Genomic DNA, 230,686 nt, shown 5'->3' on the forward strand with positions numbered 1-230,686 from the left:
CGGACGGCCGCCAGCGGACGGTCCTTGGCGTCGTCCTCGGCGCGGGTGAAGGTGAGCACGCCGTCCTCGATCGGGCCCTTGCGCAGCATCTTGCGGTCACGGAAGTAGTTGTTGATGACCTGCCAGGGGCCGCGCGTGCCCTGCCGGGGCATCACCGCGTCGCCGCGCGCGATGTAGCCGGAGGTGAGGGCGCCGCCCATGACCGAGTCGGTGGAACGGTCGCCTTCTTCGGCCACCGCAACCACTTTCGTGAAGCCGTGCGACTTCATGTGGTTGAGCACGCGGCAGAAGTACTCGGCGGCAAGGTCGGCCTTGAGCGTCCACGAGGCGTTGGTGTAGCCGAGGATCATCATCGCGTTGGGGACGCCATCGAGCATCGCGCCCTTGTAGACGACCCGGTCGCGGGTAACGACCGGCTCGCCGTCCAGTTCCAGGGTGGCGCCGCCGAGCATCTGCACCCGCAGGCCGGTCGCGCTGATCACGATGTCGGCGGGCAGTTCCTCGCCCGCGGCGAGGCGAATGCCGGTCTCGGTGAAGGACTCGATGCGGTCGGTGACGATGGACGCCTTGCCGCTGCGCAGCACCTTGAACAGATCACCGTTGGGCACCACGCACAGCCGCTGGTCCCACGGGTTGTAGGACGGCGTGAAGTGGCGCATGTCGATGTTCGGGCCGAGCCACATCCGCACCGCGCTGAGCAGCACCTTGCGGGACGCGCCGGGATTGGTGCGGGACAGCTGAAAACTGGCGCGCTGCAACGCGATATTACGGGCGCGCCCGACGCGATAAGCCGCCTTGGCCGGCACCCGCGCCATCTTCATGCCGACGGCGACCGGGTCGTCGGCGGGCAGCGCGGTGATGTAGGTCGGCGAGCGCTGCAGCATGGTGACGTGCGCGGCGTCCTCGCTCATCGCGGGGATCAGGGTGATCGCGGTGGCGCCGCTGCCGATCACGACGACCCGCTTGCCGCGGTAGTCGAGATCCTCGGGCCAGTGCTGCGGGTGCACGATCTGCCCGCCGAAGTCCGCCTCGCCGGGGAATTCCGGCCGGTAGCCGTTGTCGTAGTCGTAGTAGCCGGTGCAGCCGACGAGGAAGTTGCTGGTGAAGGTCTCGGTGGCGCGGGTCTGCTCGTCGAGTGCCTCGACGGTCCAGATGCCCGTCGCACCGGACCAGCGGGCGGTGGTGACCTTACGGCCGAAGTGAATGTGTTCCTTGACGCCGTACTCGACGGCCGTGTCCTCGACGTACTGGCGAATGTGCGGGCCGTCGGCGAGCACCTTGGTGCCGGTCCAGGGGCGGAAGCCGTAGCCGAAGGTGAACATGTCCGAGTCGGAACGGATGCCCGGGTACCGGAACAGGTCCCAGGTGCCGCCGATCGCCGTGCGGCGCTCGAGGATGGCGTAGCTGCGACCGGTGTGCTCACGGGTGAGATGGCAGGCCATGCCGATACCGGAGAGGCCGGCGCCGATGATCAGTACGTCGACATGCCGCGTCATTGAGGAACTCGTTTCGTCTGGTCACGCCTCGATCATCTGCGTCCGAGGTTTCCGGTCGAGATTACGTGTTATTTGAGGTTACGTCTAGTAGCGGTAGCTGAAAACACGCTCGCGACGGCGCCAATTAAAACCTCGCTGGTTTCAACCGGTGACTCCGCGGCGCCGCGCGCACAGCATGGATGACTGCGGGGCGCTCAGCGGCGCGCCGGAGATCTTGTCCCCTACCCGAGGTGTCGCGTGTCATCAATTGTCTTGGAGCCGACACCGATTCGGGTTCGGTCGGCGGCTCGGTGGCGGCCGCGCAAGACCTGGTTGCGGGCGGTCAGCCCGCTGGTCATCGTGCTGGCGTGGCAGCTGGCCAGCGTCAGCGGCGTGCTGCCGGAACGACTGCTGGCCTCGCCGGTAACGATTGTGCGGACCACCGGGGAACTGCTGCGAGACGGCACGTTGCAGGAGGCGATCACGGTGTCGCTCGGCCGGGCGGCGACCGGATTCGTCATCGGTGCCGTGCTGGGCATCGGACTGGCCATTCTGGCCGGATCGAGCACGGTCGGCGAGTACGTCGTCGATCCGCCGATGCAGATGCTGCGCACGGTGCCGTTCTACGGGCTCATTCCGCTGCTCATCCTGTGGTTCGGCATCGGCGAGCTGCCGAAGGTGGTGCTTGTCGCGTTCGGCGCGGCGATTCCGTTGTACCTCAACACCTTCGCCGGAATCCGTGGCGTGGACGCCAAACTGGCCGAGCTCGCTCAGGTGCAGCAGCTCGGCAGGCTCGCGCTGATCGGGCACATCGTGCTGCCGGGAGCACTGCCGCAGACCCTGGTCGGGCTGCGCCAGTCGCTGGGCGTCGCGTGGCTGGCTTTGATCGTCGCCGAACAGGTCAATGCCGATGCGGGACTGGGGTTTCTGATCAACGACGCCCGCGAATTCCTGCGCACCGACGTGATCGTCGTCGGGCTGCTGGTGTACTGCGTGCTCGGTCTGCTGACCGACGCGTTCGTCCGATTGATCGAGCGGAAGGCGCTGGCATGGCGACGCGGATTCCTGGGACAGTGATCACCGAACAGCTGACCGACGACGTCCGCGCGGAAACGACGACGGCAAACGGCTCGGCCGTGGCGACTTCGATTCTTACTGCTGAAGTCCGTTCGGCCACAACGACTTCTGCGGAGACACCGGTTGCCCGGGTCCGCGGCCTGACCCGCGATTTCGACGGACGCCGGGTCCTCGACGGACTCGATCTCGACATCGCGCCAGGCGAATTCGTCGCGTTGCTCGGTCGCAGCGGCTCCGGCAAGTCCACCTTGCTGCGCGCACTCGCGGGTCTCGATCGCGGCGTGCGAGGCGAGCTCACCACGCAGGGCACCATCGCCGTCGCCTTTCAAGAACCTCGTCTCGTGCCGTGGAAACGAGTGCTGGCCAACGTGTTTCTCGGACTGCGCCACCACGACCCGAAGGCAGCCGCCCGTGCCGCACTGGCCGAGGTCGGCCTCGGCGAGCGCGCGAATGCCTGGCCGCTCACCCTGTCCGGTGGCGAAGCGCAACGGGCCAGCCTGGCCCGCGCCCTGGTCCGCGAGCCGGATCTGCTGCTGCTCGACGAGCCCTTCAGCGCCCTCGACGCGTTGACCCGGATCACCATCCACCGCCTCGTCATCGACCTGTGGCAGCGCCGCCGTCCCGGTGTCCTGCTGGTCACCCATGACGTCGACGAGGCGCTGCGGCTGGCCGACCGGGTGCTGGTGCTCGGTGACGGCCGCATCGCCCACGAATCCCGCATCGACCTGCCGCGTCCGCGCCGCGGCGACCATCCGCGCCTGCTCGCCTTGCGCGAAACCCTGCTCGCCGCACTCGGCGTTGCCCCGGAAGGAACCGAATGAAAGCCAGAAGGCTGCTGCTCGCAACGACTCTCGCACTGGTCGTGGCGGTCGGCTCAGCCTGCGGGTCCGACAAAGCCGAGGACGCGGCGGTCCGCCCCGACGGTTCGATCGACCTGTCCCAGGTGACGTTGCGGGCTGGTGATCAGAAGGGCACCGGGCTGCAGGCGCTGCTCACCGCGGCGGGCGAGCTGGACAAGGCGCCGTACAAGATCACCTGGTCGCAGTATCAAGCGGGCCCGCCGATGCTGGAGGCGATCAACGCCGGCGCGGTCGATTTCGGCGGTGTCGGCAACAGCCCGCCGATCTTCGCGGCGGCGGCCAAATCGGCCATCAAGATTGTCGCCGGTTACCAGTCGGGCAAGGAGGGGCAGGGCATCGTGGTGCCCAAGGATTCGCCGTTGCGTACCCCGGAAGACTTGCGCGGCAAGAAGATCGCCGTCACCAAGGGCAGTTCGGCACACCATCACCTGCTCGCCGTGCTGAACAAGGCGGGCATCCAGTGGGATCAGATCGAACCGCAGTACCTACAACCGCCGGACGCGCTGGCCGCGCTGACCACCGGCCGGGTGGACGCGTGGGCCATCTGGGATCCGTACACCGCGCAGGCGGAGCAGCAGGCGAACGCGCGAATCCTGGTGGACGGCAAGGGTTATATACCTGGCGACGCGTTCTACGTCGCCGGTGACAAGGCACTGGACAACAAGGCGACCACCGCCGCCCTGCGCGACCTGCTCGCCCGCATCGCCAGGGCCCATGCCTGGGTCAACGATCACCCCGAACAGTGGGCCAAGACCTACGCCGAGCTGACCGGACTCCCCTACGACGTCATCCTCACCGTCGTCAAACGTGGCCCCTACCAAGACCATCCGCTCGACACCGCCACCATCGCCGCCGAACAGGGTGTCGCGGACGCGTTCGCCGACGCCGGGCTCATCCCCCGCAAGGTCACCATCTCCGACTACACCGACACCCGCTTCAACGACCTGTTTCCCCCGGCCTAAGGAGTTGGCTCATGACTTTGTCTTTCCATTGGTTCCTGCCCACCTATGGCGATTCGCGCGGCCTGGTCGCGGGCGGGCACGGCACCTTCATGTCCGGTGATCGTCCCGCGACGCTGCGCTACCTGAACCAGATCGGCGCGGCCGCCGAGGACAACGGCTTCGAGGCCGTGCTCACCCCGACCGGCGCGTGGTGCGAGGACGCGTGGCTCACCACGGCGATGATGGTCGACACCACCGAGACGCTGAAGTTCCTCGTCGCGCTGCGGCCGGGACTGGTCAGCCCGACCCTTGCCGCGCAGATGGCGGGCACCTTCCAGCGGCATTCGCAGGGCAGGCTGCTGCTGAACGTGGTGACCGGCGGCGAGCCGCACGAGCAGCAGGTCTATGGCGACTTCCTGGACAAGGCGCAGCGCTACGCGCGCACCGGCGAATTCCTGCACGTGGTGCGGGAGCTGTGGCACTCGCACGAGCCGATCACCTTCGAGGGCGAGCACATTCACGTCCGCGACGCGCTGCTGAGCAACCGGCCCGATCCGGTTCCGCCCGTCTTCTTCGGCGGTTCCTCGGCGCCGGCCGGACCGGTCGCGGCCCGCTACGCCGACACCTATCTCACCTGGGGTGAACCGTTGCTCGCGGTCAGCAGGAAGCTGGAATGGATCCGGCGTCTGGCCGTCGACCAGGGCCGCATCCTCGACTACGGGCTGCGCATCCACGTGATCAGCCGCGACACCTCCGAGGAGGCGTGGGCGGAGGCGGATCGGCTGCTCCAGGGCATCGATCCGGCCGATGTCGAGCGGGTGCAGGCGAGTTTGGCGCGCAGCGAATCGGAGGGGCAGCGGCGGATGTCCGAGCTGCACGGTGGCAGCACCGATCGGCTGGAGATCGCGCCCAACCTGTGGGCGGGGGTCGGCCTCGTGCGCGGCGGCGCGGGCACCGCGCTGGTCGGCTCGCACGCCGAGGTCGCCGAGCGGCTGATCGAATACTCGAAGCTGGGCATCAGCCACTTCATCCTGTCCGGGTATCCGCACCTGGAGGAGGCGTACTGGTTCGGCGAGGGCGTGCTGCCGATTCTGGAGCGCAAGGGGCTGTGGAGCCACCCGTCCCGGCCGGTCACCGCGCCGGTCTCGACGCCCTTCGCGGCATCGTCCAGCAGCTGATCGTCGCGTTCGCGCATCCGATTTACCTGCGGTTTCGGGCGTGCGAACGCGAGCAGCGCACGTTACCCAGTTGTACCCAGTTAACGGTGACTGACTCACTTCAACGAGAATGATCTATCGGTCCGGCCCCTAGGCTGGATCTCTAGACGAGCTCATAAGGGAGTCATGACCACCCCAGCCGCCCAGCGATGGCGTCGACGCCTGCCCGACACCGCGACCACCGACGGAGCGCCCACGCTGGCGCGCAGACTCGGACGCATCGACCTCACGGCGATGGGGGTCGGCACGATTGTCGGCGCGGGCATCTTCGTCATCACCGGGGTCGCCGCGGCGGAAAAGGCCGGGCCGTCGATCGTGCTGTCGTTTCTGCTGGCCGGGACGGTGTGCGTGCTGGTCGCGCTCTGCTACAGCGAGCTGGCGGCGATGGTGCCGGTTTCCGGCAGTGCCTACACCTATACCTATGCCACCCTCGGCGAGGGACCCGCGTTCCTGGTCGGGTGGAATCTGTTGCTGGAGTTCGTGATCGCGGGGGCCGCGGTCGCGATCGGCTGGTCCGGAACCACGGTGTCGGCGCTGGATTCGATCTTCGGGATCACCGTGCCCAAGGCCATCGCGGCGGGTCCCAGCGAGGGCGGGATCGTGAATCTGCCCGCGGTGCTGATCATCGCGGTGATCGTCGCGGTGCTGGTCGGTGAGGTGTCGCTGACCGCGCGGATTACCAAGGTGCTGGTCGGGGTGACGATCGGCGTGCTGGTGCTGGTGGTCGCGGTCGGTGCGCCGCATATCGACGTGAACAACTGGACTCCGTTCGCGCCCTTCGGTTTCGGTGGCATCGTCGGCGGCGCGGCGATCGCGTTCTTCGCGTTCCTCGGCTTCGACGTCGTCGCCGCCTCAGCGGAGGAGGCGCGCAATCCGCGCAAAGACGTGCCGTTCGCGATCATCGCCACGGTGCTCGTCGCGACCGTGCTCTACGCGCTGGTCAGTGCCGTGCTCACCGGGATCGCGCCGTTCGCGTCACTGAACAACGGGGCGCCGATCGCCACCGCGTTCGGCGGGTTGAAGATCGGCTGGATCGGCAATGTCATCGTGATCGCCTCGATCATCGCGCTGACCAAGGGACTGCTCATGATCGTCTACGCACAGGTGCGGCTGGGCTTCGCGATGTGCCGGGATCGATTGCTGCCCTACGGTTTCGCGCAGACCGGCAAGCGGTCCACCCCCGTCCGGCTGACGCTGCTGCTCGGGGTGGTGTGTGCCACGATCGCCGGGTTGCTGCCCATCGACATCGTGGTGGAGCTGGTGAATATCGGGGCGCTGTCGGCGTTCGCGGTGGTGTGCGTCGGCGTGCTGGTGTTGCGCCGGGCCGAGCCGGAGCGGGAGCGGCCGTTCCGGACGCCGTTCGTGCCGGTGGTTCCGGTGCTCGCGCTCATCGGGTGCGTATTGCTCGCGACGACGTTGAACGGGTTGACCTGGGTGCGGTTCGCCGTGTGGGTGGTGGTCGGCGTCGTTGTCTACCTCGGGTACGGGCGTAAGCGCTCCACTCTCGCCCCGTCCGCCGTGGACGCCTGACCCCCCAGCCTTCCCCTCGAACGGGTCGTGACGTGCGAGTTCTGTCCTGACGCGAGCCCGGGCCGACGAGAAGGCATCGGGATATATCACACATGATGTGGAATCCATTGCGCCCCATGCGTGTTTTCGGCAGGCTCACTAGATGCCGAACGTACTGGTGAGGCGCCGTATGAAGGGACAATGATTGATGTCGGACGACGAGAAGACGATCCGGGTTCTGATCGAGCGGTGGGCTGCCGCCGTGCACGCGGGCAACCTGGCCGCCGTCCTCGCCGATCACGCACCCGACATCGTCATGTTCGATGTGCCGCCGCCGGACGAGGGCCTGCGCGGCATCGACGCCTACCAGGCCGCCTGGCCCGGCTTCTTCGAATGGCAGGCCCAGGGCGCGACGTTCGAGATCGTCTCGCTGGACGTCACGGCAGGCGCCGACGTCGCCTTCGCCCACGCGCTGCTGCTGTGCGGCACCGCCGAGGACTTCGCCAAGGATCCGGGGCGGCGTCTGCGCCTCACCCTCGGCCTGCGCAAGGAAAACGGGCGGTGGGTCGTGTCGCACGAACATCACTCGTTCCCGGACGCCAGCCTCCCCGCCGTCTGATCAGTCGACGGGTCGAGTGCCGGGTCACGCCAGGGCGGCAATGCCGACCCCGCCGCCGAACCCATCCGCGGCGGGGACTGAGCACCGGCGCGAGTGGACCGGCGGACAGGATGGCCGATCGGTCCTCGCCGGCGGGCCGATCCGTTCGCCGCGGCTGGGGTGCAGAACTAGTGCGGACTCCAAGCGGACCGCGCCACCGAGGTGAATGCAGTACTGGGGCGCTAGCGCCATCTGGTCGTCGGCCGCGATCGTCGATGCGTCAGTACCCCGGTACTAGACGCGAATAGCGCTGCGGCGGGACGTGTTACGCGGGGCCCGATTTCTACCGTCGGTTCATGCCACCAACACATTTCGCCGCCGCGCTCGATCGTCGGTCCTCGGCACGGCATCGCCGCGGCGGCGGACTCGCCGACGCCGCCGGTCGGCTGCATCGGCCGCTGACCTGGATGACGCTCACGATGACCGGGCTGGTCGTCGTCAGTCTCGTCGCGATGGTCGTGGAAGACCGGATGCTGCTCGGCGAGTCGGTCTGGCTGAAGCCGATGAAGTTCGGGCTCGCGTTCGCGCTCTACGGGCTCACGCTCGCGTGGCTGCTGTCGTTGCCGCACAAGGGAAGTCGCGCGACCTGGTGGCTGGGTACGGTGTTCGCGGTGACCGGCTTCCTCGACGTCGGCTTCATCGCGGTGCAGGCCGCGCGCGGCACCTTCAGCCATTTCAACACCGAGACCGACGCGGTGAACGAGATCGGCCAGCAGGTCTTCCAGTCCGGGGTGCCCGGGCTGTTCCTGGCGAACCTGATCATCGTGCTGATCCTGTCCTGGCAGCGACTGGTGGATCGGCCGACCGCGCGGGCAATCCACGCCGGCCTGTTCCTGGCGGTCGTCGGCATGATGCTGGGTTATCTGATGGGTTTCACCGGCAAACAACTAGTGCGTGACGCCGACGGCAACGTCGTCGAACTGGTCGCCGGCCACACTGTCATCGACCCTGCCCACCGCGACCTATCGCCACGTGACGCCGCCGCGGGCATGCCGATCACCCACTGGAGCACCATCGGCGGCGACCTCCGCGTCCCCCACTTCCTCGGCCTGCACGCCATCCAGTTCCTACTGCTAGCCGTCGTCATCCTCTCCCGCCTGGCCCCGCGCTACCACTGGCTACGCCCCGAACGCACCCGCGCCGCGATAATCGGCGTCCTATCCCTCGCCTACACCGGCCTCCTCGCCATCGTCTTCACCCAAGCAATGCGCGCCCAACCCCTCACCCACCCAGACCCCACCACCCTCACCGCCCTAGCCACCCTCACCGCAGGCGTAGCCCTCCTGCTCACCCTCATCTACTGGCGGGCCCGCGCCACCCCCCACCTCCGCTCAACAACCACCCCGTCCCCCGCCAACATCTAGCACCCACACTTGACGTACGAAACGTGCTCGTGACTGATGCTGCAGCGTGCGTCAAGAACACGCTTCGTACGTCAAGTCGGTTGTCTGCCAGGGTTTTTGGTGGGGGTTAGCGGAGGCGTTCGGCTTCTCGGGTTAGTTCGAGGAGGGTTTTGCCTAGGGTGGACAGTTCTTCGGGGGTGGCGTTTTCTTCGATGGCAGTGGCGACGTCTTCGGCGGCGCAGCGGGCGGCGAACCAGCGGTCGGCTAGGTCGGCGGCTTCTTGGGCGCTCAGGACGACGGAGTCGTCGGGGATGCCGGTGCCTTTGAGGCTGTTGCGGTTTTCGTAGGCGCGTTGGCGGCAGGATTGGCGGCAGTACCGGCGGCGACGCCCGGCCTCGGACTCCACGATTTCCCGCCCACACCACAGGCAGGACAGTTGGCGAGAATGACGACGATCAGAGATGGAACACACCCCCTAGCGGGACAGCGAGCGGCGCGACATGACGCAGAACCTTAATCGCTCGACGGCGCGAATCCGCTCAGCGACCCCCGAGAACCGCCGGACGGCGGGCGCGGCGAGGTCGGCGCGCCGTTGGCACTACAATGGAACGGTTCCGTGGCCCGTCGGGAACTATCGGCGCAGGCCCGTTCGTTGCACATAAGGTCCAGCGAGCACCAACACGCTCGTACGGTCGCAGCAACAAGACTCGAGCACACAGGGAGAGGCACACCATGGCAGATCGCGTACTCCGGGGCAGTCGGCTCGGAGCGGTGAGCTACGAGACCGATCGCGACCACGACCTGGCTCCGCGTCGGATCGCCCGGTACCGCACCGACAACGGGGAAGAGTTCGACGTCCCGTTCGCCGACGACGCCGAAATCCCCCCGACGTGGCTTTGCCGCAACGGTCAGGAAGGCATGCTGATCGAGGGCACCACCGTCGAGACCAAGAAGGTCAAGCCCCCGCGCACCCACTGGGACATGCTCCTGGAACGCCGCAGCAAGGAAGAGCTCGAGGAACTCCTCAAGGAGCGCCTCGACCTCCTCAAAACCCGCCGCCGCGTCTAAACGCCCCAGCCGAAGGCCGCCTACATCCCCCGATGCAGGCGGCCTTTCGCACCCCCAAGATGCCCCACCAACCCCAAAATCCGCACCCTAACTCAGGTCCCGCACCGCCTTTAGTGCCCTATTCCGAGTGCAAATCCCGAGAAAGGGTGCCGATCTTCAGTGGTACCGATGGAGGAGCGCGTTCGCAGTCTGGTTGACGACGCAACTGCCGCTGACCGACCTCTTTTGTCCAAAGCGCTTGAGACGCAACCACAGCCAGGTGACCACCTCTGGGGCTCGAGGTTGTGCGCCTGACCGGTGACTAAAGCCGGGTACGGCAGGCGACGTGCTCAGCACTACTTCACGGGAAAACGTGGACAGGTCTTCAGCTTTCTTGGGACTGTCCACCTTTGGAGTCCTAAGCAGCACTTGCCCGGGTCGGTACACCTTGACGGGGATCTGTGCGTGTACTGATCCGGATTCGTATACCGAGAGACCTCCGAGGGTGTACTGGCCTCGGGGTTTTCGACTGATCCGTGGGATGACCGGAGTAGTGCTGGGCACGTCGGGTGGGGTCCCCGGCCTTAGTTATCGGTCAGGTGCGTGGTGTCGGGTTCCAGCGTGGTCATCTGGCTGTGGTGCTGTTCTCGAGCGCTTCGGAAGAGTGAGCATGTCCGGTAAGCGTTTTGGGGCTGCGGGGTGCCCGATCCGCACTGCTTGTTCCTGCCGCTCACCGTTTTCGCACCGCTTGTCCCGGCCGCTCACCGTATCCGCACCGCTTGTCCTGGCCGCTCACCGTTTCTGTGACCCGCACACCAGGTATAGCGGGTGTGCGGGTCATAGAAAGGGTTCGGGTTTCTGTAGAGGGTGTGCGGTCGAGGCAGTTGGCGGCCTGTTCGGGCTAGTGGCTGGCCACTTTTCGGTACTGGAGGAGGGCGAGGGGGACGGCGACGGCCAGGATTGCCAGAGAGCAGCCGATGGCGTAGCCGACGCAGTGGTCGGCGGCCCAGCCGGTGGCGTGGGCGAAGGTGGGTGGGGCGTCGTTGTCGAAGAGTTTGCGGCCCGCGCCTGCTACGGCGGTGATGGGGTTCCATTCGGCGATGGTGTGCAGGGGGCCGGGCAGGGTTTGGCCGGGGATGAAGGCGGAGGAGATGAAGGACAGGGGGAACAGCCAGATCAGGCCCGCGCTTTGGGCTACTTCGACATTCGGTGCTACCAGGCCGGTGAGTGCGCCGACCCAGGACATGGCGAAGGCGAAGAGCAGGATGACGCCGAAAGCGAGTGCGGCGTCGGCGATTCCGCCGTTGATCCGCCAGCCGACGACGTAACCGCAGCCGACCATGACGGCCAGGCTGAGCACGTTGACGACCAGGTCGGACAGGGTGCGGCCCATCAGCACCGCGAGCCGCGACATCGGCAGCGTGCGCATCCGGTCGATGATGCCCTTCTGCAGGTCGCTGGCCAGCCCGACGGTGGTGAACGCCGCGTTGAAAGCGACTGTCTGCGTGAAGATCCCGGCGAGTAGGAATTCGCGGTACTGGCCGCCGCCCAGCGACGCCCCGAAGATGTAGGCGAACAGGAACACGAACATCAACGGCTGAATTGTCGCGGTCACCAATAACGTCGGCACCCGCAAGATGGTCAGCAGATTGCGGTGCGCGACGATCGCACTGTCCCGGAAAACCCGCAGCCGCGGACCCGAATCGAACTGGACCACTTGCATTTTCGGAATCTCGACAACAGAGGTCACGACTGCACCTCGCTGGCGCTCGGTTCCGTCGTGCCCGCAAGGGCAGCTGTGACTTCGGTTCGCTCGCTACGCTCTCTCACGACAGGATCTCCTCTTGTACGTCATCGGTTTCTGGCTGGCGCTCGGCCGAATCACGGGCCGCAGTGCCGGTGAGCGAAAGGAATACGTCGTCGAGGCTGGGGCGATGGACGTCGGCGTCCACCACGCACACGCCCGCGTCATCGAGCCGGCGCAACGCCTCGACCATGGTGCGCGAGCCGTCGCCGACCACGATCGACACCTCCTCGGTGCCCTCCTCGTGGCTCGGCTCGCCGACTCCGACCTGGGCCAGCACCCGCAGCGCGGGTTTGACGTCCTGCCCGGCGGCGAGGGTGACGGTGAGCCGGTCGCCGCCGATGGACAGCTTCAGCTCGTCCGCGGAGCCGCGCGCGATCACCCGGCCGCGGTCGATGACGGTGATCCGGTCCGCGAGCTGGTCGGCTTCCTCCAGATACTGGGTGGTGAGCAGCACGGTGGTGCCGTCGTCGACGAGATCGCCGATGACGCGCCACATGTCGAGCCTGCCGCGCGGATCGAGTCCGGTGGTCGGCTCGTCCAGCACCACCACCGCGGGCCGGGCGACGAGCGCACCGGCCAGGTCGAGCCGCCGCGCCATGCCGCCGGAGTAGGTGCCCGCCCTGCGGTCGGCCGCGTGCTCCAACCCGAACGAGCTCAGCAGCTCGGTTGCCCGTGCCGTGGACTCCCGCAGCGACATCCCGTACAGCCGGGCCACCATTCGCAGATTCTCGAACCCGGACAGGTTCGCGTCGACCGCGGCGTATTGACCGGACAGCCCGATCCGCCGTCGTGCCGCACCGGGATTGCGCAACACGTCCACCCCGGCCACCCGGACCGACCCGGCGTCCGGACTGAGCAGCGTGGTGACGATGCGGACCGTCGTCGTCTTGCCCGCACCGTTGGGCCCGAGCAGACCCATCACGGTGCCGGTCGGGATCTGCAGGTCGATGTTGTCGAGCACCCGGATCTTGCCGTAGCTCTTGACCAGTCCGAGGACTTCCACTGCCAAGCTCACTGGTTTACCTCCACCTGCGCGGCTGGTCTGTCGGCGGGCCCCTGCGCTTCTCGCCCACTCACCTTTGCTTCTCCTTCTTCCTGATCCCGATGGCAGGCCGCTCGGGTCTGTGCGACCCGTTGGCCGACGGTCGTGCGGGCGCACCGTCGAGCTGCCTGCGCAGCACCGGGCCGATCGCGGCGAGCGATTCGGGCGCGGTCATCGCTGAGTGCCTGCACGGCAGTTCATGGTCATGGACGGCGCCGGTGACGAACGGCTGCCATGCGGCCGCGCGGCGCTCCGGATCGGCCCGGTTGATCTCGTCCGCGGCGGCGGTGAAGAACAGCAGGTCGCCCTCGAAGACGCGGGGCCGGAAGCTGTGCGCGAGCAGGGTGCCGTTGGTGTATCCGGCGTAGAGCCGTTCGAGGTGCTCGACGGTGAGCGACGCGAACGGCCCCGGCCGCGCGCGCAGCAGCTCTGCCGCGTCGCGCAGGTTCATGGCCGGATCGATCAGGGTGTCGAGCTGGTCGCTGCCGAATTCCTCGATGATCTCGGCCACGCTCGGGATCGCGTGTTCGAGCCAGGCATCGGAGAGCCGGTAGCTGTCCATCATCGACAGCAGCGCGACCTCGTCGCCGGACTCCTGCAGCCGCACCGCCACCTCGTGCGCGATCAGGCCGCCGAGCGACCAGCCGAGCAGGTGGTAAGGCCCGGTCGGCTGGATCGACTTGATGTGCGCCACATACTGTCCGGCGGCCTCGGCGATCGAGGCGAAGCCGTCCTCGCCCGCGACGTGCGGTGCCTGCAACCCGTACACCGGACGGTCCGGCGCGAGATGCGCGAGCAGCCCCGAGTAGCACCAGGCCAGCCCGATCGCGGGATGAATGCAGAACAGCGGTGCCCCAGCACCATTCGGCCGGATCGGCAGCACCGGCCCCAACGCCGCCGCGATGCCGGCGCCCGAGCCGTCGAGGCGGGCGGCGATGGCCGCCGGGGTCGCCTCGCCGAACATCAACTGCACCGGCAGGTCGAGACCGTTGGCCCGCACCTGCGCGACAACTTTCGTGGCCAGCAGCGAGTTGCCGCCGAGTTCGAAGAATCCGTCGTCGGCGCCCACCGATTCCATGCCGAGCACCGTGGCGAAGGCCGCGCAGAGCGCCGCTTCCGACGGCGTGGACGGCGCGCGATAGCCCAGGGCTGCGCTGAACACCGGTTCCGGCAACGCTTTTCGATCCAGCTTGCCGACCGGGCTGAGTGGCACCTCATCCAGCATCATGATCGATTGCGGCACCATGTAATTCGGCACCAGCTCGGCCACGTGATCGGCGAGCTCGGCCGCGGACACCCCGTTGCGCGCCTTCACGTATGACACCAACGCGGTCGTCCCCGCAGGCGTGCGATACCCGATGGTGGTGGCGAACTCCACCGCACCGTGCCGCGCCAGCGCCGCGTCGATCTCGCCGAGTTCGATACGGAAGCCACGGATCTTGACCTGGTGATCGGTGCGACCGACGTATTCGATCTCCCGGCCCGCGCCGGTGCTGCGCCCCGCCGCCAGCGAACCCGGCCCGGACCACCAGCGCACCAGATCACCGGTTCGATACATCCGCTCCCCCGGCTTGCCATACGGATTCGCGATGAATCGCTGCGCCGTGAGACCCGGCCGATTGAGGTAGCCCCGCGCCAATGCGGCACCGGACAAATGCAATTCGCCGGTGACACCCACCGGTGCCGGGTGCAGGCGCATGTCCAGGATGGTCGCGCTGACGCCGCGGATCGGCCCGCCGATGGTGATCGGACCGCCCGGCCGCAATGGCGGGCCGATCACCGTGACGATGGTCGTCTCGGTGGGCCCGTACACGTTGTACAGGTTGCGGTTCGGCGCCCATCGGGTGACCAGGTCCGGCGGCAGCGCCTCGCCGCCGACCAGCACGTGCCGCAGCTCGGTGACACCGGCCGGGTCGACCGTGCCGAGCGCCGAGGTGGTGATGAACGCGTGCGTGATCGCCTCGTCGATGAACACCCTGGCCAGGTCTTCCCCGCCGACCACGCCGGGCGGCGTGATCACCAGGGTGGCCGCGCCGCCGAGGGCGAGCAGCAGGTCGAGCATCGCCGCGTCGAAGCTCGGTGTGGCGAAATGCAGTACGCGGCAACCGGGCCGGACGTCGAATCGCTGCGCGGTCTCGGCGGCGAAGTTGGACAGACCGCCGTGCGTGACCACCACACCCTTCGGCGTGCCGGTCGAGCCGGACGTATAGATCACGTACGCCGGGTTGTCCATCCGCAGCGGCGCGGTACGCTCCGCGGCGGTGATCGGCGCATCGGACGCGTCCAGCACGAGCCCGCGGAAGTGCGCGTCGTCCAGCACGATCCACTCCACACCGCCGGGCAACTCGTCTCGATAGTCGGCGAGCGTGATGCCCAGCGCCGCACCGGAATCCGACAGCATGTGCGCGATCCGGTGGGCCGGATACAGCGGGTCGACGGGCACGAACGCGGCACCGGCCTTGGCCACCGCGAGCACGGTGGCCACCGATTCGACCGACCGTGGAATACCCAGCGCCACCAGTGTTTCCGGTCCGACCCCGCGCCGGATCAGCACCCGCGCCAACCGGTTCGTCCACCGGTCGAGCGCGTCGTAGCTGACCTGCGTGTCCTCCGCGCGCAACGCGACCGCCTTGCGATCGACATTCGCCGCCGCCTCGAACACCTCGGGGAAGGTGACCGGCCGGTCCGCCTCCGCACCGCGAACCGGCGCGAGCCCGGACCATTCGGCCGGATCGAGCAGCTCCAGATCACCCACGGCCGTAGTCGGATTCGCGGCGACTGCGGCGAGCAGCCGGACCAGCCGCTTGCCCAGCCGCAACGCGGTCTGCTCGTCGAACAGATCGCTCGCGTAGTTCACCGACAGCGTGATGCCCGCCGGATCCCGTTCCGGCGTCTGCGATTCGGTGAGGGTGAACTGCAGATCGAACTTGGCGATGCCGGTGTCGACGTCGGCCGCCTCGATCCGCAGCTCGGGCAGGTGCAGCCCGCGCACCGGCTGGTTCTGCACCGAGAGCATCACCTGGAACATCGGGTGATGCGCTTGCGACCGTGCCGGATTCAGCACCTCGACCAGCCGCTCGAACGGCACGTCGGCATGCGCGAACGCGTCGAGGTCGGTGTCGCGGACGGTGTGCAGCAGGTCAGTGAACCTGGCATCCGGATCGATCCTGGTGCGCAACACCAGGGTGTTGACGAACATGCCGATCAGCCGGTCCAGCGCGGGGTGGCCGCGTCCGGCGATGGGCGTACCGACGGTGATGTCGTCGGTCGCGCTCATCCGATGCAGCAGCACCGCGAGCGCGGCGTGCAGCACCATGAACATGCTGACGTTGTTGCTGGTCGCGACCGTGCGCAGTTCGCGATGGGTGAACGCGTCGACCGTGCATTCGACCAGCCCGCCCCGGTTGGACGGCACCGGCGGACGCCGCCGGTCGGCGGGCACGGTGAGCAGCTCGGGACTGCCGTCGAGGGTGCGCCGCCAGTAGGCCAGCTGCCTGCTCAGCACCGAGTCGGGATCGTTCTCGGCACCGAGCGTGTCCTGTTGCCACAGTGTGTAATCCGCGTACTGGACGGTGAGGTCGGTCCACTGCGGCGTCTGTCCCGCACAGGCCGCCCGGTAGGCGGTGGCCACGTCGAGCGCCATCGGCTCGAGCGACCAGCCGTCCATGGCGATGTGGTGCACCACCAGCACCAGCACGTGCTCGTCGGATACCTCGGCCGGGTTCTGCACGCCGGTGTCGCCGTCGGGTGAGACCGAGATCAGCGCGGCCCGGATCGGCACCATGCCCGCGAGGTCGAATCCCGGTGCGGCGAAACGCCGTACCGCGTCGTCGACCTCCGCCGGGGTGACCGTCGCGACGAACAGCGTGAGCGCGGCGGCGGCCAGATCGAGGACCTGCTGCGCCGGTTCACCATTGGTCTCGGGGAACACCGTTCGCAGGGTCTCGTGCCTAGCCTGCACCGCGTGCAGAGCCATGACCAGCGCGTCGACGTCGAGCCTGCCGTTCATCCGCAGCACGACCGGCACGTTGTAGGCGCCCGCCGTCTGGTCGGCCGCTTCGCCGGATCCGTTGAACCGGTTGAGGAACCACAGCCGACGCTGCGCGGCCGACAGCGGAATCCGGTCGGGACGGTGCCGTCGCGTCAACGCCGGACGCGCGTCCGAGCCCGCCGGGCCCGAGTCGAGCAGTGCGGCAAGCGCGGCCACCCGCGGCGCGGCGAACACGGCGCGCACTTCCAGCCGGATGTTCGTCGCCGCCGCGAGCCTGGCGACGAGTTGGGTTGCCAGCAGCGAATTTCCGCCGATCTCGAAGAAACTGTCGTCGGCGCGCACCGCGTCGACGCCGACCAGCTCCGCCATCACCCTGGCGACCAGCAGCTCCGATTCGGTCTCCGGCGCACGCGCCGCGACGTCGGCGACGAGCTGCGGCTCGGGCAGCGCGGTGGTATCCAGCTTGCCCACCGGCGTCAACGGAATGTGTTCCAGCACAGTGATACTCGTCGGCACCATGTGCGTCGGCAACTGCGCGCCCAGATGGGCGCGCACCGCCTCCACATCCACACCCGCGTGCTCGTCGGCGGCCTGCACAAAGGAGACGATCCGATCCGCGCCCGCGATCTGGCGAACCTCGGTGTGCGCGAACCGCACGCCGGGGTGATCGCCGAGCGCGGCGGTGATCTCGCCGAGCTCGATGCGGAAGCCACGCACCTTCACCTGATGGTCGCTGCGGCCGAGGTAGCAGAGCTCGCCCGCGCCGTTCCAGCGCACCACATCGCCGGTGCGGTAGAGCCGCGCGCCGGCCGGGCCGCACGGATCGGCCACGAAACGCTGTGCGGTGAGCCCGAATCGGTCGAAGTACCCGCGTGCCACGCCGTACCCGCCGAGATACAGATCGCCGGGCACGCCGATCGGCACCGGACGCAGCCGTTCGTCCAGCACCAGCGCCCGCGCGCCGCGGACCAGCGTGCCGATGGTGACCGGCCGGTCGGCGGTGAGCGTCGCGATGGACGCGACGACGGTCGTCTCGGTGGGCCCGTACCCGTTGAACATGGCCCGTCCCGGCGCCCAGCGGGCCACCAGATCCGGCCCGCACGCCTCGCCGCCGACCATCAGCGACCGCAGGTGCGGCAGCGGCCAGCGTTGGTGATCGATGGTGGACAACGCGGCCGGGGTCATGAAGGTGTGTGTGATCCGCTCGCGTTCCAGCAATGCCGCGAGCTCGTCGCCGCCGTAGACCTCCGGCGGGCAGATCACCATGGCCGCACCGGAGCCCACCGCGAGCAGCAGGTCCAGCATCGCCGCGTCGAAGCTCGGCGAAGAGAAGTGCAGCGTGCGCGAGTCGCGGTCGACCCGCATGCGATCGCGCAACTCGTCGGCGAAGTTGGACAGTCCGGCGTGGGTGACCGCGACGCCCTTGGGTTTTCCGGTGGAGCCGGAGGTGTAGATCAGGTACGCGAGATCGGACGGCTCGATGGTGCACAGCCGGTCGAGGTCGTCGACCAGTGCGTCGTCGTAGCCGTCCAGTTCGGTCACGAAGCCGGGATCGTCCAGCAGCAGCCATTCGGTCGCCGGACCGTCGACCGCGTGCAGCCGGTCGGCATGCTCGGCGACGGTGACGCCGACCCAGCAGCCCGCGTCGGTGAGCATGTGCCGGATCCGGTCGGCCGGGTAGTTCGGGTCGACCGGCACGAACGCGGCGCCGGACTTGACGACGGCGAGCTGGGTGACGATGGACTCGATCGATCGGGTGAGCCCGAGCGCGACCCGGTCCCCGATCCCGATGTCCCGGGCGAGCAGCGCGCGTGCCAGCCGATTCGAGCGGCGATCCACCTCGGCATAGGTCAGCGTGGTGCTGCCCGACTGCAGGGCGGTGCGCTGCGGGTGCATGTGCGCGGTGGCGGTGAAGTACGCGGACAACGTGCACTGCGGCATCGTCGCCCCGCCGGTGGCCGGCGCGAACAGCCGCCGCTCCCGCTCGGTGCGAGCGTCGATGTCGCGCACCAGGACTCGCGGATCGGCGGTGACCGCGGCGAGCACCCGCAGGAACCGGTCGGCCAGCGTGTGGATCGTCGACTCGTCGAAAAGCTCAGCGGCGTAGACGAATTCGAAGGCCTGCCCGGGTTCGCCCGGTCCGGCGTCACAGCCGATGTGGGCGACCCGCAGCTCCAGGTCGAACTTGGCCAGCGCGATGTCGAGTTCCTCGGCACGCAACGCAAGACCCGGCAACTCCAGCACCGGGACGGGCCCGTCCTGCACGCTCAACGCCACCTGGAACAGCGGATGCCGCCCGCGCGTCGCGGAGTTCGCGAAGCTACCGCCGGACGCGCGTGCGTCGCGACCAAGTTCCTCCACGATGCGCTCGAACGGTATGTCCGCGTGCGCCATCGCGGCCAGCTCGGTGTCCCGATCGGCGCGCAGCAGCCCCGCGAAGGTGCGGTCGGGATCGACGTCGGAACGCAGCACCAGCGTGTTGACGAACATGCCGACCAGCTCGTCGAGCTTGGTGTCGGTGCGACCCGCGACCGGGGTGCCGATCACGATGTCGCGACCGCCGGTCACCGCGCGCAGCAGCACGGCCAGCGCCGAGCGCAGCACCATGAACATGCTGACGCCCTGTTCCTTGCCCAGGTCGGCGAGGGCCCGCTGAACCGGCTCGGGCACGGTGAACTTCACCGCACCCGCCCGCTGTGTGGGTGCCGCGGGCCGCGGCCGGTCGTAGGGCAGCGGCAGCTCGTCGGGCAGGTCGGCGAGCGCGGTCCGCCAGTATGCCAACTGGTTGCCCGCGAGGCTGTCCCGGTCGTTCTCGTCGCCGAGGCAGGCGCGCTGCCACAGCCCGAAGTTCGCGTACTGCACCGGAAGTGGCGCCCACGCGGGCGTGGCGCCCTCGTGCCGTGCCACATACGCGGCGGCCAGGTCCCTGGTCAGCGGGCCGAGCGACCAGCCGTCGGCGGCGATGTGATGCACCACGATGCCGAGCAGGTAGCGCTCGGAACCGGTGCGCAGCAACGTCGTTCGCAGCGGTGTGTCGCGGACCAGATCGAAACCGGTGTGCGCGAGGGTGCGCAGGGCCGCCGCGGCGCCCGCGTCGTCGACGTCGATCGGATCGACCGTCGGCAGCGCACGCGAGGTCGGCAGCACCGACTGCTGTGCGCCGTTGTTGTCCTCCGGGAAAACCGTCCGCAACACCTCGTGCCGCTCGACGACGTCGGTGAGCGCCGCGCGCAAGGCCGCCACATCCAAATCGCCCGAGATTCGGATAACGAAAGCGATGTTATATGCGCTCGATTCGGGAGAAAATCGATTGAGGAACCACAGTCGCTGCTGCGGCAGCGACAATGGAATGCGTCCCGGACGCGTGGTCTGCACAGCCAGCGCCAACCGCTGCGTCCGGGGCGCTTCCGTCAGCCGCTCGGCGACACCCGCGACGGTGGGCGCCTCGAAGATCACCCGCACCGGCAGGTCGACGCCGAACTCCGCGTGCAGTGCCGCGGCGAGCCTGGTGGCCAGCAGCGAGTTGCCGCCGACGTCGAAGAAGCTGTCCTCGGCTCCGGAAACCGGGCGCCCGAGAATGTCGCCGAACACGCCAGCGACCCGCAACTCCAGGTCGGTGCTCGGCGCGCGCGAGGAACCGACGGCGGCGAAAACGGGTTCCGGGAACGCCTTTCGATCCAGCTTGCCCGCCGGGGTGACCGGCAGTTCGTCCAGCACGATCACCGACGCGGGCACCATGTATCCGGGCAGCTGCTGACGCGCGGTCTCGACGAGCTCCGCGGCCGCCACCGGCCCGTCCGCCGTGACATACGACGCGAGCCGCGGCTGGCCCTGCTCGTCGGTGTGCACCACGGTGAGCGCGAAACTCACCCCGGGGTGGCCGCGCAGCACGTGGTCGATCTCGCGCAGCTCTATGCGGAACCCGCGGATCTTGATCTGATCGTCGGCCCGGCCGAGGAAGCGCAACTGGCCGGTACCTACCCGCCCAGGCTCCGCCGACTGCGGTCCTCCGGTCGATTCGACGACCACCAGATCGCCGGTGCGGTACATGCGCTCGCCGCGCCTGCCGTGCGGGTTGGCCGGGAACCGTTGCGCGGTAAGGCCGTAACGGCCGTGATAGCCGCGCGCCAGACCGGGTCCGGACAGGTACAGCTCGCCCGGCGTCCCCGGCGGCACCGGGTGCAGCCGTCCGTCCAGCACGAACAATCGCATGCCGCGAATCGGCCTGCCGAGCGGCACCGGCCGCCCCGGCACCATCGGGCCGGTCGCGGTGGCCGCGACGGTCGCCTCGGACGGCCCGTACATGTTGTGCATGCGGTGCTCGACCGACCAGGTTTCGACGAGCTCCTCCGAGCAGGCCTCACCGCCGACGATCACCGCCTCGAGCTGGTCGAGCCCCTCGGTCGGCACGGTGGCCAGCGCGGCGGGGGTGACGAAGGCATGGGTGACCCGTTCGTCGCGCAGGAACGCGGCGAGCTCGGTGCCGCCGTACAGACCCGCGGGCGCCACCACGATGGTCGCGCCCGCCGCGAACCCGAGCAGCAGTTCGAGCACCGACGCGTCGAAGCTCGGCGACGAGAAGTGCAGCGTCCGTGCCGAATCCGAGACGCCGAACAGGTGCGTCTGCTCGTTCGCGAGGGAAGCCAACCCCGCGTGCGTGATGATCACGGCCTTCGGGGTGCCGGTCGAGCCGGAGGTGTAGATGAGGTAGGCCGGATGCACCGTGCACAGCGGATGGTGCCGGTCGGCGTCGGTGATGGGATCTGTTGAGTAGTCCACGGATTCGGCGGCCAGCTCGTCGGAGCCGAGCACCAGCCAGTCGACATAGTTCTTGCGGTGCTTGCCGCGCGGCGCGGGCCATTCCGGCATGGCCGCAAGGCATTCGGCGTCGGTCAGGCCGACGAGCGCGCCGGAGTCGCCGATCATGTGCGCGATCCGCTCACCCGGGTATCCCGGATCGATCGGCACATAGGCCGCACCGGTTTTCGCGACGGCCCACACGGCGGTAATGGCGTCCAGCCCGCGCGGCAGTGCGATCGCGACGACCACCTCGGGGCCGGCGCCGTGCTCGATCAGCGCGCGGGCCAGCTTGTTCGACGTCTCGTCGAGCTCGCGGTAGGTGGTGTCGATGCCGAGGTAACGCACCGCGACCGCGTCGGGCAGCCGTTCGGCGGTGTCGGTGAGCAGCCGCGCCAAGGTACTGAACGGCTCGGCGGGTGAGCCCGCGATCGGCACCAGATTGGCGAGTTCGCGGCGGTCCAGGATGGTCAAATCACCGATCGGCATGCTCGGCGCGGCGACCACCGCGTTGAGCACGGCGACGAAGCGGCGGGCGAACGACTCGACCGTCGCGGCGTCGAAAATATCGGTGGCGTAGCCGAATTCGGCGGTCAACGGCCCGTCGGAGATGTCGTCGTGCACCACAAGCTGCAGGTCGAACTTGGCGATGTCGGAGACGATCGGCAGCACCTCGGCCCGCACGCCGGACAGCCGCACGCGCAGATCCGGGGCGCGGTCGTAGGACAGCATCACCTGGAACAGTGGGTGCCTGGCGGCCGAGCGTTCCGGGTTGACCACCTCGACCAGCCGCTCGAACGGCACGTCGGCGTTGGCGAAGGCGTTGAGGTCGGTCTCGCGCACCACGTCGAGCATGCGGTCGAAGCCTGCGGCGGGGTCGACCTCGGTGCGCAGCACCAGCGTGTTGACGAACATGCCGACCAGCTCGTCCAGCGCCGGATCGGAGCGTCCCGCGATCGGCGTGCCGATGGCGATGTCGGTGCTCGCGCACAGCCGCGAGAGCAAGGTAGCCAGCGCGGCATGCAGCACCATGAACATGCTCACGCCCCGGGTGGCCGCCAGTTCGCCTGCGGCGCGGCGGATTTCGGGCGCGATGGTGAATTCGACCCGGCCGCCGATGGTGGACCGGCGCAGCGGGCGCGGGCGGTCGAGCGGCAGGTCGAGTTGGTCCGGCAGCCCGGCCAGTGCCGAACGCCAGTGTGTCAGTTGCCCACTCAGCGCGCTCGCCGGATCGGATTCGTTGCCGAGCAGTTCGCGCTGCCACAGCGCGAAATCGGCGTACTGCACGGGCAGCGGCGTCCACTGCGGGGCGCCACCTTCGGTCCTTGCCGACACCGCGGCCATCAGATCCCTGGCCAGCGGCGCGATCGACCAGCCGTCGCCGCAGATGTGGTGCAGCACAAGGAGGAACACCCAGCTGTCGGGCCCGGTGGTGTAGAGCGCGACCCGCACCGGGGCCTGGATGCGCAGATCGAAGCCGTATCCGGCGAATTCGGTGGCCAGCGCCGCGACGTCGGCGCCGGTGGCGTCGATCGGGTCGAGGGTGAGCGGGATCTCGGCGGCCGGGTGGATCAGCTGGCATGGGCCGTCCGCCGACTCCGGGAACGTGGTGCGCAGGCTCTCGTGTCGTTCGATCACGTCGACCAGTCCGGCGCGCAGGGCCTCGACGTCGAGCGGGCCCTCGATCCGGACCGCCAGCGGCATGTTGTAGGCCGCGGCGTGTTCGGCGAACCGGTTCAGAATCCACAGCCGCTGCTGGGCGAGCGACAGCGGAATCCGCTCCGGCCGTTCGCCCGCAACGAGTTTCGGCGAGGCGACGTCGGTGGTGTGGGTGGCGAAGCACTGAGTGAGCGCGGCGATGGTGGACGCCTCGAACAGGTCGCGGATGGTCAGCCCGGTGCCGAGCGCGGCATTGATCCTGGCCACCGCGCGGGCGGCGATCAGCGAGTTGCCGCCGAGGTCGAAGAAGCTGTCCTCGACGCCGATGTCGTCGGTGCCGAGCACCTCGGCGAAGATGCCCGCGAGCACGCGCTCCACCTCGGTGCGCGGCTCGGCGGTCGATCGGCTGGCCGGGCGGGCACCCAGCGCGGGCGCGGGCAGCGCCTTGCGGTCGATCTTGCCGTTGGCGCTGAGTGGCAGCTCGTCGAGTTCCAGCACCGCGGACGGCACCATGTAGCCGGGCAGCGTGCGACGCAGGGCGGTGAGCAGGGCGGCCGTGTCGATCCGGGACACCGGATGCGGCGGACTGCTGCTCGGCACCGCGGGCCGGTACTCCTCGGCGTCGAGCGCCGCGACGACGTAGGCGACCAGTTCGTCGCCGTTGCGGCCTGCGTGTGCCACGCAGACCGCCCTGGCCACCCGGTCGTCGGACAGCAGCGCCGCCTCGATCTCGCCGAGTTCGATGCGCAGGCCGCGGATCTTGACCTGGAAGTCGCTGCGGCCCATGTATTCCAGGACGCCGGGGCGGCCGGTCGAGAGCTGCCAGCGGGCCAGGTCACCGGTGCGGTACATCCGGACACCGGGGGTGAACGGGTTGGCCACGAAGCGATCGGCGGTGAGCCTGGGCTGGCCGAGGTACCCGCGGGCCAGCTGCACGCCGGCCAGATACAGCTCGCCCACCACGCCGGGGGGGACCGGTCGCAGGCGCGAATCCAGCACGTAGGTCTGGGTATTCCAGACCGGCGAGCCGATCGGCACGCTCGCCGGATCGGCGGTGCACGGCCAGTAGGTGACATCGACCGCGGCCTCGGTCGGGCCGTACAGATTGTGCAGTGCGGGGTGATGCCTGGGGGTGGCAGCAGGCGGCGCCTGCGGGGTGGGTGAACGCAGCGCGGCATGGAAGTCGCGGACGGTCGCGGCGGGCAGCGCCTCACCGCTGCAGAACACCTGACGCAGGGCGGTGCAGCCGCGCACGTCGGTGTCGGTGACGAAGACCGACAGCATGGACGGCACGAAATGCGCTGTGGTGATCTTCTTTTCGGTGATCAGGCGGGCGAGGTAGCCGGGGTCGCGGTGCCCGTCGTGCTCGGCGACGACGAGTCGCGCGCCGATCTGCAAGGGCCAGAAGAACTCCCACACCGAGACGTCGAAGGTGGCCGGGGTCTTCTGCAGGACCGCGTCGGTCTGGTCGAGTGGATATTCGTGCTGCATCCACCGCAGCCGGTTGACGATGGCGGCGTGGGTGACGCCGACGCCCTTCGGCTTTCCGGTCGAGCCGGAGGTGAAGATGACGTAGGCGAGATGCGCGGGGCGCAGCGCGGCGGTGCGGTCCGCGTCGGTGATCGGGGCGCCGTCGAAATCGGACAGGTCGACGACGTCGATGTCGAGGCGGTCCACGGGGAGGGTGAGCTCGTCGCGCTCGGCCGTCAGCACGCAGACCGGTGCCGCCTGACGCACGATCTGTTCGATGCGCTCGGCCGGATGCTCCGGGTCCAACGGCAGGTAGGCCGCGCCGGACTTGACGATCGCGTACATGCCGACGACGAGATCGAGGCTGCGGCGCAGGCACAGGGCGACGGACCGCTCCGGTCCCGCGCCACGGGTGATGAGCAGCCGGGCGAGCCGGTTGGCGCGGTCGTCGAGTTCGCGATAGGTCAGCGTCCCGAAGGGACTCATTGAGGGGTGGTGGTCGGGCGACGGGAGGGCAAGGGCCTCGTCGCCGAATTCGAGGGCGACGGTGTCGGGGCAGCTCGCGGCGCGCTCGGCGAACAAGCTCGCGAGAGTGCCGGTGTGCGGCGGGGTCTCGGTGGCGTTCCAGTCGTGCAGCACCCGGTCGCGTTCGGCCGCGGTGATCGCGGTGAGCGACTCGGCGAGGGTGTCCGGCGCGGCGGTGAGGAAGCGGGTGAGGAAATCGAGGTAGCGGTCGTGGTGGGTGGTCACCTCGGTCTCGCTGTACAGCCGGGGGTTGGCCTCGAAGTCGACGTGGATGCGATTGCCGACGCCGTTGTACAGGTTGACCGACAGGTCCTCGACGGGCCCGGTGGCCAGCACGTTCAGCGAGCCGACCAAGGTGCCGAACTTCAGCTCGTTGTGGAACAACATGATGTTGACCATCGGGCCGAAGAAGCCGCGCGCGTCGCGGGAGTAGCCGCAGTCGCGGCGGATGTCGTCGTGCCGGTAGCGCTGATGCCGCAGTGCGCCGGTGATCTGCAGTTCGGTGGCCTTGACCACGTCGGCGATGGTGGTGTCGGGGGTGAACTTCAACCGGATCGGCACCACGTTGGAGATCACGCCCGCCGAGCGGCGCAGCGAGACCGTGGTGCGCGCGGACACCGGCAGGCTGAGCACCACGTCCGGATTGCCGGTCACCTTGCGCACGTACGCGCCGAGCGCGGCGACGAACAGCGCGGAGTTGGCGGTACCGAACGCGGTGATCGCCGCGTCCATCGCGGCCTGGCAGCGGTCGTCGAGCACGGCGGTGGCGGTGCGCCTGCCCACGTCGTGGCTGGCCGCGGTGACGGTGGCACCGCCGAGGCTCATCGGCTCGCCGGCACCGGCCAGCTGCTCGAGCCAGTAGTCGCGGTCGGCGCGGAACCGGCTGGTGTCGCGGTAGCGCACCTCGTCGGCGTAGATCTCGGCCAGCGGGGTCGCCCTGGACACCACCGGCTCGGTCTGGTTGTCCAGCGCGGTATAGATCTCCGCGGTGCGGGTGAGCGCGTTCATCGCGCCGTAGCCGTCGATCACGATGTGATGCGCACGGGCGTACCAGATGTAGTCCGAATCCCCGGTCCGCAGCACCACATTCGTGCTGAGCGGGTCGCGTTCGAGATCGATCGGCGCGCTGGCGTGCTCGTGCATCCAGCGCATCGCCGCCGCGTGCGGGTCGGATTCCGCGCGCAGATCGACCCGGGCCCAGCCCGGCCGACGGGTGGAATCCACTACCTGATGCGGGATTCCGTCGATCTCCCGCAGCCGCACCTGGCCGACCTGGGTTTCGGCGCCGAAGCGCTCGATCGCGTAGAGCAGCCGGCCGACGTCCAGGTCACCGCGGATCTCCACATACTGGGCGATCGTCAATGGCACGTCCGGACGTATCCGCTGCGCGTACCACAGGGCCGTTTGGGCCGGCGACAAGACGAATGGTTGTGCCGAAGATTCGCCCGATGAACATTGGTCGACGCTGTCCGTGGCCAATGAACTCATCAATCACTCCGTTCTGCCGCTGTTTGACGCAACTCCCCGGATCCCGCCGCACAGCAGGCACGCAAGGCCGACCGTGGAACGTGATCCACGCCCTATGATTCGGAGCGTCTGATCGGCCGGATTGCCACTGTGGCGGATTTGTTTCACATCGCACGCTAACGGCGGCAGCCGTGTTTGGATAGCAAACGTTTAGCTAACTACACAAACCGCCCAGATGGCGCAGCGGAAGTGCCAGGATATCTACACGCTGACAAGCGCTTACGGCCGCCCAATCGCACTTGTGCGAACGATTCGTTACATGACGAGTCAGCCACAGCAACCACAGAAGAAACCGGGAGACAGGTTATCTCCCCGAGACCTTCAGCCGACGATTTCGGCCTTTAATACCTTCCGGTCGGTCTTCTTTGCGCCTCCTGCGGACCTTCCCCGACGCAACGCGGCCACCATGGCGACGACGGTCAGGGCGACGAAAACGCGTTCGGGCGCGGGTCCCACCAGAGTTGCTACAGTGTTGCTGGTACGTAGTGGAAGGTCTGCGACCAACGCGGCAGGCACGAACTGCGGACTTTCTTGCCGCACACTGCCATCCGCGCCGATGATCGCGCTGACCCCGGAGGTCGCCGCGACAACCAGCGCGCGGCCGTGCTCGACTGCCCTGATCCGCGACATGGCCAGCTGCTGATAGGTCATCTCGCTGTCGCCGAAGGTGGCGTTGTTGGTAGGCACGGTGAGCAGCTGGGCGCCCGCGCGCATCGCGTCCTCGAAGGCGCGGTCGAAGGCGACCTCGTAGCAGGTCGCGACGCCGATCGGGATGCCGTCGGCATGTACCACGCCGTCGCCGTGGCCCGGCACGAAATATCCGGCGCGATCGGCGTATTCGGAGAACAGCCGGAAGAACGAGCGCATCGGCAAGTACTCGCCGAACGGCTGGATGATCTTCTTGTCGTGCCGCTCCCCCGGGCCCGCGGCGCCGTTCCACACGATCACCGAGTTGGTGGTGGTGCGATCGCTGTTCACCAGCACCGCGCCGACCAGGATCGGCGCGCCGATCTGCTCGGACGCCTCGGTGATCAGCGCGGCGGCGTCGGCATTGCGCAGCGGGTCGATGTCGGACGAATTCTCCGGCCAGATCACCACATCCGGCTTCTTCGCCTGACCCGCCTCGACCGCGCGGGCGAGTTCCTTGGTGCGGCGGACGTGGTTGTCCAATACCGCACGACGTTGCGAGTTGAAGTCGAGGCCGAGGCGCGGCACGCTGCCCTGGATAGCGGCGACGGTGATGGTGCGATCGCCTTGATCCGGGTCGGGCAGGGTGGCGCCGAGGATCAGGCCCGCGATCGGCATGAGGACCAAAGTCACTGCGGCGGTGACCAATGCGATTCGGGTGGCTCGATGCTGATCCGCGGGTGCGCTGGCCGCTCTCTCAGCTGCGGGTTCTTCGACCTCTGCGCCGCCGTCTTCAATCGAGTCTTCGTTTTCCTCGCGAACACCGACCGAGCCGGTCGCGGACTGACCCGCGCGCGTCGACAGCGCGGCCAGAATCAATGCCGCAGCCCCAGTTCCGGTGAGCGCCACCGCAAAGCTGACCAGCGGTGCGCCGCCGATCGAGGCCAGCGACAGGAACCATCCGTCGGCCTGCCCGAATGCCAAACGGCCCCACGGAAATCCACCGAACGGAAAACTGGACCGCACCCACTCCGCGGTCGCCCAGGCCAAGGCCACCCACAGCGGCCACCCGGGCAGTCGTCCCACCAGCCGCGCCATCAGCCCGAACAAGCCGATATACACCGCGCACACCGTGGACAACGCCAGCCACGGCAGCGGTCCGACGTAGATTCCGGTCCACGGCAACAGGGGAACGAAAAACGCGAGCCCGGCCAGGAATCCGTACCCGAACCCCGCGCGCAGCCGACCGCTCCCCCGCACGACCAACGCCAGGACCGTAATGCCGAGCGGCGCGAGGAACCACCACGGCCGCGGCGGGAAACTACCGAACAACAACAGCCCGGCCACGATCGCCGCCACCGCTCGCCACAGCACGGGGTAGCGAGTCGATACAGCCGACAGTCGTTCACGCACCACGAGTGGTCGCCTTCCCATGCGATACGGCGAATGCCGCGATTCCCCGCTGCCGCGATGTCGTGCCGAGCCGCTGAACTCGGCGAATCAGATGGCCGCGCAGCCTGACCCGACGCTTTGTCGGGGCAGCATCTTCACGCTTCATAGATGGTGACTCCGCGGTGCACGGTGCGCAGGCAGTTCGGCAGGGGGGAATCCGGCGCCAGCGGGGGCAATCCGGGGACGCGGGACCTCGGGTCGGTGGACCAGCGCTGGACGGTGTCGGCGGCCGCGGCGACAACGAGCTGGTCGGCGTCCCATACGGCGTAGGAGGCGGGAGCGCCGGGGACCAGGGTGCCCGCGATGCCGTCGCGGACGCCGCCCGCACGCCAGGCTCCCCGGGTAGCGGCGGCGAAAGCGGCACGCGGCGAAAGGGAATGGCCTGGGGTGCGGTGGTTGGCGGCGGCGCGGATGGCGGACCAGGGGTCGAGGGGGGTCACGGGGGCGTCGGAGCCGATCGCCAGGGAGATGCCCGCAGACGCCATGGCGGCGAAGGGATTCAGGGTGGCGGCGCGCTCGGTGCCGAGGCGGGCGGCGTACATGCCGTCGGGTCCGCCCCATGCGGCGTCGAATCCTGGTTGGACGCTGGCGATTACGCCCCAGGAGGCGAGTCGGGCGATCTGGTCGGCGTCGAGGAGTTCGGCATGTTCGACGCGGTGGCCGCGGGCGGCGACGGCGGGGCCGCCGAATTCGCTGACGACACGGTCGAATCCGGTGATGATCGCGTCCATGGCGGCGTCGCCGATCACGTGGAAGCCGGCCTGGATGCCTGACTCGGTGCAGGCGCGGACGTGCGCGGCGATGGCGTCGGCGTCGAGGTAGGCGCGGCCGGTGCCGGGGGCGTCGGTGTACGGGTCGCGCAGCCAGGCGGTGCGCGAGCCGATGGAGCCGTCGACGAACAGGTCGCCGCCGAGCGCGTGCACGCCGAGCTCATCGATCAGTGCGCGGGCCTCATCCGCGCTGCGCACCGCTTCACCCCAGTAGGCGCGCACCTCGACGCCGTGCCGGAAGTCGAGCAGTTCGCGAACGTCGGCGCGGCCCGAGATTTCCGGGCCCGCGCATTCGTGCACCGCGACGACGCCGTGCGCGGCGGCATGGTCGAGGGCGGCGGTCCTGGCCCGATCCCGTTGGGCCCGATCGAGTTCCGCGAGCACAGCGGTTCGGACAAGGTGGTGGGCGGTCGCGCGGACCGGTTCGCCACGGGTGAATCCGTCGGCGGCGCTCACCTGAGGCAGGGTGTCGAGCAGGGCCGAGGACACGACGGCCGAATGCGCGTCCACCCTGGCCAGGTACACGTGCCTGGCGCCCGCGGCCTTGTCGATCTCCGCGGTGGTGGGCGGGCGGCCTTCGGGCCAGGCGGTCTCGTCCCAGCCGTCACCGAGGATGGCTCCCGCGGGACGGGCCGCGGCGAAGTCGCTCAGCAACGTCAGGCAATGTTCGAGCGACCGAGCAACGGACAGGTCGAGTCCGGTGAGGTTCAGTCCCACGGCGGTGACGTGCACGTGCGGATCGACAAAGCCCGGCGCCACGAACGCACCGTCCAAATCGATGATCTCGGCCTCGGGATGCAACGCCCGTCCCGGCTGCTCGGCACCCAGCCACACCACGGTCCCGTCGGTCACCGCCATCGCTGTCGCGTCGGGTGAACTGGAACTGTAGAAACGACCGCCGATCAGCAACTGGGTACTCACAACTGCGCCTCGCTGACGCTCGGCTCCGTCGTGCGCACGCACGCTGTATCTATGGCTCGCTCGCTGCGCTCACTCACGAGATACCAGTCTGCCGTATCCCGGATTTAGGCTTTCAGGTCAGCCGTTCAATACGGGATGCGGGGCCGTGTCCTCGGGGCACGCCAGCACCGTCATCACCTCGGCGAACCGGGACGGCCCTAGGTGCGAGCCGGACCGGCAACCTGCTTCGACGGCGATTAGCTCCAGCCGCAGCGCCGCCGCGGTGAACCCAGAAATCGACTGTCCGGCAGCAGCCGCGGCTTTCTTGACCGCTGCGGCTAGCTCCTCGCTCACCGTGATGGTGAGTTGCTCGGTGGCCATCGCGCCACCATAGCCCTGATCCGCGTGGATCCCTAGCGCGCCCGCGCGCCTTTACTACCCGTTGGTAATGGCGAAACTATGCCTTGGTAATCGCGCGGTGCGCGTTGCCTTGGCCGTCGTCGTACCACTGCTGCACCACGACCCCGTCGACCACGTCGTCGCCGTCGATCACCACACCGCGATACGGCACCGCGGCGGCCAGCTTGGCGAACCGGCGCGCGGCGAACGCGGTGACCACCGGACGCACCAGCATCCTGGTCGGCGGCAACAGCAGCAGCAGCCCGACCAGCGAAGTGACCAGGCCGGGCACGAACATCAGGAACCCGCCCGCGGCGACCAGCGCGCCGTCGGCGACCGCGGTGCCCGGCGGGATCTCGCCGCGCCCGGCCCGCCGGAATTGCTCGAACACGCGCCGGCCCTGCGAACCGATCAGCAGCATGCCCGCGGCGGATCCGGCGATCAGCAGCAGGATGGCGGGCAACACACCGACCCACTGGCTGACGGCGACCAGTGCGATGATCTCGGTGATCACGTAGAGGACGAATACTAGGGCGGGCATGGCGATCCTTTCGGACGATCTACCTGTTGCAACGTCCGGCGCCGCGAATTTTCTCCCGATTCCGCCTGAGAGCCCGCTGAGATCCGCGTCAGGCGACCGATTCGCCGTAAGAACTCATCTGGACGAGCAGCTTCTCCAGCGCGTCCTGGCCGAACATCAGGGCTTGGTTGTCGGCGGATTCGGTGGCGAGTTCCGCGCTGCGCGGGAAGAGTGCTTGTTCATAAGCGTGCAGGGCTTGCTCGGTGTCGGGGTGGGCGATGAGGGCGGCGGCGAGTTCGGCGCCGTCGCGCATGGCAAGGTTGGCGCCTTCGCCCGCGAACGGGGACATGAGGTGGGCGGCGTCACCGAGCAGGGTCACGCCGGGGACGCGGTCCCAGCGGTGGCCGATCGGCAGTGCGTTGATCGGGCGAGGGACGAGCGGAGCTTCGGCATCGGTGACCAAGGCGCGAAGGCGTTCGTCCCAATCCGGGAAGTGTTGCAGAACATCCGCTTTCGCCGCCGGAGTGTCGGTGAAATCGATGCCGCTCAGCCAGTCCGCCGGTGCGGTGAAGGCGACGTAGGTGTGCACGGAACCGTCGGTTTCCCGGTGGGCGAGCATGCCTTTGCCGTCGCCCAGGGCGAACATCATTCCGCCGCCGACCAATTCGGCCGCGGCCGGGTTCCGGGTGGTGGCGTCGGGCAGGTCGCATTCGACGAAGGAGACGCCGGAGTAGGCCGGGGTGGCCGCGGACAGCAGCGGCCTGATCTTGGACCAGGCACCGTCCGCGCCGATCAGCAGGTCGGTGGTGAAGGTGGTGCCGTCGGCGAGGATCACCTCGTGCCTGCCGTCGCCGAGGGGGCGCGCCTCGGTAACCTTGGCGCTCCAGCGAATGACGTTGTCGGGCAACGAGTTCAGCAGGAGACCGCGCAGGTCGTTGCGGTCGACCTCGGGTCGATCGCCGTCCTCGCCCGCTGCTTGCAGACGGACGTTGCCGTGCTTGTCGATGATGTGCATTTCCTCGCCACCCGGGTGGACGAGCGCGCGGAACTCCTCGAACAGGCCCGCAGCGCGCAGTGCGGCTTGACCCGATTCCACGTGTATGTCGAGCATGCCGCCTTGATTGCGGGTGGCCGGCGAGGCGTCGAGTTCGTAGATGGCCGTTGGTATTCCGTGCGTGTGCAGGATGCGGGCAAGCACGAGGCCGCTGAGTCCCGCGCCGATCACGGCGATGGGATGGTGTTCTGACATGGCGTTCTCCTAACGGTTCGGTCCGGTGGGGCGCGGTGTGTGCACGGCGCCGTTGATCAGCAGATGGAAGCCCCAGTCGAGGCGGTCGGAGCCTGGACCGGACAACAGGTCGTCGCCCAAAGTGGCGATCCGGGGGTGGGTTTCGGTCGAGGCGTTGCGAACGGCCGCGACGAGTGCGTCGGTATCCCGCTCCGCGGTATCGCGATCTCGGGTGGCATGTTCGGCGGCGTTCGCGGTGGCGAACAGCAACAGGACGTCGCATAACCAGGCCGCGCGGTCGTCGGGGACCCCACCCTCGCTCAGCAGCGCGAGGATCGCTTCGAGGAGATTCAGGTAACCCGGACCGGACGGGCGGGCGACGAGTGCGGATTGCGCGAGGCCGGGGTTGTCGTACACCACCATCGTGTACGACGTGAGCACTCGCACGAGCCGGCTCTGCCAGTCACCCGAGGCGTTGACGGGTGCGAGGTCGACTGCGGCGAGCATGTCGTCGAGCACCGCCGCGTGCAGTTCCGCGGTGTTGCGGACGTACACGTACAGCGATGCCGGCCCGGTATCCAATTCGGCCGCGAGACGCCGCATGGTGACCCGCTCCAGACCTTCGGCTCGCATCAGCCGGACAGCTGTCTCGATGATGCCGGGCCGGGTCAGCGCGGGTTTTGCCGGGCGCTCCCGGCGGCTTCGCGGGCCGTGTGGCTCTGTTGGCATGGCTTCATCGTAACGAACATGTTCGTTACGAACAAGTTCGCTCAGCGCTGGTATGAAAAAACCCCAGGTCAGTATGCACAAAAGTCAATCCAGCAAACGGACAAGGCCGCACCGGGCGGGGTGCAGCCCGCTCTCTTCGGTCCGTCAGCCGCCGGGGCGGACCAGCCCGGTCTCGTAGGCCAGCACAACGGCCTGAACCCGGTCGCGCAGACCGAGTTTCGTCAGCACACGACCGACGTGGGTCTTCACCGTGGCCTCGGAAAGGAAGAGCTGCTCGGCGATTTCGGCATTCGAGCGACCCGCGGCGATCTGCTCCAGCACCTCGCGTTCGCGCGCGGTGAGCACGTCGAGCACGCCCGGATCGCGCATGCGCGCCGGATCCTCGGCGATGAGCCGGTCCAGCAGGCGCTTGGTCACCTTCGGCGAGACCACCGCATCACCCGCGGCGACGCTGCGAATGGCGGAGATCAGGTCCTCCGGCGGGGTGTCCTTCAACAGGAAGCCGCTGGCTCCGGCGCGCAACGCACCGAGCGCGTGCTCGTCGAGATCGAAGGTGGTCATCACCAGTACCCGGCAGCCGTGCCCGGCCTCGACGATCCGCGCGGTCGCGGTCACCCCGTCCACCACGGGCATCCGCACGTCCATCAACACCACATCGGGCCGCATTTCCGCCGCCCGGCTGACCGCGGCCGCCCCATTCGCGGCCTCGCCGATCACCTCGATGTCCGGGTGCGCACCGAGCACCATCTTCAGCCCCATACGCATGAGTTCCTGGTCATCCACAACGAGAACGGTGATCGGCACGCCCCCAATCTAACGTGCCAACCCGTCGGGCCGACTACTCCGGGAAGCCGGGTTCGAGCGGAATGCTGGCGCGGACTCGCCAGGACCCGTCGGCGTGGCGGCCGGTTTCCAGCGTGCCGCCGAGCACGGCGATGCGTTCGCGCATGCCGACCAGGCCCATGCCGCCGCCCTTGATCCGAACGGCGGGCTCGTCGAGCGGGACGCCGCCGGTGTCGGTGATGTCGATGGTGACGTCGGTGTCGCGGCGGCGGACCTGGACCCACGCCTTCGGGTGCGGACCCGCGTGACGCAGGGTGTTGGTGAGGGATTCCTGCACGATGCGGTGCACGCCGAGGCTGACCTCGGGGGCGACGTCGTCGAGTTCGCCGGTCAATTCGAGTTCGACGGCGAGGCCGGTGCCGCGCATCATCTCGACCACCTTCGCCAGGCCCGCGGTGCCGTGTTGCGGCAACTGGTCGGGGGCGTGCTCGGTGCGCAGCAACGCGACGGTCCGGCGGAGTTCGCGCAGCGCCTCGCGTCCGGTGCCCGCGATGGTGCCGAGGGCTTGTTCGGCGGCGTCGGGGTCGCGGCGCAGCGCGTAGCGCGCGCCGTCGGCCTGCACGATGATCACGCTGACCGCGTGGGCGACCACGTCGTGCAGTTCGCGTGCGATGCGGGTGCGCTCGGACGAGACCGCGTCGTGCGCGCGGCGTTCCTTGTCGTAGTCGGCGACCGCGAGCCGCGCCGCGACCTCGGTGTCGTAGGCATGGCGCGCGCCGATGAATTCCGCCAGGGTCCAGCACAATGCGAAGAACATCGCGGTGAAGATGAGATCGCTCGGCGCGACGATGCCCGCCGCGGCCGACAGCGCGCTGTCGGCGACCAGCCCGACCGCGAACCACAGTCCATCCCGCCGCCCGACATAGGCGACCAACGTGTACAGCATGATGCCGAGGCTGAACAGCGTGATGTGCTCGACCTTTTCGTCGCCGACCACATATTGCACCGCGGTCACCGTGAACGACAGCAGCAGCGACACCATCGCCATCGCCCGCGGATACACCCGCCGGAACACCAGGGGCAGCGGCAAGAACAACCCGATCGCGAGCGCCGCGGCCTTGTTCTCCGCATTGGTGACCCCGAGCACCTCGAGCACCAGCAGGACAAACGCCAGCATCGAATCCGCAACGATGGGCTTCCCGCGAAGCCACAGACTGAACCGACGCACCGCCTCAGCCTAAAGCGACCGGCACCCGCCCTCCGGCAACGGCGCCGCACTGGACCGATCACTGGTCCTGGACTGCCGATCTGATTGGCTGACGACGTGCAGATCGGTGATTGGGTGGTGTTGTTGACCGCGGCGACCGCCGCGGGCTGGGTGGACGCGGTAGTCGGCGGCGGCGGACTGATCATCCTGCCGACCCTGTTCCTCGTCGCGCCGACCATCGCACCGCAGACCGCGCTCGGCACCAACAAGCTGGCCGCGGTCGCGGGCACCACCGCCTCGGTGGTGACCTTCGCCAAGAAGGTTCCGCTGCGCTGGCGGGTGCTGCTGCCCGCGGCGGCGATCGCGGCGGTAGCGTCCGGAATCGGCGCTGCCGCGGTGTCTTTGATCGATCGCGACCTGTTCATCCCGATCGTGATGGTGGTGCTCGTCGCCGTCGCGGTGTTCGTCACGCTGCGCCCGTCGATCGGCGTCACGCTGGCCACGCACGCGCCGACGCGGCGCAAATTCATCCTCACGATCGCGCTTGCCGCGGGCCTCATCGGCCTCTACGACGGCCTGCTCGGCCCGGGCACCGGGACGTTCCTCATCATCACCTTCGCCACCCTGCTCGGCACCGAGTTCGTCCGCGCGGCGGCGATGGCGAAGGTGATCAACTGCGGCTCCAACGTCGGCGCGCTGATCTTCTTCGGCGCGACCGGTCACATCATCTGGGCGCTCGGCGCGGCCATGGCCGTCGGCAATGTGGCGGGTGCGATCGTCGGCTCGCACATGGCATTGCGCAATGGCGCGAAGTTCGTCCGCGTCGTGCTGCTCGTGGTGGTGATCGGGATGGTGATCCGGTTGGGCTGGCAGCAGTTCCGCTGATCAGCCGCGGGTTTCCACCTGCGAGGCGAGCCACGGCTTCAGCACCCGCGAGGTGGTCTCGTGGATGCGCCGGTGCAGCCGCTCCCCGTCCTCCGCGCCGCTGATCGGCTGCTGGAACAGCACGGTGAGCGCGCCGGACACGGCACCGACGACCGCACCGACCAGCGCCGCGGCACCGACCTCGTCCAGTTCGTTCGGGAACGCGATGTGCAGCTGACGCGCGATCTCGCGCTGCGCGACCAACTGCGCGTGCGCGGCCCGGCCGCTCACCGACGGCACGGTGCGCGACACCTGCGCGCGCAACGCGGCGATCCGCGCGTTCAGATCGTCGACGAGGTGCTCGCCGGGATTGTCCCCGGCCGCGCGTAACGCCCGTAGCAACACCTCGACCGGCCGCTCCCCCGGCCGCCGGCTGCCGATCGCGGCCACCGCGGCCCGCACCCGGTCGTCGGTCTCCGGAAAGAGCAGTTCTTCCTTGCTGGCGAAGTAGTTGAAGAAGGTGCGGGTCCCGACATCGGCCACCGCGGCGATGTCGGCCACCGTCGTTTCTTCATAGCCTCTCGTTTCGAAAAGCTCTACGGCTGCCTGGAGCAGGGCTCGGCGGGTACGTTCGCGTTTGCGGTCACGAAGGGCGGATGGCGGCACGGCGGGCACAGTACGGCATTTCGCGAGGCAGACGCGGTAGGCGGCGGTTTCGCGCGTGCCGTTCCCGCCGCTCACGCCCTGTCTTTCATGGTGTGCCACTGCGCGTTTCGTGCTTGTTTGCACGCGCTGCAAACAAGCACGGCGTGTAATCCGGGCAGGCGCAAGTGCTCTCGGATCGAACAGACTAGGTTGGACCGGGTGAGCATCGCGACTTCCAAGGATGTGGACGCCGAGTTCCTCGACCTCCCACTGGCCGCGCTCGCCGAGGCCGCGTTGACCGCGGCGAAGGCGGCGGGCGCCGAACATGCCGACCTGCGGGTGCATCGGCTGGTCACCCAGTCGATCCGGCTGCGCGACGGGCGGGTCGAGTCGATCACCGACAACGCGGAGCTCGGCTTCGCGGTCCGGGTGATCGTCGACGGCACGTGGGGCTTCGCCTCGCATGCCGCGCTGACGCCCGAGACCGCGGTGGACGTGGCCCGCCGCGCGGTGACGGTGGCGACCACCTTGCGCGCGCTCAACCGCGAACGGGTGGTACTCGCCGACGAACCCCGCTACGACAACGTGCACTGGGTCTCGGCCTACGACCTGGATCCGTTCACGGTGCCGACCACCGACAAGGTCGCACTGCTGCAGGACTATTCGGGACGCCTGTCCGGCTCCGACGGCGTCGACCACGTCACCGCCTCGGTCCGGCAGGTGAAGGAGCAGACCTACTACGCCGACACCTCGGGTTCGTCCATCACCCAGCAGCGGGTCCGGCTGCACCCGGTATTCGAGGCGACCACGGTCGACTCCTCGGCGGGTGTGTTCGAGACCATGCGCACGCTGGCGCCGCCGGTGGGCCGCGGCTGGGAGTACATCACCGGCGCCGACGGAACCTGGGACTGGCAGGGCGAACTCGCGCGCATCCCCGAGTGGCTCGCCGAGAAGGTGAAGGCACCGACCGTCACCCCGGGCCCGACCGACCTCGTGATCGATCCGACCAACCTCTGGCTGACCATCCACGAATCCATCGGTCACGCCACCGAATACGATCGTGCCATCGGCTACGAATCCGCCTACGCGGGCACCTCGTTCGCCACCCCCGACAAGCTCGGCACGCTGCAGTACGGCACGCCGGTCATGCACGTCACCGGCGACCGCACCCAGGAACACGGCCTGGCCAGCGTCGGCTACGACGACGAGGGCGTCGCCGGGCAACGCTGGGATCTGGTGCGCGACGGCGTCCTGGTCGGCTACCAGCTCGACCGCGTCTTCGCCCCGCGCCTCGGCCTGGACCGCTCCAACGGCTGCTCCTACGCGGACTCCGCCCATCACGTGCCGATCCAGCGGATGGCGAACGTCTCGCTGCAACCCGACCCCGAGCGCGACACCAGCACCGAGGAGCTCATCGCCCGGGTCGACAACGGCATCTACATCGTCGGCGACAAGTCCTGGTCGATCGACATGCAGCGCTACAACTTCCAGTTCACCGGCCAGCGGTTCTTCCGCATCCGCGACGGCAAGCTGGACGGCCAGCTGCGCGACGTGGCCTACCAGGCGACCACCACCGACTTCTGGGGCGCCATGGAGGCGGTCGGCGGGCCGTCCACCTGGCAGCTCGGCGGCGCGTTCAACTGTGGCAAGGCGCAGCCCGGTCAGGTAGCGGCGGTCAGTCACGGCTGCCCGTCGGTTCTGGTGCGCGGCATCAACATTCTCAACACCCGGACGGAGGCGGGGCAATGACCGCGCAGACTGTGATCGCCGCGGGCGAGGTCGTCGAACGGGCGCTCGCGCTGTCCCACGCCGACGAGGCGATGGTGATCGTCACCGACGCGCACGACGCCTCGCTGCGCTGGGCCGGGAATTCGATGACGACCAACGGGTCGTCGGTGTCGCGGGATTGGGTCGTCGTGTCGATCTTCCGCGACGGACCTCGGTCGGCGCGCGTCGGCACCATCGGCTCCACCAGCGTCGATCCCGCCGACATCGAAGCGGTGGTGCGCAAGAGCGAAGAGGCGGCGCGCACCGCCGAGCCCGCCAGGGACGCGATGCCGTTGCTGGGACCGGACGCCACCGCCGACGACTGGGCCGCCGCGCCCGGCAGCACCGGCATCGAGGTGTTCACCGATCTGGCCCGCGACCTGTCCGTCGGCTTCGACGGCAGCGACCGGCTTTACGGGTTCGCCCACCACACCGTGCACACCACCTGGCTCGGCACCTCCACCGGGCTGCGCCGCCGTTTCGTGCAGCCGACCGGTTCGCTGGAGATCAACGGAAAGCGTGGCCTCGCGCATTCGCGGCTCGCAAGCACTCCGAGCGGCGCGGGAACCGATCTCGCCAGCGCGTGGGTCGGTGTCGGCACCGCCGATTTCACCGACGTCGACGTGCCCGGCATGCTCACCGAGCTGTCCCGGCGGCTCGATTGGGCCAAGCGCAAGGTCGACCTGCCCGCGGGCCGCTACGAAACGCTGATGCCGCCCTCCACGGTCGCCGACCTGATGATCTATATGAACTGGGAGATGGAAGGCCGCGGCGCGCACGAGGGGCACACCGCGTTCTCCCGTGCGGGCGGCACTCGAATAGGCGAGCGGCTCACCGACATTCCGCTCACGCTCTATTCGGACCCGACCGCCGCCGGGCTCGAATATCGCCCGTTCGTCGCGACATCCTCGTCGTCGCAAGCGATGTCGGTCTTCGACAACGGCCTGTCCGCCGAACGAGTCGACTGGGTACGCGACGGCGTCATCGAATCCTTGGTCTACCCGCGCGCCACCGCCGCCGAATTCGGCACCGCCGCTACGGTTCCCGGCGGCAACCTACTGCTCACCGGCGGCTCCGACGCCTCCCTCGACGAGATGATCACCCGCACCGAACGCGGCCTACTGCTCACCACCCTGTGGTACATCCGCGAGGTCGACCCAGCCAGCCTGCTACTCACCGGACTCACCCGCGACGGCGTCTACCTCATCGAAAACGGCAAGGTAACCGCCGCCGTCAACAACTTCCGCTTCAACGAGAGCCCCCTGGACCTGCTACGCCGCGTCACCGAAGCGGGCGCCACCGAAATCACGCTACCGCGTGAGTGGAAGGACTGGTTCACCCGAACAGCCATGCCCCCCTTACGCATTCCCGACTTCCACATGTCCTCGGTCAGCCAGGCAACCTGACACATCGAGGTGAGTCAGATGGTCGCCAGTTGTTCTCTGACAGCGTTCCTTTGACTCACCTCGATGGCGGTCAAGCGGGGAAGGTGATCTCGACGGCGAGGGTGCCCTTCTTGCCGCGGCGCAGGGTGCTGCCGAGGATGGTGATCGGGCCCATCAGCCAGTACTTGCGCATGAGCAACTTGCGCACCCGATCGGTGCCGTCCTGATCGAGGATGCGCCCGGTACCCGCGACCACCTCGCCGCGCGGCTTGCCCGCCACGCCGCACGGCTGCACGGTGACGTCGGTGTTGCGGCGCAGGCGCTTCACCTTCCAGCTGTCCGCGACCGTCCACACGTAGAGCTTGTCGGCGTCGGCGACCGCCCACACCGGGGTGCCGACGGGTGTGCCGTCCTTGCGGAACGTGGTCAGCAGCACGTAATCGGCTTTGCCGATGGCCCCCAGTGTGTTGGTCATGAGGGCAGCGTATCGGGGTGCCTGCTATTCGGGCATTCGGTACTCGCCGGCCTCCAGTCGTTCCAACAGGCCCTCGGTCCAGCCGGCCAGGTTGCCGAAAACGCTGCTCCACAGTTCCAGGAGGTCCGTCGTGTGCGGCGGCTCGGCGCGCCCGCCGGGGAAGTCCGGGATCATCGCCAACAGGCTGGTGCGGACCTCATCGCTGCGGCGGCGCTGTTCCCGCAACTTCTCGATGACGTGCGCGCGGGGCAGCGCGTCCATGAACGCGATGCCCGCGCCGAGTTCCTCCATGTCGATGCTGACCAGTGCCTCGTCCATCAGCTTGCGGAACTCGACCTCGCCCTCCTCGGTGAGGTTGAACAGCGTGCGGCCGGGCCCCTCGGTGCTGCCCTCGGTGCCGTAGGCGGTCAGCTTGCCTTCCTGGGTCAGCTGTTTCAGCGCGTGATAGATCGAGCCCGGCTTGACGTTCGTCCACGTTTCGGCACGCCAGGACAGCAATTCGCGGCGCACGGCGTAGCCGTAGGTTGGCTGCCGCAAGCGCATCACCCCCAGCACCAATAGGCGCACAACCGACATCGACGGACCTCCCTCAGATAGGAAATTTCCATAGTAGTCAAACTTGACTTCTGGGTCGCGCCCGCCCTAATCTTCGGTAGTCAAAATTGATTACCGCAGGTAAGGGGAGGCTTTATGGGCGACGTGTCGGTGCCGATGATGTGGAGCGGCGACCTGTCCGAGACGCTCGACTTCTACCAGACGCTCGGCTACGAGGTGACCGCGAAGCAGACGCGGCCATATAACTACGGCGCGGTGGCCCGCAATGGCTACTCCTTGCATTTCGGCCCCACCCCGAAAGACCGGGGCACCGCCGAGGAATGCCACGTGTCGTGTGTGGTCTTCGTCGACGAAGTAGCCGAGCTGCACCAACGATTCACTGCCTCGTTGCGTGCGCGCTTCGGGCGGGTGCCGGCTAGCGGCCTGCCGCGCATCACCAGGTTCCGCCCGGGCCAGACCAGGTTCTCCGTGGTCGATCCGGTCGGCAACACGGTTGTCTATGTCGTACGCCACGAACCCGATCCGGACTATGGCGGATCGCCCGAACTCCAAGGGCTGCAACGGACTTTGGACAATGCCCGAATCCTGCGCTACTCCAAGCTCGACGACAAGGCGGCCCGCAGGGCACTGGAGTCCGGGCTGCGTCGTTTCAGCGGCACGGCGGCTCCGGTGGACAAAGCCCACGCGCTGGCCGAACTCATCGAGTTGGCGGTCGCCACCAACGAACCGCAACGCGTCACCGAGTTACGCGCCGAGATCGCCGCACTCGACCTGTCCGACGAGGATCGCGCGGCGATCGACAACCACCTCCAGATCGCCACCGACCTGGAGCAATGGCTGACCGAAACCGACTAGCCCGCGGCGAACAGCCGCACTCCTTCTCGGGATCCGCACTCGATATGGAGGGTTATATCGAGGCGGATCCCGAGAGTGGGTGCAGGTCCCCGGAGTGGGTGCGGAACCCAGGATGGGTGCGGATCCCGAGGGTTGGTGCGGCTGTTCGCAGGTGGTGGGTCGTTACGGACGGGGGTGTGTTGCTTCGACTTTCACCGGGGCCAAGGTGAGGACGTCGGGGCCATCCTGGGTGATGGCGATGGTGTGCTCGGAATGGGCGGTGCGGGAGCCGTCGGCGGAGCGGAGTGTCCAGCCGTCGGGGTCGGTGACGATGCGGTCGGTGGTGCGGGCGAACCAGGGCTCGATGGCGATGGTCAGGCCGGGGCGCAGGCGGAAGCCGCGGCCCGGTCGGCCGACGTTGGAGACGTGCGGGTCCTCGTGCATGGTGCGGCCCAGTCCGTGACCGCCGAACTCGTTGTTCACCGGGTAGCCGTAGTCGCGGGCGACGGCCGAGATCGCGGCGGAGATGTCGCCGATGTGGTTGCCGGGCAACGAGACCGCGATCGCGGCGGCGAGCGCCTCCTCGGTTGCCCGGATCAGGCGCAGATCCTCTTCCGCCGCGGTGCCGACCACGATGGTGGTCGCCGAGTCCGCCACCCAGCCGTCGATGCCGACGGCCAGGTCCATGGTCAGCACGTCACCGTCGGCGAGCGCGTAGTCGAAGGGAAGTCCGTGCAGGACAGCGTCGTTGACCGAGAGGCAGACGGTGTTGCGGAACGGGCCACGACCGAACGACGGCGAGTAGTCCCAGTAGCACGAGACCGCACCGCGCTGCTTGATCCGTTCGCGCACATGGGCTTCCAGCTCCAGCAGGTTCACCCCGACGCGGGCGAGCTCGCGCAACTCCCCCAGCACCTCGCCGACGAACTGGCCGGTCACCCGCATTCGCTCGATCTCACTCGGCGACTTCAGCTCCACCATGAGCAACTCCCATCTCGGTATTTTAATACCACGGTAGCTCACTCGGTATTTTAATACCAAACCTCCCGGTCCTCAGCAGTTTGTAGCACAGGCGGCCGTGACGTGCCGTCGACTGCTAGACAGCCACATCATTTAATGCGCATATCTACGTAAGGACATGACTATCTACGTACTTGCGGTATTTAAATACCGCCAATACCCTGTTCGCATGGTCCGTCTTCCGTTGACTCCGGCTCAAATCGACGCAGGCCGCCGCCTCGGCACCGCACTGCGCGCCGCCCGAGCCGACCGCGACCTCATCGAAGTCGCCCGCTCAGCAGGCATTTCGCCGGAAACCCTGCGCAAGATCGAAACCGGCCGCCTCCCCTCCCCCGCCTTCGGCACCGTCGTGGCCCTGAGCCTCACCCTCGATTTCCCGCTCCAGGACCTGGCGGACATCTGGCGCGCCGCAGCCCTCGCCGAATCCGCCTGACAAGCTGGGCGCTACCGGTTACTCACCTGCCCGCTGGGCGATGGCGAGGCCGATGGAGCCATCCGCACCGCGAAACAGCTTGTGCAGCTTGATGACCAGCGTGCCGGTGAGCCCGTACTTACGCGAAACCAGGTCGCGCACCCGCTGCGTGCCGTCGGCATCGAGGACCGTTGCGGTGCCCGCGAAGATCTCGTCGACCTTCGGGCGGCCGCGGGCGTCGGAGGCCTGCAGCGTCACGTCCGGGTTGCGGCGGACGCGCTTGACCTTCCATGTCGTCGGGTTGGTCCACACGACGATTCGATCCCCGTCCGGCGCGACCCAGACCGGCGTCCCCACCGGGGTGCCGTCCTTCTTGTAGGTCGTCAACAGCACGAATTTGCTCGCGCTCAGCTCATTCCATGTCATAGCGAAAACGGTAGGCCGCTGGGCGTGGCCGGACATCAGCCTGCGGGCGCAAATCCGCGCTGCGCACCGCGACGTATGCGCGGGGTGCACCGCCGGCCGGCGCACCCCGCCGCGACTCACCCGCGATGGCTGCGGAAGAACGTCCGCACATCCTCGAGAAACAACTGCGGCTGCTCCATGGCAGCGAAGTGCCCGCCCTCGGCGTACTCGGTGAAGTGTTCGATGTACCCGCCCGGGTTCATGACCCGACGCATCAGCGGACTCGTATTGAACACCGCCCAACCCTGCGGCACACCCGAGGGCATCACCCAATCCATCCCGGAATGAGCTGTCTCCCATAGGAACTGGGCGGCCGATGCACCGCTGCGGGTGAACCAGTAGATGCTGATGTTGGTCAGCAGCAGATCACGATCCACCGCCTCACCGGCCGCACGCGCCTGGTCGGTCCAGACCTGGAACTTCTCCGCGATCCATGCCAACTGCGCGATCGGCGAATCGGTCAACGCCGCGGCGATCGCATTGGGCTGCGTCGTCTGCAACACCAGGTACCCCTTCTGCCCCGACCACCGCACCTGCGCCTCCTTGATCGCCGCCAACTCCTCGTTGGTCAGCCCCTCCGGCACCGGCAACTGTTCGCCCACCAAGCCGAGTGAGCCCTGATCACTGTTGACGTGCGTCGCGATCACCCGCTCCGGGTAGATCGCCGCCAGCCGCCCGGTCACCCCCGCACCGACATCCCCGCCCTGCGCCGCGAACTTCTCATATCCCAGCCGAGTCATCAACTCCGCGAACGCGTCTGTCGTCCGCGCCAACTCCCACCCCGTCGACGCCAGCGGCGTGGAGAACCCGAACCCCGGCAGCGACGGAATCACCACGTGAAACGCGTCCGCCGAATCCCCGCCGTGCGCAACGGGATCCGTCAAAGGCCCGATCAGGTCGAGGAATTCGACCACCGACCCCGGATAACCGTGCGTGATCAACAGCGGCACCGCCCCCGCCTCCGCCGACCGCACGTGGATGAAATGAATTGTCTGCCCATCGATCTCGGTCGTGAACTGGTCATAAGCATTCAGCCTCGCCTCCTGCGCCCGCCAGTCGAACCCGTCTCGCCAATACTCCGCCAACTCCGCGAGGTACCCCGGCGCAATGCCACGGCCCCAATCGTTTTCGGTTCCCGGCACCGCATGCGGCACCCGCGCATGCGCCAGCCGGTCACGCAGCTCCTCGAGCTCGGCCTGCGGAATGTCGATACGGAAGGGGCGGATCGCTGTGTTCGTCATGAGAACCACCCTCCTGGGCATTGCGGAAGACCTACTTCCGCAATCCTCATCCAGATTCTTTTCCTTGGCTCCCGCTACCAGTCAGTTGCGAACTGCCCTGATACGCCGCTCGCTCGAGGCAGGCTGTAATGACTCGGCGCTCGCCGCCGACTTCCAAGGACAAGCTGAGAGGGAGGGCTCCACATGAGAAATTCGATGGCCGCCACCGCGCGAGTCACGGTCGCCGCGGCATCGCTGCTAGGTTTTGCCGCAGTGGTCGGCTCCGGTACCGCCCAGGCCGCGCCCCAGGACTGTGTCGTCACGCGGGACCTGGTCAGCGCGACGGCGACGTGCCACGACGATGACGCACCCGCGGGCAGGGAGTACACCGTGGTTGTCGAGTGTTTCGGCTTGGCCGGCGTGCCGAACGCCTTCCCTCTCATGGCCATCGGTCCGTACCGGGGCTCGTGGGGCGGTTCCTTCAGCCCGTCCGGTCAAGGTTCGGCCTCGTGCCTCGGGCCCACCAGCATCGGCACCGCGACCAACGCTTACGTGGCGATATACCGCAATTGATCAACCATCGACGATCGGTCGCGTCGGCCCCGGCCGATAGCATTCGCCATCCGTTAGCCGTGGCGACCGATTCAACGTAGTTGGCCGCGCCCTAGGCGAGCATTCCAGCCGCCTAGGGCTTTTTTTCGTCCAAAACACTAGGAATAACACCCTGGCTACTATATGGTAATCCTTCTTACCAAATAGCTGGAAGTTCTCTCGAGGAGGCAAGCCATGCATTTCGGCGGAGTGACCTTGATGGTGGACGATGTGGATGCGACGGCGGCGTTCTACGAGGAGGCGTTCGGACTCGGCACGGTGTTCGCCGATCCTGATGGCACCTTCGTGGTGCTGGGGTGGGGCGTACGGACGCCTGGCGCGTCGGCCCCGAGCCTCACCATCGAACACTGGAAAAAGATCGACGATTTCGCGAAACCCGGTCCAGCCAACGCTTTTCGGGTAGCCCTCGAAACGGCGGACGTGGACGAGGCCTACCGGAGCGCGCTGGCGGCGGGCGCGCACAGCGCGCTGGTGCCGACGACGCGGCCGTGGGGGCAGCGGGTGGCCGTTGTCCGCGATCCCAATGGCGTCATCGTCGAGATCGGAGCTCCCGTCGACTACGGCTGAGCACCCGCCGATCGCCCAGCCGAGGATCTCCATCGAAGGAAGTAAGCAGCAATGCGTCGATTTATGCTCATGACAGCGGCGGTGGCCGCCACCATCCCGCTCACGCTCGGCACCGCCTCCGCCGCCCCACTACCGGTGCCATATTCCTTGGCCGCCATGGTTTCCGCGAGCGTGACCACCGCGCCGCCGGGCGCACCCCCCGGCGCGAACGACTGGGGATGCGTCCCGTCGGCGGCTCATCCACGGCCTGTCGTCTTGGTTCACGGCCTCAGCGGTAACGGCGAAAACAGTTGGCAGACATTCGCTCCGCTACTCGCAAACGAAGGGTATTGCGTCTACGCGCTCACCTATGGCGTCTATTCGACGGATCGCGGAATCGTGGCGGGCGTCGGCGGCCGGGCACCGATCGACCAATCCAGTTCGGAACTACGGCAATTCGTCGATCAGGTACGAGCCGCCACGAGATCCGATCGAGTCGATCTGCTCAGCTGGTCCGAGGGGACCCTGGTCAGCGCCGGATACTTGCAATTCCTGGACGGGGCCGCAGCCGTCGACCAGGCGATCAATCTGGCCCCGATCTGGGCGGGCACCGCGATCACCGACCCACTCGACTCGCCGCTATCGATCCTCGGCCTGCACGGCGACCTCTACGAGTCGCTCGATCCCACCTGCGCCGCCTGCGCGGAACTGCGGACCGGGTCCGACTTCATCAATCGACTGCAGGCCAGCGGCGTCTACGCGCCGAATGTGCACTACACCAACATCGTCACCACCACCGACATCCAGGTGCAGCCCTACACCAGCGGCATCCGAACCGCTCCGAACGCGACAAACATTGTGCTGCAAGACATCTGCCCGGTGAACCTGGCCGGCCATCTCTCCGTCTCGGTCGACCCCACCGTCACCGCACTCGCCCTGCGCGCCCTCGACCCCGGCACACCACGCCAGATCCCTTGCGCTCCATCGCAAGCGCCGCCCGGCGTCTGATCCCCACCTTGCACGATGGCCAGGCTGGCTGGCACCGGGCCGCCCACGCCGCCAGCTGCAATAGACACCTGGTGCCGAACCTGTCGACCGAGCACCAGGAGTGGAAGGCAGATCATGGACGCCGCACCGCCCGCTCGTGGTCAAGACCGCCCCTGACGGCCGCGAAAGAGCGCCAGCCAGTATCCAATGGCGGCTCCGTCGTCAGCCGCTCACCGTTTCTGCGACCCGCACACCAGGTATAGCGGATGTGCGGGTCGCAGAAACGGTGAGCGGCCGGAACAGAGGGCTCTTCCGAAGCACACAGCTTCTTCGCCTACACCGAGTTGGAGCCGCTGCTGCATTACCTGAACGTGCATCGCCTGGTAGTCGCCGGAATGCAAACCAAATGTCTGCGTCGAGGCGATCGTGCACGCCGCCCGGGCGAGCGTAATGGCGAGGTCGCCCGGCCAGACGACGCCGTCACCACCGACGGCCCGGCACTGCACTACGCCGCTCTGCACGCCACGCGCGTGCTGTACGTCCCATGCCGAGCCTGCTGACCCCCAGCTGTACCAAAGTCACCTCATGGCGGGAACTGCTAACGCCTGACACATCCTGGAACCGCGCGTACACGGCCCCGACTACGTACGCGACCCCCGACCCGGCAACTCGGTCCCCTGATGCACTGCGGGGGCCTCAGCACGTAGCTGAGGCCCCGCGGGTTGTGCCGACCGGTGTCCGAGTGATTTCCTCTGGGCCCCTGCCTCGATACAAGAGGCTTTCATACTTCTAGGTAATCGGCGCACCGAGCGATGCCGCAATCGGTGAGCTCGCGTGCCCGTGCACCTGTACGAGCACCGCGACAATGATCTTCCCCGCGAATCGCCGTTCGAAAGCCGTTCGCAGATAACGAATTAGCAACGCCGCCGCCGAATCGTGCCCAAACTGTTCCGCTCGCCGTCACCTACCGCGCACCAAGAATTCGCCAGTCAGCCGCCACCCGGCAACGGTCCGCCCGCTACTGCCTCTTTGCCCCTCGGATAACCTTGCCCGATGTTCTTGGCCCAGATCGTCGCAGCGCGCGTACCGAGCCGGATGCTGTCCGTGTTCGTGCGGAACGCGGAGTTGCTGAAATTCCTGACCGTCGGAGCTATCGCCTTCGTCACCACCATGGTGCTCTTCTTCGGACTGAAATGGACTGTGCTGGAAGGCAAGCCGGTGACCGCGAACGTGGTCGCCGTGCTGATCGCCACCGTGGTCTCCTACGTGCTGAACCGCGAGTGGGCGTTCACCGCACGCGGCGGACGTGAGCGCCGTCACGAAGCGGCGCTGTTCTTCCTGGTGGCAAGCATCGGCATGGTGATCAACCAGCTGCCGCTCGCCGTGTCGAGCTACCTCTTCGAGCTGCGCGCCCCGCATGTCTCGGTGTTGACGGAGAACATCGCCGACTTCATCAGCGCGACCGTAATCGGCACCCTGCTCGCCACGGTTTTCCGCTGGTGGGCCATGCGTAAATTCGTGTTCCCCGATCCGGTGCGGCCCGCCATGGAACACGACGAGCCGGTTTCCGAGACGCGAGCCTGAACATGCTGGTTGCCATCCCGGCGGGAATGGTGACGCTGTCGGATCGGCGAACCCAGCGCAGTTGGCCGGTCACGGTCGCGCCATTCCAGATGGCGGCGGTCCCGGTCACCCAGGAACAGTACGAGCTGGTCACCGGACTGCTGCCGAGCAGCAGCCGAGGCGACCGCCTGCCGGTCGACAGCGTCTCCTGGTGGGACACGCTGCGATTCTGCAATGCCCTGTCGGCCGCGGAAGGGCTGGCGCCCGCGTATCGACTCGACGAGGAGAACGTCGAATGGGACGCCGCCGCCGACGGCTACCGACTACCGACCGAGGCCGAATGGGAGCACGCCTGCCGCGCGGGTAGCACCGGCCCGCGCTACGGCGAGCTCGATGACATCGCCTGGTACCGGGGTAATTCGAACGAGCACATGCACGAAGTGGGCGGCAAGCGGCCCAACGCGTGGGGCCTGTACGACATGCTCGGCAACACCTGGGACTGGTGCTGGGACATCTACGACGCCGAAATCTACGGCTCCTACCGGGTTTTGCGCGGCGGCGGCTGGTTCGACGAACACTGGAGCTGCCGCGCGTCGGTGCGCCGCCGCAGCCACCCGACCCTGCGGTTGGACGACGTCGGTTTCCGCGTCGCGCGTTCACTGCGGTCCTGAACCAACACTTTCGTTGCGGCCGTTCAGCTTTCGCCAATGCCGGACACCTGCCGTCCGGTAGGATAATGATCATGCCGGTCAAACGCCGGCCATGGTCGCCGAGGGGTCGGCTTGCGCCGGAACTGGATTCGCCGCGCCGACGCGGAGTGACACTGTCTCGATAGTGGATTCGCCCCTGCCGCAGGACGGTGGTGCACGATGAGAAATACCAGCGACATCGTCGTCATGACCGACCACAGTTCCACCGAGGGCAGCTCGGCTCAGCTCGCCCGCGCCGTCGAATTAGTCACCGGCGCCGCGCCATTGATGGTCGACGCGAGACATTTCTATGACGGCGGCACTGGTGTGCTTCGTCTCGGTGTTCGGCCGACGCTCGTGGTGCCGTCCGAGAATGTCGAGGTGCGGCCCTGCGCACTCGTGATCTACGAAATACCGCCGGGCGATCGGCATCGATTCACCCGCTTCCAAGCGGCTGTCGCGCGCAGCGGTATCCCCTGCCTCGGTGCCGATGCGCAGGCGTGGCGAAACGCCACCGACAAGCGGTGCACGGTCGATCGATTCCGGACCGAGGGCATCCCGCAAGAGGAATCGCTCATACTGAACCGCCCCACCTGGCACACGGCGTTGACTGCCTTCGATCGGCTCGGACGCGATGTGTGGACCCGGCCGGCCATCGGCTTCGGCGGGCGCGATGTCTGCCACGTGACCACCGAGGCGCAACTGCACGCGGCGCTCGAGCTTTACCAAAAGTCCGGCAGCAGTTGGCTGCTCACCCGCGACGCAGGCAACTTCGACGAGCACGGCCGCCGCCACCAGTACCGCGTAGTCGTGCTCGGCGAGCGGGTGTTGCGCGTGTGCGAGCATGTTCAGCACAATCCGGAGGCTCCCTGCAACGAGGCGCAGGGCGCGGTCTCCACCGTGCTCGCACCCGATGCGCTCCCCCAGCACCTCCTCGAACTCGCTATCCGGGCCACAGCATCGGTCGGGCTATCGTTCGGCGGTGTCGATCTGGTGCCCGAGCGCGGCGGCGCGGTGTTCGAGGTGAATGTGCACCCCGTGCTCGACGTTCCGCAGGGATTGGAAACGGTGTCGGTTCCCTTCGTGCTCACGCACCTCACCGATGCCGCTGCCCACGGGCCGACGCGATACGAATCCCTGCGCCCACATCGATGATCGGACATTCCCGACAGGTTCTTCCGTACGCTCCACGAAATCGTCGGCGCCGCACATACTGTCCGGTACAAGCATGGCTATCACCCAGACAACGCGCAGTGGCACCTTTACGGGTGACACATCGACCCCCGAAGCGAGCGTATTCATGGTCATCATCGCTGTGCACGACGCCCTCCTCGCGCAGATCGGTAATCCGACGCCGGAAGCACCGCCGGCCTCGGACAAGATCTTGCAGATGGTCCGCTACCTCACCTGGCTGGTGCTGCTCTCCGGAGTGTGTGGAATCACCTACGCCGGTGGGCGATTCGCGTGGGAGAAGTGGCAGGGCGGTCCGATCGATTCGCCGAAGATGATCGCCGGTGCCATGATCGGCGGTGTGGTCGCCACGAGTGCGGGCACGATCATGAACGCCGTCGTCGGCTGAGTAATCGCGGAAGGGTATCTTCCGCGATCGCTGCGATGATCGAGTGATGTTGGAAACCTCCGCGCGGCTGCTTCGGCTGCTGTCGCTACTACAGCTGCATCGTGATTGGACCGGCCGGGTGCTGGCCGAGCGGCTCGGGGTGTCCACCCGCACGATCCGCACCGACATCGAGCGACTACGGACCCTCGGCTACCCGGTGCACGCCACACCCGGTGTCGCGGGCGGTTACCGGCTCGGCGCGGGCTCCGCGCTGCCGCCGCTGCTGCTCGATGACGACGAGGCCGTCGCGGTCGCGGTCGGCCTGGCCACCGCGGCCAACGGCGCGGTCACCGGGATCGAGGAGACCTCGGTGCGGGCGCTGGTGAAGCTGCAGCAGGTGCTGCCTTCGCGGCTGCGCAATCGGGTGGCGGCGTTGACCTCGGCCACCGTGCACGTGCCCGGCGTCGGCAGGCCGACCGTCGACGCGGCGGTGCTCACCGCGGTCGCCGGCGCGATTCGGGCCGGCGAGCGATTGCGCTTCGGCTACGAAACACATTCCGGCACACCGTCACGCCGCGACGTCGAGCCGCATCGGCTCGTGCACTGGCGCGGCCATTGGTATCTGGTCGGGTGGGATCCCGGGCGCGACGACTGGCGCACCTTCCGGGTCGATCGGATCGTGCCGAAAACGCCGAACGGCCCGCGGTTCACGGCGCGGGTGCTGCCGGAGGCCGAGATCGCCGAGCGGGTACAGCGTGGCGTCGGCGCGGCCACCTGGCGTTTTCGCGCGACCGTGCGCATGGCCGCGTCCGAGAGCGAGATTCGGGCGAAGATTCCGGCGGCGCTGTCGGTCGAGCCGGACGGGCCGGATCACTGTGTGGTTCAGGTGGGTTCGGACACACCGCAGATGCTCACCTGCTACCTCGGTCTGGCCGATGTCGAGTTCGAGGTGCTGGACGCTCCCGAACTCGCCGAACAGCTGCTGGCGACCGCCGAGCGATTTCGCCGGGCGGCCGGTCACCGGTGAAACATCGAGCCACCGGAATTCGGCGATAAAGTGAAACCCGGCCGGACCGAGCGGAATACGCTGATCGAGGCCGGGCCGTCACTTCCGTAATTACCCGTCAGGGCTGGTTGGCACCCGCAATGCCGCCGATGATTCCGCCGATGATGCAGCCCGGGATGGCTCCGACAATGGCGAAGATCAGGCCGATCAAGAACCCGATCGCACAGCCGATCAACACCCCGGCCACGGTGGTCCCCGCGTCGCCGATGAACTGTGGTGCCCCCAATTCCGGGGTCGCGGCCGCGACCGGTGTCAGCGTCAATGTGGTTGCGCCGGCGTTGACTTCCGGCGCGACCTGCACCTGCTGGCCGGACACCGACTGCATCGTGGTCGGCACGTTGGCGACCAGCGACCCGTCCGGCGCCACCACAGAGATGCCCTGATCGGGCGTCAGCACGAACTTGCCGGAGGCGAGGGTCAGCGTCGCGCTCGAATGGTCGGGCGCGACCGCCGCCGTGTAGGCGACGCCCTGATCGACCCCGCTGAACGCGGCGTCGGCCACCTGCGCCTGACCGTGTGCGGTGGCGGCGGCGACCCCTGTTGCCGCGATGGTGAGCACCGCGGTTGCTACGAACTTCCTGATATTCATAAGGCTTTCCAATCATCTAGCCGATTCGATTGGCGTTTCCCCGGGAACGGCCATGGAACACCATCGATCATGCGCTCTCGGCGACAGCGTTGTCGAGAGGATTGAGAAAATTGAATTGCCTTGCAAGATCACGCATTTCAAACTCCCCAATAATTGGGGGGTTGATTTTCACGCTATTCCAATTCCCCTTCGGTCTCCAAGTAGACCTGACGCAACCCATCCAGTGTCGCCTGCTCCGGGTGCTCCCACAAGTCCCGCTCGGCGGCCTCCAGCAGCCGCTCGGCAATGCCGTGCAGCGCCCACGGGTTGGACTGCTCCATGAACTTGCGGTTCACGTCGTCGAAAACGTAGCTCTCCGCGAGCTTCTCGTACATCCAGTCGGCGACGACATTGGTGGTGGCGTCGTAGCCGAACAGGTAATCGACCGTCGCGGCCATCTCGAACGCGCCCTTGTAGCCGTGCCTGCGCATGGCCTCCAGCCAGCGCGGGTTCACCACCCGGGCACGGAACACCCGGGAGGTCTCCTCGGAGAGCGTGCGGGTGCGCACCGCGTCGGGGCGAGTGCTGTCGCCGATGTAGGCCTCGGGGTTCTTGCCGGTGAGCGCGCGCACGGTGGCGACCATGCCGCCGTGGAACTGGAAGTAGTCGTCGGAGTCGGCGATGTCGTGCTCGCGGGTGTCGGTGTTCTTGGCCGCCACCGCGATTCGACGGTACGCGGTGCGCATGTCGTCGGCGGCGGGTGCGCCGTCGAGGTCGCGACCGTAGGCGTAGCCGCCCCAGGTGGTGTAGACCTGTGCGAGGTCGTCGTCGGTGCGCCAGCTCTTGGAGTCGATGAGCTGCAGCAGGCCCGCGCCGTAGGTGCCCGGCTTGGAACCGAAGATGCGGGTGGTGGCGCGGCGTGCGTCGCCATGCTCGGCCAGATCGGCCTCGGCATGCGCGCGAACGTAATTCGACTCGGCGGGCTCATCGAGTTCGGCGACCATCCGCACCGCGTCGTCGAGCAAGGCGAGCACATGCGGGAACGCGTCCCGGAAGAAGCCGCTGATGCGCACCGTCACATCGACACGGGGACGGGACAATTCGTCGAGCGAGATCACCTCGAGGGTGGTGACGCGGCGGCTCGCCTCGTCCCACACCGGCCGGACACCAAGCAGCGCAAGGACTTCGGCGATGTCGTCGCCGGAGGTGCGCATCGCCGACGTACCCCACACCGACAGCCCCACCGAACGGGGGTACTCGCCGTGGTCGGCGAGATAACGGGCGAGCAGCGAATCCGCCATGGCCTGACCGGTTTCCCAGGCCAACCGCGAGGGGACAGCCTTCGGGTCGACCGAGTAGAAGTTGCGGCCGGTCGGCAGCACGTTGATCAGGCCGCGCAGGGGTGATCCGCTGGGGCCCGCGGGGATGAAGCCACCGTTGAGGGCGTGCAGGACGCGGTCGACCTCGATGCCGGTTTGGCGCAGCCGAGGGACGACTTCGGTTGCGGCGAAACGGAGTACCGCGCGGACCGCGGTGAGCTGGGGATCGGCGGTCAGGATGGCGGCCGCGTCGGCGAGGCCGGATGCGGCTGTCTCGCTGGAACTCTCGGCCGCCGATCGCGCACCGGGACGGCTGCCGTCCGCAGTCGCGCGGAGCGAGGCGGCGAACTCGTCCACCAGTCGGTCCACCGCGTCTGCCGACCAGTCGGCTGCCTGCAACGCGGCGACCAATCCGCGAGCCTGATTTTCCACGACGTCGACTCGGCCGCGGACCTCGGTGCCGGATTCGTCCAGCCCCAAAGCTTCCCGCAGGCCGGGCACGTTCCGCTCGCCGCCCCACAGCTGGCGGGCGCGCAGCATGGCGAGCACGAGGTCGACCTCGCTCTCCCCCGCCGGTGCTTGGCCGAGGATGTGCAGGCCGTCGCGGATCTGCACGTCCTTGATCTCGCACAGCCAGCCGTCGACGTGCAGCAGCATGTCGTCGAAGACGTCCTCGTCCGGGCGTTCGGCGAGGCCGAGGTCGTGGTCCATCTTGGCGGCCCGCATCAGCGTCCAGATCTGCTGGCGGATCGCGGGCAGTTTGGCCGGGTCGAGGGTGGAGATATTGGCGTGCTCGTCGAGCAGCTGCTCCAAACGCGAGATGTCGCCGTAGCTTTCGGCGCGGGCCATCGGCGGGATCAGGTGATCGACCAGGGTCGCGTGCGCGCGGCGCTTGGCCTGGGTGCCCTCGCCCGGGTCGTTCACCAGGAACGGGTAGATCAACGGCAGGTCGCCGAGGGCGGCATCGGTGCCGCAGGAGGCGGACATGCCGAGCGTCTTGCCCGGCAGCCATTCCAGGTTGCCGTGCTTGCCGAGGTGCACCATCGCGTCCGCGCCGAAACCCTCACTTGACCTGACCCATTGGTAGGCCGCGAGGTAATGATGGCTGGGCGGCAGATCGGGGTCGTGGTAGATCGCGACCGGGTTCTCACCGAAACCGCGGGGCGGCTGCACCATCAGCACCACATTGCCGAAACGCAATGCGGCGATGACGATCTCGCCCTTCGGGTCGGCGGAACGGTCGACGTAGAGCTCGCCGGGCGGCGGGCCCCACGCCTCGATGATCGCTTCGCGCAGGTCTTCGGGCAGCGTGTCGAACCACGCGGTGTAGGCGGCCGCGCCGATCCGAATCGGGTTACCCTCCAGCTGCTCCGCGGTCAGCCAGTCCGGATCCTGGCCGCCCGCGGCGATGAGGGCGTGGATGAGCGCGTCGCCGTCCTGCTCGTCCAGGCCGGGGATCTGCCCCGGCTCGCCGAGATGGTAACCGGCGGAGCGCATTTCGGTGAGCAGGCGAATGGCGCTCGCGGGGGTGTCGAGGCCGACGGCGTTGCCGATGCGGGCGTGCTTGGTCGGGTAGGCCGACAGCATCAGGACGACGCGCTTGCGGTCGGCGGGGATGTGGCGCAGCCGCGCGTAACGCACCGCGATGCCCGCGACCCTGGCCGCGCGCTCGGCGTCCGGGACATAGGTGGACAGGCCGTCGGCGTCGAACTCCTTGAAGGAGAACGGAACCGTGATGATCCGGCCGTCGAACTCGGGGACGGCGACCTGAGTGGCGACGTCCAGCGGGGACAGGCCGTCGTCGTTGGCCGCCCACTGTGCGCGGCCGCTGGTGAGGCACAGGCCTTGCAGGATGGGCACATCCAGGTCGGCGAGCGCGCCGACATCCCATGCCTCGTCTTCACCGCCTGCCGAGGCGGTCGCGGGCTTGGTGCCACCCGCGGCAAGCACTGTGACCACGAGGGTGTCGGCCTGCCGCAGCGTGGCAAGCAGTTCCGGCTCGGCGGTGCGCAGCGACGCGCAGTACAGCGGCAGTGCGCGCGCGCCGGCGTCTTCGATCGCGCGGCACAGGGCGTCGATGTAACCGGTGTTCCCGGCGAGATGCTGTGCGCGGTAGTAGATCACCGCCACGGTGGGCTGATCGTCGCTCGGCTCGGCCGAAACTCGTTCCAGCACACCCCAGCTCGGCAGCTGCACCGGCGGCTCGAAACCGTGGCCGGTCAGCAGGACCGTGTCGGAGAGGAAATTGTGCAGCTGCAGCAGGTTTTCCGACCCGCCCGCGGCCAGGTAGTTGTGCGCGTCTGCGGCGACACCGCCGGGCACGGTCGAGCATTCCATCAGCTCTGCGTCCGGCGCGCTCTCGCCACCGAGCGCCACCATCGGCACCCCGCTGGCGCGGATCGCGTCGAGGCCGTCCTCCCAGGCGCGCTTGCCGCCGAGGATGCGCACGATCACCAGATCGGCGCCGTCGAGCAACGCGGGCAGGTCGTCCACCAGCAACCGCGCGGGGTTGCCCCACCGGTACTCGGCGCCGCTCGCGCGGGCGCTCAGCAAATCGGTGTCGGACGTGGACAGCAGCAGAATCACAGGTGACGGCCTTCCTTGGGTTACGCGCCCATCGGGGTTTGCTGCTCGCCGCCGGGGTCGGCAGCCAGCGGAGCTGGCGGGTGGGTAGAACCCAGAGGGTCTGGCTTTCAACAGTGGCGCGACCGCACCGGATTTCCACCGGTTTCCTCGTCGCCCGCCGAGCATGCAGATGCTACCTGCCGCAGCGGACGAATGCGGACGCCGCTCCGCAGCCGGAGCGGGCGTCGACGCCCTCCCGATCGGTCAGGTCAGATCGGCGTTTCCGTCGATGACCTTGAGGTGATAGTGAAACTTGTTGACCCGCCAGCCATTCGGGGTCCGTTCGGTGCCGATGTCGTAGCTGCCGACGAAGGTGCGGGTCTTGCCGTTGGTGGCGGAGTTCTGCACGTGCACGGCGATGGCGTCCGCGTGCACGCTCGCCGCGTCACCCGCCAGGTCGACCAGGTGGTTTCCGGACTGGTGATGGACCTCATCGAGCTCTCCGAGCCCCACCCGCCAGTCCTCGGCAATATCGACCGCATCGCGCTCCCCGGCCGGGCCACCGAATCCGCCGTCGAAGTCGACCTTCGGTGTGAAAACGGCGTCAACCAAATCGTTCCAACGTCGCTGATCGGTGTAAACGAACATCCGGGTGACCACGTCGATGATCGCGAGACGATCAGCCAAGGTAGAGATTTCAGACATATGTCTCACCCTAGCGGCACTCAGAGTTCGCCGTTCGCTGAGCACTCCGACCTCGAAGCACCGCAAGCGCGTCGCTCGCCCCACCCCAAACACACTTGACGTACGTTGCGTGCTCTTGACGCAGGTTGCAGCATGCGTCAAGAGCACGCAACGTACGTCAAGTCAGCGGATGGTTTCCGGCGCCGCGTGATCTCCGCGGCATGGGTGGTGTCGGGTGTGGCGCCGCCGGCGGCGTCGGGTTCGCCAACCAAGCCACTACGCCCAGGCTGCGGCGTGCGGTTGCATCAGGTCGAGTCCGGCCGCTGTCTGAACAACTGGTCGAAGGGGATTCGTACGCTCAGTGGATTAAGACTCGACATGTCCGGGGTCCAGGCCCGGCGTGCTGCGGTTGCATCAGGGCGAGGCGACTGCTCCCTGAACGGCTGATCGATGGGGATCCGTACGCTGGGTGGACTATGACTCGACGTGTTCCGGATTCCTGCCCCGGCGTGCTGCGGTTACATGAGGCGGCCGATGGGCCGCTGGCGCGGATAAGGGTGCCCGGAGGGCGGGTGGAGCCGGGGCAGTTGCAGGTGTTGGCGGAGGCGGCGCGCGAGCTCGGGGACGGGAATATCGAACTGACGTCGCGAGGGAATGTTCAGCTGCGGCAGGTGCGGGATGCGGGTGCGCTGACCGGCCTGCTCGGGGCGGCCGGATTGTTGCCGAGCCACACGCACGAGCGGGTGCGCAATATTGTCGCGTCGCCGCTGTCCGGTCGGATCGGGGGTTCGGCGAATGTGCATGCGCTGGTTCCGGTCCTCGACGCCGGACTGCTGGCCGCGCCGCGCCTGGCCGAGCTGCCCGGGCGGGTGCTGTTCACGCTGGACGACGGACGTGGGGACGTCAGTGGGCTGAGTGCCGATATCGGCGTACACGCCACGGGCACAGACGAATTCGCCCTCCTGCTGGCGGGACGCGATACCGGGATCCGGATCTCGGCCGCCGACGCGGTGGACGTCATGCTCGCCGCCGCGCACGGGTTTCTCGACCTGCGCGGCGACGATGCGGGCCAATGGCGCCTGCACGATATCGAGGGCGGCGCCGAGCGGCTGGCCGAACTACTCGCTCGCACCCGCGCTGCCGATCGCGTGGAAATCGCTGCGGCCCAGGATATTCCGATCGGCTGGCTGGATCAGGACAACGGATTGGTCACCCTGGGTGCCGGCGTTCGGCTCGGCTCGCTACCCGCCCGGACGGCCGAATTCATCGCCGCCATCGAACGCCCCGTCTTCATCACCCCATGGCGCAGCCTCATCATCACCGACATGGACGAGTGGACCGCCGAGCAGGTAGTCCGCGTGCTCGCCCCCATGGACCTCATCTTCGACGCCACCTCCCCCTGGCTACAAGTCAGCGCCTGCGCAGGACGCCCAGGCTGCGCGAAGTCACTCACCGACGTCCGCGCAGACGCAATGGCCGCCGTCGAATCGGGCCGCGTCCTCCTCCCCGAGCCGAATCACCCTCCACACCAAAACATCCCGATCGTCCCAGCAGACAAGGTAACCGTCGCAGGCCGCCAACACTGGTCCGGCTGCAACCGCCGCTGTGGCCGCCCTCACGGCCCCGTCACCGACATAGTCGCCACCGACTCCGGCTACCACCAGTCCCCAACCCAGCCCACCTGACCAACCCCGGTCCGACCGCGGATTTCGCGGTGATGGGGTTGGGGTGCGCGGTGGGCCTCAGGGTTGAGGGCGCCGGTGTGTTCTGTTGGGGTGGTTGGCTATTCGTGGACTTCCAGGGTGCAGCATTTGACGCTGCCGCCGGCCTTGAGGAGTTCTGACATGTCGATGCCGATGGGGTTGTAGCCGCGGGCGCGCAGTGCTTCGGTCAGGGCGGTGGCTTTGTTGCTGAGGAAGACGTTCAGGCCGTCGGAGACCCCGTTCAAGCCGAGGACCTCGGCGTCGGCGTCGGTGGCGACGATGGCGTTCGGGAACAGCTCGGCGAGTACCGCTTGACTCGCGGCGCTGAAGGCGGGTGGGAAGTAGGCGATGGTGGTGTCGTCGAGGGGCAGCAGGACGGTGTCGAGGTGGTAGAAGCGCGGGTCGACCAGTTCCAGCGACACCACCTCGCGCGAAAAGTGCTGCGCCACTTCTTGATGCGCGGCGAGCGAGCTGCGGAAGCCCATGCCGGCCAGCATCCGCTCGCCGACCAGCAGGAAGTCGCCCTCGCCCTCGTTGATTTCCTTGGCGTCGACCAGTCCGGCGAGGCCGTGCTGGGCGAACCAGTTGTGGTACGCCGGGCCCTCGGCGGCCCGCTGCATGTGGGTGAACCGGGCCGACATCGCGCGGTCGCCGACGATGAGACCACCGTTGGCGGCGAAAACCATGTCGGGCAGGCCGGGCACGCCGGGCACCACGTCGACCTTGTGCCCGTACTCCTCGTAGGTGGCGCGCAGCGTTTCCCACTGGAGCAGGGCGAGGGCGCGGTCGACCGGCGCATCCGGATCCATCCACGGATTGATGCAGTAGGTGACCTCGAAGTAGTCCGGACGGCACATGACGAACCGTCGCGACGACGGTTTACGGGCGGCGGACTCGGCGCGGAGGGTGGCTACAGACGTCAACGTGTCTCCCGGTAGGTCGGCGCGATCTTGCGGCTCACACGACCGTAATTCGCCTACTATTGCACCAGTAACAACGAATCGTTGCGCATTTCGACCCCGGAACATCGAATCATTGCGTGGAAGAAAAAGAGGTGTGACGTGGACGACATCGACCGGCGGATTCTGGAGCACCTACTCAGACAGGCACGGGCCTCGTTCCAGGAAATCGGCAGCGCGGTCGGTCTCACCGCACCCGCGGTGAAACGGCGCGTCGACAAGATGGTGGCGAGCAAACAGATCACCGGTTTCACCGCGTTGGTGAACCCGGCCGCGATGGGCTGGAAAACCGAGGCGTACGTCGAGGTGTACTACCGCGACAACATCTCCCCCGCCGAACTGCGCCGCACCCTGGAACCGATTCCGCAGATCGTCGGCGTGTGGACCATCGCGGGCGAGGCCGACGCGCTGATCCACGTGATGGCCACCGACATGGCCGAGATCGAGGTGACCGTCGAGCGGATCCGCGAGAACGCCCGCGTCGGCCGCACCCGCAGCTCGATCGTGATGTCCCGCATCCTCGAACGCCCCCGCACCTGACCCGAGCCGCGGCAGACGGGCGCCCGTGCAGTCGCGCAGGGTGTCTCGGCGAGATCGAAGGTACGAACCGCTCCCTGCGCGACAAATGCTCCGACGCACAGCGATCGACCCGGATAACCCAGACCGTCAGCTTGGGATTCCTCACGCACTAATCCGTACACCCCGATATTTCACCCCCCAGACATCCGGTAGCCGAGAAGCGAGTACGAGGACCGAACGTCGGGCTACATCGGTGAATCGTGACGTCGTTCATCGGCGAGTTCTGACGGCGTTCTGAACGAACAGGATTTGAACCTGCCGCTACCCGACCCCCATTCAACTCTCGCCGAACTGCACCAACCGAACTAATCTCGCCTAGTAAATACCTACGTATAGTATCTAGCGCTAGCGCATCATCGATTTCTTGCCATGGTTCGAAACCGCAACACCGACAATTGAGGCGGAGGCAAGCATGGATGCTATCGCAAGGCGGGCTGTGGTCAACGCGCAGCCGCTCGGCCCGGGCTGCGAGGCGTGGCGGTTAGCGGCAGACCGAACCGTGGTCCTGCAGGGCGCATCGAGCCTGCTGATGCAGGTCGCGCATCCGATCATCGCCGCTGCGGTCATCGATCATTCGACCACCACAGACTTGGTTGGTCGGTTGAATCGGACCATCGCGTCGATCTGGCGGCTCATCTACGGCGGACCAGCCGCCGCAGGCGAATCGCAACGGCTATTCGAGATGCACAAGGCGATGAAAGGTATCGACGCCAACGGTAACCGATATCATGCGTTACACCCGGAAGCCTACGCATGGGTGCTCGCAACATTGTTCGACGGGCTCAATCGATATTATGTGATGATAAATTCGCCGATCAGCGAGAGCGATCGGGAGCGGTTGTATCAGGATTGGCGCCAACTAGCCGAGCTGTTAGGTCTACGGCCTTGGCATCTCCCGGCCGATCTCGCCGGGTTCGAGGTGTACTACGAAACGATGATCGCCGAGCGACTGCACACCAACCGCGCGTTCCACACGATGTTCAAGGCGCTGCTCCTCAGCTACATGTCGTCCTCGCCGGCGCGTTACCTGCCCGACAGCGTGTGGAACAAGCTGCGTCCCCCGGCGAGTTCGCTCGTGCGGTTGTGCGCTGTGGGCATGCTGCGGCCCAGCGCGCGCGAGTTGTTCGAACTGCCCTGGACACAGCAAGACCAACGACGCCTGCACATGCTCGGGACCGGCATCCGCACCGTCAACGCCGCGCTGCCCAAGAAGGCCCGCCACAACAAGCTTGCCACGACCGCGTTCCGAAGCTGATCGATCGCCTGCTCAGCCCGGTCACAGAGTTGTAGCGGCTGATCGCCGTGGCCAGCCACCCGGACGCACTCGTCCGCGTTTTGAGGCGAGCGGGTCGTCCGCAGCAATCGACGACACCGTCGCCCCACTCGCCGACCCGACCGAACGTCGGCGCCGAGCTCCACCGCTCGCGCGCTGCCGATGAGCCGCGCATGTTGTCCCAGCTACCCGCACCGACCTGGCCTAGCACGCACCTCTTAGGGTGGAGCGCATGTCCGACGTGCGTGCCAGCTACCTCACCGACGGGGCCGAGATCTATCGGCGCTCGTTTGCGATGATCCGCGCCGAGGCGGACCTCAGCGGGTTTCCGCCGGATGTGGCGCAGGTGGTGGTGCGGATGATCCATGGGTGCGGTCAGGTGGATTTGGCGGGGGACGTGGCGTTTTCGCCGGGCGTGGTGGCTTCGGCGCGGGCGGCGTTGCGGGCGGGGGCGCCGATTCTGTGTGACGCGAACATGGTTGCCTCCGGTGTGACGCGTAAGCGGTTGCCCGCCGACAACGCGGTGATCTGCACGCTCGCCGATGCGCGAGTGCCGGAACTCGCTGCGGGCCTGGGCAATACGCGGTCAGCGGCGGCGCTCGAGCTGTGGCGCGATCACCTCGATGGTGCGGTGGTCGCCATCGGGAACGCGCCGACCGCGCTGTTCCACCTGCTCGACATGCTCGACGCGGGCGCACCGCGACCCGCCGCCATCCTCGGCATTCCGGTCGGCTTCATCGGTGCCGCGGAATCCAAGGACGCGCTGGCCGATTTCGGCGGCATCGAGTTCCTGACCGTCCGCGGCCGACGCGGCGGCAGCGCCATCACCGCCTCCGCACTGAATGCGATTGCGAGCGAACAGGAATGACGGACGGCACACCCATCGACGGCTCGGCGCGTACCAATGCGGACAACGTGGATGGCAGGCAGCTCGACGGCGAGCCGAGCACGAGGCACGATGCGCGGGCCACGGACATTTCTGCGGCGAGAACCGAATCACGAACGGCGCCAGGCAAGTTGTGGGGCGTCGGGCTCGGTCCCGGCGATCCGGAGCTGGTCACGGTGAAGGCCGCGCGGGTCATCGCCGAGGCCGATGTGATCGCGTTCCACAGCGCGCGGCACGGGCGGAGCATCTCCAAAGGCATTGCCGCGCCGTATATGCGGCTTGGGCAACTGGAGGAGCATCTCGTCTATCCAGTGACCACCGAGACCACCGACCATCCCGGTGGCTATCAGGGTGCGATCGATGAGTTCTACGAGCAGGCGGCGCAGCGACTGGCGGGGCATTTGGCGGCGGGGCGGTCGGTCGCACTGCTGGCCGCCGGTGACCCGCTGTTCTACAGCTCCTACATGCACATGCACCGACGGCTGGCGGATCGATTCGAGGCCGAGATCATTCCGGGCATCACCTCGGTGAGTGCGGCGTCGGCGGCGCTCGGCACCCCGCTGGTCGAGGGCGAGCAGGTGCTGACCATCCTGCCCGGAACGATGCCGGTCGACGAGCTCACCAGGCGGCTCCGCGACACCGAGGCCGCCGCCATCATGAAACTTGGCCGCACCTATCCCGGTGTGCGCCAAGCTCTTTCGGATTCTGGTCGCCTCGCCGATGCGTACTACGTCGAACGCGCAAGCAGCACCCGTCAGCGCGTGCTGCGTGCCGCCGATGTCGCCGACGAGGATGTCCCGTACTTCTCCATCACCCTTGTTCCCGGCCCGACCCCGACCACTCCCCTTCCCCGCGCCGAATCCGCAGCGCGGCAGGCCGAATCGACGAACCCGCCGCCGCAGGCCGCCGACCCGGCGAATCCTCTTGCAGCGGAAGATGGTTCCGCCGTGCAGCGGCGTAACTCAGCGGCGACGATCAGCTCGCGCGCACCGGCCGGTCAGCAGAACACCTCCGCAGAGCGGGCAGCCTCGCATGCCACCGTGTCCGCGAACGTGTACGAACCAAGCTCGGCCGCAAACCATTTCGCCGACAAAGCCACCCCGCAGCCCAGTGACCAGCCGGGTCAGGTTGTCGTCGTCGGCCTCGGCCCCGGCGCACCCGAGTGGACGACCACCGAGGTACACGAAGCACTCGCCGACGCAACGGATCTCGTCGGCTACACCACCTACCTGAACCGAGTGCCGTCACGCCCTGGCCAGCGCAGGCATGCCAGCGACAATCGCGTCGAGTCGGAGCGCGCCGCCATGGCGTTGGACCTGGCCAGGCGTGGCGCACGGGTCGCGGTGGTGTCGTCGGGCGATCCCGGGGTGTTCGCGATGGCGGCGGCGGTGCTGGAGGAGGCCGCCGATCCCCAGTGGCGCGACGTGCCGGTGCGGGTGCTGCCGGGCCTCACCGCGGCCAACGCGGTGGCCAGCCGGGTCGGCGCACCGCTCGGCCACGACTACGCGATGATCTCCCTCTCCGATCGCCTCAAGCCGTGGGAGGTTGTGGCCCAACGTCTTTCCGCCGTGGCCGCCGCCGATATGGCGATCGCCGTCTACAACCCCGCCTCGTCGCAGCGCACCTGGCAGGTCGGCGCCATGCGTGACCTGCTGCTGGCGCATCGCAAGCCCGACACGCCCGTGGTGCTCGGCCGCGATGTGGGCGGGCCGACGGAGTCGGTGCGCGTGGTACCGCTCGGCGAACTCGATCCGGCCGACGTCGACATGCGCACCCTGCTGATCATCGGCGCGTCCACCACCGCGGCCGTGGATACCGACCAGGGGGTCCGCGTTTACACCTCGCGTCGCTACGCACGCACAGGCGACGCGGCCTCGCCCGGCGCGTAAGATCGCCTGACGCACTGACGATTGGAGGGATCTTGGCCGCGACACTGTCGGAGCTGACACTGCGCGCCCGAGCCCTCGAGGCCCGAGCCACCGCCGGCGAACAGGCACTCGATGAGCAAGGTGACGTCCTCGGCGAACTCGCGGCTCTCACCAGGAAGGCGCTCGACGGCATCGACCGGATCGAGGAGCGCACCGGGAAAATCGAGGAGGACCTCGTCGAACTGCGCCTCGGGCAAGCGCGGTTGGCAGAGGGCATGGCGCTGGTGCTGGCCCGTCTCGATCAGCTGGCCGGTAAGTAGGTCACGCGGCCCATCCGGCGTACGTTCGTATAACATTCCACTATGGAAGGTTGATAGCGAAGGGAGCAGTCGGTTGACGAAGACCGCGACCAGCCGCAAGCCGTTGAACTCCACGGCCGCGTCGCTGCTCGGATTTCTGCACGAAGGGCCCATGTCGGGCTGGGATCTGGTGGCCAAGGCCCAAGAACGCATCGGCGACTTCTGGACGATCACGCAAAGCCAGGTCTACCGGGAACTCGGCACGATGGACGCCGCGGGCCTGGTGGAAAAGGGCGCGCCAGGCGCTCGCGAGCGCACCCCCTATCTGATCACCGACGCGGGACGGGAAGCCTTCCTGGAGTGGATCGCCCGCGACCCCGGCGGCGAAAACATCCGCTTCCCACTGCTCTTGACGCTGTCTTTCGGCGACCATCTCGATCGACCGCATCTCGATCGAATCATCGCTGCCAACAAGGAAATTCATCAGGAGCGGCTCACCAAGTACCTCGACGAGGACCCCTCCTGCATGCCCGCCTTCGCCCGCGCGACGCTGGATTTCGGCATCGGATACGAACGCGCGGTGCTCGATTGGTTCGACCGGCTACCCGGACTACTCGGCGGCTGACCGAAGCCAATCCCAGACCTGCGCCACACTTTCCATCACTACAGCACCCTCGGGCAGCGGTGGCCGGTCGACCATGACGACCGGCAGCCCCGCCGAACGAGCGGCGGTCAGCTTGGCGTCGGTCTGGTCGCCGCCGCTGTCCTTGGTGACGAGCAGATCGATGCGCCGGTCCGCCAGCAGCCGGGATTCGTCGGCGACCGTGAAAGGCCCACGGGCGAGCAGCAATTCGTGCTGCGGCGGGAGTTCGACCTCGGGTGGGTCGATGGCACGGATCAGAAACCAGGGACGGGTCAGTCCGGCGAAAGCGCCGACGCCCTGACGGCCGATGGTCAGGAACACGCGATTGCCCTGCGCAGCAACGGTCTTCGCGGCGGCGGCGAGGTCAGGTACTCGAATCCACTGGTCACCGGGCTGTTCAGACCAGCTGGGGCGCCGGAGATGGACTAGCGGCAGATCCGCCGCCGCCGCGGCGACATGCGCGCTGATGATGCCCGCGAACGGATGGGTGGCGTCGACCACGGCCTCGATCTCGTTGGCCACCAACCACTCCCGCAGGCCGTCGACCCCGCCGAAGCCGCCGACGCGGACCGCACCGACCGGCAACAGGGGGTCACGAACGCGACCGGCGAGCGAGGAAACGATGTCGAATCCTTGCTCGCCGGAAGCGATGGCGGCCAGGTCCCGGCCTTCCCGGGTACCGCCCAGAATCAGGGTTTTCAGGGCTGGCCGCTGAAGTAGGCGATGCCCGCGTTCAGCAGCGACGGCCCGCCTGCGACGGCAAGGCCGATGATCGCGCCGAGCACGGCACCGGGCAGGATCCCGACACCGAAGAACAGGATTCCGATGGCGGCACCGATCAAGCCGCCGACGAGTGCGCCGAGCGAGGCGCGCTGCAGTTCGGCGAAGAACCAGTCCTGGGCGCCGATGAACTCGGCGGCGACCGGCGCGTTCGCGGTCGGCGCGACCTTCGGGGTCAGCGTCAGCCGGGTGGCGTCATCGGCGATGGCCGCGGCGATCTCCACCTGCTCGCCCTTGGCGGTCTGGGTGAGCGGAATGCTGGCGACGGTCGCGCCCGCGGCATTCGTCAGGGTGACCGACTGCTTGTCGGTGGCCAGGCTGAACGCACCGCCGGTTACGCTGGTGACCACGGACTTGCCCGCGTCGGCCAGCTGCAGTGCGTAGCTGACGCCCTGGTCCTGACCCTTGACGGTCGGCGCGGCGGCGGCCTGATCCTGCACCGCGGGCGGCGCGGGTGCGGGCGCGGCATACGCGGTGCCCGCGCTGACGCCGGTGGCGGCGATGGCCAAAAGTGCGGTGGCGGCGAATTTCTCGTATTTCATCTATCTCCCCATCAGGAACCGGATTTCCGATCATGACCGGAACTCGGCCCCGACCCTACCCGCCGGGGTGAACTCGTTCTATTCGTGGACCTCATTTTGCGGTCATGCATTGTGCAGTTTCACAACTGACCATTGCGTCACGGGCAGCTGCGGGCGCCACGTCGTGAAAGTTCCCAGCGGCTCCGCGCGGTAGATCTGAAACTTCCGCAACGTACCGCCATGTCCGGCCGCCCAGCTGAGCAGGAGCGATTCGGATTCCGCGGTCACCGCGTTCGCGACGAGCCTGCCGCCCTGTCGCAGCTGGGACCAGCATGTCTCGAACAGGCCATCGTGCGTGAGTCCGCCGCCGATGAAAATGGCGTCCGGAGAGGGGAATTCGGCGGGACTGGTCAATTCGGTGAGTACTTCGCCGTGTACGGCGATGTGCGGGACACCCAGGGCGGCCGCGTTGTCGGCGATCTGACGTCGCCGATGGTCGAGTTGTTCGAAAGTGAGTGCGCGACAGCTGGGATGCGTGCGGCACCATTCGATCGCGATGCTGCCCGAACCGCCGCCGACGTCCCACAAGAGTTCTCCGGGTGCAGGCGCCAGGGCGGCCAGCGTCAAAGCGCGCACCTCGTTTTTGGTGAGTTGTCCGTCGCCGCTGAACAGTTCGTCGGGCAGGCCTGGCGAGCGAGTCGCTCGAACATGCTTCAGGTCTGCGGCGCATTCGATCGCGACAATGTTGAGTGGATCCCCAGCGGGCCGCTGCCATTGCGTCGCGATCCCCGCTTCGAGTCGCTCCGCCGAACCGCCCAGCTGCTCCAGCACCGTCAACAATGAGTCACCGAACCCATTGCGCTCCAACAACTCCGCCAGCTGTCCCGGCGTGTGCTCATCAGCACTGAGCACCAGCACCCGCCGCCCATCGATCAACTCCGGAAGCACCGTCTCCAACGCCCGCCCCACCACACTCACCACCGGCGTCTCCGCCAGCCCCCACCCCAACCGCGCACACGCCAGCGACGCCGACGACGGCTGCGGCAGCACCCGAAGCGCCGCCGCCCCCAACAACCGCGCCAACGTCACCCCGATCCCATAAAACATCGGATCCCCACTGGCCAGCACACACACCCGCGCCCCGGCATATCGCTCGAACAACCCAGGCAACGCAGGCACCAACGGCGACGGCCACACCACCCGCTCCCCCACCGAATCCCGTTCGGGCACAAGAGCAAGCTGCCGCGCCGACCCGAAAACCACATCAGCGGAGGCAATAGCCTCCCGCGCCGCTCGCCCCAGCCCGTCCCACCCATCGGCCCCGATCCCCGCCACCACAACCGGCGGCCCCGACCACATGGCCGTCATCCGCGTTCACCCAGCAGCACAAGGCAATCGGCCGCCACGTCGCACCCGCCCATCGCCTCGCTGTCCATCAAACCTTCAACACCAACCACATTCGGCACGACAGTCGAATCGCGACAAAGGGCTGCCCGCGCATCGGTCATTGCCGCACCGGCGCCATGCGATGCCCCTACCCCACAACCGCAGGACACCCTGGCGGTCATCGAACCCGCTTCGACACCAACCACATTCGACACCACGCCTGGCTCCCAATACTGGGCCGCCCGCGAATCGGTCATTGCCGCACCATCGACACGCAATGCCGACGTGCGTCCGCTGCTGCCTGATGGCGGTCGGTTCGTCAATCGAACGCGAGTTTGCGACAGCAGGCGCCGACCGCCCGATACCGTGCTCTGGACGTCAATGCGGCCGACGGCTCTACGGGCGTCCGCGCGCACTCCGCAGGTAGCAGCTCGGGGCGCGAGATCCATCGCGCAATCACGTCGCGTTGCCGCCCGAATCGAGTCGCCCTGCCGACCGCTCACCGCGGCATCCGACGCCAGATCGTTTGAGGCAGTAGACGCATGCCGAAGAAGACGGGACGCAGAATGCCGGGTGTCCAGACAACTCCCGCACGCTTGTGCAGACCCTTCACCACGGCGGCGGCTACCTGGTCCGGGGTGCTGGAGAAGGGGGCCGGGTCCATGCCCTGGGTCATTCGGCCGATGACGAAGCCGGTGCGCACCAGCAGTAGGTGAACGCCGGTGCCGTACAACGCATCCGCGAGCCCGCTGGCGAAACCGTCGAGGCCCGCCTTCGCCGAGCCGTACACGTAGTTGGCGCGGCGGACTCGCACGCCTGCCACGGAGCTGAACACGACCAGCTGCCCTTCACCTTGCGCGCGAAGCAGATTCGCGAGCGTGGTGAGCACGCTGACCTGGGCGACGTAGTCGGTGTGCACCACGGCGAGCGCATGCGCCGGATCCTGTTCGGCGCGCGCCTGATCGCCGAGCACGCCGAACGCGAGTACCGCAACCCCGATCTGCCCGTACTCGGCCGCGATCTTCTCGAAGAACGCGGGATGGTTCGCCGTGTCGTCGGCATCGAACTCCACGCAGTGCACGGCCGCCGCCCCTCCATCGGTGAGTGCCGCTGTCTGCTCCGCTAGGTCAGCACTGCGCCGCGCCGCGAGGATGACCACCTGCCCCGGCGCCAGCCGCCGCGCCACCTCGAGCCCGATCTCGCTGCGCCCACCGAGCAGCAGCACCGTCCCCTCCGCAATCCCTCGCAATCCCATGCGCTAAGTCTGTCATTCCACCCCCGCCCACCCTCTGCACCCCACCGACCAAGCCCCTGCGGAGTGCCCGCGGGCCTGCCGCTACGGTCGGGGGATGCCGACCCAGACCGTGGAGCTTTCCCCCGCAGCGCTCGAATTCGTCACCGAACGGCACCTCGCGACGTTGACTACGTTGCGCGGCAACGGAACACCGCATGTCGTCGCGGTCGGATTCACCTGGGACCCGGAGGCCGGGATCGCCAGGGTGATCACTGACGGTGGGTCGGCGAAGGTGCGCAATGTGCGGCGGGGCGGTTATGCGGCCGTGAGCCAGGTCGAGGGTCGCCGCTGGCTCACCCTCGAGGGGCCGGCGGTCGTGTTGGAGGCCGCCGACGCCGTCGCCGAAGCGGAAACCCGCTACGCGGGCCGCTATCGCGTCCCTCGCGAAAACCCGACCCGGGTGGTTATCGCGATCGAAGTCCAACGTGTCCTGTCCAGCTCCACACTGGTCGCCCCGCCCGCAGACCTGCGGTAGCTTTCGACGTCGTGCGGGCGCCAGGACGCGCTCGCTCTGAACCGCCAGAGCGAGCGCGTTCCGGACGCGAGGTCGTTACAAGACGGTCAGTCCGTGGGGACGCTGGTTCATGGACTCGCAGCCATCTTCGGTGACCACGACGATGTCTTCGATGCGCGCGCCCCACTCACCGCGGAAGTAGATGCCCGGTTCGATGCTGAAGGCCATGCCCTGCTGCAGGATCAGGTCATTGCCTTCGACGATGTAGGGCTCCTCGTGGACCGAGAGGCCGATGCCATGGCCGGTGCGGTGCACGAAGGCGGGACCGAAACCGGCCTCGATCAACGGGTTTCGGGCGGCGGCGTCGACGGATTCGGCGGTGACGCCGGGGCGGACGGCCGCAACCGAGGCCGCCTGGGCGCGTTCCAGGGCGGCGAAGCTGGCCGCGATCTTCGGGTGGGGTTCACCCAGAACGTAGGTGCGGGTCGAGTCGGAGTAGTAGCCGGGGTCGACCGGGCCGCCGATGTCGATGACGACGACGTCGCCGGACTCGATGCGACGCTCCGAGTCGTGGTGGTGCGGGTCGGCGCCGTGCGGGCCGCTGCCGACGATGACGAACGCGGCCTCGGTGTGCCCCTCCTCGACGATGGCGGCGGCAATATCCGCGCCGACCTCGGCCTCGGTGCGACCGACCTGCAGGAATTCACCCATTCGCGCGTGCACGCGGTCGATGGCGGCACCCGCGCGACGCAGTGCGTCGATCTCCGCGGCGTCCTTGATCATGCGCAGTTCGCGCAGCACCGGCGTGGCGGAGGCGGGCAGGCCGGTGAACGACTTGGCCAGCGGGATCAGGTGCAGCGCGGGCATGGCGTCGGCGACGGCAACACGCGAGCCTGCGTGCAGCGCGGACTTCACGATGCCGTACGGATCGATGCCGTCGACCCAGTCCAGGACCTGCAGGCCGAGTTCACCGGCCGCGGATCCTTCCAGCGAGGCCAGTTCCAGTTTTGGAATCACCACCGAGGGGGTCGCGCCATCGGCGGGGATCACCAGGCAGGTCAGCCGTTCGAACGACTCGGCGGCCGACCCGATCAGGTACCGAAGATCCGGGCCCGGCGTGATCAGCAAAGCGTCCTGATGGGCGGCCCGCATCAGCTCCACCGCCCGCTCCAACCGCTTACCGTAAACGTCCGCCGCGAACCTGGAATCCGTATGCGAGCTCATTCATCCGACGTTACCTGTCCGACCCCCTCAGGCGAACCCGAGCTCCCCCGCTCCCTTCGCCGATCCGCACCGTCTTCGCACACCCGCTCGATGCTTCACACAGCCCTCGACCGGTTGAAAGATATGTGCAGGGAGAACCGGCTCCGCGAAGACGGAACCTGGCGAGTGGGGATGCGATCGGTTCGACTGGGGATGCCGGTTCGCTGGCGTAGATGAGGAGGCGAACTACGCGGCGGATGGCGCGGCACGGTCGAGGCTTCGGTTCGGTGGCAATGGCGCCGAGTCGATCATCATCACCGGGGTCGGCGATGGGCAGGTAGCCGAGAAGCCCGTCAGGTCACGCCCCCGGTCTATCGAGCGCATGGCTCGCATATCGAGGCCGGATCACCACGGGTTTGTCGGGGGTGGGAGGTAGCCTCAGCGCGTGACTTCTGCTGCGACTTCCGGTGGACCGCTGTTGCTCCTGGACGGGGCGAGCCTGTGGTTCCGTGCCTTTCACGCGATTCCCGAGAAGATCACCGCGCCGGACGGGCGGTCGGTCAATGCGGTGCGCGGGTTCACCGATATGGTCGCGTCGCTGATCACCAAGCATGCGCCGAGCCGGTTGGTGGTGTGCCTGGACTTGAATTGGCGGCCGACGTTCCGCGTCGAACTGGTGCCGTCGTACAAGGCGCACCGACTCGATACGTCCGCCGACGCGGGTCCCGGCGCCGAAACGGTGCCGGACACGTTGACCCCGCAGGTCGACATGATCCTCGAGGTGCTCGCCGCCGCCGGAATCGCGACCGGCGGCGCGGCGGGACTGGAAGCCGACGACGTGCTCGGCACCCTGGCCACCCGCGAGACCAGCGACGATGTGGTGGTCGTCAGCGGCGACCGCGACCTGCTGCAGCTCGTCCGCGACACACCGAAACCGCCGGTGCGGGTGCTCTACGCGGGACGCGGACTTGCCAAGGCCGAGCTGTTCGGCCCCGCCGAGGTGTCCACCAAATACGGTGTGCCGCTGGAGAACGCGGGCCGCGCCTACGCGGATCTCGCCACTCTGCGCGGCGACGCCTCCGACGGCCTGCCCGGCGTCGCCGGCATCGGCGAGAAGTCCGCGTCGCTGCTGATCTCCCGATTCGGTTCGCTGGAAACGCTGGTCGCCGCGGTCGAGGACCCCGAAGCCGACCTCGCCCAGGGCATCCGCGCCAAACTCCGTGCGGCAGAAGACTATTTGAAGGCAGCGGCCCCCGTCGTCCGCGTCGTCTGCGACGCCGAAGTCGAATTCTCCCGCCCCGACACCCTCCCCACCACCCCCGCCGATCCCGACCGCCTCCGCGAACTGGCCACCGCCTACAACGCCGAAAGCCCGATCACCCGCCTCATCAAAGCCCTCGCCACCCGCACCCCTGAATGCCCGATCTCGAATACCTGAGCTCCCAACAACAACCGCCGCAACCACTCTCGACACGGCGCTGTCGGCGGGGAAACGCCAACGGTCGGCCCACAATGTGGGCCGACCGCGGAGATCGAGTGATCGGGACCTAGTTGGGGCGGCCGACCTCGTAGGTGCCGTCTTCCTTGGTGATCTTGATGGTCACCTTTTTGGCTTCGCCGCTGACCTTGAGGTTGCAGTCGAAGGTGGCGTCGACCTTGACTTCCTGGCCGGAGGGGCAGGAGACGTCGGCTACGTCTTGGATGCCGTAGGAGTCGGTGAGGACCTTCTTGACGCCGTCTTGGACGGCGGACTGGTCCAGCTTGTCCTTGGAGGTCAGCACGAGGACGAGGGCGACGATGGCGCCGATGACGACGACACCGAGCACGACCAGGCCGATGACCAGGCCTTTCCCCTTACCGCCCGACTGCGGGGGCTGCTGCTGCTGGCCCCACTGCGGGTTGGGCTGCTGACCCCACTGCGGCTGCGGCTGACCCTGCTGCCAATCCTGCGGCTGGGCCTGACCCCACTGCGGCTGACTCGGCTGCCCGGGCTGGCCCCACTGCGGAGCAGGCTGCTGACCCCACTGCGGCTGGGCGGGCTGCTGGGGTTGCGGCGCCCACGGTTGCTGCGGCGGCTGATCACCCCACTGCTGGGTCGGCTGTGCCGAGGCAGGCGTCTGCGGCTGACCCCACTGGGGGGCCGATCCCGTCCCGGGTGCCTGCTGTCCACCCCACTGCTGGGTGGGATCGTTGCGTCCCTCCCCGGGTTCGCTGGGTCCAAACGGGCCGCTCATCTGGTTGCCTCCACTCGCATCGTTGTACACACGGTAGCCCCCCGCGTGGGAACGGTCGCACGCATGCCTTCACCTCGCTAACGCTCGGCTCCGGCATGCGAGCGGGCCGCATCTTTGATTCGCTCGCTGCGCTCGCTTATGCGAGTCCTCCGCCACGGTCGGTACGCGAAAGAAATCAAATCACAATCGAATCCGCTACGCGGCGTCCACCGCGACGACACCCCGCCGGATCGCTCGCACCGCCTTCGCGGCGGTCGACGCGACCTCCGGATCGTCGGCACTACCGTGAATCTGATCGAGCAGGTCGATCACCTGCCTGCACCAGCGCACGAAATCGCCCGCGGACAGCGGCGCGGCCTGGTCGCCGCTGGCGAGCAACGACTCGGCCAACCCGTCGCCGCGCGCCCATTTGTGCACGCCGGTGACGAAACCCAGATCCGGTTCCCTGGTCGGCGGCAGCTTGTGCCGCGACTCGTCGGACCGCAGCTCGCTCCACACCCTGATGGTCTCGCCGATGGCCCGCCGGATCGGCTCCGTCGGACCCGTGACGCCGAGATAGCCACCGTCCTGGCGGGATTCGAACACGAGAATCGAGACGACACCGGCCAATTCGGCCGGTCCGAGCCCACGCCACAACCCCTGCCGCAGGCATTCGGCGACCAGCAGGTCGCTCTCGGAGTAGATCCGGGCGAGTCGACGCCCATCGGCGGTCACCTCGGACTCGTGCACGAACCCGCGCTCTTCCAGCAGCCCGACGATCCGATCAAAGGTGCGGGCCAGCGAGTTCGTGGTGGCGGCAACCTTCTGGCGCATGGCCTCGGTTTCCCGGGCCAGCCGGTTGTAGCGCTCGCCGATGCGCGACATCTGCTCTCGATCGGCGCGGGTATGCGCCGGATGGGAACGCAGACTACGACGCAATGTCGACAATTCCCGATCGTCGGCCGCGGAAGCCCGCTTGCCGCGGCGCGGTCGGCCCGGCGCGGAAATCCCGGTGCTGCGCAACGCCGAAGCCAGATCGCGCCGGGCCTGTGCGGTCCGGTGGTCGACCCGACGCGGCAACCGCATGTGCCCCAATGCCTCTGCGGGCACCGGGAAGTCCGCCACCGAGACCCGCCCGGCCCACTTGTCCTCGGTGAGCACCAACGGCCGCGGATCCCCCGGCGTCGCGTCGGGTTCCAGAATGACCGCGAGACCGGCCCGCCGCCCGGACGGAATGGCCACCACGTCACCGCGGCGCAACGCGGTCAGCGCGGCAACGGCCACGCCGCGACGGTCGGACCGGCCCTGCTGTTCGATCTGCCGTTCCCGCTGCTTGATCCGCTCGCGCAGCGAAATGTATTCCAGGAAGTCACCATCGGTGCCGCCGAGCTGACCGCGCAGCTTCCGCAGCTGCGACTCGTTGCGTTCGATGCCACGCACCAGCCCGACCACCGAGCGGTCCGCCTGGAACTGCGCGAACGACCGCTCCAGCAGCTGCCGCGATTCGGCGGAACCCATCCGGTCGATCAGGTTGATCGACATGTTGTAGCCGGGCTTGAACGAACTGCGCAGCGGATAGGTCCTGGTGGAGGCCAGACCGGCGACCGCACTGGTGTCGACCTCCGGCTGCCACAGCACCACCGCGTGCCCCTCGACGTCGATGCCACGACGGCCGGCACGACCGGTCAGCTGGGTGTATTCGCCGGGGGTGAGCTCGGCGTGCGACTCACCGTTGTACTTGACCAGCCGCTCCAGCACCACCGTGCGCGCGGGCATGTTGATGCCGAGAGCCAGTGTCTCCGTGGCGAATACGGCCCGCACCAGGCCCTTGACGAACAGTTCCTCGACGGTGTGCCGGAACGCCGGCAGCATGCCCGCGTGGTGCGCGGCCAGCCCGCGATGCACCGCCTCGCGCCACTCCCAGTAGCCGAGCACCTCCAGATCGGCCTTCGGCAGATCGCCGGTGTGCTTCTCGATGATGGCGTCGACCTGTTCCCGGTCGCCGTCGCGGCTCAAATCCAGCCGTGCGCGCAGGCATTGAGCCAGCGCACCGTCGCACCCCGCGCGACTGAAGATGAACGTGATCGCGGGCAGCAGGCCCTCTTCGTCCAGCTTGGCCAGCACCTCGGGGCGCGGCAACGGCCGGAAGTCACGCCGCGGACCACCGCGCCCTTGCCGAGGCCGATCCCAGCTGTTCGCCCGATCGGCGGCCTCACGCTGCCGGATGAACCGCACCAGGTCCTCGTCGACCAGCACCTTCTGATCGGTGGAATCGGTGTCGAACAGGTCGAACATCCGCCGCCCGACCATCACGTGCTGCCACAGCGGCACCGGCCTCGTCTCGTCCACCACCACCGCGGTGTCGCCGCGCACGGTCTCCATCCAGGCGCCGAACTCCTCGGCGTTGCTGACGGTCGCCGACAGGCTGACCAGCTTCACGTCCGGCGGCAGGTGCAGGATCACTTCTTCCCACACCGCGCCGCGGAACCGGTCGGCGAGGTAGTGCACCTCGTCCATCACCACGAACGACAGTCCGTGCAACGCGTCCGAGGACGCGTACAGCATGTTGCGCAGCACCTCGGTGGTCATCACGACCACCGGCGCACCGGGGTTGATCGACTGATCACCGGTGAGCAGGCCGACGCTGTCGCGCCCGTAACGCTCGGTCAGGTCGGCGAACTTCTGGTTGGACAACGCCTTGATGGGCGTGGTGTAGAAGCACTTTCCGCCCGCGGCGAGCGCGAGATGCACGGCGAACTCGCCGACGACGGTCTTACCCGCACCGGTCGGCGCGCATACCAGGACGCTGTGCCCGTCTTCGAGTGCCGCACAGGCGGTGCGCTGAAAAGGATCGAGGCTGAACTTCAGCTCGGTGGAAAACTTCGCTAGCTCGCCTGTATGCGACCGGTGATGTGTCACCGTCAGAGGGTATCGGAGTAGTCCGACATCGAGCGTCCGGTTTTATCCGGGGGTGTCACCAGCGAGTCGGCCGGGTTGATCGGGTCGGGACCGCTGATCGAGGACGCCTCTTCGTCGGCCAGCGCGGCCAGGCTCTCCTCTTCCCTGCGGGCCCTGCGGATGTCGTTCAACCGGGAGAACTGGATCGCGACCTCGAAAAGCACCGTCAGCGCGATCGCCAACGCGAGCATGGAGAACGGGTCCTGCGGGGTCACGATGGCCGCGAAGACGAAGAGGCCGAACGTGATTCCGCGCCGCCACGCCTTGAGCCGCGCGTAGGTGAGCACCCCGATGAGGTTCAATCCGATGATCAGCAGCGGGGTTTCGAAGCTCACGCCGAAGATGACCAGCAGCTGAATGATGAAGCCGAAGTATTGCGACCCGCTGAGCGCGGTGATCTGGACGTTGTTGCCGATCGAGAGCAGGAAGCTCAACGCATGAGCGACAACGACATACGCCAGCGCGGCGCCCGTCGCGAACAGCACGCTGCCCGCCGACACGAACCCGACCGCGTACTTGCGTTCCTTCGCGTACAGCCCGGGTGTGATGAACGCCCACAACTGGTAGAGCCACACCGGCGCGGCGAGCACGATGCCCGCGGTCATACCGACCTTCAAGCGCAGGGTGAACTGCTCGAACGGCGCGGTTGCCAGCAGCTTGCACGAGCCGTCCGGGCTGATCGCGGCGCGCGACGAGTCCGGCAGCGAACAGTAGGGCCCGCGCAGGATATCGCCGAGGCTCTCGACGCCGAGAAACCCGTACCCATACCAGATGAAGCCCAGCACGGTGGTGACGATGACCGCGGCGATCGAGACCAGCAACCGATAGCGCAGTTCCTGCAGATGCTCGACCAACGACATGGTGCCGTCGGGATTGGTCCGGCGCTTGCTCTGCCGGGGATCGAACGGGATTCGCATGGCTGGTGAGTGCCCCTGGGTTGGAAGCTCGGCTACGGGGAAGCGCTTGCGAGTGCTGATGCGCGAGGCAACAGCACTATGCCCGGAGTGAGTTCTTACTCACCCCGGGGACGAACACCGCGCTCAGAGCGTCTTCGGCTCGGCCTGCGGCTGGGGCTGCTGGGTGACCGACGGGGTCACCGGCTGCGCGGCAGGCAGTTGCTGCGCGGGCTGCTGTACCGGAGCGGCCGACGCGTGGTCGGACTCCTTGCCCTCGTTCTGCATCTGACTGACCTCGCTCTTGAAGATGCGCAGCGACCGACCCAGGCTGCGGGCCGCGTCGGGCATCCGCTTGGCACCGAAGAACATCACGAAAACGACCGCAATGATCAGCCAGTGCCAGATGCTCAGACTGCCCATGATTATTACCTCCCAAGACTGGTGATGGTTCCGATGCTACCGGAGGGTGACGTGCGAGAACGCACCCTCCAGCCGCCTTGGCCCGGCGTTCAGCCGAGCCGTGATGACTCTCTCAACGGACGCTCGCGTGCGCGGCCCGCAGTTGTTCGTACAATTCCGCACCGGTCCAGGTGCGCCGGTCGCCCTGCTCCGCCGCGACAATCAGTTCGATCAGCCGCTGATTCACCGGCGTCGGCAGCCCGACCATCGCACCGAGACCGACGATTTCGCCACAGAGCCAAGAGATTTCGGTTTTCCGGCCGAGTGCCAGATCGTCCGCCATCGACGAGCGGGCCATCGGGTCTACGGCGAGCACCCGGCCGAAAACGCGCCGGAAAATGCTGTCGGGGACGGTCAACAGCCTAGCCATCAACGCGGGCGGCAGTGGCGTGAGACGGGCGGGGTGGATTCGCGCTTTGTTCATCACCGCGAGAGCCTCCCGCTGGGTCAGCGACAAGCAGCGGCGATAGTTGCGGTCGGCGAGTTGCTCGCGCAGCGGCCGGCCGGACAGGGCGTTGAGCGGATTGTTCAGATTCAGCAGCAGTTTGGCCCACTGCACGGGCCGCAGGTCGGGGTAGCGGCGCAGCGCGAGCCCGGCCTGCTCGAAAACGCCGAGGAACGGGGTGAGCCCCGGATCGTCCTGCACGGCGAGGGCGCCCTGGGTGCCGCGATGGAACCGGCCGCCCTCGTGATGCACCACGTTGAACATCACCATGCCCGCCAGCACCACGCAGTTGGGCAGGATCTCCCTGATCACGGTGTCGTTGCCGATGCCGTTCTGCAGGCTCAGCACCACCGTGCCCGGTCTGATCTTGCCGGTGAGCTCACGCACCGCGTCCGCGGTCGCCGCCGATTTCACCGCGACGAGCACCAGATCGGCCGAGCCGATGTCGTCCGGCTCGGTGGCCGCGTGGAATCTACCGGTGAGCAGCGAGTCGTCGCCGCCGTCGAGGTCGGTGAGCCGGAGACCGGACGCGGTGATCTCGTCGAGCATCCGCCGCCTGCCGACGAACGTGACGTCGGCTCCCGCCACGGCCAGTTTGCCGCCGACGAAAAGGCCGATGCTGCCCGCACCGATCACCATGACCCGGCTCGTCACCCGGCGGCCTCGAATCCGGTCTCCGCGTAGGCGGCCAGTGCGGCGTTGGAACGCTCGCGCACCGCGGCGACCAATTCCGGCGGGCCGAGAACCGTGACGCTCGAACCGAAGCCGAGTAGCAGGCGCGCCATCCAGTCGAGGGTGGCGAACCGCATGGTCGCCTCCAGGCTGCCGTCCGCGTTCACCGCGACCCGATGCATCGGGTACTGATCGAGCACCCAGGCGTAGTCGCCGTGAATGCGTAAGCGCGCCAACGGAACCGCGGGATCGTCCTGGAACAGGTCGAGGGCCGCGGACTCCTCGGTGGCGTGGCTCGGTGGCCTGGCCGGTTCGTCGAGTTCGGTGGCGGCCTCGATCCGGTCGAACCGGAACAGGCGGACGCCCTCGGCCTGCCTGCACCAGGCCTGTAGGTAACTGTTGTTGTCCACCAAGACAATCCGAATCGGATCGACGACCCGTTCGGTGACCACATCGCGGCTAGCCGAGTAGTAGACCAGGCGCAACGCACGTTGCCTGGCCAGCGCCGAACGCACCGTGGCGACGGCGGGGGCCTCGGTGGGCGGGATGCGATGGCCGTCGAGTTGTTCGGTGCCGGAGCCGCCGACGATGGCCGACTCGATCTTCGCGATGGCCGCGTGCGCCGCGGTCGGGTCGACCATGCCCGGCATGTCCACGATCGAGCGCAACGCCACCAGCAGCGCGGTCGCCTCGGTGGAGGTCAGGCGCAGCGGACGGTCGATGCCCGCGGAGAAGGTGACCTCGATGCTCTCCTCGGAGAACGACAGGTCGATCAGGTCGCCGGGGCCGTAGCCGGGCAGGCCGCACATCCACAGCTGGTTCAGGTCGCTCATCAGCTGTTTGGTGGTGACGCCGAGATCGGCGGCAGCCTCCGCGGCGCTGATGCCCGGGTGCGCGATGAAGTACGGAATCATGTTCAGCAGTCGCGAAAGACGAACGGAGAGCCGAGAACTCACGCCTGCACCTCGCTGACGCTCGGTTCCGGCGTAAGTTCCGACGCTGCGTCCATGGTTCGCTCGCTACGCTCCCTCACGCCGTGACCTCCGTGCGATCGAAGACCGAGCGCAGGCGGGCAACCACATCCGTGCGCAGTTCCTCCGGCGCGAGCACGACCGCGTCCGGGCCGAGGCCGGTGATCAGGCGGGCGATCCAGTCGCGGGAGCGCACCGGCAGCTCGATCACGGCGCCGACCCGGCCGCCGATGGTGCGTTCGCCGGTCACCTGGCCGATCCGGCGCAGCTCTCGCCCGCGTCCGTCGGCCACCCACACCGTCGCTGTGCCGCTGACCGGCGCCGAGCTGGTGACCGTGTCGACGATCTTGCGCAGGTCGATACCGTCCGGTTTGCTGACGGCGTTTTCCGGCCCGTAGGCGGTCACGTCGTCGCCGATCCTGGACAACCGGAAGCTGCGAACCGCATCCCGCGCCCGGTCGTGCCCGACCAGATACCAGCGGCCATGCCTGGTCACCACGCCCCACGGCTCCACGTCACGCATCAGATAGGGGGCATTGATCGCGCCGCGATGTTCGAACCGCACCGCTTGGCCCGCGTCGATCGCGGCGAGCAGCTTGCCGAGCACCGGCTCCGAGCCGCGGGTCCGCGCGGGCACCGCGGGTACCGAGGCCACGGCGGCGTCGGTCTCCACGTGAATGCCCGCGGCGCGCAGTTTGAGCAGCGCGCCGTCGGCGGCGGCGGCCAGTTCCGGCGACTCCCACATCTGCACGGCCACCGCGACCGCGGCGGCCTCCTGATCGGTCAGATCGATCTCGGGCAGCTCGTAGGCGTCCCGATTGATCCGATAGCCCTCCACCGGCGAGTACCGGCCGACCGGCCCGATCTCCAGGGGTATGCCCAGGTCACGCAGCTCATTCTTGTCCCGCTCGAACATTCGGCTGAACGCCTCGTCGCTGGCCGAATCCTCGTATCCGGCGACGCTGTCCCGGATCCGCTCCGCGGTCAGGAACTGCCGGGTCGACAGCAGCGCGATGACCAGATTCATCAGCCGCTCGACCTTGGATATCGCCACCCGATAGAGGGTAATCGGCCGGGCTGCGCGCGTGCGCGTCGGCGCGCGATTCACTCGATCACATGTGCCGTGTCACCCGACCCTTGCTGCGCGGGGCGGCAGTATTGAACCCATGATCATCGCTTTCTCCGTCACCCCACTGGGCACCGGCGTCGACGTCGGCCGCGCGGTAGCCGAGGCCGTCCGCGTCGTGCGCGCCAGCGGCCTGCCCAACCGCACCGATGCCATGTTCACCACCATCGAGGGCGAATGGGACGAGGTGATGGCCGTCGTCAAACAGGCCACCGACGCCGTCCTCGCCGCCGCCCCACGCTGCAGCCTGGTCCTCAAGGCCGACATCCGCCCCGGCGTCACCGACGGCATGACCTCGAAGGTCGAGACGGTCGAGCGCTACCTCGCCGAGGGCTAGTCCGCCCGCAACAGCCGCACACCACCTGATTTCCCGCACAGCAACTCGCCGCACTGACACGCGTGCGGATATCAGAAGGTGTGCGGCGGGCCACGGGTCTAGTCCGGGATCGGCGTCTGCTGATAGAGCGCCAGCTTCCATTCGCCACCCGCGCGCAGGTAAACGCTGGACATGATCCCGCGGAACGCGGGCGCCTCCGCCTCGCCGTACGCGACGCCGGTGTAGACGAGAATCTTGCTGTCCACATCGACGTCGACCACCCGGGGCCCGAGGATCTCGTACGTCCGCCACGGCGGCGAATCTTTCAGCGCGGCAACAACTTCGGCCCGATCCAGCACGGCGCCATGCGCCAGCACCATCACCGCGTCACCGGTCATCAGGGAACCGTAGAAATCCGCCCCGGTGCCATTACACAGCGAGTCCCAGCCGCTACGCTCAACCTCGAGCAGCTCGTTCAGAAGTTCTGTGTCTGCCATATCTCCACGGTAGGCACGATTGCCGTATTCGACACGAACCTGCCGGATAAACCGACGGCGACCGACACCCGAAGGTATCGGTCGCCCCGTCTTACCTGGACTTACATCGACGCGATGAGGCGATCTACGCGTTCGTCGACCGAGCGGAACGGGTCCTTGCACAGGACGGTGCGTTGGGCCTGGTCGTTCAGCTTGAGGTGGACCCAGTCGACGGTGAAGTCGCGGCCTGCCTCCTGGGCGGCGGTGATGAAGTCGCCGCGGAGTTTGGCCCTCGTGGTCTGGGGTGGGGTGTCGACCGCGGCGTCTACCGCCTCGTCCTCGGTGATGCGCTTGGCCAGCCCCTTGCGCTGCAGCAGGTCGAAGACGCCGCGGCCGCGCTTGATGTCGTGGTAGGCGAGGTCGAGCTGGGCGATCTTCGGGTCGGACAGCTCCATGCTGTAGCGGTCCTGGTAGCGCTGGAAGAGCTTGCGCTTGATCACCCAGTCGATCTCGGTGTCGACCTTGGCGAAGTCCTGCGCCTCGACAGCGTCGAGGGTGCGGCCCCACAGGTCGACGACCTGGTCGATCTGCGGGTCCCGGTCGCGGTTGCGCAGGTGCTCGACCGCGCGGGCGTAGTACTCGCGCTGGATGTCGAGCGCGCTGGCCTGGCGACCGCCGGCGAGCCGCACCGGCCGACGACCGGTGAGATCGTGACTTACCTCGCGAATCGCCCGAATCGGGTTGTCCAGGGCGAAGTCCCGGAACGAGACGCCCGCCTCGATCATCTCCAGCACCAGGGCGGCGGTGCCGACCTTGAGCATGGTGGTGGGCTCGGCCATGTTCGAGTCGCCGACGATGACGTGCAGGCGGCGGTACTTCTCCGCGTCGGCGTGCGGCTCGTCGCGGGTGTTGATGATCGGCCGCGAACGGGTGGTCGCGGACGAGACACCCTCCCAGATGTGTTCCGCGCGCTGCGACAGGCAGAAGGTGGCCGCCTTCGGCGTCTGCAGGATCTTGCCCGCGCCGCAGATCAGCTGACGGGTCACCAGGAACGGCAGCAGCACGTCGGAGATCCTGGAGAACTCACCGGCGCGCACCACGAGGAAGTTCTCGTGGCAGCCGTAGGAGTTGCCCGCGGAGTCGGTGTTGTTCTTGAACAGGTAGATGTCGCCGCCGATGCCTTCTTCGGCGAGCCGCTGCTCGGCGTCGATCAGCAACTCTTCGAGGACCCGCTCGCCCGCTCGGTCGTGGGTCACCAGTTGGTGCAGGCTGTCGCATTCGGCAGTCGCGTACTCCGGATGGGACCCGACATCGAGATAGAGCCGAGCACCGTTGCGGAGGAACACGTTCGAGCTACGACCCCAGGACACCACCCGGCGGAAAAGGTACCGGGCTACCTCGTCGGGGGACAGCCGACGGTGACCGTGGAAGGTGCATGTCACACCGAACTCGGTCTCGATCCCCATGATTCGTCGCTGCACACTATCGACATTACAGCCATGTCATGCGCTCGCGTGGGGCTGCGGACAACACGAACGCATACGTCTTCACAACGATTCGGTCCGGCACGCGGAACGGAGTGGGCCGTATCACCCTCGCGAACAGCGGCGGCGGACAGAGTTCGGGCCCGCGCACGGGCACCCGCACGATGGCGGTATGCCCCTACACGGGCCCGAGTTCTCGTCGGTGGTTACTCCGTTTCGGAAGTCTCCGTCGCGGCCGGTTCCGCCGCCTTGGCCTTGCCCTTCTTGGCCGGGCTCAGCAATTGCTCCAGCGCGGAGTTGGTGACCCGGCGGAAGGCCCGCCGCGGTCGGGCCTGCTCCAGCGCGGCCACCTCGAGCGAGTTCACGTCGAGCACCCGCTTTTCCTTCTCGGTGCCCTCGGGGACGCCCGACTGCAGCGCCTCCACCGCGACCTTGATCGCGCCGGCCAGGTCGAGACCCGGCTTGTAGGACCCCTTCAACGCGGTGAGGATCGGCTCGGTCGTGCCGCCCATCACCACGTATTCGCGCTCGTCCACGATCGACCCGTCGAAGGTGATCCGATACAGCACCGAGGTGGGCTGCTGCTCCGGATAGCCGACCTCGGCCACACAGATCTCCACCTCGTAGGGCTTGAGCTGATCGGTGAAGATCGAACCGAGTACCTGGGCGTAGGCGTTGGCCAGTGCCCGGCCGGTCACGTCGCGGCGGTCGTACTGATAACCGCGAATGTCGGCCTGCAGGATTCCGCTGCGGCGCAGATTCTCGAACTCGTTGTATTTGCCGACCGCGGCGAAACCGACCCGGTCGTAGAGCTCACTCACCTTGTGCAGCGTCGCGGACGGGTTCTCCGCGACGAACAGCACACCCTTGTCGTACACCAGGACCACCACGCTGCGACCCCGACCGATGCCCTTGCGGGCGAGCTCGGTCTTGTCCCGCATGATCTGCTCGGCAGACGCGTAATAAGGCAGTGTCATGCGCGGGCACTCCCCTCTTCGGCGGCCTCACGATCGGCGACGATCCCGCGTGCGATCACCGCGAGGCGGTCCTCGGTCACCTCGACCGCGCCCTCCTCGTCGATGACGATCGCCGTCGGATAGATCCCGCGCATCAGATCGGGACCACCCGTCGCGGTGTCGTCGTCGGCCGCGTCGAACAGCGCCTCGACGGCGATGCGTAGCGCGCGTTCCTGATCAATTCCCTTGGCGTACAGCTTCTTCAGCGACCCCTTGGCGAAGACCGAACCCGATCCCACCGCGGCGTAGCCGAACCGCTCCTCGCTGCGTCCACCCACCACGTCATACGACACGATGCGACCGGCCTTGTCCGGGTCGGTGGCGTTCACGTCGTAACCGACCAACATCGGCACCACCGCCAGCCCCTGCAGGGCGGCGGGCAAGTTCTCGCGCACCATCTTCGACAGCTTGTTGGACTTGCCGTCGAAGGTCAGGGATACGCCCTCGAGCTTCTCGTAGTGCTCCAGCTCCACCGCGAAGATCCGCACCATCTCGACGGCCATGCCCGCGGTGCCGGCGATGCCGGCCGCGGAGAAGCTGTCGGTGATGTAGACCTTCTCGATGTCCCTGCTGGCCAACAGGTTTCCCTGGGTGGCCCGCCGGTCACCGGCGATGAGCACGCCACCGCGGTAGCTGATCGCGACGATGGTGGTGCCATGCGGCGCGATGTCCTTCGCACTGGTGGCGCTCATAGCCGCGCCATCGATCGGTCCGAACTTGTTGCCTGGCAACATTTCCGGAGCGTGCATGCGAAGGTATTCGGAGAAGGACGAGAGGGCGTACCCCAGGTGGAGACGCGAGGGGTCACCTACTGTCACTGGCCGCCTTTCTGAACGTACGCACGGACGAAGTCTTCGGCGTTCTCCTCGAGCACATCATCGATCTCGTCGAGCAGGTCGTCGGTGTCCTCCGCCAGCTTTTCGCGGCGCTCCTGACCGGCGGCGTCCGCACCCTCCGGACCGTCATCCTCGTCGCCGCCCCCGGCGCGCTTGGTCTGCTCTTGTGCCATGGCAGCCGACCTCCTCTGTTTTCATCATGACCGGAGCTCAATTCTGAGCACGGCCCCGATCATGAGCAATGTCCGTGCTCGTTCTTCAACACTACCCAGCTGAACCGACACGATGTCGTATTCCCGTCCGATGTGGACTGTGTTGGTATCTGCAGCGCCTGCGGCGCTGCGTGTTCGCGGCCCCTTTGTGGCTCGCGTCCGAGCGGCCACGACTAGCGACTTCGTCGCATGCGCTGCGGCCACTCGGACGCGAGCCGGGCCACGAACGGCGCTCGAAAGCGTCGCGCGTGGTGGTCGGGTCTGTGACGGACGTCGCTAGGTTGTGAGCTGTTCCACAAGATCGGCCGCGGAGGTCACGCCGTCCAGCAGCTTGCCTACGTGCGCCTTCGTGCCGCGGCGCGGTTCCAGGGTGGGGATGCGGACCAGCGAATCGCCGCCGAGGTCGAAGATCACCGAATCCCAGCTCGCCGCGGCGATGTCGGCACCGAAACGGCGCAGGCATTCGCCGCGGAAGTAGGCGCGAGTGTCGGTGGGCGGGTTGGTCATCGCGTCGAGCACCTGCTGCTCGGTGACGAGCCGTTTCATCGAGCCACGGGCCACCAGGCGGTTGTAGAGGCCCTTGTCCAGGCGCACGTCGGAGTACTGCAGATCCATCAGGTGCAGCTTCGGCGCGGCCCAGCCGAGACCCTCGCGCTGGCGCATGCCCTCGAGCAGGCGCAGCTTGGCGGGCCAGTCGAGCAGGCTCGCGCACTCCATCGGGTCGCGCTCGAGCAGATCGAGCACCATGGCCCAGTTCTCGATGATGTCCTGCACGCGCTTGTCGTCGTTGCCGGTGCGATCCACGAACTTGATCACCCGGTCCAGGTACATCCGCTGCAGCGCAAGGCCGGTCAGCTCACGACCGTCGGTGAGCGCGACGGTGGCGCGCAGCGTCGGGTCGTGACTGATGGTGTGCACGGCGGTGACCGGGCGGGCCAGCTGGAATTCGGACAGGTCCTCGCCGGCCTCGATCAGGTCGAGCACCAGCGCGGTGGTGCCGACCTTGAGGTAGGTGGACATTTCGGCCAGGTTCGCGTCGCCGATGATGACGTGCAGCCTGCGGTATTTGTCCGCGTCGGCGTGCGGCTCGTCGCGGGTGTTGATGATGCCGCGCTTGAGCGTGGTCTCCAGGCCGACCTCGACCTCGATGTAGTCGGCGCGCTGGGACAGCTGGAATCCGGCGTGGTCGCCGGACTGCCCGATGCCGACCCGGCCGGAGCCGGTGATCACCTGGCGCGACACGAAGAACGGGGTGAGCCCGAGGATGATCTGGTTGAACGGGGTGTCGCGGCTCATCAGGTAGTTCTCGTGGGTGCCGTAGGAGGCGCCCTTGCCGTCGACGTTGTTCTTGTACAGCTGCAGGCGCGGGGCGCCGGGCACGCTCGACGCGTGCCGCGCGGCGGCCTCCATCACCCGCTCGCCCGCTTTGTCCCAAATGACCGCGTCCAGTGGATCGGTCACCTCCGGCGCGGAGTATTCGGGGTGGGCGTGATCGACATACAACCGTGCGCCGTTGGTGAGGATCATGTTGGCCGCGCCGACCTCGTCGGCGTCGATCACGGGCGCCGGGCCGTTCATCCGGCTCAGGTCGAAGCCGCGCGCGTCGCGCAGCGGCGACTCCACCTCGTAATCCCAGCGGGTGCGCTTCGCGCGCGGCACACCCTCGGCGGCGGCGTAGGCGAGCACGGCCTGGGTTGAGGTGAGGATCGGGTTGGCCGACGGCTCGGTTGGGGTCGAAATGCCGTACTCGACCTCGATTCCGATGATGCGCTGCATAGGGTCGAGCCTAACGGGCAGCGCAGGCGGAAGTCCGTCCGCTGCCCGCCACCGGGCCGAGTGGCGACGCGATAGCCCCCGGTCGAGGTCAATCTCATACCGCCGGTGGTACTTCCGGAGGACCCGCCGGACAGCTGGTCGGCGTGATAGTCGGGGCATGACCGAATCTCTCGCCGATCCGCAGGTCGGCACCGCAGCGCGGCATCGCGCCGCGGACACCACGGCCACGACCGGACGTTCGCGATTGGTCGCGCTGGATGTGCTGCGCGGTATCGCGATCCTCGGCACGCTCGGCACCAATATCTGGATCATGACCAACCGGGAAGGGCTGGTCGGCTACGTCGCCGAGATCAAGGACCCCGCGACCGGCTGGCTGTGGGCCGAGCGGGTGTTGCAGCAGTTGGCGCAGGGCAAGTTCCTCGGGCTGCTCACCATCATGTTCGGCATCGGGCTGGCCATCCAGCAGGCCTCGGCGCAGCGCGGCGGCCGGCGCTGGCCGGGCAAGTATCCGATCCGGGCCGGGCTCCTGCTGCTGGACGGGCTGCTGAACTTCGTGTTCGTCGCCGAGTTCGACGTGTTGATGGGGTACGCGATCACCGGGCTGATCGTCGCGTTCGTGCTCGCGACAGGCGAACGCGCGCAACGTCGCTGGCTGATCATCACGGCGGGCATCCATCTCGCGATGCTCACCCTGATCGGGCTGGCCACGGTGTTCGACCCGCATACGCCGGCGCCGCACACACCGTTGGACCCGAATCCTTATGCGGACGGGTCGTTCTGGGACCTGGTGGTGTTCCGCTTACAGAATGTGGGCGAGTTCCGCTCGGAGACGGTATTCGTGTTCGCCATGTCGGTGGCGTTGTTCCTGCTGGGCGCCAGGCTGTTCCGGGCCGGGGTCTTCCGGCCGGAGGGCGCGCGGATTCGCAAGTGGCTGATGATCATCGGCTTCGGTGTCGCGGCGCCGATCGACCTGATAGCCGGTATCGCGGGCAACGGCGATTACTTCGTGCTGACCCGGTACGGCACCGCTCCCGTTGTCTCACTGGGCATTTTGGCCCTGGTCGCGCACTTCTATCTGCGCAGGCCACAGGTCGGGTTCCTCGGCCGCCGCCTCACCGAGGTCGGGCGTGCCGCGCTCAGCTGCTACATCCTGCAGAACCTGGTGGCGTCGATCCTGTGCTACGGCTGGGGTTTCGGGCTCGCGGCCCGCGTCTCCCCCGACGCGCGTGTCCCCTTCACCGTAGGGATCTACCTGCTGGTTTCGCTGATCATCATGACCGGAGCGCACTTCTGGTTACGCCGCTTCGAGCGTGGGCCGGTCGAATGGGCCTGGCACCGCGGCTTCCAGTCGCTGGCCGGAAAAGCCTGAGCGACACCGTCGTGCTCGTCACAACGAGTTGGCCGACTGCGCTTTCGGCTCCGACGGCAACTCGATCCGGTCCATGACCACCCCGACGTCGAGGTTCGAGACGCCCCCTTCGGCATCGAATTCGATGGTCCCCGCCACACCGGAACCGCTGAATTCGAGCACTCGATGGTCCTCGACGAAGCCGGTGACCAGTCCCCGCCTGCTCAAATAACTCTGGGTGGCCCGTCGGTGGTCGACCAGCGGCAACGCACCGACGCCATGGGCCAGCACGCGCGCGATAACGGACGCGCTCGGCGGCGGCAGTTCGAACGCCGGATGCTCGACGAGAAACGCCACACAGGTGCCGTCGGTGACGCCGCAGTACGAACTCCAATGCCCGGAAATCACTTTCGCGGCGTCGGCAAGCAGCTCCGCCACCTGGTGCGGCTCCGGCGCCGCCCGCCCGAGCGCGACCGGCATTTCCGCGGCGCATAATTCGGCGACGCCATAGCGAAAGCCGAACTCACGCACCATCCGGGCCACCGAGATCAGCGGCTTGGGGAAACCCCACGGATTCGCCCACGCCCACAGCCACGACTCGGCGTCGACGGTGCCGAGCAGGTGAAAGTCCTCGCACACGAATGTCTGCTCGTCGCCGACGAATTCGAGCCGCCCCGCCTCCATGTCGGCCTGCCACCGGTGCGAACCCAGCAATTCCTCGACGTGTAGCCGGTGCTCGAGCGACAGTAACCCCGCGTCGTCGAGCAGCCTCGTCAAGGGCACAGGTTCGGACACCGGCATGAGCGTAGTCAACACATTCCCCCTCGTATGTATCGTCGCCTGCCACTAGTTTCGTGAGGTGACCTTGGCCGACCGTTATCCGTTGTTGCACACCCCGACCCACTGGGCGTGGGGTGATATGGACGTCCGGTTTTCCACCGAAGCACCACCCGACGAACTGGTCACCAACATCCATGTCGTCTGCTTCGTCGGCGACAATATCGTGCTGTGCCGCGACGATCGCGATATCTGGCTACTTCCCGGCGGCACCCATGAGCGAACGTAGTGAGCGAATCATGTAGCAGCGCGCCCCGCGCATGACGGAGCCGAGCGCCAGCGAGGCACAGTCATGAGCGGGACGAGTCCATCGACGAATGCCTGCGCCGCGAGCTCCGCGAAGAAGCAGGCGCCCACCCTACCGGCCCGATCCGCTGGCTCGGCGCGCACTACGCCACCAGCAATCTGGCTGCGCCCTTTCGGGATTGGCAGCCGCACCCGCACAAGGCCTGGCTGTGGTGCGCCGCCGATGTCGTGCTCGATGCCGCGCCGGCCAATCCGGACGACGCCGAGCAAATCCTGGAGGTCCGCGCCGTCCCGCTGCCGGAGGCGCTGCGCCTGGCCCGGACCGACGGCGATTACGTCGCCGAATTGATCGCCCTGGCAGTCGAATTGCATCGACCGACCGGCAACGGCTGACGGAACTACTGCACGCGCAACGCTTCCGGCCTGGCCAGCAGGTCACCGACGACCACGTCGCGTTCCAGCGGAACGCCGAGACTGCGCGCGTTGCCCTCGAAAAGCGCCAGCACCGACTCGGTGAGAATGCCTTCGACCTGATCCGAGGAGAGGGTGGTGGCGGGGTCGGCGCGCCAGCTGTTCACCACGCCGTCGACGAAGCCGATGATGCCGAACGCCATCGGGCGGGCCCGGCCCGGGTCGATGCCGAAGCGGGACAGCCAGATCGCGAACAGGTCGGCCAGCCGGCCGCCGATGCGGTCGCGGGCGCCAGCCAGCGACGAATCACCCTGCGGCGCCGCGCCGCCGATGAAGCGGTGCAGATTCGGGTGGCGTTCGACCCAGCGGACGTAGGTGCCGACGGCGCCGCCGACGGCGTCGCGCACCGTGCCCTCCGGGTCGAGTTTCGGCATGATCTGCGCCAGTAGCGATTCCAGGATCTGACGGCGGATCTGCTCGTCCAGGTCGGTGCGGCCGTCGAAATGCCGGTAGACGACGGGACGCGGCAGCTCGAGCCGGTCGGCGATCTGCTGCACCGACACCTCGACGCCGTGCTCCTCGATGACGGTGATGGCGGCGTCGATCACGTCGGCGCGGCGCTGGGCCTTGTGCCCGTTCCAGCGGGTGGCGCGACCGTCCGTGACGGGAGGCTCGGGGTTTCCGCTGGTCGTGGTCACAGAATCACGATACCCGCACGCCGGTTGACTGCGACAGTCCGTCTCACTAATGTATATGTAACAGCTTGTATCGGTTAGTCGACAATGTTGGAGAGCAGTCATGGGCAACGAAGCCGCACTGATCCCGCAAGAGTCCTTCGCGCAGCGCCTACTGACCGGATCGGTCAAGAAGTCCTACGACCCGGTGGTCGATATGGACTGGGACGCGCCGCTCGATCCTGACAAACTCTTTCTCCCGGCGGCGGTCGTTTCGCTGTACGGGACCGAGTTGTGGGAGTCGATGACGCCGCAGCAACAGCGCGAACTGTCCCGGCAGGAACTGGCGAACGTGCTGTCGGTCGGCATCTGGTTCGAGAACCTGCTGAATCGACTGTTGTTGCGCGAGTTGCTCGCCGACGACCCGACCACCCGCCATTCGCACTACACGCTCGTCGAAATGGGTGACGAGTGCAGGCACATGATGATGTTCGGCAAGCTGATCGACCGCATCGAGGCCCGTCCGTACTGGCCGCGGCGCGCGGGCAGGCTGGCCATCGGCGTGCTGCCGATCTTCTTGCGCGGCTCCATGACCTGGGTCGGCGCACTGGTCGGCGAGGAGATCTTCGACGCGATCCAGCGGCGCACCCTGGACGATCCGGAGTTGCAGCCCTTGGTTTCTCGCGCGATGCGCATCCACGTCACCGAGGAGGCGCGCCACATCGGTTTCGCGCGGGACGCGCTGGCGCGGATGGTGCCGACCATGTCGCGTGCCGAACTCGCCTACACCAGGCTGTGTGTCGCGGTCGCCGCACCGCTGTTCGTCTACCTGCTGACCAATCGGCACATGTATACCCGCGCCGGATTGGACGGGCGCGCGGCACGACGCATCGCCGCCAACAATCCCGACGCCAAGAAAGCGCTCGGCATCGGTGCCGCGAATCTCGGTGTGTTCCTGCAGAAGCAGGGGCTCATTGGGCCGATCGGCGAGTGGATCTGGCGGCGGCGGGGGCTGCTCGCATGACCGAGAATCCCGAAATCGTCATTGTCGGTGCCGGTTTCGGCGGGCTCGGCATGGCCATCGAGTTACGCAAGGCGGGCATCGACGATTTCATCGTGCTGGAAAAGGCCGGCGAGATCGGCGGCACCTGGCGGGAGAACACCTATCCCGGGGCCGGCTGCGACGTGATGTCGCTGATGTATTCGTACTCGTTCGAGCCGAACAAGCGGTGGACGCGAATGTTCGCCCGCCAGCCGGAGATTCTGGACTATCTGCGTCGCACCGCCGACAAGTACGACCTGCGCGGGCACATCCGGTTGCATTCGGAGGTAGTTACTCTCGACTTCGACGACGCGGCCGATCGCTGGAATATCGGCCTCGCGGACGGGCGGCAGTACCGTCCGCGTCTGGTCGTGATGGCACCCGGCCCGCTGCACGAACCCGCTGTGCCGGCCTTCCCTGGCCGGGACACGTTCCGCGGCAAGAGTTTCCACTCGGCGCAGTGGGACCACGACTTCGAGGTCCGTGGCAAGCGAATCGCGGTCATCGGAACTGGCGCCAGCGCGGTGCAGTTCGTGCCGCAGATCGCCAAAGAGGCCGCGCAGGTGACGGTTTTCCAGCGCACCCCGCACTGGATCGTGCCGAAACCGGACCGCCCGCTGACTTCGGTGGAGCACGGGATGTTCCGGTACCTTCCCGGCGCGCAACGGCTCTACCGCTGGGCCGTCTATTGGGGCTACGAGGCGATGATCCCCGCGTTCATGAACCCGGAGCTGATGCGCCGGGTGGAGACGGTCGCCCGCGGCCACCTGCGCCGCCAGGTACGCGACCCGGAGCTGCGCGATCGGCTCACCCCCGACTACCGGCTCGGCTGTAAGCGGATCTTGGTGTCCAACAACTTCTATCCCGCGTTGCAGCGCGACAATGTGGAGCTGGCGACCACGCCCATCGCGAGTCTCACCGAGTCCGGTATCGCCACCGTCGACGGTGCCGAGACTGCTTTCGACGCGATCGTCTACGGCACCGGCTTCAAGATCTCCGACCGGTTCGCCGACCAGCACATCGTCGGCGCCAACGGCCTTGCCCTGCAAGAGGCTTGGCGCGATGGCGTGGCGGGCTTCCTCGGCGTTGCCGTGCACGGTTTCCCCAACATGTTCCTCATCGTCGGCCCGAACTCCGGCGGCGGACACCAGTCGATCGTCTTCATGATCGAGGCACAGGCTCGCTACATCCGCCAGTGCGTCGAGCTGCTGCGCAAGACCTCCAGCACCCGGATGGAGGTGCGCGCGGCCACCCAGCACGAGTTCAATCGCCGCACCCAGCAGAAACTGGCGGGCACCGTATGGAACGCGGGCGGCTGCCACAGCTGGTATCTGGACGAGCACGGCGTCAACCGCGCCGCGTGGCCCGGCTCCAGCGTCTCCTACTGGCGCACCATGCGGCATCCCGATCCGGGCCACTACGACCTCACCGTGGCGGCCGATCGTGAACCGGCGCACGAGTATTCGGGCCCGGCCACGCTCGACTCCCCCGGCGCACTGCTCCCGGTGACGGTCGCCCTGAGCGGTCACGCCGACCCCATCGACGGCTGCTACCACTGGTACGGCCGGATCAGCGCCACCGACGGCGCCGACCTGCCCGACCCGGGTCGCGCCGAGGTTTTCCTCACCCTTCCCGGCCGTTTCCCCACCGCGGGCCGGCTCCAGGAGCGCGACCCCTGGGGCAACCTGCGCATCGTCGGCGTCGGTGACCCGCCATACCCCCTGGAACCCGCCGAGGCGCGTTAATCACTGGGGCCACGCGCGCGCCTCCGGCAGAATCGACAGCATGGCAACGGCAACCTGGCAGGGTCGCGTCCTCGCGAGCAGCGACGACACGATCATCGTCGAAGGCAACCACTACTTCCCACCCGATTCCGTGCGGACCGAGTTCTTCCAGCCATCGCAGACCGATTCGTTCTGCCCTTGGAAGGGCACCGCCAGCTACTACACCGTCGTCGTCGACGGCGAAACCAACACCGACGCCGCCTGGTACTACCCGGATCCGAAACCCGAAGCGGCCGAGATCAAGAACTACGTGGCGTTCTGGCGGGGTGTCGACGTCGCCTGACGGGCAGCCGCACACCTCCTGACATCCCCGCGCGTGTCAGGGCGGGGATTCCGGTGCGGGTCGGTAGGTGTGCGGCTCGGACTTGGCGTTCACACAAAGAATCGGCGGCAGGTTCGGCAATCTGTCAATACCACGCGGTCGAATCGTGGGGTGGGCTGGAGATCACGGCGGTGCGCGGCATCGTCGAGAACTTTCCGGAAGGCCCCCATGACACTGTCGTCACCGCGGTTCGCCGCGGCCAGCGTGCTCTGCTGCGCGCTCGCCGCCGGCCTGGCTCCGATGCACGCGAACGCCGATCCCGGCCAGACCTGGTACCTGAGCGCCGCTGCCGCGGCAGGTGGAAACGGTACGGAAGCAACGCCTTTCAATACCTTGCAGGCCGTTCAGCAGGCCTCGGGCGACGGTGACACGATCATCGTGCTTGCCCCTCCCGTCGGCACCCCACCGCTCGACGGCGGCATCGCCCTCAAGCCGGGCCAGCATCTCCTCGGCCGCCAGGCCCCCGGAGCTGTTGCGGCCGTGGCCAATACGACCGCCGCCAACGACGGCGACGCGGTCCGCCTTGCCCCGGACACGGAGGTCCGCGACCTCACCGTCACCAGCGCCCGGCGCGGCGGCATCTATGGCCACAATGTCGGCACGACGGTCCTCGCGGGCAATACGGTCGCCGCCACCAACAGCGCCTGCCACGACGGCTTCGTGGTGCAGCCGTTCCCGCCGATGATCGGCGTCCCGTTCGGCATGTCGCTCCCGGTCACCCCGAACGTGGTCGCGCTGAACAACGGCTGGGCTGCCATCATGATCGACTCCGATGCCGGGGCGAGCGCCCTCACCATCGAGCGAAACACCGTGCACGACACCGCATGTGGCGACGGCATCGATGTCCGCACCACCGGTACCGCACAGGTCACCGCCACCATCACCGACAACCTGACCCAGAACATCAACGAGGGCATCGCCAAACTCTCCGTCCTCGCCCTTGGCATGCAGAGCACCGGTGCCTCCTCGCTCACCGCCGCGGTGCGCGGCAACACCCAGCGCGGCATCGCACTCCCCGCGAACGACCCGCTCAACGCCGTCGCCGACAGCGAAGGCATCTTCGTCAACGCCGCCGACCGCGCCCGCATGCGAATCACCATCGACCGCAACAGCTATCGCCACGGCGGCGGCCACCTCTCCGCCAACGGCATCGAATTCGTCACCAGCAACGGCACCCCGGACAGCGAAGTGATGCTGACCAACAGCGAATTCCTCGATGTCCCAGGCGATATCGTGCAGAACCTGAACCTCAGCGCGGAGGGCGCCCGGCACGTCATGATCATCGACGGCCTCACCGCGTCGGGCTCCAGTTTCCCCGGCGCCGCGCTGAACCCGCTGGTCCCCGGCAATCTCGGCAGCTGCCTGTTCTCCGCCAGCTTCGGCCGCGACAACACCACGGCACTGACCCTGCGCAACGCCCGACTCAGCCGCTGCAGCGCCGACGGCATCGGCGTGTACGCCTACTCCCCCGCCGGGCCCGCTCCGGCCACGGCGACCATGCGTTTCGATATCGCCGACAGCACCGTCGCCGACAGCACCGTGGCCGACCTGCACGTCCGCACCGTCGGCGACCTTGCCCAACTGACCGGCAAGGTCGAACGCTCCCGCTTCGCGGGCCCGATCACCCTCGGCCGGAGCGACAGCACCCTGGGCGCGGGCTCGGTACTCGACTTCGGCGGCGGCCGCCTCGGCAGCGCCGGAGACAACTGCTTCGCGCCCACCACCGCCGCCGCCATGGCCGCCCCGAACCTGCCGCTGGACCAGCCGGGCTCCTGGCCGGTCTGCGGCTGAAAACGCCGCCTCGCGGACCGGAATTGTCCGCGCGCGACCCCGGCGCGCGAGGCAGGCTGATCGACGAGGGTGCGCCAGCGACTCAGAAGGGCCATATTTTGGTCGAATGCACAATGTCGCGCGCCACACTCTGCGCGTTTGTCGCTAGCGCACACACTCACTCATGCGTTCTGCTGATAGATGACGATGAGGTCAGCCCCGTCCCCACCCGGCCGGGCATGACCTCAGCCCTTCGCTAGCAGAGGTTAGGTTCTTGGTTTCATCGACAGTCCCGGCGACCGCCCGCCCGGACACGCTATGTGCGGCGTTCCAGTCAAACGTCGCGAAGTACCCGGACTCGGTCGCGCTGCGCACCCTCGGCGGCGCCATCTCGATCACCTGGCGCGAGTATGGTGACCGCGTCAAGGCCATCGCGACGGGACTCGCCGCGCTCGGCATCGAACCGGGCGACACGGTGGCGATCATGCTGACCAACCGCCCCGAGTTCCACCTCTGCGACACCGCCGTGCTGCACACCGGCGCGACGCCGTTCTCGGTATACAACACCAACCCGGTCGACCTGCTGGTCTATCAGTTCAGCAACTCGCGCAACAAGGCCGTCATCTGCGAGAGCCAGTTCGCCCCGAAGATCCTGGAGGCGGTGGCCAAGGCGGCCGCGCAGGGCGTGCACGTCGAGCACGTGATCTGCGTGGACGAGGCACCTGAGGGCGCCGTCGCGCTCATTGATGTCGAGCGGGCCACCGCGGGCACCTTCGATTTCGACGCCACCTGGCGTCAGGTCAAGCCCGACGACCTGCTCACCATCGTCTACACCTCCGGCACCACCGGCCCGCCGAAGGGCGTCGAGCTCACGCACACCAACTTCATCGAAAACGCCCGAGTCCTGGACACATTCGGCGGTGGCGGCCCGGAGGACCGGGTGATCTCCTACCTGCCCGACGCGCACGCCGCCAACCGCTGGTTCGCGCACTACCTGACCTTGTGCGAGGGCTGTCAGATCACCACCGTTGCCGACTTCAAGCTGGTCGCAACGGCTTTGGCCGAGGTGCACCCGAGCGTCTTCCTCGGCGTGCCCCGGGTGTGGGTGAAAGTCAAAGGCGCGCTGGAGGAACGGTTCGCGACCGAGTCCCCGGTCAAGCGCCGCCTGATCAACTGGGCGATCGATGTCGGCCGCAAGAAGGCCCGTGCCACCTCCGACGCCCGCCCCCTCGGCACCGTCGACCGCCTCCAGTACGCGCTCGCGGATCGTCTGGTGCTCGCCTCGATCCGCGACGGACTCGGCCTGGACAAGGTCCGCATCGCGGTCACCGGCTCGAACGCCATCCCGCCGGAGGTGCACGAGTTCTTCCTCGGGCTCGGCATCCCGCTGTGCGAGGGCTACGGCATGAGCGAATGCACGGCGGGTGCCACGCTCAACCCGCCGGAGCGGGTGAAGATCGGCACGGTCGGCACCCCGCTGCCCGGCGCCGAGGTCAAGCTCGCCGACGACGGCGAGGTGCTGATCCGCGGCAAGATGGTGATGCGCGGCTACCGGGACGATCCGGCCAAGACCGCGGAGACCATCGACAGCGACGGCTGGCTGCACTCCGGCGACATCGGCACCATCGACAGCGACGGCTACCTGTCGATCATCGACCGCAAAAAAGAGCTCATCATCAACGCGTCGGGCAAGAACATGTCGCCGGCCAACATCGAGAACACGGTCACGGACAACTGCTCGCTGATCGGCACCGTGGTCGTCATCGGCGAACAGCGGCCGTTCAACACCGCGCTGCTGATCCTCGACCCCGATCTGGCCGCCGCCTACGCGCAACGGCACAACCTGCCTGGCAAGACCGTCGCGGAACTGGCGAAGGACCCGGAGATCTTGACCGCTATCGAGCAGGGCATCGCCGCGGCGAACAGCAAACTGTCCAGGGTCGAGCAGATCAGGAAGTACATCGTGCTCCCCGAGGTCTGGGAGAACGGCAGCGACTACCTGACCGCTACTGGCAAACTCAAGCGCAAGCCCATCTCCAGCGGCTACACAGATACCATCGAAGCCTTGTACTCGACCTAAGTCCGGGAAGAAGAACCAGCATGATGCCATCGCGGACTCGGGTGTTCGACGATCTCCATCGGCGGACCGCGTCGATGCTCGAAGCGTTCTACGCCGCGCTGCCGCCGTACCAACGGCTGCCGCAATCGTTGGTGGAGTCCGACTTCGCCCGAGGCACCAAGCTCAACGTCGACCTGTTCTTCGAGTACCTGCGCCGCGGCGAGGAGCCGACGGAGGAGGACACCAGGGAACTCGTCGAGCTCGCGATGGACCGGCTGCGCGACGGCACCCCGCTACCGGAGGTGCTGGAGCGCTACCGGTTCGGCGCGGCGTTCATCTGGGAGCGGCTGCGCGCCTCGGCCACCCCGGGCGAGCGTGAGCTGCTCTTCGACGCCTCGCTCATGCTGCTGCAATACGTCACGCTGGTGGTCTCGCGGATCGCCACCGCGGCCACCCAGCGGGTGCACGACCCACGCTGGGAGCTGCTGGAGCGCAGGCGCGGCATCGCCGACGCGCTGCTCACCGGCCGCGACCCGGTGGAGTGGGCGAACGATCCGGTGATCCCGGTGGCCGACGCCTTCCTCGTCGCGGTGTTCCGCCTGTGCGGCACTCGCGGCGGCCCGGCGTCGGCGCTGCGGCACCGGGTCGAGGCGATTCCCGGGGTGTTCCTGCGGCTGGACGCGGGCGGCTGGACCGCGCTGATCCCGCTGCAGCCCGGCGACGACGGATCGGCCACGCTGTCCGGGCTCACCTCCCGGCTGCCCGCGCAGGAACCGGCCGAGCCGCCGCCGTACTGGGTGGGCGTCGGCGCGGCCCGCAGCAAGGACGCGATCCCGACGATGTACGCCGAGGCGCGAGTGCTCGCCGAGCTGGGCCGCTGCCTCACCCGGCGCGACATCCTGTGCCGCAGACAGGATTTGCAGTTCGAATACACAGTCGCGGTGAGCGACGCGGCGCGCCCGGGTTTGGCGTCGGTGCTCGCGCCGCTCGACGCGCAACCGATGTTGGCCGAGACCCTCGAGGTGTTCGTCGACAGCGGTTTCAATCAGCTGGCGACGGCGCGCCAACTCAACGTGCACCGAAATACGGTGACCTACCGGCTTTCTCGGGTGCACGAACTGACCGGGCTCGACCCGCATCGCCCCGCCGACGCGATGACCCTGTCCGCCGCGCGGCTGGCCAGGCGACTCGAATCCGCCGCGTTCGCTCCGTAATCGCCTGCGGCAAAACAACTTTAGGCACCGGCGGTATCGGTCGGCGGACGGGTAGCCGACCGCCCGGGCTCGACCAGAGCCAGCAAAGGTTCAGGTAGTCGAGCCTTGCCTTCCGGGCGCGGGCCCGCCGCCGCTCCATGCATCAACCAGACCACCAGCGCTCAGGACATGCTGGTGCGGCGCGGCTACCTCGAGAGGATCGCCGACGTACGCGGCACCGGCGGGTCGATCGGCGCGTGGAACCCCGCGTCTCAGCAGGACGGCCTCGACGGCGCAGCTGGCCGACTGGCCGCGAGGCTGCCCGACTCCAGCGGCAAGGTCGGCATGTACGGGTACTCGTACCTTGCGCTGTCCGCGTTGCGCACCGCCGAATCCGTGTCGCCCGGCTCGCCGTTGTAGGCGATCGTGTCGATGGCCATGCCGAATTTGCCGCGTTTACTCGGTTCGTCCCAACAGCTGCACCGGGACGCGGCTCGGCCGTCCAGCCTGGTCGTTCCGCTGGTGCCGGCGGCCGCGTTCGGCGGCTGAGACAGCGGGCGCACCAAAGGCCGGAATCGTCCGATCCGGGTGCGCCGCAGGTCACTTTTAGCCCGGCTTCACCCGCGGGAGCTGTAAAGATCATGCAAACCTGGGATGAATTCCAGGTGCATTGAGACACATTGTCCAGCAATCTATCAGCTACCTGAACACTAAGCGTTTCACATCCCCGCTGGCAGCGGCGTTGCACTCGGCCATTGCACCGCCCGCAACGCCGTTGTCCGCGATTCCGGGGCAAATACCGGTGATCAGGCTCACCGTCACATTCACTGAAAATTTCTTCTACAGTTTGTCTCGTTCCGGTCCGACGATGACGTCCCGGGACCGTTCGGACAAAGTTCTCGGATGCAGGCCGAAATTCTTGTCACTATTCGGATCGGCAATTCCCGTTCCGCGCACGGGAAACGCCGATGGGCAGCTGAAGGTGTGTCATGGAATTCATCGAACTGGCCGATTATCCGTTGCCTAGCGGCCGTGTGATCGAGTGGCTCCCGACAGCCACTTCGCACTGGGCCGACTGGCCGCGAGATACTCGGGCCGTTTCCTATAATCACGAGCATCATCTTCGAGATGCGGTGGAACACAGTCGAATACGAGATCGGCGCCACTACTGGCTCGGTCACGCGTACCGCATCGACGGACCGCTGGACCCGCAAGCCTGGCGTACCGCCTTCGATGCCTGGATCGACCGGCACGAGGGCCTGCGCTCGCATGTCGCCATCGAGGGCGGCCAGCCTGCCAGGTACACCTTGCCGCCCGGTGAGATCCGGGTGCAACCGGTCGACGCGGGCGCGCCGACCTCGACAATGGCGACATATCGCCTGGTCCACGGCCTACTCGACGACGGAACCTCACCGCTGCGGTGGCCCTCCTACGTCGCCGTGACCATCGCCAACCGCGACAGCTTCACCGTCGTTTTCGCCGCCGATCACTCGATCATGGACGGCTACTCGACCGTCTCCACCGGCGGCGAACTGCACGCGCTCTACAACGCGGTCCGCGCGGGCAAGTCCGCTGAGCTGTGCGATACCGGCAGCTACGTCGACTTCTGCCATGACGAACGGGTCCGGGCGACCGCGGCCACCGCCGCGGACCCCGCGGTGCGGACCTGGGAAACGTTCTTCCCGGAGAACACCGAGAACACCCTGCCGTGCGGCACGCTCAGCAAGGTGGCCGCGGCGCCGATCGAGTTCACCGGCGCGGCGCAGGCCTCGCCGCGGCGGCCGGCGCAGCGCAATCTGTCGGTCGAGGTGCTCGACGCCGACGCGGCCGACGCGGCCTCGGTGGTCGCCAGGGAACAAGGTCAGGGGCTGTTCGCGGCGCTGCTGGCGGCGTTCGCGGTGACCACCACCGAGCTCGGCGCCGGACGGGATTTCCGCACGGTGATCCCGCTGCACACGCGCACCGAACCGCAGTGGGCGGACACGCTCGGCTGGTTCGTCGGGCTGGCGCCGTTCCAGCTGGACTGCGGTCCGGCACGCAATCTCGCCGAACTCATCCGGCCCGCGGGCGAGGAGCTGCGGCGCACCCGTGGCGCCGCGACCGTGCCGTTCGGCCGGGTCTGCGAGCTGCTCGGCACCCGGCCGCGCATCTCCTTCATGGTGTCGTACATGGACGTGCGCGGCGCAAAGTCCGCCCCGACCTGGGTCGACACCAATACCCGCTGGCTGCGCAGCCGCAACGGGTCGGCCGAGGAGTTCTTCTTCTGGTTCGTCCGCACCCAGCAGGGCGTGACGCTCAACATGCGCTACCCGGGCACCACCAGGGCGACCCGCGACATCCACCGGCATGTGCTGCGGATGCGCGATCTGCTTGCCGAGTTCACCCGCTATGGCGATGCCCGAATCCGTCCGATCGAAGGAGTGCCGCTGTCATGGTAGAGATGACCCTCACCGAGCATTGGCAGCCGAAACCCGGCGTACTACTCGAGTTCACCACCACCGCGGCGAGCCAGGCTGCCACCGAAACCACCGCGCCCTCCGACGTCCCCGCGACCTATCTGCAGGAATCGCACATCCGCCGCTGGTCGGCGCGCAGGCAGACCAACGACCCGCTCGCCTCCGAGCTCTCGTTCTGCTTCTCGGTCGCGCGCCCGCTCGACGCGGACGCGCTGCGCCGGACCTATATCGCTTTCCTGCAGCGCCACGAGACCTTGCGCTCGTGGTTCCGGATCGACGAGTCCGATGGCGGGTTCGCGCTGACCAGGTATCTGCTCGACCCGGCGGCGGTCGACCTGGAAACCCATACCCTCGCCACCTTCACCGACAGCGGCGAGCTCCGCGACACCCTGGTCGCGAAGTTCAAGGCCAACGCCGATCCGACGCGCTGGCCCGCGATCGTCTGCTGCGCGATCGACCACGGTGCGGACGGATTCACCGTCGTCTACAGCGCCGACCACGCGTTCACCGACGGCATGTCGGTGCTCACGTCCACCTACGAATTCCACGCGCTCTACACGGCGTTCAGCACCGGCCAGGAGCCCGTGCTGCCGCCGGTCGGCAGCTATGTCGAGTTCGCGAGGACCGAGCGCGCCGCCGTCGCCGCACGGCCGCCGGAGTTGGAGCAGCTGGCGAGCCTGCTTGCCGAGAAAGCGCACGGGGTCCGCCCGCTGCCGATCGAGCTCGGCCTCGCGCCCGGTGCGGTGGCCGACAGCTTCGGCACCAAGGTCGACATGCTCGACGCGGCCGAAATCGACGCGTTCGCCGCGGCGTGTAAGAACGCGGGCGGTTCGTTCTCCGCGGGGCTGTACGCCGCGGTCGCCCTGGCCGAGCTCGCATTCGCGGGCCGGACAAGCTATCTGGGCATGAACGTGGTCGGCACCCGAAGCGAGCCGCAGTATCAACTCGCACAGGGTTGGTTCATCAACCTGATGCCGATCGCGTTCGAGCTCGACGGGGCGCACCGGTTCACCGAGTTGATCGGCCGAGCCGGTGTCGCACTGGACTGGACGAAGCCGCTGTCGAACGTCCCGATCCATGCCGCGCTCGACCGGGCGGCCGCGCTCACCGGAACGCCGCTGCCGGTCACCACGGACTGGCCGTGGGTGTCCTACCTGGACATGCGCGCGGTGTCCGGTCCGGCACTGGAGGCCGCGATGCCCGGCGTCTCCGAGATCAACGGTCTCGGCTCCCGCAGCAAGATCGGGCAGACCTCGCCCATCTGGTTCAACCGCGAGCTGGAACGGCTGCACGTCACGATGATGTACCCGGACACGCCGGTCGCGCACAAGTCGGCCGCCGACTATCTCGAGCAGATCCGCACCACGTTGCGCGCCATCGCCGAAACCGGTGATTTCGCGGTCACCGCACCAGCTCTCGCGAGGTCATGATGCAGTTGCTTTTTCTCGACCAACTGAATGCACCACCAGGCACCCTGCTCGAATGGGTCGCGGTCGCCGACCCCGGACCGACGCCCGATGCGACACCCCCGTCCGCCAACCAGGCGATCCACCTGTCCTCGGGCGGCCCGACGACCTGGCTCGCCGCGACCTTCGACGTGGCGGGCCCGATCGACGAATCCGCCCTGCAGACGGCGTTCTCGGCGTGGCTGCCGCGCCACGACGCGCTGCACTGCAGCTTCGAACCGCCGGCCGACGGCAAGCCGCCGACGGTGCAGGTGGTGGTGGACAGCGACATCCGGCTCATTCCCCAGCCCGCCGTCGAGACCACGACCACCGAGGACCTGCGCACCGTCCTCGGCGGCAGGCTCGATCAGGCGTGCTCGCCGTTCACCTTCGCGCCGTACTTCCTCGGCGCGATCAGCAGGCCGGAAACGTCCACGGTCGTCTGCGGATTCGACCACGCCGTGTGTGACGCCTGGTCGATCACCATCGCCGTGGCGGAACTGGACGAGCTCTACCGGGCCGCCTGCGAGGACGGTCCCGACGGTGCCGTCGCGGCCGCCGACCGGCTGCCCGAGCCGAGCAGCTTCCTGTCCTACTCGACCAGGGAGGCCGCGATTCCGGCGGCGGCCACCGGTCCGCTGATCCGTTCGTGGCGCGACTTCCTGCACGCCGCGGGCAACGATCTGCCGCACTTCCCGCTCGATCTCGGCGTCCCGGCCGGGACGCTCGCGCCGTTCGGCAGCGATGTCCGGCTGCTGCTCGGCGCGATGGCCACCGATGCGCTGCATCGCAAGTCGCGGGCCGACGGGTATTCGATGTTCGCGGCGCTGCTGGCCGCGGTCGCGATGGCCGCGGCCGAGCTCGGCGGGCGCGCCGGGATCGACCTGGTGTTCCCGGTGCACACCCGGCGGGAACCGCGGCACCACAACACCTTCGGCTGGCTGGTGTCCAACGCGCCGGCCCATGTGCCGGTGGCGCACGACTTCTGCGCGACCGCGCAGTCCGCCGACGAAGCCGTCCGGTCTGGGCAGCGGCTGGCGCAGGTCCCGGCCAGCCGCGTACTCGCCGCGATGGGCAGTGATCTGCGCCGGACCAAGCAGGATCTGTTCAGCGTCTCCTACACCGACTACCGGCGACTACCGGGCGGTTCGCGCAGCGACACCACCCGAACGGTGCCCCGCAATCCGGCCCAGCTCAGTCGCAGCGCGCCGCTGGACGACGTGCAGCTGTGGTTCACCCGCACCGACGACGGACTCGCCCTGCGCACCCGTTTCCCGGCGACACCCACCGCGGGACCGCTGATCGGTGAGTTCCTCGACAAGGTCGCCGGGACCCTGTCCGCGGCGATCTCGGTGCGGGTATGAGAGGCCGTTACTCGCCCGCCGTTCGCCCGTCTCGACCCGCCGACGCGACGCCCCCGAGGACGAGGGTGTCGCGTCGCGGGCAGGCGGAATTGTTTGGGCCCCAACGATCGACAAAGTACGACTGCCGGGTGGCCGAACCCGATAGTCTCAGCACAGGATCCAGCGAGGAATTCCTCGTGAAAGCCGGGAGCGTCCGATGATGAAGGCTCTGCTCAGCAACGATTTCTCGACGTCATCGGGCGCCGAAGACACCGCCGCGGCACAGTGGCGGGGCACCGCCCTGCTCCGGCCGGGCATCCTCGCCTTCGAAGGCGAAATCCTACCGACGGAACTACACGCCCATCACGCTGTGCAGGTGATGGCCGCCTGCACCCCGATCTCCATCGTGGACGGCAGCGGGGTGCGGCGGCACGGCACCCACATCGTGGTGCCCACCGACGCGCCGCATCGGGTTTGCGGCGGTGCCAGCCACGGCATCGCGATCTACCTGGATCCGGAAACCGTCGCCGGTGCGGCCGCCGACCGGCGGGCGCACCTGCACGGGTGGGTGCACACGCTCAGCGTCGATCCGGCGCACGGCCAACTGGCCGAGCATGTCGCCGATGTCCTCGCGGATCTGCTGCGCGACAACGCGGCGGCAGGCCAGGACGATCGGCACGGTGTGGTGACCGCGGCGCTGCAACTGCTGCCCGACATGGTCAAGGGCGGGTCGGTGCGCGGCTCGGATGTGGCGCGGCAACTGGGGATTTCGGCGACCCGGCTGACCCATCTGTTCACCGAACAGGTCGGTATTCCGTTGCGCCGGTACATCCTCTGGCTGCGGCTGCACATCGCGATGAACGGCGTGATGGCCGGTGACGACGTCACGACCGCGTCGGCCGCGGCCGGGTTCGCGGACTGCTCGCATCTGACCCGGACCTGTCGGCGCACCTTCGGGCTGCCGCCGTCGATGATGAGCCGCGACGTCGACTGGGACATCAGCCTCTGAGCTGACAGAATCCCGACCGGCCCCCGCCATGCCGGCGAACGCCGGAACCGAGTGGTGACCTCATCTCACGACTCGATCCGGCGTTCGTCCGGGATGGCGGGGGCCGGTCGGCGTGCCGGGCAGTATGCTCGGGACATGATCTCGCGGGCACGGCTGATGGCGTATGCGGTTGTCGCATTCGTGCTGCCCGCGCTGCTGCTCTTCGCGATCCCGGCGGGTGAGCCCGGTTCGGTAGCCGTGGTCGGCATGGTCGCGGCGTCGCTGTTCGTCGCGCTGGCCACGCTGCACACCGCCGCCGCGTTGCCGCTCCCCCAGGTCGGTTCCGGCCCGCCACCGTCCGCGCAACGCCGCCGACGTGGCTCTTTCCTGCGCCAGAGCAATCCGGACACCCCCGGGCGCCCGCGCCCACGAGCACCAGGGTTCCGCACCGCCTGACGACCGCTTCCGCACCTGCTGCGGGGTGTCGTCGGCGTTGTCGTCGAACCCTTCCGTTCTCGTGCGCGTACGCACGCCCACAGTCAGGTGCTGTCCATGCTCGACTTCGTCTATTACCCGGTGTCCGCCATTCTGTGGCTCTGGCACTACGTCTTCGCCGCCGCCTTCGGACCCGCCGGCGGTCTCGCCTGGGTGCTATCGGTAATTTTTCTCGTCCTCACGCTCCGCGCCGTCCTCTTTGTGCCTTTCCTGAAACAAGCGCGCACGCAAGCAATTGTCAAAAAATTGCAACCCGATGTTTCCAGGCTGAAACAAAAATACACAAACGATCGTCGGCGGCAGGCGACCGAACTACAGAAACTGTATAAAGACAACGGCATCAATAGCTTCGCGACACTGATTCCGATGATCGGTCAGGTTTTCGTATTCATCGGCCTGTTCCATGTGCTGCGCTCGTTCGACCGCACCGCCGGACTCAGCCACCTGCCCTTCCAGGCCACCCCGACCCCGATGACACCGGAACAGAACGCCGCGACGCCCAATTACGTGTTCAGCGCCACCGACGTCCAGTCGTTCCTGCACGCGAAGCTCTTCGGCGCCCCGCTGTCGGCCATCCTCGGTGGCGCGGGCGACCTCCTGGCAACGGTCGCCCTCGTTGCCATCCCGCTGATGCTGATCGCCGCCGTCGCAACGCATTTCACCGCACGCGCGTCGATGGGACGCCAGGACACCACCGCTCAACTGCCGCTGATGCGCCCGCTCACCCTGTGGGCCTTCCCGGTGTTCACGCTGATCGGCGGCGCCCTTGTCCCGGTGGCGATCCTGCTCTACTTCGTCACCAACAACGCATGGACATTGGCCCAACAACACTTCGTCTATCACCGCCTCGACGCCGAAGCCGCCGCCGAGGCACAGCGGGCCGCCACCGCCCGCGCGGAGTTGGCCCCCAAGCCCGGCGCCAAGCCCGCCCGCGCCCAGTCGACCCCAAAGGTCGGCGCCAAGCCTGCCCAGTCGACCCCGAACGTCGGTGCCGAGCCCGCCCGCGTGCAGGCGGCCTCGAAGGTCGGCGCGAAACCGCGCCGCGCGCCGTCGACCCCGAAGGTCGGTGCTAAACCGAGCCGCCGGAGATGACCAAGAGGGTGGGCGCGCCCTCGCGCGCCCACCCTCGATCAGATCGCGTCGAGCGCCTTCCCGAAGTCGCGGGCGACGGTCGGCCAGCCGCCGCCCATCATCCGGCGGGACAGCTGCCGCATCGGGCCATCCGGATCGAAGCCGCTGTGCCGCAACAACACCCGGCAGATTTCCGGGCGATCCGCCAGTCGGCGGGTTCGGCGACGGTGGCATCGGCCAAGCTGATCCGCAACCGCCCGGCTTCGACCACTGTGGTTCGCCGCGGCTCGTGGACCGCTACTCCGACGCTGGCCGGGCTTCGACGTAATACTCCGCCGACAACGCCTTCAGCCACGGACGAACCGCCGCGGGTGCCCAGCGCACCGACGGATCATGCAGCACAGCGGGATCCGACAACTCGATGGTCTTGCCGCGGGTATGCAAGGTGAAACCGCCTGCGGCACTGACGTTTTTGACCCAGTCGGCATTGCGGCCGTACGTCAGCGCGATGCGGTATGCCCCGTCGCGATGGAACACCGACACCGGAGTTCGATACTCGCGCCCGGACTTTCGGCCCTTGTGCCGCAGTATGGCGAAGCCGGGCGCGCGGCCCGCGAACAGTCCTGCGGCGGGGTTGGTGGCATACCGGTTGAATTTCGCCAGTGCGCGGGGAAGCACCATCGGCGCGGTCCTCTCTCGAGTCGGCGTGCGCGCCCAAGGTTACTCTCGACCGGTGTCAGCGCAGCCGGAACGAGTCCAGCAGAAGTCCGAGACCATCGCCGTCTACGACGCGGCGGGTCAGGTGGTCGGCGCTGCCGATCGGGCCGCGGTCTACCGGGACGGAATGTGGCATGCCAGTGCCGGTGTGCTGGTCCGCTCCGGCGACGGCGCGCGGATCTACGTGCACCGCCGCACCGATACCAAGATGGTGTTCGCGGGCATGCACGACTGCCTGGCGGGCGGCGTGGTCGACCCGGGCGAAGCGCCGGAAGAGACGGCCGTTCGGGAACTGGCCGAGGAACTCGGCATCACGGTGACCGGCGCCGCGGCGCTCCGGCCAGCGGCCAAGGCGGCCTGGGATGGCGAGTGGCTGGGAAAACCGATGCGCTGCCACCTGTTCGCCTACGAACTGCGCTACGACGGACCGATCCACCACCAGCAAGAGGAGATCGCCGACGGCTGGTGGTGGACCGACGCGGAACTGCGCGCCCACCTGCCCGACCCGGACTGGCCGTTCGTGCCGGACACTCGGGTACTCGTCGACGATCTGCTCACCTGAGCGCCCTGCGGTCGGGCGCTCGCCTGCAGCGACTGATCAGGCCGCGCTGCCGCTACCCAGCGACAGGATGGAGGTAACGAGATTGGCAACAACTTCGAGCAATTCCATGGTTCTCCGTAAGTTGGCTTTATCGATGGGCACCGGAGCTTTGACGACCGACCTGGCCGAGGCCCGAACACCGAGTGCACATCGATGTCGCCGCGCCGGATTACCCGGAGGAGGCTACCGAACTGGCCCACGCGGCGAAAGCGCCGGGGTTCCTCGTCTGCAGCAGCACCCGGCCCGGCCCGACGAAGTCGAAGACGAAGCCCTCACCGGACTTGAGCGATTGGATGGACCTGCCGACCACCGCGCGACGGATGGTGAAGTTCATCGCCAGGTCGTAGGCGACGACATGGCCGGTGTCGATGGTGATCGGCTCCCCCGGCTGCAGATCGATCACGTCGATCGCGCCGAACACCCCGACCACGATCTCGCCCTCGCCGTGCGCGCGTAGCCCGAAGCCGCCCTCGCCGCCGAACAGGTTCGCGAAGCCGCCCCACTTGCTTTCCACCTGCACCCCATGGGAATTCGCGATCCAGCCGCCGCGACTGATGAAGAACGGGCGGTCCTGGGTGATCTGCAAATTCAGCATGTCGCCGGGTAGCGCGGGCGCCACATCCACCCAGCCGCCCTGCTGCGGCGCGGTGAACGTCGAGACGAAGAATGATTCACCGGCGAGCACCGAGCGCTTCAGTCCGGCCAGGATGCCGCCTTCGGCCTTGGCCGCCAACGTGACTCCCGCCGAGTGGGCGACCATGGCGCCGCTCTCGACCCGCATCGGCTCGCCGCCCGCGAGGAAGCACCGCGCGATCGTCGAGGCGGGGTTATGGCGCAGTTGTACCTTCATATTCCGCGACCCTACCGGCTGATTCGCGGCGGCAGGGACACCACTATCGGGGGTGTGACCGCTTACTCCAGCGACTTCAACGCGGCATCGTCGCGCGCGACCACCGCGCCGCCGTCCGCGGTCAGCACGATGGGCCGCTGGATCAGCCTCGGGTGCTCGGCGAGCGCCTCGATCCACCGGTCCCGATCGGCGGCCGTGCGGCCCCACTTCGACATCCCGAGATCCTTGGCGATCTGCTCGCCGGTGCGGGTGATGTCCCACGGTTCGGCGCCGAGTCGCTGCAGCACGGACCGCAACTCGTCCGCGGTCGGCGGCGTGTCCAGGTAGCGCCGCACCGAGTACTCGACGCCTGCCTCGTCCAGAAACGCGGTGGCAGTGCGGCTCTTGGAGCACTGCGGGTTGTGCCAGATCTCCATCTGCCCAGATGTCATGCAAGCAGGGTACCGAGCCGCCGGTGTGCCGCTGCCGACATGGGCGCGGCGGCACCGTTTGACGGCGGTTTTGCTGGATAAGCTCGATTCGATGCGTAAACGACTGAACCGGATCAACGCCCTGGATCGCCGCCTCGTGCAGCGCACCGCGCGTTTGCGACCGACACCCGCCGACCACGCCCTGCGTTCCCTCAGCATGAGCGCCAACCACAGTCGCCTCTGGATGGCGATCGCCGCCGGGCTCTTCGTGGCGGGCGGCCGGGCGCAGCGCCGCGGCGCGGTGCGCGGTCTCGCGGCGGTGAGCCTGGCGAGCGGCCTGGCCAACGGTGTCGCCAAGCCGTTGTTCCCGCGGCGACGGCCGCCGGTGGAGGCGGTGCCGCTGCTGCGGCGGCTGGTCAAACCGCCGGTGTCCTCCTCGTTCCCGTCCGGCCATGCCGCGTCGGCGGCGGCGTTCACCACCGCGGTGGCGTTGGAGTCGCCAGGGACGGCCGCGGTGCTCGCGCCGCTCGCGGTCGCGGTCGCCTATTCGCGGGTGCATATCGGCGTGCACTGGCCCTCCGACGTGGTGGTCGGCGCGGCGCTCGGCTCCGGGGTCGCGCTGGCGACCCGGCGCTGGTGGGCGGTGCGCGCCGACGAACCCGCCACGCTGGGTGCGGCGAAGCGCATCGAGCCGCTGCCCGAGGGGCGCGGGCTGCTGTTCGTGGTCAACCCGTCCTCGGGCACCGACGACGGCGGCGAACTGGCGCAGTTGTTGCGCGATCGGTTGCCCGCGGCGCAGATCATCGAGCTCGACGGCGACATCGACCTGGTCGCGGAGATCGATGCGCGGGTGCGGCGCGACGATATCGCCGCGCTCGGCGTGCTCGGCGGCGACGGTACGGTGTCGACCGTGGCGGAAGCCGCTGTGCGACACAACCTTCCGTTGGCGGTATTCGCCGGCGGGACGCTCAACCACTTCGCGCGCGACATCGGCGTGGAGAATCCCGTAACCACCCTCGCCGCACTCGATTCGGGTCAGCTGGTACTCACCGACACCGCCCGGGTGCGGTTGGACGACGCCGAGGAACGCACCTTCATCAATACCGCGAGCCTCGGCGGCTACCCCGACTTCGTCCGTCTACGCGAACGGTGGGAACGACGGATCGGCAAGTGGCCCGCGGCCGGAATCGCCATGCTGTGCGTGCTGTTTCGCGCGCAACCACTGCACGCCACGATCGACGGCGAACGCAGCGCCCTCTGGATGCTGTTCCTCGGCAACGGCGCGTACGACCCGGCCGACCAGATCCCGATGTCGCGTCCCCGCATGCACGACGGCACCCTCGACGTCCGGTATCTCCGTGCGGACCTTCGCTTTTCCCGCCTCCGCCTGATCTTCGCGACCTTCACCGGAACGCTGAATCGCTCCGATACCTACGTGCACCGACGCGTCGACCACCTCGACGTTCAGGTCGACGGCGCCCGGGTCTCACTGGCCACCGACGGCGAGGTCAACCACACGGCACAGCATTTGGACTTCGCCAGCCAACCGGCCGCGCTGGCCGTGTTCCGGGAGCTGCCGGACGACGACGAGTGACACCGGTTTGCGCGGCGATCACTTGCCCCCTTCGGTCAGCGTGACCTGCTGCGGCGCGTATCCCGGGCCGGTCACATCGACACCGGCGGCCATCAGCAGCTCCAGCGCCTTCATGACGTAATCGCTGGTGTAAGCGGTCGCGTCGGGATTCTTCTTCAGAACCGTTGCACCCTCTTGGTTCTTGGTGTCCTTGGCGATCTGCACGGTCCGCGCCCAGGCCGCGCTGTCGACCATGCCGATGCCCGCGGGCGAGGGCCAGATCAGCTTGTTCACCTCGTTGATCTGCCACTGCTGATGCGACGCGCCGAGCGTGCTGCCCGCGGCGACGGTGATGTCGCGGCACTTGTCCAGGTGGTCGCGGCAGAAGACCCAGCCCTTCAGCGAGGCCGCGATGAACTTCACCGTCTGGTCTTGGTATTTGGCGTCTTTCAGCTTCTCGGTGTTGGCCCAGATGGCGTCCTGCAACATGGCGACGCCCTCGCGGTTCCAATCGATGGTCGCGAAATCGTCTGCGGTGTACAACTTTCCGGTTGCCGGGTTCTTGGTTTCCAGCAGCTGGGCGTACTCGTTGTACGACATGGCCTGGGCGGCGGCGATGTCCTTGGCGAGGAAGGCGTTCATGTCGAACTGCTGCTGCACCAGCTTGACGTCCCTGGCCGGGTCGATGCCCGCCTTCGTCATGCCCGCGAAGAGTTCGAATTCATTGCCGTAGCCCCAGTTTCCGACGGTCTTGCCGCGCAGCGCGGCCGCGTTGGCGATGTTCTCCGATTTGAACGACACCTGTTTGGTGCCGGAGCGCTGGAAGATCTGTGCCACGTCGGTGATGCCCGCGCCCGCCTCGCGGGAGGCCAGCGCCTTCGGCACCCAGGCGATGGCGTAGTCGGCCTGTCCCTGCGCGAGCACCGTCTGCGGGACGATATCCGTTCCGCCGTCGAGGATTTCGACGGACAAGCCCTGATCCTTGTAGTAACCCTGGTCGACCGCGGCCAGGTAGCCCGCGAACTGTCCCTGTTTGAACCACTGCAGTTGCAGGCGCACCTTGGTGAGCCCGTCGGCGGTGGTGCCCGAGCCGCTGTCGGTGGTGCTGCAACCGGTGAGCGCGGCCGCGACCAGCGCGGCGAGCGCCAGACAGGTACGGAATCGCTTGGTGGACTGTGTCATCTAGATCTCCAGAGGGTGCTGCGGGGTCTACGAGTGAGCTGTTCGAGGAGTAGGACGGCGGCCAGGAAGATCAGGCCGACAAGCACGGCGCCCGCCACGTAGGCCCACGCCCTGGGGTAGGCGGTATTGGCGGCGGCGGAGGTGATACGGCTGCCGAGGCCGTTCTGCAGCCCGCCGAAGTATTCGGCGATGATGGCCGCGATCACCGCGCCAGGTGCGGCGATGCGCAGCCCGGTGAACAGGTACGGCAGCGCCGCGGGCAGCCGGACGACGCGGGTGAGCTGCCAGCCACCCGCCGCGTACGACGCCATCAGGTCCGTGTGGACCTGCGGGACCTGGCGCAGGCCCCTGGCCGTGCTGACGAACATCGGGAAGAACACCACGATGGTGACGACCATCCGGCGTGGCGCGTCCGTGGTGGTCGAATACATCGAATTCAGCAGGGGCGCAAGGGCAACGATCGGCACGGCGGCCGCGGCGGCGGACAGCGGCGTCAGCAATCCCTCGACCAGATGGAACCGGACGGCCAGCATCGCGGCCACGATACCGAGCACCGCGCCGACCACCAGGCCAATGAACGCGTTGGTTCCGGTGGCGGTCGCGGCGTCGGCGATGCGGCCGAAGTTCTCGGTGAATTCGCTTGCGATCGCGGTGGGCGCGGGGAGCAGGAACGACGGCACCCCGGCCACGACGGTCAGCAACTGCCACAGCGCGAGTCCGCCGACGCCGAACAGCAACGGCGGCAACACCGTTTTCCACGATGCGGTCATCACATCGACCCGCCGGTGTCGCCGTGGCCACCGCGCAGCGCCGCACGTACGGCCGCCACCGCCTCGAAAAATGCTGGGCTGGAACGAATATCGTCGCCCGCTGCGGCAGCGTCGCGCCTGCCCCAGCCGCCGGTCGGCACGATCTCGGTGATGCGGCCCGGCCGCGGCGACATAACCACCACCCGGTCGGACAGGAACACCGCCTCCGGAATCGAGTGCGTCACAAAGACCACGGCGGCCTCGGTCTCCCCCGCGATCCGCAGCAGCTCCCCCTGCATCCGCTCCCGCGTCATCTCGTCGAGCGCGCCGAAGGGCTCGTCCATCAGCAACAGGGACGGCTTGGGTGCTAACGCCCGGACGATCGCGACCCGCTGCTGCATGCCGCCGGACAGTTCGGCGGGATAGCGCTTGGCGAAGTCGGTCAGTCCCGCCATCTCGAGCAGTTCCGCACTGCGCGAGCGCCGTTCGCTCTTCGGCACCTTGTGCAGTTCCAGGGGCAGTTCGACATTCGCCTGCACGGTGCGCCAATCCAGCAGTCCGGACTGCTGGAACGCGATGCCGTAGTCCTGGTCGATCCGCGCCTGCCTGGCGGTCTTGCCGTGCACCGTGACGGTGCCCCCGGTCGGCTGTTCCAGGTCGGCGATGATGCGAAGCAGAGTCGACTTGCCGCAGCCGGAAGGGCCAATGAGCGAGACGAATTCGCCCGCGGCGACGGTCAGCGAGACATCGGCCAGTGCGGTGACCGAACCGGCAGCGTAGATCTTGCCCACGTCCGCGAGCCGCACCGCGGCGATGCGCTCGGCGGCCGGCTCGGCGAGGTCGACGACACCCACCTGCGCCGCCGAATCCGGCGCTGACGTCGCCGTGGCGGCGGCCGGTCGTGCTTTGGCGGTCAACGGATACCTCCTGGAAAGCAGTCCGCCCGAATGCGCGGACGGTCATAGCGATACGCGGGTCCGAGTTCGACGGTCCCGGCGCGCACGGCCATCGGACTTCTGTCGGCGGACGCATCGCACCGGCCGATCATCGGTGCGCTGATGTGCGTAGTCGAAATCGGCACTGCCCGTAGCGGTCTCGCGCCGGTCCGTAACGCCCTCGCATCGGACCGTTGCGGTCGCGCACCTAGCCACAGCACCCTCGCCCCCAGGCCATAGCGGTCTGACTCTAGGCCGCAACGCTCCCGCACCAAGCCGCAGCGCTCCCGCATCGAGCCCCAGCGAAGCACAGCAACTGCTCCGCGATCTACGACCGACCGACGCGCGATCATCGGTCGCCCCTCGACGCACCAGCGGAACCGGCAGGACGGCTATAGCGCCGCAGCGCCAATTCGGCGAGGCCGACCACCGCCGTGACCGCGACGCCGAGCATGGCGGCGGCCAGCACCGCAGCGTAGAGCCTGGACGCGTCGCCGGTGGCCTGCTGGGCGAAAACGATGATCTGCCTGCCGATTCCGCCGGCGGTGCCGGTGGAGATCTCCGCGACCACCGCGCCGATCACCGAGGCCGCGGCAGCCAATCGTAAGGCGGGCAGGAAGTGCGGGACGGCGGCGGGAAACCGCAAGTGCACCAACGTTTCCCACCAGCTGGCCGAATAGCTGTGCAGCAGTTCGATCGACGCCTTCGACGGCGCCTGCAACCCGCGCAGCATGCCGACCGCCACCGGGAAGAACGCCAGGTACGAGGCGATCACCGCGATGCTCATCCACGGCCGCCACGGCTCGCCCGCGATCACGATCTTGCCGCCCCACCCGGCCACTAGCGGGGCCAGCGCGATCAACGGAACCGTTTGCGAGACAATGATATAGGGCAGAAGTCCGCGTTCGACCCAGGCGAAACGCTGCATGAGGATGGCCAGCGCGACCCCGACCACGGTGCCGATGAGCAGCGCGAGCATGGCGAGTCCGAAGGTGAATCCCGCTGTCCGGAGCAAGGTTTCGCCGACCGTGCCGGAGTTGTCCCGCTCGCCGAGCACCGTCACCACTGACCACACGTGTGGCAGCGCGCCGTCTCCGGTGCGCGGCAGGATTCGCTGGTCACCGATGCTCACACCACGTTCCGGCACAACGAGTTTCACCAACTCCCAGAGCGCCAGCACCAGCACCAGCACGGTCACCGCATAGACCAGGCGGGCCGTCCGCAATCTCATCCGCCCACCAAAGACACCAAGAACACCAGCCGCGCACCTTTTCGCGAGCCGCGCACGAACTTGCCAGCGATTCCACGCGCAGCGGAACAATTCGTGCGCGGGGGGAGCTGTGGCGCCTCGATCAGCGCACGCGACGCCGCCGACCGGCCAGCGCGTGTCGCCATCAGGCGCCTTCCGTCGCGGTGACGGGGTGGGCCAGCCTGGGCAGCACCGACTCGCCGTACGCCTCGAGCGTCGCGGTCTTCGCGTCGTGTTGCAGGTAGACCGCGAACTGATCGACCCCGAGCTTTTCCAGCTCACGCAGCCGGGTCAGCTGGTCGTCGGGCGTGCCGAGCAGGCAGAAGCGGTCCACGATGGTGTCGGGCACGAAGTCGGCGTGTGTGTTGCCCGCGCGGCCGTGCTGGTTGTAGTCGTAACCCTGTCTGCCCGCGATATACTCGGGGAGCGCTGCCGGAACATCGCTGCCCGCACCGTATTTCGCGACGATGTCGGCCACGTGGTTGCCGACCATGCCGCCGAACCAGCGGCACTGTTCGCGGGCGTGCGTCAGCGCCGCGTCGGACCCGTCGGTGACGTAAGCCGGTGCGGCGACACAGATCTTCACCGCGCCTGGGTCGCGCCCCGCACGCTCGGCCGCGGCCCGCACCCGAGCGATGGTCCACGCGGTGATGTCCGGGTCGGCCAGCTGCAGGATGAACCCGTCGGCGACCTCGCCGGTGAGATCCAGTGCGCGCGGCCCGTACCCGGCCATCCAGACCTCCAGCCGGGAGGCGGCGGCCCAGGGGAACCGCACGATGGTGTCACCGACGCGGGCGCTGCGGCCGTTGCCGAGTTCCCGGATCACCTCGATGGATTCGCGCAGGGTCGCGAGGGTGGTCGGCTTACCGCCGAGCGTGCGGACCGCCGAATCGCCGCGGCCGATGCCGCAGACGGTGCGATTGCCGAACATGTCGTTCAGCGTGGCGAAGGTGGACGCGGTCACCGTCCAGTCCCTGGTGGCCGGGTTGGTCACCATCGGACCGACCACGACTTTCCTGGTGGCGGCGAGGATCTGGCTGTAGATGACGTACGGCTCCTGCCACAGCAGGTGCGAGTCGAACGTCCAGACATGCGAGAACCCGTGGGTCTCGGCCTGTCTGGCCAGTTCGACCACCCGGGAGGCGGGGGGTGTGCATTGCAGCACCACACCGATGTCCATGCGGCACTCTCCGTTTCGAAGTCGGCGACAGCTGCGCTGTCAGATCAGGTTCTGCGACAGTTCACGTTTGACGAACCGGCCGTGCCCCGCGCTGCCCAGGTACGCGCCGTTGTCGATGACCACCCGGCCGCGGGAGAGCACGGTGTCGACGTGGCCGTCGATCTCGAAGCCCTCGTAGGCCGAGTAGTCCATGTTCATGTGATGGGTCTTGCCGAGGCCGATGCTGGTGTGCCCGTTGGGGTCGTAGATCACGATGTCGGCGTCCGCGCCGGGACTGATCACGCCCTTGCGCGGGTACATGCCGAACATTCTGGCCGGCGTGGTGCAGCAGACCTCGACCCAGCGTTCGAGCGAGATCTGGCCGCTTTTGACGCCCTGGAACATCAGGTCCATCCGATGCTCGACGCCGCCGATCCCGTTCGGGATCTTGCTGAAATCGCCGATGCCCATCTCTTTCTGGTCCTTCATGCAGAACGGGCAGTGGTCGGTGCTGACCGTCGTCACGTCGCCGGTGCGCAGGTAACGCCACAGCTCGTCCTGATGCCCCTCGGCCCTGGACCGCAGCGGCGTCGAGCACACCCACTTGGCGCCCTCGAAACCCGGTGCGCCCAACTGTTCTTCGAGTGAGAGATACAGATATTGCGGGCAGGTTTCGCCGAAGACGTTCTGGCCGTTACCCCGTGCGGTCGCGATCTGTTCCAGCGCCTGCTTCGCCGATACATGCACCACGTACAGCGGCGCACCGGTCAACTGCGCCAACATGATCGCGCGATGGGTGGCTTCCTCCTCCATTTGCCACGGACGACTGGTGCCGTGGAAGTAGGGGGCGGTGTCGCCGCGCGCGATGGACTGCTCGACCAGCACGTCGATGGCGATCCCGTTCTCCGCGTGCATCATCAGCAGCGCGCCGAGATCGCCCGCCGACTGCATGGCGCGCAGGATCTGGCCGTCGGTGGAGTAGAAGACGCCAGGATAGGCCATGAACAGCTTGAAGCTGGTGACGCCCTCGGACACCAATTCGCTCATGCTCTTGAGGGATTCGTCGTTGACCTCACCGATAATCTGGTGGAAGCCGTAGTCGATCGCGCACTTGCCGGCAGCCTTCTGATGCCACGCGCCGAGCGTGTCCTGCAGCCGCTCCCCCGGCGTCTGGACCACGAAGTCGACGATCGTCGTGGTGCCACCCCACGCGGCGGCGCGGGTGCCGGTCTCGAAGGTGTCGGACGCCTCGGTGCCGCCGAACGGCATCTGCATGTGCGTATGTCCGTCCACCCCACCGGGAATCACGTATTTCCCGGTGGCGTCGATGGCCACCTCGGCGGCGGCGGTGAGGTCGGCGCCGAGGGCGGTGGAGCCGGGTTGCACTACGGCGACAATGGTTTCGCCGTCCACCAGCACGTCGAGCAGTTGCGATCCGGTGGCCGAGACCACCGTGCCGCCATGGATGAATGTCAGTGTCATGTGATCGCCGCCGGCCTCAGGGAGCCACCAGCGGGCCATAGGCGTCCGGTCGGCGGTCTCGATAGAAGGCCCACCGGTCACGCACCGTTTTGATCAGATCCAGGTCCAGGTCGCGGATCACCAGTTCGGGATCGGTGTCCGAGGCGACCTCGCCGACGAACTTGCCCTCGGGGTCGACGAAGTAGCTGGTGCCGTAGAAGTCGTCGTCGCCGTACTCCTCGATGCCGACCCGGTTGATCGCGCCGATGTAGTACTCGTTGGCCACCGCGGACGCGGGCTGCTCCAACTTCCACAGGTAACCCGACAGGCCGCGCGAGGTCGCGGACGGGTTGAACACGATTTCCGCGCCGGCCAGGCCGAGCGCGCGCCAGCCCTCCGGGAAATGCCGGTCGTAACAGATATAGACGCCGACCTTGCCGACCGCGGTATCGAACACCGGCCAGCCCACATTGCCCGGCCGGAAGTAAAATTTCTCCCAGAAGCCGTTGACGTGCGGAATGTGGTGCTTACGGTACTTACCGAGGTAGCTGCCGTCGGCGTCGATCACCGCCGCGGTGTTGTAGAGCAGGCCAGGCTGCTCCTGCTCGTACACCGGCAGGACCATCACCATGCCCAATTCCTTTGCCAGCGCGGCGAATCGGTCCGTCGTCGGACCCGGCACCGACTCCGCGTACTCGTAGAACTTCGCGTCCTGCAACTGGCAGAAGTACGGGCCGTAGAACAGCTCCTGGAAGCAGATCACCTTCGCGCCCTGCGCGGCCGCCTGACGGGCGTAATCCTCGTGCGCTTTGATCATGGACTCTTTGTCGCCGGTCCAGTTCGTCTGGACGAGCGCGGCTCGAACGATTCCCATGCTTTGTTATACTTCACTCCGAACCAATTCGGTTGTGTTACAAGATTGCGGAAACAGTTTCGTAGCCGTAAACCTTGATTCTGGTCGTAGTTCCGCCGCCACACCCGACGCAGAATGACGGTGTGAGCGAGCGAATCGGAGGCACAGCGCCCATGGCCGCCGCCAGGGGGTGGGGCGGGGTGAGGGTGTGACGAGTGAGCCGACGGCGGCGGCTGTGAACGGGGCGGGTCAGTTCATTGCGGAGTTGGGTGATCGGACGCCGGCGGGTATTGCGGCGGCGGTGAGCAGGCAGATTCGTTCGGGGGCGTTGACGCCGGGGTCCAGGCTGCCGACTGTTCGGGAAGTCGCTCGGGAGTTGAAGGTCTCGCCCGCGACGGTGAACCAGGCTTGGCGGGCGCTTGCGGCGGCGGGGGTGATCGTGGCGCGTGGGCGGGCGGGGACGTTTGTCGGTGCGGCCGTCGCCAGCAGATCAGGTACCGGCGTCGGTCGTTATCAACGGCTGCATCCGCCGTCCTACAGCAATTTTCGGATCGATCTCTCCCGTGGTACGCCCGATCCCGAGTTGCTGCCCGATCTCGGGGCGGCGTTGCGCGACCTCACCCGGGACGGGGGCAGTGACCTCGCCGCCGACTATCTCGGCGAGGCGGTGTTGCCGGAGCTGGCCGCCAAAGTCCGGGCCGACTGGCCGTTTCGCGCCGAACGGGTTGCCGTTCTCGACGGCGCGCTGGATGCCGTCGACCGGCTTTTGTCGGCGCACGTGCGGCTCGGCGACGCGGTGGCGGTCGAAGATCCTTGTTTCCCACCGTTTCTCGATCTGCTCGCGGGCCTCGGCGCCCGGCCCATCCCGGTTCGGATGGACGAATCCGGTGTGCTGCCAGCCGAACTCGCGCGCGCCATCACCGAACACGGCGCCACCGCGCTCATCCTGCAGCCGCGCGGCCAGAACCCCACCGGCGTCTCCCTCACCGCCCGCCGCGTCCGCGAACTGTCCGACATCCTGCTCGACGCGGGCACTCTCGTCATCGAGGACGACCACTCCGCCGGAATCGCCGCCGCCCCACTGCGTTCCCTCGGCAGCCGCCTGCCCGGCCGCACCGTGCACATCCGCTCGTACTCCAAATCCCACGGTGCCGACCTGCGCCTCGCCGTCGCGGGCGGCGCCGCCGAGCTCCTCGACCCGGTCATCGAACGCCGCATGCTCGGCGCGGGCTGGACCAGCCGGCTGCTGCAGCGCGTGCTGCTGAGCATGCTCGATGACGAAACCGCCAGCCATGCCGTCACCACCGCCCGCGCCGAATACCGCAGGCGCTCAGCCGAACTTCGCCGCGCCCTGGCCCGCCGTGGCGTCACCGTCCCGCGCGGCGACGGCATCAACCTGTGGCTCCCCGTCGCCGACGAGAACGCCGCCATGATCTCCCTCGCCGCCGCGGGCATCAAGGCCGCTCCCGGTGGACCGTTCGTGGTCGGCGATCACCCGCCCACCGACCACCTCCGCATCACCATCTCGCCCCTCACCGACCACGATCTCGACTGGCTCGCTACCGAACTCGCGGCCGCCACCGTCGCCGTCCCCACCTATCGCCGCATCCGTCGCGCCGGACTGTGACATCGCGTACTTCGCCGCTTTACCCCATAGCCCAAAGACATCTGTGGCCGAGGCGGCAGCGCTGTTCTGCCGCATTCGATAGCCCACAGACATCTATCGTGGGACCGAAGAACCCGTGAGTTATGCGAAGTACCCCTGTTTACCTGCCAATGTGCGGATTTCAGAGTGATCCAGGCGGTCCCGGTACGCGCACGGCGGAGAGATGGAATGATTCGGCACGGCATCAGCCGGTGCGCAATCCGAATGAAGGAGATTCCTAGCGGTGAGCAGCGAAGTGCAGGGGCGGCAGTTCGGCGACAGCAAACGTGGGTGGCGATTCGGGGTGCCGCGCGGAGTGCTACGCGTGGTCGGTGTCGCGGCGGTCGCCGCGGCGCTCGCGGCGTTCGCGTCCGGCGGTGTTTCAGCGAACACCTTCAGCGTGCGCACCCAGCAGCCCGCACAGTGCAATGCGCCCGAAGAAGGCGCGGTGACCGCCCGCAACAACTACCCGGCACCCGGCGCGGCCACCGAGCCCGGCGCCACCTACTCGGCGAGGCTCGACACCACCTGCGGGGCAATCGATATCGCGCTGGACGCGCGGGCGCCGCAGACGGTCAACTCGTTCGCTTTCCTGTCCAACGAGCAGTACTTCAACCACACCAAGTGCCACCGCATCACCACCAACGGCATCTTTGTCCTGCAGTGCGGTGATCCCACGGCCACCGGCACCGGCGGCCCCGGCTACCAGATCGCCGACGAGAACCTGGCGGGCGCCACCTACCCGGCGGGCACCGTCGCGATGGCGAACTCGGGCCCGAATACCAACGGCAGCCAGTTCTTCCTGGTCTACAAGGACAGCCCGCTGCCGCCGAGCTACACCCCGTTCGGGCGCATCACCGGCGGACTCGACGTCCTCCAGTCCGTCGCCCTCGCGGGCACCCGGGACGGCAGCCCCGACGGCGCCCCGCGCGACGACGTAGTGCTCAACAAGGTCGAAACCTTCAAGAACTAACACCCCCCGAGGCAATGGCGGCGTCCCCTCGACGCCGCCATTGTCGTGTCACGAGATCGAGTGGCGCACTCGATTCCTATTTGTGCGGGGTGAGATCGAACTTCGTGGCGCCCTCGTTGCCGGCCGGAATCAAGGGGACGGTAACCGAGGACGGGTGCTCGGGGTCCTTGTAGATGGTTTGGGTGGCTTGTTCGGTGCGGGTGCTCTCGCCGAACGGTTCGCCGGTGTTCGGGTTCGGCGCGTATTGCGGATAGTCGCTGCTGGACACCGCGATTCGGATGCGATCGCCCTTCTTGAACTGGTAGCTGGTCGGCCAGATCTTGATGGTGAACTGGTAGGGCTGGCCGGGCACGATCGGCGTGGGGTTGGTGAGCGAGTCGCGGAACGCGGCGCGGATGATGCCGTTGTTGAGGTTGACCGAGGACCCGTCCGGCGCAAGGACTTCCAGGCGGGCGACGAAGTCGGTGTCGGGCGCGGTCGAGGAGGCCCACAGTTTCACCGTGGTCGGGCCGGTGAGTTCGGTGTCGGCGCTGAGCGGTTCGGTGTCGTAGGTGAGGACGTCCGATCGCTGTTCGACGGCGGCCTGATCGAACGGTCCCTGCGGACCCGTGCCGACGCCGCAGCAGGAATGACCGCCGACGCTCGGTGCCGGATCGGTCGGGTCATAAAGGTAGTGGTCCGCATCGGCCGGACCGGTGGGTGCCTGCTCGACCAGCTTGCCGGTGCGACCGGCGGCGCCACTCGCGCCGCTACCGTTCAAATAGTAAGTCTCCCACTGGGTTTGCGGCAGCGGCCAGCTGGGTGCCGACTTCCACCGGTTGGCGCCCATCACGAAGTAGTCGACCCGCGGCGTGCCCGCGACGCCGTTGTCCACGCCCTTGAGAAAGTGGTCGTACCAGGCCAGCATCAGCTCGTTGATCGGGCTGTTGCCGACCGGCCCCAGCTGATCGAGCCGGGGGGCGATGGTCGAGGTCGGCCGTCCCCAGCCGAGGTGGTCCCACGGGCCGATCACCAGCCGCTGGTTCTGCCGCGCCTCCGGCGTGCCGCCCTTGTCGACCATGCCGGTGAAATTCTCGATGCCGCCCGCAAGGAACGCGTCGTACCAGCCCTCCATGTCGAGCACCGGCACCTTCACGTTCTGGTAGCGCTCGCGAATGCTCCGGTTCTTCCAGGAGTCGTTGTAGGTCGAGTTGCGGATCCAGTCGAAGTACCACGGCGCGACGGCGGGGTTACTCGGCTGCAACGGCGGAAAGTCCTTGTACGGACGGAAATTCATCCACTGGGTGGCGTTCTGCGTGGCCGCCTGGATCTGGTTCACCGCGGCGGTGTCGTTGCGCTGCTGGGCCGCTTCCAGCCCGATCGTGCCCACCGCCCACGGTTCGACGAAGCCGAGCCGGAATTGGCCGCCCTCATAGGTCCAGCCGTCGTAGTAGTCGGAGGCGGTGTTGGCCGGGACAATAGCGACCAGATGCGGCGGGGTCTCTACCGCGGCGAGCCACTGGGTCGCGCCGATGTAGGACGAGCCGTACATGCCCACTTTGCCGTTCGTGCCGGGCAATTGGGCAGCCCACTCGACGCTGTCGTAGCCGTCACGCATGTCGTTGTCGAACTCGGTGAACACGCCGTCCGACTTGCCGAGCCCCCGAATATCTTGAATCACAACGAGATAGCACTGCGAGGCAAACCAGTCCGGGGTCTGATAGCGCGAAGGTTGGATCTGCGCGGCCGTTTTCCCGTACTGCGTGCGCATCAGAATAACCGGAACCGGATCGCTGGTCTTGGGCCGATACACATCGGCCCGCAACACCGTCCCATCCCGCATGGCCGCAGGCACGTCGGTCTGTTTATCGACCTCGCACTTCCCCCGCCCTGCGCTCGGCGGCCAGGCCCCCGCCTGCCCCGGCGCCGGGGCCTGCGTACTAGACGCGGTATTCGTATCGGAGCTCGAAGTACACCCGCCAACCAGCACTCCCACGCACAACACCGCGGTGAGCAGACGACCTATACCCATTCCGTGACCAGACAAGCTGAAACACCTCCCAGGAGAGGCGCAATCGGACACTCGACGCGTACAGTGCGACGCCTCTGTCGAACCAGATATTACCAAGATCCAGTAACAACGTCCCATGAATACGCACACCCGTTGCCCTCACCGTCCGTCACCTGCCACCACCGAATCCCGTTGGCAGGCACACACTCCCGTATTTTCGGCGTCTTGACGTAGGTTGTGTGCCGAAATTAGTCGGGGGGCTGGGCATTCAGGAAGTAGACCAATTCCCAGAGGTGGCCGTCAGGGTCGGCGAAGTAGCCGGAGTAGATGCCCCAGGGGCGCTCGAGCGGCGGGCGAACGATGACGCCCCCGGCTTGCTCGGCCTGGTCGAGGAGCCGATCGACGTCCTCGCGGGTGTCGACGAATATACCGAGACTCATCGGGGACCCGGCGACCTGGCCGACGGGGAGCCCGGCGTCCTTTGCGAGGTCGGCGCGCGAGTAGAGGGACAGGATGAGCCCGTTGTCCAGGGTGAACATGGCGGCCGAGCCGCCCGGGTTTTCGTCATCGGCGACATACTCGGTGCCGATGATGCCCGGCGAGGAGAGGCCCAGAGCCGCATGATAGAAGCGGAGCGAGCGTTCGAGATCGCTCACGCCCAGGGTTATCGCATTGATGTGGGCCTTCATGCGGGCACTCCTCCGCTCGACGCTGACTGTGTACCGGCCCAGTCAACCCGCACGCCGACTCGTGGTCTTGAACGAATCGGACACCGGCGCGTCGCCGTCTTCATCCACCGCGACGCACGACGGTGATGATCTCCGGACTTGCCGCCGTCAGCGCACTCCGATCCCAGTCCCCGAACTGCTCGACGACGACCAACCCCGCCGCGGACAAAAACCCGGCCAGCGCGTCCGAGTCGAGAAACCGCAACGTGCTGTGACTGACCTCGGGCCGCTCCCACCGCGCACTGGTAAACGTGTGCGTGAACGACACCAGGTCCCCCTCAACAGGTTCGGCAACCTCACACACGCACCGCACCACCTCCCCCGCCGCATCCGACACCACCTCGGAGTACCGCCGATTCCACGTCTCCCATTCCCGCACAAGCGGATTCCGCGTCTCGAACGCGAATCGACCATCGTCGGTCAACACCGACGCGACCGCCGCCAACATCGATCGCAACTCCGCATCACCGACAAGCACTTGAAACGCATGCCCGGTCATCACCACCAACTCGAACTGCCGCTCCCACCCTCGCACCGCCCCCGCATCCCCGAGCACCCACTCGATATCCCCCTGCCCCCGTGCGACTTCCAGCATCCCCGCCGCCGGATCCACCCCACACAACCGACCGAAGTGACCGTCCCGCCGAGCCCGCCGCAACAACTCACCCGTCCCACACCCGACATCGAGCACAGACCGCGCCCCCATGACCAACGGCAGATAAAATGTGAAGTCCCCCCGCCCTTCCCACGGATTGAACCGGTCATACACCGCGGCTAACCGCGCCTCACTGAACACCCTGTCGACCATTCCCGAAGGGTCTCAGAGCCGACCACCTCGCTGCCACCCGATTTCCGCTTCACCCACGCACAGTCGGATCCCAGCCGCGAATTCGTCCAGGGCGGTGAGGATATAGTCGCCCTGCCACCGGCCGATGTCACAGACCCCTCATACCTCTCACAAGGCTCCAGGTGCCTGTGAGGTATGCAGGGGGACTGTGGATTTAACGGTGGTTCCGGCCCAACACGCTGATTGATGTTCAGCGGGAAGGTGCAGGGTCTGTGAATCCCCCCAGCAACCACCAGGTTTCGCCACGGCTAGGGCAATCGACGTTCACAGCTTCAGCAGGCTGGGCCAGGTTTGGGACCAGGGGGTGCGGGGGTTGTCGCAGCGCCAGATGGTTACGTCGCGGGTGGAGCCGGGGAAGCCTAGGCGGGTGTCGGCGTGGCCGATGGGGGTTATCGAGTCGAATAGGGGGCGGACGTCGGATTCGTCGTTGCCTACCCAGAGGATGGTGGTGGCGGAGTCGGGCGGGGTGCCGAAGTAGCCGTAGCCGCGGTGGGGGCTGTAGATGGCTGGGAGGTCGGTGCCGTAGACGTCGAGTGCGCTTGCCTGCCAGTAGGAGTCGGTGATGATGGCGGCGTTGGCACGGTCGGCTTCGGGGAGTGAATGGTAGGCGGTTGCCGTGGCGGCGGCGAGTTCGGGCCAGCCGAATCTGCCGTAGACGCCGATCGACAGGCCCGCGTCGGCCTCGCTCGCCGCGGGTTCGATCGAGGACTCTGGTCGCCAGGGCATCGTAAATGCCGCGAGCACAACGGATATGACAATCATCGTGGCGGTGAGGATGGTGCGTAGCCGGCCCGTTTTTTCGGTCCAGCGCACCGCGCCGGCGGCGAACAACGCGGCGTAGCAGCCTGCGGCGTAGTACGCCCTGCCGTCGGTGGCGATGAAGGCGACGGCGAGCAGCAGCGGCAGCGGGGCGAGGAATCGGTACTGGCGCAACGGTTCCCAGCGGAACAGGGCCACGATTCCGTAGATCAGCAGCACACCGCCGAGCAGCCCCGCGGCGGCGAGGGCCAGCGGCAGCCAGGTGTAGCGGCCACCGACGGTGGCCTGTTCCTCGGCGACCACCGCGCCGAGGCGCAACTGCGGCCAGTCGTGCGAGGCCTGCCAAATCAGGCTCGGCAACGTCACGCACAGGACCAGCACCCCGCCCAACCACAGCGCCGGGCGTCGGAACAGGTCGCGCGGGCCGTACATCGCCACCCCGATGGCGACCGCGATCCAGAAGAACGGGATCAGCCATTTGACCTGCATATCGAGCGCCGTGACCAGGGACGCCGACAGCAGCAGCGAGTCGTGCCGGGTGCGCACCCAGCGGATGAGCAGCCAGCTGATCAGCACCCACAGCGCGGTGTCGACGGTGTTGGTGGCCAACTGAGTTCCCTGAACCAGTAGGAAAGGCGATGTGGCGTATGCGGTCGCGGTCAGCAGTTGCGCGTTGCGTGATCCACCGAATTCCCTGGCGATCTGCGCGCTGATCAGGACCGCGGCGACGGTGACCAGTAGCGCTGGAATACGCTGGGCCACTATGGATTCCGGTGCGATCAAGTCCATCAGCCGCGCGATCGCGGGCAACAGCGGACCCTGATCGGCGTAGCTGACCGCGAGCCTGCGGCCCGCGGCGATGAAATACAGTTCGTCGCCGAAGAATCCGTACCGGCCCGCCGAGGCCAGCAGCGCGATCGCCGAGACGATCGCGATGGCACCAACGCCAACGAGCGCGAACGGCGCCTGCTCCTCGGTCGTATCCGGTTGCCGCACTTGGGTTGTCGCGGTGTCAGTCATTTTCCCCCACCTTTCGCGTCGCTAAATCGAACAAACGGCACATGTGCGCCGTGTACCCGTCCATATCGAAGTCCGGCTCCCGTATCGCGCGCCCGGCCGCGCCGTCGATCGCGTCGCGGATGGACATCGCCATCACCAGTGGATCGAATTCGCCGAAGTCCCCGGCGCGCTGACCTTCCCGCATGATGTCGATCAACGGCACGATGATCTCGCGCTCCCCTTCGGCCGAGGCGAACTTCGGCTTGCCGTCGGTATCGCGGAGATTCAGCACCACGTCCATCAGCGCCGCCACATAGTTGGTGTTCGCGGCGATGAACGCCAGATTCGATTCGATATAGGCCAGCAACATGTTTCGCGGACCGATCGCCGCGGCGACCTTCGGCCCGATGTGCTCCGCGCCCGATATGTACAGCTGGATCACCAGCTGCGTCATCAGATCGTCTTTACCGGCGAAGTGGTAGGAGATGACCCCCTTGGAGATCCCGGCATGCTTGGCGATGCGCGCCAGCGACGCATTGCCGTACCCGACCTCGGAGATCACCTCCACCGCCGACGCGATGATCTGCCGCCGCCGCGCCTCCTCGATGAACGACCGTTGCTGGCCGTCTGTACTACTTTCTGACCACACGGCCAAATATTAGCACGATCGGCCAGTGAAGTGCCGGGCGTTGCCGCGCTCCCACCCCGGATCACCGTCCTTGATGAAACCGAGCCAGCTGCCGCGCATCTCGTCGACGAGCCCCTGCGGGCGCTCACCCTGCAGCATCGGCGCGTGCCGCCATGCCGCCGCGGTGCCGAGGAGGAACGGCAGCTCGAGGCAGTGACACGCCCGGAACGGACTGCCTTCCGGATACCAATCGAACTCGAACAGCCAGGCCGCCTCGCGCGACTCACTCAATCGCCGAGTCGGCCCCCCGAAAATCTGCTCCGAGACCGCCGCCACCGCATCCCAGTCATCGGAGAAGAACGCCGACGCCTCGTCCTTGGTAGTTCCCAGCAACATCGGTATACCGTCCGCACGCCCGCTCACCGCGGCAACCGGGTCGGCGGCAACCACCACCCCATCGCCCACCAACTGGAACGGCGGCACCACCTGCCCCCCGAACCCCTTCGCGACCGCCACCTGCGCGGCCAGCAACGCATCCACCGGCACCGCACCGAGCTCCCCCGCCGTAACTCCCAACTCCTGCAAGAACTTTGCCCCGGTCCGCGCCGCCGCATCCGGCGTATCGGGCAGCATCCCGAGCGGCGGGCTCTGCAAAATCACCTGCTGAAACAACCCCTCCGCCCGCTCCCCCGACAACATCGCCACCAGCGAAATCGCCCCCGCCGACTGCCCTGCCGCGGTCACCCGACCGGGATCACCACCGAACGCGGCAATGTTGTCCCGCACCCAGCCAAGCGCCGCAATCTGATCCAACAAACCGAGGTTGCCCGCACTCACCCCCGGCAACCGCAAAAACCCGAGCGGCCCAAGCCGATAGTTCACCGTCACCACCACGACATCCCCCAGTGCCGCCATCTCGGCCCCGTCATACCACCCGAGACTGCCTGCCCCACTGGAAAACCCACCCCCGTGCATAAACACCAACACCGGATGCCCATCCCCCACCGGCGCCCACACATTCAACGACAAACACTCCTCCCCCTGCGCCACCTCGAACCCGCCCATCGCTCGAGCCAACCGCGACGCCAATTGCGGTGCCGCCACCCCGAATTCCCTCGCCTCCCGAACCCCCCGCCAAGGCGCAACCGCCTCCGGCTCCCCAAACCGAACGGCCCGCGCATACGGAATCCCCCGAAAAACGCTCACCGCCCCCTCGACAACCCCCCGAACTCTCCCGCCCCCCACCTCGACAACTACCGACTGATTGATCTCACTGGTCATGAGTCGAGTCTGCCCCGCCCGGCCCACCCCCGCCCTGCCAATCGACACGAGTCAAAAGGTCGCTTACTGATCTTGTATGGCGACCATTCGACTCACGTCGATGACCGGAGCGCCGCAACACGAAAAGGCCGCGCTCCCGATGAGAGCGCGGCCTTCCGTACTGAAACCTACAGGTACTGACCCGTGCTGGACTCGGTGTCGATCGCCCTGCTCGAGCTGGCGTTCTTGCCGGTGAATTAGACGCAGCCGGATGTAGACGATCCGCTCGCCCAAACCCCACCACACGAAAAGGCCGCGCTCCCAATGGGAACGCGGCCTTTCATACTGAAACCTACAGGTACTGACCAGTGCTGGACTCGGTGTCGATCGCCCTGCTCGCGCTGGCGTTCTTGCCGGTGACCAGCGTGCGGATGTAGACGATCCGCTCACCCTTCTTGCCCGAGATGCGGGCCCAGTCATCGGGATTCGTGGTGTTGGGCAGGTCCTCGTTTTCGGAGAACTCGTCCTGGATCGAATCGTAGAGATGCTGGAGGCGCAGGCCGGGGTTGCCGGTGTCGAGGACGGACTTGATGGCGTACTTCTTGGAGCGGTCCACGATGTTCTGGATCATGGCGCCGGAGTTGAAGTCCTTGAAGTACAGGACTTCCTTGTCACCGTTGGCGTAGGTGACCTCCAGGAAGCGGTTGTCCTCGCTTTCGGCGTACATCCGGTCGACGACCCGTTCGATCATCGCCTGGACGCAGGCCAGCTTGTCGCCGCCGAACTCGGCTAGGTCGTCGGCGTGCAGGGGCAGCGTCTCCGTGAGGTACTTGGAGAAGATGTCCTGCGCCGATTCCGCGTCCGGCCGCTCGATCTTGATCTTCACGTCCAGGCGGCCAGGCCGCAGGATCGCGGGGTCGATCATGTCCTCGCGGTTGGAGGCACCGATCACGATGACGTTCTCGAGGCCCTCGACGCCGTCGATCTCCGACAGCAGCTGCGGCACGACCGTGGTCTCCACGTCGGAGGACACGCCCGAACCACGGGTGCGGAAGATGGAATCCATCTCGTCGAAGAACACGATCACCGGCGTACCTTCGGACGCCTTCTCGCGAGCCCGCTGGAAGATGATCCGAATGTGGCGCTCGGTCTCGCCGACGAACTTGTTGAGCAGCTCGGGGCCCTTGATGTTCAGGAAGAACGACTTGGCTTCCTTGGCATCCTCACCGCGCGCCTCGGCGATCTTCTTGGCCAGCGAGTTGGCCACCGCCTTGGCGATGAGCGTCTTACCGCAACCGGGCGGACCGTAGAGCAGCACGCCCTTGGGTGGGCGCAGCGCGTACTCGCGGAACAGGTCCTTGTGCAGGAAGGGCAGTTCCACCGCGTCGCGGATCTGCTCGATCTGCCTGCCGAGGCCACCGATGTCGGTGTAGTCGACGTCCGGAACCTCTTCCAGCACAAGGTCTTCGACCTCGGCCTTGGGAATGCGCTCGAACGCGAACCCGGCCTTGGTGTCCACCAGCAGCGAATCACCAGGGCGCAGTTTACGAATCGGGGAGTCCGGGTCGTCCATGTCGTCGTATTCGGCGACCTTGGCCAGCGGACCCGCCAGCCAGACCACGCGCTCCTCGTCGGCATGACCGACGACAAGGGCACGGCGGCCGTCATCGAGGATCTCCCGCAGGGTGCCGATCTCGCCGATCGCATCGAACACTCCGGCCTCGACGACCGTGAGTGCCTCGTTGAGCCGGACGGTTTGACCGTATTCGAGGGTCGAGGTCTCGATGTTCGGTGAACACGTCAATCTCATCTTGCGACCCGAGGTGAACACGTCGACGGTCTGATCGTCGTATACGCCGATCAGGATTCCGTATCCGCTCGGCGGCTGACCGAGCCGATCGACTTCCTCACGCAAGGCGACGAGCTGCTGGCGCGCCTCCTTGAGGGTGTCCATCAGCTTGGTGTTGCGAATCGTCAGCGAATCGATGCGGGCTTCCAATTCCCGTGCACGATCCGGCGAATCGGCGAGTTGCCTGCGGAGTGCAGCCGCTTCGGCGCGTACCGCCTCGAGCTCTCTCCAGGCCGCCGAATCCGAATTCTCGATGGGGCTCATGTGCTGCTCCTCCCAGTCCCGGTCTATCAACGCTACCGGGCGCGAACCGTTCTCGCTTTCCGACATGGTTTCGTCGTGATCACATCTGGGCTGCGATCGACCGCCGGATGACCATGTTAGCCTGCCCTAACCCGCACTCGGTGAGCCAGCTCGCCGACCGAGCCGAAAGGTTGCTGAATATGCTCCTTCCCGCCAGAATCTTCCGCGTTTCTCTTGCTACCGCTGCTGCCGCCCTTGTCGTTACCGCCGGGCTGGCCGGCTGTAGCTCTGATGACAACAAATCCGATGCCAAGGTCTCTTCCTCCAGCACAGTGGCCCCGACCAGCGCCGCACCGTCCGCCGCCGCGAGCGCGCCGAGCCCGGAAACACTGCAGGCGGTGCTGGTCAAGTTGTCCGATCCGGCGGTACCCACGGCCGACAAGACCAAGCTGATCGTCGACGGCGAAAAGCGCACGGCGAACATCGATCAGATGAACAAGGGGCTGGCCGGCTACGCGCTGACCTTCGCAGTGGCGGATGTCACAACGCAGGGCAACACCGCCACCGCGCAGGTCACCATCAATTCGCCGCACGGCGCGGCGCCCGCGATGCCGATCAGCTGGGAGAACGTCGGCGGCACCTGGAAGCTGTCGGACGCAAGCGGCTGCCTGCTCCTCGGCTTCGCGCAGGCGCCCTGCGTCCCCGCCTAACCGCCCGAAGGCCACCTTCGAGCCCGTCCGCACTACTGAAGGGCGCCTTCGGTCGGATCGGCTTGTCAGCCCTTCGAGGGCCTGCGCTGTGGCTTGGGGGTCACCGTGCCCTCGGCAAGCCTGCGCGCGCTCACCAGGAACGCCGTATGGCCCTGCATACGGTGTTCGGGGCGGACTGCGAGGCCGACCACGTGCCAGCCGCGCACGATCGATTCCCAGGAGCGCGGTTCGGTCCAGCACTCCTGTTCGCGCAGCGCCTCGACCACCTTCGACAACTGGGTGACCGTTGCCACGTAGATGATCAGCACGCCGCCGGGAACCAGCGCCTTGGCCACCGCGGGTAGCGCGTCCCACGGCGCGAGCATGTCCAGCACGGCGCGATCCACCGGCTCGCCCTCGTAATCGGCCACGTCGCCGACCGTCAGCGACCAGTTAGCGGGACGTTCGCCATAGAAGGTTTCGACGTTGCGGATCGCGTGATCGGCGTGATCCTGGCGAATTTCGTACGAGACGACCTCGCCCTGCGGCCCGACGGCACGCAACAGCGAACATGTCAGCGCGCCGGAGCCCGCGCCCGCCTCCAAGACCCGCGCGCCGGGGAACATGTCGCCCTCGTGCACGATCTGGGCGGCGTCCTTCGGATAGATCACGGCCGCGCCGCGCGGCATGGACAGCACGTAGTCGACCAGCAACGGGCGCAGGGCCAGATACGGGGTGCCGTTGGTGGAGTTCACCACGGTGCCCTCGTCCGCGCCGATCAGGCTGTCGTGCTTGATCCCGCCGCGATGGGTGTGGAACTCCTTGCCCTCCTCCAAAACCACCGTGTACAGGCGGCCTTTGGCATCGGTCAGCTGTACCCGGTCACCGAGGGTGAATGGCCCGGTCCGTCTGGCCGTCATGAATCTCCGTTCGCTGGAAGAGCAGTGCTGTTGACTGGCAGAGCAGTGCGGTGAATAGTCGCGCACCGGCGTGTCGGTGCCGCCGGATAGCCTGCCAGGTATGAGCTCGCCCGTGTCCACGCCCCCTACCGACGGCGCGCAGGCGTCCGATCCCGGCGCGGCGGCGAGTCGGTCGCGGCCCGCGCTGTCGCCTTCGCGGGCAATGGATTTCAAGCAGTGCCCGTTGAAGTACCGGTTCCGGGCGATCGATCGGATTCCCGAGACGCCGAATCGCAACGCCCTGCGCGGCACGGTGGTGCACGGAGTGCTGGAGGACCTGTACGGCCTGCCCGCGGCGCAACGGCAGCCGCAGCGGGCGGAGGGGCTGATCGTGCCCGTGTGGGCGCGGATCGCGGCCGGGTGGCCCGCGGTGACCGAGTTGATCACCGACGCCGAGCTGGACGGTTTCCTCGGCGAGGTGCGCGCGCTGGTGCGGGCGTACTACCGGCTGGAGGATCCGACACGCTTCGATCCGGAGTCACGCGAGGCGCGGGTGGAGGTCGAGCTCGCGGACGGAGTTCTGTTGCGCGGCTTCGTCGATCGGATCGATGTCGCGCCGACCGGGCAGTTGCGGGTGGTCGATTACAAGACCGGCCGCGCACCCGGCCCTACCCAGGAAACCAGGGCGCTGTTCCAGCTGAAGTTCTACGCGCTGGTGGTGCTGCGCACCCGCGGCATCCTGCCCGCCCAGCTGCGGCTGATCTACCTGGCCGACGAGCAGATCCTCACCTATGCCCCCGACGAGGAGGAGCTGCTCCGCTTCGAACGCACCCTGTCCGCGCTGTGGGAGGCCATTCTGGAGGCCGGGCGCACCGGCGACTTCCAGCCGAACACCAGCTGGCTCTGCTCCTATTGCGATTACAAGCCGCTGTGCCCCGAATTCGGTGGCACGCCACCGCCTTACCCCGGTTGGCCGGCCGGCGGCACCGCCGAGTCGCCGGACGAGACCCTCGCGGACGCGGTCGCGGACTGACCTATCGACCGGTCCCCAAGATGAAATCCAGTGACGTGCCATGAGATCCGATCATGGCCACCGCGACGATCAGCACCACAACCCCCACCACGTCACCGACCAGGATCAGTGCGTTCCGAATGCGGAGCCATCGGCTGACCTGCTCGGCCTCCGTCGTCATCGACGTCCTTCCCTGCGTCCCTACGGGGGCCCGTTGCGGCGCCCCGACGTTCTCCGTGTGTATTTCGCCCGACACATCGAACAGTGTCGCCGACACACCGTGAAGTTATCGTGAAGACTCGCGGAATTCGTCAGTACCGACAACTGCCGTGCCGCAACGAAAGCCGGTGAGATTATCCGCGTGTCCGGTCGTCGCTGATGTCACACTGTGTTTGCCGTGCCGATTCCACCCTTGCTGACGGGACCCACACGGCGACAGGTACCGCTCGTACGGATGGGGAGCGTGATCGGATGTCGCAACAATCGGAATCTGACGGATCTCGGGGTGAGGACGCCGTGCTCTTGGCGGCGGGACTAGCGGATTGGCCCTCAGCCGGATCGGGCCGGTGCTCGGGCGGATGCGAGCGCTACTAGGGCGGGCGGACCTGACGGCGCTGGTCGGCGAGGCGGACACAGATCTGAAGGCACGCGGCAGGCTCGCGCTGGATCGGTATGCCGTCGTTCCCCCAGCGCACCTGGAAATCCTCGCCCAGCAGGTAGTGGCACGACGTGCCGCCGCCGACGATGTCTGAACGATACGACCCCGCCGCGTTCAAGGCCCGCATCGACACCACCCTCGCGCGGTTCGTCGCGCAGGAGAACGACGAGTTGCTGACGGTCGACCCGAAATTGCGGCCGGTGGCCGAGCAGATCGTGGTGGCGACCGCGCACGGCAAACGGTTGCGGGCGGCGTTCTGCTACTGGGGCTGGCGGGCGGCGGGGCAACCGGACAGTGACGCGCTGATACGTGCTGCGGCGGCAATGGAATTGGTGCATGCCGCGGCGAGCGTGCAGGACGACATCATCGACGACAGCCCGCTGCGGCACGGTGTGCCCACCGCGCAGATCGCGCTGCGCACCTCGCTGGGTGGACGCCCGAGCGCAAAGAAATCCGCCAGGGCCCTCGCCATGCTGGTCGGGGATCTGCTTGTGGCTTCGGCCGGGCACTTGTTCCTCGTCAGCGGACTGCCTGCGGCGTATCTCTCGCGGGCGCGTCCGCTGTGGATGGCGATGGCCCGCGAGTTGATCGCGGGTGAATGCCTGGAGATTCTCTGCACCGGTGCGGCGCCGGACACCGAGGAATCGTTGAAGGTGGTCCGGTACAAGACGGCGAAATACACCGTCGAACAGCCATTACTGATCGGCGGCGCGCTGGCGGGGGCGCACCCCCGGTTGTCGAAGGCGTTCTCCGCCTATGGATTACCGCTCGGTGAGGCGTTTCAACTGCGCGACGACCTGCTCGGTCTGTTCGGTGATCCGGCCCGGACCGGCAAGGCGAGCATCGACGACCTGCGCGCTCGCCGTCCGACCGCCCTGCTCGCCGAGACGTGGCGCGGCGCCGACCGCCGACAACGAAAACAGTTGGGCGCCTTGCTGGATCGACCCGATCCGGGCCCGGACGAGCTGCGCGAGATGTGCGACTTGATGAATCGGGTCGGCGCGCCCGAACGGATCGAACGGATGATCGCCGAGCGGGTCGAGCGGGCCACTGGCGCGTTGGCCGGCCTTGCGGTGCCACCGCACGCCGCCAGCGCGCTGAGGGAGCTCGCGCACACCGCAACCACCCGCAACCACTGACCTTGCCGCAGTGCGACTTCCGAAGCAGGGACCGTCGAAATTAGGAGCGCCTGATGACCTACACCGCTACGTCGATGGACGCACTGCGGCAATACGGTGACGAACTCGCCGACGCGACTGTCGCGACCTTGTTCGAGCGCGGCGAGGTCGGCAAGTTCAACACCCTCATGCGTTACGTCTCCACCGCCGGTGCACCCCTGCCGGACGGACTGCCCGATGTCGCCCGCGAATACCTGCACGAAACGAGCACGCCACCCGCCTGGGTGGACTGGGGCGAGATGGAGAAGGCGCGGCTGTTCTTCATCGACAACAACGTGCACATCTCCACGGCCTTGTCGTTCGCCTCGATGCCCGCCTGCTACCTCGTTCCGCACGTCGCGAAGCTGTTGTCGGCCACGCACGCACTGGAGTACCCATCCAAACGGATGGCCGAGACCGGGCAGTTCACCGTCTATCTGATGCAGCCCGATGCCTTCGAAGCGGGCAGCCGCTTCGTGCCCGCCGTCCAGAAGGTCCGGCTGCTGCACGCCGCGATTCGTCATCACCTGTCCAGGGAAAACCTTTGGGACACCGAGGCTTTCGGCACGCCGATCTGTCAGGAGGACATGATCGGCGGCCAATTGCTGTTCTCCATCCTCGTTCTCGACAGTCTGCACCGGCTCAACATCCACATGACCGTCGACGGAGCCGAGGCGTACTTCTACGCGTGGCGGGTGGTCGGGGCGATGCTCGGCGTGGACCAAGCGCACGCACCCGAGGACCTGGCCGCCGCCCGGGAGTTCCTCGACACCTACCTGACCCGGTACATGGGTCCCAGCGAGGAGGGCGTCAACCTCACTCGCCAGCTCATCGACCTCTACGAGGAAGTCGTCCCCGGCACCACCTTCGACCCCATCGTCGCCGCCGTCATCCGCTACCTCGTCGGCGATACCGGCGCCGACTGGCTGCAAGTACCCCGCACCGCGTGGGATACCGCCGTGAAAGCCGCACCGGGCTTGCTCGGCATCCTGGAAACCATCGAGGACAAATCCCCGCTCGGGGCGTGGGCGCTGGACCGCCTCGGTCACGTCACCGCGCTGTTCGAACTCAGCTCGCTGACCCGCGGCCGAGTCATGCACTACGCCATTCCCGAGCAACTCAAAGCGGATTTCGGCGTCTCGTCCACGGTGGCGCGCACCCGCCGGTGGACGCCACCGCCGCCGCTCAGAGGGTGAAGTCGCGGAACAGCAGGACGGAAAGGCCAAGTCCGACAGCCAGATTGACCACGACGGCGGAGCCGAAGACGACGATCGGCCGCCACCCGGCTTCGCGCAGGCCGCGCAGCGAGAACTCCAGCCCGATGGAGACGAACGCGAAGATCAGGAACCAGGTGCGCAGGTCGTTGATGATGGCGATGTGCGCGGCACCGGACTTCTTGTCGGCCGATTGCAGGTACAGCGTGCCGATGACGGAGGCGGCGACGAAACCGAGCACGAACTTGGGGAACCGCTCCCAGAACTGCCGCGCCGAGGGCCGGACCGCACCGGCGGTGCGTTCCACCTTCAGGGTGAAGTACGCGGTCAACGCGATCGCGACGACGCCGATCAGCGCGTTCTGCGTGGTCTTCACGATGGTGGCGATCTGCAGCGCCTTCTCCCCCGCGATGGCGCCGGACGCCGCGACCGCCGCGGTGGTGTCGATGTTGCCGCCGATCCAGGCACCGGCGACCGCGTCGGACAGCCCGAAAGCGTCGGCGAGCCAAGGCAATACGAAGATCGACGGCAACGCGAAGATGATCACCAGCGAGGCCGCGTAGGCGATCTGCTCGCGCTTGGCCTGCACCGCACCGGCCGCCGCGATGGCCGCGCTGACGCCGCAGATGGACACCGCCGAGGACAGCAGCGCGCGCAGCTTGTCGTCGAGCCCGAGCCGTCCGCCGAGCCACCAGGTGAATCCGAACACCACGGTGATCAGCAGCAGGGCCTGCAGGATCGACGGGCCCGCCGCGGTCACCAGGATCTTCAGATTGATCGAGGCACCGAGCAGCACCACGCCGGTCTTGATGAAGAACTCGGTGCGGAACCCGGCCGAAAGCCGGTCGCGCAGTGCGAGTTTGGCCAGAATGACGTTACCGAGCAGGCCGATCACGATGGCGTACACCGGGAACTCGATCGACTTGGCCACCCGTTTGAACGGCGTGTCCGCCGCCCACCGTGGCACATGGGTGTCGAAGAAGCGGGTCAGCGCGCCGAGCACCAGGACGACCGCGATCCCGGCCACGATCGCGCCCACCGTCGGCCGCGAGACCGCCTGCAGTGCCGCTGTTTCCGACCTCACCGGGCCGGAAGCATCGGCACCGGTGCCGGTTTCGATCGACTCGATGGCAACGCTCGCGTCGGCAGCCGAATCAGCTTCGCGCGCTGCGGTATCCGACATCACGTCACCAGCCAATCCGGAATCGCGCCGACCAAAACCAGCGCGATCAGCGCCAGTCCGGCGACCGCCGCCAGCCAGTCCTCACTCCAGGCGAATGTGCTTCCCGACCGTTCGTCGGGCGATGTCTGTGACACGGGTGTGCTCCTTGCGTTCCTCATCGCGAGGCCGCACGGTAGCAACACCCGGTCAGCAGGCACACCGGTTGTGTTCAGCGTGAATTATTCACGCATATAAGACAAAACAGACGGCGATAATCCGCTCAGAAGGCGCGGCAGGAGCGGATATCGAAGGCGAGAATGGCCTTGGCGCCGAGCTCGGCGAGCTGGTCCATCACCTCGTTGCCCTGCTTGCGCGGCACCATCGCGCGGATCGCCACCCAGCCGTCGTCGGCCAGCGGCGACACCGTCGGCGACTCCAGGCCCGGCGTGATCTTGACCGCCGCCTCGAGCAGCTCCTTGGGGCAGTCGTAGTCCAGCATGATGTATTGCTGGCCGAACACCACGCCCTGCACGCGCGCGATGAGCTGATTGCGCGCACGCTCCTGCTGATCGGAACCGGTGCGTTCGATCAGCACGCCCTCCGAGTCGCACAGCGATTCACCGAACGCGACCAGATTGTGCTGACGCAGCGTGCGGCCCGAGCCGACCACATCCGCGATGGCGTCGGCGACGCCGAGCTGGATGGAGATCTCCACCGCGCCGTCCAGCCGGATCACCTCGGCCTCGATGCCGCGCCGCTGCAGATCGCTGAGCACCAGGTTCGGGTAGGAGGTGGCGATGCGCTTGTCGTAGAGGTCCTCGACCCGCCAGGCCTGCCCGGCCGGGGCGGCGTAGCGGAAGGAGGAGCGGCCGAAACCGAGGCCGAGCCGTTCGCTGACCGGCGCACCGGAATCGAGCGCGAGATCGCGGCCGGTGATGCCGAGGTCGAGCTCGCCGGAGCCGACATAGATGGCGATGTCCTTGGGCCGCAGGAAGAAGAATTCCACCTGGTTGGCCGGGTCGAGCACGGTCAGGTCGCGCGAATCGGTCCGCTTGCGGTAGCCGGCCTCGACCAGGATGGCGGTGGCAGCTTCGGACAGGGCGCCTTTATTGGGAACTGCTACGCGCAGCATCGAATAGGGTCCTTTCGGGAGTGGAAACTACGGAGTAAGACGCGGCCATCACAGATGTCGGTACACGTCTTCCAGCTTCAATCCACGACCCACCATCAGCACCTGCACCCAATACAGCAGCTGCGAGATCTCCTCGGCGAGCGACTCGTCGCTCTCGTGCTCGGCGGCCAGCCAGACCTCGCCTGCCTCCTCGAGCACCTTCTTACCCTGGCTATGCACGCCCGCGTCCAGCGCGGCAACGGTCCCGGACCCCTCGGGGCGGGTGACCGCACGATCCTGCAGCTCGGCGAACAGGGTTTCGAAGTTCTTCACGATGAGCCATTGTTTCAGACCGGTGTGCGGGACCGTTGCTCCGGCCCATCCGGGCTTTCGCGGAGCGCGGTGGTGGGCATGATGGTGCCATGCCCTTTCAGACAGCACTGACCGAGTTGTTCGCCCTGCGCCACCCGATCGCGCTGGCGCCGATGGGCGGGGTGGCGGGCGGCGAGCTCACCGCCGCGGTCTCGAATGCCGGTGGGTTGGGGCTGATCGGTGCCGGTGGCGGGGACCGTGCCTGGCTCGGCCCGCAGCTGGCGATCGCCACGACACAGGCTCAGGCGCCGTGGGGTGTCGGATTCTTGTCCTGGGCCGTTGAGCTCGACACGCTGCGCTGGGTGCTCGACGAGTATCGGCCGAGCGCGGTGGCGCTGTCTTTCGGTGACCCGAGCCCGTTCGTCGCGGCGGTGCGCGAGGCGGGCGCGAAGGTGCTGGTCCAGGTCACCGACCTGGACGAGGCGAAGCGGGCTCGCGATGTCGGCGCGGACGTCATCATCGCGCAGGGTGCCGAGGCGGGTGGCCATGGTGGCGGGCGGTCGACCTTGACGATCGTTCCCGCGGTCGTCGATCTGGTGTCTCCGACGCCGGTACTCGCCGCGGGCGGGATCGCGGACGGCCGCGGGCTCGCCGCCGCGCTGACGCTCGGCGCGGCGGGTGCGCTGATCGGTACCCGGTTCGAGGCGACGCACGAGGCACTGCTCGCGCCCGAGGAGGCGAAGGCGATCGTGGCCGCGACGGGCGACGAGACCGCGCGTAACCGGGTGTACGACATCGCGCGCCGGTCGCCGTGGCCGGCCAGGTACACCGCGCGCATGCTGCGCAACCATTTCCTCGACAGCTGGCAGGACCGCGAGGACGAACTGCGCACCGACACCGCGGCGCAACAGGGCTACCTGGACGCCGTCGACCAGGACGATCCCGCGGCGCTGGCCGTGTGGGCGGGCGAGGCCGTCGACCTGATCAGCTCCATCGACTACGCCGCCGACGTGCTGGCCAGGATCACCACCGAGGCGGACGCCGCCTTCGGACGCGCTGACACGCAGCGCGTCCGCGGCGACTGACTATTCCGCGCCGAGCAATGCCGCCAGGTCAGCCACCGCGGTGCGCAGGTGGTCGGCGAAGGCGTGCATCTGGTCCGCGACCGTGGTCGGCGTGGCCAGGTACAGGTTCCAGCGGTCCGGCAGCAGCACGTAGGCGACGCCGATGCAGCGGGGGCTGGTCGAGCCGAAACCGAAGTAGCGGATGTTGACCGACGGCGCCGAGCTGGTGCTCAGGTAGTCGTCGCGCATGATCACCCAGCCGGGGCTGTCGTAGAGCGAAATCGGCTCGGTGACACCGAGTTCCGCGCCGCGACGGCGTTGGATCCACTGCAGTTCCCACAGGTGCTGCTCGGGCGCGGCACCCGCCTGGCATTCCTTGGCCCGCGCGACGTGCGCGGCGGCCGCGGTGCGCGCGGCGGCGAGCTCGGCGGGCCGGTCGACCGCCGGGTCCTGCACCGCGTCCACGAACGCCACCATCTCCGGGGTGATCACCCGCATGGCCTCGGTGCGGCCGTTGCGGTATTGCCGGGTGGCGATGGATTCGTAAGTGGCGCCGGTGATTCCCTTGCTGCGCCGATGCGCCAGCTGATAACTCAACTGCGCGAAGGCATCCGGGGAGATGCCGAGCTGCTTGGCCCGGCTGGTCCCGAAATCCTCGAAAGACACCGTCTGCGTGGCATTCTCGGCGGCATAGCGGGCGAAATCGGCACCGGCGGCGGCAATGTCGTTGCGCTGCGCCGCATCCAGCACGAACTCGATCGGCTCCACCGCGGGCAGACCCTGCGCCTGCGCCCCGGATCGGGCGGCGTGCTCGGGCGCCGAAACCTCCAGCATCGCGTCCACGAACGACAGGATGGTGGTGCCGTCCAGCCCGCAGTGCTCGATGTTGATGCCCGCCTGGCCATCTGCGAAGACGATGAACGACACCGCCTTGTCGAACCACCGGTTCGCGCTGTCGCCGTGCAACAGCTGATCACACGCGTGCAGCTCGTCGCGCGGCGCGAAGTCCTCCAGGCAGACGCAGAACAGCGCGGTCTCGATGGTGTCCAGCGCGGCGGCATTGGTCGGCTCGGCGAGCAACTCCTGCCTGCTCGCCGCCCACTCGGCGCGCGCCTTGGTGGTGAGATGCCCTACCGCGGAATCGGTTCGGGTCGAACGCGCGCCCGCCTTCAGCACCTCGCGCAGCCCGCAGGCCAGGTCGTCGAGTGAGTACGGCACGCCGTCCCGGCCGAGTACGTCCATCCGGAACATGCTGCCGCGGAAGAACACCACCACATGCTTGGCATCGGACGGGCCCGGCCATTCCTCGCTGTAGGGTACCCGGACGCTGTCCTGCGTCTCGCCGGGAATGCGGGTCTCGGAGAACAGGTACTTGTTCTGCCACATCGACAGCGCTTGCCCGCGCTGCAGCACCGGCGGGATCGCCTCGGCGTCCAGGGAAAGCTTGTAATCCACGGCGGCGGAGATGATTCCGGCGGCCCGATCCACCTGGGCGGCGGCGGTCGAAGCGGCCAGGGTGGTGTCGTCGCGGAAGAGGAAGAAGAAGTTGGCGTTCAGCGCGATGCGATCGCGCCTGCCCAGGTACCGCGACGGCCAGAACAGGTCGAGCCAGCTGCCGACGCCGGGGGTGGCGTCGTACTCGGCGAGCGCCGCGTGCAATGTGCGGCCGGGGCCGTCCGCGCGCAGCAGGTCATCGACCGCCGCCTCCGTGGTGGCGAGCTCGTCGGCGGTCAGCAGCGGTGCGCACCACCGCAGGAATCTGGCGCAGCTGTCCTCCAGGGTCGGCAGGGGCACCCTGGGCAGGCTGTCGTCGGCGGCGAACGTGCGTTCGGTCAATGCTGGTCCTCGGTGTCGGCGTGGTGCTTCGGCAACGGTCGCGATAGGTAGAGACCGGCATAGAGCCAGCCTTCGGTTTCCCGGTCGGTGGTGTCGATTCCCTTGGCGGACAGGGCGTTCAGCACCTGGGACTGCTCGGCATCGGAGGCGAACCTGCGCTGCTCGAACAGCCCGGGCGCCTGCTCGGTTCGGTAGCCGAGCGCGGCGAGTTCGGCGGCGATCGGCGCGAAGTCGAACATGCGCAGCACGAAGTGTGCCATCCATGGTCGCCGACGCGGATGCGCGGTGGCGACTCGGACCAGAGTTTTCTCGGTGACGTAGCCGATGCAGCCGGTGGAGATGATGATGTCGGCGGTGGCGAGCAGCTCGCGCTGTTCGTCGGTCGGTTCGCCGGACTCGAGATCGGCGTGCACGGTGTCGTGCAGCAGACCGGTCTCCTGTGCGTAGGCGAGTGCGGGCGCGGAGGCGTCCATACCGAGGAAGCGGACGTCGGTGAGTCCGCTTCTGCTGCCGAGCACCTCGCGGTCGCGGGCCACGAGGGCCGCGTGATCCCCTCCGGCGGTGCGATAGTGCTCGGCGAGTTCGGCCATGGTGGTGTCGAAGCGCAGCAGTGCCGCGTTGACGCCGTAGGAGCAGCCGATGTCGAGCACGGTGGGGGTGCTGACCCGAGCCGAGGCGCGGTACTCCCGAATCTGCTGCTGGAAAACGGGTTTCGCCAGTTCGGGAATGCGATAGTCGAGATCGGCCATGCGGGCGTAGTAGTCGCGTGGATCGGGGCGGTCGTAGATGTCGTCGAAGGAGGCTTTCCCGGTCGTGTGTAACGGCACTGCCACAGTCGTTCCTCTCGGGTCGAGCGGTAACTCCCGATCGGCTCGATCGGGCCGTTCGGCTCAGTCGAGCAAACGGTCGCCGCGGACAACGTCGGCCGCGGCGGCCAGATGGTCGGGTAGTACACGGCCGAAGAGTTGACGGGTGCGCTCCACCGTGCCGATGACGCCCGGCCGGTCGGTGTAGGCGAAGATCGCCGAATGTCGTTGCGCGGCACCGGCGACGGGCGACACGCGATGCAGCGAGAAGCGCCCCTGGAACAGCTGCAGGTCGCCGGGGCGCAGGTCGAGCCGCTGGATCAACGGCTCGCCCGCGCCGGTGAGCACGGCGCGCACGTCGTCGAGGTGCTCGGCCTGCGGCGTGCGAATGTTGGGGCAGTACTCGAAGATTCCGCCCGACTCCGCGGGCTGGGTCAGCATGCTGACGGTGAATTCGTTGGTATCGAAGTGCCACGGGTGCGACATGCCCGGTGCAACCACGTTGAGGCACAGACCGGCCAGCGGGTCGGCGAATTCGTGCAGTTCGGCGAGGCCGAAACAGTCCGCGACGAAACGCTGGAACCGGGTGTCGGTGTAGAGCTGATGGATCAGCGCGTCGCCGGGGATCCGGTCGCGCGGCACGAACGCGTTGCCGCGATCGAGCACGATGCGCCCCGGATGGTCTTCCGGCAGTTCGGTATCCAGCGGGATGTTGTAGGCGTTGACCCGCTCCACCTCGTAGTACGCGTGCGGCGCCATCGCCTCGCCCTGTGCCCGGAGCGTTTCGGTCAATTCCGGCCGAATGAAACCGCGCAGTACCGTGCAGCCGCTGGCTGCCAATTCCGCCCTGGCGTGTGCCACGGCGGCGCGCCGACCGGCGTCCGCGGAATTCGCGAGGGGATACCGTGCGGTATCAACGATCTCGTCGAGGACACCCAACGCTGCCATGGCGACATTCTGGTAGAGCCGACCGCCGACACGCCCGGGATTGGGCGAGATTGCCGGTGATCGCGGTCACACCTATCAGCAGCACGCACTCCCGTTGCGGCACAGTAACTCTCGACGTAGCGCGGTCGGGAGTGTCGAACGGCGGCCGCTCAGCCGCGCTGCTTCAGCGCTTGTTCGAGGTCATCGACGGTGAGGCCGACCAGGGTGTCGCGGAAGCTGCGGCCCGTCCCGTCCGGCACCGGAATCTCGCACGGGATCACGATCACCGCGCAGCCCGCCGCCTCTGCCGCGCGGGTGCCCGTCGGCGAATCCTCCACGGCGACACAGTCGCGCGGTTCGACCCCGAGCAGCTCGGCGGCCCGCAGGTACACGTCCGGCGCTGGCTTGCCGCGGGCCACCTCGTCGCCGCAGACCGACGCATCGAAGTAGTCGCGGCCGAGCGTGTTCAAGCCGAACTCGGTGAGCGACCGCTTGGTATTGGTGACCAGCGCCGACGGCAGGCCCGCCGCCCGCACCATCGCGAGCGCCTCCTCGGCACCGGGCCGCCACGGGATCGGACCGGCCATCAACTCGGTCACCCGCCGCTCCAGGAACTCCCCCGCCGCCCGCAGCGCCGCCGTGGTCGGCTCGATGCCGAGTCCGGTGAAGACCATCCGCAACGCATCCGGCCCGGACGCGCCGATCAGCGCGTGCCGCAGCTCGTCGGTCATCTCGTGGCCGTGCTCGCGCGCCAGCTCCCGGACGGCGACGTCCCACAGCTTCTCCGAGTCGAGCAGCGTGCCGTCCATGTCCCACAACACGGCGGCTAGTCGAGCGGTCCCGTCTACGCTTCGCTCACTCATGTGCCGGAACCGGAGATCAACATCCGTCCATTCTCCGATACCACCTGGATCCATCGGCTCTCGGATCTGGTCTCACCGTTCTTCATGCGATAGGTCAGCGAAACGACCGCTCGGTTCTCTCCCTGCGTCGTGACGTTGCCGACGCTGACCGAACTCACCGTGCCCCACCAGCTGGCGTAGCCGTTGTAGCCGCTGCCACTGGCCTGCGACTGGTAAGAAGGCGTCAGCTGGGACCAGGCGCCTGCGGTGTTGCCCGGCAGCATGCCGTAGTAGCCCTGCACGAACTGGGCGACGTTCGCCGCGGTGGGCACGCCGAACGGGGTCACGGTGATGGTGGTGGCCGGCGCCTTCGTCGACGGCGGCGGCGTTGTTGCCGACGTGGGCGGTCCCGAGGTCGGCGTGGGGGCCGAGCTCGGCGGCGCCGACGACGCGGCGGGCGGCACCTGTGCCGCGGGCTCCTGCTGGCCGGGACCCGCCGCATCAGGTGCCGACGGTGGGACCGCGGCGACCGACGATGGGACCGGGTTGGTCGCGGGCGGTGCCGCGGTCTCCCCCTTGTTGCGATCGGTGGTGAGGAACGCGACCAGACCGATCACGGCCAGCACCGCGACGAACGCGGCCGCCGCCATCGCGAGCGAACGATTGCGCGACGGTCCTGGCCCCGCGCCGCCCGGCAGGGTCGAGGAGGCACCGCCGCGCGGCGGGAGCGGCGACTGCGCGGAAACGGATTCGGCGACAGGGGGATTCGTCAGCGCGGCGGTCGACACCAGCGCCGTGGCGTCGTTCGCGTTCGCGGTACTGCCCGCGGCGTCGGTGCCGGGCGGTGGACTCGGTTGCGGCAGCACGGTTGTCGCGTTGTCGGCACCGGGGGCGGGCAGCGCCTTGGTGAGCATGGGTGTGCCCAAAACCGGAACCCGGCCCTCCGCAACGGCTTCCAGCGCCTTCTGCGCCTCCCGCATGGTCGGGCGCGCGTCGATGGTCGGGGCGAGTAGTCGCAGCAGAACGGGTCCGAGCGCACCGGCGTGCTCGGGCACCGGCACCTGTCCGCGCGCGACGGCGTGCAGCACGGCCAGCGGATTGTCGCCCTCGCCGAACGGCGGCAAACCCTCGACGGCGGCGTAAAGCGTTGAGCCGAGCGCGAATACGTCGGAGGCGGGTTCCGGGTTCTCACCGCGCGCCACCTCGGGCGCCAGGTAGGCCGGGGTCCCCGCGAGGAATCCGGTGGCGGTGACGGTGACGTCGCCGACGGCGCGGGAGATGCCGAAGTCGGTGATCTTGACGGTGCCGTCGTCGCCGACGAGCAGGTTCGCGGGTTTCACGTCACGGTGCATGATGCCCGCGTCGTGCGCGGCGGCCAGCGCGCCGGCGGCTTGCGCGCCGATCCGGGCGACCTCCACCGGCGACAGGGTGCGCTTGCCGGAGAGCTTGGCGGCCAGGCTCGGGGCGTCCATGTATTCCATGACCAGCCACGGCTGGCCGTCTTCCTCGGCGACGTCGAAGACGGTGATCGCGTGCGGATGATGCAGCCGGGCGGCGATGCGCCCCTCGCGCATGGCGCGCAGCTTCGCCTCCAGCGCGGCCGTGCGCGTCAATCCGGGTCCGAGGATGAGCTGCTTCACCGCGACCGTGCGCCGCAGGCGGACGTCGGTGCCGCGCCAGACGACGCCCATCGCGCCTGTGCCGATCGGATCCGTGAGTCGATACCGTCCCGCGATCAATCGGTCCGCCGTCATGCTGTTGTGCCTTCCTGCTTACGCGCCGAGCTGGTACTGCAGTGGCGCGTTACGCCGGGAAATCCCCGAAAACGCTACGCGCCGTAGTTCTTTACACCCGTAAGCAGCGATGGCGACGCACCCGCCGACTGCCCCGGATGCAGTTGCAACGCTTCCGACAATGGCATACCCACCCGACACACATCCACCTCACCAAACGCCCCTGGGCGATACCCCAGGTCAGCGCCCCGCCACGCCGAGACACGAAATCCGCTCGGCGCGTCGGGATTTGCCCAAATCATGGCATACGAGCAGGTAGCCAAGGCCCTGGCGGTACGCGAACAGTGTTCCGTCACACCGTGACCACGATCACTATTCACCCACCGGTCCGATAACTGATTCGGCGGCGAGCGCCAGCGCGTCCGACCGCACACCCGCCGTAGCGAGTATGCGGCTAACGCGACGGCGGCGCCGCCCGAGCAGGTTCGCCCGCGGAACTCAGGCGTTGAAGTACTTCGCCTCGGGATGCAGCAGGACGAAGGCGTCGGTGGATTGTTCCGGATGCAGCTGGAGTTCCTCGGACAGCACGACGCCGATGCGGTCGGCCTCGAGCAGGTCGACCAGTTTGGCACGGTCGTCCAGGTCTGGGCAGGCGCCGTAGCCGAACGAGTATCGGGCGCCCCGGTAGCCGAGTTTGAAGTATTCGAGGACGTCGCTGGGGTCGTCGTCGGCGACCGCGTGCCCGTCCAGGGTCAGTTCCTCGCGGACCCGGCGGTGCCAGTATTCGGCGAGGGCCTCGGTGAGCTGGACGCCGATGCCGTGCACCTCGAGGTAATCGCGGTAGTTGTCGGCGGCGAAGAGTTCGTTGGCGAAGTCGGCGATCGGCTGGCCCATGGTGACCAGCTGGAAGGGCAGCACGTCCACCTGACCGGTCGCCTCGGCCTGCTCGCGCGACCGGATGAAGTCGGCGATGCAGAGAAAGCGATCGCGCTGCTGGCGCGGGAACGTGAACCGATAGCGTTCGGGCGCAGCGCCGTTCGCGTAGCTTGCGGAGCGACGATCGAACACTGCCGGGTCGGTGAGCACGATCACGTCGTCACCCTCGGACACCGCGGGGAAGTAGCCGTACACCACTGCGGCATGCTGCAAAACACCCTCGGTGCTCAGCCGATCGAGCCAGGCGCGGAACCGCGGCCTGCCCTCGGTCTCCACCAGCTCCTCGTAGCTCGGGCCCTCGCCGCCCCGCTGGCCGCGCAGGCCCCACTGCCCGAGGAACAGCGCCCGCTCGTCCAGCAGCCCCGAATACTCGTGCAGCGCCAGGCCTTTCACCACCCTGGTGCCCCAGAACGGCGGCGTCGGCACCGGCACATCGGCGGCGACGTCGGAACGCGCGGGCACCTCGATCGGCACCTCCTCGGCCTTGCGCTGCTCGGCGATGCGCTTGGATCGCTCGTGGCGCGCCTTGCGCTGGGCCGCCTTCTCCCGCTCGGCGATCGCCTCGGGGCTGTCCGGGTCGATGCCGCCGCCGCGCTTGCGGGTCATGATGTCGTCCATCAACCGCAGGCCCTCGAAGGCGTCGCGGGCGTAGTGCACGTCGCCCTCGTACACCTCGGTCAGGTCGTTCTCCACATAGCCTCGGGTGAGCGCCGCGCCACCGAGCAGCACCGGGAACTGCTCGGCCACGCCCTTGGTGTTGAGCTCCTGCAGGTTCTCTTTCATGATCACGGTCGACTTCACCAGCAGCCCGGACATGCCGATGACGTCGGCCTTCTTGTCCACGGCGGCATCGAGAATGGTCGCGATGGGCTGCTTGATGCCCAGGTTCACCACCTCGTAGCCGTTGTTCGACAGGATGATGTCGACCAGGTTCTTGCCGATGTCGTGCACGTCGCCCTTGACCGTGGCCAGCACGATGCGGCCCTTGCCGCTGTCGTCGGTGGCCTCCATGTGCGGCTCCAGGTAGGCGACCGCGGCCTTCATCACCTCGGCCGACTGCAGCACGAACGGCAGCTGCATCTGGCCGGAACCGAACAGCTCACCGACGGTCTTCATGCCGGACAGCAGCGTCTCGTTGATGATCTGCAGCGGCGGCACCTCCTGCATCGCCTCTTCGAGATCGGCCTCCATGCCGTTGCGCTCGCCGTCCACGATCCGCCGCGCCAACCGCTCGAACAGTGGCAGCAACGCCATCTCCTCGGCCCGCGAGGCCCGCGACGACGACGTCGACACGCCCTCGAACAGACCCATCAGCTTCTGCAGCGGGTCGTAGTCCTCGCCGCGGCGGTCGTACACCAGATCCAGCGCGGTCTCGCGCTGCTCGTCCGGGATGCGCGCCATCGGCAGGATCTTCGACGCGTGCACGATCGCCGAATCCAAGCCGGCCTGCACGCACTCGTGCATGAACACCGAGTTCAGCACCTGACGGGCCGCGGGGTTGAGGCCGAACGAGATATTGGACAGGCCGAGGGTGGTCTGCACCGCCGGATGCCTGCTCTTGAGCAACCGGATAGCTTCGATGGTTTCGACGCCGTCCTTGCGCGACTCCTCCTGGCCGGTGCCGAGGGTGAAGGTCAGCGTGTCGATGATGATGTCGCTTTCCAGCACACCCCAGTTGCCGGTGATGTCCGCGATGAGCCGCTCGGCGATTTCCACCTTCTTCGCGGCGGTGCGGGCCTGGCCCTCCTCGTCGATGGTCAGCGCGACCACGGCGGCGCCGTGCTCGGCGACCAGCTGCATGGTCTGCTGGAAACGGGATTCCGGGCCGTCGCCGTCCTCGTAGTTCACCGAGTTCACCGCGCAGCGGCCGCCGAGGTGCTCCAAACCCGCCTTCAGCACCGGGGTTTCGGTGGAGTCGAGCATGATCGGCAGCGTCGAGGAGGTGGCCAGCCTGGCGGCGAGCGCCTCCATATCCTTGGCGCCGTCGCGACCGACGTAGTCGACGCACAGATCGAGCATGTGCGCGCCGTCGCGGGTCTGGTCCTTGGCGATGTCGAGGCACTTCTGCCAGTCCTCGGCCAGCATCGCGTCGCGGAATGCCTTGGAGCCGTTGGCATTCGTGCGCTCGCCGATCATCATGACCGACGCTTCCTGCTCGAACGGCACCGCCGTGTACATGCTGGAGACCGCGGGCTCGTGCACCGGGCTGCGCCGGTCGTCGAGCGGCGGCAGCTTCGGCTCGATCTCGCGGACCGCCGCGGTCACCTGCCGGATGTGCTCGGGGGTAGTGCCGCAGCAGCCGCCGACCAGCGCCAGCCCGAACTCGGAGACGAAGCCGCTCAGCGCGACCGCGAGCTCCTCCGGGGTGAGCGGGTATTCGGCGCCGTGCTTGCCGAGCACCGGCAGGCCCGCGTTGGGCATCACCGACACCGGCACCTGCGCGTGCCGGGACAGATGCCGTAGATGCTCGCTCATCTCGGCCGGGCCGGTGGCGCAGTTCAGCCCGATCATGTCGATGCCGAGCGGCTCCAGCGCGGTGAGCGCCGCGCCGATCTCGCTGCCGACCAGCATGGTGCCGGTGGTCTCCACGGTCACGTGCGTGATGATCGGAATGCGACGGCCGAGCTGACGCATGGCCGCCCGGCTGCCGGTCACCGCCGCCTTGACCTGCAGCAGGTCTTGACAGGTCTCGATAAGAATCGCGTCGGCGCCGCCCTCGAGCATGCCGAGCGCGGATTCGGTGTACGCGTCGCGCAGCCTGGCATAGGGAGCATGGCCCAGCGTGGGCAGCTTCGTGCCAGGGCCCATCGAGCCGAGTACGTAGCGCGGGGTCCCGTCGGCGGACGGTCCCATCTCGTCGGCCACCTCGCGGGCCAGCCGGGTACCGCGCTCGGACAGGTCGCGGATGCGGTCGGCGATGTCGTAGTCGGCCAGGTTCGGCAGGTTGCAGCCGAAGGTGTTGGTCTCCACCGCGTCGGCGCCCGCCTCGAAATACGCGCGGTGAATGTTGCGCAGCACGTCGGGGCGGGTGTCGTTGAGGATTTCGTTGCAGCCCTCTAACCCTAGGAAGTCGTCGAGGGTGAGATCGGCCGCCTGCAACATCGTGCCCATCGCACCGTCACCGATCACGACACGGCGGCGCAACGTGTCGAGTAGCGTGGTATCGAACTCGGCGGGGACAGGCGCAGACATGCGTTCAAGCGTAATGGTCGGGTGAGACAGTGCAGCTCGCCGCGTCGCGTGTGCGTCGACACACCTGGTCAGCACGGCCGCCGTCGAACACGCCGGGCCCGGCCACGGCATACGACACGCCAGTTCCCCGCACACATTAGGCTGACCGAGTGAACCCCAGTGAAACTCCCGATCCGGAACTGCCTACGTTGCGGGAACCGGTGCTGGTTGCGGCCTTCGAAGGCTGGAACGACGCGGGCGATGCCGCAAGCGGCGCCGTAGAGCATCTGGAATTGATCTGGGACGCCGAGCCGCTAGCCGAACTCGATTCCGAGGACTACTACGACTATCAGGTCAACCGGCCGACGGTCCGGCAGGTGGACGGCGTGACCAGGGAAATCCAGTGGCCATCCACCATGCTGTCGGTCTGCTCGCCCCCGGGCAGCGAGCGCGACATCGTGTTGTTGCGCGGCATCGAGCCCAATATGCGCTGGCGCTCGTTCTGCGAGGACCTGCTGGAGTTCATCGAACAACTCGGCGTGCAAACGGTGGTCATCCTCGGTGCGCTGCTGGCCGATACTCCGCACACCCGTCCCGTTCCGGTCACCGGATCCGCCTATAGCAAGGAAGCGGCCGAACGCTTCAACCTCGAACAGACCCGGTACGAGGGACCGACCGGCATCACCGGCGTCCTGCAAGACCAGTGTGTCAAGGCGGGCGTGCCCGCGGTGTCGTTCTGGGCGGCCGTGCCGCACTACGTTTCGCAGCCGCCGAACCCGAAGGCCACCATCGCGCTGCTGCACCGGGTCGAGGACGTGCTCGATATCGAGGTGCCGCTCGGCGAGCTGCCCACGCAGGCGGAGGAATGGGAAACCGCGGTCAACGAGATGACCGACGGCGACGACGAGGTCAGCGAATACGTGCGCTCGCTCGAGGAGCGCGGCGACGCGGCGGTCGACGTAAACGAGGCGATGGCCAAGATCGACGGCGATGCCATCGCCGCCGAGTTCGAGAAGTACCTGCGCAGGCGCGGACCCGGCAGCTTCGGACTCTGAGCCCCGGCACGGTTTGCCCGGTGTTCACCGGGGGGTCGCTTGTCGGCCGGAAAGTGGCTGCCCCCTATCCTTTTTCCGGTGACCGCTCCCCGGATCGTCGCGCACCTTCGTAGTTTCGACGACCGGATCGCCGTCCTCGTGGCGACGGAATCGGTGGCGGAAGATTTGCGGCAGGTCACCTACGCGCAGCTGGCGACGCTCGTGGAGGAGTTCGCGGCCGAGCTCGGACCGAACCGGCGGCTCGTCGCGCTCGCGGCCCGCAACGACCTCCCTTCGCTCGTCGGGTATCTCGGCGCGCTCAGCGCGGGCTGCGTCGTGCTCCTCACCGCGGCGGTCACCGACGAGTTGGTGGCGACCTACGATCCCGATGTCGTCGTCGAGGACGGCAGGCCGGACGTGCGGCGCGAAACCTCCGCGCACCCCTTGCATCCGGAGCTCGCGCTGCTGCTGAGCACCTCGGGTTCCACCGGGTCACCGAAACTGGTCCGGCTGTCCTCGGCGAACCTGCTGGCCAATGCCGCCGCCATCGCCGAATACCTGACCATCGGCCCCGACGACCGGGCGACGACGACGCTGCCGATGTACTACTGCTACGGGCTGTCGGTCGTGCACAGCTATCTGCTGCGCGGCGCGAGCCTGCTGCTCACCGAACGATCGGTACTCGACGACGCCTTCTGGCACGAGTTCCGGGCCTGCCGCGCAACATCTTTCGCGGCTGTCCCCTACACCATCGACCTGCTGGACCGAATCGGCTTCGCCGACAAGGCGTTACCTGATCTGCGCTACTTCACCCAGGCGGGCGGCAGGCTCGCCCCCGAGCGGGTTCGCGACTATGCCCGGCTCGGCGCGGCCTCCGGCTGGGACTTCGTCGTCATGTACGGCCAGACCGAGGCGACCGCCCGAATGGCCTATCTCCCACCGGATTTGGCCGCCGACAATCCGGACTGCATCGGCCTACCGATCCCCGGCGGCGAATTCAGCCTAGAACCGATCGAGGAAACGGGCGGGCACGAGCGCGGGATCGCCCTCGGCGGGCGCGGCAACGGTACCGACGTGCCGCACGAGCTGATCTATCACGGACCCAACGTCATGCTCGGTTACGCCACCTGCCCCGCCGATCTCGCACTGGGCCGCACCGTAACCGCCTTGCGCACCGGGGATCTCGCGCGTCGCACCCCCGAGGGTCTGTATCAGGTGATCGGCAGGCGCAGCCGGTTCGCGAAGATCTTCGGCCTGCGCATCGATCTGCAACGGCTCGAATCCGGCCTGACCGCAGCGGGTTTCACCGTCTGCTGCACCGATGACGACGAACTGCTCGTCGTCGCCGTAGAAAGCCCCGCCACCGATCCGACCGGCACCGCGGCCCGGCTGGCCGGGCTACCCGCCGCGTCCGTACGGGTCTGCCCCGTCGCGGAATTGCCGCGACTGGCCAACGGCAAGCCGGACTACCCCGCGGTGCGCACGCTGCCCGCGCCCGCGCCGCAGGCCCGAAACATCCGCGCGCTCTACGCCACTACCCTCGGCATCGACCCGGCACTGATCCGCCCGGACAGCAGCTTCGTCGATCTCGGCGGCAATTCGCTGACCTACGTGACCACCGCGGCCAGGGTGGAACGCGCGCTCGGCACCCTCCCGGCCGACTGGCCGACCATGACGATCGCCGAGCTCGACCGGATCCCGCTCGGCGGCAGCCGGTTCGGCCGCGCCCTCGACACCGGTACCCTCTTGCGCGCCGCCGCCATCGTGCTGATCGCGAGTTCGCACATCGGTCTCTGCGTGCTGTGGGGCGGCGCGCACGTGCTGCTCGGCGTCGCCGGATTCAACTTCGCCAGGTTCGTGGTGACCACCGCGCCGCGTGCCGAACGGTTGCGACACGCGCTGCGCACGGTCGCGCTGATCGCCGTGCCGACCACCGTATGGGTAGCCGTCACGTTGCTGTTCACCGACTACTACCGCTGGCAGAACGTGTTGCTGCTCAACAAGATTCTGGGACCGTTCGACAGCGACACCGCAGGGCACCTCTGGTTCATCGAGGTGCTCGTCTATTTCATGATCGCCACGGCACTGCTCATCCGGATCCCACTGCTGGACATGCTCGAGCGGCGCGAACCGTTCTGGTTCGCCATGGGCCTGCTCGCGCTCACCCTGGTGCTGCGCTATCAGCCGTTCGGGCTGTATCCGGCGCGGGATGTGCCGTTCTCGCCGCTGGCCGCCTGGTTCTTCGCCCTCGGCTTGGCGGCCGCGAAGGCGACGTCGGCGTGGCAGCGACTGCTGGTGAGTGCCGTCCTACTTGCTTGTGTGCCGGGCTATTTCGACGTACCGGACCGGGAACGACTGGTCATGGCCGGGCTGCTGATGCTGATCTGGCTGCCCGCGATCCGGGTGCCTGCCCTGGCTGCCATCGTCGCGGCGGTGCTCGCCGACAGCTCGTTGTTCGTGTATCTCCTGCATTGGCAGGTATATCCGCTGTTCGGGCAACACCATGTTGCGGCGTTGCTCGCCTCGCTGCTGGCCGGTGTGGCCGCGACGAGGATGCTCGCGGGAGGGCGACGGCGGTGCGAAATGCCCCAGCGCTGGGTGGTGTCCCTGCGGTCGGGCCTGCCGTCGTGGCGATCAGGTCTCGATGGTCCAGATCTGCGCCGCCGCCTCGCGCGCCAGTTTCGCTAGCAGAATATCCCGCGGGATCGTCTGGCCGGCAAGGTGATCGAGCGACGGAACCACTACGTGGTGTGCGTCGGCCCGCTTGAGCTCCTGGGTCAGCTCGACAAATGCCGCGCCGTCACCGGAAGTCGATTCATGGAACGTTGCGGCGAAGCAGAGCCCCTCTTCCCGGGCGAGGCTGCTCATCGCATCCTCCAGCTCTTCGCTGTGGCCATCGGCCAAATCGTCACGCAAGTATCCATAGATCAACGCTTCCACCCGAACCTCCGTTGGATTGGGTACCGCTGTCCTTATGTGGATCTCCCCATTGTGGGGTACTGCGCCTTGCAAGGACAGATGCAATTGCATCTGGGTGAGACGAGGTGTGTCCGGCTAACTTTCCGCTCTCATGTCCAGCATGTACAACGCCAACTTGCGAATGTAGATGTCAACCCACTGACATCTATCTGCCCTATCTCGGCCACCGGGCGTTAACTGGTGCGATACTACTGACGTGGCCGCTGGAGACGATCGACCCGTCTGGGCTGTCCGGATGCGCTCTGAACGCGATGCGCGGGGGTGGTCACAAGCCGATGCCGTCCGCGTGATGCGCGCCAAGTCATCCCACAACCTGCCGACAGACAGTACACTGCTGCGTAACTGGCGCCGCTGGGAATCGGGCGAGTCGCGGCCGGATGATTTTTACGCACCGATCATTTCCGCCGCCTTCGACACAGTCACTGCGGCGTTCTTCCCCAAAGCCAGGCCGAATCGGGACGACGAAGTGCTCTCGGCAACCGGCATGGACACGCTGGAATTCATCGGGCGCCTGCGCATGTCGGACGTCTCCCCCGCCACCTTGGACGCCATCCGGATCACCGCGGAACGCCTGTGCTGCGAGTACTCCTACGCCGACCCGCACGAGCTGCACGCCGAGGGAACCGGGTGGTTGCGGCGGATTACCTCGCTGCTGGACGGCCGACTGACTTTGGCGCAGCATCGCGACATCCTGGTGCTCGCAGGATGGGTTGCGCTGCTGGTGGGTTGCGTGGACTACGACCTCGGCCGGCGCACCGCCGCCGAGGCGACCCGGCGCGCGGCACTCTCGCTCGGCCAGGAGGCGGAGAACGCCGAAATCACCGGCTGGAGTGCGGAAATGGCGGCCTGGTTCGCGCTCACCCAGGGCAACTATCGGGGCGCGATCGACGCGGTCGACCAGGTGCTGGAGACCAGCCGGAACCTCGGTGTCGGAGTGCAACTCGCCGCGCAACGGGCCAAGGCATGGGCGCGTCTCGGCGACCGGCACGAGGTCGAAACGGCACTCGACGAGGGGCGGGCAATTTTGCAGCGACTCGACCATCCGATCAACCTGGACAACCATTTCGTGGTCGATCCGCAGAAGTTCGACTTCTACGCGATGGACTGCTGCCGCGTCGCGGGCGAGGATCGGCTCGCCGAGACCTACGCCAACGAGGTTATCCGCCACTCGACGCGAGGCGACGGCACGGTCCGCAATCCGATGCGGGTGTCCGAGGCGCATCTGACGCTCGCGGTGGTCGCGGTCCGCAACCGCGATCTGGAACTCGCGGTCGATGAGGGACTGCGCGCGTTCGCGGGTAAACGCCGTTCGCTGCCCTCGCTGATGTGGATCGCGGGCGAGACCGCGCGCGAAATCATCGCCCGGTACCCCGGCGATCCGCGCGCTCGCGTGTACCTCGACCAGCTGCGTTCGCTGTCGAGCGAGTGACCAGTACCGTTGTTTTGAGCCACCCCGCCGGCTGCCATCCCTTACTGACACAGCCCGATTCGTCGGCGAACACGCGGCAAACAGGACACGGGCACGCCGTATCGGGCATGTACCCGCTGTCGGCGACCGGCCCGCTACTACCCTGTTCCCGGTGACCGACTCCGTCGACGCCGCCGCGAGCGCCTCCGTCCTGTGGGACGACCGGCTGCGGCTGTTCTCCTTCGCCACCGCCGAGCGCCGCGCCGACTATCTGTGGGTGCTGCGCGCCTTCGACAGCGCGCGGGCCGCCTACGTGGTGTTGCTGCATGCTGACGATGTGGCGGAGTGGATCGAGCGCAACGGGCACAGCCTGCGCACGCCCGACCTGCTCGAGCCGGCAGCCACGCCCGACGTCGAGGGCCAGCAACATACAGAGGACAAGGAGACCAGTCAGTCTGCTACGAAACCGCAGACCGACGACGGTCCCGCGAGCGCGCAGGCCTGGTCGAGCGAACACGGCACCCGTCAGCGCGCCCCCCGGCTCACCGCCGCCGACATCGGCCCGCTACTCGATCAACTGCACCAATGGGGCGTGCTGGAACGCAGTTACGACGGAACCCGCGCCGCCACGCTGGCCGAATATCGCAACCGGCACTTCGTCTACCAGTTCTCCCAGGCCGGGTTCCAGGCCTACCGCGCGGTCGCGGGCGTGCTCAACGCCCGGCTCGACGAGGCTTCACTGTCGCGGCTGGTGCTGCCGGAGTTGCTGGCCGATCTGCACACCCTGGCCGCGGCCAATCGCGAGGGCGACGCCGAGCGGGTCTACCGCACGCTGCGCCGCCTCGACGCCGCGTTGACCGACATGGCCGCCCGCGCCGCACACTTCTATCTCTCGCTCGGCGATCTCGTGCGGACCACCGAGATCACCCCCGAATCTTTTCTGGCACACAAGGACGCGCTGCTCGCGCACATGCGCGAATTCAGTCTCGACCTGGCCAGATTCGTGCCGCGGCTGGCGGGTGCGATCGCCGAGATCGAGGAGACCGGCGTCGACGAGCTGATCGAACGGGCCGCCGGATGCGACGAACGGGTGCTGCTGAGTTTCGCGGAGCGGCAGGCGGATTGGCACGCGCGCTGGGACGGGCTGCGCACCTGGTTCGTCGCGGCGGGCACGGGCGAGCACGCGGGAACCACCGAGGCGGAACGGCTGCGCGAGGCGACCATGAGCGCCATCGCCGCCGTGCTCTCGCTGCTGCGCCGGGTCACCGAGACCCGGCGCGGCGGGGTGAGCCGGGAGTCCGCGCTGCGGCATCTGGCGGGCTGGTTCACCGCCGCGCCGTCCGCGGACAGCGCGCACGCGCTCTTCGACGCGGTGTTCGGCCTCGGCAGGCCGCGCCACCTCGCGATGGAACATCCGGACGCGGACCTGATCCCGGCGCAGCGATCCTGGTGGGAGGCACCGCCGTTGGAGATATCGCGCACGCTGGCCGAGACCGGGCGACCCCCGTCGGCCGGAGCGCCCGCGCGGATCCACCGCAACGACGCGAGCATTCGGCGGCTGCGTGAGGTGCAGCTGGACGCGCAGCGCGCCCGCGCCGACGCGGCCAAGTCCCTGGCGTCCACCGACGTGCACGACCGGGTGCTCGACGAACGAGAGACCGAGGTGCTGCTGCGGCTGCTCGACGCGGCGTCCACCGCGTGGGTGCCGGTGAGCGGGCGGGTCGCCGGGACCACCGGATCCGACAGCGGCGTCACCCTGACCGTCTCCGAACACGACGGTTCGACGATCGTGCAGACCGCGCACGGACTGTTGCACCTGAACAACCGCAGACTAGAGGTGCGCCAGACCACCCGGACCCGGCCGCGCGGCAACGGGGGACGCGCATGATGCACGGACGCAAGATCGATTCCCTTGCGCTGGACAACTATCAGCGCGCCGCCAGGGTCATCCTCGCTAATCACCTGGTGACCAGGACCTATCCGGATCGGATCGCGCTGCCGCTGATCCGCCGGTGGGCCACCGAGTTGCGGGAGGACCTGGCCGAACTGTTCGGCTACCGGCTGGAGGTCACCGAGACCACCGCCAGGGTGTTCCCGATCATCGACCGGCTCGACGCGGGCAAGCCCGCGCGCACGCCCGCCGACCGCCTCTTCGATCGCCGCCGCTACGCCTACCTGGCGCTGTCCATCGCCGCGCTCGGCCGGGCGGGTGACCAGATCACGTTGTCGGAGTTGGCCGATCAGGTCGCCGCCTACGCGGGCCGGGTCGAGGGCCTGGAGCTGTCCACCGACCGCGCGGCCGACCGGGATGCCTTCGTCGACGCGGTCGGCTGGCTGACCCATCGCGGCGCGCTCACCCTGGCCGACGGCGACGCGGGCGGCTGGGCCAGCGATCCCGAGGCAGGCGAGGCGCTTTACGACATCGACCGGCCGGTGGTGTTCGCACTGTTCCGGCCGCCGCGGGCGCTGCAACACCTGCACAGTGTGCGCGGGCTGCTCACCGAAGACGCCGCGGGCGCAACCGGTCCCGCGCACGCGCCGACCGTGGCCGACCTGGCGCGGCGGGTGCGCCGGACCTTGGTCGAGCGACCGGTGGTGTATCTCGACGACCTCGCCCCGGCGGAACGGCCGGTGCTCGCGCAGGATCGGATCATCGCCGATGTCGAGCTGTTCACCGGGCTGAAGGCCGAACGCAGGGCGGAAGGGGTGGCGTTGATCGACACCTCCGGACGGCTCTCCGACATTCGATTCCCGAGCACCGGAACGCTGGCGCAGGTGGGGTTGCTGCTGGCCGGTGAGATCGCCGACCGGGTCTTGGACATCGACAATCCGGTAGCACGGCGGACGGCCGCGCCGGACCCGGGTGAGGCGCTCGCCGCGCAACTCGACGGCGCCATCCCGGAGTCCACCGTTTTCGCGCCGCTGGCAGAACTACGGGCGCTGGAAGACTTTTCGGCACAGTCGGATTCGGCGTTCGAGGACGACCAGGAAGCACCGGTCGAGACCACCTACCCGCTGCTCGACTCGGCGTGGGTGTGCGAAACCGTGCAGGCGCTCGCCGATCGATACGGCGCGACCTTCGCCGCCCAGTGGCAGGCCGATGTGCCCGGCCTGACCACCGAGGTGGTTGCCCTGCTGGAGCGGCTGCGCCTGGTGCGTGCGGTCGAGGACGGGCTGCTGATCATGCCCGCCCTCGCCCGTTATCGCGGCGCGGTCGTCACCGTACGCACCAAGCGCACCGAGGAACTGTTCGTCACCGCGGCCGACACCTACACCAAGGAACGGCAGTCGGCGGAGCCGACGGGGTGGGTAGATATAGCGTCCGACAGCACTGGCACGGAAGGGAACTGAGGCGATGTCGCTCATTCACGGCGGAGTGCGGTTCATCCCGACCCGCGCCGGAATCGTCAACCTGTGGGACTACCGGGACCAGGAATTCTGCTTCGCCGACGGCAGATTGGTGCTGCGCGGCCCCAACGGGTCCGGCAAGACCAAGGCCCTGGAGGTGCTGTTCCCGTTCGTGCTGGACGGGCGGATCGAGCCGCGCAGGCTCAACCCGTTCGCCGGTGAAGAGCGCACTATGAAGTCGAACCTGTTGTACCGCAAGCAGGAATCGGCCTACTCCTATGTCTGGATGGAATTCGCGCGCGGCGACTGGGACGACGCGGAGGCGGTGACCGTCGGCATCGGCATGCGCGCCACCCGCTCCTCGGACAAGGTGACGCGCTGGTACTTCGTCGCGGACGGCCGGGTCGGCGTCGACTTCTCGCTGATCGGGCCGGACGACCGGCCGTTCACCCGCAAGCAGCTGGCCGAGCAGATCGGCACCGACGCCATCGTCGATCGTCCGGTGGAGTACCGAAACGCCATCGACGCCAGGATGTTCGGGCTCGGCACCCAGCGCTACGACCAGCTGATCAACCTGATCCTCACGCTGCGACGCCCGCAGCTGGCGAAAAACCTGGACCCGCGCGGACTTTCGCAGGCGCTCACCGACGGCCTGCGCCCCCTCGACGAACAGCTGGTCCTGGACGCGGCTCGCTCGTTCAGCGACATGGAGGAGGTCGGGCGCACCCTGGAGGGTCTGGTGCACGCCGACAGCGCCACCAGGACCTTTGTCGACGTCTACCGCAAATACCTTGCGGTGCAGGCCAAGACGGACGTCGACCAGCTGCGTACCCGGCTCGACGCGGTCACCCACGCGAGCACCGCGCTGTTCGCGGCGACCGCGCTGCGCGAGCGCCGCGAGGCCGAACGCGCCACCGCGGAGGCACGCGCCGAGGACGCCGACCGCGCCTACGAGCACGCGCTCGGCGACCGGGAGAACCTGCAGCGCTCCAGCGCCTACGAGGGCAAGCAGCAGCTCGACGACCTCGCCGACGCGGTGCGGCGCCTGGAAACCTCGGCGGGCGTGCACGGCGACAAGGCGCTCAAGGCGCGGCAAACCCTGGATCAGCGGGCGCAGGAGGCCGAACGCGCGCGCACCGCGGTCCGCACCGCCGCCGCGGCACTGGCGCGCGGCGAGGACGAATTGCGTTCCGCCGCAGAGGAAGCCGGGATCGACTGGACGGCGCTGTCGGAGGGGGCACGCGCCGACCAGCTCACCGCGACGGTGCGCGCGCATGCCGAGGAACGCGACGCCGACGTGCGCGCGGTCCGGCAGGCGATGGGGGTCATGGAGACCGCGGCCGCCGAGCGGACCAGGGCCGAGCGGCTCGCCGAACGCGCACGCGAGTTGAGCGAGGCGGCGGCCGCCGAGGTCGCGCACGCCGAGGCGGCGGTCGTGCTGGCACGGACCGAGGCGGCCGGCGCGCTGCGCGGCTGGTGGGACGAGCACCGAGAGGTCTACTCCCCCATCGGTAACGGGCTGTTCGAGGCGCTGGACACCGCGCTCGCCCAGGCCGGTTCGGAGGAAGCGACAGTCGCGGAGGTACTCGCCGAACGCACCGAGGCGCTGATCGATGAGATCCGCAACGACCGCCAAGAAGCGCGTGGCCGCGCGGCGACTGCCGGCGAACAGATCGCCGAGCTGACCGCCGAACGCGACCGTGTCGCCGCGCAAAGCGACGACGCACCACCGGCTTTCGCCGCCCGCGCCCGCGACGCCGACGACCGCACCGGTGCCCCACTGTGGCGCCTCGTCCGCTTCGCCGACGACGTGCAGCCACGAGTCGCCGCCGGGATCGAGGCCGCGCTGCACGCCGCCGATCTGCTCGACGGCTGGATCTGCGCCGCGCCGCCCGCGAAGTACGACTCGGATCAGTTCCTCGTCCCGCTGCCGGAGAAGGAACGACCGAAGGGCCGCACGCTCGCCGATGTTCTTGTCGTCGAGGAGGATTCGGACGAGCTCACGGTGCCGCGCCAGGCGGTCGCCGACGTGCTCGCCTCGATCGCCCTGCACGAGGGCAAGGGCGATCCGGCAGCCGGTCTCGCCGTCAGCACGGCGGGCGGTTTCCGTCAGGGCGTGCAGGTCGGCAGGCACCACAAGGCCGACGCCGAGTTCATCGGTGCCACCGCCCGTGCTCGCCGCCGCGAGCTCCGGCTGACCGAACTCGCCGCCGCACTCGAGGCCGCGGGCGAGGCCCAGCGCGGCGCACAGGACCAGGAAGCCGAAGCCACCGCCGAACTCTCGCGAATCTCGGCCGCCGCCAAGGCATTGCCGCGCGCCACCGCGGTCACCACCGCCCTGCGGGCGGTCTCGGAAACGGCGGGCATGATGCGGTCCCGGTCCGAGGCCGTCACCCAGGCCGAGCGCGACCTCGACCAGGCCGTCGCCGACGGCACCGCGGTCGAGAAGAAGCTGCGCGCGGCCGCGACCAAGCACCGGACCCCGCGCGATCCGCGCGAACTCGACGCATTGGCCGCCGCCATCCGGCATTTCGAGAACACCGGCACCGGCCTGCTCCGGCTGCGCACCGAACACGAGCGGGAACGCGAACGCGAACGCGAGGGCACCGACCGGCACGACGAGGCCAAGGATCTGGCCGAGGCGTTCGCCGAGGAGGCCGAGGCGGCCAAGTCCGGCTATCAGGAGCAGCTGCGTAAGCTCGAAACCCTGCGCGAGGCACTGGGTGCCGGTGCCGCCGACATCGATCAGGAACTGGAGAAGGCGCGCGCCAAGATCGAGGCGACCAAGGCCGAGCAGAAGGCCGCGCGCAAGGCCGCCAACGAGGCCATCGAGGCGATCGGCGACGCCGAGGCCGCCTACCGGACCGCGCACGAATCACTGGGCACCGCACTGACCGAGGTGCTCGCCGACGTGAAAGCCCTTGCCCCGTACGCCCGACCGGACCTGCTGCGGCTGCTCGGCGCGTCGGCCGAGGGCCGCTGGCCGAGCAGCGAGGCCGCCTGGTCGACGCCCGAGCAGCTGCTGTACCGGATCTCCCAGGCGGGGCCGGCGGCCGAACCGCAGGTGCTGCCGGACGAAGTCGCCGAGCTCTTCGAAAGCCTCACCACGGCAACGTCTTCGGTACGTGCGAGCGAGGCGACCCGCAAGTCGACCCGCAGCGCGGTCACCGCGGCGCTGCAGGAGTTCGACGCCGCGCTGTCCGGGTCCGGCCGCGACTACCGCTTGCAGTGGGACGCCGCCGACGGGCTGACCGTGGTGCAGGTGCAAGACGACGACGGCATGTCGGCGCTCGCCGATTTCGCGGCCCGCATCGACGGCGCGCGCAAAGACCAGGAGCTGCTGCTCACCGACGCCGAGCGCCGCATCCTGGAGGACGCGCTGCTGACCGGGCTCGCCCAGCAGATCTACGAACGCACCAGCGACGCCCGCGATCTCATCGCCAGGATGGGCGCGGAGATGAAGCAGCGCCGGATGTCCTCCGGCAACACCATCGGCGTGCACTGGGTGCTCGCCGACACGCTCTCCGACCCGGCGCGGGCCATGTGCAAGCTGCTCGACCGCGACGCCTCGGTGCTCGGCGCGGACGAACTCGCCACCATCCGCGCGCATTTCGCGTCCGAGATCCGCGCGGCCCGCGCCGCGCACCCGGAACGCTCCTACCCCGAAATCCTGGCGGCCACCCTGGATTACCGCACCTGGCGGGTGTTCTCGTTCACCCTCATCTCCGCCGACGGCAGCGAGGACAAGCTCACCGTGGCCAGGCACAGCGCGCTCTCCGGTGGCGAGCAGTCGGTCTCGCTGCACCTGCCGCTCTTCGCCGCCGCGCACGTCATGCTGGACTCCGCCGACCCGCAGGCGCCGCGCCTGCTCGCGCTGGACGAGGCGTTCGCCGGTGTCGACGACAACGGCCGCAGCGAATTGCTCGGCCTCAGCGTCCAATTCGACCTCGACCTGTTCATGACCGGCTACGACCTCTGGATCACCTACGCCCACGTCCCCGGCTGCGCACACTACGACCTGGCGCACGCCGCCGCCGAAAACACCGTCAGCGCAACCCTTCTGGTCTGGGACAGCGGCGACCTGCTCGCCGAACACGACGGCACCGACCTCACCGCCGCCCTCGGCTCCCCCAACCGCCGCCGCGTACACACCACGATCGAAGGTGCCATCGAACTCACCCCCGTCAGCTAAACGCGGATGCCGAGCGCACCGACGGCCGCGCGGGTGCGGCAAAACCGCCGGTGCGGCAGAACCGGTGGAATCGCTCGATCGCGTCCGTAGTCGGATCGGTGGCCGCAAGAAGCAGTACCTCCGAGCTGAGTACGGCGCCGCAGTCGAACTGATGACCGCCATCAAACTCGCCCTCGACCCGCTGAGACTTCGGAACCTGGGCAAGATTCTCGGCTGGCCGTCCTACACAAGGGCCATTCCGCCGTAGTATCGCGGGTGATACTATTGCCTTGTGGCTACGGTCGAGAAGATCCTCGCGAAGATGCAGGAGTCTGCACAGAACGTCAGCTACGACGACCTAGTCAAGGTTTGCAAGCATTACTTCGGCTCTTGGCGCCAGGATGGCACCAGCCACATCATTTTCAAGATGCCGTGGCAGGGAGATCCGCGTGTCAACATTCAGCAAGGACGGGATGGCAAGGCCAAGCTGTATCAGATAAAACAGGTGCTGGCAGCTATCGAAAAGCTGCAAGCAGCAGGACAGGAGGAGGTATAGATGTCCAGCCTGCCAGAACTCCCAGATCATTCCCACTACACATATCGCGTGAGCTGGTCCGCAGAGGACCAAGAGCACATTGGTCTTTGTGCAGAGTTCCCTTCCCTGTCCTGGCTCGAGCCCGAGCCAGCTGCGGCATTTACGGGAATCATGAATCTCGTGCACGAGGTCATCGAGGATCTGGCCGAGAACAACGAGCCTATACCGCAACCGCTTTCGGAGCGGACCTACAGCGGCAAGTTCATGGTTCGAGTACCACCTGAACTGCATGCCCAGTTGGTTCGCGAGGCCGCCGAGCAGGGCGTATCGCTAAACCTCTTAGCCAACCAACGCCTGGCACTGTCACCTCCGACCAGGCTCGCGAGGCCACGCCCTGCCTTCGATTCGGTATGGCCGAACGCCGCGCTGAATCGAGTGTTTTGGTCACGTCGCGGCATCGGCACCTTCTATGACCCCGACTTGGGGTTGCAGCATTCCGTCTTGAAAATTCTTAAGGCGGCGTCAGACGAGAACGGCAAGATGGTTCGTTCGAGCGAACCGGTAGCCGCCGGCGAGGACGACGATCAGCAGGTTCCTTCGACCGTTGATGTACCAGTTCGCCAGGCATAGCGACTGACCGCCGATAAGACCCACTTATCGGCGGTCGGTCGGCTGCATAGAGTTCTGTGCGCGTCGAGGTCCGGATTTGAACCGGGTTGGCGGACCCGTCAGTGGTGATCGCAGGCGGTTGGGTGAAGCATGACTCGTACCCAGCGACTGATTACCGAGCCCCGTGCCCCAGGCCGAGGAGGGCGGTGACGATCTGGCCGGTGGAGTCGAGCATGGCGGAGAAGATGTCTTGGGGGACGATTTTTCCGTTGCACCACAGGACATTACAGTTCGAAGGGGCGTAAGGGCCGACGCCGAACAGGATTTGGGCGGTGTGTTCGGGGTCTATCCAGAAGGCCAGGTCGTCGAGGTCGCCGATGATGGGTCCGAAGTTGTCGCCGTAGCGATAGGGGTCGTCGATCGGCTCGCCGGGAACGTCGGTGATCGCAGCGACGACGCGGCGCACGAATTCCTTGTTGTCGGGGTTGGATTCGGCCGCGAGGGAGGTCTGGACGTTGTTGGTGTCGATGCCGCCGGGGACGCCGAGCCGGACGATCACCATGTCGCGGCTGGGGATCACGACGTTGAACTGGCCGAGTGCGCCGACAAAGGCGTAGAGGTCGCGGGGTGCGCCGGGGAACATCGGGTGGTCGAAGACCTTGGCCGTCGGCACGGTCGCGGTCTTGTAGGAGTCACCGGCGTTGAGCCAGAACAGGAATCCGTAGCCGCCGTTGGCGGCGGTGGGCTGGCGTGCCTGCCGGAGGTAGCCGGGATCGATGAGTTGGTTGTCGCCCCAACGCCCTTCGTGCAGCAGGAGCAGCCCGAGCCGGGCCAGGTCGTCGGCGCGCATGGCGAGACCGCCGTTGACGGCGGTGTTTCCGCTGCGGTCGCGCAGCCAGACCCACTGGTCGCGGGCGATGCCCAACGGCTGCATCACCTCTCGCTGGACGAAGTCCTGGAAGTCCATCCTGGTGGTGATTTCCACGATCTTCGGCAGCAGCACCAGCACGGCCTGCGCGTACTGGAAGGTGGTGCCCGGCGCGAAGGCCTGCGGGGTCTCGAGTGTCTGCAGCACCTCGTCGGTGGCGATGCCCGCGATATCGGCGGCCCAGGTAAAGCGCAGGCCGGTGGTCTGATTCAGCACCTGACGCACGGTGAGCGCGGCATGCGCGGCGTCGGCCTGCGGGAAGAATTTGCCGAGCGGATCGTCCAGGCCGAAGTAGCCGAGGGTGATCGCGCGGCCCACCGCGACCGACGCGACGCCCTTCGACGAACTGGCCAGCGGCGCAGGCAGGTTGCCCGTACCGGTGCGGTCACCGACCAGGCAGCCGTGTCGATACACCTGAATGGCATACGCGCCCTTGGCCGTGCCGAAGTTGATCGCGTCGGTCAGTGCGCCGGCATCGATACCCGCCGCGGCCGGATCGACGCGCTGAACCGCTTGGCCCGCAGCAGGTTCGGCACACGCGACGCCGGGCTCGGCGGTGGCAGTCGGGCAGACCAGCGAGAAGGTGACCACGGCGGTGGCACCGAGCCCACCTGCCAACGCGCGACGGAATTTCATACCCGACCCATTTCTGTTCCTGGACTGATGTGGTTGGCGCTAGTTCAGCGCGTTGGCGAGGGCGTTGCGCTCCACGCTGAAGTACGTCTTGTCGGCGGGCAGCCGCCAGTTCGGGCCGACGAAGTAATCCTTGGCGACCTCGTCGCCGAACGCCTGATAGCGCAGCCACGCCAGCGCGGTGCCTGCGGACAGATAGTTGTCCAGCCCGTCGACCGGCGAGAAGTGGCTCACCCCACGGGCATTGGCGATCCACGCGGGCGCCTGGAAGGACAGGTTGTACTGCCACCAGCGCACCCAGGCGAAGTCGGGCACCACGAAATCGTTGTAACCGGTGAGGAACAGCGTCGGCACCGACACCAGCGCGCCCACCGCGAGCGGGCCCGGCTCGATCGCCAGCACACCGCGCACCCGCATTGCCGGATCGATCAGCGACGCGATGCCGGGGAGCGCCGTTCCGGCTTGCAGGGCCGCCTGTCCGCCGCCGGAATGACCGCCGAAGAGCGTGCGACTCAGGTCGATCTTGTTGTACAGCGGGGAATTCGGATCACGGTTGGCGACGACCGCGGCGGCGATGCCGAGGGTCGGCACATAGAGCAGCGAATTGAAGAACTCGTACGGGATCACTACCACGAAGCCGTTGCTGGCCCACTGTCGCGCGAGCGCGTCGTACATCCCCGGATTGGCGTCGAACCCTGAGGTAAAAACCAGCAGTGGCGCATCGGGGAGTTCGGCGATATTGGCCGGATAGTAGGTATTCACCCCGACCGGCGATTCGAGGCCGTTGGGAAAGGCCTGGGTACAGGTCATATCGTCACGGTTGCCCAGCATGTGCACGACGATGTGCTGGAACATTCCCCACACCGATTCCTGACAGGGATTCGTGCGCACCGTAGTCGCGACGGGATAGGGACCGGGCTTGTTGAACACGCTCTGCGCGGTGGCTCCCGATTCCGGCTCGTCCGCGGTGGCCGCGGGCGCCACCGCGGCCAGCACCGCGACCGTCGCCACCACAATCGCGATCCCCGAGCGCATTCGAGCGGCATACCTCGTCATTGAGGTTCCCTCCTCCATCCGGCAGCGTCGCCGGACCCATTATGTTCGAAAGTGAGACCATTCAGTCTCGCAATCTCAGAGAGTACGCGGGAGTGGGCCACGACACAATGGGATCCAGCCGTGTTCGGCTTATGAATCGACCAGCAGTGCCGCGAACTCGCCTCGGCTGCTCGACCGGTGCAGGTCACTGACCTGACCGTCACCGACCTCGACGACTCGCCACACCCCGTCGGAGCGCAGGGCCACATCCGTAGTGATGAACCGGCAGCCCAGACGCCGCACGGCGGCCCCGATCTGCCCGAGGTGCGGAACCAGTCCGCGGTCGAAGGGGCTGTCGGGATGGGGTGTCAGCAGCCGGGGTTCGCCATCGAGCCACCAAACCCGCACTTCCGCCGCGACCGACTCGAGCTTCACGAACGTTTCGAAGGCGCGGACGACGATGCCGCCCGCCAGATAGTCCTCCTGCAACTCCACAAACCGTCGGACGATCCGGGTCAGGCCTGCGGATTCGGTGAGATCGGGGATGAAGCACGCCTGGTGCCATTCGTCCTTGCGCGACTTGACGTAGTCCTTCACGATTCCGGGACCGGGCGGCAGAGGCTGGACGAGCTCAGTCAACTTGCCGGCCTCCACCATCTCTCCCGGCTCGGTCGGACGCCAGACGCTGGCCGGAGTGACCTCGGCGAAGGTCGGATACCAGCCCGGCAGTTCGTGCGCGGTCCGATACCGTCCCGGGTCGACGATCAGCGCGGCGCCGCGCCGACTCAGCGCCGCAGCCAACTCCGCATAGCGGACACTGGGCATCATCCAGCCCCGATACCAGGCGCTCTCCAGACCGCTCGGTACTCGAGCAATCGCCGCGTCCGCGTCACCTCGCAGCAGGCGGTCGTGGTCGATCAGCGCGACCTCGCCACCGTGGGCACGGACCTCTTGCGCTTCCGGCGCGAAATGTTCGTCCACCCGCCGAGGATTCAACGGATCGCAGCAGTACAGGACAGGCGGCATTGCCGAAACGCTACGCGGCTACTCCGGCAAATGGTTTCGCATTTTCAGTGCGCGCCGCACAGGCCGTCCGCTCGTACACCCGGGCTCGGTAGGGTGCCGGGATGGCGAAGATCGGTTTTCTCGGGGTGGGCCGGATGGGATCGGGGATGGCGGCGCGGATGCTGGCCGCCGGGCATGAGGTGGCCGTGTTCAATCGGTCGCCGGACAAAGCCGCGGAACTGATTTCGGCCGGAGCCGTGCCGGCCGCGACACCGCGCGCGGCGGCTGATCAGGCCGAAGCGATCATCTCGATGGTGGCCGACGACGACGCCTCGCGCACGGTCTGGCTCGGCGAAGACGGCGCCTTGGCCGGCGACTTCGCGGCGGGCGCGTTCGCCGTCGAATGCTCGACGATCTCCCGGCCGTGGGTGCTGGAGCTGGCGAAACAGGCTGGTGCGCAAGGTCTTCGATATCTCGACTCCCCCGTGACCGGGCTGCCGGACGTCGCCGCGGCGGGTGCGTTGACGCTGTTCGTCGGGGCCGACCCCGCCGATCTCGAAGCTGCCCGTCCGCTGCTGGATCCGTTGTGCACCAACATTATTCGCTTCGGCGATGTCGGCGCGGGTACGGCGTACAAGCTGTTGCAGAATCTGCACGGCTCCATCCAGATCGCCGCGACGGCGGAGGTGCTGCGGGTCGCGGAACTTGCCGGGCTCGATTTGGCCACCGTCGTCGACACCCTTTCTCGCCTCAGCCCCACGGTGGCGCGCGTCGGGCGGATCATGCTCGACGGCGTGCACGACCGCGACATCGCGTTCACCGCCGAGCTGCGGCTGAAGGACACGCGTTTCGGCGTCGAGCTGTCGGACAGCGTGGACGGCCCGGCCGCACTGGGCCATGCCGCGTACGACATTTTCAGCCGACTCGTCGAAGCCGGTTACGGCGACCTCAACGAAACCAAGGTCATCGATCTGCTGCGCGACCGGGGCTGACCCGAGGTCTTACTACCGGGTGCTCGCGTCCGGCCGGATCGGCGGGCAGGCACCGCCGGGCGCGGTGGCCAACTCGAAATGCCACCACTCGTTGTCGTACATCCGGCACAGTCCCCAGCGAGTTCCGTTGGCCTCCAGCCACTGCGCGCCCGCGATCGGCCCGACGTCGACCGCGCGGCCGGACACGTGCGTCGACTCCTCGGGCGGCAGCACCCACCGGCGCGCCACGTCCGGGCTGCCATAGGTGGCCACGCCGTTGTCCCACAGCTGCTGCTGCTCGGCGGGCGTGCGATACCCGGAGGTGATCGACAACGGCACACCCTGCCGATGCGCCTCGTTCTCGGCCAGCGTGTAGGCCACCGCGAGCCCCGGCTCCAGCCCCTCGGTCCCGGCCGCCGACCCCGTCGCCTCCCGCTGATCGATCGGGCTCCCCTGCCCCACCGCCTGCGGCGCCAGCACACCCGTCACCACCAGCGCGGGCAGCACCGCCACCGGTAGAGCACGCACTAGTCGATTCCGCACACCACTCCGCAACACCATGCCGGCGATGGTAACGGCCGAGGTCGGCGCGGGTCGAAGCCGCCGCCGACACTCACAGATCGAGTTCGATCCGGAGCTTCGAGGACAGGCTCTCCATGGTCTCGGCGCTGAGCTCGCCGAGCGGCCCGGACAGCCATGGCCGATAGGTGCTGGTGATCAGGTCCACCCTGACCCACCCTGCCACCGGGTCCGCGCTGCCGAGCAGGACAGCCACCATGGACTGCGGGTCCAAGCGCTCGACGGGAGCGGTCAGCACCCGAACACGCTCGTCGGGCAGGCGATAGTCCGCCGAAACGACCACGCGGTATGGCGTGCGCGGATCGTTCGCACGGGAAGGGCGGTCGCGGTCGAACCGGTAGACCTCGCCCCGCCTCATGCGCGCGGGCCGCGACGCGTCTCAGCGTCGGCGTCCGCAGCGTGTAGCTCGGCGAGTTCCGCCTCGGCCACTTCGGCGTCGTGCATGCCGAAGCTGCGATCGCGGGCCGCCGAACGGACGGCGTCCTGATACAGCATCCAGCTGTGCGCGCAGCGCGCGAAATACGGCGACAGCTGCATCCCGGCGGCGGCGGCGCCCTGCTGCAGGTCCGCGAGCACCACCTCATCCACCGTGAGGGTAATCTTCCGTGTCGCCATACGGTTGACCATACCACCAGCCATATCGTGAGCCGGTGTTGTTGGTTGCCGCGTTCCAGTCTCGTTCGATGCCGACGTGCGGCGGGCTGGGCGCGCTGACGAGGAGTCATAGTCGATAGGCATGGCACATGGTTGCCTGAAATCCGTTGCGTGGCAAATGCTTCATCCACAAGGAACGGGGGTTATCCACAATCCATTCCAGTGCTGTGGATCACAGAGTGCGGGCGGTTGCTACCAGTCCGATTCGCGAAAATTGCGGTAGTTTCCCGAGTTTCACGACCGTACCGTTTTTTCGCAACGGCCCCCGCCACTGCCGCGTACCCCCGATCAGACCGCGGACGACACCCGGGCTGACTCGAGGGGTGTTCGTCCGCAGACCGAGCGGGTTGTGCACAGGCGGCAAAAGTGTTCACATTCGCTCCCCAGTGATGTGAACAGGCACTACAACGGACAATTCGACTCGGACACCGGACAATTCGGCCGAATCACTCGCGCAACGGGGTGACCAGCGTGAGGTAGTCCCGTTCGACCACCCGTGCGCGCACCGGCGCCGGTCGGCGAATCGCTTCCGCCGCTTCACGATTGCGCCCGATCCGCTCGATGATCTCGCTGCCGTGATCGCGGGCATATGCGACGGCGATCTCGATCTTGCCGACGTGCAGGCTCGACTTGGCGCTCAGCACCTCGATGCGCCGCTCGACCGGCCCCTCCAATTCCTGTAGGCGGGCAACGATTTCCCACACGTCGGGACCCGCGACCAGCGCGGCCCGGCGATCGTGCATCGGTCCGCGGAAGACGATGCCGGGATGTTCCAGCTGGTCGACGCCTTCCCGGATGAGGCGGTCGAGCAATGCGGTGGAAGTAGTACCCTCGCGGGCGGCCCGTGCGGCCAACCGGCTGCTGGCGGATTGTGAGAGACGCAGTGTTGTCGTGATGACGCTGGACGTACTCATTGCCCTCCTCGACCTTCAATGGCATCTGCGATGAACGGCACCCTTGGAATCAACGATGTACATCGCTAAGGGTGCCTCGCGAACCAGCGCCGTTGCCCCGGCGATCGAGGTGACATTTGTGTGTCCGCACAAAAGCCTCCACGAAAATCGAACGACCAGCTCAGCCCCCATACTCGCCGCCCACTATCCGTAATATCGCCGGGGCCGATCGAATCCGGCCACGCTATTTTGCTGACGATATCGGCAGAATCCGGAAATTATCTGAAGCAGAAACTCGCCTTATCCGTGACCGGATCGGCGGTCGGCGGGCGATTCGGGCCCGTGCGACACCCAGCAATCTCTTTGTTAGCGAAACCATCAGGTCACTGCGGGTCCAGCTCCTCGTGCCGGAAGCGAATCACAGCCGACCAGGTGTTGCGCAGCGGCTTGCGCGGATCGGGCTGGGGCAAATACGTGAAGGGGCGCAAAAACCACGGCGCCCGCCCGAGCTTGCGCGCGTGCACCAGGATGTTCTCGCTCTCCATCGACTGCCAGCCGAGTTCGTCGAAGAAAGCGAGACCGTTGGGCGGATCGAATTTCCGCGGCGCGTTCTCGAACATGGATCCGGCGCGCACCCGGTCCATCCGGAAACTGATATCGGCCATCCACCAAGCGATTTCGGGCCGGACCAAAGCACGAGCCAGGTCGGTGACCGTCGCGGTATCCAGGTAGAACAACAATCCCTCGGTGAGCACCAGCGCCTTGGTCGCCGGGGTGTCGGCCGGTCCGATCGCACCCAGCGCCGCGTCGAGGAATTTGTCCCGCGCCGAGGGATCGGCGAGATCGACTGCGCGGCGAATCAATACACCGTGCGGAGTTTCGCCCGCCAGTGCGTTCTCCTTTTCGGCGAGAATCTCGGGCAGATCCGCCTCGACCCAGACGAAGTCGGCGGGTAGCGCGAGGCGGTACGGACGGGTGTCCAGCCCGGCCGCCAGGTTCAGCACCCGATCACAGCCCTCGGCGATGGACTTCGCGATGAGGTCATCGATGAGTTTGGTGCGGGTGACCACCGGCCAGCCGGAGCGCATGACGCGCGGCGCGTGCTCGACGATGGTGTGCCCCTGGGCGCCGGCCAGCCGGTCGGCCAGCGGATCCTGGAACAACGCGTCGGGGCGCGCGGTCTCGCGTGCGCGATAGGCGGCCACCCATCGTGCGGTGTCCGACACATTCGAGATCGGTACGCGCCCTGCAGCCATGCGGACCAGTCTGGCATGGCCCGACCACCATCGATAGGACTGCTTCGGCACATCCGGTCGAGTGACTCGTCACGATTGGGAACACTTTCGCTCCACATCAGTAACAAGAGCTAGGGTCACGGCGACTCTGCTATCACACGCAACAAACGCGCCGTGGATAATTCAGCAGTCACAACAGATTACGGTTGCCCGTCGCCGGAATCTCACCGAAAGAAGCAGGCAGATCAACCGTCGACAGCCCCGAGGTCAGGACCGGAAGCGCCCCTTGTGGATGCTCGGCCTGATCGCTCCAATGTGTGCACTGCTCCCCTCGCAGCTCGTGCTGCACACCGGCGCGCCCGTCTTCTGGTGGATCGGCCCAATCATCGTGTTGCTGGTGATCCCGGTGCTGGACTGGGTGGTCGGCGAGGACGGCGCGAATCCGCGCGACGAGGACTACGAGCTGCTGTCCGGCGACCGCTACTACCGCTGGTGCACCTACCTTTTCCTGCCGATCCAGCTGTTCGGGCTCGGCATCGCAAGCTATCTGTGGGCCGGTGACGAGCTCACCGGCGTCGACAAGCTCGGCCTAGCCGCGACGCTCGGCTTCGTCAGCGGCATCGGCATCAACGCCGCGCACGAGCTCGGGCATCGGGTCGAGCACCTGGAACGCTGGCTGGCCAAGATCGCGCTCGCCCAGTCGGCGTACGGGCACTTCTTCGTCGAACACAATCGCGGACATCATGTGCGGGTCGCCACCCCGGAGGACCCGGCGAGCGCCCGGCTCGGCGAGTCCCTCTGGGAATTCCTGCCGCGCAGCGTGACCGGCGGCTTCGGCTCGGCGATCCGGCTCGAGCGCGAACGCCTGACGCGCAAGGAGCGCGGTTGGTGGGACGTGGACAATCAAATCCTGCAGGCGTGGGCGATGAGCCTCGTCCTCTTCGGCACCCTCGTCGCACTCTTCGGCTGGCACATCCTGCCTTGGCTCGCACTGCAGGCGGTGATCGGCGTCGCACTGCTGGAGACGGTGAACTACGTCGAGCACTACGGCCTGCTGCGAGCCCGCCGCCGCAACGGCCGCTACGCCCGCTGCTCCCCCCGAGACAGCTGGAACAGCGACCGCCTAGTCACCAACATCTTCCTCTTCCACCTCCAGCGCCACAGCGACCACCACGCCAACCCAGGCCGCCGCTACCAAACCCTGCGCAGCTCGACCCACGCCCCCCAACTCCCCGCCGGCTACGCGACCATGGTCGTCCTCGCCGCCATCCCCCCACTGTGGCGCGCGGTAATGGACCACCGAGTACTCGCCCACTACGGCGGCGACAGCACCCTCGCCAACGTCCAACCCCCCAAACAGGGCCGACTGCGCGCCACCCTCGCATACCGCCGCGCAACCAGCTGACCGCCGGTGCGCCGCGGCCCGACACCGCCGCTTCCATCCGCGCAGAGATTCAGACCCGTTCAGCCGAGCGGGTGCGGACGCGCAGGGCGATGGGCTTTTGGGTTTCGGCGAAGAAGTCGTTGCCCTTGTCGTCGACGACGATGAAGGCGGGGAAGTCTTGGACTTCGATTTTCCAGACGGCTTCCATGCCGAGCTCGGGGTATTCGAGCACCTCGACGGACTTGATGCAGTCGAGGGCGAGGCGGGCGGCGGGGCCGCCGATGGAGCCGAGATAGAAGCCGCCGTGCTCGTGGCAGGCCTTGGTCACCTGGGCGGAGCGGTTGCCCTTGGCCAGCATGACGAAGGAGCCGCCCGCGGCCTGGAACTGGTCGACGTAGGAGTCCATCCGGCCCGCGGTGGTCGGCCCGAACGAGCCGGACGCGTAACCCTCGGGCGTCTTCGCGGGGCCCGCGTAGTAGACCGCCATGTCGCGCAGGTACTGCGGCATCGGTTCGCCCGCGTCGAGGCGCTCCTTGATCTTGGCGTGCGCGATGTCGCGGGCCACCACCAGCGGGCCGGTCAGCGAAAGCCGGGTCTTCACCGGGTATTTCGACAGTTCGGCGCGGATCTCCGACATCGGCCGGTTCAGGTCGATCTGCACCACGTCGCCGCCGAGGATCGACTCGGTCTGCTCCGGCAGGTAGTGCGCGGGCTCGCGTTCGAGCTGCTCGAGGAACACACCCTCCGGCGTGATCTTGGCCAGCGCCTGCCGGTCGGCCGAACAGGACACCGCGATGGCCACCGGGCAGCTGGCACCGTGCCTCGGCAGCCGGACGACGCGCACGTCGTGGCAGAAGTACTTGCCGCCGAATTGCGCACCGATGCCGAAGGATTGGGTGAGCTTGAAGACCTCTTCCTCCAGCTCCAGATCCCGGAATCCGTGCGCGGCAAGCGATCCCTCGGTGGGCAGGTGGTCGAGATAGTGCGCCGAGGCGTATTTGGCCGTCTTCAACGCGAATTCGGCACTGGTGCCGCCGATCACCACCGCGAGGTGGTATGGCGGGCAGGCCGCGGTGCCGAGCGAGCGGATCTTCTCGTCCAGGAACTCCAGCATCCGCGTCGGGTTCAGCACCGCCTTGGTCTCCTGGTACAGGAACGACTTGTTCGCCGACCCGCCGCCCTTGGCCATGAACAGGAACTTGTACGACGGCTGCGCGGGATCGCCTGGCGTGGAATACAACTCGATCTGCGCGGGCAGGTTGGATCCGGTGTTCTTCTCGTCCCACATGGTGATCGGGGCGAGCTGGGAGTAGCGCAGGTTCAGCTTGGTGTAGGCGTCGAAGACGCCGCGGCTGATCCATTCGGCGTCGTCGGCGCCGGTCAGCACGCCCTCGGACTTCTTGCCCATGACGATCGCGGTGCCGGTGTCCTGGCACATCGGCAGGATGCCGCCCGCGGAGATGTTCACGTTCTTGAGCAGGTCCAGCGCGACGAAACGGTCGTTGCCGCTGGACTCCGGGTCATCGATGATCTTGCGCAGCTGCGCGAGGTGCGTCGGCCGCAGGTAGTGGCTGATGTCGTGCATCGCCTCGGCGGTGAGCAGGCGCAGCGCCTCGGGCTCCACCTGCAGGAAGGTCCGGCCGTTGGCCTCGAAGGTATGCACGCCCTCGGTGGTGAGCAACCGGTACGAGGTGTCGTCGGCGCCGATCGGCAGCAGGTCTGAATAGCGGAAGTCCGGCGCGGTCACGGGACGCACTCCTTCGGGCAGGTCGGGGCACAAGCCGAGCGCGGGTTTCGATGCGCGCTCAGCCGGGCTGGTCACAGGCACAGCGAGCGTATCCACCGGGCTACGTCACACGATGGTTAGGCAAGGCTTATCCCGGGCAGTTGACACAAAAGGTTGCACGTTCAACCCTGGGGGTGCTACCTGTCGTTCCACACAAAAGCGTTCGGACGTCCAACCGTCGGTTCGCCGTAACAACGCCGCGCTACGCACAACGAAGCGCGACACTGTATGACACGCCAGAGTTTGGAGCGCTATCGTGACCGATCCCCATTGGCTCGATGACGTCGAGATGCGCGCCTGGGTTGGCTTTGTGCGCACTCGCGACCTCATCGCCGCGGCGGTCGGGCGAGACTCGACGCGCGAGTCGAACCTCACCTACGTCGAATACTCGGTGCTGGCCTTCCTGAGCAAGACTCCGGAGCACCGCTGCACCTTCGCCGAGCTCGCCGCGCAGCTCGAGTGGTCGCAGAGCAGGCTCTCGCATCAGATCACCCGGATGGAGAAGCGCGGACTCGTTGTCCGCGAACCGATCCCCGACGACGCCCGCCGCACCGCCGCCCGGCTCACCCCGCGCGGCGCCGAGGTGCTGACCGGTGCCGCGCCCGCGCACGTGATCAGCGTGCGCAAGCACATGATCGACGTGCTCGACCGGCAGCAATTAGCCGCCCTCGCCGACATCTACGACACGTTGCTCGCCCACCATCGATCAACAACAAGCGACAACTGACCGCCCAGGCGGACGTGCTCGCGGCCTCCCGCTACGGCCGATTCCGCAACTGAACTCACGGATGCGGCTGCCGCACTGGTGGTCTCGGTAGCCGTGCGATCCGATCTGCTAGCGCGCAGTTCAATTCGGCCGACGCGCGTTCCGATACGGCTCACGCGCCGGCCAATTCGGCTGCCTCGCTACCCGATTTGCGCCACTGCGGCGTCCCGCGTGATTACCGAGCCATTCGGTTCGACTGAAGCATCAGCGGATTCACCGGCAGCACCAACCGATTCAGGCGCGCTAACTACCGATTCGTTTGCCCCACCGGCCGATTCACGCGAAACTGTTGGCACGCCGAGTGCGCGCTCGAATCCAGCGGGCACCACGATGTCGTCGCGATCGAGCTCGGTCACGCTCGTCTTGCGCAAACCCAGCAGCGCCGAGTCGATCCCGCCGCGCAGGATGTCGAGGACGTTCTCCACGCCCGCTTGGCCATTCGCGGCCAGGCCCCACAGGTAACCGCGTCCGATCATTACCGCGCGGGCACCGAGCGCCACCGCCTTCACCACGTCGCTGCCGCGCCGGATGCCGCCGTCGAGCAGCACCTCGATCTGCGAGCCCACCGCGTCGGCTACCGCGGGCAGCGCCCGGATGGCCGCCGGTGTCCCGTCCAGGTTGTTGCCGCCGTGGTTGGACACCGAGATGGCCGCGACGCCCGCGTCGACCGCACGCAGCGCGTCATCGACCCGGATGACGCCCTTGAGCATCACCGGACCGTCCCACTGCTCGCAAATCCATTGCACGTCCGCCCAATCCGGCGGCGGCGTGCCCATCCATTCGCCGTAGGCGCCGAAGAATCCGGGCGCCTGGCCGCCGTTGATCGCCATGTTCGGCGCGGTGAGATCTGGAATGTGCCCGGACTTCGCGTAGGTCGCCAGCCAACGTGGCCGCGCCAGGGTCTGCGGCGCGAACTTCAGCATGGTGCGCAGGTCGAGCTTTTCCGGGATCACCGGGCTGCCCCAGTCCCGGCCGTGCGAGAACGACCAGTCCAGGGTGAGGATCAGGCCGACCGCGCCCGCCGCTTTCGCCCGCGCCATCCGCTGCAGGAGCTCGTCTTTGCTGCCGCACCAGTACATCTGGAAGAAGGTCGCCGGGTTGGCCGCGATCACCTCTTCGATCGGCTTGCTGGCAAAGGAGCTGAGCCCCATCGCGATGCCGCGGGCCGCCGCCGCGCGCGCCACCGCCACCTCGCCGTCGGGGTGCACTGCCTGCACGCCGGTCGGCGAGATCAGCACCGGCATCGAAAGGTGCTGTCCGAGTACGGTCGTCGACTGATCGCGGGTGCCGATGGGACCGGCGACGTGCGGGGCGAAGCCGAGTTCGGTGAACGCTTGCTGGTTGTCCTCGATGGTCTGGCCGCGCTCGGATCCGGCGATCAACGCGCCGTACACCGATTTCGGCAGTCTCTTCTTCGCACGCCGCTGCGCTTCGGCAACGGTTTCGAACCACGGGTTCATGGGGTCCTTTCCAAGGAAGCTACCGGCCACCACAGCCGGGTTCGGTCGAGCAAGTCGGTGGTCAGGTGGTCGAGTAGCGCCGCGCCCTCGTCGGCGCTGGCCCCGGCCGGATCGCCGAGCACGCCGTTGGCGCTGACCGAGCGGACGCCGGCACCGCGCAGCAGCGGCATGAGCTGCGCGAGCGGCCGGACGTCGCCCGCCTCGGCGCGATCCAGCCGCACCCGGTCCGGCGTAAGCGCCAGTTGCACGGCGGTTTCCGAGCGCCCGGCATGCAGATCGCCTTGATAGCGCGGCAGATACACGCGCACGTCGCGGGATTCGCCGCGCAACAACGTTTCCGCGCGCCGCAGCGGTTCGAGGTTGCCGCCGTGCCAGTTGACCAGCAGGATGCGGTCGAAGGTATCGGTTGCCGAGCGGCACAATTCGACGACGAGCAGTTCCAGCGCGGCCTGCCCGATGGACATGGTGCCGGGGAACCCCGCGTGCTCGCCGCTGGCGCCGTACGGGATCGCCGGTGCGACAAGCACATCCGGGCGCAGCGCGGCCAGCCGCGTACACAACGCCGAAGCGATGTCGGTGTCGGTGGACAGCGGCAGATGCGGGCCGTGCTGTTCGGTCGCGCCCACCGCGACGGCCAGAATCGCGGCAGCGGCGGCCCGCTCCCCGGCCTCGGGCCAGGTGAGATCGGCCGCGACCCGGGCCGGATCCGCCGCCCCGCGGTTGTGGCCTGCGACACTTTCGAACATCTCGCCAGATTATCGTCAGTCACTGACATAATCAATCCTGTGACAGCAAGGACCACCCGTGGCCGCCCGCGCGGAACCAGCAAACGCGAACTCGAACTGATCGCGCTGCGGCTGTTCACCGAGCAGGGCTTCGAGGACACCACGGTCGAGCAGATCGCCGCCGCGGCCGGTATCAGCGGCCGCACCTTCTTCCGTTACTTCCCCACCAAGGCCGAGGTGCTCTGGTACCAGTTCGATGACGAAGTCGCCGCTCTGCGCACCGCGTTCGCCGAGGTGCCCGACGATATTCCGATGATGACCGCGGTACGTCGAGTTGTCGTGAACGCCAATCGGTATCGGGCCGAGGACGTGCCCGAGCTACGCACCCGGATGCAACTGGTCGCCACCATCCCCGCGCTGGCCGCCACCGCGGGCACGCACTACGACGCCTGGGAACACGCGGTCAGCGACTTCGCCGCGCGCAGGCTCGGCGAACCGGTGAACGCGCTGATCCCACTGGCCGTCGGACGCACCACGCTGGCCGCCGCGCGCGCCGCCTTCGACGCCTGGCTGGCCCGCGCCGACGCCGACCTCACCGTCTATCTCGAGGAGGCGCTGCGCGGGCTGGAACGCGGATTCGCCCCCCTACCGTGAATCCCGCGCGAACAACCGGCAGGTTTCATCCGCAACACGGTTGGGGTATGACTAGGCTCGGTGTCGGTCTCACGGCCGAACACCCGATGATCCGACTCAACAAACCGTCGAAAGGGGCAGGAGTTTCCATGTCCGAGGTGTCTATGAGCCTTTCGGCGGATTCGCTGACCGCGGGACCGGTCGACAACCTGCTTCCGCAGTTGGTCGAGCATCTGCGGCAGAACCGCACCGCGCTGCGTGAGGAGTGGGCTCGCCGCATCACCGACGCTCAGCTCCTGACCGCGATGACCCCGGAGGAAATCTTCTCCGAGGCAACCTCCGTCTACGACAACTACGTCGAGGTGCTCGAGACCGGTAGCGTCGAGGCGCTGCAGGCCTATGCCCGCGACCTGTCCGAGCGCATCATTCCGCGAGGCGTCGAAACCGACGAGGTCCTCGGCATCGTGCTGCTGCTGCGCGACGTGCTGGCCCGCTCGCTGTTCGAGAAGTATCAGGCCGACTTCCAGCTGCTCAATGCCGTGCTCGACGCGTACGAGCCGGCCGCCAACCGCATCGCCAACACCGTGGGCGTCTCCTTCGTCCAGGAGCGCGAGCGCGTTATCCGCCAGCAGCAGGAGGCGATTCGCGAGCTGTCCACCCCGGTGCTGCAGGTCCGTGAGCAGCTGCTCATCCTGCCGATCATCGGTGTGCTGGACAGTCAGCGCGCCCGTCAGCTCACCGAGCAGTTGCTGCGCGCGATTCGGGCCAACCGCGCCAAGGTGGTCGTCATCGACATCACCGGTGTGCCGCAGATCGACTCGACCGTGGCCAACCACCTGGTGCAAACGGTCGACGCGTCCGGCCTGATGGGTGCGAACGTGATCATCACCGGGCTGTCCTCGGAGATCGCGCTGACGCTGGTCACCATCGGGCTCGACCTGTCCAAGATGAACGCGGTCGGCGACCTCCAAGGCGGTATCGAGGAAGCCGAACGTCTGCTGGGTTACGAGGTTTCCCGAGTCGCCGAACGGGTTACCGAACGCGACGGCCGCTAGATCAGGGCGGGCAGATGCCGGTACCGATTCTCAAACAGGGCACCTATCTCATCGCGTCGGTTCAATCCGCGTTGACCGACGCCGATACCGAACGCCTGCAGGACGACCTGATGAAACAGGTCAGCAAATATCGAGCGCACGGAATCATCGTCGACGTCACCGCGATCGACATCATGGATTCCTTCGCGGCGAGATCGCTGCGTACCATCGCGCACATGACGCAGCTGCGCGGCGCCGAAACGGTGATCGTCGGGCTGCAGCCGGAAGTCGCCTTCGCCATGGTGCAACTGGGGCTCACCTTCGAGGACATGCACACGGCCCTCGATCTCGAAGAGGGCCTGGCCTGGCTCAACAAGAAGACCGCCTCCCCACGCCAGCGAGATGGTCGTGACAGTGGCCGCTGAGAACCTGGTGATCGCGGTCAGAGTGTCGGGCGACATCGTGATCGCACGTCAGGCGGGCCGCGAACTGGCAGCGAAGCTCGGATTCACGCTGACAGACCGCACCATGATCTCGACGGCGATCTCCGAAATCGCCCGCAACATCACCAGTTACGCGGGCAGCGGCGAGATCAGACTGATGGTCGACGATCGGGAGGGTCGTCAGGCACTGGTGGTCCAAGCCGAGGACCAAGGACCCGGCATCATCGACATTCCCCGCGCGCTCGAGGACGGCTATTCGACCGGGCGCGGACTAGGACTCGGTCTCCCCGGCGCCCGCAGGCTGATGGATCGGCTACTCGTCGATTCGGCGCCGGGCAAGGGCACGTTGGTGGAGATGTGGAAGTGGGTACCCAACGGTGCATGACGACGGGTTCATCGGCCGAATCGAGTGGGCGGTGGCCGGCCGCGCGCTGCCCGGCCAACGCGTCTCCGGTGATCGCGGCCTCATTCTCGACACCGGCGGCGGCACTGTCCTTTTCGCCGTGCTGGACGGGCTCGGCCACGGGGCCGCCGCGGCCGACGCCGCCGACCGGGCCGCGCAGGTGCTCTCGGAGAACCGCGCCGAACCGCTGGACGTGCTGATGGTGCTCTGTCATCGGGCCATGGCCGACACCCGGGGCGCCGCGGTATCGCTCGCGCTGTTCGACCCCAGCGACACGGTGCGCTGGCTCGGCGTCGGCAACGTCGAATCCCGGGTGCTCACCGTCAGTCCCGGCGGGCTGGCCATTCGCGCGACCATCCTGCTGACCGCGGGGATCGTCGGCTACCGGCTGCCGCAGAACCTGCAGCCGCAGACCATCCAGGTGCGTCCCGGCGATCTGCTGCTGATGTCCACCGACGGCATCGTCAGCGAATCCGCCGACGCGGTCGATCTGTCGAAATCCACCGCGGACATCACCGCGGACATCCTCGCCAAGCACGCCAAGGACACCGACGACGCGTTGGTGCTCGCCGCCCGGCATCGGGGTGCGGCGCAGGGCCCGAAGTCATGAGGGGCCGCCTCCGATGACAGCACTGGCCGACTTCCTCGACGAATACGCGAAAGCGCTACGCCGACACCTGGATTCACCGACGCAAGCGACCCTGGCCGAGGGGTACGAGCTCGGCAGGCGGGCGCTGGTCGAAGGCATCAGCCTGCTCGACCTCAACGAGAACCACTTCCGGGTGGTGCAGGCCGCCGAGCACGACGCGGGCATCGGCGGTCCCGACGCCCGGCTGGCCGAGTCCGCGCTGGAATTCCTGCTGCAAACCCTTGCCGCACTGGACATCGCGACCCGCGGCTATCTCGACGGCGTCGGCCGTTACGAGCAACAGCGTTCCCGCGCAGACGATCTCGCCGGACGCGACGCCTTCCGCACCGCGCTGGTCGAGTCGCTGCAGGACGGCTTCTTCGTCGCCGACTCGCACGGCGCCATCGTCGAGGTGAACTCCGCGTTCGGCGCGCTGACCGGCTATGGCGCGGCCGATGTGCCCTACTCGCTGCCGCATCCGTGGTCGATGCCGGAGGGGCAGGTCCTTTCGAGCGACCTGCAAGCAGTCGCTACGGGCCGCTACCCCGATCTCGGCACGGAGGCACAGCGTTTCGTCATTCCGATCCGGCACCGCGACGGCCGCTCGGTGTGGCTCGCGGTGAGCACCAGCGCGCTGATCAAGCCGGAGAACAACGAACGCATCTTCGTCGGCACCATCCGCGACGTCACCGCCGAGCACGACGCGCAGGCGCGCGATCAGGCCGCCTCCCGGCTGGCCACCGCGGTGGGCGCGGCGACCAGCGTGGTCGACGTGCTCGCGGTCGGCCTCGACGAATTGCGGCGCACCGTCGGCGCGCAGACGGCGGTGGTGTCGGTGTGGCCGAGCAGGCACGTCGAGCCGGAGGTGTATGTCTCCGGTGCCGAGGGCGCGGCCAACGGCCCGGCGAGCGCCGAGTTGGACGCGCGGGCGCGGGCCATGCTGGATCGGGCCAGGCGCAGGCCCGGCCGCAGCCTGTTCGCCATCCCGGAGGGCGCCGACAGCTCCGAGGGCATCGTCGCTCCGCTCGGCGAAACCGGTGACGCCGCACTGTGGTTGCGCTTCGCCGCGCCGCGCGCGATCAGCGCCGCCGACTGGACGTTGTTCTCGCTACTCATCGGCCATCTCAGCCTCGCGGTACAGCGAGCCCGCAACTTCGACCAGGCCCGCTCGACGTCGCTGACGCTGCAGCGGGCCATGCTCGGCCCGATCGAACTGCCGCCGCGCTTCTCGGTGCATTACGAGCCCGCGCTGCCGCCGTTGGAGATCGGCGGCGACTGGTACGACGTGGTGCCCCTGCGCGACGGCACCATCGGTGTTGTGGTCGGCGACTGCGTCGGCCGTGGCCTGTCCGCGGCCGTGGTGATGGGTCAATTGCGTACGGCCGCAAGAGCATTGCTGTTACGCGGCGCCGGTCCGGCGCAGCTGCTCGCCGAACTGGACACCGTCGCGGGCCGGATTCCCGGCGCGATGTGCACCACCGTGTGCGCCGCGGTGCTCGATCCGGTGCGCGGGCTGGTCCGCTACAGCAGCGCGGGCCACATGCCGCCGATCCTGGCCGACGTCGACGCGACCGGCCGCCTGCTGGAGGGCGGACGGTCCTTCCCGCTGGCCACCTTCGATCCGCCGCGCCGCCCGGAGGCGACCACCGCGCTGACGCCGGGCTCGACGCTGGTGCTGTTCACCGACGGGCTGGTCGAACAGCGCGGCGTCGACATCGACGACAGCTTCGCCAAGATCGCCGACGTGCTCGCCGACACGTCGGCCAAGCTGCCGCGCGAGGTGGCCGACGCGGTGCTGTCGCGCCTGCGGCCCGCCGCAGGCTACGACGACGACGTCGCCATGGTGGTATATCGCCAGCCGCCGGCCCCGCTGCGGCTGGAGGTGCCCGCGCACGCGGATGAGCTTGCGGCACTGCGCCGTACGCTCAAGGCCTGGCTGGCCGCCGCCGCGGTGCCGCACGATCTGGCCTCCGATCTGGTGGCCGCGGCCAACGAGGCCTGCAGCAACAGCATCGAGCACGCCTACCGCAACGGCGCGGTGCCGACCGGCCGTCCCGAGAGCACGGACCGCTCGATGGGCCGCGTCGCCAGAGCCCTGCGCGACCCGGCCGCCGACACCAACCGGGTCAAGCTGACCGCCACCTGCAACACCGAGACGGTGGTGATCACCGTCGCCGACGCGGGCAGCTGGAAGCCGCGCTCGGCCGATCCCGGCTACCGCGGCCGCGGCATCGACATGATGCGCGCGCTCACCGAGGAACTCGATATCGACCACACCGGTCCGGGCACCCGCGTCCGCATGTCGGTGACCCTCCCCGCCATCGCCTTCCCGGTGGCAAACCCGTTGCGCGGCACCAACCGCCGCGCCTCGAGCTAGCCCGCGAGGGTCCAGCCGCGGCGAATCCCGTAGCGCAGGTAGGTAACTCGTTCGCCTCGAACCACCCCCGGGTTGCCCAGCAGGTGCGGACCGCGCCTAACTGCTCGAAGAACGACACTCCGCCACCGGCACCAGACCTATTCCAGCAGAACGAGTTCCAGACGCTGGCGGCCGATAGCACCGCCGTTCACACCGATCATCTTTGAGCTATGCTTCGACCGTGCGGTCTAAAATTGATCCGAATGGTCGAACGTTCACCGAGCAAGCCCGTCGAGACCAGATCACGGCTTGCGCCATCGAACTGGTCGCCGAGATCGGCTACCCAAAGACATCGATCGGCAAGATCGCCGAGCTGGCCGGGGTGGCGAAAAGCGTTGTGCTCTATTACTTCTCCACCAAAGATGAACTGGTCAACACGCTGGCCCAGGAGATCTTCGGCGCCGCGGTGCCGGTGATGGTTCCAGCCATCGAGGCCGAGGAGACGGCGGGCGGCAAGCTGCGCGCCTACATCCTTTCCAACGGCGAGTTCATCCACACGCACCGCAACCACGCTCTGGCGATGCTGGACATGTGGACCAGCTACCGGTCGACCACCGGGCAGCGGCTCGACCAAGTGATGGCGGAGGCGGCCGCACATAAGCCACTGCAAGAGGATTCCTCGGCCCTCGACCTAGCGGCGATCTTCGAACTCGGTCAGCGCACAGGCGAGTTCCGCGCCTTTGCCGTGCTGCCGATGACGATCGCGGTGCGGCAAGCCATCGATGGGGCCGTCATTCAGTCGTCCCGCGACCCCGGTTTCGACGTGCCTCGCTACTGCGAGGAACTCGTCACGATCTTCGACCTGGCAACCAGGAGGTAGTTCATGACCATCGAGATGGCCCGGCACAGGGATATCGAACTCGCCTACGAGACGATCGGGCCGCCCACCGGTGAGCCGCTACTGCTGATTTCGGGGATCTCCCAGATGCTGATCTGGCACGACGACGCCATCGCCGGACTGGTGGAGCGCGGCTTTCAGGTGGCCCGGTTCGACAACCGCGACACCGGCCTGTCCACCCACCTGCACCACGCTGGACGACCGAGCAAGCTGGACCTGCTCCTGCGCCCCACGCAGGCGGTCCGGTATCACCTGACCGACCTGGCCGACGACGCGGTCTCGATATTGGACGCGCTGAACTGGCGCAGTGCGCACGTCGTCGGCGAATCGCTCGGCGGCATGATCGCCCAGTCGATGGCTGTGCGCCACCCGGACCGGGTACGCAGCCTCACCACCATCGGTGCCGGCCCGTCGCCACGCATCGGCGGGCCCCGCGTTCGAACCCTCCTGCGTTTCCTCGCGCTGGCCAGAAAGCCGATCAACAGCGCGGAAGACTATGCCGAACACATGGTGGCATTGGAACTGGTAGCCGGGTCGCCGGACTACCCGCAGGACGAAACCTGGCTGCGCGAGCTCGGCAAGCGCAGCTACGAACGCGGGCACGACCAGGCCGGCGTGGAACGCCTGTCCGTGGCCTTACGGGCCTCCGGCGATCGGCGTGGCGAACTGGCCGCGGTCCGCGTGCCGACGCTGGTGGTGCACGGTCTGGCTGACAAAACGGCCCGGCCGGTCGCGGGCCGCGCCACCGCGGCCGCGATTCCCGGTGCCCGGCTGGTCACCTACCCGGGCATGCCCAGCCACGTTCCACCGCAGCTGTGGCCCGACGTCATCAACGAAATAGCCGCTATCGCAGGCCTCGACGGCGATATCCACTCGTCGGCCACCGCACACTGATAAACGGGGAGAGACGATGCCGAAGCTCGGACGATTCACCAGCGAGGAAGCGGAGACGACCTTCCTGACCGTCTATGACTCGATAGCCGCGAAATGGCCAATGCCGTCGACCACTATCGACGTCGAAACATCTTTCGGGACAACGCGAGTGCGCGGTTCCTGAGCTTCACCGACAGCCACGATCCAGTCCGAGCAAACCACGCACGATAGATCGGCCAGCGATACGCCGAGTCGCTTTACCGCCAGCGCCGGGCGGTGGGTGCCCGGCATCGTGGGTGGATGCATCGAGTTGTTGATCTCAAAATTCTCTATTTCGGTACGCCGGTGGTGTTGATCAGCACCCGAAACCCGGATGGCACAGCGAATCTCGCGCCGATGTCGTCGGCATGGTGGTTGGGCGATCAGTGCATGCTCGGGATGAATACGGCGTCGCGGACCACCCAGAATTTGGTCCGGGAGCGGGAGTGCGTGTTGAATCTGCCCGCCTCGGGCCTTGCGGCGGCGGTGGATCGGCTGGCACTGCTGAGCGGTGCACCGGAGATGACGCCGCACAAGATCGAGAAGGGATATCGGTATGAGCCGGACAAGTTCGCGGCGGCCGGCCTGAGTCCGCTCCCCGCCGAGCTTGTCGCGGCGCCGCGGGTCGCCGAGTGTCCGATTCAGCTCGAATGCGAGGTGCTTTCCTCCCAGCCGTTCGGCATCGACACCGAGTGCCTCGCACACTCCATGCGCGTACTGCGCGCACACGTGGCCGAGGAGTTGATCATTCCGGGCACCCAGCACGTCGACCCGATGGGCTGGGATCCGTTGATCATGAAGTTCTGCGAGTTCTTCGGCGAAGCCACGCCGTTGCACCCGTCTCGGCTGGCCACCGCGTGGCAGATACCGAATCCCGCGACCAGCCATTGAGCAGACCCGCCGGTAGCGCTCCTTTTCTGAAGCGGCACAACGGCAACGTCGACCGGCGACCTTACGGTAGTGTTTGTCCCTATGAACGCGCCGAGGTTGCGAATTCGCCGCTACTTGTGTGTTGTGATGTTGTGAACGAGCGACAGCGAGTGAACCGAGGACACAGCAACCTGTTGGGCGCGACGGAGCCGAGCATCAGCGAGGTGGAGTCATGACCAGCACTTCCGGAGACGCGTATCCCGTTGCGGACACGATGACCACCACCGTCGCTTCCCAGGACGGCGCGACGGTCCTCACCGTGGCCGGCGAGGTCGACCTGGCAACGGCCCCCGCACTCGAGAGCTCGATCGAGGCGATTCTCAACGGCAAACCCGCGGCCCTGATCATCGACCTGACCGCGGTCAGCTTCCTCGCCTCGGCGGGCATGGCCGTGCTCGTGGCAACACATCAGCGTGCGGGCGATGCGACCGCGATCGCCGTGGTCGCCGACGGCCCGGCCACCAGCCGCCAGCTGCGGATGACCAATCTCGATCAGGTCTTCGCCGTGCATTCCACCCTGGCCGCGGCGCTCGCGGGATTCCGCGACCGCTGACCCCCGCTGGGTGCTACCACCCAGATCGAGCCCAAAAACTTGGCGAGCAGGCACAACAGTGCCTGCTCGCCGAGTGTTTTTCCAGGATCAGCAGAGTTCGCGCAGCTGCTCGATCAGCTTGACCCGCTCGGCCGGGGTGGCCGCCATCGGCAACACGTTCAGGACGGTGGCGCCCGCCTCGGCGAACGCGGCGACTCGCTCCTTAACGTAGCTCGCGGGACCGACCAGGGAGACGTCGCGGACCAGGGCGTCGGGGACCACCTTGGCCGCCTCTTCCTTCTTGCCCGCCAGGTAGAGCTCCTGGATGCGGTCGGCCTCGGCGCCATAGCCGTACTTGGTGGCCAGCGTGTGATAGAAGTTCTTGCCCTTGGCACCCATGCCGCCGATGTACAGCGCCAGGTGCGGCTTCACGAATTCCAGCAGCGGCTCGACGTTGTCGCCGATGGCCAGCGCCGGGCTCGCGTACACCTCGAGTGGGCCGAGCTGCGGGTCACGCTTGGCGAAGCCGGCCTCGAGCGACTCGCCCCAGATCTTGTTCGCCTGCTCCGGCAGGAAGAAGATCGGCTGCCAGCCCTCGGCGATCTCGGCGGTGAGCTCGACATTCTTCGGGCCGATCGAGGCGAGCAACACCGGGATGCGTTCGCGCACCGGGTGATTGATCAGTTTCAGCGCCTTGCCGAGGCCGGTGCCCTGCCCTTCCGGCAGCGGGATCTGGTAGTACTTGCCTTGGTACTCGAGCTTCTCGCGACGCCACACCTTGCGGCAGATCTCCACCAGTTCCCTGGTGCGCCCGATCGGCGCGTCGTAGGGCACGCCGTGGAAGCCCTCGATCACCTGCGGGCCCGACGCACCGAGGCCGAGAATGAACCGGCCGTCGGAGACGAAATCGAGGCCGGCCGCGGTCATCGCGGTGAGGCTGGGCGTGCGGGTGTAGATCTGCAGGATGCCCGAGGCCAGTTCCAGCCGCGAGGTCTTCGCGGCCAGGTAGCCGAGCGCGCTCACCGCGTCGTAGGAGTACGCCTCGGGGACGAACACGATGTCCAGGCCGGCCCGCTCCAGGTCGGCGACCTCGGCCGCCGCCTCTTTGAAACCGCCCGAGTAGTTGATGCCCAATCCGATCCGCATAGCACTCAACATAACGGCGACAACGGGTCGGCGCCGCACCGGACCGGTCCGCCAGGCGGCGACGGCCGCCAAACCGGTAGCGTTGACCGCGCACTCCCCACCCGCGCCGCACGATGAAAGGCCATCAACCCGTGAGCACCTCGTCCATGGAAACTGCGTCCTCCTTCGGCGAGGCGACGCTGGCGCAGTATCTGTCCGACCTGGCCGCCAAGATTCCCGCGCCGGGCGGCGGGGCGGTGGCCGCGCTGCATGCCGCGCAGGCCGCCGCGCTGGTCGCGATGGTCGCGCGCTACACGACCAGGGCCAAGGACGCGGACAACCGGCCGGTGGTGGATCGCATCATCGAGGCCGCCGACGCCGCCCGTGCTCGCTCGCTGGCACTCGCCGATGCCGACGCCGCCGCGTTCACCGCGGTCGGCGCCGCCTACAAGCTGCCGAAGACCACGCCGGAGGAGATCGACGCGCGCACCGCGACGATCAACGCGGCGCTGGTCGAGGCCGCTCGCGTGCCCGCGGCGGTGGTCGACGAGGCCGACGAGGTGCTCACGCTGGCCACCGAGCTGTTCCCGATCGGCAACCCGAACGTGGTCACCGATATCGGCGCCGCCGCCGACGCCTGCCGTGCCGCGGCCGCCAGCTCTCAGCTCAATATCGAGATCAATGTCGCCTCGCTGCCCGCCGAGGCGGGCGACCGGTTCGCCGCCGTATTGCTGCGCATCGAGGAGATCGTGGCGCGCGCCGACGGGCTGCACGCCGACGTGGTGCACGCGGTGCGCGGCTAGCCCGGGTTTCCGCACCGCACGGCCGGGTATGTCGGCGGCAAGTAGCCGACACAGCCGAGGAGGTAACCGTGCAGATCGGATACAAGCTGGCCGCAGAGGCCTTCGGGCCGAAAGAGCTGATGCGCCAAGCGGTTCGGGCGGAGTCCGCCGGTTTCGACTTCGTCGAGATGAGCGATCACTACCATCCGTGGCTCGACGTGCAGGGGCATTCGCCGTTCGCGTGGACGGTGCTCGGCGCGATCGCCGCGCAGACCGAGCGGATCGGCCTGGCGACCGGGGTGACCTGCCCGACCGTCCGCTACCACCCGGCGATCATCGCGCAGGCCGCGGCGACGCTGGCGCTGGTGTCCGATGGTCGCTTCACCCTCGGCGTCGGCTCCGGCGAGCGGCTCAACGAGCACGTGGTCGCGCGGGAGTTCCCTGAGGCGCGCAAGCGCCAGGAGATGTTGCGCGAAGCGCTGGAGATCATTCGATTGCTGTGGCGCGGCGGGTACCGCTCCTATGATGGCCGCTATCTGTCGCTCTCGGACGCTCGCGTCTTCGATCTGCCCGACGAACTGCCGGTGATCGCGGTGGCCGCCAGCGGAGGGCCGTCGGCGCTGATCGCCGCCGAGCTCGGCGACGGGCTGTTCGCCACCGAACCGAAGTCCGAGATCGTCGAGCGGTACCGGGCGGCCGGTGGTGCCGGGCCGCGCTACGCGGAGGTGCCGATGGCCTGGGCGCCCGACGAGGAAACCGCCGCCAAGGCCGTGCTCGAGACGACCCGCTGGGCGTTGACCGGCTGGAAGGTGATGAGCGAACTGCCCAACCCGGTCAATTTCGACGCCGCGTCCAAGACCGTGCGCCTCGAGGACGTGGTGCAGCAGTTCGCCTGCGGCCCGGACCCGGCCCGCTATGTCGAGGTGGCGCAGCAGTTCGTCGACGCGGGCTTCGACCACCTGGTCATGCAGAATGCCGGGCCGGATCCGGACGGGTTCATCGACTTCTACCAGCAGGAACTCGAGCCCCGCCTCCGGCAGCTCACGCCAAGCTGATGCGCTAGGCGGGCGAATTCCACGCTGTCAGTACGATTTTGCCGCGTACTCGGCCGGATTCGCTGAGCTGATGGGCTTTTGCGAGGTCGGCGAGGGGCAAGACCTGATCGATCGTGACGCGCAGGTGGCCGCGGTCGACCATGGTGGTGATCTCACGCAGGGAGACTCCTGAGGGTTCGACATAGCAGCGTTCGTAGCGCGGATCGGTCTCGACGCGCGGATCGGGCTCGGCATCGGGGCCTTGCATGTCGAGGTAGCGACCGTTCGGGCGTAGCACGCGCAGTGAGCGCGATCCGTAATCGCCGCCGACGAGGTCGAGCACAACATCGATGTCACCGACGGTGTCGGCGAAATCGACTGCGGTGTAGTCGATCACCTCATCAATGCCGAGTTCCCGCAGGTACTCGTGGTTGGTGGTGCGGGCAGTGCCGATCACATAAGCGCCACGATGCTTGGCGATCTGCACCGCGAGATGACCGACGCCACCGGCTGCCGCGTGCACCAGGATTCGCTGCCCCGCGCCGAGGGCGGCCAGCGCCTGCCACGCGGTCGATGCCGCCACCGGCAACGCCGCCGCGTGGATGTGGTCCAGGCTCGCCGGCTTCAGCGCCAACGTATACGCCTGCGCCACTAGATATTCGGCATTCGCACCGCCAAACACCATCCCATAGACGGCATCGCCGACCTGAAACCGTTCCACGCCGGAACCGAGCTCCTCGACAATCCCGGAAACATCCAATCCCAGTGTCAACGGCAGACTTCCGAGCGCGCCCACCTGTCCGACACGAAGCTTCCAGTCCGCCGCGTTCACGCTGGTCGCGGCGACCCGCACCAACACTTCCCCCGGCCCCGGCTGCGGCCGGGCCACCTCAACCGTTTCGAGAACGTCCGGACCGCCGTATGCGCGTTGAATGATTGCCAACATGCCAATCATTCTGCGGCGACCTAGTATCTATTGGAAAGAAGGCACCTTCATGATCCCGAGGTACCCAATGGATACTGCCCCTGCCCCGACCTTGGTCGAGAGCTACCTGCACAAGTGCCCGGCCCGCGAGATCTTCGCCGTGCTCGCCGACAAATGGGTCCTGTTGGTCCTCGTCGTCCTGCGCGACAACAAAACTCCCGTCCGCTTCAACGATCTCCGCCGCCGCCTCGACGGCATCACCCAGAAGATGCTCACCCGTACCCTCCGCACCCTCGAACGCGAAGGCCTCGTCCACCGAGCCGTCTACCCCACCGTCCCGCCCAAGGTCGAGTACTCTCTCACCCCCCTTGGCGAAAGCCTCGGTGCCATCAGCCAAGCCCTTGGCACCTGGTCGGACGAACACCAACACCAAATCCTCGCCGCCCGAGAAGCTTTCGACACCCGCCCCTCTCCCCTCCCCCTCACCGGGCCCTAGGCGCCGCCGCCGCGCACGAATTGTCCAGCCGCGCACGCAATTGCTGGCAATTTTCGTGCGCGGCGGGCAAAAAGACGCGCGTCGGCTGCCAACGACGCCTCCGTCGATCGTGGCCGAGGCCCCACAGCGCAACGCCAACCCCACAGGCCCCACCGCATCGAAATCCGCACTCCCCCTCGGAATCCGCCCGACTTCAGGACCCTACTCTGAGTGCAGATCCCGAGTTAGAGTGCGGATTTCGCCAACAGCGGGCGCGTTGGCGATCAACGGGATACCGCACACCCCCTCAGTCAGGTGCTCACCGTTTCTGTGACCCGCACACTCGCTATACCTGGTGTGCGGGTCACAGAAACGGTGAGCGGCCGGGACAAGCGGTGCGGATACGGTGAGCGGCCGGGACAAGCAGTGCGGATACGGTGAGCGGCCGGGACAAGCGGTGCGAAAACGGTGAGCGGCAGGAACAAGCAGTGCGGATCGGACACCCCGCAGCCCCAAAACGCTTACCGGACATGCTCACTCTTCCGAAGCGCTCGAGAACAGCACCACAGCCAGATGACCACGCTGGAACCCGACATCGCACACCTGACCGATAACTAAGGCCGGGGACCCCACCTCACGTGCCCAGCACTACTCCGGTCATCCCACGGACTAGTCGAAAACCCCGAGGCCAGTACACCCTCGGAGGTCTCTCGGTATACGAATCCGGATCAGTACACGCACAGATCCCCGTCAAGGTGTACCGACCCGGGCAAGTGCTACTCAGGACGCCAAAGGCGGACAGTCCCAAGAAAGCTGAAGACCTGTCCACGTTTTCCCGTGAAGTAGTGCTGAGCACGTCGCCTGCCGTACCCGGCTTTAGTCACCGGTCAGGCCCGCAACCTCCAGCTCCAGAGCTGGTCACCTGGCTGTGGTTGCGTCTCAAGCGCTTTGGACAAAAGAGGGTCGGTCAGCGGCGGTTGGGTCCTCGAACAGACCCGCGAAAGCGCTCCCCGGCCCGTGTATAAGATCCGCACCCTCACTCGGGTCCCGCACTGAGAATATGGCCCTATTTCGGGTGCGGGACCCGAGTGAGGGTGCGGATTCTGCGGACAGCAGTACACCGTTCGGGGACAGGTGAGGGGAGGGGGTGATCTGTACGAACGGTCGTGCGATAGGTGGATGGTGGGGTTTGGGGGTGGGGGGTGCGGGTAGGCAACATAGGGAGGGGCATGGTGGTCGGTTACGACTGCGGCACGGCTGGGATCGATTCGTAGACCCGAGTTGATCATGCGGCCTAAAATTTAGTTTGCTTGCCTACCCACCATCTCGAAGGGGTGGAGCTAATGAGAAATGTCATCCGATATCTGTTCCTAATGATCTTGATCGCGGTATTGGCCGTGTTTTGGTCGGGAACGGCGACAGCGACGCTGATCGGAACCACAACAACAGCGAGCTCGGTCGAAGCGATCGGACCCTCGAATGGGCAGGTGGTGGGCGTTGCCCATCCGATAACCATTCGATTCGCGGCGCAGGTCACCGACCGCGCGAAAGCCGAGCAAAGCATCAGTATCAAGGCCACGGAACCGTTGACCGGGACGTTCGGGTGGACCAACGATCGGGAGGCGGTGTGGACGCCGACCGGCTTCCTGCCCGCCAATGCCCGCATCACCGTCGGCGCGGGTAACGCCCGCACCGAATTCAACACCAACGCAGGCGTTTTCGGTGATGGCGACATGTCCGCCCATACCTTCACGCTCACCGTCGGCGGCATCCCGAGGACGATGCCCGCGTCGATGGGCAAGCCGGGTCGCGAGACCCCGTCCGGCACCTTCCCCGTGCTGGAGAAGGCCCGTTCCGTGGTGTTCGACTCGCGCACCATCGGCATCCCGTTGAGCTCGCCCGAGGGCTACGTGATCAACGGTGAATTCGCCGAGCGCCTCACCTGGGGTGGCGTTTACATCCATTCCGCCCCGTGGTCGGTGGACCAGCAGGGCAATTCGAATGTCAGCCACGGCTGCATCAACCTTGCCCCCGAGGACGCCGAATGGGTTTATCACACAATCAATGTCGGTGATCCGGTAACCCTGCACTGGTAATCGACGGCGCCCGAAACCCGCGCACCGCCTCGGCGGCCTGCGGGTCCGGGTCCGAATACACCGGGCCCGCGACATCCCGCATCGCCCACAGCTCCCGCTCATGACATGATCGAGCGAATGAGACAGTAGTTCTCGGTCGCTGGGACCTAGCAGGAGCTGAGAGATGACCACCGCTGCACGCTCGGATATCGAATTCCAGTCGGACGGCACCACGGTCAGAGGCTGGTTGTACCGGCCGAGCGCCGATGGACCGGTTCCCATCGTGGTCATGGCGCACGGGCTTGGCGCGGTCAAAGAAATGCGCCTCGATGCCTTCGCCGAGCAATTCGCCGCCGCCGGCATCGCCGCGGTGGTCTTCGACTATCGGTATTTCGGCGCGAGCGACGGCGAACCCCGACAATTGTTGAGCATCGGCCGCCAGCTCGCCGATTGGTCGGCGGCGATCGACTACGCCGCCACCCTCGACGGCATCGATCCGGCTCGAATCGCCTTATTCGGAACGTCTTTCAGCGGCGGCCACGTGTTGCGCGTCGCCGCGCAGGACCGCCGGGTCGCCGCGGTGGTCGCGCAATGCCCATTCACCGATGGTCTCGCCTCCGCACCGACGGTCGGACTTCGGCCACTGCTCGGTATCGCCACCCGCGCGCTGCTCGACGTCGGTGCTGCCGCGCTGCGCAGGCCGCCGGTCACCGTCGCGCTCACCGGCAGCCCGGGCCAGACCGCATTGATGAACGCGCCGGACGCCGCCCCCGGATACACCGCGCTGGTGCCCACGGAATTCACCCACCCCAACGCCGTCGCCTCCCGAATCGGGCTCACCCTGCCCCTCTATCGCCCCGGCCGCAGCCTGCGAAAGATCGAGGCCCCGGTGTTCCTCGGCGTCTGCCTGAACGACACCGTCGCTCCGGCCCGCCGGACCCTGCGGTACGCGGCGGCCGCCGGCGCCAACGTCGAGGTGCACGAATATCCGGCGGGCCATTTCGATATCTACGTCTCCCCCGATTTCGACAAGGTGGTGGCCGACGAAACCACCTTCCTCGTCGAACACTTACGCCCGAGCTGATCCCGGCTACGCCGCCTCGATCAGCGCGTCGTCGCGGGACAACAGCGCCGCGTAGCGACCATCGAGCTCCATCAGCTCCTCGTGCGAGCCACGTTCCACGATGCGTCCGTGATCGAGCACGACGATCTGGTCGGCATCGCGAATGGTCGACAGCCGGTGCGCGATGGTGATCGTGGTGCGATCGACCGAGAGCGCGTCGATGGCCTGCTGCACCTCCTGCTCGGTACGGGTATCGAGCGCACTGGTCGCCTCGTCCAGCACCAGGATCGGCGGATTGCGCAGCACAGCGCGGGCAACGGCGAGCCGCTGCTTCTCGCCGCCGGAGAAGCGGTAGCCGCGCTCACCCACGAGGGTGTCGTAGCCGTCGGGCAGACTCATGATGTGCTCGTGAATCTGGGCGGCACGGGCCGCATCGTGCAATTCCCGTTCCGTCGCATCGGGTTTCGCGAACCGCAGGTTGTCGGCGACCGTGGCGTGGAACAGATAGGTCTCCTGAGATACCACGCCGACGGCGGTGGCGAGATCCGCGAAGGACAAGTCGCGCACGTCTTTTCCGTCGACGGTGATGCGACCGGAGCTCACATCGTAGAGCCGTGCCACGAGGTAACCGAGAGTGGTCTTGCCGGAACCGGTTTCGCCAACGATGGCCAGACTCGACCCGGCAGGCACGGTGATGTCGATGTCGCTCAGCACATCTCGATTGCCCGACCCGTACGAGAAACCGACATGATCGAAGCGCACCGCACCCGTGACCTCGCCGAGCGCGACGGGCCGCACGGGCTCCTCGATATCGGGCTTCAGGTCCAGGTACTCGAAGATCCTGCCGAACAACGCCATCGAGCTCTGCACCTCGACACCGGTGGACAGCAGCTGCACCATCGGCCGCAGCAACGTGGTCTGCAGCGTGGTGAACGCGACGAGCGTGCCGATCGAAACCAGCGGCTTCCCGCCCGTCACGCTGAGCCCCGCCGCCCAGTAGATGACCGCGGGCATGGCCGACATGACGATCGTGATGGTCGACTGCCGCCACCGTCCCGCCATGCTCGCGCGCACCTCCAGATCGACCAGCCCGCGCGACTCCCGCACGAAACTGTCGACCAGCGCGGGCGAACGACCCATCGTGCGGCCGAGCAGGATGCCGCTCACCGAGAGCGACTCCTCCACGATCGCCGACATGCCCGCCAGCTTCTCCTGCCGCTGACCGGTGATCTTGCGGCGTTCGCTGCCGACGCGGCGGCTGATCCACACGAAGAACGGCAGCATGACCAGGGAAACGAGGGTGAGCCGCCAGTCGAGCACGATCATCGCGGTGACCGCGGCGAGCACCGTGGTGAAGTTCGAGACCAGCGAGGTCGCGGTGGAGGTGACGGTCGATTGCATGCCGCCGATGTCGTTGGCGATGCGGGACTGCACCTCGCCGGTGCGGGTTTTGGTGAAGAAGGACAACGGCATTCGCTGCAGTTGCGCGTAGACCGCGGACCGCAGGTCGTGCATGACGTCTTGGCCGACGGTGGTCGAGATGTAGGTCTGCAGCACGCCGAACACACTGGTCAGCGCGGCAACCGCGATCATGCCCGCGGCGAGCAGGGTCAGCAGGCCGGTGCGCCCGTGCGGGAGCGCGTCGTCGAGCACCGCGCGCAGCATGAACGGCGAGGCCAGCGCGACCACCGAGGACAAGCAGACGAGGGCTGCCACCAGGGCCAGCCGGGCCCGATAGGGCCGGAACAACCGGACGATCCGGCGAAGATGATGTGGGGGCTGCATAGGCGCCTCCTTCCAAGGACACTACGTGATGAAACTGAGCATGGCTCATAATTGTTCCCGAAACAATGAGTTATGCTCAGAAACATGGAGTCCGCCGACACCGACCTGCCCGAACTGTTCCTGCGCGCGGCCAAACGGATCCGGCGCAACCAGGTGGGCCGGCTCGCCCCGCTCGGCCTCACCCCCGCCCAGGCGCGCGCGCTGCGGATCATCGCGCACCAGGACGAACCGCTGCGCATGACCGAACTGGCCGAACGCCTCGGCATCGTGCCACGCTCGGCGACCACGGTCGTCGACGCCCTCGCCGCCGCGGACCTGGTCACCCGCGCGCCCGACCCGGCCAACCGCCGCGCCACCCTGGTCACGCTGTCCGAATCCGGCCGCGCCACCCTCACCCGGATGGCCGAGGCCCGCCGCGAGGCCGCCGAGGAACTCTTCGCCACCCTCACCGCCGACCAGCGCGAAACCCTGCGCGAGCTGCTGGCCACCCTCGATTCCGCTACGGCCTAGCACAATCCGGACTTACCGGCCGGTATCCCCCCGGCGTGCACCACTGCCAGCAAACGAGCAGTATTCTGCCTGCAGCGACAGCGGCGTCAGCCGGACATACGCGTCCGCGCGTTGCTGCATTTCCGGAACGGTGCGGATAACCTGGCGATATGACCTGACGAAGGCGGGGCGATGGATCGACCGGAGATGGGCGCACAGCCCGGATACGACTATGGGCGGGGGCCGCAGATGATGAAACGTGGTGTGCCGGAACAGCAGTACGCGCCGGATGATCGATACCAAGGCGAGTATGCCGACTGGGTCGGCAGGCCGCCCGAGCACGAACCGGAACCGGACTACGAGCCGGGCTATTTCGAGGACGAGTTCAGCGGCCTGATCGACCGGTCCAAGCGGAACCGGTCGGCCCGCCGCTGGGCGGTGCCGGTGCTCGGGGTACTCGGCGTCGCCGCCGTGGCCGCCGCCGCGTTCCTGTTCTTCGGCAACGACCCGCAGCCGCCCTCGGCCGCGAACAACCCCGCTCGGATCGGTGATCCGGCCGCCTCCTCGGGCGCGCAATGCACCGCCGAGCGGGTCGGCAACCGGATCAAGGGCAACGACCCCGGCGGTTTCGACTCCGGCCCCGGCGCGATCTTCGCGTTCCAGCACGCGTACTACGTCGCGCGATCCGGCGAAGAGGCCCGCGCCGCGACCACCCCCGACGCGTCGGTGGAACCGGCCGACGCCATCCAGCGGGGCATCGACGCCGTGCCCGCGGGCACCACGTACTGCGTCGCGATCACCCCTGGCGCGTTCGCGGGGCAGTACATGGTCGTCGTTACCGAGAACCGCCCTGGACGCACGCCGGTCACCTACAACCCGCAGCTCGTCACCACGACCAAGGATGAAGGGCGCACCCTCATCAGCGCCATCAGTCCCGGCCAATAGCCCTGGTGCTCAGGCGAACTCGTACTTCGCGACGACGTCTTCGTCGAGTTCGATGCCGAGCCCGGGACGCTGCGGCACGAACACCTGGTTCGACCCGTACCGCAGCCGCGTCTCGGGCGTGAGCAGCTGCTCGAAGTTGTAGATGCCCTTCTCCAGCGCGAAGTACTCGACGACCAGCGTGTTGCTCACCGCGCCGCACAGGTGGACGTGCAGGTTGTGATGCCAGTGCGGCGCCATCTGCAGACCGAAGGCGTCGGCGGCGTGCGCGACCCGCAGCCACTCCGTGACGCCGCCGACCACACCGGCGTCGGCCTGCAGCACCGAGGCGGCACCCGACTCGATGAGTTGCCGGAATTCCCACCGGGTCTGGTGAATCTCGCCGGTGGCGACCGGCGTGCGGATCTGCCTGGCTAGTTCACCGTGCCCGGCGATCGCGTCCGGCGAGAGCGGCTCCTCGAACCACCACAGGTCCCGATCGCCGGCCGCGCGCTCGAAAGCTTCGATGGCCCTGCGTGCTTCGTGGACGGAGCGGTAGGCGTTGTTGGCGTCGAGCGCGAGCCTGCCGGTGTCGCCGATCGTCTCGATCGCGGCCGCGACCCGGCGGGCGTCCTCGGCCACGCTCAGGCCGCCGACCTTGATCTTGTGGTCGGTAAAGCCTTGGCCCACATTGAATTCGATCTCCTTGCGGACGGCCTGGGTCCACTCGCCCTCGTCCGGCCGGTAGTAGCCGCCGGAGGCGTAGGAGGGCTGCGGGGCGGTCGAGCCGCCGAGCAGGCTGACCAGGGGTAGCCCGGCCCGTTTCGCGCGCAGGTCCCATAACGCGATGTCGATCGCCGACAGTGCCCGGAGCACGGCGCCGCGGCGGCCCGCGAGCAGCGCCTCCTGGTACGCGAGGCTCCACAGTCGGTGCACGTCGTTGTGGTCGGCGCCGAGGTAGACCGGCGCGAGCACGTCGTCGACCGCGCACTTGGTCAGGTTGCCGCCGCTGGTTCCGGCGTAGGTGTAGCCGAGCCCGGTCGCGCCGCTGTCGTCGGTGACCTCGACCAAGACATAGTGCCGATCGGTCAAGTCGCGGTTGGACATTCGGGTCGGCTTGTCGACCGGGATGCCGACGACGCGGGCTGAGATTCGGGTGATGGTCATCGACTGCTCCTCGCGGGTGGGGCGGTGCGTACCGCCTGGATGTTGGCGAATTCGGTGGCGCCGTAGGTACTCAACTCCCGGCCGTGCCCGCTGGCCTTGACCCCGCCGACGGGCAGGCGCGGATCGGATTCGGAGATCCGGTTGACGAACACGGACCCGGCCGCGACATTGGCCGCGACCTGCTCGACCCGGCCGAGGTCACGACCCCAGATCGAGCAGCTGAGCCCGTAGGCGGAGGCGTTGGCTGCGGTCAGTGCCGCGGCCGCGGATCCGACCGGCAGCACCGCGCCGAGCGGACCGAACGTTTCCTCCTGGAACGCAACGGAATAGGTGTCGGGCACCTCGACGACGGTCGGCGTGAACCAGGCGCCGGGACCGGAATCGTCTGCGCCGCCGGCCAATACCCTGGCCCCGGCGGACACCGTCGCATTGAGCTGCCTGCGCAGCTCGTCGCGCAGGTCGGCGCGGGCCATCGGGCCGATATCGGTGCCGGGCAGCGCCGGATCGCCGACCACCAGCTTGCCGAGCTCGGCCACCATCGCCTCGGTGAACTCGGGAAAGATGTTCCGCTCGACAATGATTCGCTTCGCGGCGATACAGCTCTGCCCGGCATTGAGGAACCGCGAGCGCACGGCCGCGGCCGCCGCGTCGGCAACGTCGGCGTCGGACAGCACGATGAACGGGTCGGAGCCGCCGAGTTCCAGCACCACCTTCTTGACCGCCCGGCCCGCCCGCGCGCCGACGATGGCACCGACGCGATTACTGCCGGTGAACGCCACCGCGGCGATGCGCGGATCGTCGATGAGCGGACCGATCCGATCCGGCGGCAGCAGCACACTCGTCAGCACGCCCGTGCCGCACACCTCGTCGAACAGCCGCTGCACGGCCAGCGCGCAACCGGTGACATTGTCGGCGTGCTTGAGCAGCACCGTATTGCCGATCGCTACCGCGGGCAGCATCGACCGAAAGACCTGCCAGAACGGGTAATTCCACGGCATGATCGCCAGAACCACGCCGAGCGGCCTGGTTCGGATCTGCCCGCCGTCGGGAAACACGTCGACCGCTTGCGGCGCAACGAGATCGGCGACGCGGTCGGCGTAGTAGTCGCAGGTGAGCGCGCACTTCTCGATCTCGGCGACGGCCTGGCCGATCGGCTTGCCCATCTCGGTGGTGATCAGCGGCGCCAGTGCCCGCGAGCCGGCGCGCAGCCGGGCGGCCAGCAGGCGCAGCCGATCGGCGCGGTCGGCGACCGGCTCGTCGAGGGCACGGCGCGCGGCGGCGACAGCCCGGTTCAGCAACGCGGACAGCTGATGGTCGGGGGTGAAAGAGTACGTCTCGATGGGACTTCCGTCGACGGGATTGATCGTCGTGATCATCGGCCCGCCCGCACCGTCGACCGCGATGCCAGCCAATCCTGGAAACGCCGGCCGAGAATCACCGGGTTCTCCAGCAGCTTCGGCACGTCGGTGGCATTGCCCACCGCGATGCGCACATGCAGGAACACCGGACCCTCCAGGGTCAGCGACTCGGTCAACCGCTCCCCCAACTCCTCGGGATCTGCCGCGCGGCGCACGGTCCACCCCGCCGCCGAGGCCAACTCCCCCAGGTCGATTCGCGAACCGTAGGTGGGCAGGTTGGCCGTCGCGCCGTACACGCCGTTGTCCAGCAGCACCATCACCAGCTTCGACGGGCGGAGAAAGCCCGCTGTGGCAAGCACATTCGGGTTCATCAGCAGCGATCCGTCGCCCTCGATCGCGACCACCTTCGGCACCTCGGTATCGGCGATGCCCAGCGCGACCCCGGTGGCCACGGAACCCGCCAGCCCCATCGCGTCGAGCAGGTACAGATGATTCGGACGATCCGCCACCGCCGCCAGCTCTCGGCTGGAGGCGGCACAGGTCACCACTACCGGCAGGTCGCTCGTCTGGGTAGCGATAATCCGCAGGGCGTCAATGCGTTTCACGATCAGGCCGCCTTACCGTCGGTGGCCCAGAAGTGCGCGAGCACCACCACGGGCCGAAAGGTCATCCGGGCGTGCACCCCTGCCTCGGTGACCACCGCTTCCCAATCCTGCGGGCTGCTGCGCCGGTCGATCTGGAAGGACTGGATCCCGAATTGGTCGAGCATGCGCGGCACGTGCTGGCTGAACGTGTGGATCATCGAGTTGTACTCGCCGAGCCCGCCGCGGGTGTTCGCCACGATCAGCATCGGCAGGTGGTAGGCCACGTTGAACGTGGTCAGCGCGGTCAGCGCGTTGCCGAAACCGTTGTCCTGCATGACAATCGCGCCCAGCTTCCCGGTGAGCGGCAGCGCGCCGATCAACCCGGCCGCCTCCTCTTCCCTGGAGAGCGGGAAGACCCGCTCCGAGATGCCCGCCGTGCCGCCGCTGCTGTCCACCAGCGCCGTGATGACGGGTGCCACGCTCACCGATGGCACGTACCCGACCAGATCGACCTCCGCCGCCCAGATTCCTCTGGCGACGGACGTCGCATACGAGTTGGAATTCACCGAATGTCCCTTCGCCGGACCGGGCTGCCGAATCGCAGCCCACTTGGTGCCTGCAACATACTACTCATGGCGAGTAGCATGCAACACTCAAATATGAGTGACACCGATCCAGTGCCGAACAGAACTGTCAGTAGGTGACTTGGTCACCCTCGGGCACGGACACCGAGACCCAGCGCCGCCATTCCGCGACCAGGCCGCGGTTGTCGTCGCTGCTGTGCGCGACGAGCAGATCGCCGGAGCGCACCAGGTGCTTGCGCATCGCGCGCTCGGCACCGGCACCATCGCGCTTGCGCAGCGCCTCGATGATGTCCCAGTGGTCTTTCAGCGCGGTATCGACCGGCTGATAGCGCGGCACACTGTGCCTGCCGTCCAGCGCCAGCGTCTGCCGCAGCTCATTGACGAATTTGGCCAGTCGCCGGTTGCCGCTGGCCTGCAGGATCAGTTCGTGCAGCCGCTCGTCGGCCGCGAAGTACTCGGCGCCGCCGTCGGCCGTGCGCTCCATGATCCGGTATTCGGCCAGCATGGCTTCGTCGTCGCGGCTGGTCAGCACCGCGACGGCATTGCGGCAGGCGGGCGGTTCCAGCAGCACCCGCAGGCTGCACAGGTCGACGATGCCGCGCCCGTCCTGCCCGAGCACCCGCGCACCGCGATTGCGTTCGATCTTGACCAGGCCCAGATCGGCCAGCTTCAGCAGCGCCTCACGCACCGGCGTGCGCGAGGCGCCGAACAGCTCACCCAGCTCGCGGGAGGAATAGAGGATGCCGCGCTCGAGCCGCCCTTGCCGGATCGCGTCCCGGATGTCGGCAGCGATCTGCTCGGACTTGCTGTCTACCGCGTCCTGCGACAAGGCACCTCTTCATGAAGCGAGAGCAATGGGAAATCGCCCGTGGCACACCGACCTCGGACGATTCCCCAGCATAGCCGCTCAGGTAGCGGGTACTGCCGCGGCGCGGCGGGCCCTGGCCCGCACGGCGAGGCCGCCGACCACGATCAGCGCGCCGACATTGGCCAAGATCATCACCGCGATGGCGAAGCTGGTGTGCCCGCCGGACGCGTCCTTGATCCAGCCGAACGCGTAGGGACTGACGAACCCGGCCGCGTTGCCGAGCGAATTGATCAGCGCGATACCGCTTGCCGCGCCCGCGCCCGCCAGGTAGGCCGTCGGCACCGACCAGAACAGCGGTTTCGCCGTCTGCGCGGCCATCGTGGCGACGGTGATCGCGGTGAACGCGAGCAGCGGCGACCCGAGCGCGAACGCCGTGACCGTGAACGCGACCACCGAGATGGCCAGCGCGATCAACACCGGCCGCGACGAACGGTCGTTACGGACCAGCCGCCCAGTGATGTACATCCCGATCGCGGCGAGCAGGAACGGTATCGCCGAGAGCCACCCGATCTGGAAGCTGCTCAGCCCGTGCCCGACCTCCTTGACCACCGACGGCATCCAGTAGGCCAGCGGATACGCGCCGCACAGCAACAGGAAGTAGGCCAGGCACAGGGCAATCACCCGCTTGTCGCGCAGCGCCGCGAGGTGACCGGCCGGTGCCGTCTGCGCGCGTTCGGCGTTCTCCGCGTCCAGAGTCTGCTTAAGCCACGCGCGTTCGGTGTCGTTGAGCCACTTCGCCTTTTCCGGTGATTCGGTGAGCGCGAAGAAGAACACCACGCCGAGAATCACCGCGGGTACGCCGCCGACGAGGAAGATCCAGCGCCAGCCGTCCAAGCCCAGTGCGCCGCCGAAGGTGTCGAGAATCCACCCGTTGAGCGGGCTGCCGAGCACGCTGGCCACCGGGATGGCCACCATCACGGTGGCAATCACCTTGGTGCGCTGGGCATTCGGGTACCACCGTGCGAGATACACGATGATGCCGGGGAAGAAGCCCGCCTCCGCGACGCCGAGCAGGAAGCGCAGCAGGTAGACCATCTCGATGTTGGTCGCGAACGCGGTGAGCGCGGCGACGATGCCCCAGGTCACCAGGATCCGGCTGAGCCAGATCCTGGCACCGACCTTGGTCATGATGATGTTGCTCGGCACCTCGGCCAGCACGTATCCGACGAAGAAGATGCCGGCCACGAACCCGTACTGGGTCGCGCTCATGCCGAACGTCTCCTCCATGCCGAACTTGGCGAAGCTGACGTTGATCCGGTCGATATAGCTAACGATGTAGCCGATCACCAGCAACGGCACCACCCGGCGGGTGATCTTCCGGATTGCGTTCGCCTGCATAACTTCCCCCTCGGTACGGGGGATCGCACGGTCCATCTTCTTTCCTCCACAGCACAGAGCCACAAGCTGCGATGGCATGCCACCTAGTTAAGTAACATGTCTCACTTGATGAGTGGCATGCTACTCATGCTGTGACCTGACGCACAAGAGTTGCGCAAAGGTGACGCCAGGAGATGGCCGAAATGCGCTCGACCATTTGCGCGCCGACCCCACGGCGCAAAATCCGCGCACCCTCTCAGAATCCGCACCGACTCCAGTCCCTATTTCGAGCGCGCACTCCGACTGAGGGTGCAGATTTCGCCGATAGCGCCACCCCGGGTGTCGCTCAGCATGGACACACACCCTCTGTCAGCCGCTCACCGTTTCTGCGACCCGCACAACCCCTATACCTAGTGTGCGGGTCACACAAACGGTGAGCATCCGAACAAACAGTGCGCATCCGACACCCAGCAGCCCCGAAAACACCACGCGACGTGCTCACTCTTTCGAAAGCGCTCGAGAACAGCACCACAGCCAGATGACCACGCTGGAACCCGACACCACGCACCTGACCGATAACTAAGGCCGGGGACCCCACCTCACGTGCCCAGCACCACTCCGGTCATCCCACGAACCAGTCGAAAACCTCAGGGCCAGTAGACCCTCGGAGGTCTCTCAGTACACGAATCCGGATCAGTACACGCAGAGATCCCCGTAAATGTGCACCGACCGGGCAACTACACCCAGAGATCCCCGTCAAGGTGCACCGACCCGGGCAAGTGCTACTTAGGACTCCAAAGGTGAACAGTCCAGAGGAAGCTGAAGACCTATCCACGTTTTCCCGTGAAGTAGTGCTGAGCACGTCAGGTGGGGTCCCCGGCTTTAGTCACCGGTCAGGCGCGCAACGTCCAGCTCCGGAGGTGGTCATCTGGCTGTGGTGCTGTTCTCGAGCTCTTTCGACAAAAGCAGGCTGCGAACCGGGGTTCAAAGGAGATTCACAGAGCGTCCATACCCTTCACAGGAGGTAGAGGTCCTGTGGAGGGTATGGGGGGCCTGTGGGGGTGAACAGGTGACGGCTGGCCCCGGGGCGCGAAATCTTTTCCGGGGCGACCGGAATCGATTGTGGCGGAGTTGAGTTCGGCCGCTGCCGATCTTCAGTTAGCGGAGTTCTCCGCGGCGATGACCACGTGGCGCATGAGCAGTGCGGTGGTGACCGGACCGATTCCGCCGGGGACCGGGCTCAGCGCTGCGGCCTTGCCGCGCACGGAGTCGGCGTCGACATCGCCGACGATGCTTCCGTCGGTCGCCTCGTTGGTGCCGACGTCGACGACCACCGCGCCTTCGCGCACGTGCTTGCCAGTGACCAGGCCGATGCGGCCTGCTGCTGCGACGACGACGTCGGCAACGGAGGTGACGGCGGGCAGGTCGGTGGTCCGCGAGTGACAGATGGTGACAGTGGCGTTTTCGGCGAGCAACAGCTGCGCGAGCGGCTTGCCGACCACGTTGGAGCGACCGACGACCGCGACATGCCGACCGGACAGCGGGATCTGGTGATGCTTCAGCAACTCGACCACCGCCTCGGAGGTCGCGGCGACGAAGCCGTCGAGACCGGACGCGAGCAGCCCGAGCGACAGCGGGCTCACGCCGTCGACGTCCTTGGGCGCGGCGATCGCGGAGCTGACGTCTTCGAGGGTGATGCCCGCGGGCAGCGGTGTCTGCAGCATGATCCCGTCGGTCGCGCGGTCCGCGCTGCGCGCCGCGAGTTCCGCGCGGATCGTGTCCGCGCTCGCGTCGGCGCCGAGATCGACGGTGTCGCAAGCGATTCCGAGCCGTTCGGCGGCCTTGCGCAGCGAGTTCACATACCAGGCGCTCGCCGGGTCGTCGTTCGCCACGATCAGGGCCAGGCGCGGCGCGGCGCCCGCCTCGGTACGCGCGGCGGCGCGCTGCTTGGTGTCGGCGTTGATGGCGGCGGCGAGTTCCTTGCCGGTCAGCGAAACGGTATCCACGTTGTCACACCTTATCGGGGACGCGATGCGCCGTGGTGATCGCGCCCGAGAAGCCTCGCCCGGTTTGTCCCGATGCCGCAAATAAGCCGCAGAATCCCCCCGGCAAATACCCGATTTCCAGATCACGCCGCCGTATCGTGATCATGCTTGCCCACGGCTAACTGCCAGCACGTGCCCTACCCGCTCTTTGCCGGTCACCCGGCCATGCCCACAGCATTTCGCGGAAAGGTGTCGACTGTAGTGAAGATATCGAGGCACTGGAAACAGCTGGCCGCGACCTTGTTCGCGGCCACCATCGTCACCGGCCTAGCCGGCGTCCCGGCGCACGCCGGTGAGACCGACGCTCTCTACAACTCCGCCCAGCGCAACTTCACCGACGGCAACGATGTCGCCGGACGCGCCGACCTCCGCAACCTCATCGGCGCCGACCCCGGCGACGCCGACGCCCTCTCGCTGCAGGCCATCTGGTCGCACTACGCGGGCGACTTGCCTGCCCTCGCCGACGCGATGGCCCGGCTCAACGTCGTCGATCCGCGCATGGCCGCGGGCACCACCAACGTGCTCAACGCTATCGGCGCGGCCGTCGGCACCCTGCCGAATCCGCTACCCGCCCTCATCGGGCCGCAGACCGGCATCGTCGTCCTCGGCTACGGCCTGCTGCCCGACGGCGCGCTGCGCCCCGAGCTGGTGAACCGGTTGACCGCGGCCTGGTTGCAGTCGATTGCCGCGCCGCTGTCGCCCATCGTGGTGACCGGCGGCAACCCGCAGAACGGGATCACCGAGGCGGACGCGATGGCAGGCTGGCTGATCGGCCACGGTGTGCCGCCGAACCGGATCAATGTCGAGGGCCGCGCCGGGTCGACCGTGCAGAACGCCCTGTTCAGCACCAAGATGCTGCGTGATGTCGGCGCGACGAGCGCGGTGGTGGTCACCTCGCCCAACCACATTCGGCGCGCGGTCGCCGACTTCATCGTGGCGGGCACCCAGGTGGTCGGCGCGACCACCTCGCTCGAACAGCTGGTCTCCCAGCTGCCGCCGCCGGCCAGGCAGTCCCAGCGCGGCATCTACCTCGACGCCACCCGCACGTTCGAGTTGGACACCTCGCGCTGAGGTCAGCGCTGTCCCCCGGGATCCGCACGACACACGCGGGTCCCGGGGGCGAGGTCTCGGAAAAATTCGGTGGCTCGATCGCGACCACGCACGGCAGGATGTCCGGGTGATGGCAGCTAGTACCGAGGTGGTCGCGGCCTTACGCGCGGCAGGCTGCGTTTTCGCCGAGGACGAGGCCCGCCTGCTCATCGCCGCCGCGGCGACCGCCGCGGAGCTCGACGCGCTGGTGGCGCGGCGAGTCTCCGGCACCCCCCTCGAATATCTGCTCGGCTGGGCCGAATTCCACGGGTTGCGGGTCGCGGTGGCGCCGGGCGTTTTCGTACCGCGCCAACGCTCCGCCTTCCTCGTCGAGACGGCGGCCGACTTGGCTCGGGCCAGCAGCCGTCACTTGGTTGTCGTCGATTTGTGTTGCGGCTCAGGCGCGTTGGGTCTGGCACTGGCCACGATGCTGGCCGCCGAGCACACCCCGGTGACCCTCGCCGCCGCCGACATCGACCCGGTCGCCGTGGACTGCGCCCGCCGCAACCTCACCCCGATCGGCGCACCGGTCTACCAGGGCGACCTCGTCGAGCCGCTGCCCGAGGAACTGCACGGCTGCATCGACATCCTGCTCGCCAACACCCCATACGTCCCGTCCGGCAAGATCGCGCAGCTGCCGCCGGAGGCCCGCGACCACGAGCCGCGCACCGCCCTCGACGGCGGGCCCGACGGCTTGGACATCTTCCGCCGCGTCGCCGCGGCCGCCCGGACCTGGCTCGCCCCCGGCGGTCACCTCCTGATCGAATCCAGCGAGGCGCAGGCGCCGGTCGCCCTCGAGGTGCTGACCGAACACGGACTCGCGGGCCGCGTCGCCGAATCCGACGAGCATTACGCCACGGTCGTCATCGGCACCAGGCCCGCCAGGTAGTCCCTACTTCTTGCGACCGGTGAATTCGTCCATCGAGTGGTAGACGCCGACCGTATTCAGGAACAGGTCGCGCAGCTTGATGGGCAGGATGCCGGACAACACCTTGTTGAGGCGCGAGGTCCACGGCAGGATCACCAGCGGGTTGCCGTTCTTCATCGCGCGCCATGAGGTGTCGACCACCTCGTCCTGCTCCAGGATCGGGGTGAACAGGAAACCCTTTGCGCCGTCGAACATTCCGGTGTTGATGTAGGTCGGGCAGACGGTGGTGACCTTGACGTGCTCGTGGCCCGCCTGCTCCAGCTCGATGCGCACCGAGTCGGACCAGCCGAGTGCCGCCCACTTGGAGGCCGCGTAGACGCTCATCCGCGGATTCGACACCAGCCCAGCCGAAGACGCGATGGTCAGCACCCGCGCCTCGGTCGAACCGGCCACCATCGCGGGCAGGAATTCGAGGGTGACGTACATAGGGGCGTGCGCGTTGATCGCCATCGTCTTCTCGATGTCGGCGCGGTTCTCGGTATCCCAGAAGTAGTTGTTGCCACGCACGATGCCGGCGTTGTTGACCAGCACGTCGATGCCGCCCACCTCGGCGCGGACCGACTCCGCCGCCTCGGCGATGGCGTCCGGCGCGGACACGTCGACCACGAAGTGGTGAATGGTGCCGCCGAGCCCGGTGAGCTCGTTGGCGGTCTCCTTCAGCGCGACCTCGTTGATGTCCCACAGCACCACCGCGGCCGCGCCCTCGCGCACCGCCCGCTCGGCGAACAGCTTGCCGAGGCCCATCGCGGCACCCGTGACGAGAACCTTCTTGCCCGCAACCGTGTCGAGTTTCATCCGTCCCCTATCCCTGTCGATTTCGCGGAAAGTTACTTCTGGCGCAGTGTTTTCATGACGCCGAAGTACAACGTCATGGTCTTGGCCCACAGCTCCTCGGACATGCCGGGCAGCGGCGCGATCGGCAACATCCGCTGCACCGCGATGGTCTGGGTGTCGATGTACTTCAGCAGTCCTTCGGCACCGTGCCTGCGCCCGGTGCCGGAGATGCCGAGCCCGCCCGACGGCGCGTCGGCGCTGCCCCAGGCCGCGATGAAGCCCTCGTTGACGTTCACCGAACCGGCATTGATCCGCGCCGCGACCTCGCGACCACGGCCGATGTCCTTGGTCCAGACGCTGGCATTGAGACCGTACGCGGTGTCGTTGGCCTGCTCGACCGCCTCGTCGTCGCTGCCGACGCGGTAGATCGAGACGACCGGACCGAAAGTCTCCTCGCGGTACACGGTCATACCGGACCGCACGCCGCTCAGCACCGTCGGCTCGTAGAAGTACGGCCCGAGATCGGGTCGCGCCCGGCCGCCGGCCAGCACCGTGGCACCCTTGGCCACCGCGTCGTCGACATGCGAACGGACCGTGTCCAATTGGCGCGGGAAGGTCAACGAGCCCATGTCGTTGTCGTAGCTCAGCCCACCGCCGAGCGTGATTCCCCGGACGTGCTCGATGAATTCGGCGACGAACTGGTCATACACCTTGTCGTGCACATAGATTCGCTCCATCGATTCACACAGCTGCCCCGCCGAGGCGAAGCAGGCGCGGATGGCGATCCTGGCGGCCCTCGGCACGTCGGCGTCGGCGAGCACCACCAAGGGGTTCTTGCCGCCGAGTTCGAGCGAGTAGCCGATGAGCCGCTCCCCCGCCTGCTGCGCGATGGTGCGGCCGGTCGCGCTGGAACCGGTGTAGTCGACGAAGTCCGCGCGCCCGATCACCTCGTGGCCGATCACCGAACCGCGCCCGAGCACCGCCTGCCACAACCCTTTCGGCAGTCCGGCGCGTTCGGCGGCGTCGATCGCCCACAGCGCGGTGAGCGCGGTCTGGTTGTCCGGTCGCGCGACCACGGCATTGCCCGCGACCAGGGCTGGCAGTGCGTCGGAGGCGGCCAGCGCGAGGGGGTAGTTCCACGGCGAGATCACCGCGACGACGCCCTTCGGCCGGTGCCGCACGTCGACCTGGGTGAGCACCGGCAGCACGCCGCGCGGCTTGCGGGTGGCCAGCAGCTTGGCCGCGACCCGCGCGTAGTACCTGGCATTGACCGCGACATCGCCGACCTCGTCGAAGGCGTGCGCGCGCGACTTGCCGGTCTCGGTCTGCACGATGTCGAGGATGACGTCCTGCTCGGCCAGCACGATGTCGTGGAAGCGGCGCAGCACCGCGGCGCGCTCGCGGATCGGGCGGCGGGCCCACTCCTGCCGCACGCCGCGGGCGGTCGCGAACGCCCGGTCGATATCGGCGACCGAGGACTGCGGCAGGTCGGCGATCTTGCGTCCGGTGGCGGGCGCGAACACCTCGACCGCGGGCGCGCCGCCCGCGACCGCCCGGTCGAGCAGCGGCTCGACCAGCGACGATGGCAACGCGTCTGCCGCGGCGAGCTGGGAGGCGGTCGTCATGTGGGCCCTCTCCTCGGGATGATCGGAAGCCATCCACCTTTAACTGAACACTAGTGTTAGATTAATAGGCGTGCCACGCCTCATGTCAAGCTCTTCGTCATGGAACACAGACATGACCGGCTGCCGGCTGTGAGGCAGCACCATGTCGCGCACGCGGCGCCATGACCGAGGCGACGACCCGGCGGGGTAGGCCGCCGCAGACGCAGGAGCAGGCCGAGGAGGTTCGCGCGCGGATCGTGCTCGCCACCGCGGCGGTGTTCACCCGGCACGGGTCCCGCGGCTCGAGCGTCGCGCAGATCATCGAGCAGGCCGGTCTCGCCCGGCCCACCTTCTATCGCTACTTCGGCAACGCGACAGAGCCGTTGCACGTCCTGCTCAACACGTCCAACGACGGGCTGGTCGACGGCATTCGGGTGGCGCTGACGGGCACCGATGAGCCCGTCGAGCTGGGCATTCGACTGATCGACGCCTATCTGGACTGGGCGGGCGGCCACGGCGCGATGCTGCGCCCGCTGTTCGCCGAGCTACACGACCCCGGCTCGCCGGTGTCGGCGTATCGCGAACGGGCCCTGGAGGATATCCGTGCGCTTGTTCGGGCGACATTCACCGAACTGGGTCGTCCCGTGCCGAGCCCGCTGGATCTCGATGCCGCACTGCACGTCTGCGAATACGTGGTCTACCGCATCTCCGCGGGGAGCGCGCCCGGCGGCGAGCCCGACGCGGAAACGGTTGCCGAAGCACGACTTACGATGATCCGCGTGCTCCTGACCACACTCGGCACCCGCACCGACCTCGAGTACGCGATGAAACTGCCCGGCATCTTCCCCGGCCCCTGATCCGAGTTCGCACACCCGCTCCGCCCATCACATCCCCATCCGACGCATGGTGGGAGTGTGAAGTCTCGGGCAGGTGTGCGAACTCGGATGGCCAGCGACTAGCCGGCCCCGCGCACTCGGCGAGCAACATTGGTCGCCGAGTTCACAGGTCTAATTCGAGTTCCGTGCCGCGGGCACGGGATACACAGGTCAGCATCGCGCGGTCGCGTTCGTTGTCGTGCAGGAACCGGTCACGATGATCGACCTCGCCTGCCACCACGCCGGTGCGGCAGGTGCCGCAGAAGCCCTGCTGGCAGGAGTAGGCGACGCCGGGTAGCTGCCGCCGGATCGCGGCGAGCGCGGACTCGTCGGCCGCCACCTCGACTTCGGTGCCGCTGCGGCGCAGTCGAATACGAAACGGCACGCCATCGCGGACCGGCGTCGGTGAGAACCGTTCGGTGTGCAGCGAGGCCGTCGGGTCGTGCAGTGACAGCACGGCACGCGCCGCCTCGGCCAAAGGCGGTGGGCCGCAAACATATACCGCCGCGCCGGTCGGGGTCTGCTCGAAGATCATCCGCGGGTTGGGCATGCCGAACTCGTCGTCCGGGCGCACCACCACGTCACCACCGGTCAGCAGCGCCAGCTCGCACAGGAACGGCATCCGCGCGCGTGAGCGCCCCAAATACATGAGCCGCCAAGGTGTTCCGGCTCGCTCGGCCGCTACCACCATCGGCAGGATCGGCGTGATCCCGATGCCACCGGCGACGAACAGGTACTGCGGCGCCTCGATGAACGCGAACGCGTTGCGTGGCCCGCGCACCGACAGCCGGTCGCCGACGCGTAGCCGCTCGTGGATCTCCCTCGACCCGCCGCCACCCTCGGCGATGTAGCGCACCGCGATTCGATAGTGCCGCCGATCGGCTGGGTCGCTGTTCAACGAGTACTGCCGCTGACGTCCCGACGGGAGAACCACGTCCAGATGCGCACCCGGCGTCCAGGCCGGTAGCAGCGCGCCGTCCGGGTCGGTGAGCACCAGGCTCACCACGCCGTCGGCTTCCGTTTCGATCCGATCAATGGCGACCGCGAAGTCGTACCCGGAGTGCCGCACCGGCTGCGGCCGCGAAAGTATTTGCGCCGTACTGCTTTCGGTGAAGACTCGCTTGTACGCATCTGCCGCCGAGGCGATCATGCGCAAGCCGGGTCCCGGCCGATAGCCCTCTTCCACGGCCGTCACGCGCCGGCCGCCCGGGCCGCGGGCGACTGCGCGAGGTATCGCAGCGCGTTGTCCATCGGTCCCAGCTGTGTGGGGTGGAATCCCGGCCGCAGGTAACGCGGAATCTCGGTGAAGAAGGTGGTGACGCTGGGCACCACCCCGCGCAGCGAGGCACTGACCAGCTGTAGCGGCCACCATCTGCCCTTGTGTGGCGAGGGGTCCTTGTAAAACAGATAGCCGCCCGAAATAACGAACAGCGCAAGCAATCCCGTGCTCGCGATCACCGCCTGCCGAGCCTTGCGGCCGTAGCCACCGTCGACATACATGTACGCGTCGTAGACCACGCTGCGATGCTCGACCTCTTCGGCGCCGTGCCAGCGGATGAGATCCAGCATCGCCGGATGCATCCCCTTCGCCGCGAAAGTGTCGTTGGTCAGCAGCCATTCGCCGATGACGGCGGTGTAGTGCTCCATCCCCGCGAACAGGGCGAGCCGCTCGCACAGCCACGCGTGCTTGGCGCGACCGGACAGCCCGTTGTCGCCGAGCACCCGATCGACAAGCCACGCAACACGATCCACCATCGGGCGCACATCCAGGCCGAGCCGCTCCAGCTGGTCGCGGGCCAGCTCGTGCGAACTCGCATGCATGGCCTCCTGCCCGATGAACCCGCGCACCTCCTCGCGCAGCCGCTCGTCCTCGATCAGCGGTAATGCCTCGGCCAGCGCCTGCGCCATGGCCCGCTCCCCCTCGGGTAACACCAGGTGCATCACGTTGATGATGTGGGTCGCCATCACCTCGCCGGGGATGTAGTGCATCGGCACCGTGTCGAAGTCGAAGGTGACGTCGCGTGCGTTGATCGCGTGCGCCTGATCGGCATAGACGGTAGAGCCCATCTCGCATCCCTCATCTCTGATCGGCGAAGCCCAACACCCCTGGCCGGAAAGCACCAGCATCCAGGCAAACTTATTGATGACATCGAGTGCTGTCAACATCATCTGATGTCAACAATGCGCTTGTGAGAGGATGACGCCATGGTCGCCGAAGACGACGGGTCCATCCCCGGCATGCGCCGCTGGCGCGGACTGTCACCCGCCGATCGGGTCGCCGGACGCCGCGAGCAGCTCATCGAGGCCTGCACCGAACTGATGGCCACCATCGGCGCCGCCGAGACGTCGATGCGCGGCGTGTGCAGGCAGGCCGGGCTGACCGAGCGCTATTTCTACGAGAGCTTCCCGAACCTGGACGCGCTGCTCACCACCGTGCTGGACACCGTCGTGCTCGGCGCACGCGACCGACTACTCGACGCACTACCCACCGCGCCGATCGAACGCGACGCCATGTTCCGCCACCTGGTCGGCGTCTTCACCGACTACCTCACCGAGGATCGCCGCCGCGGCCGCATCATGTTCGTCGAATCGCAAGCCACGCCGGTGCTGATGCCACGCGCCAACGAACTCATCGGCTTATTCACGGCGCCGATCGCGCTGACGATCGGCGCCGGAGATTACTCGACAACCGCGCCCGACGAGCACGACAACGCACTCAACGCCAGCGCCATCTTCGGCGCGCTGGCCTACCTCTACCGGCCCTGGCTGGACGGCGAGATCCCGGTCCCCCGCGAGCGATTCGACGAACACGCCGCGACCGTGCTGGAACACATTGCCAGGGCCCGTTCTTCGGTGATCACCGAGGCCTAGTCGCGAGCCGCCACCGGCTCGGTGCGCCCGGCCCGCTCGAAACTCAGCGCCGCGTCGGCGACCGACTTGTGCCGCAGTGTGATCAGGTCGCGCAGATAGTTCATGCGTAACCGCCACGGCGCCCGGTCGCCCTGGATCGGGAAATGGCTCGCGGCGCGCTGCACATAGCCGGGATTGAAGTTCAGGAACAGCGATTCGACGCCGACCGACGGATCACGCACCGGCGTGCAGCGCGCGTAGCCGCGCGCGTCCATCCGCTTCAGCAATCGAACCACGTGCTCGGACACCAGATCCGCCTTCAACGTCCAGGACGCGTTGGTATAGCCGATGATGTACGCGAAGTTCGGCACATCCGACAGCATCATCGCCTTGTAGGCCATGCTGTCCGACAGCGTGACCGTCCGCCCGTCCACCACCAGATCGATGCCGCCGAACGCGACCAGGTTCAATCCCGTTGCGGTGATGATGATGTCGGCATCCAGCGTGGCACCGGAGGCCAGGCGCAGGCCGGTCTCGGTGAACGTCTCGATCCGATCGGTGACGATATCCAGCTTGCCCTTGCGGATGGCGCGGAAGAAATCGTTGTTGGGGGCCAGGCAGAGTCGCTGGTCCCAGGGGTTGTAGCTCGGCGTGAAATGCGTGTCGATGTCGTAACCGGGCGGCAGCCAGCGTTGCTGGAGGCCGCGGATGCGTTCGCGCATCCAGGCCGGATACCGTTGGCTCAGTTCGTACATCGTCGTCGAGAAGGCCACGTTCTTGGCACGGACCACCGCGTAGGCCGCGCGCGGCGGCAGATAGCGGCGCGCCTTCATCGCGAGGTTGTCCCTGGCGGGCCTGGACACGATGTAGCTCGGGCTGCGCTGCAGCATGGTGACGTGCGCGCCTTGCTCGGTGAGCGTGGGCCCCAGGGTGACCGCGGTCGCGCCGCTGCCGATCAGCACCACCTTCTTGTCCGCGTAGTCCAGGTCCGCGGGCCAGAACTGCGGGTGCACAATGGGTCCGGCGAAGCGCTCGGTGCCCGCGAAGTCCGGCGTGTATGCCTCGTCGTAGCGGTAGTAGCCGGTGCAGGAGAGCAGGAAATCGGCGGTGAGCGTGACGGTTTCGCCGGTGTCGGCGTGCTCGGCCCGCACGGTCCAGCGGTTGTCCGCCGTAGACCATTCGGCGCGCAGCACCCGGTGCTGGAAGCGGATGTGCCGGTCGATGCCGTGCTCGGCGGCGGTCCCGCGCACGTAGTCGAGGATGGCGTCGCCGTCGGCGATCGACTTGTCACCCAGCCACGGCTTGAATCGGTAGCCGAGGGTGTACATGTCGGAGTCGGAGCGAATTCCGGGATAGCGGAACAGATCCCACGTGCCGCCGATCGACTCGCGGCCCTCCAGGATCGCGTAGGTGCGCCGCGGGAACGCCCGCTGCAGGTGGTAGGCCGCGCCGATGCCGGACAGCCCGGCGCCGACGATGAGCACATCGATGTGCTCCGCAGCGGTTGTCATCGCTCTCTCCTTGGTTAGGCGGCGTGCGTTCCCAGCCTACGACCCAGACAGTTGCGCCGACACAGCCGGACGAATCATGGGATGTCTTGCCCTGTTGCCGTCGCGCGCTGTGCGTGGATGCTGTTCGGCCGCAACATAGTTCAGAGTTGTACGAGAACGACCCTTCGCGAGACCGAACGGTATCTAATTGCACGACTCGCAGTGAAGTCACTCACATCGCCAGGGCGTGGCACCCATCATTCCGCTGAGCCAATATGTTAGCTGAACATTCGCCAGTTCGTGATGGCGCGGCGCCACACCACACTGGGGCGCGCGCGGACACCACACCCGAAAACCATTGGCGACCCGCGATATTCGACCCGCACGGGCACTACCATCCCGCCATAGCCAGTCGATCACCAGTTAGTGATACTTCACGGAACATGTACTTCCACACCGCCTCTCGCCGCCATATCTGAGCCATAGGCGTTTCTAGTTACCGTCGGGTAGTGTCCGTCGCACCGACGATCAGAGACGATCCGGAACCGTTTTCTTTCCACGATTTCAGGAGCGCGAGTGTCGCATTCTCGATTCGAATCCATCGGCGCCTATCTGCCTTCGAATATCGTTACCACCCAGGAGCTGCTCTCCCGCCTGAAGGAACCGCCGTCTTTCGATCTCGAAAAAATTACCGGAGTGAAGGAACGCCGGGTGCACGACACGAACCCGGACAGCTACGAGGACTCCTTCGCGATCGCCATCAAGGCCGCGGAAGACTGTCTGTCCAGGTCGCGGTACGAAGCGGCCGAGCTCGACGTGATCATCTCCACCTCCATCACGCGGAGCAACCACGCCACCCGCATGTACATGGAGCCGTCCTTCGCGAGTTCGATAAGCGGCCTTATCGGAGCGAAGAACGCCATTACCTTCGACGTGTCGAACGCCTGCGCCGGGATGCTCACCGGCACCTACATTCTGGACCGGATGATCCGCTCCGGTGCGGTGCGCAACGGCATGGTGGTCAGCGGTGAGGCCATTACTCCGATCGCCGACACCGCGGCCGAGGAGATTTCCGCGAAATACGATCCGCAGTTCGCGTCGCTGTCGGTGGGCGACTCGGGTGCCGCGGTCGTGCTGGACCAGGCGGTCGACGACAACGACAAGATCCACTACATCGAACTGGTGACCGCCGCGGAGTACGCGAACCTGTGCCTCGGCATGCCCAGCGACAAGAGCCAGGGGATTGCGCTCTACACCGACAACCGCAAAATGCACAACGAGGACCGCTTCGTCTTCGGCTCCAACAGCTTGAAGAATCACCTGGAAAAGCTGGGGCGCACCTTCGCCGACGAGGAGTTCGACTACATCGTCCATCACCAGTTCGGCGCGGCCGCGATTCCGTGGATGAACGCCATCGCCGAACGCGAGCTCGGCAGCCCGATGCCGCCGGATCTGCGGGTCATCGAGAAGTATGGAAACACCTCCACCACTTCGCATTTCATCGTTCTGCACGATCAGCTGAGCGACCAGAAAATCCCGGCGGGCTCGAAGCTGCTGATGATTCCCGCCGCCTCCGGAATCGTGGCCGGCTACCTGTCCACCACCATCTCGTCGCTGAAGGTCTGAGGTCTGCCATGGGCGTACGCATCAAATCCACCAGCATCAGCCGCACCAGCGACACCCACAGTGTCGTCGAGCACAGCGGTCGAGCGGCGCGGCAGAGCCTGGAGCGGGCCGGGGTTCGCCCCGACCAGGTCGGCGTGGTCATCAACGCGGGCATCTTCCGCGACTACAACACGGTCGAGCCCGCCGTCTCGGCGCTGATCCAGAAGGCGGCGGGCATCGGCCTGGAGTACGCCAAGGACGATCCGCGGACCTTCTCGTTCGACCTGATGAACGGCGCGACCAGCGTGCTCAACGCAGTGCAGGTGGCCACCGCCATCCTGGAGACCGGCAGCGCCGAGCACGTGCTCATCGTCTCCGGCGACACCCACCCGTCGCTGCTGCGGTATGCGGCCGATGACGAATTCCCTTACACCACTTCGGGTGCCGCGCTGCTGCTGGAGCGCACCGATGATCCGGTCGGCTTCGGCAAGGTGCATACGGTGACAGGCGAGGGCAGCGCGGCCGTCGAGGCCTACGTCGACACCGCGACGATGGGCACGGCAGGCCGCGGCCTGATGACCGTCGAGCGCGAGCCGGGCTTCGAGGATCGACTGCTCGAGGCGGCGGTCGAGGCGGCAGGTGTCGCACTGGCCGAGATCACCGATCCGAGCGGTATCGCGCTGATCGCCTCGACGCCGACTCCGGGGTTCCCGAAGCGGCTGGCCGATGCCCTTGGTATCGACCAGAATTCGGTGCGCACACCGGATCTCGCCTACGGCGACCCGCACACCGCGTCGCTGACCCAGGCCTACGACCGGGCCATCGGCCAGGACACCCTGGCCGAGCACACCCAGGTGCTGTTCGTCGCGGCAGGGGCGGGCCCGTCGGCGGCGGCGGTGCTGTACCGGCTGCCCGCGCCCGCCGGGGCGGCTGCGTGACCTCGGCGACCTATTGGGCGGCCATCGACCGGTTCCGTGCGTTCGCGCGCACGGAACCGGATCGGGACGCGGTCATCTACCCGGACGCGACGACCTCGGGCGATCTGCCGTCCTATCGGCACATCACCTACCGCGAGCTCGACGACTGGTCCGAGACCATCGCCGAACGGCTCATCGCGGCCGGGGTCGGCTCGGGCACCCGCACCATCGTGCTGGTGCTGCCGAGCCCGGAGCTGTACGCAATCCTGTTCGGGCTCATGAAGATCGGCGCCGTGCCGGTAGTGATCGATCCGGGCATGGGTCTGCGCAAGATGGTGCACTGCCTGCGCGCGGTCGAGGCGGAGGCGTTCATCGGTATTCCGCCCGCGCATGCTGTGCGGGTGTTGTTCCGGCGCAGTTTCCGCAAGGTGCGCACCACGGTGACCGTCGGCAAGCGGTGGTTCTGGCGGGGCGAGCGGCTGGCGGCGTGGGGCCGGACACCGTCCGGCGTCGCACCGGAGCGGGTGCCCGCCGTCGCGGACGACGTGCTCGTCATCGGATTCACCACGGGCAGTACCGGTCCCGCCAAGGCGGTCGAGCTGACCCACGGCAATCTGGGGTCGATGATCGACCAGGTGCACACCGCTCGCGGCGAGGTGGCACCGGAGACCTCGCTGATCACGTTGCCGCTGGTCGGAATTCTCGATCTGTTGCTCGGATCCCGGTGCGTGCTACCGCCGTTGATCCCGAGCAAGGTCGGCTCCACCGATCCGGCGCATGTCGCGCACGCGATCGAGAAGTTCGGCGTGCGGACGATGTTCGCCTCGCCCGCCCTGTTGATTCCGCTGCTGCGCCATCTCGAACAGCAGCCGACCGAGCTGAAGACGTTGGGCAGCATCTATTCCGGCGGCGCGCCGGTGCCGGACTGGTGCATCGCCGGGCTGCGCGAGGTGCTGACCGAGGACGTGCTGATCTTCGCCGGATACGGGTCGACCGAAGCATTGCCGATGTCGCTCATCGAATCCCGGGAGCTGTTCAGCGGTCTGGTGGCGCGCACGCATCAGGGTGCGGGCACCTGCATCGGGCGGCCCGCCGACAAGATCGAGGCCAGGATCATCGCCATCACCGATGATCCGATCCCGAGCTGGGCACGGGTCGACGAACTGACAGGCGAGCTCGAACAGTCGCGCGGCATCGGCGAACTCGTCGTCGCGGGTCCGAACGTCAGCACGCACTACTACTGGCCGGAAGCAGCCAACCGGCAGGGCAAGATCGTCGACGGCGACCGGATCTGGCATCGCACCGGCGATCTCGCCTGGATCGACGACGAGGGCCGGATCTGGTTCTGCGGGCGCAAGAGTCAGCGGGTCGACACCGCCGCCGGGCCGATGTTCACGGTCCAGGTCGAGCAGATCTTCAATACCGTTACCGGCGTTGCCCGCACGGCGCTGGTCGGCGTCGGCGCGCGCGGTGCGCAGCGGCCCGTGCTGTGCTTCGAAGTGGCGTCCGATGCCGACGGCGCGGCGGTCGGGGCCGCGCTGCGGGCACGCGGGGCGGAGTTCGAACTCACCAGTGCGATCACGGACTTCCTGGTGCATCCCGGGTTCCCGGTCGACATCCGGCACAACGCCAAGATCGGCCGCGAGCAACTGGCGCAGTGGGCGACCAAGCAGATCGGTGCGACCGCGTGAACGCGAAAACGACGGCGCTGCGGGCGATTCCCGTGCTCGGCTGGGTGTACCTGGCCGGTGGGGTCGCCGCGGTCGCGACGGATCGGGTGCCCGAGAACCGGGTGCTGCGCGCCGCGTGGTGGATCGACGCGTTCCTCAGCGTCGTCGTGCACGCGGCGCAAATCCGGCCCGCGCTCCGGGCGGCCGAGAATTCGGGGCGCTCCCCCGTCGAGACGGCCGTGCTGACGCAGATCTTCGGAATGACCTGGTGGCGAACGCAGGAGACGCGATGACAAAGATATTGGTGACCGGTGCGTCCGGGTTCCTCGGCGGCGCGCTGGTGCGCAGGCTGGTACGCGACGGCGAGCACGACGTGTCGATCCTGGTGCGGCGCGCCAGCAATCTGGCCGACCTCGGCGACGACGTCGATCGCGTGCAGCTGGTCTACGGCGATCTCACCGACCAGGCATCGTTGGTCGCCGCGACCAACGGCGTCGACATCGTGTTCCACAGCGCCGCCCGAGTCGACGAACGCGGAACCCGGGAACAGTTCTGGGACGAAAACGTTCGAGCGACCGAACGGCTCCTCGACGCGGCGCAGCGCGGCGGCGCGTCCCGCTTCGTGTTCATCTCCAGCCCCAGTGCGCTGATGGACTACGACGGCGGCGATCAGCTCGACGTCGACGAGTCGGTCCCCTATCCGCGGCGCTACCTGAACCTGTACTCGGAGACCAAGGCCGCGGCCGAGCGCGCCGTATTGGCCGCGAACACCGCGGGATTCACCACCTGCGCGCTGCGGCCGCGGGCGATCTGGGGCGCGGGCGACCGATCCGGTCCGATCGTGCGATTGCTCGGCAAGACCGGCACCGGGAAACTGCCGGACATCTCGTTCGGCCGCACCGTGTACGCCTCGCTGTGCCACGTCGACAACATCGTCGAGGCGTGCGTCAAGGCGGCGGCCTCGGACGCGGTGGGCGGCAAGGCCTACTTCCTCGCCGATGCCGAGAAGACCAATGTCTGGGAGTTCCTCGGCGCGGTGGCCACTGATCTCGGCTATCAGCCGCCGAGCAGGAAGCCGAACCCCACGGTGATCAACGCCGTAGTGCATGTCATCGAAACTATCTGGCGGATACCGGCTGTCGCGACGCGTTGGTCGCCGCCGCTGTCGCGCTACGCCGTCGCGCTGATGACGCGCAGCGCGACCTACCACACCGCCGCCGCGAGCCGCGATTTCGGCTACGCCCCGGTCGTGGACCGGGACAGCGGGCTGGCCACCTTCCTCGCGTGGCTCGAAACCCAGGGCGGCGCAGTCGAACTCACCCGAAATTTGCGCTGACACCCGCAGTCGTCACCGGAGGCAACATGAACAAAGCATCGCATAGCGATTCCGTGGGGAGTGGTGGTCGGACGACGGGTGGGCAGATCGACACCGGCTTCCGTCGGAAGATATCGCCCACGGAGCGCCTGTACTTCTGCACCAGGGAAGTGTCGCCGCCGTTCCTGATGCACATGGTCGTGCACGGCGCCGGCAGCCTCGACCCGGACGCCGTGCAGCGCGCGGTGGACGTGGCCTCCGAGGCGAATCCCGGCGCGCGTTTGGTCCGCGACGGCAAGTACTGGGTGGACAGCGGTGTCCCGGCGCGGGTTCGGGTGGTGCCAGGATGGACGCTCGACTACGCCACGCTGGAAGACGACGCGGTGCTGAACAGCCCGATCGGGCCGACACCCGACCGGACCACCGAGGTGCTGCTGCTGACCGGTGAACAAACCACCGTCGTGTTCCGTGTCTTCCACGGAGTGATGGACGGGATGGGTATGCGAATGTGGGTCGACGATGTGCTCCGCGCGCTGCGCGGGGTGCCCCCGGCCGGGGCGCCCGACCCGATCTCCGACGCCGAACTGGTGGCGCGGGTGGGTGCGCCCGGCAAACAGACACTGGTGCTGCCGACGTATCGGGCCGCGACGGGCCGTGGCCGCCAGGACCCGGCGGCCTCGCGATGGTTGTTGCGGCACCGGACGATTCACGCGACCGGCAAGGGGATGGTCGCGCGGGTCTCGGCGATCCTGGCCGCCGAAGCCGGGGTGAAATCGCGCTTCATGGTGCCGGTCGACCTGCGCAGGCACGATCCGGCGCTGCGGTCGACCGGGAATCTCGCGCTGCCACTGTTTCTCGACGTCGCGCCCGGCGAGAGCTGGGAAACGATCAGCGACCGGATGCGCGCCGGACTGCGGCAGCGCACCGAACTGAACCAGCTGGACAACGGCGGTCTGTCGAAGTTCCCGCCCGCCGCCATCCGCGCCGTGCTGCGGATGAGCAACTGGATCGGCGCCAGGCTCAACCGGAACATGGTGTCCGCCACCGTGTCACACATGGGCAAGTTCGACCTCGACGAGCTCGCCGTGCCGGGCTGGACGCCGAGCACGATGCGGGTGCTGCCGCAGCACAGCGGGGCGATGCCGCTGCTGTTCGGGATGCTGGAATCGCATGGGAAGATCGAGCTGACCGTGTCCTGTCGCAACGGTGCCGGCATCGAGCCCAGGCTCGAGGCGCTGCTCGACAAGATCGCGGCAACGCTGGAAGCCGATCTCGTGCCGCATGATTCGCCAGTGCGATGACCGGCTGGGCGCGATTCGTCATCGCCCGCCCGCGCACGGTGCTCGCCATGGTCGTCGGGGTGATGCTGCTGGCCGGGCTGTTCGGCATGCACACCGCCGACAAGGTCAGCGCGGCCGGATTCACTGACCCGCACAGCGAGTCGGCAGCGGTCGATCAGCTGGTCCGCGACCACTTCGGCCCGCAGACGCCCGACGCCGTCGCGCTCTACACCGCGCCGGACGGGCAGACGCTCGACGATATCGGGCCTCGGGTGCGGCAATCGCTGGCCACCATCGATCGCAGGCTGCTGCAGCGCCCGATCGAAACCTATTGGAACAGTGTGCCGCCGCGTAAGCAGTTCCTGAAGTCCGCCGACAACCGGCAGGCGCTGGCGGCGGTGTTCCTCGCGGGCGACGACAATCGACGCGTCACCGCCTACCCGGAGATCGAAGCGGCACTGAAGGTTCCGGGCATCGATACCAAGCTGTCCGGCTATAGCGCGCTCGCGACGCAGATCAACAGTCAGTCGCAGCATGACCTGGTGCGCGCCGAATCCATCTCGCTGCCACTCACATTGCTGATTCTGGTGCTGGTGTTCGGCGGCGTGGTCGCGGCGTCGCTGCCGGTGGCGGTCGGGGTGCTCGCGGTACTCGGCGCGATGGGCACCATTCGGGTGCTCACCGAATTCACCGAGGTGAGCACGTTCGCGGTGAATATCGCCTCGCTGCTCGGGCTGGGCATGGCGATCGACTACGGGCTGTTCCTGGTGACCCGCTTCCGTGAGGAGCTCGCGGGTGGGCGCGATGTCGAGTCCGCCATCGAGCGGACCTGCGCCACCGCGGGCCGGACCGTCGCCTTCTCGGCGCTACTGCTGATCTGCGCGTTCGCGGGCACTTTCGTGTTCCCGCAGGCCGTGCTGCGGTCGCTGGGTTTCGGCGCGATCGCCGCGGTCGCGCTGGCCGCGGGCCTCTCGCTCACCGTGCTACCCGCCATGCTCGCGCTGTTCGGGGCGCGAATCGGCAAGGCGGGCAGCAAGGATCGGACCGAACGATGCTGGGGCCGGGTGGTGGATTCGGTGCTGCGCAGGCCAGGCCTGGTCACCATCGTGGTCGGCGCGGTGCTCGTGCTGCTTGCCGTGCCGCTCACCGGCGCGAAGCTCGGCGACATCGACCACCGCGCATTGCCCGCGGGCAACGAAATGCGCACCACCGTCGAGGAACTGACCACCGGATTCCCAGCGGCGAGTAGCGGTGTCACCGCGGTGCTGCAGGGGACCGATGGCCCGCCGCAGTCGGCCGCGGTCGATGCCGCGAGCGCCGCGCTCGGTCGCGTCGACGGCGTCCGCCAGGTGCTCCAGGTGGGCCGTGCCGACGATTTCGTCGTCTTCCACGCGTTCCTGACGGCCACCGACCGCAGCGAAAACGCCTCGGCCACAGTGCAAGACATCCGCGCCCTGACTCCGCCCGACGGCACCGTCCTGCGGATCGGCGGCGATACCGCGGCCACCGTCGACAGCGTGCACTCCATCGTGCACGCCATGCCGTGGATGATCCTGGTCATGATCACCGCGACGGTGCTGCTGCTGTTCGCGGCGTTCCGATCGATCGTGTTGCCGCTCAAGGCCGTACTGATGGCGTTCCTCAGCCTCGCCGCCACCTTCGGTGTGCTCACCTGGATCTTCGACGACGGCCACCTCGCCGGTCTGCTCGGCATCAGCCCCGGCCCGCTCGCCGCGGGCATGCTCGTGCTGATCATCGCCGTCGTCTTCGGACTCTCCACCGACTACGAGGTCTTCCTCCTGTCCCGCATGGTCGAAGCCCACCACTCGGGTGCCGACACCGCGGCCGCCGTCCGCATCGGCACCCTCAAGACCGCCCGCGTCATCACCGCCGCCGCCACCCTGCTGGTCATCGTCACCGGCGCCTTCACCCTCTCCCCCTTGACGCCCATGCGATTCCTCGGCCTCGGCATGATCATCGCCCTGCTCATCGACGCCACCCTCGTCCGCATGCTGCTGGTGCCCGCCCTGGTCAAACTCATGGGACCCGCCAATTGGTGGAACCCGTTCGCCAGCCCTCGCCGCATCCCCGCCTCCGTCGAACGCGCGGAAGAACCGGCCGGGGTTCGGTGAACCACGGAATTCACTGGCGCACAGCAGCCGTCGAATCGGCTACCGGAAAAGCATCTGGAACATCCGCGAATATCTTTTTTGCAGACTAATTTTCATACCGATCGGTCGCCACGCCGCAGCGAAGATTGCAATACATTCGATCACTCCCCAGGCTTAGCTCCCATGTCCGCCGCCTGCCCCTCCTGCTCCTGGCCATCGCCGATGCTTGTCTCTTCGCATGGGGCGGTGCGCTATTTGCGCTGCGTGTGTGGCAGATTCCTGGTTTCGCACGGCGGCGGGGTGAACCTGGTGGCCGGTCGGAGTGCTTGCGGCACACCCAAGGTGGCCGAACACCTGGAGTTGATTCCGCTTCCCGAAAAGTGACATCGCACTCCGCCGGCCGGGTCAGTCCGTTTTTGGTCCTTTCGTGGTTCACACACCGTGCCGACGGTCGGCCGACACCAATTCGCTGACCCGCGCCTCGTTTTCGGCGGAGAACGGGTTTCGGTATGCCGCGACCGCCAGGCGCGTTTCCTCGGTGATCAGGTCGGCGTTGATGTGCGCGGCCGCGAAAGCGCCTGCCGCCGCGGCACCGCCGACCTGAGCGGACAGATCGGTGACGTTACCGGCGACCCACACACCGGGTACCTCGGTACGACCGGTCGCGTCCGCCGGGATGTGCTCACCCATGCCCGACATGTGCGCCACGGGCCGCAGTCCCAGTGCGGCAAGGAAATCGGCGCGCGCCACCATTCGGGACATCACCGCCAGCGCCTCGCGGCGGACCACGGTGCCGTCGCTCAGGCGAACGCCGGTCAACCGGTCATCGGTGATTTCCAGCGCGGCCACCTCACCCGGCACCACCGTGATGCCGCGGGCGGCGAGCTGCTCCAACTCTTCCTTGCTCGGCGACGGCATGGTGTGCGGGAAAAGCGTGATGTCGTTGCTCCACTGGCGGAACAGCAGTGCCTGGTGCACCGACATCGGCCCGGTGCCGAGCACGCCGATGGCCTGGTCACGCACCTCGTATCCGTGGCAGTACGGACAGTGCAGAACGTCGCGTCCCCACCGCTGCCGCAGGCCCGGAATCTCGGGCAGTTCATCGACCAGACCGGTGGTCACCAGTAGTCGCCGCGCGCCGACCGTCCGGCCGTCGGACAGTGTCACCGCGAATCCGTCGTCGGTGCCGGTCACGGCGTCGACCGCACCGGTCACCACATGGCCGCCATACCCGCGGACCTCCGCGCGGCCGCGTTCCAGCAACTCCCCCGGTGCCATTCCCTCCCGGGCGAGCAGTCCGTGCACGCCCGAAGCCGGAGCGTTGCGCGGTGCGCCCGCGTCGATCACCACCACCGACCGCCGTGCCCGTCCGAGCATCAGCGCGCCGCTCAACCCGGCCGCGCCACCGCCGACAACCACCACGTCATAGTTATCTTTCAGCTGTTCAGTCACCATGACCACCTCCGCGACCACCATGCGGCCGAACCCGGCATATACGCAATGTTTGTTGCCGATCTGGCAAGCTGTTGGCATGGATGACGATCTCGATCAAGCGCTCGACGCGGTCGGGCCGCGGCTGCGCGCGCTGCGCAAACAACGCGAAACCACCCTGGCGGCCCTGTCGGCAGCCACCGGCATCTCGGTGAGCACCCTGTCTCGCCTGGAATCCGGCGACCGCCGCCCGACCCTCGAGCAACTGCTTCCGCTCGCCCGCGCCCACGGCGTCACCCTCGACGAACTCGTCGATGCCCCGCAAACCGGCGACCCGCGCATCCACCTGCGCCCGATGACCGCCCATGGCATGACGATCCTCCCGCTGACGCGGCGCGCGGGCGGCATCCAAGCGTTCAAGATGGTGCTCGCCGCCGGCTCGCGCCGCACCGAGCCGTCGCCGCAAACCCACGAGGGCTACGAGTGGCTCTACGTCCTCAACGGCAAACTGCGGCTCGTGCTCGGCGAACGCGACATGGTGCTCACCCCCGGCGAAGCCGCCGAATTCGACACCCGCGTTCCGCACTGGTTCGGCGCCGCCACCGCCGAATCCGTCGAATTCCTCAGCCTTTTCGGCAAACAGGGCGAGCGCGCGCACCTGCGCGCCCGCCCCAAACCGCCCGCCGGAAAATAAGTCGAGTTCGCCGCGCCTGCTCGGTACCATTCGTGTCATGGAGTGATGACCGATGCCGAGTGCGCCCGCCGCATACCGCTGTCCCAGAAATGGTTTCAGCGCCCGGCGGTGCTGCCCGCATCCGTCATCACTCCTGCGAACCTAGGACTTCCATGACCGACGAAACCTTCCTTCAGCACGTCACCGCCCGGTTGGCCGCCCTCCCCGGCGTCCACGCGGTCACCCTCGGCGGCTCACGCGCCCAGGGCACCCACACCCCGGACAGCGACTGGGACCTCGCCATCTACTACCGAGACACCCTCGACCCCGACGACCTCCGCGAAACCGGCTGGCCCGGCGAGGTTTCCGAACTCGGCGGCTGGGGCGGCGGCGTCTTCAACGGTGGCGCCTGGTTCACCATCGATGACCGCAAGGTCGACGTGCACTACCGCGACCTCGACGTCGTCGAACACGAACTCGCCGAAGCCGAACAAGGCCGTTTCCACTGGGAACCCCTGATGTTCCATCTGGCAGGCATCCCCAGCTACCTGGTAGTCGCCGAACTGGCCATCAACCAGGTCCTACACGGCACCCTCCCCCACCCCACCTTCCCCGAGGCCCTACGCACAACAGCGCCACCGATATGGCAGAACCGCGCAGCGATGACACTGCAATACGCCGAAACCACTTACGCCCCCCGCGGCCAGGCCGCCGAAGTGGCAGGCACCCTGGCCATCGCCGCAATGCAGACAGCTCACGCGATCCTGGCCGCCCGCGGCGAATGGACAACCAACGAAAAGCGACTACTGCAACAAGCCGGCCTCCGTGACATCGACACCATCCTCACCGAGCTCGACGCGGACCCGAAGTCGTTGGCACAGGCCATCACCGAGGCGGCGCAACTGTTCGACGGTGCGATGGCCGACCTATGATCGTTGCCCGGTTTCGGTAACGACGCATCCACCCACGGACATCGATCGGCGAGGACACCACGATGAACACGACTATCGACAAGATCGCCTGGATTCACCTGGAACACGGGAGGATCCTCAGCACGCGTTCACATGGCAGGGACGTCTACTACATTCCCGGCGGTAAGCGTGAACCCGGCGAGACCGACCTCGATACCCTCGCCCGGGAGATCAGGGAAGAACTCGCCGTCGCCATCATCCCCGCCACCGCCACCCACCTCGGCACTTTTCACGCCCACGCACACGGCCACCGGGACGGCGTCGTCGTCCAGATGACCTGCTACACCGTCGACCACCACGGAACACCAACCCCCAGTAGCGAAATCGACGAAGTCGTCTGGCTCACCTACGCCGACCGCCCCCGCGTCTCCCCCGTCGACCAACTCATCTTCGACCGCCTCCACCACACCGGCGCACTCCGCTGAGCAGCCCGTCGGGCCCGGTCAGCGACAACCCCTGCGCCTTGGCCATCCGCACCAACTCTTGGGCGGCCAGGGCTTCAGCCGAAGCCTCGGGCTTGATCTTCTTCCTCGTCACGGCATCAAGTGTCGTCATCACGGCACCTTCCCGCTGAACATCAATCAGCGTGTTGGGCCGGAACCACCGTTAAATCCACAGTCCCCTCCGCTGACCTGCTTACTGGGTGGGTTGGTGGCGGGCGGCGTTGGCGAGGATTGCGTCGTGGATGTATTGGGATAGGCCGGGGGCCATGTCGTCGTAGTTGAGGCCGGAGCGTTGGTTGGTGCGGTAGGCGGTGGCTAGGGTGCGGTGGGTTTCGTAGGGGCAGTCGTGGAACCAGTGGTTGAGGTGCTGGCGGTGTTGTTCGGCTAGGTCCATGGCTTGGGGGGAGGCGGCGGGGACGCCGGATTGCATGGCGTCGGCCAGGTGTTGGTGGATGGTGGCTTGTTCGGTGCGCAGGGTCAGCCAGTCTTGTTCGGTGTAGTGCAGGGTGCGGTCGCGGCGTTGGGTGAATTCGGGGGTGTTGCCCCATTTTTGGGTGATTTCGTCGGCGCGGTCGATGAGTTTGTCGACGCCGAGTACCAAGAGTCTTTCGGTGGGAGTGAGGGTGATGCCGATTCGGCGGGCGGTGAGTTCCTTATCGATGAGGGAGATCATGGATTGGTAGCGGGTGGTTTTCGCGGTCAGCAGGTCGCGCTGGCGGCGGAGGTGGTCCTCGTCGTCGATGGTGGGGTCGGCCAGGACGGTGGTGATCTCCGGTAGACCGAGGTCCAGTTCGCGGTAGAAGAGGATGCGTTGCAGGCGTTGCAGATCGGTGTCGGAGTAGAGGCGATAGCCGGCCGCACTGCGGGCGCTCGGTTCGAGTAGGCCGATTTCGTCGTAATGATGCAGGGTGCGGATGGACACCCCGGTCAGCTCGGCGATGGCGCCAACGGTGTATTCGAGTTGTTCCATGCCTGCCACTGTGCGGCCTCACGTGACGTGAGCGTCAAGGGCGAAACAAAGAGACCAGTTCACTGGCCGTAAGAGAACCGGAGATCGGCGAAGAGCAGGTGGTTGAGGCGGCGCCGGAGGTGTCCGGTCTTGCTCGGGTCCGGGGGTTCATCGGGGGTGAGCAAGGTGAATCTCAGCAAAGTGTCGCCACCCGCTACCGCCGTCAGCTGGAAATGCACCTGGTCATCAGGTCTGCTGGGCCACAGCGACGACCACACCACCCTGTCGGGTTTATCGGCTGCCAGCACTCGGGGTTCGACTTCGTCGGCCAGCAGCACAAGCCAGGCTCGTGCCTGCGCCCGCCGCGGCTCGGTCAGCGATTCCCACACGACGGACGGCGGCGCGGGCAACCGCCGCGCCCTCGAACCGATCTCGATCACCCAACCAGGATAAATCCTGACGAATCCACATTCAGTGGCGCCTGGTGGCGGCGAGAAGGGTCCGCCGTCATGTGCCACTGAATGTGGATTCAAAGGGGGTTACTGTTCGGGGGCGAGGATTTCGCCGGATTCCGCTGATCGGACGAGGATTGCTTCGATCGGGCAGGATTCGGCGGCGTCGATGAGGAGGTCGTCCGGGGGGACGACTTCTGTTATCGGGCTGGAGCGGCCGTCGACGAGGGTGAAGTGTGCGGGGGCGAGGCCGGTGCACATTCCTGAGCCGAGGCAGGTGCTCCGGTCGACCTCGATACGCCAATGTTGCTCTGCCATACCAGTTCCCCTTACCAGCTCACTGGAAGCGCTTTCGGCCCACGTACCAGCAAGCCGGTCTTCCACGGTACTTCCTCGTACGGGACCGCGAGGTGCAGCGTCGGGAAGCGTTGCAGCAGTGAGCCTAACGCGACCTGCAGCTCCAGTCTGGCGAGTTGGGCACCTAGGCAGTGATGGACCCCGTGACCGAACGCCATGTGCGGGTTGTTGTTTCGGGCGAGGTCCAGCTCTTCGGAGTTGTCGAACACGCTCTCGTCGCGATTGGCGGCCTGGGTGTTGACGATCACCGACTCCCCCGCCCGGACGGTGACGCCGCCGAGCGCGACGTCCTCGGTGGCGACCCGGGCGAAGGAACCGCCGGAGCCGAGCTGGACGTAGCGCAGCAGTTCCTCGATCGCGTCCGGCACCAGTTCGGGCCTGCCGCGCAACAGTTCCCAGTGGCGCGGTTCGCTGAGCAGGACATAGCTGAAGTTGGCGATCTGGTTGGCGGTGGTTTCGTGGCCCGCGATCAGCAGGCCGATCCCCAGGTTGACCAGTTCGTCTTCGCTGAGCCGGTCGTCGTTGTCGCGGGCGGCGACCAACGCGCCGAGCAGGTCGTCGGTCGGCTGTTGCCTGCGCTGCGCCACCACCTCGGCGAGATAAGCCTCGAGGGCCGCGCGCGCGGCGTCGATCTGCTCGGTGGTGTGCGCGGTGGTGGACAGCACGGTGTCGGAGAAGTCGCGGAACCGGTGCTGGTCGCGGGTGGGCACACCGAGCATCTCGCAGATCACGGTGACCGGCAGCGGCAAGGCCAGGCTCTGCACCAAATCGGCGACCGGCCCGGCGGATTCGATCTCGTCGAGCCGCTCGTTCACGATCTGCTGCGCGCGCGGACGGAGTTGCTCGACGCGGCGGCTGGTGAACGCCTTGGCGACCAGTTTGCGCAGCCTGCTGTGCTCGGGCGCGTCCATGCTGAGCAGCGAGTTCTTCCGCGTCGGGTTCGGCGTGGTGCGCGGGATGTCCTCGCGGTCCACCGTCGCGGCGCGGCTGAATCGCGGATCGGCGAGCACCAGCTTGGCGTCCGCGTACCGGGTGACCAGCCAACCCTCGTCGCCGTAGGGCAACTGAACACGGGAGACCGGCTCTTCGCGACGCAGCTTGGCGAAGAGCGGGTCCATGTCTAGGCGGATGGGTTCACCGAAAGGGTAGTGGCGCACCTCAGTTTTCACGGTCATGCGGGTCTCCCTTGGCCGACGCCGACTGGCGCGGTAGCGATGTAAGCAATTGCTTACACAACCTCATGTTAGGGAGGTCACAATGCCGCGTCAACGGTCGGATTCCGTTACGGCGGCGGGAAATTCACGTCCGTGCGGGCCAAAAGCGTTTGCGCGGCGCGCAGCACATGACCGGCAACCGTCGCCGGATCCGCGCTGGCCAACGGCTCTCTACGGTGCACGGAGCGCAGCAGTCCGATGCCGAGCAACCAGGCGAGCAGCAGGTCGGCACACAGCTCGCTATCGGGGCCGTCGCCGAGCGAAGACATCGCGCGCACGTACTCGTCACCCAGCTCGCGGCGAATCGCCGAGGTCCCCTGGTCGTGTCCGGGCGAGCGTAGCGCGGCTTGCAGCCAATACTCCTGTGCCCCAGGACCGCTCGGCTCCAGCATCGCCGCGAGCAGCCTGCTCAACAGACCCTCGACCGGTCCGTCCTCTAGCCTGCGCC

The 230,686-nt window shown here is 67.5% G+C and carries 206 protein-coding genes and 3 pseudogenes (2 of these 209 running past the window's edge); 101 read left to right on the forward strand and 108 right to left on the reverse strand.

Annotated features, from left to right (window positions below):
* Positions 1-1,496, reverse strand: the 5' portion of a protein-coding gene (locus ACIBCN_RS07475) for a flavin-containing monooxygenase (RefSeq protein ID WP_396990664.1). The gene continues 10 nt to the left of window position 1, outside the view; the window shows 1,496 of its 1,506 coding nt (coding positions 1-1,496); its start codon is at positions 1,494-1,496; its stop codon lies beyond the left edge, outside the window.
* Positions 1,497-1,733: 237 nt separating this feature from the next.
* Between ACIBCN_RS07475 and ACIBCN_RS07480 the strand changes: the two genes are divergently transcribed.
* The 7 genes from ACIBCN_RS07480 to ACIBCN_RS07510 all read left to right on the forward strand — a co-directional run bounded on the left by ACIBCN_RS07480 (position 1,734) and on the right by ACIBCN_RS07510 (position 9,101).
* Positions 1,734-2,552 (forward strand): ABC transporter permease, encoded by an 819-nt coding sequence (locus ACIBCN_RS07480; protein WP_396990665.1) that lies wholly within the window; start codon positions 1,734-1,736, stop codon positions 2,550-2,552.
* Positions 2,525-3,373 carry an ABC transporter ATP-binding protein gene (locus tag ACIBCN_RS07485; RefSeq protein ID WP_396990666.1) on the forward strand — a complete coding sequence of 283 codons (849 nt, stop codon included), beginning with the start codon at positions 2,525-2,527 and terminating at the stop codon, positions 3,371-3,373. The genes ACIBCN_RS07480 and ACIBCN_RS07485 overlap by 28 nt, the downstream gene beginning before the upstream one ends.
* A complete protein-coding gene (locus ACIBCN_RS07490) occupies positions 3,370-4,374 on the forward strand; it encodes an ABC transporter substrate-binding protein (protein WP_396990667.1) in 1,005 nt (334 codons plus the stop codon). Before ACIBCN_RS07485 ends, ACIBCN_RS07490 begins: the two co-directional genes overlap by 4 nt.
* A gap of 11 nt (positions 4,375-4,385) precedes the next feature.
* Complete coding sequence (locus ACIBCN_RS07495; protein ID WP_396990668.1) at positions 4,386-5,531, forward strand: LLM class flavin-dependent oxidoreductase; 1,146 nt, start codon at positions 4,386-4,388, stop codon at positions 5,529-5,531.
* A gap of 165 nt (positions 5,532-5,696) precedes the next feature.
* Positions 5,697-7,100 carry an APC family permease gene (locus tag ACIBCN_RS07500; protein WP_396990669.1) on the forward strand — a complete coding sequence of 468 codons (1,404 nt, stop codon included), beginning with the start codon at positions 5,697-5,699 and terminating at the stop codon, positions 7,098-7,100.
* Between the two features lie 187 nt (positions 7,101-7,287).
* Entirely contained in the window at positions 7,288-7,698 is a 411-nt protein-coding gene (locus ACIBCN_RS07505; protein WP_396990670.1) for a YybH family protein, read from the forward strand.
* A gap of 335 nt (positions 7,699-8,033) precedes the next feature.
* Positions 8,034-9,101, forward strand: coding sequence for a hypothetical protein (locus ACIBCN_RS07510; protein ID WP_396990671.1), 1,068 nt, complete (start codon positions 8,034-8,036; stop codon positions 9,099-9,101).
* Between the two features lie 106 nt (positions 9,102-9,207).
* Here ACIBCN_RS07510 and ACIBCN_RS07515 read toward each other — a convergent pair whose 3' ends face one another.
* The gene (locus ACIBCN_RS07515) at positions 9,208-9,543 is read right to left on the reverse strand and encodes a hypothetical protein (protein ID WP_396991156.1); all 336 of its coding nucleotides are present in this window, start codon (positions 9,541-9,543) and stop codon (positions 9,208-9,210) included.
* Between the two features lie 269 nt (positions 9,544-9,812).
* On the opposite strand from ACIBCN_RS07515, the gene ACIBCN_RS07520 reads away from it, so the two are divergent.
* Positions 9,813-10,148, forward strand: coding sequence for an RNA polymerase-binding protein RbpA (locus ACIBCN_RS07520; protein ID WP_040731279.1), 336 nt, complete (start codon positions 9,813-9,815; stop codon positions 10,146-10,148).
* An 880-nt stretch (positions 10,149-11,028) separates the two neighbouring features.
* On the opposite strand, the gene ACIBCN_RS07525 is transcribed toward ACIBCN_RS07520, so the two are convergent.
* The 11 genes from ACIBCN_RS07525 to ACIBCN_RS07575 form a co-directional block, all read right to left on the reverse strand.
* On the reverse strand, positions 11,029-11,850 hold the full coding sequence (locus ACIBCN_RS07525; RefSeq protein WP_396991157.1) for an ABC transporter permease: 822 nt from the start codon (positions 11,848-11,850) through the stop codon (positions 11,029-11,031).
* 103 nt (positions 11,851-11,953) lie between these two features.
* On the reverse strand, positions 11,954-12,949 hold the full coding sequence (locus ACIBCN_RS07530) for an ATP-binding cassette domain-containing protein (RefSeq protein ID WP_396990672.1): 996 nt from the start codon (positions 12,947-12,949) through the stop codon (positions 11,954-11,956).
* A 58-nt stretch (positions 12,950-13,007) separates the two neighbouring features.
* The gene (locus ACIBCN_RS07535) at positions 13,008-26,906 is read right to left on the reverse strand and encodes an amino acid adenylation domain-containing protein (RefSeq protein WP_396990673.1); all 13,899 of its coding nucleotides are present in this window, start codon (positions 26,904-26,906) and stop codon (positions 13,008-13,010) included.
* A 360-nt stretch (positions 26,907-27,266) separates the two neighbouring features.
* Positions 27,267-28,988 (reverse strand): apolipoprotein N-acyltransferase, encoded by a 1,722-nt coding sequence (lnt, locus tag ACIBCN_RS07540; protein ID WP_396990674.1) that lies wholly within the window; start codon positions 28,986-28,988, stop codon positions 27,267-27,269.
* 131 nt (positions 28,989-29,119) lie between these two features.
* Positions 29,120-30,715 (reverse strand): amidohydrolase, encoded by a 1,596-nt coding sequence (locus ACIBCN_RS07545; protein ID WP_396990675.1) that lies wholly within the window; start codon positions 30,713-30,715, stop codon positions 29,120-29,122.
* Between the two features lie 117 nt (positions 30,716-30,832).
* Positions 30,833-31,075 (reverse strand): hypothetical protein, encoded by a 243-nt coding sequence (locus ACIBCN_RS07550; protein WP_396990676.1) that lies wholly within the window; start codon positions 31,073-31,075, stop codon positions 30,833-30,835.
* A 76-nt stretch (positions 31,076-31,151) separates the two neighbouring features.
* Positions 31,152-31,634 carry an FxsA family protein gene (locus ACIBCN_RS07555; RefSeq protein WP_396990677.1) on the reverse strand — a complete coding sequence of 161 codons (483 nt, stop codon included), beginning with the start codon at positions 31,632-31,634 and terminating at the stop codon, positions 31,152-31,154.
* An 88-nt stretch (positions 31,635-31,722) separates the two neighbouring features.
* The gene (locus ACIBCN_RS07560) at positions 31,723-32,862 is read right to left on the reverse strand and encodes an FAD-dependent oxidoreductase (RefSeq protein ID WP_396990678.1); all 1,140 of its coding nucleotides are present in this window, start codon (positions 32,860-32,862) and stop codon (positions 31,723-31,725) included.
* Between the two features lie 9 nt (positions 32,863-32,871).
* Positions 32,872-33,570 (reverse strand): TetR/AcrR family transcriptional regulator, encoded by a 699-nt coding sequence (locus ACIBCN_RS07565; RefSeq protein WP_396990679.1) that lies wholly within the window; start codon positions 33,568-33,570, stop codon positions 32,872-32,874.
* Between the two features lie 144 nt (positions 33,571-33,714).
* The gene (locus ACIBCN_RS07570) at positions 33,715-34,374 is read right to left on the reverse strand and encodes a response regulator (protein ID WP_396990680.1); all 660 of its coding nucleotides are present in this window, start codon (positions 34,372-34,374) and stop codon (positions 33,715-33,717) included.
* 34 nt (positions 34,375-34,408) lie between these two features.
* The gene (locus ACIBCN_RS07575) at positions 34,409-35,581 is read right to left on the reverse strand and encodes a sensor histidine kinase (RefSeq protein ID WP_396990681.1); all 1,173 of its coding nucleotides are present in this window, start codon (positions 35,579-35,581) and stop codon (positions 34,409-34,411) included.
* Between the two features lie 96 nt (positions 35,582-35,677).
* On the opposite strand from ACIBCN_RS07575, the gene ACIBCN_RS07580 reads away from it, so the two are divergent.
* Positions 35,678-36,445 (forward strand): TSUP family transporter, encoded by a 768-nt coding sequence (locus ACIBCN_RS07580; RefSeq protein WP_396990682.1) that lies wholly within the window; start codon positions 35,678-35,680, stop codon positions 36,443-36,445.
* Here ACIBCN_RS07580 and ACIBCN_RS07585 read toward each other — a convergent pair whose 3' ends face one another.
* The gene (locus ACIBCN_RS07585; RefSeq protein ID WP_396990683.1) at positions 36,446-36,985 is read right to left on the reverse strand and encodes a TetR/AcrR family transcriptional regulator; all 540 of its coding nucleotides are present in this window, start codon (positions 36,983-36,985) and stop codon (positions 36,446-36,448) included.
* 303 nt (positions 36,986-37,288) lie between these two features.
* Between ACIBCN_RS07585 and ACIBCN_RS07590 the strand changes: the two genes are divergently transcribed.
* On the forward strand, positions 37,289-38,818 hold the full coding sequence (locus ACIBCN_RS07590) for a TldD/PmbA family protein (RefSeq protein ID WP_396990684.1): 1,530 nt from the start codon (positions 37,289-37,291) through the stop codon (positions 38,816-38,818).
* 11 nt (positions 38,819-38,829) lie between these two features.
* Complete coding sequence (locus ACIBCN_RS07595; protein ID WP_396991158.1) at positions 38,830-40,242, forward strand: metallopeptidase TldD-related protein; 1,413 nt, start codon at positions 38,830-38,832, stop codon at positions 40,240-40,242.
* Positions 40,243-40,312: 70 nt separating this feature from the next.
* Here the strand turns inward: ACIBCN_RS07595 and ACIBCN_RS07600 are convergent, their stop codons facing one another.
* Together ACIBCN_RS07600 and ACIBCN_RS07605 are read right to left on the reverse strand one after the other, a co-directional pair.
* Positions 40,313-40,696 (reverse strand): PPOX class F420-dependent oxidoreductase, encoded by a 384-nt coding sequence (locus ACIBCN_RS07600; protein WP_396990685.1) that lies wholly within the window; start codon positions 40,694-40,696, stop codon positions 40,313-40,315.
* Positions 40,697-40,720: 24 nt separating this feature from the next.
* Positions 40,721-41,272 carry a PadR family transcriptional regulator gene (locus tag ACIBCN_RS07605; protein WP_396990686.1) on the reverse strand — a complete coding sequence of 184 codons (552 nt, stop codon included), beginning with the start codon at positions 41,270-41,272 and terminating at the stop codon, positions 40,721-40,723.
* A gap of 114 nt (positions 41,273-41,386) precedes the next feature.
* Between ACIBCN_RS07605 and ACIBCN_RS07610 the strand changes: the two genes are divergently transcribed.
* Complete coding sequence (locus ACIBCN_RS07610; RefSeq protein WP_396990687.1) at positions 41,387-42,106, forward strand: glyoxalase; 720 nt, start codon at positions 41,387-41,389, stop codon at positions 42,104-42,106.
* 162 nt (positions 42,107-42,268) lie between these two features.
* Here the strand turns inward: ACIBCN_RS07610 and map are convergent, their stop codons facing one another.
* On the reverse strand, positions 42,269-43,066 hold the full coding sequence (map, locus tag ACIBCN_RS07615; protein ID WP_396990688.1) for a type I methionyl aminopeptidase: 798 nt from the start codon (positions 43,064-43,066) through the stop codon (positions 42,269-42,271).
* Between the two features lie 208 nt (positions 43,067-43,274).
* Between map and ACIBCN_RS07620 the strand changes: the two genes are divergently transcribed.
* A complete protein-coding gene (locus ACIBCN_RS07620) occupies positions 43,275-43,538 on the forward strand; it encodes a helix-turn-helix transcriptional regulator (protein ID WP_396990689.1) in 264 nt (87 codons plus the stop codon).
* A gap of 18 nt (positions 43,539-43,556) precedes the next feature.
* Here ACIBCN_RS07620 and ACIBCN_RS07625 read toward each other — a convergent pair whose 3' ends face one another.
* Together ACIBCN_RS07625 and ACIBCN_RS07630 are read right to left on the reverse strand one after the other, a co-directional pair.
* Positions 43,557-43,943, reverse strand: a complete 387-nt coding sequence (locus tag ACIBCN_RS07625) for a PPOX class F420-dependent oxidoreductase (protein WP_396990690.1) — start codon at positions 43,941-43,943, stop codon at positions 43,557-43,559.
* 116 nt (positions 43,944-44,059) lie between these two features.
* Positions 44,060-45,223: an epoxide hydrolase family protein gene (locus tag ACIBCN_RS07630; RefSeq protein ID WP_396990691.1), complete on the reverse strand. Its 1,164-nt coding sequence runs from the start codon at positions 45,221-45,223 to the stop codon at positions 44,060-44,062.
* A 183-nt stretch (positions 45,224-45,406) separates the two neighbouring features.
* Here ACIBCN_RS07630 and ACIBCN_RS07635 point away from each other — a divergent pair, with 183 nt between their 5' ends.
* The 8 genes from ACIBCN_RS07635 (at position 45,407) to ACIBCN_RS07670 (ending at position 52,184) form a co-directional block, all read left to right on the forward strand.
* Positions 45,407-45,775, forward strand: coding sequence for a hypothetical protein (locus ACIBCN_RS07635; RefSeq protein ID WP_396990692.1), 369 nt, complete (start codon positions 45,407-45,409; stop codon positions 45,773-45,775).
* 213 nt (positions 45,776-45,988) lie between these two features.
* The gene (locus ACIBCN_RS07640) at positions 45,989-46,381 is read left to right on the forward strand and encodes a VOC family protein (protein ID WP_396990693.1); all 393 of its coding nucleotides are present in this window, start codon (positions 45,989-45,991) and stop codon (positions 46,379-46,381) included.
* Between the two features lie 69 nt (positions 46,382-46,450).
* Entirely contained in the window at positions 46,451-47,368 is a 918-nt protein-coding gene (locus ACIBCN_RS07645; protein WP_396990694.1) for an esterase/lipase family protein, read from the forward strand.
* A gap of 1,032 nt (positions 47,369-48,400) precedes the next feature.
* Positions 48,401-48,931, forward strand: coding sequence for a GtrA family protein (locus ACIBCN_RS07650; RefSeq protein WP_396990695.1), 531 nt, complete (start codon positions 48,401-48,403; stop codon positions 48,929-48,931).
* A 5-nt stretch (positions 48,932-48,936) separates the two neighbouring features.
* Positions 48,937-49,581 carry a formylglycine-generating enzyme family protein gene (locus ACIBCN_RS07655; protein ID WP_396991159.1) on the forward strand — a complete coding sequence of 215 codons (645 nt, stop codon included), beginning with the start codon at positions 48,937-48,939 and terminating at the stop codon, positions 49,579-49,581.
* A 198-nt stretch (positions 49,582-49,779) separates the two neighbouring features.
* Positions 49,780-50,754 carry a RimK family alpha-L-glutamate ligase gene (locus tag ACIBCN_RS07660; protein WP_396990696.1) on the forward strand — a complete coding sequence of 325 codons (975 nt, stop codon included), beginning with the start codon at positions 49,780-49,782 and terminating at the stop codon, positions 50,752-50,754.
* A 145-nt stretch (positions 50,755-50,899) separates the two neighbouring features.
* On the forward strand, positions 50,900-51,178 hold the full coding sequence (locus ACIBCN_RS07665) for a hypothetical protein (RefSeq protein WP_396990697.1): 279 nt from the start codon (positions 50,900-50,902) through the stop codon (positions 51,176-51,178).
* 46 nt (positions 51,179-51,224) lie between these two features.
* Positions 51,225-52,184, forward strand: a complete 960-nt coding sequence (locus tag ACIBCN_RS07670) for a helix-turn-helix transcriptional regulator (protein ID WP_396990698.1) — start codon at positions 51,225-51,227, stop codon at positions 52,182-52,184.
* Between the two features lie 97 nt (positions 52,185-52,281).
* Here ACIBCN_RS07670 and ACIBCN_RS07675 read toward each other — a convergent pair whose 3' ends face one another.
* The 3 genes from ACIBCN_RS07675 to ACIBCN_RS07685 form a co-directional block, all read right to left on the reverse strand.
* Entirely contained in the window at positions 52,282-52,812 is a 531-nt protein-coding gene (locus ACIBCN_RS07675) for a hypothetical protein (RefSeq protein WP_396990699.1), read from the reverse strand.
* A gap of 173 nt (positions 52,813-52,985) precedes the next feature.
* Positions 52,986-56,696, reverse strand: coding sequence for a cobaltochelatase subunit CobN (gene cobN / locus ACIBCN_RS07680; RefSeq protein WP_396990700.1), 3,711 nt, complete (start codon positions 56,694-56,696; stop codon positions 52,986-52,988).
* A gap of 243 nt (positions 56,697-56,939) precedes the next feature.
* Positions 56,940-57,380, reverse strand: a complete 441-nt coding sequence (locus ACIBCN_RS07685; protein WP_396990701.1) for a nuclear transport factor 2 family protein — start codon at positions 57,378-57,380, stop codon at positions 56,940-56,942.
* 455 nt (positions 57,381-57,835) lie between these two features.
* On the opposite strand from ACIBCN_RS07685, the gene cobG reads away from it, so the two are divergent.
* Complete coding sequence (gene cobG, locus ACIBCN_RS07690; RefSeq protein ID WP_396990702.1) at positions 57,836-59,044, forward strand: precorrin-3B synthase; 1,209 nt, start codon at positions 57,836-57,838, stop codon at positions 59,042-59,044.
* 98 nt (positions 59,045-59,142) lie between these two features.
* Here the strand turns inward: cobG and ddaH are convergent, their stop codons facing one another.
* A complete protein-coding gene (gene ddaH / locus ACIBCN_RS07695; protein WP_396990703.1) occupies positions 59,143-59,985 on the reverse strand; it encodes a dimethylargininase in 843 nt (280 codons plus the stop codon).
* A 138-nt stretch (positions 59,986-60,123) separates the two neighbouring features.
* On the opposite strand from ddaH, the gene ACIBCN_RS07700 reads away from it, so the two are divergent.
* The 6 genes from ACIBCN_RS07700 (at position 60,124) to ACIBCN_RS07725 (ending at position 65,551) form a co-directional block, all read left to right on the forward strand.
* The gene (locus ACIBCN_RS07700) at positions 60,124-60,561 is read left to right on the forward strand and encodes an Lrp/AsnC family transcriptional regulator (protein ID WP_396990704.1); all 438 of its coding nucleotides are present in this window, start codon (positions 60,124-60,126) and stop codon (positions 60,559-60,561) included.
* A gap of 403 nt (positions 60,562-60,964) precedes the next feature.
* Positions 60,965-61,855 carry an oxygenase MpaB family protein gene (locus tag ACIBCN_RS07705; RefSeq protein WP_396990705.1) on the forward strand — a complete coding sequence of 297 codons (891 nt, stop codon included), beginning with the start codon at positions 60,965-60,967 and terminating at the stop codon, positions 61,853-61,855.
* Positions 61,856-62,105: 250 nt separating this feature from the next.
* Positions 62,106-62,741 (forward strand): precorrin-8X methylmutase, encoded by a 636-nt coding sequence (locus ACIBCN_RS07710; protein ID WP_396990706.1) that lies wholly within the window; start codon positions 62,106-62,108, stop codon positions 62,739-62,741.
* Positions 62,738-64,648, forward strand: a complete 1,911-nt coding sequence (locus tag ACIBCN_RS07715; protein ID WP_396990707.1) for a precorrin-2 C(20)-methyltransferase — start codon at positions 62,738-62,740, stop codon at positions 64,646-64,648. Before ACIBCN_RS07710 ends, ACIBCN_RS07715 begins: the two co-directional genes overlap by 4 nt.
* A gap of 32 nt (positions 64,649-64,680) precedes the next feature.
* Positions 64,681-64,947 (forward strand): hypothetical protein, encoded by a 267-nt coding sequence (locus tag ACIBCN_RS07720; protein WP_396990708.1) that lies wholly within the window; start codon positions 64,681-64,683, stop codon positions 64,945-64,947.
* 73 nt (positions 64,948-65,020) lie between these two features.
* Positions 65,021-65,551 (forward strand): PadR family transcriptional regulator, encoded by a 531-nt coding sequence (locus tag ACIBCN_RS07725; RefSeq protein ID WP_396990709.1) that lies wholly within the window; start codon positions 65,021-65,023, stop codon positions 65,549-65,551.
* Here the strand turns inward: ACIBCN_RS07725 and ACIBCN_RS07730 are convergent.
* The 5 genes from ACIBCN_RS07730 to ACIBCN_RS07750 all read right to left on the reverse strand — a co-directional run bounded on the left by ACIBCN_RS07730 (position 65,537) and on the right by ACIBCN_RS07750 (position 69,511).
* Complete coding sequence (locus ACIBCN_RS07730; RefSeq protein ID WP_396991160.1) at positions 65,537-66,271, reverse strand: cobalt-precorrin-6A reductase; 735 nt, start codon at positions 66,269-66,271, stop codon at positions 65,537-65,539. The two genes, ACIBCN_RS07725 and ACIBCN_RS07730, sit on opposite strands and share 15 nt — an antisense overlap.
* A complete protein-coding gene (locus ACIBCN_RS07735; protein ID WP_396990710.1) occupies positions 66,268-66,891 on the reverse strand; it encodes a DUF6861 domain-containing protein in 624 nt (207 codons plus the stop codon). Before ACIBCN_RS07735 ends, ACIBCN_RS07730 begins: the two co-directional genes overlap by 4 nt.
* Before the next feature lie 102 nt (positions 66,892-66,993).
* Positions 66,994-68,238, reverse strand: a complete 1,245-nt coding sequence (gene cbiE, locus ACIBCN_RS07740; protein WP_396990711.1) for a precorrin-6y C5,15-methyltransferase (decarboxylating) subunit CbiE — start codon at positions 68,236-68,238, stop codon at positions 66,994-66,996.
* Positions 68,235-68,513, reverse strand: a complete 279-nt coding sequence (locus ACIBCN_RS07745; RefSeq protein WP_396990712.1) for a hypothetical protein — start codon at positions 68,511-68,513, stop codon at positions 68,235-68,237. Before ACIBCN_RS07745 ends, cbiE begins: the two co-directional genes overlap by 4 nt.
* A gap of 242 nt (positions 68,514-68,755) precedes the next feature.
* Positions 68,756-69,511 carry an SDR family NAD(P)-dependent oxidoreductase gene (locus tag ACIBCN_RS07750; protein ID WP_396990713.1) on the reverse strand — a complete coding sequence of 252 codons (756 nt, stop codon included), beginning with the start codon at positions 69,509-69,511 and terminating at the stop codon, positions 68,756-68,758.
* A 94-nt stretch (positions 69,512-69,605) separates the two neighbouring features.
* Between ACIBCN_RS07750 and ACIBCN_RS07755 the strand changes: the two genes are divergently transcribed.
* Positions 69,606-70,025, forward strand: coding sequence for a TIGR03618 family F420-dependent PPOX class oxidoreductase (locus ACIBCN_RS07755; RefSeq protein WP_396990714.1), 420 nt, complete (start codon positions 69,606-69,608; stop codon positions 70,023-70,025).
* A gap of 75 nt (positions 70,026-70,100) precedes the next feature.
* Here ACIBCN_RS07755 and ACIBCN_RS07760 read toward each other — a convergent pair whose 3' ends face one another.
* The gene (locus tag ACIBCN_RS07760) at positions 70,101-71,228 is read right to left on the reverse strand and encodes a M24 family metallopeptidase (RefSeq protein WP_396990715.1); all 1,128 of its coding nucleotides are present in this window, start codon (positions 71,226-71,228) and stop codon (positions 70,101-70,103) included.
* Between the two features lie 424 nt (positions 71,229-71,652).
* On the opposite strand from ACIBCN_RS07760, the gene ACIBCN_RS07765 reads away from it, so the two are divergent.
* Positions 71,653-72,645, forward strand: a complete 993-nt coding sequence (locus ACIBCN_RS07765; RefSeq protein ID WP_396990716.1) for a 5'-3' exonuclease H3TH domain-containing protein — start codon at positions 71,653-71,655, stop codon at positions 72,643-72,645.
* Positions 72,646-72,754: 109 nt separating this feature from the next.
* Here the strand turns inward: ACIBCN_RS07765 and ACIBCN_RS07770 are convergent, their stop codons facing one another.
* The 7 genes from ACIBCN_RS07770 to ACIBCN_RS07800 all read right to left on the reverse strand — a co-directional run bounded on the left by ACIBCN_RS07770 (position 72,755) and on the right by ACIBCN_RS07800 (position 80,875).
* Complete coding sequence (locus ACIBCN_RS07770; protein WP_396990717.1) at positions 72,755-73,441, reverse strand: DUF4333 domain-containing protein; 687 nt, start codon at positions 73,439-73,441, stop codon at positions 72,755-72,757.
* A gap of 195 nt (positions 73,442-73,636) precedes the next feature.
* Positions 73,637-76,339 (reverse strand): DEAD/DEAH box helicase, encoded by a 2,703-nt coding sequence (locus ACIBCN_RS07775; RefSeq protein ID WP_396990718.1) that lies wholly within the window; start codon positions 76,337-76,339, stop codon positions 73,637-73,639.
* Between the two features lie 2 nt (positions 76,340-76,341).
* A complete protein-coding gene (gene tatC, locus ACIBCN_RS07780) occupies positions 76,342-77,295 on the reverse strand; it encodes a twin-arginine translocase subunit TatC (RefSeq protein ID WP_396990719.1) in 954 nt (317 codons plus the stop codon).
* Positions 77,296-77,418: 123 nt separating this feature from the next.
* Complete coding sequence (gene tatA, locus ACIBCN_RS07785; protein ID WP_396990720.1) at positions 77,419-77,694, reverse strand: Sec-independent protein translocase subunit TatA; 276 nt, start codon at positions 77,692-77,694, stop codon at positions 77,419-77,421.
* A 112-nt stretch (positions 77,695-77,806) separates the two neighbouring features.
* A complete protein-coding gene (locus ACIBCN_RS07790; RefSeq protein WP_396990721.1) occupies positions 77,807-78,832 on the reverse strand; it encodes a 2-dehydropantoate 2-reductase in 1,026 nt (341 codons plus the stop codon).
* Positions 78,829-79,806: a helix-turn-helix transcriptional regulator gene (locus tag ACIBCN_RS07795; RefSeq protein ID WP_396990722.1), complete on the reverse strand. Its 978-nt coding sequence runs from the start codon at positions 79,804-79,806 to the stop codon at positions 78,829-78,831. Before ACIBCN_RS07795 ends, ACIBCN_RS07790 begins: the two co-directional genes overlap by 4 nt.
* Before the next feature lie 73 nt (positions 79,807-79,879).
* The gene (locus ACIBCN_RS07800; protein ID WP_396990723.1) at positions 79,880-80,875 is read right to left on the reverse strand and encodes a helix-turn-helix transcriptional regulator; all 996 of its coding nucleotides are present in this window, start codon (positions 80,873-80,875) and stop codon (positions 79,880-79,882) included.
* A gap of 112 nt (positions 80,876-80,987) precedes the next feature.
* Between ACIBCN_RS07800 and ACIBCN_RS07805 the strand changes: the two genes are divergently transcribed.
* The gene (locus ACIBCN_RS07805) at positions 80,988-81,284 is read left to right on the forward strand and encodes an MTH1187 family thiamine-binding protein (RefSeq protein WP_396990724.1); all 297 of its coding nucleotides are present in this window, start codon (positions 80,988-80,990) and stop codon (positions 81,282-81,284) included.
* 98 nt (positions 81,285-81,382) lie between these two features.
* Here the strand turns inward: ACIBCN_RS07805 and ACIBCN_RS07810 are convergent, their stop codons facing one another.
* The 6 genes from ACIBCN_RS07810 to dop form a co-directional block, all read right to left on the reverse strand.
* Positions 81,383-81,760 (reverse strand): nuclear transport factor 2 family protein, encoded by a 378-nt coding sequence (locus tag ACIBCN_RS07810; protein WP_396990725.1) that lies wholly within the window; start codon positions 81,758-81,760, stop codon positions 81,383-81,385.
* A gap of 101 nt (positions 81,761-81,861) precedes the next feature.
* Entirely contained in the window at positions 81,862-83,220 is a 1,359-nt protein-coding gene (gene pafA, locus ACIBCN_RS07815) for a Pup--protein ligase (protein WP_186818252.1), read from the reverse strand.
* Between the two features lie 209 nt (positions 83,221-83,429).
* Positions 83,430-84,200 (reverse strand): proteasome subunit alpha, encoded by a 771-nt coding sequence (prcA, locus tag ACIBCN_RS07820; protein WP_396990726.1) that lies wholly within the window; start codon positions 84,198-84,200, stop codon positions 83,430-83,432.
* Positions 84,197-85,057 carry a proteasome subunit beta gene (gene prcB / locus ACIBCN_RS07825; RefSeq protein ID WP_396990727.1) on the reverse strand — a complete coding sequence of 287 codons (861 nt, stop codon included), beginning with the start codon at positions 85,055-85,057 and terminating at the stop codon, positions 84,197-84,199. Before prcB ends, prcA begins: the two co-directional genes overlap by 4 nt.
* Positions 85,054-85,248, reverse strand: a complete 195-nt coding sequence (locus ACIBCN_RS07830; protein WP_150404595.1) for a ubiquitin-like protein Pup — start codon at positions 85,246-85,248, stop codon at positions 85,054-85,056. Before ACIBCN_RS07830 ends, prcB begins: the two co-directional genes overlap by 4 nt.
* A gap of 315 nt (positions 85,249-85,563) precedes the next feature.
* A complete protein-coding gene (gene dop / locus ACIBCN_RS07835) occupies positions 85,564-87,063 on the reverse strand; it encodes a depupylase/deamidase Dop (RefSeq protein WP_375914356.1) in 1,500 nt (499 codons plus the stop codon).
* 157 nt (positions 87,064-87,220) lie between these two features.
* Here dop and ACIBCN_RS07840 point away from each other — a divergent pair, with 157 nt between their 5' ends.
* Positions 87,221-88,432 carry a DUF418 domain-containing protein gene (locus ACIBCN_RS07840; protein ID WP_396990728.1) on the forward strand — a complete coding sequence of 404 codons (1,212 nt, stop codon included), beginning with the start codon at positions 87,221-87,223 and terminating at the stop codon, positions 88,430-88,432.
* An 18-nt stretch (positions 88,433-88,450) separates the two neighbouring features.
* On the opposite strand, the gene ACIBCN_RS07845 is transcribed toward ACIBCN_RS07840, so the two are convergent.
* Positions 88,451-89,206, reverse strand: coding sequence for a DUF6882 domain-containing protein (locus tag ACIBCN_RS07845; protein WP_396990729.1), 756 nt, complete (start codon positions 89,204-89,206; stop codon positions 88,451-88,453).
* A gap of 64 nt (positions 89,207-89,270) precedes the next feature.
* Here ACIBCN_RS07845 and ACIBCN_RS07850 point away from each other — a divergent pair, with 64 nt between their 5' ends.
* Positions 89,271-89,477, forward strand: a complete 207-nt coding sequence (locus tag ACIBCN_RS07850) for a hypothetical protein (protein ID WP_396990730.1) — start codon at positions 89,271-89,273, stop codon at positions 89,475-89,477.
* A 77-nt stretch (positions 89,478-89,554) separates the two neighbouring features.
* Positions 89,555-89,887: pseudogene (locus ACIBCN_RS07855) on the forward strand (NUDIX domain-containing protein); the annotation flags it as partial.
* 5 nt (positions 89,888-89,892) lie between these two features.
* Here the strand turns inward: ACIBCN_RS07855 and ACIBCN_RS07860 are convergent.
* Positions 89,893-90,603, reverse strand: a complete 711-nt coding sequence (locus ACIBCN_RS07860) for a TetR/AcrR family transcriptional regulator (protein WP_396990731.1) — start codon at positions 90,601-90,603, stop codon at positions 89,893-89,895.
* 100 nt (positions 90,604-90,703) lie between these two features.
* Here ACIBCN_RS07860 and ACIBCN_RS07865 point away from each other — a divergent pair, with 100 nt between their 5' ends.
* From ACIBCN_RS07865 to yidC, 13 genes are all read left to right on the forward strand, one after another.
* Positions 90,704-91,603 (forward strand): diiron oxygenase, encoded by a 900-nt coding sequence (locus tag ACIBCN_RS07865; RefSeq protein WP_396990732.1) that lies wholly within the window; start codon positions 90,704-90,706, stop codon positions 91,601-91,603.
* Positions 91,600-93,366, forward strand: coding sequence for a DUF4873 domain-containing protein (locus ACIBCN_RS07870; RefSeq protein ID WP_396990733.1), 1,767 nt, complete (start codon positions 91,600-91,602; stop codon positions 93,364-93,366). Before ACIBCN_RS07865 ends, ACIBCN_RS07870 begins: the two co-directional genes overlap by 4 nt.
* Before the next feature lie 40 nt (positions 93,367-93,406).
* A complete protein-coding gene (locus tag ACIBCN_RS07875) occupies positions 93,407-93,688 on the forward strand; it encodes a DUF427 domain-containing protein (protein ID WP_396990734.1) in 282 nt (93 codons plus the stop codon).
* A gap of 207 nt (positions 93,689-93,895) precedes the next feature.
* The gene (locus ACIBCN_RS07880; RefSeq protein WP_396990735.1) at positions 93,896-95,518 is read left to right on the forward strand and encodes a hypothetical protein; all 1,623 of its coding nucleotides are present in this window, start codon (positions 93,896-93,898) and stop codon (positions 95,516-95,518) included.
* 253 nt (positions 95,519-95,771) lie between these two features.
* Positions 95,772-97,577, forward strand: a complete 1,806-nt coding sequence (locus tag ACIBCN_RS07885; protein WP_396990736.1) for an AMP-dependent synthetase/ligase — start codon at positions 95,772-95,774, stop codon at positions 97,575-97,577.
* Between the two features lie 20 nt (positions 97,578-97,597).
* Positions 97,598-98,770: a PucR family transcriptional regulator gene (locus ACIBCN_RS07890; protein ID WP_396990737.1), complete on the forward strand. Its 1,173-nt coding sequence runs from the start codon at positions 97,598-97,600 to the stop codon at positions 98,768-98,770.
* Positions 98,771-98,875: 105 nt separating this feature from the next.
* Positions 98,876-99,169: a CocE/NonD family hydrolase gene (locus ACIBCN_RS07895; protein WP_396990738.1), complete on the forward strand. Its 294-nt coding sequence runs from the start codon at positions 98,876-98,878 to the stop codon at positions 99,167-99,169.
* 713 nt (positions 99,170-99,882) lie between these two features.
* A complete protein-coding gene (locus tag ACIBCN_RS07900; protein ID WP_396990739.1) occupies positions 99,883-101,187 on the forward strand; it encodes a condensation domain-containing protein in 1,305 nt (434 codons plus the stop codon).
* The gene (locus ACIBCN_RS07905; RefSeq protein WP_396990740.1) at positions 101,181-102,635 is read left to right on the forward strand and encodes a condensation domain-containing protein; all 1,455 of its coding nucleotides are present in this window, start codon (positions 101,181-101,183) and stop codon (positions 102,633-102,635) included. Before ACIBCN_RS07900 ends, ACIBCN_RS07905 begins: the two co-directional genes overlap by 7 nt.
* Entirely contained in the window at positions 102,632-104,014 is a 1,383-nt protein-coding gene (locus ACIBCN_RS07910; RefSeq protein WP_396990741.1) for a condensation domain-containing protein, read from the forward strand. Before ACIBCN_RS07905 ends, ACIBCN_RS07910 begins: the two co-directional genes overlap by 4 nt.
* 196 nt (positions 104,015-104,210) lie before the next feature.
* On the forward strand, positions 104,211-105,002 hold the full coding sequence (locus ACIBCN_RS07915; RefSeq protein ID WP_396990742.1) for a helix-turn-helix domain-containing protein: 792 nt from the start codon (positions 104,211-104,213) through the stop codon (positions 105,000-105,002).
* A gap of 135 nt (positions 105,003-105,137) precedes the next feature.
* Positions 105,138-105,437, forward strand: coding sequence for a DUF6412 domain-containing protein (locus ACIBCN_RS07920; protein WP_396990743.1), 300 nt, complete (start codon positions 105,138-105,140; stop codon positions 105,435-105,437).
* Between the two features lie 96 nt (positions 105,438-105,533).
* Positions 105,534-106,568, forward strand: a complete 1,035-nt coding sequence (gene yidC / locus ACIBCN_RS07925; RefSeq protein ID WP_396990744.1) for a membrane protein insertase YidC — start codon at positions 105,534-105,536, stop codon at positions 106,566-106,568.
* Positions 106,569-106,606: 38 nt separating this feature from the next.
* Here yidC and ACIBCN_RS07930 read toward each other — a convergent pair whose 3' ends face one another.
* Both ACIBCN_RS07930 and ACIBCN_RS07935 read right to left on the reverse strand, forming a co-directional pair.
* Positions 106,607-106,729, reverse strand: coding sequence for a hypothetical protein (locus ACIBCN_RS07930; RefSeq protein WP_396990745.1), 123 nt, complete (start codon positions 106,727-106,729; stop codon positions 106,607-106,609).
* 115 nt (positions 106,730-106,844) lie between these two features.
* Positions 106,845-107,228, reverse strand: coding sequence for a nitroreductase family deazaflavin-dependent oxidoreductase (locus ACIBCN_RS07935; protein WP_396990746.1), 384 nt, complete (start codon positions 107,226-107,228; stop codon positions 106,845-106,847).
* Positions 107,229-107,280: 52 nt separating this feature from the next.
* Between ACIBCN_RS07935 and ACIBCN_RS07940 the strand changes: the two genes are divergently transcribed.
* Complete coding sequence (locus tag ACIBCN_RS07940) at positions 107,281-107,826, forward strand: NUDIX domain-containing protein (RefSeq protein WP_396990747.1); 546 nt, start codon at positions 107,281-107,283, stop codon at positions 107,824-107,826.
* 208 nt (positions 107,827-108,034) lie between these two features.
* On the opposite strand, the gene ACIBCN_RS07945 is transcribed toward ACIBCN_RS07940, so the two are convergent.
* Both ACIBCN_RS07945 and ACIBCN_RS07950 read right to left on the reverse strand, forming a co-directional pair.
* A complete protein-coding gene (locus tag ACIBCN_RS07945) occupies positions 108,035-108,715 on the reverse strand; it encodes a TIGR00266 family protein (RefSeq protein WP_150404576.1) in 681 nt (226 codons plus the stop codon).
* A gap of 62 nt (positions 108,716-108,777) precedes the next feature.
* On the reverse strand, positions 108,778-109,146 hold the full coding sequence (locus ACIBCN_RS07950) for an arsenate reductase family protein (RefSeq protein ID WP_396990748.1): 369 nt from the start codon (positions 109,144-109,146) through the stop codon (positions 108,778-108,780).
* A gap of 91 nt (positions 109,147-109,237) precedes the next feature.
* Here ACIBCN_RS07950 and ACIBCN_RS07955 point away from each other — a divergent pair, with 91 nt between their 5' ends.
* Entirely contained in the window at positions 109,238-110,719 is a 1,482-nt protein-coding gene (locus ACIBCN_RS07955) for a bifunctional phosphatase PAP2/diacylglycerol kinase family protein (RefSeq protein ID WP_396990749.1), read from the forward strand.
* A gap of 18 nt (positions 110,720-110,737) precedes the next feature.
* On the opposite strand, the gene ACIBCN_RS07960 is transcribed toward ACIBCN_RS07955, so the two are convergent.
* The 7 genes from ACIBCN_RS07960 to ACIBCN_RS07990 form a co-directional block, all read right to left on the reverse strand.
* A complete protein-coding gene (locus ACIBCN_RS07960) occupies positions 110,738-111,880 on the reverse strand; it encodes an ABC transporter substrate-binding protein (protein WP_396990750.1) in 1,143 nt (380 codons plus the stop codon).
* Positions 111,877-112,650 carry an ABC transporter permease gene (locus ACIBCN_RS07965; RefSeq protein WP_396990751.1) on the reverse strand — a complete coding sequence of 258 codons (774 nt, stop codon included), beginning with the start codon at positions 112,648-112,650 and terminating at the stop codon, positions 111,877-111,879. Before ACIBCN_RS07965 ends, ACIBCN_RS07960 begins: the two co-directional genes overlap by 4 nt.
* Complete coding sequence (locus ACIBCN_RS07970) at positions 112,650-113,546, reverse strand: ABC transporter ATP-binding protein (protein WP_396990752.1); 897 nt, start codon at positions 113,544-113,546, stop codon at positions 112,650-112,652. Before ACIBCN_RS07970 ends, ACIBCN_RS07965 begins: the two co-directional genes overlap by 1 nt.
* A gap of 367 nt (positions 113,547-113,913) precedes the next feature.
* Complete coding sequence (locus tag ACIBCN_RS07975) at positions 113,914-114,795, reverse strand: ABC transporter permease (RefSeq protein ID WP_396990753.1); 882 nt, start codon at positions 114,793-114,795, stop codon at positions 113,914-113,916.
* A 163-nt stretch (positions 114,796-114,958) separates the two neighbouring features.
* Entirely contained in the window at positions 114,959-115,993 is a 1,035-nt protein-coding gene (locus tag ACIBCN_RS07980) for a TIGR03842 family LLM class F420-dependent oxidoreductase (protein WP_396990754.1), read from the reverse strand.
* A 39-nt stretch (positions 115,994-116,032) separates the two neighbouring features.
* Positions 116,033-117,454: a dihydropyrimidinase gene (gene hydA, locus ACIBCN_RS07985; protein WP_396990755.1), complete on the reverse strand. Its 1,422-nt coding sequence runs from the start codon at positions 117,452-117,454 to the stop codon at positions 116,033-116,035.
* Positions 117,455-117,470: 16 nt separating this feature from the next.
* Entirely contained in the window at positions 117,471-118,307 is an 837-nt protein-coding gene (locus ACIBCN_RS07990) for a nitrilase-related carbon-nitrogen hydrolase (protein WP_396990756.1), read from the reverse strand.
* Positions 118,308-118,494: 187 nt separating this feature from the next.
* On the opposite strand from ACIBCN_RS07990, the gene ACIBCN_RS07995 reads away from it, so the two are divergent.
* The gene (locus ACIBCN_RS07995; RefSeq protein ID WP_396990757.1) at positions 118,495-119,913 is read left to right on the forward strand and encodes a PLP-dependent aminotransferase family protein; all 1,419 of its coding nucleotides are present in this window, start codon (positions 118,495-118,497) and stop codon (positions 119,911-119,913) included.
* 262 nt (positions 119,914-120,175) lie between these two features.
* Positions 120,176-120,904 (forward strand): peptidylprolyl isomerase, encoded by a 729-nt coding sequence (locus tag ACIBCN_RS08000; RefSeq protein WP_396990758.1) that lies wholly within the window; start codon positions 120,176-120,178, stop codon positions 120,902-120,904.
* Between the two features lie 76 nt (positions 120,905-120,980).
* On the opposite strand, the gene ACIBCN_RS08005 is transcribed toward ACIBCN_RS08000, so the two are convergent.
* From ACIBCN_RS08005 to arc, 7 genes are all read right to left on the reverse strand, one after another.
* Positions 120,981-122,915 carry a CocE/NonD family hydrolase gene (locus ACIBCN_RS08005; protein WP_396990759.1) on the reverse strand — a complete coding sequence of 645 codons (1,935 nt, stop codon included), beginning with the start codon at positions 122,913-122,915 and terminating at the stop codon, positions 120,981-120,983.
* 227 nt (positions 122,916-123,142) lie between these two features.
* Positions 123,143-123,583 carry a VOC family protein gene (locus tag ACIBCN_RS08010; protein WP_396990760.1) on the reverse strand — a complete coding sequence of 147 codons (441 nt, stop codon included), beginning with the start codon at positions 123,581-123,583 and terminating at the stop codon, positions 123,143-123,145.
* Positions 123,584-123,683: 100 nt separating this feature from the next.
* On the reverse strand, positions 123,684-124,430 hold the full coding sequence (locus ACIBCN_RS08015; RefSeq protein WP_396990761.1) for a methyltransferase domain-containing protein: 747 nt from the start codon (positions 124,428-124,430) through the stop codon (positions 123,684-123,686).
* A 303-nt stretch (positions 124,431-124,733) separates the two neighbouring features.
* Complete coding sequence (locus ACIBCN_RS08020; protein WP_396990762.1) at positions 124,734-126,248, reverse strand: ArnT family glycosyltransferase; 1,515 nt, start codon at positions 126,246-126,248, stop codon at positions 124,734-124,736.
* Entirely contained in the window at positions 126,241-126,876 is a 636-nt protein-coding gene (locus ACIBCN_RS08025) for a TetR/AcrR family transcriptional regulator (RefSeq protein ID WP_396990763.1), read from the reverse strand. The genes ACIBCN_RS08020 and ACIBCN_RS08025 overlap by 8 nt, the downstream gene beginning before the upstream one ends.
* Before the next feature lie 9 nt (positions 126,877-126,885).
* Positions 126,886-128,136, reverse strand: a complete 1,251-nt coding sequence (locus tag ACIBCN_RS08030) for a carboxylesterase family protein (RefSeq protein ID WP_396990764.1) — start codon at positions 128,134-128,136, stop codon at positions 126,886-126,888.
* A 331-nt stretch (positions 128,137-128,467) separates the two neighbouring features.
* Positions 128,468-130,228, reverse strand: coding sequence for a proteasome ATPase (gene arc / locus ACIBCN_RS08035; RefSeq protein ID WP_379290361.1), 1,761 nt, complete (start codon positions 130,226-130,228; stop codon positions 128,468-128,470).
* A gap of 140 nt (positions 130,229-130,368) precedes the next feature.
* Between arc and ACIBCN_RS08040 the strand changes: the two genes are divergently transcribed.
* On the forward strand, positions 130,369-130,917 hold the full coding sequence (locus ACIBCN_RS08040; protein WP_396990765.1) for a hypothetical protein: 549 nt from the start codon (positions 130,369-130,371) through the stop codon (positions 130,915-130,917).
* 65 nt (positions 130,918-130,982) lie between these two features.
* Here ACIBCN_RS08040 and ACIBCN_RS08045 read toward each other — a convergent pair whose 3' ends face one another.
* Positions 130,983-131,816, reverse strand: coding sequence for a tRNA (adenine-N1)-methyltransferase (locus ACIBCN_RS08045; RefSeq protein ID WP_357389253.1), 834 nt, complete (start codon positions 131,814-131,816; stop codon positions 130,983-130,985).
* A 100-nt stretch (positions 131,817-131,916) separates the two neighbouring features.
* Between ACIBCN_RS08045 and ACIBCN_RS08050 the strand changes: the two genes are divergently transcribed.
* Complete coding sequence (locus tag ACIBCN_RS08050) at positions 131,917-132,828, forward strand: RecB family exonuclease (protein ID WP_396990766.1); 912 nt, start codon at positions 131,917-131,919, stop codon at positions 132,826-132,828.
* Between the two features lies 1 nt (position 132,829).
* Here the strand turns inward: ACIBCN_RS08050 and ACIBCN_RS08055 are convergent, their stop codons facing one another.
* The gene (locus ACIBCN_RS08055) at positions 132,830-132,988 is read right to left on the reverse strand and encodes a hypothetical protein (RefSeq protein ID WP_396990767.1); all 159 of its coding nucleotides are present in this window, start codon (positions 132,986-132,988) and stop codon (positions 132,830-132,832) included.
* Between the two features lie 361 nt (positions 132,989-133,349).
* Here ACIBCN_RS08055 and ACIBCN_RS08060 point away from each other — a divergent pair, with 361 nt between their 5' ends.
* Genes ACIBCN_RS08060 through ACIBCN_RS08070 form a run of 3 tightly spaced genes read left to right on the forward strand, consistent with a single transcriptional unit; the run spans position 133,350 to position 135,818 of the window.
* Complete coding sequence (locus tag ACIBCN_RS08060) at positions 133,350-133,559, forward strand: hypothetical protein (protein ID WP_396990768.1); 210 nt, start codon at positions 133,350-133,352, stop codon at positions 133,557-133,559.
* Positions 133,552-134,604: a polyprenyl synthetase family protein gene (locus tag ACIBCN_RS08065; protein WP_396990769.1), complete on the forward strand. Its 1,053-nt coding sequence runs from the start codon at positions 133,552-133,554 to the stop codon at positions 134,602-134,604. The genes ACIBCN_RS08060 and ACIBCN_RS08065 overlap by 8 nt, the downstream gene beginning before the upstream one ends.
* Before the next feature lie 53 nt (positions 134,605-134,657).
* The gene (locus tag ACIBCN_RS08070; RefSeq protein ID WP_396990770.1) at positions 134,658-135,818 is read left to right on the forward strand and encodes an oxygenase MpaB family protein; all 1,161 of its coding nucleotides are present in this window, start codon (positions 134,658-134,660) and stop codon (positions 135,816-135,818) included.
* Here ACIBCN_RS08070 and ACIBCN_RS08075 read toward each other — a convergent pair.
* The 4 genes from ACIBCN_RS08075 to ACIBCN_RS08090 all read right to left on the reverse strand — a co-directional run bounded on the left by ACIBCN_RS08075 (position 135,808) and on the right by ACIBCN_RS08090 (position 138,460).
* On the reverse strand, positions 135,808-137,019 hold the full coding sequence (locus ACIBCN_RS08075; RefSeq protein WP_396990771.1) for a YeiH family protein: 1,212 nt from the start codon (positions 137,017-137,019) through the stop codon (positions 135,808-135,810). The two genes, ACIBCN_RS08070 and ACIBCN_RS08075, sit on opposite strands and share 11 nt — an antisense overlap.
* Positions 137,019-137,153, reverse strand: a complete 135-nt coding sequence (locus tag ACIBCN_RS08080; protein ID WP_396990772.1) for a hypothetical protein — start codon at positions 137,151-137,153, stop codon at positions 137,019-137,021. The genes ACIBCN_RS08075 and ACIBCN_RS08080 overlap by 1 nt, the downstream gene beginning before the upstream one ends.
* Before the next feature lie 125 nt (positions 137,154-137,278).
* Positions 137,279-138,130: an ATP phosphoribosyltransferase gene (gene hisG, locus ACIBCN_RS08085; protein WP_396990773.1), complete on the reverse strand. Its 852-nt coding sequence runs from the start codon at positions 138,128-138,130 to the stop codon at positions 137,279-137,281.
* 48 nt (positions 138,131-138,178) lie between these two features.
* Positions 138,179-138,460, reverse strand: coding sequence for a phosphoribosyl-ATP diphosphatase (locus ACIBCN_RS08090; RefSeq protein ID WP_174412539.1), 282 nt, complete (start codon positions 138,458-138,460; stop codon positions 138,179-138,181).
* A 71-nt stretch (positions 138,461-138,531) separates the two neighbouring features.
* Between ACIBCN_RS08090 and ACIBCN_RS08095 the strand changes: the two genes are divergently transcribed.
* On the forward strand, positions 138,532-139,506 hold the full coding sequence (locus ACIBCN_RS08095; protein ID WP_396990774.1) for an NAD(P)H-dependent flavin oxidoreductase: 975 nt from the start codon (positions 138,532-138,534) through the stop codon (positions 139,504-139,506).
* Here ACIBCN_RS08095 and ACIBCN_RS08100 read toward each other — a convergent pair whose 3' ends face one another.
* The 6 genes from ACIBCN_RS08100 to metH all read right to left on the reverse strand — a co-directional run bounded on the left by ACIBCN_RS08100 (position 139,507) and on the right by metH (position 149,757).
* On the reverse strand, positions 139,507-141,321 hold the full coding sequence (locus ACIBCN_RS08100) for a choline/carnitine O-acyltransferase (protein WP_396990775.1): 1,815 nt from the start codon (positions 141,319-141,321) through the stop codon (positions 139,507-139,509).
* Positions 141,318-142,154 carry a class I SAM-dependent methyltransferase gene (locus tag ACIBCN_RS08105; protein WP_396990776.1) on the reverse strand — a complete coding sequence of 279 codons (837 nt, stop codon included), beginning with the start codon at positions 142,152-142,154 and terminating at the stop codon, positions 141,318-141,320. The genes ACIBCN_RS08100 and ACIBCN_RS08105 overlap by 4 nt, the downstream gene beginning before the upstream one ends.
* Before the next feature lie 57 nt (positions 142,155-142,211).
* Positions 142,212-143,075 (reverse strand): arpA protein, encoded by an 864-nt coding sequence (locus ACIBCN_RS08110; RefSeq protein ID WP_396990777.1) that lies wholly within the window; start codon positions 143,073-143,075, stop codon positions 142,212-142,214.
* A gap of 149 nt (positions 143,076-143,224) precedes the next feature.
* A complete protein-coding gene (locus ACIBCN_RS08115) occupies positions 143,225-143,917 on the reverse strand; it encodes an HAD family hydrolase (RefSeq protein WP_396990778.1) in 693 nt (230 codons plus the stop codon).
* Positions 143,914-145,650, reverse strand: a complete 1,737-nt coding sequence (locus tag ACIBCN_RS08120; RefSeq protein ID WP_396990779.1) for a protein kinase — start codon at positions 145,648-145,650, stop codon at positions 143,914-143,916. Before ACIBCN_RS08120 ends, ACIBCN_RS08115 begins: the two co-directional genes overlap by 4 nt.
* Before the next feature lie 477 nt (positions 145,651-146,127).
* Positions 146,128-149,757: a methionine synthase gene (gene metH / locus ACIBCN_RS08125; RefSeq protein ID WP_396990780.1), complete on the reverse strand. Its 3,630-nt coding sequence runs from the start codon at positions 149,755-149,757 to the stop codon at positions 146,128-146,130.
* Between the two features lie 149 nt (positions 149,758-149,906).
* Between metH and ACIBCN_RS08130 the strand changes: the two genes are divergently transcribed.
* Both ACIBCN_RS08130 and ACIBCN_RS08135 read left to right on the forward strand, forming a co-directional pair.
* Positions 149,907-150,791, forward strand: a complete 885-nt coding sequence (locus ACIBCN_RS08130) for a PAC2 family protein (RefSeq protein ID WP_396990781.1) — start codon at positions 149,907-149,909, stop codon at positions 150,789-150,791.
* Positions 150,792-150,869: 78 nt separating this feature from the next.
* The gene (locus ACIBCN_RS08135) at positions 150,870-153,458 is read left to right on the forward strand and encodes an AMP-binding protein (RefSeq protein WP_396990783.1); all 2,589 of its coding nucleotides are present in this window, start codon (positions 150,870-150,872) and stop codon (positions 153,456-153,458) included.
* Here the strand turns inward: ACIBCN_RS08135 and ACIBCN_RS08140 are convergent.
* Entirely contained in the window at positions 153,405-153,710 is a 306-nt protein-coding gene (locus ACIBCN_RS08140; RefSeq protein WP_396990784.1) for a hypothetical protein, read from the reverse strand. The genes ACIBCN_RS08135 and ACIBCN_RS08140 overlap by 54 nt on opposite strands.
* A 274-nt stretch (positions 153,711-153,984) precedes the next feature.
* Here ACIBCN_RS08140 and ACIBCN_RS08145 point away from each other — a divergent pair, with 274 nt between their 5' ends.
* From ACIBCN_RS08145 to ACIBCN_RS08175, 7 genes are all read left to right on the forward strand, one after another.
* Entirely contained in the window at positions 153,985-155,178 is a 1,194-nt protein-coding gene (locus ACIBCN_RS08145) for an XRE family transcriptional regulator (protein ID WP_396990785.1), read from the forward strand.
* 205 nt (positions 155,179-155,383) lie between these two features.
* Positions 155,384-157,045 (forward strand): TIGR02677 family protein, encoded by a 1,662-nt coding sequence (locus tag ACIBCN_RS08150; RefSeq protein WP_396991161.1) that lies wholly within the window; start codon positions 155,384-155,386, stop codon positions 157,043-157,045.
* The gene (locus tag ACIBCN_RS08155; RefSeq protein WP_396991162.1) at positions 157,045-158,508 is read left to right on the forward strand and encodes a TIGR02678 family protein; all 1,464 of its coding nucleotides are present in this window, start codon (positions 157,045-157,047) and stop codon (positions 158,506-158,508) included. The genes ACIBCN_RS08150 and ACIBCN_RS08155 overlap by 1 nt, the downstream gene beginning before the upstream one ends.
* Positions 158,509-158,512: 4 nt before the next feature.
* Positions 158,513-162,697, forward strand: coding sequence for a TIGR02680 family protein (locus ACIBCN_RS08160; protein WP_396990786.1), 4,185 nt, complete (start codon positions 158,513-158,515; stop codon positions 162,695-162,697).
* Positions 162,698-162,761: 64 nt separating this feature from the next.
* A complete protein-coding gene (locus tag ACIBCN_RS08165) occupies positions 162,762-162,944 on the forward strand; it encodes an FAD-linked oxidase C-terminal domain-containing protein (RefSeq protein ID WP_396990787.1) in 183 nt (60 codons plus the stop codon).
* 24 nt (positions 162,945-162,968) lie between these two features.
* Positions 162,969-163,232: a toxin HicA gene (locus tag ACIBCN_RS08170; RefSeq protein ID WP_396990788.1), complete on the forward strand. Its 264-nt coding sequence runs from the start codon at positions 162,969-162,971 to the stop codon at positions 163,230-163,232.
* Positions 163,233-163,841: a type II toxin-antitoxin system HicB family antitoxin gene (locus ACIBCN_RS08175; protein ID WP_396990789.1), complete on the forward strand. Its 609-nt coding sequence runs from the start codon at positions 163,233-163,235 to the stop codon at positions 163,839-163,841.
* A 151-nt stretch (positions 163,842-163,992) separates the two neighbouring features.
* Here the strand turns inward: ACIBCN_RS08175 and ACIBCN_RS08180 are convergent, their stop codons facing one another.
* From ACIBCN_RS08180 to ACIBCN_RS08190, 3 genes are all read right to left on the reverse strand, one after another.
* A complete protein-coding gene (locus tag ACIBCN_RS08180; protein WP_396990790.1) occupies positions 163,993-165,384 on the reverse strand; it encodes a serine hydrolase domain-containing protein in 1,392 nt (463 codons plus the stop codon).
* A 39-nt stretch (positions 165,385-165,423) separates the two neighbouring features.
* A complete protein-coding gene (locus ACIBCN_RS08185; RefSeq protein WP_396990792.1) occupies positions 165,424-166,437 on the reverse strand; it encodes an alpha/beta hydrolase in 1,014 nt (337 codons plus the stop codon).
* A gap of 129 nt (positions 166,438-166,566) precedes the next feature.
* Positions 166,567-167,442 carry an ATP-grasp domain-containing protein gene (locus ACIBCN_RS08190; protein WP_396990793.1) on the reverse strand — a complete coding sequence of 292 codons (876 nt, stop codon included), beginning with the start codon at positions 167,440-167,442 and terminating at the stop codon, positions 166,567-166,569.
* A 101-nt stretch (positions 167,443-167,543) separates the two neighbouring features.
* Here ACIBCN_RS08190 and ACIBCN_RS08195 point away from each other — a divergent pair, with 101 nt between their 5' ends.
* The gene (locus ACIBCN_RS08195) at positions 167,544-168,413 is read left to right on the forward strand and encodes an NAD(P)-dependent oxidoreductase (protein ID WP_396990794.1); all 870 of its coding nucleotides are present in this window, start codon (positions 167,544-167,546) and stop codon (positions 168,411-168,413) included.
* A 12-nt stretch (positions 168,414-168,425) separates the two neighbouring features.
* On the opposite strand, the gene ACIBCN_RS08200 is transcribed toward ACIBCN_RS08195, so the two are convergent.
* From ACIBCN_RS08200 to ACIBCN_RS08220, 5 genes are all read right to left on the reverse strand, one after another.
* Positions 168,426-168,953, reverse strand: coding sequence for a M15 family metallopeptidase (locus ACIBCN_RS08200; protein ID WP_396990795.1), 528 nt, complete (start codon positions 168,951-168,953; stop codon positions 168,426-168,428).
* Between the two features lie 52 nt (positions 168,954-169,005).
* Positions 169,006-169,254 (reverse strand): hypothetical protein, encoded by a 249-nt coding sequence (locus ACIBCN_RS08205; protein WP_396990796.1) that lies wholly within the window; start codon positions 169,252-169,254, stop codon positions 169,006-169,008.
* Positions 169,255-169,325: 71 nt separating this feature from the next.
* A complete protein-coding gene (locus tag ACIBCN_RS08210; protein ID WP_396990797.1) occupies positions 169,326-169,586 on the reverse strand; it encodes a hypothetical protein in 261 nt (86 codons plus the stop codon).
* Between the two features lie 485 nt (positions 169,587-170,071).
* Positions 170,072-170,539, reverse strand: coding sequence for a hypothetical protein (locus ACIBCN_RS08215; protein ID WP_396990798.1), 468 nt, complete (start codon positions 170,537-170,539; stop codon positions 170,072-170,074).
* 362 nt (positions 170,540-170,901) lie between these two features.
* Positions 170,902-171,774: a class I SAM-dependent methyltransferase gene (locus ACIBCN_RS08220; protein WP_396990799.1), complete on the reverse strand. Its 873-nt coding sequence runs from the start codon at positions 171,772-171,774 to the stop codon at positions 170,902-170,904.
* 292 nt (positions 171,775-172,066) lie between these two features.
* Here ACIBCN_RS08220 and ACIBCN_RS08225 point away from each other — a divergent pair, with 292 nt between their 5' ends.
* Positions 172,067-173,158, forward strand: coding sequence for an alkane 1-monooxygenase (locus ACIBCN_RS08225; RefSeq protein ID WP_396990800.1), 1,092 nt, complete (start codon positions 172,067-172,069; stop codon positions 173,156-173,158).
* A 49-nt stretch (positions 173,159-173,207) separates the two neighbouring features.
* Here the strand turns inward: ACIBCN_RS08225 and ACIBCN_RS08230 are convergent, their stop codons facing one another.
* Positions 173,208-174,884, reverse strand: a complete 1,677-nt coding sequence (locus ACIBCN_RS08230) for a fumarate hydratase (protein WP_396991163.1) — start codon at positions 174,882-174,884, stop codon at positions 173,208-173,210.
* A 295-nt stretch (positions 174,885-175,179) separates the two neighbouring features.
* Here ACIBCN_RS08230 and ACIBCN_RS08235 point away from each other — a divergent pair, with 295 nt between their 5' ends.
* The gene (locus ACIBCN_RS08235) at positions 175,180-175,650 is read left to right on the forward strand and encodes a MarR family winged helix-turn-helix transcriptional regulator (RefSeq protein ID WP_396990801.1); all 471 of its coding nucleotides are present in this window, start codon (positions 175,180-175,182) and stop codon (positions 175,648-175,650) included.
* 332 nt (positions 175,651-175,982) lie between these two features.
* Here the strand turns inward: ACIBCN_RS08235 and mftD are convergent.
* Positions 175,983-177,149 (reverse strand): annotated as a pseudogene (gene mftD / locus ACIBCN_RS08240) (pre-mycofactocin synthase MftD); the annotation flags it as partial.
* Positions 177,146-177,895 carry a mycofactocin biosynthesis peptidyl-dipeptidase MftE gene (gene mftE / locus ACIBCN_RS08245; RefSeq protein ID WP_396990802.1) on the reverse strand — a complete coding sequence of 250 codons (750 nt, stop codon included), beginning with the start codon at positions 177,893-177,895 and terminating at the stop codon, positions 177,146-177,148. The pseudogene mftD and the gene mftE, both read right to left, overlap by 4 nt.
* A gap of 39 nt (positions 177,896-177,934) precedes the next feature.
* On the opposite strand from mftE, the gene mftR reads away from it, so the two are divergent.
* From mftR to ACIBCN_RS08300, 11 genes are all read left to right on the forward strand, one after another.
* The gene (mftR, locus tag ACIBCN_RS08250; RefSeq protein ID WP_396990803.1) at positions 177,935-178,528 is read left to right on the forward strand and encodes a mycofactocin system transcriptional regulator; all 594 of its coding nucleotides are present in this window, start codon (positions 177,935-177,937) and stop codon (positions 178,526-178,528) included.
* 128 nt (positions 178,529-178,656) lie between these two features.
* Positions 178,657-179,562, forward strand: coding sequence for an STAS domain-containing protein (locus tag ACIBCN_RS08255; RefSeq protein ID WP_040735778.1), 906 nt, complete (start codon positions 178,657-178,659; stop codon positions 179,560-179,562).
* A 14-nt stretch (positions 179,563-179,576) separates the two neighbouring features.
* Entirely contained in the window at positions 179,577-179,966 is a 390-nt protein-coding gene (locus ACIBCN_RS08260; protein WP_107660644.1) for an STAS domain-containing protein, read from the forward strand.
* Entirely contained in the window at positions 179,944-180,369 is a 426-nt protein-coding gene (locus ACIBCN_RS08265; RefSeq protein WP_150404521.1) for an ATP-binding protein, read from the forward strand. Before ACIBCN_RS08260 ends, ACIBCN_RS08265 begins: the two co-directional genes overlap by 23 nt.
* The gene (locus tag ACIBCN_RS08270) at positions 180,362-180,997 is read left to right on the forward strand and encodes a SpoIIE family protein phosphatase (RefSeq protein WP_396990804.1); all 636 of its coding nucleotides are present in this window, start codon (positions 180,362-180,364) and stop codon (positions 180,995-180,997) included. The genes ACIBCN_RS08265 and ACIBCN_RS08270 overlap by 8 nt, the downstream gene beginning before the upstream one ends.
* 13 nt (positions 180,998-181,010) lie before the next feature.
* On the forward strand, positions 181,011-183,392 hold the full coding sequence (locus ACIBCN_RS08275) for a SpoIIE family protein phosphatase (RefSeq protein ID WP_396990805.1): 2,382 nt from the start codon (positions 181,011-181,013) through the stop codon (positions 183,390-183,392).
* A 220-nt stretch (positions 183,393-183,612) separates the two neighbouring features.
* On the forward strand, positions 183,613-184,251 hold the full coding sequence (locus ACIBCN_RS08280) for a TetR/AcrR family transcriptional regulator (protein ID WP_396990806.1): 639 nt from the start codon (positions 183,613-183,615) through the stop codon (positions 184,249-184,251).
* Positions 184,252-184,254: 3 nt separating this feature from the next.
* The gene (locus ACIBCN_RS08285) at positions 184,255-185,163 is read left to right on the forward strand and encodes an alpha/beta fold hydrolase (RefSeq protein WP_396990807.1); all 909 of its coding nucleotides are present in this window, start codon (positions 184,255-184,257) and stop codon (positions 185,161-185,163) included.
* A gap of 16 nt (positions 185,164-185,179) precedes the next feature.
* Positions 185,180-185,326 carry a hypothetical protein gene (locus ACIBCN_RS08290; protein WP_396990808.1) on the forward strand — a complete coding sequence of 49 codons (147 nt, stop codon included), beginning with the start codon at positions 185,180-185,182 and terminating at the stop codon, positions 185,324-185,326.
* Between the two features lie 116 nt (positions 185,327-185,442).
* A complete protein-coding gene (locus tag ACIBCN_RS08295; protein WP_396990809.1) occupies positions 185,443-186,072 on the forward strand; it encodes a flavin reductase family protein in 630 nt (209 codons plus the stop codon).
* 253 nt (positions 186,073-186,325) lie between these two features.
* The gene (locus ACIBCN_RS08300) at positions 186,326-186,664 is read left to right on the forward strand and encodes an STAS domain-containing protein (RefSeq protein WP_396991164.1); all 339 of its coding nucleotides are present in this window, start codon (positions 186,326-186,328) and stop codon (positions 186,662-186,664) included.
* A gap of 87 nt (positions 186,665-186,751) precedes the next feature.
* On the opposite strand, the gene ACIBCN_RS08305 is transcribed toward ACIBCN_RS08300, so the two are convergent.
* Positions 186,752-187,789, reverse strand: coding sequence for an LLM class F420-dependent oxidoreductase (locus ACIBCN_RS08305; RefSeq protein WP_396990810.1), 1,038 nt, complete (start codon positions 187,787-187,789; stop codon positions 186,752-186,754).
* 146 nt (positions 187,790-187,935) lie between these two features.
* Between ACIBCN_RS08305 and ACIBCN_RS08310 the strand changes: the two genes are divergently transcribed.
* Positions 187,936-188,571 carry a cyclodeaminase/cyclohydrolase family protein gene (locus tag ACIBCN_RS08310; RefSeq protein WP_396990811.1) on the forward strand — a complete coding sequence of 212 codons (636 nt, stop codon included), beginning with the start codon at positions 187,936-187,938 and terminating at the stop codon, positions 188,569-188,571.
* A gap of 68 nt (positions 188,572-188,639) precedes the next feature.
* Positions 188,640-189,605 (forward strand): TIGR03557 family F420-dependent LLM class oxidoreductase, encoded by a 966-nt coding sequence (locus tag ACIBCN_RS08315; protein WP_396990812.1) that lies wholly within the window; start codon positions 188,640-188,642, stop codon positions 189,603-189,605.
* Between the two features lie 4 nt (positions 189,606-189,609).
* On the opposite strand, the gene ACIBCN_RS08320 is transcribed toward ACIBCN_RS08315, so the two are convergent.
* Entirely contained in the window at positions 189,610-190,530 is a 921-nt protein-coding gene (locus ACIBCN_RS08320; RefSeq protein WP_396990813.1) for an NADP-dependent oxidoreductase, read from the reverse strand.
* A 67-nt stretch (positions 190,531-190,597) separates the two neighbouring features.
* Here ACIBCN_RS08320 and ACIBCN_RS08325 point away from each other — a divergent pair, with 67 nt between their 5' ends.
* From ACIBCN_RS08325 to ACIBCN_RS08335, 3 genes are all read left to right on the forward strand, one after another.
* Positions 190,598-191,005 (forward strand): winged helix-turn-helix transcriptional regulator, encoded by a 408-nt coding sequence (locus ACIBCN_RS08325; RefSeq protein WP_396990814.1) that lies wholly within the window; start codon positions 190,598-190,600, stop codon positions 191,003-191,005.
* Positions 191,006-192,327: 1,322 nt separating this feature from the next.
* Positions 192,328-193,080, forward strand: coding sequence for a L,D-transpeptidase family protein (locus tag ACIBCN_RS08330; protein ID WP_396990815.1), 753 nt, complete (start codon positions 192,328-192,330; stop codon positions 193,078-193,080).
* 163 nt (positions 193,081-193,243) lie between these two features.
* On the forward strand, positions 193,244-194,143 hold the full coding sequence (locus ACIBCN_RS08335; protein ID WP_396990816.1) for an alpha/beta hydrolase: 900 nt from the start codon (positions 193,244-193,246) through the stop codon (positions 194,141-194,143).
* Between the two features lie 6 nt (positions 194,144-194,149).
* On the opposite strand, the gene ACIBCN_RS08340 is transcribed toward ACIBCN_RS08335, so the two are convergent.
* Positions 194,150-195,907 (reverse strand): ABC transporter ATP-binding protein, encoded by a 1,758-nt coding sequence (locus tag ACIBCN_RS08340; protein WP_396990817.1) that lies wholly within the window; start codon positions 195,905-195,907, stop codon positions 194,150-194,152.
* An 84-nt stretch (positions 195,908-195,991) separates the two neighbouring features.
* Here ACIBCN_RS08340 and ACIBCN_RS08345 point away from each other — a divergent pair, with 84 nt between their 5' ends.
* Together ACIBCN_RS08345 and ACIBCN_RS08350 are read left to right on the forward strand one after the other, a co-directional pair.
* A complete protein-coding gene (locus tag ACIBCN_RS08345) occupies positions 195,992-196,417 on the forward strand; it encodes a MarR family winged helix-turn-helix transcriptional regulator (RefSeq protein WP_396990818.1) in 426 nt (141 codons plus the stop codon).
* A 171-nt stretch (positions 196,418-196,588) separates the two neighbouring features.
* Entirely contained in the window at positions 196,589-197,341 is a 753-nt protein-coding gene (locus ACIBCN_RS08350) for a hypothetical protein (protein WP_396990819.1), read from the forward strand.
* A gap of 9 nt (positions 197,342-197,350) precedes the next feature.
* Here ACIBCN_RS08350 and ACIBCN_RS08355 read toward each other — a convergent pair whose 3' ends face one another.
* The 7 genes from ACIBCN_RS08355 to ACIBCN_RS08385 all read right to left on the reverse strand — a co-directional run bounded on the left by ACIBCN_RS08355 (position 197,351) and on the right by ACIBCN_RS08385 (position 205,201).
* Complete coding sequence (locus ACIBCN_RS08355; RefSeq protein WP_396990820.1) at positions 197,351-198,484, reverse strand: mandelate racemase/muconate lactonizing enzyme family protein; 1,134 nt, start codon at positions 198,482-198,484, stop codon at positions 197,351-197,353.
* On the reverse strand, positions 198,481-199,860 hold the full coding sequence (locus ACIBCN_RS08360; RefSeq protein ID WP_396990821.1) for an aldehyde dehydrogenase family protein: 1,380 nt from the start codon (positions 199,858-199,860) through the stop codon (positions 198,481-198,483). The genes ACIBCN_RS08355 and ACIBCN_RS08360 overlap by 4 nt, the downstream gene beginning before the upstream one ends.
* The gene (locus ACIBCN_RS08365; RefSeq protein ID WP_396990822.1) at positions 199,857-200,447 is read right to left on the reverse strand and encodes a thiamine pyrophosphate-dependent enzyme; all 591 of its coding nucleotides are present in this window, start codon (positions 200,445-200,447) and stop codon (positions 199,857-199,859) included. The genes ACIBCN_RS08360 and ACIBCN_RS08365 overlap by 4 nt, the downstream gene beginning before the upstream one ends.
* A 2-nt stretch (positions 200,448-200,449) precedes the next feature.
* Positions 200,450-200,992, reverse strand: coding sequence for a thiamine pyrophosphate-binding protein (locus ACIBCN_RS08370; protein WP_396990823.1), 543 nt, complete (start codon positions 200,990-200,992; stop codon positions 200,450-200,452).
* A gap of 127 nt (positions 200,993-201,119) precedes the next feature.
* On the reverse strand, positions 201,120-201,839 hold the full coding sequence (locus ACIBCN_RS08375) for a GntR family transcriptional regulator (protein ID WP_396990824.1): 720 nt from the start codon (positions 201,837-201,839) through the stop codon (positions 201,120-201,122).
* A gap of 78 nt (positions 201,840-201,917) precedes the next feature.
* Positions 201,918-203,216, reverse strand: a complete 1,299-nt coding sequence (locus tag ACIBCN_RS08380; RefSeq protein WP_396990825.1) for an MFS transporter — start codon at positions 203,214-203,216, stop codon at positions 201,918-201,920.
* 1,133 nt (positions 203,217-204,349) lie between these two features.
* Positions 204,350-205,201: a bifunctional 5,10-methylenetetrahydrofolate dehydrogenase/5,10-methenyltetrahydrofolate cyclohydrolase gene (locus ACIBCN_RS08385; RefSeq protein WP_396990826.1), complete on the reverse strand. Its 852-nt coding sequence runs from the start codon at positions 205,199-205,201 to the stop codon at positions 204,350-204,352.
* A 240-nt stretch (positions 205,202-205,441) separates the two neighbouring features.
* Between ACIBCN_RS08385 and ACIBCN_RS08390 the strand changes: the two genes are divergently transcribed.
* A complete protein-coding gene (locus ACIBCN_RS08390) occupies positions 205,442-206,311 on the forward strand; it encodes a YdcF family protein (protein ID WP_396990827.1) in 870 nt (289 codons plus the stop codon).
* A 109-nt stretch (positions 206,312-206,420) separates the two neighbouring features.
* Positions 206,421-207,218: a putative protein N(5)-glutamine methyltransferase gene (locus ACIBCN_RS08395; protein ID WP_396991165.1), complete on the forward strand. Its 798-nt coding sequence runs from the start codon at positions 206,421-206,423 to the stop codon at positions 207,216-207,218.
* Between the two features lie 3 nt (positions 207,219-207,221).
* Here ACIBCN_RS08395 and ACIBCN_RS08400 read toward each other — a convergent pair whose 3' ends face one another.
* Positions 207,222-208,052, reverse strand: a complete 831-nt coding sequence (locus ACIBCN_RS08400) for an SDR family oxidoreductase (protein ID WP_396990828.1) — start codon at positions 208,050-208,052, stop codon at positions 207,222-207,224.
* 32 nt (positions 208,053-208,084) lie between these two features.
* The gene (locus tag ACIBCN_RS08405) at positions 208,085-209,656 is read right to left on the reverse strand and encodes a succinic semialdehyde dehydrogenase (RefSeq protein WP_396990829.1); all 1,572 of its coding nucleotides are present in this window, start codon (positions 209,654-209,656) and stop codon (positions 208,085-208,087) included.
* A 161-nt stretch (positions 209,657-209,817) separates the two neighbouring features.
* Between ACIBCN_RS08405 and ACIBCN_RS08410 the strand changes: the two genes are divergently transcribed.
* Complete coding sequence (locus ACIBCN_RS08410; RefSeq protein WP_396990830.1) at positions 209,818-210,492, forward strand: TetR/AcrR family transcriptional regulator; 675 nt, start codon at positions 209,818-209,820, stop codon at positions 210,490-210,492.
* Positions 210,493-210,634: 142 nt separating this feature from the next.
* On the opposite strand, the gene ACIBCN_RS08415 is transcribed toward ACIBCN_RS08410, so the two are convergent.
* On the reverse strand, positions 210,635-211,660 hold the full coding sequence (locus tag ACIBCN_RS08415; RefSeq protein ID WP_396991166.1) for a PDR/VanB family oxidoreductase: 1,026 nt from the start codon (positions 211,658-211,660) through the stop codon (positions 210,635-210,637).
* A gap of 41 nt (positions 211,661-211,701) precedes the next feature.
* Positions 211,702-212,577, reverse strand: a complete 876-nt coding sequence (locus ACIBCN_RS08420; RefSeq protein ID WP_396990831.1) for a metal-dependent hydrolase — start codon at positions 212,575-212,577, stop codon at positions 211,702-211,704.
* A 138-nt stretch (positions 212,578-212,715) separates the two neighbouring features.
* Here ACIBCN_RS08420 and ACIBCN_RS08425 point away from each other — a divergent pair, with 138 nt between their 5' ends.
* Positions 212,716-213,381: a TetR/AcrR family transcriptional regulator gene (locus tag ACIBCN_RS08425; RefSeq protein WP_396990832.1), complete on the forward strand. Its 666-nt coding sequence runs from the start codon at positions 212,716-212,718 to the stop codon at positions 213,379-213,381.
* Here ACIBCN_RS08425 and ACIBCN_RS08430 read toward each other — a convergent pair.
* Positions 213,378-214,871, reverse strand: coding sequence for a flavin-containing monooxygenase (locus ACIBCN_RS08430; RefSeq protein ID WP_396990833.1), 1,494 nt, complete (start codon positions 214,869-214,871; stop codon positions 213,378-213,380). The two genes, ACIBCN_RS08425 and ACIBCN_RS08430, sit on opposite strands and share 4 nt — an antisense overlap.
* Positions 214,872-215,426: 555 nt before the next feature.
* Here ACIBCN_RS08430 and ACIBCN_RS08435 point away from each other — a divergent pair.
* Genes ACIBCN_RS08435 through ACIBCN_RS08465 form a run of 7 tightly spaced genes read left to right on the forward strand, consistent with a single transcriptional unit; the run spans position 215,427 to position 223,769 of the window.
* Entirely contained in the window at positions 215,427-216,476 is a 1,050-nt protein-coding gene (locus tag ACIBCN_RS08435; protein ID WP_396990834.1) for a 3-oxoacyl-ACP synthase III family protein, read from the forward strand.
* A gap of 8 nt (positions 216,477-216,484) precedes the next feature.
* Positions 216,485-217,393, forward strand: a complete 909-nt coding sequence (locus ACIBCN_RS08440; RefSeq protein ID WP_396990835.1) for a hypothetical protein — start codon at positions 216,485-216,487, stop codon at positions 217,391-217,393.
* A complete protein-coding gene (locus ACIBCN_RS08445; protein WP_396990836.1) occupies positions 217,390-219,063 on the forward strand; it encodes a fatty acid CoA ligase family protein in 1,674 nt (557 codons plus the stop codon). Before ACIBCN_RS08440 ends, ACIBCN_RS08445 begins: the two co-directional genes overlap by 4 nt.
* Positions 219,060-219,335: a hypothetical protein gene (locus ACIBCN_RS08450; protein WP_396990837.1), complete on the forward strand. Its 276-nt coding sequence runs from the start codon at positions 219,060-219,062 to the stop codon at positions 219,333-219,335. Before ACIBCN_RS08445 ends, ACIBCN_RS08450 begins: the two co-directional genes overlap by 4 nt.
* Complete coding sequence (locus ACIBCN_RS08455; protein WP_396990838.1) at positions 219,332-220,378, forward strand: NAD-dependent epimerase/dehydratase family protein; 1,047 nt, start codon at positions 219,332-219,334, stop codon at positions 220,376-220,378. Before ACIBCN_RS08450 ends, ACIBCN_RS08455 begins: the two co-directional genes overlap by 4 nt.
* A 26-nt stretch (positions 220,379-220,404) precedes the next feature.
* On the forward strand, positions 220,405-221,658 hold the full coding sequence (locus tag ACIBCN_RS08460; protein WP_396990839.1) for a peptide synthetase: 1,254 nt from the start codon (positions 220,405-220,407) through the stop codon (positions 221,656-221,658).
* Positions 221,655-223,769 carry an MMPL family transporter gene (locus ACIBCN_RS08465; protein WP_396990840.1) on the forward strand — a complete coding sequence of 705 codons (2,115 nt, stop codon included), beginning with the start codon at positions 221,655-221,657 and terminating at the stop codon, positions 223,767-223,769. The genes ACIBCN_RS08460 and ACIBCN_RS08465 overlap by 4 nt, the downstream gene beginning before the upstream one ends.
* Before the next feature lie 411 nt (positions 223,770-224,180).
* Here the strand turns inward: ACIBCN_RS08465 and ACIBCN_RS08470 are convergent, their stop codons facing one another.
* Positions 224,181-225,203: an NAD(P)/FAD-dependent oxidoreductase gene (locus ACIBCN_RS08470; protein ID WP_396990841.1), complete on the reverse strand. Its 1,023-nt coding sequence runs from the start codon at positions 225,201-225,203 to the stop codon at positions 224,181-224,183.
* Between the two features lie 76 nt (positions 225,204-225,279).
* Here ACIBCN_RS08470 and ACIBCN_RS08475 point away from each other — a divergent pair, with 76 nt between their 5' ends.
* The 3 genes from ACIBCN_RS08475 to ACIBCN_RS08485 all read left to right on the forward strand — a co-directional run bounded on the left by ACIBCN_RS08475 (position 225,280) and on the right by ACIBCN_RS08485 (position 227,248).
* Positions 225,280-225,873 (forward strand): helix-turn-helix domain-containing protein, encoded by a 594-nt coding sequence (locus ACIBCN_RS08475; RefSeq protein ID WP_396990842.1) that lies wholly within the window; start codon positions 225,280-225,282, stop codon positions 225,871-225,873.
* A gap of 152 nt (positions 225,874-226,025) precedes the next feature.
* Positions 226,026-226,784 carry a nucleotidyltransferase domain-containing protein gene (locus ACIBCN_RS08480; protein ID WP_396990843.1) on the forward strand — a complete coding sequence of 253 codons (759 nt, stop codon included), beginning with the start codon at positions 226,026-226,028 and terminating at the stop codon, positions 226,782-226,784.
* Positions 226,785-226,846: 62 nt separating this feature from the next.
* Positions 226,847-227,248 (forward strand): NUDIX domain-containing protein, encoded by a 402-nt coding sequence (locus ACIBCN_RS08485; RefSeq protein ID WP_396990844.1) that lies wholly within the window; start codon positions 226,847-226,849, stop codon positions 227,246-227,248.
* Here the strand turns inward: ACIBCN_RS08485 and ACIBCN_RS08490 are convergent.
* The 6 genes and pseudogenes from ACIBCN_RS08490 to ACIBCN_RS08515 all read right to left on the reverse strand — a co-directional run.
* Positions 227,247-227,381: pseudogene (locus ACIBCN_RS08490) on the reverse strand (IS256 family transposase); the annotation flags it as partial. The gene ACIBCN_RS08485 and the pseudogene ACIBCN_RS08490 sit on opposite strands and share 2 nt — an antisense overlap.
* A gap of 78 nt (positions 227,382-227,459) precedes the next feature.
* The gene (locus ACIBCN_RS08495; protein WP_396990845.1) at positions 227,460-228,236 is read right to left on the reverse strand and encodes a MerR family transcriptional regulator; all 777 of its coding nucleotides are present in this window, start codon (positions 228,234-228,236) and stop codon (positions 227,460-227,462) included.
* 59 nt (positions 228,237-228,295) lie between these two features.
* A complete protein-coding gene (locus ACIBCN_RS08500) occupies positions 228,296-228,655 on the reverse strand; it encodes a hypothetical protein (protein WP_396990846.1) in 360 nt (119 codons plus the stop codon).
* Positions 228,656-228,754: 99 nt separating this feature from the next.
* Positions 228,755-228,985, reverse strand: a complete 231-nt coding sequence (locus ACIBCN_RS08505) for a ferredoxin (RefSeq protein WP_396990847.1) — start codon at positions 228,983-228,985, stop codon at positions 228,755-228,757.
* Between the two features lie 11 nt (positions 228,986-228,996).
* Positions 228,997-230,199, reverse strand: a complete 1,203-nt coding sequence (locus ACIBCN_RS08510; protein WP_396990848.1) for a cytochrome P450 — start codon at positions 230,197-230,199, stop codon at positions 228,997-228,999.
* A gap of 107 nt (positions 230,200-230,306) precedes the next feature.
* A protein-coding gene (locus ACIBCN_RS08515; protein ID WP_396990849.1) for a TetR family transcriptional regulator crosses the window boundary here: on the reverse strand, positions 230,307-230,686 show its 3' portion. Its footprint extends 217 nt past the window's final position; only the last 380 of its 597 coding nucleotides appear in the window; its start codon lies off the right edge, out of view — the gene reads right to left on this strand; its stop codon occupies positions 230,307-230,309.

The sequence above is a fragment of the Nocardia sp. NPDC051052 genome, from assembly GCF_044456045.1.
Classification (GTDB): Bacteria; Actinomycetota; Actinomycetes; order Mycobacteriales; family Mycobacteriaceae; genus Nocardia.

Excerpts from the sequence above, each read along its gene's own strand:
- ACIBCN_RS07955 (WP_396990749.1), top strand. The coding sequence starts at position 109,238 with ATGCGTAAACGACTGAACCGGATCAACGCCCTGGATCGCCGCCTCGTG.
- ACIBCN_RS07630 (WP_396990691.1), bottom strand. The coding sequence starts at position 45,223 with ATGACGAACACAGCGATCCGCCCCTTCCGTATCGACATTCCGCAGGCC.
- ACIBCN_RS07935 (WP_396990746.1), bottom strand. The coding sequence starts at position 107,228 with ATGGTGCTTCCCCGCGCACTGGCGAAATTCAACCGGTATGCCACCAAC.
- ACIBCN_RS07560 (WP_396990678.1), bottom strand. The coding sequence starts at position 32,862 with ATGTCAGAACACCATCCCATCGCCGTGATCGGCGCGGGACTCAGCGGC.
- ACIBCN_RS08175 (WP_396990789.1), top strand. The coding sequence starts at position 163,233 with ATGTCCAGCCTGCCAGAACTCCCAGATCATTCCCACTACACATATCGC.
- ACIBCN_RS07660 (WP_396990696.1), top strand. The coding sequence starts at position 49,780 with ATGAGAAATACCAGCGACATCGTCGTCATGACCGACCACAGTTCCACC.
- yidC (WP_396990744.1), top strand. The coding sequence starts at position 105,534 with ATGCTCGACTTCGTCTATTACCCGGTGTCCGCCATTCTGTGGCTCTGG.
- ACIBCN_RS08050 (WP_396990766.1), top strand. The coding sequence starts at position 131,917 with ATGAGCTCGCCCGTGTCCACGCCCCCTACCGACGGCGCGCAGGCGTCC.
- ACIBCN_RS08455 (WP_396990838.1), top strand. The coding sequence starts at position 219,332 with ATGACAAAGATATTGGTGACCGGTGCGTCCGGGTTCCTCGGCGGCGCG.
- ACIBCN_RS07805 (WP_396990724.1), top strand. The coding sequence starts at position 80,988 with ATGATCATCGCTTTCTCCGTCACCCCACTGGGCACCGGCGTCGACGTC.
- ACIBCN_RS08320 (WP_396990813.1), bottom strand. The coding sequence starts at position 190,530 with ATGTTGGCAATCATTCAACGCGCATACGGCGGTCCGGACGTTCTCGAA.
- ACIBCN_RS08475 (WP_396990842.1), top strand. The coding sequence starts at position 225,280 with ATGGATGACGATCTCGATCAAGCGCTCGACGCGGTCGGGCCGCGGCTG.
- ACIBCN_RS07910 (WP_396990741.1), top strand. The coding sequence starts at position 102,632 with ATGATGCAGTTGCTTTTTCTCGACCAACTGAATGCACCACCAGGCACC.
- ACIBCN_RS07755 (WP_396990714.1), top strand. The coding sequence starts at position 69,606 with ATGCCGACCCAGACCGTGGAGCTTTCCCCCGCAGCGCTCGAATTCGTC.
- cbiE (WP_396990711.1), bottom strand. The coding sequence starts at position 68,238 with ATGACGGCCATGTGGTCGGGGCCGCCGGTTGTGGTGGCGGGGATCGGG.
- ACIBCN_RS07905 (WP_396990740.1), top strand. The coding sequence starts at position 101,181 with ATGGTAGAGATGACCCTCACCGAGCATTGGCAGCCGAAACCCGGCGTA.
- ACIBCN_RS08220 (WP_396990799.1), bottom strand. The coding sequence starts at position 171,774 with ATGGCTGCAGGGCGCGTACCGATCTCGAATGTGTCGGACACCGCACGA.
- ACIBCN_RS07810 (WP_396990725.1), bottom strand. The coding sequence starts at position 81,760 with ATGGCAGACACAGAACTTCTGAACGAGCTGCTCGAGGTTGAGCGTAGC.
- ACIBCN_RS08430 (WP_396990833.1), bottom strand. The coding sequence starts at position 214,871 with ATGACAACCGCTGCGGAGCACATCGATGTGCTCATCGTCGGCGCCGGG.
- tatA (WP_396990720.1), bottom strand. The coding sequence starts at position 77,694 with ATGGGCAGTCTGAGCATCTGGCACTGGCTGATCATTGCGGTCGTTTTC.
- ACIBCN_RS08470 (WP_396990841.1), bottom strand. The coding sequence starts at position 225,203 with ATGGTGACTGAACAGCTGAAAGATAACTATGACGTGGTGGTTGTCGGC.
- ACIBCN_RS08160 (WP_396990786.1), top strand. The coding sequence starts at position 158,513 with ATGTCGCTCATTCACGGCGGAGTGCGGTTCATCCCGACCCGCGCCGGA.
- ACIBCN_RS07620 (WP_396990689.1), top strand. The coding sequence starts at position 43,275 with ATGGTCCGTCTTCCGTTGACTCCGGCTCAAATCGACGCAGGCCGCCGC.
- ACIBCN_RS08465 (WP_396990840.1), top strand. The coding sequence starts at position 221,655 with ATGACCGGCTGGGCGCGATTCGTCATCGCCCGCCCGCGCACGGTGCTC.
- ACIBCN_RS07505 (WP_396990670.1), top strand. The coding sequence starts at position 7,288 with ATGTCGGACGACGAGAAGACGATCCGGGTTCTGATCGAGCGGTGGGCT.
- ACIBCN_RS07745 (WP_396990712.1), bottom strand. The coding sequence starts at position 68,513 with ATGACCGATTCGCGGGCGGCCCAGTATTGGGAGCCAGGCGTGGTGTCG.
- ACIBCN_RS07685 (WP_396990701.1), bottom strand. The coding sequence starts at position 57,380 with ATGTCTGAAATCTCTACCTTGGCTGATCGTCTCGCGATCATCGACGTG.
- ACIBCN_RS07635 (WP_396990692.1), top strand. The coding sequence starts at position 45,407 with ATGAGAAATTCGATGGCCGCCACCGCGCGAGTCACGGTCGCCGCGGCA.
- ACIBCN_RS08440 (WP_396990835.1), top strand. The coding sequence starts at position 216,485 with ATGGGCGTACGCATCAAATCCACCAGCATCAGCCGCACCAGCGACACC.
- ACIBCN_RS07670 (WP_396990698.1), top strand. The coding sequence starts at position 51,225 with ATGTTGGAAACCTCCGCGCGGCTGCTTCGGCTGCTGTCGCTACTACAG.
- ACIBCN_RS07500 (WP_396990669.1), top strand. The coding sequence starts at position 5,697 with ATGACCACCCCAGCCGCCCAGCGATGGCGTCGACGCCTGCCCGACACC.
- arc (WP_379290361.1), bottom strand. The coding sequence starts at position 130,228 with ATGAGCCCCATCGAGAATTCGGATTCGGCGGCCTGGAGAGAGCTCGAG.
- ACIBCN_RS08145 (WP_396990785.1), top strand. The coding sequence starts at position 153,985 with ATGCGCTCTGAACGCGATGCGCGGGGGTGGTCACAAGCCGATGCCGTC.
- ACIBCN_RS08290 (WP_396990808.1), top strand. The coding sequence starts at position 185,180 with ATGCCGAAGCTCGGACGATTCACCAGCGAGGAAGCGGAGACGACCTTC.
- ACIBCN_RS08360 (WP_396990821.1), bottom strand. The coding sequence starts at position 199,860 with ATGATCACGACGATCAATCCCGTCGACGGAAGTCCCATCGAGACGTAC.
- map (WP_396990688.1), bottom strand. The coding sequence starts at position 43,066 with ATGGTGGAGCTGAAGTCGCCGAGTGAGATCGAGCGAATGCGGGTGACC.
- ACIBCN_RS07945 (WP_150404576.1), bottom strand. The coding sequence starts at position 108,715 with ATGAAGGTACAACTGCGCCATAACCCCGCCTCGACGATCGCGCGGTGC.
- ACIBCN_RS07525 (WP_396991157.1), bottom strand. The coding sequence starts at position 11,850 with ATGCAAGTGGTCCAGTTCGATTCGGGTCCGCGGCTGCGGGTTTTCCGG.
- ACIBCN_RS08260 (WP_107660644.1), top strand. The coding sequence starts at position 179,577 with ATGCCGGTACCGATTCTCAAACAGGGCACCTATCTCATCGCGTCGGTT.
- ACIBCN_RS08305 (WP_396990810.1), bottom strand. The coding sequence starts at position 187,789 with ATGCGGATCGGATTGGGCATCAACTACTCGGGCGGTTTCAAAGAGGCG.
- ACIBCN_RS08265 (WP_150404521.1), top strand. The coding sequence starts at position 179,944 with ATGGTCGTGACAGTGGCCGCTGAGAACCTGGTGATCGCGGTCAGAGTG.
- ACIBCN_RS08190 (WP_396990793.1), bottom strand. The coding sequence starts at position 167,442 with ATGCCGCCTGTCCTGTACTGCTGCGATCCGTTGAATCCTCGGCGGGTG.
- ACIBCN_RS08285 (WP_396990807.1), top strand. The coding sequence starts at position 184,255 with ATGACCATCGAGATGGCCCGGCACAGGGATATCGAACTCGCCTACGAG.
- ACIBCN_RS07975 (WP_396990753.1), bottom strand. The coding sequence starts at position 114,795 with ATGAGATTGCGGACGGCCCGCCTGGTCTATGCGGTGACCGTGCTGGTG.
- ACIBCN_RS07965 (WP_396990751.1), bottom strand. The coding sequence starts at position 112,650 with ATGACCGCATCGTGGAAAACGGTGTTGCCGCCGTTGCTGTTCGGCGTC.
- ACIBCN_RS07510 (WP_396990671.1), top strand. The coding sequence starts at position 8,034 with ATGCCACCAACACATTTCGCCGCCGCGCTCGATCGTCGGTCCTCGGCA.
- ACIBCN_RS07485 (WP_396990666.1), top strand. The coding sequence starts at position 2,525 with ATGGCGACGCGGATTCCTGGGACAGTGATCACCGAACAGCTGACCGAC.
- ACIBCN_RS07490 (WP_396990667.1), top strand. The coding sequence starts at position 3,370 with ATGAAAGCCAGAAGGCTGCTGCTCGCAACGACTCTCGCACTGGTCGTG.
- ACIBCN_RS08505 (WP_396990847.1), bottom strand. The coding sequence starts at position 228,985 with ATGGCAGAGCAACATTGGCGTATCGAGGTCGACCGGAGCACCTGCCTC.
- ACIBCN_RS08110 (WP_396990777.1), bottom strand. The coding sequence starts at position 143,075 with ATGGCAGCGTTGGGTGTCCTCGACGAGATCGTTGATACCGCACGGTAT.
- ACIBCN_RS07880 (WP_396990735.1), top strand. The coding sequence starts at position 93,896 with ATGACACTGTCGTCACCGCGGTTCGCCGCGGCCAGCGTGCTCTGCTGC.
- ACIBCN_RS08420 (WP_396990831.1), bottom strand. The coding sequence starts at position 212,577 with ATGGGCTCTACCGTCTATGCCGATCAGGCGCACGCGATCAACGCACGC.
- ACIBCN_RS08405 (WP_396990829.1), bottom strand. The coding sequence starts at position 209,656 with ATGACGACCGCCTCCCAGCTCGCCGCGGCAGACGCGTTGCCATCGTCG.
- ACIBCN_RS08330 (WP_396990815.1), top strand. The coding sequence starts at position 192,328 with ATGAGAAATGTCATCCGATATCTGTTCCTAATGATCTTGATCGCGGTA.
- ACIBCN_RS08155 (WP_396991162.1), top strand. The coding sequence starts at position 157,045 with ATGCACGGACGCAAGATCGATTCCCTTGCGCTGGACAACTATCAGCGC.
- ACIBCN_RS08380 (WP_396990825.1), bottom strand. The coding sequence starts at position 203,216 with ATGCAGGCGAACGCAATCCGGAAGATCACCCGCCGGGTGGTGCCGTTG.
- ACIBCN_RS07715 (WP_396990707.1), top strand. The coding sequence starts at position 62,738 with ATGACGGACGGCACACCCATCGACGGCTCGGCGCGTACCAATGCGGAC.
- ACIBCN_RS08210 (WP_396990797.1), bottom strand. The coding sequence starts at position 169,586 with ATGGCGACACGGAAGATTACCCTCACGGTGGATGAGGTGGTGCTCGCG.
- ACIBCN_RS08195 (WP_396990794.1), top strand. The coding sequence starts at position 167,544 with ATGGCGAAGATCGGTTTTCTCGGGGTGGGCCGGATGGGATCGGGGATG.
- dop (WP_375914356.1), bottom strand. The coding sequence starts at position 87,063 with ATGCAGCGCATCATCGGAATCGAGGTCGAGTACGGCATTTCGACCCCA.
- ACIBCN_RS07600 (WP_396990685.1), bottom strand. The coding sequence starts at position 40,696 with ATGACCAACACACTGGGGGCCATCGGCAAAGCCGATTACGTGCTGCTG.
- ACIBCN_RS07710 (WP_396990706.1), top strand. The coding sequence starts at position 62,106 with ATGTCCGACGTGCGTGCCAGCTACCTCACCGACGGGGCCGAGATCTAT.
- ACIBCN_RS08325 (WP_396990814.1), top strand. The coding sequence starts at position 190,598 with ATGGATACTGCCCCTGCCCCGACCTTGGTCGAGAGCTACCTGCACAAG.
- ACIBCN_RS07675 (WP_396990699.1), bottom strand. The coding sequence starts at position 52,812 with ATGAATATCAGGAAGTTCGTAGCAACCGCGGTGCTCACCATCGCGGCA.
- ACIBCN_RS07990 (WP_396990756.1), bottom strand. The coding sequence starts at position 118,307 with ATGGGAATCGTTCGAGCCGCGCTCGTCCAGACGAACTGGACCGGCGAC.
- ACIBCN_RS08460 (WP_396990839.1), top strand. The coding sequence starts at position 220,405 with ATGAACAAAGCATCGCATAGCGATTCCGTGGGGAGTGGTGGTCGGACG.
- ACIBCN_RS07960 (WP_396990750.1), bottom strand. The coding sequence starts at position 111,880 with ATGACACAGTCCACCAAGCGATTCCGTACCTGTCTGGCGCTCGCCGCG.
- ACIBCN_RS08410 (WP_396990830.1), top strand. The coding sequence starts at position 209,818 with ATGACCGAGGCGACGACCCGGCGGGGTAGGCCGCCGCAGACGCAGGAG.
- ACIBCN_RS08300 (WP_396991164.1), top strand. The coding sequence starts at position 186,326 with ATGACCACCACCGTCGCTTCCCAGGACGGCGCGACGGTCCTCACCGTG.
- ACIBCN_RS07640 (WP_396990693.1), top strand. The coding sequence starts at position 45,989 with ATGCATTTCGGCGGAGTGACCTTGATGGTGGACGATGTGGATGCGACG.
- hydA (WP_396990755.1), bottom strand. The coding sequence starts at position 117,454 with ATGACACTGACATTCATCCATGGCGGCACGGTGGTCTCGGCCACCGGA.
- ACIBCN_RS07920 (WP_396990743.1), top strand. The coding sequence starts at position 105,138 with ATGATCTCGCGGGCACGGCTGATGGCGTATGCGGTTGTCGCATTCGTG.
- ACIBCN_RS08425 (WP_396990832.1), top strand. The coding sequence starts at position 212,716 with ATGGTCGCCGAAGACGACGGGTCCATCCCCGGCATGCGCCGCTGGCGC.
- ACIBCN_RS07950 (WP_396990748.1), bottom strand. The coding sequence starts at position 109,146 with ATGACATCTGGGCAGATGGAGATCTGGCACAACCCGCAGTGCTCCAAG.
- prcA (WP_396990726.1), bottom strand. The coding sequence starts at position 84,200 with ATGACACTGCCTTATTACGCGTCTGCCGAGCAGATCATGCGGGACAAG.
- ACIBCN_RS08400 (WP_396990828.1), bottom strand. The coding sequence starts at position 208,052 with ATGAAACTCGACACGGTTGCGGGCAAGAAGGTTCTCGTCACGGGTGCC.
- ACIBCN_RS07770 (WP_396990717.1), bottom strand. The coding sequence starts at position 73,441 with ATGAGCGGCCCGTTTGGACCCAGCGAACCCGGGGAGGGACGCAACGAT.
- ACIBCN_RS08005 (WP_396990759.1), bottom strand. The coding sequence starts at position 122,915 with ATGGGTATAGGTCGTCTGCTCACCGCGGTGTTGTGCGTGGGAGTGCTG.
- ACIBCN_RS08275 (WP_396990805.1), top strand. The coding sequence starts at position 181,011 with ATGACAGCACTGGCCGACTTCCTCGACGAATACGCGAAAGCGCTACGC.
- ACIBCN_RS08495 (WP_396990845.1), bottom strand. The coding sequence starts at position 228,236 with ATGGAACAACTCGAATACACCGTTGGCGCCATCGCCGAGCTGACCGGG.
- ACIBCN_RS08030 (WP_396990764.1), bottom strand. The coding sequence starts at position 128,136 with ATGACCAGTGAGATCAATCAGTCGGTAGTTGTCGAGGTGGGGGGCGGG.
- ACIBCN_RS07565 (WP_396990679.1), bottom strand. The coding sequence starts at position 33,570 with ATGCCAACAGAGCCACACGGCCCGCGAAGCCGCCGGGAGCGCCCGGCA.
- ACIBCN_RS08095 (WP_396990774.1), top strand. The coding sequence starts at position 138,532 with ATGCCCTTTCAGACAGCACTGACCGAGTTGTTCGCCCTGCGCCACCCG.
- ACIBCN_RS07550 (WP_396990676.1), bottom strand. The coding sequence starts at position 31,075 with ATGGCCACCGAGCAACTCACCATCACGGTGAGCGAGGAGCTAGCCGCA.
- tatC (WP_396990719.1), bottom strand. The coding sequence starts at position 77,295 with ATGCGAATCCCGTTCGATCCCCGGCAGAGCAAGCGCCGGACCAATCCC.
- ACIBCN_RS07535 (WP_396990673.1), bottom strand. The coding sequence starts at position 26,906 with ATGAGTTCATTGGCCACGGACAGCGTCGACCAATGTTCATCGGGCGAA.
- mftE (WP_396990802.1), bottom strand. The coding sequence starts at position 177,895 with ATGTTCGAAAGTGTCGCAGGCCACAACCGCGGGGCGGCGGATCCGGCC.
- ACIBCN_RS07520 (WP_040731279.1), top strand. The coding sequence starts at position 9,813 with ATGGCAGATCGCGTACTCCGGGGCAGTCGGCTCGGAGCGGTGAGCTAC.
- ACIBCN_RS08065 (WP_396990769.1), top strand. The coding sequence starts at position 133,552 with ATGTCTGAACGATACGACCCCGCCGCGTTCAAGGCCCGCATCGACACC.
- ACIBCN_RS08335 (WP_396990816.1), top strand. The coding sequence starts at position 193,244 with ATGACCACCGCTGCACGCTCGGATATCGAATTCCAGTCGGACGGCACC.
- ACIBCN_RS08295 (WP_396990809.1), top strand. The coding sequence starts at position 185,443 with ATGCATCGAGTTGTTGATCTCAAAATTCTCTATTTCGGTACGCCGGTG.
- ACIBCN_RS08485 (WP_396990844.1), top strand. The coding sequence starts at position 226,847 with ATGAACACGACTATCGACAAGATCGCCTGGATTCACCTGGAACACGGG.
- ACIBCN_RS07650 (WP_396990695.1), top strand. The coding sequence starts at position 48,401 with ATGTTCTTGGCCCAGATCGTCGCAGCGCGCGTACCGAGCCGGATGCTG.
- ACIBCN_RS08415 (WP_396991166.1), bottom strand. The coding sequence starts at position 211,660 with ATGATCGCCTCGGCGGCAGATGCGTACAAGCGAGTCTTCACCGAAAGC.
- ACIBCN_RS08200 (WP_396990795.1), bottom strand. The coding sequence starts at position 168,953 with ATGGTGTTGCGGAGTGGTGTGCGGAATCGACTAGTGCGTGCTCTACCG.
- ACIBCN_RS08310 (WP_396990811.1), top strand. The coding sequence starts at position 187,936 with ATGGAAACTGCGTCCTCCTTCGGCGAGGCGACGCTGGCGCAGTATCTG.
- ACIBCN_RS07605 (WP_396990686.1), bottom strand. The coding sequence starts at position 41,272 with ATGTCGGTTGTGCGCCTATTGGTGCTGGGGGTGATGCGCTTGCGGCAG.
- ACIBCN_RS07870 (WP_396990733.1), top strand. The coding sequence starts at position 91,600 with ATGACCGAGAATCCCGAAATCGTCATTGTCGGTGCCGGTTTCGGCGGG.
- ACIBCN_RS07625 (WP_396990690.1), bottom strand. The coding sequence starts at position 43,943 with ATGACATGGAATGAGCTGAGCGCGAGCAAATTCGTGCTGTTGACGACC.
- cobG (WP_396990702.1), top strand. The coding sequence starts at position 57,836 with ATGACTCGACGTGTTCCGGATTCCTGCCCCGGCGTGCTGCGGTTACAT.
- ACIBCN_RS07665 (WP_396990697.1), top strand. The coding sequence starts at position 50,900 with ATGGTCATCATCGCTGTGCACGACGCCCTCCTCGCGCAGATCGGTAAT.
- ACIBCN_RS08215 (WP_396990798.1), bottom strand. The coding sequence starts at position 170,539 with ATGAGTACGTCCAGCGTCATCACGACAACACTGCGTCTCTCACAATCC.
- ACIBCN_RS08055 (WP_396990767.1), bottom strand. The coding sequence starts at position 132,988 with ATGACGACGGAGGCCGAGCAGGTCAGCCGATGGCTCCGCATTCGGAAC.
- ACIBCN_RS07980 (WP_396990754.1), bottom strand. The coding sequence starts at position 115,993 with ATGGACATCGGTGTGGTGCTGCAATGCACACCCCCCGCCTCCCGGGTG.
- ACIBCN_RS08340 (WP_396990817.1), bottom strand. The coding sequence starts at position 195,907 with ATGCAGCCCCCACATCATCTTCGCCGGATCGTCCGGTTGTTCCGGCCC.
- ACIBCN_RS08015 (WP_396990761.1), bottom strand. The coding sequence starts at position 124,430 with ATGGTCGACAGGGTGTTCAGTGAGGCGCGGTTAGCCGCGGTGTATGAC.
- ACIBCN_RS08225 (WP_396990800.1), top strand. The coding sequence starts at position 172,067 with ATGTGTGCACTGCTCCCCTCGCAGCTCGTGCTGCACACCGGCGCGCCC.
- ACIBCN_RS08115 (WP_396990778.1), bottom strand. The coding sequence starts at position 143,917 with ATGAGTGAGCGAAGCGTAGACGGGACCGCTCGACTAGCCGCCGTGTTG.
- ACIBCN_RS07830 (WP_150404595.1), bottom strand. The coding sequence starts at position 85,248 with ATGGCACAAGAGCAGACCAAGCGCGCCGGGGGCGGCGACGAGGATGAC.
- ACIBCN_RS08185 (WP_396990792.1), bottom strand. The coding sequence starts at position 166,437 with ATGACGAGGTATGCCGCTCGAATGCGCTCGGGGATCGCGATTGTGGTG.
- ACIBCN_RS08075 (WP_396990771.1), bottom strand. The coding sequence starts at position 137,019 with ATGTCGGATACCGCAGCGCGCGAAGCTGATTCGGCTGCCGACGCGAGC.
- ACIBCN_RS08255 (WP_040735778.1), top strand. The coding sequence starts at position 178,657 with ATGTCCGAGGTGTCTATGAGCCTTTCGGCGGATTCGCTGACCGCGGGA.
- ACIBCN_RS08045 (WP_357389253.1), bottom strand. The coding sequence starts at position 131,816 with ATGACGGCCAGACGGACCGGGCCATTCACCCTCGGTGACCGGGTACAG.
- ACIBCN_RS07645 (WP_396990694.1), top strand. The coding sequence starts at position 46,451 with ATGACAGCGGCGGTGGCCGCCACCATCCCGCTCACGCTCGGCACCGCC.
- ACIBCN_RS08355 (WP_396990820.1), bottom strand. The coding sequence starts at position 198,484 with ATGACCATCACCCGAATCTCAGCCCGCGTCGTCGGCATCCCGGTCGAC.
- ACIBCN_RS08120 (WP_396990779.1), bottom strand. The coding sequence starts at position 145,650 with ATGACGGCGGACCGATTGATCGCGGGACGGTATCGACTCACGGATCCG.
- ACIBCN_RS08510 (WP_396990848.1), bottom strand. The coding sequence starts at position 230,199 with ATGACCGTGAAAACTGAGGTGCGCCACTACCCTTTCGGTGAACCCATC.
- ACIBCN_RS08020 (WP_396990762.1), bottom strand. The coding sequence starts at position 126,248 with ATGACTGACACCGCGACAACCCAAGTGCGGCAACCGGATACGACCGAG.
- ACIBCN_RS08345 (WP_396990818.1), top strand. The coding sequence starts at position 195,992 with ATGGAGTCCGCCGACACCGACCTGCCCGAACTGTTCCTGCGCGCGGCC.
- ACIBCN_RS07495 (WP_396990668.1), top strand. The coding sequence starts at position 4,386 with ATGACTTTGTCTTTCCATTGGTTCCTGCCCACCTATGGCGATTCGCGC.
- ACIBCN_RS07875 (WP_396990734.1), top strand. The coding sequence starts at position 93,407 with ATGGCAACGGCAACCTGGCAGGGTCGCGTCCTCGCGAGCAGCGACGAC.
- ACIBCN_RS07610 (WP_396990687.1), top strand. The coding sequence starts at position 41,387 with ATGGGCGACGTGTCGGTGCCGATGATGTGGAGCGGCGACCTGTCCGAG.
- ACIBCN_RS08010 (WP_396990760.1), bottom strand. The coding sequence starts at position 123,583 with ATGAAGGCCCACATCAATGCGATAACCCTGGGCGTGAGCGATCTCGAA.
- ACIBCN_RS07840 (WP_396990728.1), top strand. The coding sequence starts at position 87,221 with ATGACCGAATCTCTCGCCGATCCGCAGGTCGGCACCGCAGCGCGGCAT.
- ACIBCN_RS08180 (WP_396990790.1), bottom strand. The coding sequence starts at position 165,384 with ATGAAATTCCGTCGCGCGTTGGCAGGTGGGCTCGGTGCCACCGCCGTG.
- ACIBCN_RS07760 (WP_396990715.1), bottom strand. The coding sequence starts at position 71,228 with ATGAGCTCGCATACGGATTCCAGGTTCGCGGCGGACGTTTACGGTAAG.
- ACIBCN_RS08480 (WP_396990843.1), top strand. The coding sequence starts at position 226,026 with ATGACCGACGAAACCTTCCTTCAGCACGTCACCGCCCGGTTGGCCGCC.
- ACIBCN_RS08350 (WP_396990819.1), top strand. The coding sequence starts at position 196,589 with ATGGATCGACCGGAGATGGGCGCACAGCCCGGATACGACTATGGGCGG.
- ACIBCN_RS07890 (WP_396990737.1), top strand. The coding sequence starts at position 97,598 with ATGATGCCATCGCGGACTCGGGTGTTCGACGATCTCCATCGGCGGACC.
- ACIBCN_RS08070 (WP_396990770.1), top strand. The coding sequence starts at position 134,658 with ATGACCTACACCGCTACGTCGATGGACGCACTGCGGCAATACGGTGAC.
- hisG (WP_396990773.1), bottom strand. The coding sequence starts at position 138,130 with ATGCTGCGCGTAGCAGTTCCCAATAAAGGCGCCCTGTCCGAAGCTGCC.
- ACIBCN_RS07735 (WP_396990710.1), bottom strand. The coding sequence starts at position 66,891 with ATGAAATACGAGAAATTCGCCGCCACCGCACTTTTGGCCATCGCCGCC.
- ACIBCN_RS08395 (WP_396991165.1), top strand. The coding sequence starts at position 206,421 with ATGGCAGCTAGTACCGAGGTGGTCGCGGCCTTACGCGCGGCAGGCTGC.
- ACIBCN_RS07750 (WP_396990713.1), bottom strand. The coding sequence starts at position 69,511 with ATGGGATTGCGAGGGATTGCGGAGGGGACGGTGCTGCTGCTCGGTGGG.
- ACIBCN_RS07555 (WP_396990677.1), bottom strand. The coding sequence starts at position 31,634 with ATGCCCGCCCTAGTATTCGTCCTCTACGTGATCACCGAGATCATCGCA.
- ACIBCN_RS07865 (WP_396990732.1), top strand. The coding sequence starts at position 90,704 with ATGGGCAACGAAGCCGCACTGATCCCGCAAGAGTCCTTCGCGCAGCGC.
- metH (WP_396990780.1), bottom strand. The coding sequence starts at position 149,757 with ATGTCTGCGCCTGTCCCCGCCGAGTTCGATACCACGCTACTCGACACG.
- ACIBCN_RS07915 (WP_396990742.1), top strand. The coding sequence starts at position 104,211 with ATGATGAAGGCTCTGCTCAGCAACGATTTCTCGACGTCATCGGGCGCC.